This window comes from Micromonospora sp. DT201 (genome assembly GCF_049841575.1).
In the GTDB taxonomy this organism is placed as follows: Bacteria; Actinomycetota; Actinomycetes; order Mycobacteriales; family Micromonosporaceae; genus Micromonospora.
This window is the reverse complement of sequence record NZ_JBNCKP010000014.1, coordinates 1-194,189: the sequence shown is the minus strand read 5'-3', so window position 1 is coordinate 194,189 and position 194,189 is coordinate 1. Positions and strand designations below refer to the sequence as shown.

The 194,189-nt window shown below is 69.3% G+C and carries 170 protein-coding genes, 6 pseudogenes and 1 riboswitch; of the genes and pseudogenes, 99 read left to right on the top strand and 77 right to left on the bottom strand.

The window, feature by feature from the left end; all coding sequences use genetic code 11:
• A partial coding sequence (locus ACLQ28_RS22425) for an integrase core domain-containing protein (protein ID WP_425688233.1) occupies positions 1 to 393 on the top strand: 393 nt, incomplete at its 5' end.
• A 122-nt stretch (positions 394 to 515) separates the two neighbouring features.
• Here the strand turns inward: ACLQ28_RS22425 and ACLQ28_RS22420 are convergent.
• Complete coding sequence (locus ACLQ28_RS22420) at positions 516 to 1,454, bottom strand: AraC family transcriptional regulator (protein ID WP_425688232.1); 939 nt, start codon at positions 1,452 to 1,454, stop codon at positions 516 to 518.
• Between the two features lie 72 nt (positions 1,455 to 1,526).
• Between ACLQ28_RS22420 and ACLQ28_RS22415 the strand changes: the two genes are divergently transcribed.
• On the top strand, positions 1,527 to 2,366 hold the full coding sequence (locus tag ACLQ28_RS22415) for an NAD(P)H-binding protein (protein WP_425688231.1): 840 nt from the start codon (positions 1,527 to 1,529) through the stop codon (positions 2,364 to 2,366).
• 24 nt (positions 2,367 to 2,390) lie between these two features.
• Here the strand turns inward: ACLQ28_RS22415 and ACLQ28_RS22410 are convergent, their stop codons facing one another.
• Entirely contained in the window at positions 2,391 to 2,723 is a 333-nt protein-coding gene (locus ACLQ28_RS22410) for a DUF6204 family protein (RefSeq protein WP_425688230.1), read from the bottom strand.
• 67 nt (positions 2,724 to 2,790) lie between these two features.
• Positions 2,791 to 3,234: a MerR family transcriptional regulator gene (locus ACLQ28_RS22405; protein ID WP_425688229.1), complete on the bottom strand. Its 444-nt coding sequence runs from the start codon at positions 3,232 to 3,234 to the stop codon at positions 2,791 to 2,793.
• A gap of 56 nt (positions 3,235 to 3,290) precedes the next feature.
• Between ACLQ28_RS22405 and ACLQ28_RS22400 the strand changes: the two genes are divergently transcribed.
• The gene (locus ACLQ28_RS22400) at positions 3,291 to 4,214 is read left to right on the top strand and encodes an oxidoreductase (protein ID WP_425688228.1); all 924 of its coding nucleotides are present in this window, start codon (positions 3,291 to 3,293) and stop codon (positions 4,212 to 4,214) included.
• A 179-nt stretch (positions 4,215 to 4,393) separates the two neighbouring features.
• Positions 4,394 to 5,704 carry a 3-phosphoshikimate 1-carboxyvinyltransferase gene (gene aroA, locus ACLQ28_RS22395; protein WP_425688227.1) on the top strand — a complete coding sequence of 437 codons (1,311 nt, stop codon included), beginning with the start codon at positions 4,394 to 4,396 and terminating at the stop codon, positions 5,702 to 5,704.
• A gap of 78 nt (positions 5,705 to 5,782) precedes the next feature.
• Here aroA and ACLQ28_RS22390 read toward each other — a convergent pair whose 3' ends face one another.
• Positions 5,783 to 6,493 (bottom strand): hypothetical protein, encoded by a 711-nt coding sequence (locus tag ACLQ28_RS22390; RefSeq protein ID WP_425688226.1) that lies wholly within the window; start codon positions 6,491 to 6,493, stop codon positions 5,783 to 5,785.
• Between the two features lie 118 nt (positions 6,494 to 6,611).
• On the opposite strand from ACLQ28_RS22390, the gene ACLQ28_RS22385 reads away from it, so the two are divergent.
• Complete coding sequence (locus ACLQ28_RS22385; RefSeq protein ID WP_425688225.1) at positions 6,612 to 7,676, top strand: hypothetical protein; 1,065 nt, start codon at positions 6,612 to 6,614, stop codon at positions 7,674 to 7,676.
• 302 nt (positions 7,677 to 7,978) lie between these two features.
• Positions 7,979 to 9,190, top strand: a complete 1,212-nt coding sequence (locus ACLQ28_RS22380) for a cellulose-binding domain-containing protein (protein ID WP_425688224.1) — start codon at positions 7,979 to 7,981, stop codon at positions 9,188 to 9,190.
• Between the two features lie 124 nt (positions 9,191 to 9,314).
• Here ACLQ28_RS22380 and ACLQ28_RS22375 read toward each other — a convergent pair whose 3' ends face one another.
• On the bottom strand, positions 9,315 to 10,514 hold the full coding sequence (locus ACLQ28_RS22375; protein ID WP_425688223.1) for a DUF418 domain-containing protein: 1,200 nt from the start codon (positions 10,512 to 10,514) through the stop codon (positions 9,315 to 9,317).
• A 110-nt stretch (positions 10,515 to 10,624) separates the two neighbouring features.
• Here ACLQ28_RS22375 and ACLQ28_RS22370 point away from each other — a divergent pair, with 110 nt between their 5' ends.
• Positions 10,625 to 11,383 carry a TetR/AcrR family transcriptional regulator gene (locus ACLQ28_RS22370; protein WP_425688222.1) on the top strand — a complete coding sequence of 253 codons (759 nt, stop codon included), beginning with the start codon at positions 10,625 to 10,627 and terminating at the stop codon, positions 11,381 to 11,383.
• Between the two features lie 92 nt (positions 11,384 to 11,475).
• On the opposite strand, the gene ACLQ28_RS22365 is transcribed toward ACLQ28_RS22370, so the two are convergent.
• Complete coding sequence (locus ACLQ28_RS22365) at positions 11,476 to 12,882, bottom strand: FAD-binding oxidoreductase (RefSeq protein ID WP_425688221.1); 1,407 nt, start codon at positions 12,880 to 12,882, stop codon at positions 11,476 to 11,478.
• Positions 12,883 to 13,192: 310 nt separating this feature from the next.
• Between ACLQ28_RS22365 and ACLQ28_RS22360 the strand changes: the two genes are divergently transcribed.
• Complete coding sequence (locus ACLQ28_RS22360; protein WP_350917013.1) at positions 13,193 to 13,480, top strand: hypothetical protein; 288 nt, start codon at positions 13,193 to 13,195, stop codon at positions 13,478 to 13,480.
• A gap of 236 nt (positions 13,481 to 13,716) precedes the next feature.
• Here the strand turns inward: ACLQ28_RS22360 and ACLQ28_RS22355 are convergent, their stop codons facing one another.
• The 5 genes from ACLQ28_RS22355 to ACLQ28_RS22335 all read right to left on the bottom strand — a co-directional run bounded on the left by ACLQ28_RS22355 (position 13,717) and on the right by ACLQ28_RS22335 (position 16,890).
• A complete protein-coding gene (locus tag ACLQ28_RS22355) occupies positions 13,717 to 14,157 on the bottom strand; it encodes a hypothetical protein (RefSeq protein WP_334523735.1) in 441 nt (146 codons plus the stop codon).
• Positions 14,158 to 14,254: 97 nt separating this feature from the next.
• A complete protein-coding gene (locus ACLQ28_RS22350; protein WP_425688220.1) occupies positions 14,255 to 14,572 on the bottom strand; it encodes a winged helix-turn-helix domain-containing protein in 318 nt (105 codons plus the stop codon).
• A complete protein-coding gene (locus tag ACLQ28_RS22345) occupies positions 14,569 to 14,997 on the bottom strand; it encodes a hypothetical protein (RefSeq protein ID WP_425688219.1) in 429 nt (142 codons plus the stop codon). The genes ACLQ28_RS22350 and ACLQ28_RS22345 overlap by 4 nt, the downstream gene beginning before the upstream one ends.
• Before the next feature lie 79 nt (positions 14,998 to 15,076).
• Complete coding sequence (locus ACLQ28_RS22340; protein WP_425688218.1) at positions 15,077 to 15,742, bottom strand: response regulator; 666 nt, start codon at positions 15,740 to 15,742, stop codon at positions 15,077 to 15,079.
• Entirely contained in the window at positions 15,727 to 16,890 is a 1,164-nt protein-coding gene (locus tag ACLQ28_RS22335) for a sensor histidine kinase (RefSeq protein WP_425688217.1), read from the bottom strand. Before ACLQ28_RS22335 ends, ACLQ28_RS22340 begins: the two co-directional genes overlap by 16 nt.
• 130 nt (positions 16,891 to 17,020) lie before the next feature.
• Here ACLQ28_RS22335 and ACLQ28_RS22330 point away from each other — a divergent pair, with 130 nt between their 5' ends.
• Positions 17,021 to 17,422 (top strand): DUF6069 family protein, encoded by a 402-nt coding sequence (locus ACLQ28_RS22330; RefSeq protein WP_425688216.1) that lies wholly within the window; start codon positions 17,021 to 17,023, stop codon positions 17,420 to 17,422.
• On the opposite strand, the gene ACLQ28_RS22325 is transcribed toward ACLQ28_RS22330, so the two are convergent.
• Positions 17,351 to 18,412: a hypothetical protein gene (locus tag ACLQ28_RS22325; protein ID WP_425688215.1), complete on the bottom strand. Its 1,062-nt coding sequence runs from the start codon at positions 18,410 to 18,412 to the stop codon at positions 17,351 to 17,353. The two genes, ACLQ28_RS22330 and ACLQ28_RS22325, sit on opposite strands and share 72 nt — an antisense overlap.
• A gap of 319 nt (positions 18,413 to 18,731) precedes the next feature.
• On the opposite strand from ACLQ28_RS22325, the gene ACLQ28_RS22320 reads away from it, so the two are divergent.
• Complete coding sequence (locus tag ACLQ28_RS22320; RefSeq protein ID WP_425688214.1) at positions 18,732 to 19,055, top strand: hypothetical protein; 324 nt, start codon at positions 18,732 to 18,734, stop codon at positions 19,053 to 19,055.
• Positions 19,056 to 19,183: 128 nt separating this feature from the next.
• Here ACLQ28_RS22320 and ACLQ28_RS22315 read toward each other — a convergent pair whose 3' ends face one another.
• The 3 genes from ACLQ28_RS22315 to ACLQ28_RS22305 all read right to left on the bottom strand — a co-directional run bounded on the left by ACLQ28_RS22315 (position 19,184) and on the right by ACLQ28_RS22305 (position 22,993).
• Complete coding sequence (locus ACLQ28_RS22315) at positions 19,184 to 20,503, bottom strand: cellulose binding domain-containing protein (RefSeq protein WP_425688213.1); 1,320 nt, start codon at positions 20,501 to 20,503, stop codon at positions 19,184 to 19,186.
• Between the two features lie 467 nt (positions 20,504 to 20,970).
• Positions 20,971 to 21,375, bottom strand: coding sequence for a hypothetical protein (locus ACLQ28_RS22310; protein ID WP_425688212.1), 405 nt, complete (start codon positions 21,373 to 21,375; stop codon positions 20,971 to 20,973).
• A gap of 148 nt (positions 21,376 to 21,523) precedes the next feature.
• Positions 21,524 to 22,993: an arabinofuranosidase catalytic domain-containing protein gene (locus tag ACLQ28_RS22305; RefSeq protein WP_425688211.1), complete on the bottom strand. Its 1,470-nt coding sequence runs from the start codon at positions 22,991 to 22,993 to the stop codon at positions 21,524 to 21,526.
• 234 nt (positions 22,994 to 23,227) lie between these two features.
• On the opposite strand from ACLQ28_RS22305, the gene ACLQ28_RS22300 reads away from it, so the two are divergent.
• Positions 23,228 to 24,241, top strand: a complete 1,014-nt coding sequence (locus ACLQ28_RS22300) for a LacI family DNA-binding transcriptional regulator (protein ID WP_425688210.1) — start codon at positions 23,228 to 23,230, stop codon at positions 24,239 to 24,241.
• A gap of 10 nt (positions 24,242 to 24,251) precedes the next feature.
• On the opposite strand, the gene ACLQ28_RS22295 is transcribed toward ACLQ28_RS22300, so the two are convergent.
• From ACLQ28_RS22295 to ACLQ28_RS22280, 4 genes are read right to left on the bottom strand one after another with little or no spacing between them, the layout of a single operon-like run.
• Positions 24,252 to 25,964 carry an amylo-alpha-1,6-glucosidase gene (locus ACLQ28_RS22295; protein WP_425688209.1) on the bottom strand — a complete coding sequence of 571 codons (1,713 nt, stop codon included), beginning with the start codon at positions 25,962 to 25,964 and terminating at the stop codon, positions 24,252 to 24,254.
• Positions 25,965 to 25,996: 32 nt separating this feature from the next.
• Positions 25,997 to 26,821 (bottom strand): carbohydrate ABC transporter permease, encoded by an 825-nt coding sequence (locus tag ACLQ28_RS22290; RefSeq protein ID WP_425688208.1) that lies wholly within the window; start codon positions 26,819 to 26,821, stop codon positions 25,997 to 25,999.
• Positions 26,818 to 27,789, bottom strand: a complete 972-nt coding sequence (locus tag ACLQ28_RS22285) for a carbohydrate ABC transporter permease (RefSeq protein ID WP_425688207.1) — start codon at positions 27,787 to 27,789, stop codon at positions 26,818 to 26,820. Before ACLQ28_RS22285 ends, ACLQ28_RS22290 begins: the two co-directional genes overlap by 4 nt.
• A gap of 18 nt (positions 27,790 to 27,807) precedes the next feature.
• Positions 27,808 to 29,046, bottom strand: coding sequence for a sugar ABC transporter substrate-binding protein (locus ACLQ28_RS22280; protein ID WP_425688206.1), 1,239 nt, complete (start codon positions 29,044 to 29,046; stop codon positions 27,808 to 27,810).
• A gap of 298 nt (positions 29,047 to 29,344) precedes the next feature.
• Here ACLQ28_RS22280 and ACLQ28_RS22275 point away from each other — a divergent pair, with 298 nt between their 5' ends.
• From ACLQ28_RS22275 to ACLQ28_RS22260, 4 genes are all read left to right on the top strand, one after another.
• Positions 29,345 to 31,177 carry an RICIN domain-containing protein gene (locus tag ACLQ28_RS22275; RefSeq protein WP_425688205.1) on the top strand — a complete coding sequence of 611 codons (1,833 nt, stop codon included), beginning with the start codon at positions 29,345 to 29,347 and terminating at the stop codon, positions 31,175 to 31,177.
• A gap of 184 nt (positions 31,178 to 31,361) precedes the next feature.
• The gene (locus ACLQ28_RS22270; protein WP_425688204.1) at positions 31,362 to 32,939 is read left to right on the top strand and encodes an arabinofuranosidase catalytic domain-containing protein; all 1,578 of its coding nucleotides are present in this window, start codon (positions 31,362 to 31,364) and stop codon (positions 32,937 to 32,939) included.
• A gap of 614 nt (positions 32,940 to 33,553) precedes the next feature.
• On the top strand, positions 33,554 to 35,011 hold the full coding sequence (locus ACLQ28_RS22265) for an endo-1,4-beta-xylanase (RefSeq protein WP_425688237.1): 1,458 nt from the start codon (positions 33,554 to 33,556) through the stop codon (positions 35,009 to 35,011).
• Positions 35,012 to 35,175: 164 nt separating this feature from the next.
• Complete coding sequence (locus ACLQ28_RS22260; RefSeq protein ID WP_425688203.1) at positions 35,176 to 36,561, top strand: RICIN domain-containing protein; 1,386 nt, start codon at positions 35,176 to 35,178, stop codon at positions 36,559 to 36,561.
• 80 nt (positions 36,562 to 36,641) lie between these two features.
• Here ACLQ28_RS22260 and ACLQ28_RS22255 read toward each other — a convergent pair whose 3' ends face one another.
• Positions 36,642 to 37,412 carry a FadR/GntR family transcriptional regulator gene (locus ACLQ28_RS22255; RefSeq protein ID WP_425688202.1) on the bottom strand — a complete coding sequence of 257 codons (771 nt, stop codon included), beginning with the start codon at positions 37,410 to 37,412 and terminating at the stop codon, positions 36,642 to 36,644.
• 147 nt (positions 37,413 to 37,559) lie between these two features.
• Here ACLQ28_RS22255 and ACLQ28_RS22250 point away from each other — a divergent pair, with 147 nt between their 5' ends.
• The 7 genes from ACLQ28_RS22250 (at position 37,560) to ACLQ28_RS22220 (ending at position 44,753) form a co-directional block, all read left to right on the top strand.
• Complete coding sequence (locus ACLQ28_RS22250; RefSeq protein ID WP_425688201.1) at positions 37,560 to 38,822, top strand: ABC transporter substrate-binding protein; 1,263 nt, start codon at positions 37,560 to 37,562, stop codon at positions 38,820 to 38,822.
• 4 nt (positions 38,823 to 38,826) lie between these two features.
• Complete coding sequence (locus tag ACLQ28_RS22245) at positions 38,827 to 39,807, top strand: carbohydrate ABC transporter permease (protein ID WP_425688200.1); 981 nt, start codon at positions 38,827 to 38,829, stop codon at positions 39,805 to 39,807.
• On the top strand, positions 39,807 to 40,634 hold the full coding sequence (locus ACLQ28_RS22240; RefSeq protein WP_425688199.1) for a carbohydrate ABC transporter permease: 828 nt from the start codon (positions 39,807 to 39,809) through the stop codon (positions 40,632 to 40,634). The genes ACLQ28_RS22245 and ACLQ28_RS22240 overlap by 1 nt, the downstream gene beginning before the upstream one ends.
• 1 nt (position 40,635) lies before the next feature.
• Positions 40,636 to 41,859 (top strand): mandelate racemase/muconate lactonizing enzyme family protein, encoded by a 1,224-nt coding sequence (locus ACLQ28_RS22235; protein ID WP_425688198.1) that lies wholly within the window; start codon positions 40,636 to 40,638, stop codon positions 41,857 to 41,859.
• 106 nt (positions 41,860 to 41,965) lie between these two features.
• Entirely contained in the window at positions 41,966 to 42,991 is a 1,026-nt protein-coding gene (locus ACLQ28_RS22230; protein WP_425688197.1) for a zinc-dependent alcohol dehydrogenase, read from the top strand.
• Entirely contained in the window at positions 42,988 to 43,749 is a 762-nt protein-coding gene (gene kduD, locus ACLQ28_RS22225; RefSeq protein WP_425688196.1) for a 2-dehydro-3-deoxy-D-gluconate 5-dehydrogenase KduD, read from the top strand. Before ACLQ28_RS22230 ends, kduD begins: the two co-directional genes overlap by 4 nt.
• The gene (locus ACLQ28_RS22220; RefSeq protein ID WP_425688195.1) at positions 43,746 to 44,753 is read left to right on the top strand and encodes an aldo/keto reductase; all 1,008 of its coding nucleotides are present in this window, start codon (positions 43,746 to 43,748) and stop codon (positions 44,751 to 44,753) included. Before kduD ends, ACLQ28_RS22220 begins: the two co-directional genes overlap by 4 nt.
• 78 nt (positions 44,754 to 44,831) lie before the next feature.
• Here the strand turns inward: ACLQ28_RS22220 and ACLQ28_RS22215 are convergent, their stop codons facing one another.
• Positions 44,832 to 48,380 carry a ThuA domain-containing protein gene (locus ACLQ28_RS22215; protein ID WP_425688194.1) on the bottom strand — a complete coding sequence of 1,183 codons (3,549 nt, stop codon included), beginning with the start codon at positions 48,378 to 48,380 and terminating at the stop codon, positions 44,832 to 44,834.
• A gap of 525 nt (positions 48,381 to 48,905) precedes the next feature.
• Between ACLQ28_RS22215 and ACLQ28_RS22210 the strand changes: the two genes are divergently transcribed.
• The 11 genes and pseudogenes from ACLQ28_RS22210 (at position 48,906) to ACLQ28_RS22160 (ending at position 64,467) form a co-directional block, all read left to right on the top strand.
• Positions 48,906 to 50,417: a sugar ABC transporter ATP-binding protein gene (locus tag ACLQ28_RS22210; RefSeq protein ID WP_425688193.1), complete on the top strand. Its 1,512-nt coding sequence runs from the start codon at positions 48,906 to 48,908 to the stop codon at positions 50,415 to 50,417.
• A 173-nt stretch (positions 50,418 to 50,590) separates the two neighbouring features.
• On the top strand, positions 50,591 to 51,565 hold the full coding sequence (locus tag ACLQ28_RS22205; protein WP_425688192.1) for an ABC transporter permease: 975 nt from the start codon (positions 50,591 to 50,593) through the stop codon (positions 51,563 to 51,565).
• Between the two features lie 2 nt (positions 51,566 to 51,567).
• Positions 51,568 to 52,551, top strand: a complete 984-nt coding sequence (locus ACLQ28_RS22200) for an ABC transporter permease (RefSeq protein WP_425688191.1) — start codon at positions 51,568 to 51,570, stop codon at positions 52,549 to 52,551.
• 12 nt (positions 52,552 to 52,563) lie between these two features.
• A complete protein-coding gene (locus ACLQ28_RS22195) occupies positions 52,564 to 53,745 on the top strand; it encodes a substrate-binding domain-containing protein (RefSeq protein ID WP_425688190.1) in 1,182 nt (393 codons plus the stop codon).
• 7 nt (positions 53,746 to 53,752) lie between these two features.
• Positions 53,753 to 54,604: a sugar phosphate isomerase/epimerase family protein gene (locus ACLQ28_RS22190; RefSeq protein WP_425688189.1), complete on the top strand. Its 852-nt coding sequence runs from the start codon at positions 53,753 to 53,755 to the stop codon at positions 54,602 to 54,604.
• 71 nt (positions 54,605 to 54,675) lie between these two features.
• Positions 54,676 to 57,072, top strand: a complete 2,397-nt coding sequence (locus ACLQ28_RS22185; protein ID WP_425688188.1) for a ricin-type beta-trefoil lectin domain protein — start codon at positions 54,676 to 54,678, stop codon at positions 57,070 to 57,072.
• Between the two features lie 583 nt (positions 57,073 to 57,655).
• Positions 57,656 to 59,140, top strand: a pseudogene (locus ACLQ28_RS22180) (family 43 glycosylhydrolase); the annotation flags it as partial.
• A 221-nt stretch (positions 59,141 to 59,361) separates the two neighbouring features.
• On the top strand, positions 59,362 to 60,033 hold the full coding sequence (locus tag ACLQ28_RS22175) for a hypothetical protein (protein ID WP_425688187.1): 672 nt from the start codon (positions 59,362 to 59,364) through the stop codon (positions 60,031 to 60,033).
• Between the two features lie 208 nt (positions 60,034 to 60,241).
• Positions 60,242 to 62,668 (top strand): family 43 glycosylhydrolase, encoded by a 2,427-nt coding sequence (locus ACLQ28_RS22170; protein WP_425688186.1) that lies wholly within the window; start codon positions 60,242 to 60,244, stop codon positions 62,666 to 62,668.
• Between the two features lie 27 nt (positions 62,669 to 62,695).
• Positions 62,696 to 63,328 carry a hypothetical protein gene (locus tag ACLQ28_RS22165; RefSeq protein WP_425688185.1) on the top strand — a complete coding sequence of 211 codons (633 nt, stop codon included), beginning with the start codon at positions 62,696 to 62,698 and terminating at the stop codon, positions 63,326 to 63,328.
• A 59-nt stretch (positions 63,329 to 63,387) separates the two neighbouring features.
• Positions 63,388 to 64,467, top strand: coding sequence for a hypothetical protein (locus ACLQ28_RS22160; RefSeq protein ID WP_425688184.1), 1,080 nt, complete (start codon positions 63,388 to 63,390; stop codon positions 64,465 to 64,467).
• 211 nt (positions 64,468 to 64,678) lie between these two features.
• On the opposite strand, the gene sodN is transcribed toward ACLQ28_RS22160, so the two are convergent.
• The 5 genes and pseudogenes from sodN to ACLQ28_RS22135 form a co-directional block, all read right to left on the bottom strand.
• Entirely contained in the window at positions 64,679 to 65,083 is a 405-nt protein-coding gene (gene sodN, locus ACLQ28_RS22155; protein WP_425688183.1) for a superoxide dismutase, Ni, read from the bottom strand.
• Positions 65,084 to 65,177: 94 nt separating this feature from the next.
• Positions 65,178 to 65,861 carry an HAD family hydrolase gene (locus ACLQ28_RS22150; protein ID WP_425688182.1) on the bottom strand — a complete coding sequence of 228 codons (684 nt, stop codon included), beginning with the start codon at positions 65,859 to 65,861 and terminating at the stop codon, positions 65,178 to 65,180.
• A gap of 80 nt (positions 65,862 to 65,941) precedes the next feature.
• Positions 65,942 to 66,022: pseudogene (locus ACLQ28_RS22145) on the bottom strand (inositol monophosphatase family protein); the annotation flags it as partial.
• Positions 66,023 to 66,079: 57 nt separating this feature from the next.
• Positions 66,080 to 66,529 (bottom strand): iron chaperone, encoded by a 450-nt coding sequence (locus ACLQ28_RS22140; protein WP_425688181.1) that lies wholly within the window; start codon positions 66,527 to 66,529, stop codon positions 66,080 to 66,082.
• Between the two features lie 245 nt (positions 66,530 to 66,774).
• Positions 66,775 to 67,362 carry a hypothetical protein gene (locus ACLQ28_RS22135; RefSeq protein WP_425688180.1) on the bottom strand — a complete coding sequence of 196 codons (588 nt, stop codon included), beginning with the start codon at positions 67,360 to 67,362 and terminating at the stop codon, positions 66,775 to 66,777.
• Between ACLQ28_RS22135 and ACLQ28_RS22130 the strand changes: the two genes are divergently transcribed.
• Positions 67,333 to 67,548, top strand: coding sequence for a hypothetical protein (locus ACLQ28_RS22130; RefSeq protein ID WP_425688179.1), 216 nt, complete (start codon positions 67,333 to 67,335; stop codon positions 67,546 to 67,548). The genes ACLQ28_RS22135 and ACLQ28_RS22130 overlap by 30 nt on opposite strands.
• Positions 67,549 to 67,561: 13 nt before the next feature.
• On the opposite strand, the gene ACLQ28_RS22125 is transcribed toward ACLQ28_RS22130, so the two are convergent.
• The 3 genes from ACLQ28_RS22125 to ACLQ28_RS22115 form a co-directional block, all read right to left on the bottom strand.
• Positions 67,562 to 68,260 (bottom strand): NADPH-dependent F420 reductase, encoded by a 699-nt coding sequence (locus ACLQ28_RS22125; RefSeq protein WP_425688178.1) that lies wholly within the window; start codon positions 68,258 to 68,260, stop codon positions 67,562 to 67,564.
• A 63-nt stretch (positions 68,261 to 68,323) separates the two neighbouring features.
• A complete protein-coding gene (locus ACLQ28_RS22120) occupies positions 68,324 to 69,355 on the bottom strand; it encodes an LLM class flavin-dependent oxidoreductase (RefSeq protein WP_425688177.1) in 1,032 nt (343 codons plus the stop codon).
• Entirely contained in the window at positions 69,348 to 69,581 is a 234-nt protein-coding gene (locus ACLQ28_RS22115; protein WP_425688176.1) for a hypothetical protein, read from the bottom strand. Before ACLQ28_RS22115 ends, ACLQ28_RS22120 begins: the two co-directional genes overlap by 8 nt.
• Before the next feature lie 301 nt (positions 69,582 to 69,882).
• Between ACLQ28_RS22115 and ACLQ28_RS22110 the strand changes: the two genes are divergently transcribed.
• Entirely contained in the window at positions 69,883 to 70,374 is a 492-nt protein-coding gene (locus ACLQ28_RS22110) for a MarR family winged helix-turn-helix transcriptional regulator (protein WP_425688175.1), read from the top strand.
• A gap of 19 nt (positions 70,375 to 70,393) precedes the next feature.
• On the opposite strand, the gene ACLQ28_RS22105 is transcribed toward ACLQ28_RS22110, so the two are convergent.
• Together ACLQ28_RS22105 and ACLQ28_RS22100 are read right to left on the bottom strand one after the other, a co-directional pair.
• Complete coding sequence (locus tag ACLQ28_RS22105) at positions 70,394 to 72,826, bottom strand: DUF4132 domain-containing protein (protein WP_425688174.1); 2,433 nt, start codon at positions 72,824 to 72,826, stop codon at positions 70,394 to 70,396.
• Between the two features lies 1 nt (position 72,827).
• Positions 72,828 to 73,220, bottom strand: a complete 393-nt coding sequence (locus ACLQ28_RS22100) for a hypothetical protein (protein WP_425688173.1) — start codon at positions 73,218 to 73,220, stop codon at positions 72,828 to 72,830.
• 77 nt (positions 73,221 to 73,297) lie between these two features.
• On the opposite strand from ACLQ28_RS22100, the gene ACLQ28_RS22095 reads away from it, so the two are divergent.
• Both ACLQ28_RS22095 and ACLQ28_RS22090 read left to right on the top strand, forming a co-directional pair.
• Positions 73,298 to 74,443, top strand: a complete 1,146-nt coding sequence (locus ACLQ28_RS22095; RefSeq protein ID WP_425688172.1) for a sensor histidine kinase — start codon at positions 73,298 to 73,300, stop codon at positions 74,441 to 74,443.
• Positions 74,440 to 75,102: a response regulator gene (locus ACLQ28_RS22090; protein ID WP_425688171.1), complete on the top strand. Its 663-nt coding sequence runs from the start codon at positions 74,440 to 74,442 to the stop codon at positions 75,100 to 75,102. Before ACLQ28_RS22095 ends, ACLQ28_RS22090 begins: the two co-directional genes overlap by 4 nt.
• 5 nt (positions 75,103 to 75,107) lie before the next feature.
• On the opposite strand, the gene ACLQ28_RS22085 is transcribed toward ACLQ28_RS22090, so the two are convergent.
• The gene (locus ACLQ28_RS22085; RefSeq protein WP_425688170.1) at positions 75,108 to 75,545 is read right to left on the bottom strand and encodes a DUF6223 family protein; all 438 of its coding nucleotides are present in this window, start codon (positions 75,543 to 75,545) and stop codon (positions 75,108 to 75,110) included.
• Between the two features lie 339 nt (positions 75,546 to 75,884).
• On the opposite strand from ACLQ28_RS22085, the gene ACLQ28_RS22080 reads away from it, so the two are divergent.
• Positions 75,885 to 76,268, top strand: a complete 384-nt coding sequence (locus tag ACLQ28_RS22080; RefSeq protein WP_425688169.1) for a hypothetical protein — start codon at positions 75,885 to 75,887, stop codon at positions 76,266 to 76,268.
• A gap of 352 nt (positions 76,269 to 76,620) precedes the next feature.
• Here ACLQ28_RS22080 and ACLQ28_RS22075 read toward each other — a convergent pair whose 3' ends face one another.
• On the bottom strand, positions 76,621 to 77,109 hold the full coding sequence (locus ACLQ28_RS22075) for a nitroreductase/quinone reductase family protein (protein WP_425688168.1): 489 nt from the start codon (positions 77,107 to 77,109) through the stop codon (positions 76,621 to 76,623).
• A gap of 119 nt (positions 77,110 to 77,228) precedes the next feature.
• Positions 77,229 to 77,996 (bottom strand): hypothetical protein, encoded by a 768-nt coding sequence (locus ACLQ28_RS22070; RefSeq protein ID WP_425688167.1) that lies wholly within the window; start codon positions 77,994 to 77,996, stop codon positions 77,229 to 77,231.
• A 350-nt stretch (positions 77,997 to 78,346) separates the two neighbouring features.
• On the opposite strand from ACLQ28_RS22070, the gene argS reads away from it, so the two are divergent.
• On the top strand, positions 78,347 to 80,065 hold the full coding sequence (gene argS / locus ACLQ28_RS22065; protein WP_425688166.1) for an arginine--tRNA ligase: 1,719 nt from the start codon (positions 78,347 to 78,349) through the stop codon (positions 80,063 to 80,065).
• A gap of 9 nt (positions 80,066 to 80,074) precedes the next feature.
• On the opposite strand, the gene ACLQ28_RS22060 is transcribed toward argS, so the two are convergent.
• From ACLQ28_RS22060 to ACLQ28_RS22050, 3 genes are all read right to left on the bottom strand, one after another.
• Complete coding sequence (locus ACLQ28_RS22060; protein ID WP_184183527.1) at positions 80,075 to 80,416, bottom strand: ArsR/SmtB family transcription factor; 342 nt, start codon at positions 80,414 to 80,416, stop codon at positions 80,075 to 80,077.
• Between the two features lie 225 nt (positions 80,417 to 80,641).
• Positions 80,642 to 81,835, bottom strand: coding sequence for an endo-1,4-beta-xylanase (locus ACLQ28_RS22055; protein ID WP_425688165.1), 1,194 nt, complete (start codon positions 81,833 to 81,835; stop codon positions 80,642 to 80,644).
• A gap of 357 nt (positions 81,836 to 82,192) precedes the next feature.
• On the bottom strand, positions 82,193 to 83,023 hold the full coding sequence (locus ACLQ28_RS22050; RefSeq protein ID WP_425688164.1) for a PIG-L family deacetylase: 831 nt from the start codon (positions 83,021 to 83,023) through the stop codon (positions 82,193 to 82,195).
• Positions 83,024 to 83,248: 225 nt separating this feature from the next.
• On the opposite strand from ACLQ28_RS22050, the gene ACLQ28_RS22045 reads away from it, so the two are divergent.
• The gene (locus ACLQ28_RS22045; RefSeq protein WP_425688163.1) at positions 83,249 to 84,160 is read left to right on the top strand and encodes an alpha/beta fold hydrolase; all 912 of its coding nucleotides are present in this window, start codon (positions 83,249 to 83,251) and stop codon (positions 84,158 to 84,160) included.
• Between the two features lie 14 nt (positions 84,161 to 84,174).
• Here the strand turns inward: ACLQ28_RS22045 and prfH are convergent, their stop codons facing one another.
• From prfH to ACLQ28_RS22025, 4 genes are all read right to left on the bottom strand, one after another.
• Entirely contained in the window at positions 84,175 to 84,810 is a 636-nt protein-coding gene (prfH, locus tag ACLQ28_RS22040; protein ID WP_425688162.1) for a peptide chain release factor H, read from the bottom strand.
• Positions 84,807 to 85,994 carry an RNA ligase RtcB family protein gene (locus ACLQ28_RS22035; RefSeq protein WP_425688161.1) on the bottom strand — a complete coding sequence of 396 codons (1,188 nt, stop codon included), beginning with the start codon at positions 85,992 to 85,994 and terminating at the stop codon, positions 84,807 to 84,809. Before ACLQ28_RS22035 ends, prfH begins: the two co-directional genes overlap by 4 nt.
• Positions 85,995 to 86,615: 621 nt before the next feature.
• Positions 86,616 to 87,809, bottom strand: coding sequence for an ice-binding family protein (locus ACLQ28_RS22030; protein ID WP_425688160.1), 1,194 nt, complete (start codon positions 87,807 to 87,809; stop codon positions 86,616 to 86,618).
• A 423-nt stretch (positions 87,810 to 88,232) separates the two neighbouring features.
• Positions 88,233 to 88,823 (bottom strand): class I SAM-dependent methyltransferase, encoded by a 591-nt coding sequence (locus ACLQ28_RS22025; protein ID WP_425688159.1) that lies wholly within the window; start codon positions 88,821 to 88,823, stop codon positions 88,233 to 88,235.
• Positions 88,824 to 88,917: 94 nt separating this feature from the next.
• Between ACLQ28_RS22025 and ACLQ28_RS22020 the strand changes: the two genes are divergently transcribed.
• From ACLQ28_RS22020 to mmsB (ACLQ28_RS21935), 18 genes are all read left to right on the top strand, one after another.
• The gene (locus ACLQ28_RS22020; RefSeq protein WP_425688158.1) at positions 88,918 to 90,093 is read left to right on the top strand and encodes an FUSC family protein; all 1,176 of its coding nucleotides are present in this window, start codon (positions 88,918 to 88,920) and stop codon (positions 90,091 to 90,093) included.
• 65 nt (positions 90,094 to 90,158) lie between these two features.
• Positions 90,159 to 90,686, top strand: coding sequence for a hypothetical protein (locus ACLQ28_RS22015; RefSeq protein ID WP_425688157.1), 528 nt, complete (start codon positions 90,159 to 90,161; stop codon positions 90,684 to 90,686).
• A gap of 75 nt (positions 90,687 to 90,761) precedes the next feature.
• Complete coding sequence (locus ACLQ28_RS22010) at positions 90,762 to 91,607, top strand: DUF4097 family beta strand repeat-containing protein (protein WP_425688156.1); 846 nt, start codon at positions 90,762 to 90,764, stop codon at positions 91,605 to 91,607.
• A 33-nt stretch (positions 91,608 to 91,640) separates the two neighbouring features.
• Positions 91,641 to 92,618, top strand: coding sequence for an ATP-binding cassette domain-containing protein (locus ACLQ28_RS22005; RefSeq protein ID WP_425688155.1), 978 nt, complete (start codon positions 91,641 to 91,643; stop codon positions 92,616 to 92,618).
• The gene (locus tag ACLQ28_RS22000) at positions 92,615 to 93,403 is read left to right on the top strand and encodes an ABC transporter permease (protein ID WP_425688154.1); all 789 of its coding nucleotides are present in this window, start codon (positions 92,615 to 92,617) and stop codon (positions 93,401 to 93,403) included. The genes ACLQ28_RS22005 and ACLQ28_RS22000 overlap by 4 nt, the downstream gene beginning before the upstream one ends.
• Positions 93,404 to 94,666: 1,263 nt before the next feature.
• A complete protein-coding gene (gene araB, locus ACLQ28_RS21995; RefSeq protein WP_425688153.1) occupies positions 94,667 to 96,349 on the top strand; it encodes a ribulokinase in 1,683 nt (560 codons plus the stop codon).
• Positions 96,346 to 97,038, top strand: a complete 693-nt coding sequence (locus ACLQ28_RS21990) for an L-ribulose-5-phosphate 4-epimerase (RefSeq protein ID WP_425688152.1) — start codon at positions 96,346 to 96,348, stop codon at positions 97,036 to 97,038. The genes araB and ACLQ28_RS21990 overlap by 4 nt, the downstream gene beginning before the upstream one ends.
• Before the next feature lie 147 nt (positions 97,039 to 97,185).
• Complete coding sequence (locus ACLQ28_RS21985) at positions 97,186 to 98,175, top strand: ABC transporter substrate-binding protein (RefSeq protein ID WP_425688236.1); 990 nt, start codon at positions 97,186 to 97,188, stop codon at positions 98,173 to 98,175.
• 189 nt (positions 98,176 to 98,364) lie between these two features.
• Positions 98,365 to 99,906: a sugar ABC transporter ATP-binding protein gene (locus ACLQ28_RS21980; RefSeq protein WP_425688151.1), complete on the top strand. Its 1,542-nt coding sequence runs from the start codon at positions 98,365 to 98,367 to the stop codon at positions 99,904 to 99,906.
• Positions 99,903 to 100,973 carry an ABC transporter permease gene (locus ACLQ28_RS21975; RefSeq protein ID WP_425688150.1) on the top strand — a complete coding sequence of 357 codons (1,071 nt, stop codon included), beginning with the start codon at positions 99,903 to 99,905 and terminating at the stop codon, positions 100,971 to 100,973. The genes ACLQ28_RS21980 and ACLQ28_RS21975 overlap by 4 nt, the downstream gene beginning before the upstream one ends.
• Positions 100,970 to 101,959 carry a galactofuranose ABC transporter, permease protein YjfF gene (gene yjfF / locus ACLQ28_RS21970; RefSeq protein WP_425688149.1) on the top strand — a complete coding sequence of 330 codons (990 nt, stop codon included), beginning with the start codon at positions 100,970 to 100,972 and terminating at the stop codon, positions 101,957 to 101,959. Before ACLQ28_RS21975 ends, yjfF begins: the two co-directional genes overlap by 4 nt.
• 26 nt (positions 101,960 to 101,985) lie before the next feature.
• Positions 101,986 to 103,488 carry an L-arabinose isomerase gene (gene araA / locus ACLQ28_RS21965; protein WP_425688148.1) on the top strand — a complete coding sequence of 501 codons (1,503 nt, stop codon included), beginning with the start codon at positions 101,986 to 101,988 and terminating at the stop codon, positions 103,486 to 103,488.
• Between the two features lie 339 nt (positions 103,489 to 103,827).
• Positions 103,828 to 105,945, top strand: coding sequence for a family 43 glycosylhydrolase (locus tag ACLQ28_RS21960; protein ID WP_425688147.1), 2,118 nt, complete (start codon positions 103,828 to 103,830; stop codon positions 105,943 to 105,945).
• Between the two features lie 414 nt (positions 105,946 to 106,359).
• Positions 106,360 to 107,346, top strand: a complete 987-nt coding sequence (locus ACLQ28_RS21955) for a LacI family DNA-binding transcriptional regulator (RefSeq protein ID WP_425688146.1) — start codon at positions 106,360 to 106,362, stop codon at positions 107,344 to 107,346.
• 348 nt (positions 107,347 to 107,694) lie between these two features.
• On the top strand, positions 107,695 to 109,341 hold the full coding sequence (locus ACLQ28_RS21950; RefSeq protein WP_425688145.1) for a glycoside hydrolase family 27 protein: 1,647 nt from the start codon (positions 107,695 to 107,697) through the stop codon (positions 109,339 to 109,341).
• Between the two features lie 348 nt (positions 109,342 to 109,689).
• Positions 109,690 to 110,832 (top strand): multiple monosaccharide ABC transporter substrate-binding protein, encoded by a 1,143-nt coding sequence (gene chvE, locus ACLQ28_RS21945; RefSeq protein WP_425688144.1) that lies wholly within the window; start codon positions 109,690 to 109,692, stop codon positions 110,830 to 110,832.
• 81 nt (positions 110,833 to 110,913) lie between these two features.
• Positions 110,914 to 112,452, top strand: a complete 1,539-nt coding sequence (gene mmsA / locus ACLQ28_RS21940) for a multiple monosaccharide ABC transporter ATP-binding protein (protein ID WP_425688143.1) — start codon at positions 110,914 to 110,916, stop codon at positions 112,450 to 112,452.
• Complete coding sequence (gene mmsB / locus ACLQ28_RS21935) at positions 112,449 to 113,699, top strand: multiple monosaccharide ABC transporter permease (RefSeq protein ID WP_425688142.1); 1,251 nt, start codon at positions 112,449 to 112,451, stop codon at positions 113,697 to 113,699. The genes mmsA (ACLQ28_RS21940) and mmsB (ACLQ28_RS21935) overlap by 4 nt, the downstream gene beginning before the upstream one ends.
• A 291-nt stretch (positions 113,700 to 113,990) precedes the next feature.
• Here mmsB (ACLQ28_RS21935) and ACLQ28_RS21930 read toward each other — a convergent pair whose 3' ends face one another.
• Entirely contained in the window at positions 113,991 to 115,370 is a 1,380-nt protein-coding gene (locus ACLQ28_RS21930; RefSeq protein ID WP_425688141.1) for a DUF7594 domain-containing protein, read from the bottom strand.
• Positions 115,371 to 115,531: 161 nt separating this feature from the next.
• On the opposite strand from ACLQ28_RS21930, the gene ACLQ28_RS21925 reads away from it, so the two are divergent.
• The 4 genes from ACLQ28_RS21925 (at position 115,532) to ACLQ28_RS21910 (ending at position 120,821) form a co-directional block, all read left to right on the top strand.
• Complete coding sequence (locus tag ACLQ28_RS21925) at positions 115,532 to 116,872, top strand: MFS transporter (protein ID WP_425688140.1); 1,341 nt, start codon at positions 115,532 to 115,534, stop codon at positions 116,870 to 116,872.
• Positions 116,869 to 117,852, top strand: coding sequence for a TolB family protein (locus tag ACLQ28_RS21920; RefSeq protein WP_425688139.1), 984 nt, complete (start codon positions 116,869 to 116,871; stop codon positions 117,850 to 117,852). Before ACLQ28_RS21925 ends, ACLQ28_RS21920 begins: the two co-directional genes overlap by 4 nt.
• A 115-nt stretch (positions 117,853 to 117,967) precedes the next feature.
• A complete protein-coding gene (locus ACLQ28_RS21915) occupies positions 117,968 to 119,494 on the top strand; it encodes an alkaline phosphatase D family protein (RefSeq protein ID WP_425688138.1) in 1,527 nt (508 codons plus the stop codon).
• Between the two features lie 13 nt (positions 119,495 to 119,507).
• Positions 119,508 to 120,821, top strand: coding sequence for a hypothetical protein (locus ACLQ28_RS21910; protein ID WP_425688137.1), 1,314 nt, complete (start codon positions 119,508 to 119,510; stop codon positions 120,819 to 120,821).
• A gap of 59 nt (positions 120,822 to 120,880) precedes the next feature.
• On the opposite strand, the gene ACLQ28_RS21905 is transcribed toward ACLQ28_RS21910, so the two are convergent.
• From ACLQ28_RS21905 to ACLQ28_RS21885, 5 genes are all read right to left on the bottom strand, one after another.
• Positions 120,881 to 121,807, bottom strand: a complete 927-nt coding sequence (locus ACLQ28_RS21905) for an ABC transporter ATP-binding protein (protein ID WP_425688136.1) — start codon at positions 121,805 to 121,807, stop codon at positions 120,881 to 120,883.
• Complete coding sequence (locus tag ACLQ28_RS21900) at positions 121,804 to 124,830, bottom strand: FtsX-like permease family protein (protein ID WP_425688135.1); 3,027 nt, start codon at positions 124,828 to 124,830, stop codon at positions 121,804 to 121,806. Before ACLQ28_RS21900 ends, ACLQ28_RS21905 begins: the two co-directional genes overlap by 4 nt.
• 78 nt (positions 124,831 to 124,908) lie before the next feature.
• Entirely contained in the window at positions 124,909 to 125,556 is a 648-nt protein-coding gene (locus ACLQ28_RS21895) for an ABC transporter ATP-binding protein (RefSeq protein WP_425688134.1), read from the bottom strand.
• A 112-nt stretch (positions 125,557 to 125,668) separates the two neighbouring features.
• The gene (locus ACLQ28_RS21890; RefSeq protein ID WP_425688133.1) at positions 125,669 to 126,235 is read right to left on the bottom strand and encodes a TetR/AcrR family transcriptional regulator; all 567 of its coding nucleotides are present in this window, start codon (positions 126,233 to 126,235) and stop codon (positions 125,669 to 125,671) included.
• 53 nt (positions 126,236 to 126,288) lie between these two features.
• The gene (locus ACLQ28_RS21885) at positions 126,289 to 126,954 is read right to left on the bottom strand and encodes a PH domain-containing protein (RefSeq protein WP_425688132.1); all 666 of its coding nucleotides are present in this window, start codon (positions 126,952 to 126,954) and stop codon (positions 126,289 to 126,291) included.
• 278 nt (positions 126,955 to 127,232) lie between these two features.
• Between ACLQ28_RS21885 and ACLQ28_RS21880 the strand changes: the two genes are divergently transcribed.
• Positions 127,233 to 127,880 carry a M23 family metallopeptidase gene (locus ACLQ28_RS21880; protein ID WP_425688131.1) on the top strand — a complete coding sequence of 216 codons (648 nt, stop codon included), beginning with the start codon at positions 127,233 to 127,235 and terminating at the stop codon, positions 127,878 to 127,880.
• A 72-nt stretch (positions 127,881 to 127,952) separates the two neighbouring features.
• Entirely contained in the window at positions 127,953 to 128,183 is a 231-nt protein-coding gene (locus ACLQ28_RS21875; RefSeq protein ID WP_425688130.1) for a DUF2188 domain-containing protein, read from the top strand.
• Positions 128,184 to 128,234: 51 nt separating this feature from the next.
• On the opposite strand, the gene ACLQ28_RS21870 is transcribed toward ACLQ28_RS21875, so the two are convergent.
• The 4 genes from ACLQ28_RS21870 to ACLQ28_RS21855 form a co-directional block, all read right to left on the bottom strand.
• On the bottom strand, positions 128,235 to 129,239 hold the full coding sequence (locus tag ACLQ28_RS21870; RefSeq protein WP_425688129.1) for a hypothetical protein: 1,005 nt from the start codon (positions 129,237 to 129,239) through the stop codon (positions 128,235 to 128,237).
• Between the two features lie 16 nt (positions 129,240 to 129,255).
• Positions 129,256 to 129,804 (bottom strand): hypothetical protein, encoded by a 549-nt coding sequence (locus tag ACLQ28_RS21865; protein WP_425688128.1) that lies wholly within the window; start codon positions 129,802 to 129,804, stop codon positions 129,256 to 129,258.
• Positions 129,805 to 129,947: 143 nt separating this feature from the next.
• Positions 129,948 to 130,970, bottom strand: coding sequence for a DUF4331 family protein (locus tag ACLQ28_RS21860; RefSeq protein ID WP_425688127.1), 1,023 nt, complete (start codon positions 130,968 to 130,970; stop codon positions 129,948 to 129,950).
• Positions 130,971 to 131,133: 163 nt separating this feature from the next.
• Positions 131,134 to 132,390 carry a family 16 glycosylhydrolase gene (locus tag ACLQ28_RS21855; protein WP_425688126.1) on the bottom strand — a complete coding sequence of 419 codons (1,257 nt, stop codon included), beginning with the start codon at positions 132,388 to 132,390 and terminating at the stop codon, positions 131,134 to 131,136.
• Positions 132,391 to 132,807: 417 nt separating this feature from the next.
• Here ACLQ28_RS21855 and ACLQ28_RS21850 point away from each other — a divergent pair, with 417 nt between their 5' ends.
• Both ACLQ28_RS21850 and ACLQ28_RS21845 read left to right on the top strand, forming a co-directional pair.
• On the top strand, positions 132,808 to 133,206 hold the full coding sequence (locus ACLQ28_RS21850) for a hypothetical protein (RefSeq protein WP_425688125.1): 399 nt from the start codon (positions 132,808 to 132,810) through the stop codon (positions 133,204 to 133,206).
• A gap of 24 nt (positions 133,207 to 133,230) precedes the next feature.
• A complete protein-coding gene (locus ACLQ28_RS21845; RefSeq protein WP_425688124.1) occupies positions 133,231 to 133,587 on the top strand; it encodes a VOC family protein in 357 nt (118 codons plus the stop codon).
• On the opposite strand, the gene ACLQ28_RS21840 is transcribed toward ACLQ28_RS21845, so the two are convergent.
• The 4 genes from ACLQ28_RS21840 to ACLQ28_RS21825 all read right to left on the bottom strand — a co-directional run bounded on the left by ACLQ28_RS21840 (position 133,559) and on the right by ACLQ28_RS21825 (position 135,557).
• Complete coding sequence (locus ACLQ28_RS21840; protein ID WP_425688123.1) at positions 133,559 to 133,762, bottom strand: TetR family transcriptional regulator C-terminal domain-containing protein; 204 nt, start codon at positions 133,760 to 133,762, stop codon at positions 133,559 to 133,561. The genes ACLQ28_RS21845 and ACLQ28_RS21840 overlap by 29 nt on opposite strands.
• A 25-nt stretch (positions 133,763 to 133,787) precedes the next feature.
• Positions 133,788 to 134,618 carry an alpha/beta fold hydrolase gene (locus ACLQ28_RS21835; protein ID WP_425688122.1) on the bottom strand — a complete coding sequence of 277 codons (831 nt, stop codon included), beginning with the start codon at positions 134,616 to 134,618 and terminating at the stop codon, positions 133,788 to 133,790.
• Complete coding sequence (locus ACLQ28_RS21830; RefSeq protein WP_425688121.1) at positions 134,615 to 135,199, bottom strand: TetR/AcrR family transcriptional regulator; 585 nt, start codon at positions 135,197 to 135,199, stop codon at positions 134,615 to 134,617. Before ACLQ28_RS21830 ends, ACLQ28_RS21835 begins: the two co-directional genes overlap by 4 nt.
• Positions 135,200 to 135,311: 112 nt before the next feature.
• Positions 135,312 to 135,557, bottom strand: a complete 246-nt coding sequence (locus ACLQ28_RS21825) for a hypothetical protein (protein WP_425688239.1) — start codon at positions 135,555 to 135,557, stop codon at positions 135,312 to 135,314.
• Between ACLQ28_RS21825 and ACLQ28_RS21820 the strand changes: the two genes are divergently transcribed.
• The 7 genes from ACLQ28_RS21820 to ACLQ28_RS21790 all read left to right on the top strand — a co-directional run bounded on the left by ACLQ28_RS21820 (position 135,465) and on the right by ACLQ28_RS21790 (position 143,869).
• Positions 135,465 to 135,821, top strand: coding sequence for a hypothetical protein (locus tag ACLQ28_RS21820; RefSeq protein WP_425688235.1), 357 nt, complete (start codon positions 135,465 to 135,467; stop codon positions 135,819 to 135,821). The genes ACLQ28_RS21825 and ACLQ28_RS21820 overlap by 93 nt on opposite strands.
• A 402-nt stretch (positions 135,822 to 136,223) precedes the next feature.
• A complete protein-coding gene (locus ACLQ28_RS21815) occupies positions 136,224 to 136,715 on the top strand; it encodes a hypothetical protein (protein WP_425688120.1) in 492 nt (163 codons plus the stop codon).
• 541 nt (positions 136,716 to 137,256) lie between these two features.
• Positions 137,257 to 138,804 (top strand): multiple monosaccharide ABC transporter ATP-binding protein, encoded by a 1,548-nt coding sequence (gene mmsA, locus ACLQ28_RS21810; protein WP_425688119.1) that lies wholly within the window; start codon positions 137,257 to 137,259, stop codon positions 138,802 to 138,804.
• Positions 138,801 to 140,099: a multiple monosaccharide ABC transporter permease gene (mmsB, locus tag ACLQ28_RS21805; RefSeq protein ID WP_425688118.1), complete on the top strand. Its 1,299-nt coding sequence runs from the start codon at positions 138,801 to 138,803 to the stop codon at positions 140,097 to 140,099. The genes mmsA (ACLQ28_RS21810) and mmsB (ACLQ28_RS21805) overlap by 4 nt, the downstream gene beginning before the upstream one ends.
• 53 nt (positions 140,100 to 140,152) lie before the next feature.
• Complete coding sequence (locus ACLQ28_RS21800; RefSeq protein ID WP_425688117.1) at positions 140,153 to 141,256, top strand: substrate-binding domain-containing protein; 1,104 nt, start codon at positions 140,153 to 140,155, stop codon at positions 141,254 to 141,256.
• 106 nt (positions 141,257 to 141,362) lie between these two features.
• The gene (locus tag ACLQ28_RS21795) at positions 141,363 to 142,625 is read left to right on the top strand and encodes an ROK family transcriptional regulator (RefSeq protein WP_425688116.1); all 1,263 of its coding nucleotides are present in this window, start codon (positions 141,363 to 141,365) and stop codon (positions 142,623 to 142,625) included.
• Positions 142,626 to 142,780: 155 nt separating this feature from the next.
• Complete coding sequence (locus ACLQ28_RS21790; protein ID WP_425688115.1) at positions 142,781 to 143,869, top strand: DNA glycosylase AlkZ-like family protein; 1,089 nt, start codon at positions 142,781 to 142,783, stop codon at positions 143,867 to 143,869.
• 48 nt (positions 143,870 to 143,917) lie between these two features.
• On the opposite strand, the gene ACLQ28_RS21785 is transcribed toward ACLQ28_RS21790, so the two are convergent.
• The 3 genes from ACLQ28_RS21785 to ACLQ28_RS21775 all read right to left on the bottom strand — a co-directional run bounded on the left by ACLQ28_RS21785 (position 143,918) and on the right by ACLQ28_RS21775 (position 146,281).
• Positions 143,918 to 144,898, bottom strand: a complete 981-nt coding sequence (locus ACLQ28_RS21785) for a transporter (RefSeq protein WP_425688114.1) — start codon at positions 144,896 to 144,898, stop codon at positions 143,918 to 143,920.
• Entirely contained in the window at positions 144,895 to 145,785 is an 891-nt protein-coding gene (locus ACLQ28_RS21780; RefSeq protein WP_425688113.1) for an ABC transporter ATP-binding protein, read from the bottom strand. Before ACLQ28_RS21780 ends, ACLQ28_RS21785 begins: the two co-directional genes overlap by 4 nt.
• 88 nt (positions 145,786 to 145,873) lie before the next feature.
• Positions 145,874 to 146,281 (bottom strand): GntR family transcriptional regulator, encoded by a 408-nt coding sequence (locus ACLQ28_RS21775; RefSeq protein ID WP_030335957.1) that lies wholly within the window; start codon positions 146,279 to 146,281, stop codon positions 145,874 to 145,876.
• A 185-nt stretch (positions 146,282 to 146,466) separates the two neighbouring features.
• Between ACLQ28_RS21775 and ACLQ28_RS21770 the strand changes: the two genes are divergently transcribed.
• Both ACLQ28_RS21770 and ACLQ28_RS21765 read left to right on the top strand, forming a co-directional pair.
• Positions 146,467 to 146,634, top strand: coding sequence for a hypothetical protein (locus ACLQ28_RS21770; protein ID WP_425688112.1), 168 nt, complete (start codon positions 146,467 to 146,469; stop codon positions 146,632 to 146,634).
• Between the two features lie 35 nt (positions 146,635 to 146,669).
• A complete protein-coding gene (locus ACLQ28_RS21765) occupies positions 146,670 to 146,864 on the top strand; it encodes a hypothetical protein (protein WP_425688111.1) in 195 nt (64 codons plus the stop codon).
• A 97-nt stretch (positions 146,865 to 146,961) separates the two neighbouring features.
• On the opposite strand, the gene ACLQ28_RS21760 is transcribed toward ACLQ28_RS21765, so the two are convergent.
• Positions 146,962 to 147,234 (bottom strand): hypothetical protein, encoded by a 273-nt coding sequence (locus ACLQ28_RS21760; RefSeq protein WP_425688110.1) that lies wholly within the window; start codon positions 147,232 to 147,234, stop codon positions 146,962 to 146,964.
• A 380-nt stretch (positions 147,235 to 147,614) separates the two neighbouring features.
• On the bottom strand, positions 147,615 to 148,574 hold the full coding sequence (locus ACLQ28_RS21755) for a hypothetical protein (protein ID WP_425688109.1): 960 nt from the start codon (positions 148,572 to 148,574) through the stop codon (positions 147,615 to 147,617).
• A 151-nt stretch (positions 148,575 to 148,725) separates the two neighbouring features.
• Between ACLQ28_RS21755 and ACLQ28_RS21750 the strand changes: the two genes are divergently transcribed.
• Genes ACLQ28_RS21750 through ACLQ28_RS21735 form a run of 4 tightly spaced genes read left to right on the top strand, consistent with a single transcriptional unit; the run spans position 148,726 to position 152,711 of the window.
• Positions 148,726 to 149,862 carry a hypothetical protein gene (locus ACLQ28_RS21750; protein WP_425688108.1) on the top strand — a complete coding sequence of 379 codons (1,137 nt, stop codon included), beginning with the start codon at positions 148,726 to 148,728 and terminating at the stop codon, positions 149,860 to 149,862.
• Positions 149,863 to 149,893: 31 nt separating this feature from the next.
• Positions 149,894 to 150,943, top strand: coding sequence for an NAD(P)H-dependent flavin oxidoreductase (locus ACLQ28_RS21745; RefSeq protein WP_425688107.1), 1,050 nt, complete (start codon positions 149,894 to 149,896; stop codon positions 150,941 to 150,943).
• A gap of 23 nt (positions 150,944 to 150,966) precedes the next feature.
• Positions 150,967 to 152,061, top strand: coding sequence for a cellulose binding domain-containing protein (locus tag ACLQ28_RS21740; RefSeq protein WP_425688106.1), 1,095 nt, complete (start codon positions 150,967 to 150,969; stop codon positions 152,059 to 152,061).
• 14 nt (positions 152,062 to 152,075) lie between these two features.
• Complete coding sequence (locus tag ACLQ28_RS21735) at positions 152,076 to 152,711, top strand: CG0192-related protein (protein WP_425688105.1); 636 nt, start codon at positions 152,076 to 152,078, stop codon at positions 152,709 to 152,711.
• A gap of 108 nt (positions 152,712 to 152,819) precedes the next feature.
• Here the strand turns inward: ACLQ28_RS21735 and ACLQ28_RS21730 are convergent, their stop codons facing one another.
• A complete protein-coding gene (locus tag ACLQ28_RS21730) occupies positions 152,820 to 154,856 on the bottom strand; it encodes a glycosyl hydrolase family 28-related protein (protein WP_425688104.1) in 2,037 nt (678 codons plus the stop codon).
• A gap of 220 nt (positions 154,857 to 155,076) precedes the next feature.
• Between ACLQ28_RS21730 and ACLQ28_RS21725 the strand changes: the two genes are divergently transcribed.
• The 3 genes from ACLQ28_RS21725 (at position 155,077) to ACLQ28_RS21715 (ending at position 157,239) form a co-directional block, all read left to right on the top strand.
• Positions 155,077 to 156,174 (top strand): NYN domain-containing protein, encoded by a 1,098-nt coding sequence (locus ACLQ28_RS21725; RefSeq protein WP_425688103.1) that lies wholly within the window; start codon positions 155,077 to 155,079, stop codon positions 156,172 to 156,174.
• 377 nt (positions 156,175 to 156,551) lie between these two features.
• Positions 156,552 to 156,773, top strand: a complete 222-nt coding sequence (locus ACLQ28_RS21720; protein ID WP_030335934.1) for a hypothetical protein — start codon at positions 156,552 to 156,554, stop codon at positions 156,771 to 156,773.
• 307 nt (positions 156,774 to 157,080) lie between these two features.
• Entirely contained in the window at positions 157,081 to 157,239 is a 159-nt protein-coding gene (locus ACLQ28_RS21715; protein WP_167454607.1) for a hypothetical protein, read from the top strand.
• A gap of 78 nt (positions 157,240 to 157,317) precedes the next feature.
• On the opposite strand, the gene ACLQ28_RS21710 is transcribed toward ACLQ28_RS21715, so the two are convergent.
• From ACLQ28_RS21710 to ACLQ28_RS21695, 4 genes are all read right to left on the bottom strand, one after another.
• Complete coding sequence (locus ACLQ28_RS21710; RefSeq protein WP_425688102.1) at positions 157,318 to 157,866, bottom strand: DUF1062 domain-containing protein; 549 nt, start codon at positions 157,864 to 157,866, stop codon at positions 157,318 to 157,320.
• Positions 157,867 to 158,063: 197 nt separating this feature from the next.
• Positions 158,064 to 159,125 (bottom strand): Gfo/Idh/MocA family oxidoreductase, encoded by a 1,062-nt coding sequence (locus tag ACLQ28_RS21705; RefSeq protein ID WP_425688101.1) that lies wholly within the window; start codon positions 159,123 to 159,125, stop codon positions 158,064 to 158,066.
• Positions 159,126 to 159,212: 87 nt separating this feature from the next.
• A complete protein-coding gene (locus ACLQ28_RS21700) occupies positions 159,213 to 159,878 on the bottom strand; it encodes a response regulator transcription factor (protein ID WP_425688100.1) in 666 nt (221 codons plus the stop codon).
• Positions 159,866 to 161,155: a histidine kinase gene (locus ACLQ28_RS21695; RefSeq protein ID WP_425688099.1), complete on the bottom strand. Its 1,290-nt coding sequence runs from the start codon at positions 161,153 to 161,155 to the stop codon at positions 159,866 to 159,868. Before ACLQ28_RS21695 ends, ACLQ28_RS21700 begins: the two co-directional genes overlap by 13 nt.
• A 163-nt stretch (positions 161,156 to 161,318) precedes the next feature.
• On the opposite strand from ACLQ28_RS21695, the gene ACLQ28_RS21690 reads away from it, so the two are divergent.
• The 4 genes and pseudogenes from ACLQ28_RS21690 to ACLQ28_RS21675 all read left to right on the top strand — a co-directional run.
• Positions 161,319 to 162,014: an SDR family NAD(P)-dependent oxidoreductase gene (locus ACLQ28_RS21690; RefSeq protein WP_425688098.1), complete on the top strand. Its 696-nt coding sequence runs from the start codon at positions 161,319 to 161,321 to the stop codon at positions 162,012 to 162,014.
• Positions 162,008 to 163,642: an MFS transporter gene (locus ACLQ28_RS21685; protein ID WP_425688097.1), complete on the top strand. Its 1,635-nt coding sequence runs from the start codon at positions 162,008 to 162,010 to the stop codon at positions 163,640 to 163,642. The genes ACLQ28_RS21690 and ACLQ28_RS21685 overlap by 7 nt, the downstream gene beginning before the upstream one ends.
• Before the next feature lie 378 nt (positions 163,643 to 164,020).
• Positions 164,021 to 164,137: pseudogene (locus ACLQ28_RS21680) on the top strand (TetR/AcrR family transcriptional regulator); the annotation flags it as partial.
• A 120-nt stretch (positions 164,138 to 164,257) separates the two neighbouring features.
• Positions 164,258 to 164,672: pseudogene (locus tag ACLQ28_RS21675) on the top strand (hypothetical protein); the annotation flags it as partial.
• Between the two features lie 37 nt (positions 164,673 to 164,709).
• On the opposite strand, the gene ACLQ28_RS21670 reads toward ACLQ28_RS21675, so the two are convergent.
• Complete coding sequence (locus ACLQ28_RS21670) at positions 164,710 to 165,588, bottom strand: alpha/beta fold hydrolase (protein ID WP_425688096.1); 879 nt, start codon at positions 165,586 to 165,588, stop codon at positions 164,710 to 164,712.
• 152 nt (positions 165,589 to 165,740) lie between these two features.
• Here ACLQ28_RS21670 and ACLQ28_RS21665 point away from each other — a divergent pair, with 152 nt between their 5' ends.
• On the top strand, positions 165,741 to 169,115 hold the full coding sequence (locus tag ACLQ28_RS21665) for a BTAD domain-containing putative transcriptional regulator (RefSeq protein ID WP_425688095.1): 3,375 nt from the start codon (positions 165,741 to 165,743) through the stop codon (positions 169,113 to 169,115).
• A gap of 342 nt (positions 169,116 to 169,457) precedes the next feature.
• Complete coding sequence (locus tag ACLQ28_RS21660; protein ID WP_425688094.1) at positions 169,458 to 171,032, top strand: Na+/H+ antiporter; 1,575 nt, start codon at positions 169,458 to 169,460, stop codon at positions 171,030 to 171,032.
• A gap of 15 nt (positions 171,033 to 171,047) precedes the next feature.
• Here the strand turns inward: ACLQ28_RS21660 and ACLQ28_RS21655 are convergent, their stop codons facing one another.
• The 4 genes from ACLQ28_RS21655 to ACLQ28_RS21640 form a co-directional block, all read right to left on the bottom strand.
• Positions 171,048 to 171,791 carry an amino acid ABC transporter ATP-binding protein gene (locus tag ACLQ28_RS21655; RefSeq protein ID WP_425688093.1) on the bottom strand — a complete coding sequence of 248 codons (744 nt, stop codon included), beginning with the start codon at positions 171,789 to 171,791 and terminating at the stop codon, positions 171,048 to 171,050.
• Positions 171,788 to 172,579 carry an amino acid ABC transporter permease gene (locus ACLQ28_RS21650; protein ID WP_425688092.1) on the bottom strand — a complete coding sequence of 264 codons (792 nt, stop codon included), beginning with the start codon at positions 172,577 to 172,579 and terminating at the stop codon, positions 171,788 to 171,790. Before ACLQ28_RS21650 ends, ACLQ28_RS21655 begins: the two co-directional genes overlap by 4 nt.
• A gap of 39 nt (positions 172,580 to 172,618) precedes the next feature.
• A complete protein-coding gene (locus ACLQ28_RS21645; RefSeq protein ID WP_425688091.1) occupies positions 172,619 to 173,500 on the bottom strand; it encodes an ABC transporter substrate-binding protein in 882 nt (293 codons plus the stop codon).
• Positions 173,501 to 173,774: 274 nt separating this feature from the next.
• Positions 173,775 to 173,886, bottom strand: a riboswitch (SAM riboswitch).
• A gap of 87 nt (positions 173,887 to 173,973) precedes the next feature.
• On the bottom strand, positions 173,974 to 175,932 hold the full coding sequence (locus ACLQ28_RS21640) for an amino acid transporter (RefSeq protein WP_425688090.1): 1,959 nt from the start codon (positions 175,930 to 175,932) through the stop codon (positions 173,974 to 173,976).
• A gap of 168 nt (positions 175,933 to 176,100) precedes the next feature.
• Here ACLQ28_RS21640 and corA point away from each other — a divergent pair, with 168 nt between their 5' ends.
• The gene (corA, locus tag ACLQ28_RS21635; RefSeq protein WP_425688089.1) at positions 176,101 to 177,231 is read left to right on the top strand and encodes a magnesium/cobalt transporter CorA; all 1,131 of its coding nucleotides are present in this window, start codon (positions 176,101 to 176,103) and stop codon (positions 177,229 to 177,231) included.
• 409 nt (positions 177,232 to 177,640) lie between these two features.
• Here the strand turns inward: corA and ACLQ28_RS21630 are convergent, their stop codons facing one another.
• On the bottom strand, positions 177,641 to 178,156 hold the full coding sequence (locus tag ACLQ28_RS21630; RefSeq protein ID WP_425688088.1) for a 2'-5' RNA ligase family protein: 516 nt from the start codon (positions 178,154 to 178,156) through the stop codon (positions 177,641 to 177,643).
• 78 nt (positions 178,157 to 178,234) lie between these two features.
• Here ACLQ28_RS21630 and ACLQ28_RS21625 point away from each other — a divergent pair, with 78 nt between their 5' ends.
• The 3 genes from ACLQ28_RS21625 to ACLQ28_RS21615 all read left to right on the top strand — a co-directional run bounded on the left by ACLQ28_RS21625 (position 178,235) and on the right by ACLQ28_RS21615 (position 181,388).
• A complete protein-coding gene (locus ACLQ28_RS21625) occupies positions 178,235 to 178,744 on the top strand; it encodes a mycothiol transferase (protein ID WP_425688087.1) in 510 nt (169 codons plus the stop codon).
• 143 nt (positions 178,745 to 178,887) lie between these two features.
• Positions 178,888 to 179,334, top strand: a complete 447-nt coding sequence (locus ACLQ28_RS21620; protein WP_425688086.1) for an SCP2 sterol-binding domain-containing protein — start codon at positions 178,888 to 178,890, stop codon at positions 179,332 to 179,334.
• Positions 179,331 to 181,388: a glycogen debranching N-terminal domain-containing protein gene (locus ACLQ28_RS21615; protein ID WP_425688085.1), complete on the top strand. Its 2,058-nt coding sequence runs from the start codon at positions 179,331 to 179,333 to the stop codon at positions 181,386 to 181,388. The genes ACLQ28_RS21620 and ACLQ28_RS21615 overlap by 4 nt, the downstream gene beginning before the upstream one ends.
• Before the next feature lie 159 nt (positions 181,389 to 181,547).
• Here ACLQ28_RS21615 and ACLQ28_RS21610 read toward each other — a convergent pair whose 3' ends face one another.
• Positions 181,548 to 182,051, bottom strand: a complete 504-nt coding sequence (locus ACLQ28_RS21610; RefSeq protein ID WP_425688084.1) for a DinB family protein — start codon at positions 182,049 to 182,051, stop codon at positions 181,548 to 181,550.
• A gap of 149 nt (positions 182,052 to 182,200) precedes the next feature.
• On the opposite strand from ACLQ28_RS21610, the gene ACLQ28_RS21605 reads away from it, so the two are divergent.
• Positions 182,201 to 183,118 (top strand): DUF72 domain-containing protein, encoded by a 918-nt coding sequence (locus ACLQ28_RS21605; RefSeq protein WP_425688083.1) that lies wholly within the window; start codon positions 182,201 to 182,203, stop codon positions 183,116 to 183,118.
• Between the two features lie 49 nt (positions 183,119 to 183,167).
• On the opposite strand, the gene ACLQ28_RS21600 is transcribed toward ACLQ28_RS21605, so the two are convergent.
• The gene (locus ACLQ28_RS21600; protein ID WP_425688082.1) at positions 183,168 to 183,539 is read right to left on the bottom strand and encodes a hypothetical protein; all 372 of its coding nucleotides are present in this window, start codon (positions 183,537 to 183,539) and stop codon (positions 183,168 to 183,170) included.
• 169 nt (positions 183,540 to 183,708) lie between these two features.
• Complete coding sequence (locus ACLQ28_RS21595) at positions 183,709 to 184,338, bottom strand: hypothetical protein (protein WP_425688081.1); 630 nt, start codon at positions 184,336 to 184,338, stop codon at positions 183,709 to 183,711.
• A gap of 196 nt (positions 184,339 to 184,534) precedes the next feature.
• On the opposite strand from ACLQ28_RS21595, the gene ACLQ28_RS21590 reads away from it, so the two are divergent.
• Positions 184,535 to 184,705 (top strand): hypothetical protein, encoded by a 171-nt coding sequence (locus tag ACLQ28_RS21590; RefSeq protein WP_425688080.1) that lies wholly within the window; start codon positions 184,535 to 184,537, stop codon positions 184,703 to 184,705.
• Positions 184,706 to 185,050: 345 nt separating this feature from the next.
• On the opposite strand, the gene ACLQ28_RS21585 is transcribed toward ACLQ28_RS21590, so the two are convergent.
• Complete coding sequence (locus ACLQ28_RS21585; protein ID WP_425688238.1) at positions 185,051 to 185,197, bottom strand: hypothetical protein; 147 nt, start codon at positions 185,195 to 185,197, stop codon at positions 185,051 to 185,053.
• A gap of 121 nt (positions 185,198 to 185,318) precedes the next feature.
• Positions 185,319 to 186,062 (bottom strand): hypothetical protein, encoded by a 744-nt coding sequence (locus ACLQ28_RS21580; RefSeq protein WP_425688079.1) that lies wholly within the window; start codon positions 186,060 to 186,062, stop codon positions 185,319 to 185,321.
• 239 nt (positions 186,063 to 186,301) lie between these two features.
• Here ACLQ28_RS21580 and ACLQ28_RS21575 point away from each other — a divergent pair, with 239 nt between their 5' ends.
• The 5 genes and pseudogenes from ACLQ28_RS21575 to ACLQ28_RS21555 all read left to right on the top strand — a co-directional run bounded on the left by ACLQ28_RS21575 (position 186,302) and on the right by ACLQ28_RS21555 (position 193,125).
• Positions 186,302 to 188,359: a DNA gyrase/topoisomerase IV subunit B gene (locus ACLQ28_RS21575; protein WP_425688078.1), complete on the top strand. Its 2,058-nt coding sequence runs from the start codon at positions 186,302 to 186,304 to the stop codon at positions 188,357 to 188,359.
• Positions 188,360 to 188,391: 32 nt separating this feature from the next.
• Positions 188,392 to 188,646: pseudogene (locus ACLQ28_RS21570) on the top strand (DNA gyrase subunit A); the annotation flags it as partial.
• Between the two features lie 171 nt (positions 188,647 to 188,817).
• Positions 188,818 to 189,426: pseudogene (locus ACLQ28_RS21565) on the top strand (LAGLIDADG family homing endonuclease); the annotation flags it as partial.
• Positions 189,427 to 189,483: 57 nt separating this feature from the next.
• Positions 189,484 to 192,180 (top strand): DNA topoisomerase (ATP-hydrolyzing), encoded by a 2,697-nt coding sequence (locus ACLQ28_RS21560; RefSeq protein WP_425688234.1) that lies wholly within the window; start codon positions 189,484 to 189,486, stop codon positions 192,178 to 192,180.
• A gap of 426 nt (positions 192,181 to 192,606) precedes the next feature.
• Positions 192,607 to 193,125, top strand: coding sequence for a TrmH family RNA methyltransferase (locus ACLQ28_RS21555; RefSeq protein WP_425688077.1), 519 nt, complete (start codon positions 192,607 to 192,609; stop codon positions 193,123 to 193,125).
• Between the two features lie 242 nt (positions 193,126 to 193,367).
• Here ACLQ28_RS21555 and ACLQ28_RS21550 read toward each other — a convergent pair whose 3' ends face one another.
• A complete protein-coding gene (locus ACLQ28_RS21550; RefSeq protein ID WP_425688076.1) occupies positions 193,368 to 194,003 on the bottom strand; it encodes an alpha-ketoglutarate-dependent dioxygenase AlkB in 636 nt (211 codons plus the stop codon).
• Positions 194,004 to 194,189: the final 186 nt, after the last annotated feature.

The window sequence follows — 194,189 nt, the reverse complement described above, 5'->3', positions numbered from 1 at the left end:
TCAGAAATGCTCGTCGACCTCGGTGTGCTCCGCTCGCATTCACGACCCCGGACCTCGAACGACAACCCGTACTCCGAAGCCCAGTTCAAAACCATGAAGTACGTGCCGGACTTCCCGGAAAGGTTCGGATCCCTCGCGGACGCGAGAGCTTTCTGCGACGGCTTCTTCACCGCCTACAATCACGAACACCGGCATTCCGGAATCGGCTGGCATACCCCAGCGTCGGTGCACTACGGCACCGCCAGCCAAATCCGCGAGCAACGCCAGGCCACCCTCGACGCAGCTCACGCCGCGCACCCAGACAGGTTCAACCACCGGCCCCGCGCACCCAAACTCCCCACCCAAGTGTGGATCAACCAGCCAGCCCAACAGGCACAGACCGTCTCAGTTTGACTTGACAACTACCGCACCGCCGGCCAGCGGCCGGTGCCTGCGCTCACAGCCCGGGCCAGAGTTAGGAGCCCAGGGTGAGGCGTGACCGGCCCGTGCACAGGTCAACCGTCGTCAGCACGCGGCTACTGATGGGCGGCCATTCGGTGCTGCCGAGGGCTCACCCCACGGCGGCGTTTGAAGGCGGTGCTCAGGGCGAAGGGGCTGCTGTAGCCGACCTTGTGGGCGACCGCGCTGACGGTGGCGTCCCGCTCGCGGAGCAGGTCGGCGGCGAGGGCCAGCCGCCACTCGGTGAGGTACGACATGGGCGGTTCACCGACCAGCGCGGTGAACCGGCGGGCCAGCGCGGCCCGGGAGACCCCGGTCTGGGCAGCCAGTGACGCCACGGTCCAGGGTTCGGCGGGGTTGTTGTGGAGTATTTGCAGGGCCCGACCGACCACCGAGTCGCTGTGCGCCTTGTACCAGGCAGGGGCCTTGGCGCCGGGGCGGGCGAACCATTCGCGCAGCGTGGCGATCAGCAGAAGGTCGAGTAGGCGGTCGAGCACAGCTTCCTGGCCGGGGTCGTCCTTCACGATCTCGGTGGCCAGTAGCGGCACCAGCGGGGAGTCCCAGGACTCGCGCGGGACGACCACCAGCGGCGGCAGCGCGCCCAGCAGCCGCTGACCAACCGCGCCCTGCATCGTGTACGTGCCGGTGAGCAGGATCGTCGGGCCGTCCAGCCCATTGCCCCAGGTGCGTACGCCCAGCTGGGTCATCTCGAACAGTTCCTGGCCGTCCGGCGTGGTGCAGCGCTGGCCCGGATGGATGATCACCTGCGGTGCCGTGGCCGGGTCGTCGGCGACGATGTACGGGCTGGTGCCTCGGATGATCGCTACATCCCCGGCGCCGAGCCGCACGGCCATGCCCTCATCCGGGACGATCCAGGCGTCGCCCCGGACGATGGTCACCAGGGTGAGCGGCGCCTCGTCCTTGATGGCCATCGACCAGGGCGGGGTCAGGATCGAGCGGAGCAGGAACGCGCCCTGCGCCCGGGGGCCGTCGAGCAGGCCGGAGACAGCATCCACGTAGACGATTGAACATGAAGGTGCGCGTCTTGGCCATGTGCAGTCTCACCGGCCCGCTCTTGAATGGAATCTATGACGAACGAGCAAGAGCGGAACACGATCCTCGTCCTGGGTGGCACGGGCAAGACCGGCCGTCGCGTCGTAGAACGGCTGCGGGGCAGGGGAGTGACGGTCCGGGTCGGCTCCCGGTCCGCCGAGCAGCCCTTCGACTGGACGGACCGGACGACCTGGGCACCGGTGCTCCGGGACGTCGGCGCCGTGTACGTGTCCTTCTACCCGGACCTCGCGGTGCCGGGCGCTCCCGAGACCGTCGGCGCATTCGCCGATCTCGCGGCGGACTCCGGGGTCGCCCGGCTGGTGCTGCTGTCCGGTCGGGGTGAGGAGGAGGCCCAGGCCGCCGAGAAGCTGATCCAGTCCGCCGGGGTCGAGTGGACGATCCTGCGGTCGAGTTGGTTCAGCCAGAACTTCAGCGAGGATTATCTGCGGGAGCCGGTGGTGGGCGGCGAAGTGTTTCTCCCGGTCGGGACCGTGCCCGAGCCGTTCGTGGACGCCGACGACATCGCCGAGGTGGCCGTGGCAGCGCTGACCGAGGATGGGCACGCGGGGCAGCTCTACGAGTTGACCGGACCGCGGCTGCTGACCTTCGCCGATGCGATCGGTGAGATCGCTGGTGCGGCGGGCCGGCGCATCGACTTCGTTCCGGTCTCTGTCGAGGAGTACACGGGGGCGTTGACCGTCGAGGGCGTGCCGGGGGAGGTCGTCGAGTTACTGACGTACCTCTTCACGACCGTGCTGGACGGCCGTAACGCCCGGGTGGCCGATGGGGTGCAGCGTGCCCTGGGTCGTGCGCCGCGGGACTTCGCCGACTTCGCCAAGGACACCGCAGCCACGGGCGTCTGGGACAGGGCGTAGGAAACCGAAGCCTGGCCGGGAGTGTCAGTGCCCCCGTCGGCGGATCTTGATGCTGTCGAGGTCGGTCGACACCGACTTGAGGTCGCGGTAGTCGGCACCCAATCCTGAGACGGCGGCTGCCGCGAGCGCTTCCGCCTTGCCAATCACGTTCGCTTCCTTGTCCTCTTCGGTGGCCGGGACCAGGCAGCGGAAGGTGAAGGCGAGCAGGGACCGCTCGTAGGTCACGGTGCCTTCCTCGGTGAACTTGGCCCGAAACACGTCGTGTTCGTCAGCCTTGGCGAGCAGCGCGGCCCGCTGCTCGTCATCGAGTGGCGCGAACTTGCCGCGCACGATGACCTGATATGTCTTGCGAGCCATTGCGCGACCCTATCGAGAGGTACACAGGACCGCATTGGCATTTTCCCACCCGGCGCGGCGGTGGGCGTCAGCCCGTCTGGTGCCGGTGTTCTCTTGGTGCGGGCTGGGGTTGCTGTTGCCAGGGATCTCCGGAGGCGCCGGCGGCGAGGTGTTGCTCGTAGCTGGCCACTTTGACGTCGATGAGCTCGAGGCAGTCGCGCAGTTGCGCGAGCTGCTCGCTGAGGTAGCGCCGGTGTTCGCGGAGCAGCTCGAGCCGTTCCGCCTCGTTGCCACTGCCCTCGCGGACGAGCTGGGCCAGACGGCTGATCGTCGTGAGCGGCATCCCGGAGGCCCGGAACTTCACGCAGTTAGCCAGCCACTCGACGTCCCAGGCGCTGTAGACGCGCCTGCCAGACCCGTCGCGCTGCACCTCGCTGGCTAGCAAACCCTCACGCTCGTAGAGCCGCAGGGTGTGCACGCTCAACCCGGTGCGCTGCGCCACCTGCCCGATGCTCAGACCCCCGTCCGCCACGGCGTCGACCTTAGCCCGTTGACCTAGACCTCGGTCTAGCACCTAGCGTCCGCGGCATGACCAGCGATACGACCCACACCATGTTCGGCACCCACAGCACGACCGGAGACGTCCTCGCCGGAATCGACCTCACCGGCAAGACCGCTGTCGTCACGGGCGGCTACTCCGGCCTCGGTCTCGCCACGACCCTCGCGCTCGCCCAAGCCGGGGCTCGGGTCATCGTCCCCGCTCGCAGGCCGGACGCAGCGCGGCAGGCACTCGCCGGCGCAGCCGGGGTCGAGGTCGACCAGCTCGATCTCGCCGACCTCGCCTCCGTCCGCGCGTTCGCCGAACGGTTCCTACGCAGCCATCCCGCCCTCGACATCCTGGTAGCGAGTGCCGGGATCATGGCCTGCCCGGAGACACGGGTAGGACCCGGCTGGGAAGCGCAGTTCGCGATCAACCACCTCGGCCACTACGCGCTGGCGAACCTGCTGTGGCCCGCGCTCACCGCCTCCGGCACGGCTCGTGTCGTTTCGGTCGCCTCCGGGCGCAACCCGGGGTGGCGTATCCGGTGGGACGACGTGCAGTCTGAGCGCGGCTATGACAAGTGGGAGGCCTACGCCCAGTCCAAGTTCGCGAATGTCTTGTTCGCCCGGCACCTCGACCTGCTCGGCAGAACGCATCGCGTCCGCGCTTTCTCCGTCAACCCCGGCTGGATCCTCACTCCCCTGCAACGGCACCTTGCGGTCGAGGAGATGGTCGCTGCCGGCTGGATCGACGCGGACGGGACTCCTGCGCCGGGCCTGTTCAAGACCGTCGAGCAAGGCGCGGCGACCCAAGTCTGGGCCGCCACGTCACCCCACCTCGATGCGAACGGCGGCGACTACTGCGTGGACTGCCGAATCACCGACGGCAGCCCCACAGACAGCAGTGAGGCGGCCCGCCTCTGGGCGCTCTCGGCCGACCTGACCGGCCTCGATCTCATCGACCGAGCCTGACCGATCCCGCTTCAGGTGGCCGCCGGCAGGAGACCGCGCCTCGTCGCCGTGTGCCTTTCGCGGACGCAGGGCCGTGCCGAACATGTCGGGGAGCGGATCGGCTCGTCGGCGCGAACGGCGTAGCCGACGCCATTGTGCGGGCGGTGGGCGCTGAGGCGCCGGATTAATCTGGTGGTGCGATGTCGGTCGAGCTAGGGGAGCCCCGCATGATCTCTGCGCCTCGCACGGTAGTTGCGCGTGTTCCCGGTTCGAAGTCGATCATGGCTAGGGCGTTGCTCATCGCGGCTTTGGCCGAGGGGACCACCCGCCTGGTGGCCCCGCTGGCGGCGGCCGACACGGTGGCTTTCGCGGAGGGCCTCGACAGCCTCGGGTTCCGGGTGACCCGCGAGCCCGACGTGTGGGCCGTGACCGGTGATCCGACCGGCCCGCCTGCCCCGGAGGCGACGGTGTGGTGTCACGACTCGGGCACTGCGGCAAGGTTCGTGCCGGCCCTGGCAGCGTTGGGGCTGGGGCGCTATGTGATCGATGCCAGCGCCCAGATGCGTGCTCGCCCCATGGGGCCCCTGTTGACGGCATTGCGGGGCCTTGGCGTACGGGTCGATGCCGCACCTGGGAACGGACTGCCGTGGGTCGTGCACGGCTCGCGCCTGGCCGGCGGAGCGATCGAGGTGGATGCCGCCGTTTCCAGCCAGTACCTCTCGGCACTGTGCCTGTCCGCGCCGGCGATGCGGGACGGCCTCAAGGTGCAGGCCCCCAATCCCGTTTCGGCACCGTACGTCCATCTCACGTTGACGATGATGCGGCAGTTCGGGGTCGAGTCCAGCTGGGACGGTTCCACGATCACTATTCCGCCGGGCATCTACCAGGCTCAGGAGTATCGGATCGAGCCAGATGCGTCGACGGCGTCGTACTTCTTCGCCGCTGCCGCCGTCACGGGCAACACCGTGACCGTGCCAGGTCTCGGCCGCCGGTCGAGCCAGGGCGACCTCCGGTTCGCAACGGAGGTTCTGCCGACGATGGGTTGCCGGGTTGACGTCGATGACGACAGCGTCACCGTGACCGGCCCGCCCCGGCTGCGTTCACCAGGCACGGTGGCCATGCGCGACATCAGCGACACCATGATGACGTTGGCGGCAATCGCGCCGTTCGCTGATGCGCCAACCCGAATCACCGATGTGGGAAACTGCCGGGTCAAGGAGTCGGACCGCATCGACGCGATAACCACCGCGCTCACTGCCTGCGGCGTATCCACCCGCTCGGGGCCGGACTGGCTCGAGATCGATCCGGGAACCCCGACGGGAGCGCTGGTGCAGACCCGCTCGGATCACCGTATCGCGATGAGCATGAGCGTGGCCGGCCTGCGGACGCCGGGGATCGAGTTCGACGAACCGTCCTGCGTCGGCAAGACGTTCCCGCAGTTCCACCAGGAGTTCGCTGCCCTGGCTCGCGCCTGGGACTTGCCATCCGGCGGGACGAGAAACAGTGTCTGAGCTCGGAGTGTTGGTTGACCTGTTCGTTGCAGCGGGATCGGCGGTGATGAGGGTGTGCAGGTCGGTGATGTGGAGGGGTCAGTTCTGGTTCACCGGCCAGACTGCCGCCGGATCGCAGTGGGCCGGGCACGCCAGCAGGTAGACCTCGTTGCCAAGAAACAGCCAGTAGGTGTCGGCGCGGATGCTGTAGGGCTGCTCTGGCTGGCCGGGGTGGACAGCGAACTCCATGCCCTCCGGCACCTGGCAGACGTACACCAGATCGGCGCCGCACGCGCACTTGTAGCCCTCGGGATCCTGCGCCCAGGACGGGGTGCCACCCACCTTGAAGCTCTGGGCTCCGAGCCCTCGCGAGTTGGGGGTGTCTATAAAGGGTCGCAGCGTCAGCGGCAGGGCGGACAAGGACGGTTCGGCCTCCGCCGCTGGCAGCGCCGCGTGGCGCTGGAGCAGCACGCGCCAGAACGGGCGCGGGTAGGGCGGCTGCGGAGCGTCCCAGTACCGGGGTACGAGCCGACCATTGGCGAACTCGGGGTCGGATGCGTCGTTGTGCGCACGGCAGTGGAAGACCAGTAGGTGGTCTCCGCCGAAAATCTCCACGTCCGGGGGTATGTCGAGTTGAAAGAACAGAACCAACCGCTCGCCGCAGAAACACTCGGGCCATTCCTGGGCGTCGTCGAGGAATGGCCAGCCGCCCACTGAGTTCCGCATCGGTCGGTCCAGCGGCTCGGTCCCAACCTCGACCGCGTGGGCAGGCAACGCCATCCGTACCTTCATCACATCACGTTCGACCACCCGCTCACCTTATGGGCTGTCGTATGGCTGCTGGTCGCGGGTGAGATGGTCTTGGAATCGCTGGCCCGCGCAGCTTCGGCAGGGGAACGACCCTGAGACCGAACGTTAAGATCACCGGATGCTGTTCAAGGCGGACCTCGGCAAGCTGATCGACAACCTCGTTGGCTCGGTGGACAGCCGCGACGACAAGCGGTTCTTCGCGGCCGTGCAAGGCATCGGGCGCGCCACGCCGAAGGCACGCCCTGACGAGGTCGACGCGGCCCTGGCCAGGTTGACTCCGGTGCTCGCCGAGATCCCGCTCGGGATGGGCGGCGAGTTGGCCCAGATTGCCGGCAGCATGGCGGACTACGGCACCGATGCGGCGGTGGTGGTGCCAACGCTCGCCCGACGGGTCACCAACGCGATGGAGCAGACGGCACGCTTCGCCGAGTTGCACGGTGCGGTGTTCGGGGACCTGCCCGACCCCGGTGACGCAGAACAGATCGGCCCGACGATCGAACGGTTCGTTGAGACGGCGCCCAACCGGGGGATGGCCAAGTCGGACGCCTTTAACCTGGTGGAGGCGTGGTTCTCCGGCGGCAGGTGGGTTCAGGCGGTGCTGTACCTCTCACAGCGCAAGGACGTTCGGGCCGTACTGCCCGAGCGACCGCGGCTCACCGCCGCCATCGGCGCGACGCGTGAGCACATCGGCACGGCGCATTGGTTGTACGGGCTGTTGCTTGTCCTGGACGACGAACCGCTGGTCGTGCTGCACCGCGCGACCCGACGCGGTTACCGGGTGACGATAAGCGGCGTCGGCGACAACTTTCAGCTGCACACGCTCCTCGCCGCCGCCCTGATCGGCGACGAGTCGCAGGGCCTGGTGCCCGGGCAACGGCCAAGCGCCGCGGAGATCGCGGCGGCGTCCGACGGCGAGGACCTGGCACCGGCAGGCGGCATCCGAGGCAACTTCAACCTGGTCGACGCCCACGGCGAATGGATCTGGAACGAGGGCCGCCCCGCGGATATCCCAGAGCTGGAAGGAGAGCGGGTCGTCGTCATCGATCCGCCGTCGTACCCGCGGAGCTGGAACTCCGGCCGACCGTACCCGTTGATGCGCCCGACGGTGACCGTGAATGGCATGCTGCCAGCCGACGAGGCTGCGCATTGGCTCGGCCTGGTCAAACCTTCGCAGCGGGGGTAGGCGCTCGCCTGGCTCCCGCCGAACAGCGCCGGTGGCGGTCGACGCGGGAGCCGAGGGCGTGCTCGACGCTTGATTAAATAGGAACACGTCAATAGATTGACGATGGGCACCGCCGGGGTCCGGGTGACCGGGCCGTCGGCAACTGACAGGTCCACCCCGAGCCGGGCACGTCGGTCGTACGCACCGACCAGTCGCTGTGGCGCACCGCCGCGCCGCACCCAGGGCGCGTTGTCGCGCTGTGTCCGTCCAGGACGCGCGCCGCCGCGCCGCCTCCGTCCAGCTCAATGGCAGAAGGACCTCTCATGACGATTTTCCGCGCCCGCCCCGCACCGACCCTGGCGGTCGTCGCCGCGTTGGCCGCCGCCGTGACCGCGACCGGAGCAGCCCTGCTCACCGGCCCGGCTGCGGCTGCCCAGGGCTGCCGGGTCGACTACACGCCCAACCAGTGGCCCGGTGGATTCACCGCCAACATCAAGGTCTCACCCGGCGACACCGCCGTCTCCAGCTGGACCGTCACCTGGACGTACGCCGGGAACGAGCGCGTCACGAACGGTTGGAACGCCACGGTCAGCCAGTCCGGATCGGCGGTGACCGCCCGCAGCATGTCGTACAACGGCAGCATCCCGGCTGGCGGCTCCACCGAGTTCGGCGTGCAGGGCACATTCGGCTCCAGCGGCGGCGCGCCGACCGGGTTCAGCCTGAACGGCGTACCGTGCAACGGCACGGGGCCGACCCCGACCGGCGCACCCACCACGATGGTGCCGACCACCGCGCCGCCGACCACCGCGCCGCCGACCACCGCGCCGCCCACCACTACGCCGCCGACCGGGTGTGCCGGAGCTGTGCTCTGCGACGGCTTCGAGAACCAGACCGGTTCGACGCCGTCCGGCGACTGGACCGTGGTGAATCCGGACTGTGCCGGGTCCGGCACGGCCACCATCGACACGACCACCACGCACAGCGGCAGCCGGGCGGTCCGGATCAACGGCACCGCCGGGTACTGCAACCACGTCTTCATCAGGTCCACGAAAAACCTCGGCAGCGTGGGCAGTGTCCGGTACGGCAGGATCTGGGTACGGCATACCACCGCCCAGCCCACCGAACACACCACGATGATGGCGATGGCTGACGCCGCCGACGGCAACAAGGATCTGCGGATCGGCGGCCAGAACGGCGCCCTGCAGTGGAACCGCGCCTCCGACGACGCGACCCTGCCTGAGCAGAGCCCGGCCGGGGTGGCGCAGAGCATGCCGCTACCCACCAATCGGTGGGCCTGCCTGGAGTTCATGGTGGACGGGTCGGCCGGTCAACTCCGTACCTGGCTGGACGGCACCGCCATCACCGGGCTGACGGCGGACGGCGTACCGACGCACGACATCGACGGCCAGTGGTACAACCGCACCTGGCGGCCGCAGCTCACCGACCTGAAACTGGGCTGGGAGAGTTACGGCGGCGGGGCCGACACCCTCTGGTACGACGACGTCGCGGTCGGGTCCAGCCGGATCGGCTGCTGACCCTTCGAGATCGTGGATGCGATCGCTCAGCGGTGAACCGCCGTGACCCGGTAGATGTGTCAAGGGTGTGGCCCGGTAGGCGGGTCACACCCTTGATCATCTTTGGCTGCCTCGGGGCGCAGTCCTAGGTCCGAGGCCCGTAGGTCAGCCGGCGTAGGACTTTCTCGGCCGGACCGGCCTGCCCGCGCTTGTCGAGCAGGCGGGCGATCAAGACGGTCACCAGCCAGACGGTGGCCGCGATGAGCACGCCAGACACCGTGGGGCTGCCGAAGCGCTGGCCCAGGGAGAGCGTGAAGGGTGCCAGGAGGAGGAGCCACGCCACCGACTGGAACAGGTATCCAGACAGGGAGCGCTGGCCCAGGGCGCTGAGCGCACCGACGACGGGGCCGGGCCGGGTCACCCGCAGGGCGATCAGGCCGAAGACCGCCACGTAGCCCGGGCCGGCGAACATGCCGCTGGCACCGTGGAGCATCAGGATCAGGCTGGCGGTCGGCTTGTCGACGTGCAGCCATCCGGCGCTGACCAGGGCGGCCGGCAGCCCTCCGGCGATGGCGACGCCAAGCCCCAGGGCAGCCGTCCAGGTGAGCAGGGTCCGGTGGCGGGCCAACTCCTCCAGGACGCGGCGGCGGGCCGCCCACATGCCGAGCCAGGCGATGACGATGAACGGCACGACGGTCAGCGTGTGCGGCGGCCATTCGCTGAGACGATCCACGATGGATGTCAGGTAGCCGGACGCGGCGAGGGAGTCGACGTGGCCCGCCGGCAGCGGGGCCGATCCGCCTGAACCGGCGATGCTGCTCGTCACGATGGCGCCGAGGACCACGACCTCGACCGCCATCAGCGCCCAGAGCACCAGGACGATCCGGTGGAGCTTTTCGCCGCGGCGCAGCAGCAGGACGGTCATCACGACCCCGACGATGCCGTAGGCGCCGAGAAAGTCGCCGTAGTACAGCAGCGCGGCATGCGCGAACCCGAAGGCGACGAGCCAGAGGTTGCGGCGCAACAGCACCGAGCGGACCTGCCGGGGCGTGGCGCCGGCGGCGTCCTGGCGTCGGGCGAGCTGCACCAGTCCGTAGCCGAACATCACGGCGAAGACCGGGTAGCCGCGTGCGTGGACGAGCTCGAAGAGCAGGAAGTTGAGGCCGCGGTCGATGCCTTCCGGTGTGGCGTCCAGGCCGGGCTCGCCGGCGAAGACGACGCCGGCGACGTTGGCCAGGGCGATGATCAGCAGCATCGCTCCCCGGGTCAGATCCGGCGCGAGGGCGCGTTCGGTGCGTAGGACCGGCCCTCTCGATGTCCGCCGTGGTGCGGTGTCAACGCTCATGGTCGTCCCCTCCCCGAGGCCAGCATTAGTATGTCTGAGAAAGTATCACAGGCAAACTAATGCTGTCTGTCATGATGGTGCCTGTTTCCCGGTAGGCGAACGAGGGGGCCATGACCAGCGAGGACTTCATTCCGGCTCGGCTGCGCAGGCTGTGGGGCAGGTCGGAGACCTCGCGCCTCGGGCGGCCAGCGGTCCTCGACGTCGACCGCGTCGTCACCGCGTCCGTGGAGATCGCCGACCACGACGGGCTCGGCGGGGTGACCCTTCCCAAAGTTGCCAAGAATCTCGGCGTCACCGGAATGTCGCTCTACCGGTACGTCGGATCCAAGGACGAACTGCTCGAACTGATGGCCGACGCCGCCCTGGGCGTGCCGCCGAACATCCCGACCGACGACTGGCGCTACGGGCTGCGCAGCTGGGCCTTCGAGCATCGCGCGGTGCTCCAACGTCGGCCGTGGCTGACGCGCGTGCCCACCTCCGGGCCGCCGTCGGGGCCGAACCAGATCGCCTGGATGGAGACCGGGCTGGTGGTCCTGTCCCGCACCCGCCTCGACTGGGCGCACAAGATCGGCATCCTGTCGCTGATCAGCGGCTACGTCACGCAGTCCGTGCGGCAGTACAGCGACCTCGCCGAGGGCAGGGCCGAAGGCCAGGGACAGGCCGACGCCGAGCGCGACTACGGCCGCGCGCTGGCGCGGCTCGTCGAGCCCGAGCGCTTCCCCGAGACTGCCCGGCTGTTCTCCTCGACGCTGTTCGAGGCACCGCCGTCCGACACTCCTGACGCGACGATCGCCGACGCGGACTTCACGCTCGGGCTGGACCTGATCCTCGACGGCGTCGCCGTCCGGATCGAACGCTCCGGCTCCTGAGCTGCGGCAAAGGGTGCTGAGGCAGTCGCGCGACTGACTCTCAGCACCCTTTCACCGTGCCTGCAGCCCGGCCGGGCCTCGGATCTACTCGATCAGGCCGGGGTGATGTTGTGGTTCACGCGGAAGATGTTGGTCGGGTCGTAGCTGCGTTTGATCGCAGCCAGCCGCTCGTACGTCTTCGGCGCGTAGGCCGCCGCGACTCCTTCCGCCGTGGCGTCGCTGGCGCCCAGGAAGTTCACGAAACGCCTGCCGGTGCTCCACGGCTGGATGGCCTGGACCAGTTGGGTCAGGTAACTCTGGAACGCCTCGGCCTGGTCTGGGCCACCGACCGCGACAGCGTAGAAGGTGAAGGCTGCGCCTTGCAGGTCGATCGCGTTCGTTGGCTCCGGGCGGCGGTCGAGAGCCCCGCCGAGCTGCCGGATCTCCAGCACGACCAGCGGGCTGCCCGTGCCAGGGCCGGCGTGGGCGATGATCGCGTCGACCAGTTCCGGGGTGAACTCCCGTAGCAACTCCGAGCGGTCCGTGAACGGGATCGGGGTCGGCGGGTCGGCGTGGATCGAGCCGACCGCGCTGTACGGCATTTCGGCCACCGAGTCGATCAGTGTCGGGGCGATCGCGCGCAGCGGGGCGATCAGCCGCTCGCCCTCCTCTGCCGTGCCGAGGTAGGCGATCCGTACGTGTGCCACCAGCCGGCCGCGTAGCGGCTCGGGCACCTCGGGCATCGGTGGCAGCTGCAGCAACGCGACCGACGAGGTCAACTCATCGGGTACGCCGGCGGTCCATTGCCCCCACGCCTTGAACACCTCGGCCGCCTGCTCCCCAGGGAAGAAGAGGCCGCCGCCGTAGATCTTGCTGACCGGGAACAGGGCGAACTCCATCGCGGTGACCACGCCGAAGTTGCCCTTGCCGCCGCGCAGAGCCCAGAACAGCTCCGGCTCGTTCGCCGCGGTCACCTTGCGCAGCTCGCCGTCCGCGGTGACGAGTTCGATCAGATGGACGTGATCGGCGGCGAAGCCGAAGGTGCGGCCGATCGGGCTCAAGCCACCGCCGAGCGTGTAGCTGACCGCGCCGACGGTCGGAGCCGCTCCGTTGAGTGGCGCCAGCCCGTGCTTGGCCGCCGCGTCGACGACCTGCTGCCACCGTACGCCGGCCTCGATCCGGGCGGTTCGCGCCTCGGCGTCGATGATGACCTCGTCCATCCGACGAGTGGTGATCAGGAGCGCTCCGGCCGAGGGGAGCGCGGAGTGACCGGTGGCGAGCACCGCGACCGGCAGGCCCTGCTCGGCGGCGAAGCGGACAGCGGCTTGGACGTCGGTGGCGTTGGCGGCGCCGACCACGAGGGCCGGCTGCTGCGGGATGGCGAGGTTGTACGACGCGCACTCCGCGTCGTACCGCTCGTCACCGGGGAGGAGCACTGGTCCGACCGTCTGGGCGGTGAGCCGCGCTGCGGCATCCTCCGAGATCGGAGTGCCGCCTTGGGGACTAGGGATGAGGTTCATGGAGCTTTGCCTTCCGCAGGGTCCGGAAATTCGACCGTATACGGGTGCAATCCCCCGCCGAATGGTTCGGAGATTCGGCTCATACGAGAGCTGCTTCACATCGCCGGCGGTTCGGTTCGACCAGATATTGAGGCAGTGGGGTGGCCTTCGGGTCACCCCGCTGCTGGCGACGAGTCCGTCTCCTACGAAATGTGCGGCAACCGAACGAACGTCGCCGCCTACCGGGCACGCGCCCGCAGAGCCCGCGACAGCGACGAATAGAGCTGTGTCGGGGCGCGAACGAGCGCAGTTCGGGATAGCCTTCGCGCATATGGCTACCTATCGCAGCGCCTCAGTCCTTCTCTCCTCCGACGGCACCAGGACCCCCGGCACCGCCGCGCTCTTCGCCGAACCCGCCCGCAAGGGTGGAATCCCGCCGTGGGCAGGCGACTTCCGACCCGCCAACAGCGCCGGCAATGGCCCCAAGAACGCGGTCGGAAAGACCTTTACGTTGGAGTTGCCCGACGGCAGCACCGGCAAGGTCGTGGTCCAGAGCCTCAAGAGCGGGAAGGGCGGCGTCGTGCTCGCGTTGATGGGCGAGGACGCACCCCCCTTCTGATCGGGAGACTTGCCGCCGCCGACGCACTGGCGGCGGCGCCTTCCGTTCTATCGCCCGGCTGGGACTCGAACCGATCATGGTCCCCGGGACGCACGAGGGCCTGTTGACCCACCCGGACGCCGTGGCCGACGCGATCATGGCCGCCTGAGCCAACCCCTCGATCGGGAAGCTGATCGCCGCCGACGCCACCGGCCGGAGACGCCATTTGTGGGCGGCCCGCCGACCAGAGCCACCGGTCAGCGGCGGCCGGTGGCCAGGGCGACGAGGTACTGGCCGCCGCCTGCGTCGACGCTTGCGGTCACCGGCAGTCCCGGCACCAGCCGGGAGAACCGGTCGACCAGCCAGTCCGCCGCCTCCTGGGCATCCTTCTTACTCGGGCAGCGGGCGACCAACTCGCGGCCACCCTTGCGTTCGAGTCGCTCGGCGACGGTGATCAGCGGCGCGGGCTCCACCACGTGCAGATGGTCCGGCCAGGCGATGACCACCTTGACCGCGCCCTTGCGAGTGTTGCAGGCGCGGTGCGCGAGTCGCTCGGCGACCTTGGCCTTCTTGTCGGCGGTGCGGCTGTCGACGCTGGGACCACGCGGGTCGTTCACCGACATGTCGGCGTCGACCGGCTCGTCGCACACCCAGCATCGCCAACTGTCACGCCTCGCGACGTCATCGAGAAGACTCATCCGAGCAAACTAGCCTGTCAGGCCCCGGCCAACGACACCGCTGCCGCGCGGACTGCTCGGCCGTCATCGCCCGGCCTTGGCTACCGATGCAGCCCACTCAAGCGCGTGGCGTTGCGGTAGTGATGTGCTGAAGGGCTGAGAGGTGTCGGTTGAGTGCGTCACGTCCGGCACCGGTGAGCTGAAGCCAGGTTCGTGGGCGGCGGCCGATCCTGCCCTTGCTGACCTCCACGTAACCGGCTGCCTCCAGCGCCGCCGCCTGCTTGGACAATGCCGGATTGCTGATCTCGACCAGGTCGCGGATGGCCCCGAACTCGGCCCTCTCCACGCCGCTGAGCGCCGCGATGATGGAGAGGCGGACGCCGTTTGTGAGCAGTTCGTCGAGACCATGCCGAGGATGCTGACCAAGCTGGGTCATGCTCCACGCCCTCGCCAGGCGCCAACGAGAAGCGGTAGCGCGACAAGAACAGCGGCCGGCACCCAGTACTCCGGGCGGTCCGTAAAGAGTGGCCGCCCCACGCCAAGCGTGACCACGTAGAGCGAGCACGTCGCCATCATGAAGGGTACGTAGCGGCGCCCCAGGTCACGTGGGATCACGCGTTGCCGGAAGTACCAGATCAGCAATCCGCCGACCACCAGAAAAAAGATCACGGTGATGGCGGCGACTCGTGCCGGTGTGGAGCCGAGCAACCCAAGGGCCGCCGTGATTCCACCGAAGGCAGCACCCAGCAGTGCGAGGAACGTGACCAACCATCTGGACTGGATCTGCGCTTGAGCGGCGATGCTGGCTGCTCGAGCGAGGTCCTCGACCGCGCGAGAGGGAGGCATGGGTTCAGGGCTCACTGTTGCAGCTTACGCAACATGTTTCCAATATGGCAACTACAGGTCCGGTTCATCGGGCACCTGGCCGCGAGCCTCCGGGTCAGGCGAGTCGACCGTCGTGGGCGAGCAGGGCGACCTGGGTCCGGTTGTCCAGATCCAGCTTGGTCAGGATGTGCGAGACGTGAACCTTCACCGTGGTAACGCTCATCAGCAGCTCGGTGGCGATCTCGGCGTTGGAGCGCCCGTGGGCGATGGCCAGCACGACGTCGCGTTCCCGGGGCGTGAGCACGGCCAGCCGGCCGCGCGCCTGCTCGTATGACTCGGCCCCGGACGCCACCCGCTGCATGAGGCGGCGCGTCACACCGGGCGACAGCATCGGGTTGCCGGCCGCGACGGCGCGGACCGCCTCGCTGATCCGCTCCGGCGGGGTGTCCTTGAGCAGGAAGCCGCTGGCACCAGCGCGTAGGGCCCGCACCACGTGCTCGTCGGTGTCGAACGTGGTGAGCACGATGATCTCGGGTGGCCGGTGGCGGCGGCGCAAGCGCTCGGTGGCGGTGATGCCGTTGACGCCGGGCATCCGGATGTCCATCAGCACCACGTCGGGCATGTGCCGGTCCACTGCGGTGATCGCCGCGCCGCCGTCGGCGGCCTCGCCCACGACGACGATCCCGTCGGCGCCGTCGAGCATCATCGTCAGCATTGCCCGTACGAGGGGATCGTCGTCGACGATGACGACCCGGACCGGGCCCGTCACGTCGTCGGCCATGGCAGCCAGGCGGTGAGGTGGAACCGACCCGAGGCGTCGATGTGGTGGGTGACACGGCCGCCGGTGAGGGCGGCCCGTTCGGCGAGACCGATCAGGCCGGCGCCACCGTCGGAGGTGGCAATGCTGTCGGGCGTGGTCGGGTTGCTCACCGCGATGCTCAGGCCGGAGCCCGGCGTGCCGCCGAGCGCGAGCCGGACCGGCTGCCCGGCGGCGTGCTTGCGGGCGTTGGTCAGCGCCTCCTGCGCGATCCGGTACGCGGTGCGGCCGACCGTCGGGGGGACCTCGACTGGCGGGCCGAGCGGGTCGTCGACCTCGATCTGCTGCCCTGCGGCCCGAGCCTCCTCGACCAGGCGCGGCAGGTCGGCGAGGGTCTGCCCGGGTGGTGCGTCCGCCGGCGAATCGGCGTCGTCGCTGCGCAGCAGCGTGATGACCTCACGCAGCTCGTCGAGGGCGTGGTGTGCGCTGGCCCGGATCACCCCGGCGGCGGCGCTGAGCCGCTCGGGCGGTGCATCCGGCCGGTACTCCATCGCTCCGGCGGCCGCCGCCAGCAGCGAAAGCCGGTGGGCCAGCACGTCGTGCATCTCCCGCGCGATCCGGCTGCGCTCGGCCGCCCGCGCCTCGACGACCCGCCGTTCCTGCTCCTGCTCAGCCCGCCGGGCTCGATCCCGCAGCGCAGCCAGCAAGGCGTGCCGGGCCTGCGCCCAGGTGCCCCAGCCCAGCAGGGCCGCGTACGCGGCGGTCATCAGCACCAGCCGCCACCCGTACGGCAGGCTGGGCACCGGCCGCCAGAACGCCTGCACCGCCTCGCCTGCCACGCCGGCCGCCGCCACCGCCGCAGCCTGCCGGAACGGCCGGTTGCGGGCAGTGAACAGCACCGCAAAGCTCGCCACCGGGGTGGCCACCGGAGACAGCACGACCAGCAGACTGGCCAGCACGCCACCAACCCGCGGATGGCGGACGACCACCGGGACGAGGGTCAGGGCGGCCACCGCCAGCGCGACGTCGACGCGGATCAGCACAGTGGAGCCGGATCGGGTGGCGGACCACAGCGCGGTCGCGACGAGGACACCGATCGCCCCGGTCGCCACGCCCATCGTGGCGGAACGCCACGGACTCGGCGGGCCGCTCTCGCACGTCGCCGCATTCACCAGCGCAGGCTACTGGGCTCGTGGCGGGCCAGACCACATCCTTTGGTAGTACAACGCGCCGCCAGCGGAGGTAGCCGCCGCGGCGTCTGGACCGACGTGCCCGGCCCAAGCGGGACCGGAGACTCAGGGCATGACGAACAACCTTCTCCTGCGTCGAGTCGCGGTGTCGGCCGGTGCGATCCTGGTAGCGGCGGCCGAGTTCGCGATCCTGCACTCGGCGGCCGGCGTCGACCTGGCGGCCAACTCCGGAAACTCGACCCAGCAGATCACGGTGGGTGCGGTCGTCGTGGCCGCCGCGGTCGCGGCATTGGCCGGCTGGGCGCTGCTCGCGATGCTGGAACGTCTGACCAACCGGGCCGGTGTCTGGTGGGCCTCGATCGCGGTCGCGGTTCTTCTGCTGTCGCTCCTGGTCGGGCCACCGAGCGGCGTCGGCGGGGGAGCGAAGGCGACTCTCGCGCTGCTACATCTGAGCGTCGGCGTCGTCCTCATCCTCGGCCTGCTCCGGTCGCGCCCGGAAGGGCCGAACCGATGACGGCGCTGACCGTACGCGAGCAGAGGTGGCGGGCGAACCCGGCGGCAAACGACGGGATGCCGCGTCTGCCGTCTGCTCCTGACGCGGGCGGGTGGCGAGGGCATAGCCGGTGGTCGTGACGCCCAGCGACACTCCCCAGCCGAGGAACACCAGCAGCGTGGCGGTTTCCGCCCACCTGTCCCGGACGTCCGACCAACGCAGGTCACCGGCGCGTAGTTGGTCGACGAACACCGCGACGCTCAGCACGCCGTAGGTGACCAGCGCGAGTGCCACCAGCCCGGCCGGGAGCACCGCCAGCAGTGGCGGAACCCGTCGACCGCGCAGTCCCGGCACCCAGCGCGGAAACTGCTGCCCCCACCGCTGCACCAGACCGAGGACGAGCAGACCGGCGAGCGGTGGGACGAGAGTGATCGCCACGCCGATCTGTGTCGAGAGGTTCCGTTGGATGTCGTCCAGTCTCGACTCGGAGATGCCGACAGGCACGCCGAGCACCCAGAGCCCGTGCGGTACGGCCCAGCCGACCACCGGCAGCGCGACCGCCACGTACGCCCAGATGCGCGTCCACCGCGGCACCGGCCGGAAGCCGGGGAGCACCGGTCCGTGCCGGGGACCGGATGCGTTCGCAAGCCCGACGAACAGGAGGCCCCCGATCACCAGCGCGAGCCGGGCACCGAGGTCACGCCAGTCCGAGGGACGCCCCGCCAACGCCGCCGGGATCTCGAAGAACAGGTGCAGCGGGAACGCGGCAAGCATGAGCAGTGCGGCCGCCAACCAGCTACCCGTCGCTGCGAGGCGGCCAGAGAACCGGATCGCGGAGACGACCACCACCGCGAGGGCGACGCCGATCCCCACCACTCCCCATCCTGCCCAGAACGGCAGCGCCTCGACGCGGTCAGCGCCGCAACCCCCCGCCGGATCGACCAGATCGGTCCGGTCGCAGGCGGTGTACCCCCACCGGCCACCGGTGATCCAGAACAGACGCAGAGCCACCTCACCAGCGACGAATACGACACACGCCAACGCCCATCGTCTTGCCCGGTCGGCCGCTATCGATCCGACGCGTGTCCTCGATGGCAACCACATACCGACAGTCATGAACAAATGATCTGTGGCGATGTGACGACCAACCTCCCCGGCAGAGGGGATTGCGCTCCCTCTGCTTGGGGGTGATGAGCGCCGGGGTCGAGGTCTGTCGATTCGGCTCATACGAAGACCATGACGGATGGCCGAGACTGTAGCGATGTCGCCAGATGTTGAGGGTGCGCCGCGCAGGCAGGTAGCAATCACCACTGTGCTCATCATCGCTGGCGTGCTCATCCTGTTCGTTCCCGCCAGTGGCGAGGGCCGCGTCCTCGTGCCCCTCGGCGAAGGTCACGGACTGTCGGCCGTGGATGCGGTCGGCGCAGCACTGTTGGCGTTGGGCGGCACCTGGCTCGAAGTACTCGTGGTGAAACGCCTGCCGCACCTCGCCCTGTCGCCGCGGGCGCTGTTCGCACTCGGCCTGCTGGCCGGCCTCGGCGTGGGGCTCCTGGTCGCCTCGGCTTTTTCTAACTTCTTCTGGTGGTGGGCCCTCGGCGCCGCCGTGCTCGGCGTCGCCTTCCTCGTTCTCGTGCCCCTCACGGCACGCCGTTGAGGACGTCGTGCCGACCGCGATGAGCAGCGTAGGTCCGAGAACGCTGGTGGAGTAGCCGCCGTCGGGGTGGGCCTGGGTGAGCCCTGAGGACCCGGAGCCAGTGGCTCCGGGCCCCGATTGTGCCCTGCTCAGGGGCTGGTGCAGGTGATGTTGCTGGGCGGGGTGGCCCCGTTGCCGGTGGCGGTGAACCCGAAGGTGGTCGAGGCGTTCGGGCCCAACGTGCCGTTGTAGGGGGCGTTCCGCACGGTGACGTTGCCGGTGGTGCCCGTGTTGGTGCCGCTCCAGAGGCTGCTGATGGCCTGGCCGCTGGCGAGGGTCAGGCGTACGGTCCAGCCGTTGACGGTGGTGGCGGTGTTGTTGGCCACGGTGACCTCACCCTGGAAGCCTCCGGGCCAACTGTTGACCGCGCTGTAGGTGGCGGCGCAGGTGCCCGGCTCACCGGTCGGCGGAGGGGTCGTCGGCGGGGCGGTCGTCGGCGGAGTGGTGGTCGGCGGGGCGGTGGTCGGCGGGGCGGTGGTCGGCGGGGCGGTCGTGGGGGGTGTCGTGGACTCGAACTGACTGAAGAATCTCCAGATTTCCCCCGAGGTCCACGTCCTGGAGTCGTTCGGGCTGGATGATCCGTCGACCGGGCTGGGGGTGTGGTCCCCGTCGAACGCGGCCCACTGCACGGGATAGCCGGCTCGGCAGCCAGCGTAGGTGGTGGTGATGTGGGTGAGGCTGCCGCGGCTCGGCTCGCGCGGGCTCTGCGCCGTGCAGCCGTTGTTCCTGACGAATGTGTCGCGCAGAGACCGGCCCTGGGAGATGTTCAGCACGCTGTCGTAGATGCCGTGGATGCCGAAGTAGGCCACGGGTTGGGTGCCGCCGTTACAACCGCTGAGGTTGGCGCCGGACAGCACGGAGACCGCTCGGATGACGGTTGGTCGGGCGCAGGCCACCGCGTAGCTCATGGCTCCGCCGTAGCTCCAGCCCAGGGCGAAGCGTTGGGTCGTGTCGACGCAGAGGTCATTCTCGATCTGCTGCGAGATGTCGTCGAAGAGGGTCAGGTCTCGGCCGTTGGTATTGGCCCAGCCGGCGTTGAGGCCTTGGGGCGCGACGAAGATCGTGCTGTTGTTCGACAGCGGCGCGAGCCCGTAGTAGCCGGCTGAGGCGACGTTGTTGGCCGAGCCGTTCAGCCAGTGAAAGCCGAAGATCAGCCGGTAGGGGCGGTTCCGGTCGTAACCGTCCGGGATCCGCAAGATGTAGGTGCGACTCTGTCCGCTGCTCTGAATGGTGCGTGTCCCGTTGGTGAGCGTGGGGGCCTTGCCGCAGCCCGCAGTCGCCGCGAGTGTGCCGTTCGTCGCGGCCACCGCCGCCCCGCGGAAGCTGCTGCCCAGCGCACCACCGGCGGTCGCCGCGAGGAGAACCGCCGCGCCCGCGATGAGTGAGAAGAGGTGCCTGTGTCTCGCCATTGCTTGACTCCTTGCCAGTGGTCGTCTTGTAGCGGTGGTGGTGCGTGAGGTCGACCCGGCGGGATGTTTGTGGTGCTGCCTGGTGACGAAGGAGCGGCGTCCCTTCCGCTGCTGGCCGGCATGCGGACCGGTGCGGCGTGCACGCCAGGCGTGCACGCCGCACCGTCACAGCCGAGGTTGTCCGCAACGGGCATTGGAAGCTGGGAATGCAGCCGGACTGAAGGTTGTCCGGCAACCGCCTACGGTCGCCTGGCATCGGCGGAGCGGCCCGGACTGGTCACCGGCTGGCAAGGCGGCGGGAGGAGGTGCCCTCGGCGTGCCTCTGCCGATCGACTCAGGTGACCGGGAGCGTGCCCTTCACTCCCGCGCCGAAAGATAGCATGTCATCGATAAAGCGCTCAACCGGTCGAGTCAGCAAAAGGCGGTCTGAACGGCGGACGGTACGGAGATATCCGTATGTGGCCCGACTACGGCGCGCTGTCGAACCACCAGTTGGCGATGAAGTAGAGCCCTGGCATCCACGCAACCGCCGCGGCCGCGAGCCACGCGACGTAGGCCGGAACCGCCTTTCGTGTGCGGCGTGCCAGGAGGGCGTTCACCGCCAGGAAGGTCGCACCGAGGATGATCGCGGCGACGACGACGAACATCCCCACGAGCGACGCCTCATCCGTGTCGACCTCGAACGGGGGATAGCGGCCGGCGATCTTCGCGTAGGTATGGTTCGTGCCCAGCGAGTACGGCCCGTTGAGCTGGTAAGCCAGCAGGGAGATGACCATGCCCAGCGGATAGGCGGCCAGGACACCGATCACGAGGTTGCACAGCAGCGTCGCGGCGGCAGCCACGAAGACCCGAAGCCGGTCGGAGCGGATCACGGTGTCCGATCTTCGGTGGTCTCGTTCATCGTGAACTCCCGTTGTCTCGACCGACCCCGCAAACGGATGAAAGATAGCAGCAGTTTCACCGGAGGTGCCGCCCCCGCAGAGTTCGCGAAGACGGCACCGACCTGGTGATGTGGGGTGATCAGCTACGGGTGGACCAGCGTTGGTTTTGTTGACCGTTGCAGGTCCAGAGGATGAGTTTGGTGCCGTTGGCTGTTGCGGCGGTGTTGGCGTCGAGGCAGAGTCCGGATTGGACGCCGGTGATGGTGCCGTTGGTGTTGATATTCCATTGTTGGTTGGTGCCGCTGTGGCAGTCCCAGATGATTGCTTGGGTGCCGTTGGTGGTGCCTTGGCCGTTGGCGTCGAGGCATTTGTTGCCGTTGACCTGGAGTTGTTTGTTGGCGGTGTAGGTCCAGCGTTGTGGTGTGCCGCCGGTGCAGTCCCAGAGTTGCACCTGAGTGCCGTTGGTGCTGGTGCCGTTTGGTACGTCGATGCAGCGGTTGGATTGGCTGCCGACGATCTGAACGTTCTGTTGCGGGTTACCGCCACCGGCCGGTGCATACGCGGCGGCGTTGATGTTGGCCTGCACGGCGTTCTCGGTGGCCGCCGTCGGGTAGCCGGAGGTCAGCACGCCCTCGAAGAAGGTGCCCCGACCGGTGATGCTGTTGTCACCGCCGATGCCGAGGAGGATGGCCCCCTCCTTCTTCATCGGGTGGTAGCCGTTGGGGCGTGGCCCATCGAAGTAGGTCGTCAGGCCGCCCGACTGCGCGCTGCCGCCCCGGATCGCCCAGTGGTTCGGCTCGCCCTTGACCATGGCCGTGACGAATCGGTGGTTGATCGACGCGATGTTGTTGTACCCCGCGTTCACCCCGGAGAACAGCCCCCACTCCAGGTCGGCCATGATCCAGGGGCCGGTGCCGGCGCCGTATCCCCACTGCTTGTTGGCACCGAAGTAGACGGTCTCCATGATGGCGCGCTCATCGGCCAGGCTGTTCGTCTGCGCATTGCCGTAGTCGAAGCAGCACCACTGGTTGTAGTGCGTGCCGTCGACGACCGCGTAGATGCCCTCGGGCTGGTCGCCGGTGGCGACGCCGTTGGTGTTGTTGTTGCGGTAGCCGGTGCCGGGGGCGATGTAGACGCCGTAGGCCTTCTGGCCGCCGACGGTGATCGGGGCCGCCTTCGCGTCGGCGAGGTTGTCATATCCGCCGGCGGCGGGGCCGACGAAATAGCCGGGGGGTGCCTGGGTGAGGCGGTTGTTGCGGCCGGACTGGTCGTAGAGGATGGTGATCACGCAGTTGGTGTTGGCGCAGAAAGAGTCCTGGGTGGCGGCGTTGGCGTAGCCACCCGCGCTCAGCACACCGATGTCGCGGGTGGTGTTGTCCGACGAGCGGCGGACTTGGTAGAGCGGTCCGTTGTACGCGCCGTAGAGCGCCCGGGTGGTGCTGTGCGCGGCCACGCAGGGTGTGCCACCCGAGGCGTAGATGTCACACGGTCCCGTGCCGGCGGCGTGGGCGATGCCCGGCGCGTCCGAGACCACGTAGATGCCGGCACCGAAGGCGAGGACCAGCAGGGTCCCCGCCGCGGCCATGAGGCGACTCAGCCGTCTCTTCATTTCATCGGATCCTTTCAGCGGTGTAGCGCAGTGGTGGCTCGACATAACACGTCATACCTATGACATTAATGTTTGTCCATACATCGCGCTACCTTCCCGCGCTACCGCATCCCGGCCCCGCCGAGTTGGCTGCGGAACTTTCCTGACTCGGGCACGAGGTTCAGGACAGATATGCTCGTCAGCGAAGCAGGGTGCGTCCCCGTATCGGGGCAAGAATCGATTCGAGGGCGCGGTATGAACATCGGGGAGATCGCCCGTCGGGCGGGAGTGTCCCGCAGCACTGTGTCCTACGTGCTGAGCGGGAAGCGGACCGTGTCGGAGGCAACCCGGCAGCGGATCCAGGCGGTCATCGACGAGTTGGACTACCGACCGAACGCCAGCGCCCGTGCTCTGAAGGAGGGACGCACCCGCACTCTCGGGCTGGTGATCCCTCCGGCGAGCCAGCGGTTGACCGACATGCAGTTGGGCTTCGTCGCCAGCGTCGTCGAGGCAGCTGCCCGCCATGACCTCGACGTGCTGCTGTCGCCGTCTGGTGGCGACCATGACCGGTCGTTCGAGCGGATCGTCACCGGCCGGCGGGTCGACGGAGTGGTCCTGATGGAGATCCGCTTGGACGACGACCGGGTGACTCGGCTGACCAAGACCGGTCTGCCGTTCGTCACGATCGGGCGCACCGCCGAGCCGCACGGCATGAGCTGGATCGACATCGACTACGCCGGGCTGATCGCCCGCTGCGTGCACCACCTGGCCGATCTGGGGCACCGGCACGTGGCGCTGGTAAACCGCTCCGCCGAGTTGGTGGCCGCCGGTTACGGCCCCAGCCATCGAGCGCTGGCTGGTTTCCGGGCAGCGGCGATGGAGCGGGACCTGACCGGCGTGGAGGTCTGCTGCGGCGACGACACAGCCTCCGGCGAGGCATGCGTGGAGGAGTTGCTCGCGACACGTCCGGACGTTACGGCCGTGGCCACCATCAACGAGGCCGCGCTGCCCGGAATGCAGCGTGCACTGACCGGCGCCGGGCTGTCCGTGCCGGTCGACTTCTCCGTCACGGGTGTCGCCGCCCAGCACTGGGCGGAGGACTTCCGCCCGCCGCTGACCGCCGCAGACGTTCCGATGGTCGAGATGGGCGCCGAGGCGGTGTCGCTCTTGTTGGAGATCATCGCCGCGCCCGGGGCGGTGCCACGACACCGGCTGTACAGCCCGCCCATCTCATTGCGCTCCAGCACCGGTCCGGTCCGGGCCCGCTGAGGCGACGCGGCTACCCAGCGGTGACCCGCCGTTCCTCCTGAGCGGCGGCGAGGATCAGATAGCTGCTGGCAGTCCAGGTGTACGCGCGATCCCTGAGCCCGGCCCCGGTTTCGGCGTCGAAGTTCTCCGCGAACCCGGACTTCTCACACAGCGCGAGGAATCGTCGACTGATCTCGTCGGCGATCCTGGTCTGACCGGCGCGTCGCAGACCGTCCTCGACCAGGACGGTGGACGGTGCCCAGATCGGGCCACGCCAGTAACCATCGGCCAGGTAATGGGCCGAGTCCGGCGGTTCGGTGGCCAGCCCGTGCGTGGTCAGGTGGGCTTCGGCGCCCCGGGCCAGCGCGGCGGCGACCGGAGCTGGCAGATCGGCCCCGAGTGCGACGGGCATCAGATCGAGCAGGCTGCGGCTCGCGCGCTGTTGCCCGGTGTGCGGGCTACGGGCAGTGAAGCGTTCGCCGTCCCACAGGTCCCGGAGCATGGCCCCGTGGATTCGGTCGGCCTCCCGGGACCACTGGTCCGCGGGCTCGCCCAGCTCGGTGGCGAGGTCGGCCAGGCAGCGAAGCTGCGAGACCAGAAATGCGGCGAGGTCGGCTGTCTGGAGGACCCGGCCGTCGTCGAAGGTGGTTGCGTTGTCCCAACCGCTGTCGTTGCCGTGCTGGTAGTGGGGCAGATCGTGGCCGGGGGCCCGGCGTGCGTCGAGCCAGAACCGGGACCAGCGGGCAAGCCGGTGGTACGTCTGCGCCAGTGCCTCCCGATCCACCGGCTGGGGAAGGCGGCGGCGCAGGTGTCGTAGGGCCCAGCCGTGAATGGGGGGCTTGACGTAGTTGTGCAGGACCTCGGAGTGGGTGACCGAGTCGGGTAGGGCACCGGCCTCGTCCTGGTGGTCGAAGGGCAGCTGGAACTGGTGCCAGGCCAGCTCCGGCTCACCGCTGGCCAGGGCGATCGCGTTGAAGCAGTGGTCCCAGCTCCACACCTTGTCCATCCAGTGCTTGGACATCAGGACCGCCGGCCGGGTGACGAAGCCCGCCGGGGCGACGGTGGCTGACCACAGCACGTACGCGGCCAGCTCGGCGGCTGGGGTTTCCGCACCACGCCACGGTGCGACCGCGTCGACGAACGCGGTGAACTCGGCGATCCGGTCGCGGCACAGTTGGTCGAAGCTGACGGATCCGACGTACGGGCGGCGGGCGGTCGCGTACTCCTCGATCGCGATCTCCCACGGTTGGTCGGCGGGGAGGTCCACGGACCGGTCAGCGGTGCCGAGAGCCTCGACGCCGTCGGTCCGCTGGAGCGCACCGGAGAGCACCGTGATCCGGTAGCGGCGACCGGTCTCGTACGAGGTGAACACGTGTGACCCGTCAACCGGGTCGAGGTACAGGTAGGTGCCGCTGAACGGGGTGAGGGCGCTCGCTGCTGCTGCTACCCGCAGGCCGAGCCGGCGACCCCGGATCCGCAGGGTGTCCGGCCCGTCGTAGACGGCTTCGATCCGGTCTGCGCCGATGCGCCAGGTCAGCAGCGCGGGCGTGGCGACGACCGTGGCGCCGGCGACGGCGGGGGCGAGGCGCAGTACGGGGTGCAGCCCGGTCTGGTGGGAGACCAGGTGCAGATCGTCGGCGTACGTCTTCTCGGCTACCACCGGGGAGATGTTGAACCAGGATCCTCGGTAGCTGAACGGGATGTCCTGGATGGGGAACTCCGGACCGGACGGGGCGACGGTCATGGGTGGCGGATGCCTTTCTGTGGTGCGGGTGGTCAGTCCTTGACGGCGCCGGCGGTCACGCCCATCGAGACGTACCGCTGGGCCAGGATCAGCAGCACGGCGGCGGGGATGGAGGCGACGACAGCGGTTGCCATGATGGCGTTCCACTGCTGGTTGTTGTTGCCGATGTAGTGGTAGATGCCGAGGGTGATCGGCTGGTGGTCGCCGCCGCCGGCGAGGGTCGAGGCGAAGATGAAGTCCGACCAGGACCACAGGAACGCGAACAGCGACACCGTGACGATCGAGTTGCGGCTGACCGGCAGCACGACCGACCAGAAGGTCCGGAGCCGACCGGCGCCGTCGACCACGGCGGCCTGCATCAGCTCGTCGGGAATCCCGGACATGAAGGCCGTGAAGATCAGCACGCCGAACGGCACAGCCAGGGTCGTGTCGGCCAGGATCAGGCCGGGCAGCGTGTTGAGGACGCCGAGGTTGAGATAGATGGCGTAGAAGCCCATCGCCATGATGATTCCCGGGATCATCTGTGCGATCAGCAGTACGAAGCTCAGCGCCGGGCCGCCGGGCGGCCGGAGCTTCGCCAGCGCGAATCCGGCGGGGGCGGCCAGCGCGACGGTCAGCACCACCGTGCCGAGGCCGACCAGGAAGCTGGTGCCGAGGTACGGCAGTTGTTGGTCGAGCACCGCTCGGTAGCCGTCCAACGTGCCGTTTGTCGGGAACAGGTGCGGGGGACTGGCCCGCATGTCCTGGTCCCGGGTGAACGACACATTGATCATCCAGTAGACGGGAAAGAGCATCAGCCCGGTCAGCACCAGACCGATGCCGGTCTTCCACCAGGCGCGAGGCGTTGAAGTGGTCATCGTAGGTGCTGCCTCCGCTCGATCCGGATGTAGACGAGCCCGGCGATCAGGGCCATCACGATGAGCAGGTTTCCGATGGCCGCGCCCGGGCCGAATTCGGGCAGCATGTTGCCGAAGCCGAGCCGGTACGACCAGGTGGCGAGGGTGGCCGAGGAGCCGGTCGGGCCACCTCTGGTCATGACCCAGACGATGTCGAAGACCTTCAGCGTGTAGATCAGCCCCAGCAGCAGCGTGATCGTGGAGACCGGGCGCAGCAGCGGGAAGGTGATTCGCCAGAACCGTTGCCAGCTCGACGCCCCATCGAGCGCGGACGCCTCGTACATCTCGACCGGGATCCCCTGTAGCCCGCTGTACAGCACCACCAGGTTGAACGGGATGCCGATCCAGATGTTCGCGATGATCACCGAGGTGAGCGACCACCCCGGCGAGGTGAGCCAGTTGACCGGGTCGATCCCGACGACGCCGAGTGCCGCGTTGACCAGACCCGAGTCACTGTTGAGCAGCCACGACCAGGTCGACGCCGAGACGATCAGTGGCAGCAGCCACGGTACGAGGATCAACGCCCGCAATGTGCGCGACAGCGGAAAGTGCTGGTGGAAGAAGAGCGCCAGGGCCATGCCGATGCTGAACTGGAAGGTGAGTGACGCGGCGGTGAAGATCAGGGTGTGCGCCAGCGTCGGCCCGAAGGCCGGGTCGGTCAGGACCGTCCGGTAGTTGTCGACACCGGCGAAGGGCGCGCCGCCCTGCACGAACGAGCGGACGGTGTACTCGCGCAGGCTCAACTCGACATTGCGGAAGAGCGGGTAGGCGTAGAAGGCGATCAGGTAGAGGGTTACCGGTGCCAGGAAGCCCCATGCCAGCCATCGGCTGGGCCGGCGGCCACGGGACGGGGGAGGCCCGGGTGGGGCGGTCTTCGCCGCCCCACCCTGGTCTCGTACGGCGGTGGAACTCTGTTTCGTGGAGTGCATGGTGTCGGTTCGGCGCCGTTACTTGGTCGTGGCTGCGGCCTGTGCGGCGGTCAGCGCATCGCGCGGCGACTTCCCGCCGCTGAGGGACGCCTGCACCGCGGTCCACAGCGATTCGGAGATCTTCGGGTACTTCGTGCCGAGGTTGTCACCGGTGCGACCCTTGGCTGCCCGGACCGCCTCCACCCAGACCTTGAGCTTGGGGTCCGCGGTGGCCTGCCGGTCTTGGACTGCGGCGACGGGTGCGACGTAGGACAGCGTGGTGTCCGTGGTGAGGAGGTTGTCGGCGCTGGTCAGGCAGGCGACGATCTTCTGCGACGCCTCGTACCGGCCGGTGTTCTTCTGCACCGGGATGGAGACGAATTCACCGCCGGTTGGCGCCGGCGCCGGGCCGCCCGCGGTGGCCGGGATCGCGATGGTGCCGTACGAGAAGCCAAGCTTCTCCGCGTTGGCCAGCTGCCAGGTGCCGTTCTCGGCGAACGCGTAGTCGCCGGTGGCGAACTCCTGCCAACTCGTGGTCTGGGTGTTGTTGATGATGGAGTTCGGGGCGAGGCCCTGCTTGAGCCAGTCCGTCCAGAGCGCCAGTGCGGACACCGCCTGCGGCGAGTCCAAACTGGTCAGTTGGGCTCCCGATCCCCAGAACCAGGGCAGGAACTGGAAGCTGCCCTCCTCGGTGCCGATCGCGGAGAAGGTGATGCCCTTCTTCCCCTTGGCCTTGACCTTGGTCAGCGCGGCGGTCAGTGAGGTCCAGTCCGTGACCGTGGCCGGGTCGACGCCGGCGGCGGTCAGCAGGTCCTTGTTGTAGTAGAGGGCGAGGGTGTTCGCCCCGATCGGCACCCCGTACGTCTTGCCCTCGCTCTGGCCAGCGCCGAGCAGGTTCGCCGCCATGGCCGAGACGTCCAGCTTGTTGTCGTCGGTGGTGGTGAGCGCGCCGGCCTCGGCCAGTGTCGAGATGACCGGGTTGTCCACGATCAGCACGTCCGGCGAGTTTCCCTGCTGAGCGGCGAGCAGCGCCTTGTTGGTCAGGTCGGTGGTGTCGTAGCTGGTCCGCTCGACCGTCACTCCAGCGGAGGTGCCGCACTTCTTGAGCAGCGCGACCCATTCGGAGTCGGCGGCGAACTGCGGGTACGGGTCCCAGACGAGGTAGGCACCGCCGTCGGCGGAGCTGTCGTCGGACGACGAGCAGGCAGTGCCTGCCATTGCGACGAGCGCTATCACGGCGACGGCGGCCAGGCGCCGCCGCCGACTGAGTCCTGTCATGTGTTGCCTCACTTCGAGTCGATTGTCAGGGGCGGTGCGGGTTGACCGTCGCGGGTCGGACGCAGTCCGACCATGAGGCGAATCGATTCGACGAATCGGTTCGCACGAAGATAGGTCCGCCCCTGCCCGCTGGTCAAGAGATAGTCGGCTGGACAGAGGGGCACACTGGGAAACACGGGCGTCACCGCGCCGTCACTTCATTGACACGGTTCAGTTACCGGTCCTACGATCCCAGCGAATCGATTCGCAAGTGCAGCCCTCCGGAGAGCGTCCCCCGCGCCCCACCAAGGAGCCGCCCGTGAAAACCCCGTCCCACGGCAGGTCAGGACGAGCCCGTGCGCTCGTCGCCCGACTCGTGGTTGGCCTGCTCGCCGCCGCCGCCGTAACCACCGTCGCGTCTCCGGCCCAGGCCGCCGACGAGTCGATAAGCGTCAACTTCGCCACGGACAACGGCACGCCGACCTACCGTGCGTCCGGCTGGATCTACGGCATGACCGAGAATGCCAGCGGTCCGGCCGACCACTTCTACCGAGACGTCAAGTTCCAGTCCATGCGCGCCGGCGGCGCGCAGCTCCCGGGCAGTGGCTGGGTCGGCGGCACCTACGACCGCCGGTGGAACTCCACCCTGGCCCAGGCACGTCGGACCACCGCCCTCGGCGGGAAGTTCATCATCCTGCCGCACGACCTGTGGGGTGCCGACGGCGCCGGAATCTCCCGGTTCCCCGGCGACAACGGCAGCTGGACCGACTACGACAACTTCCTGACCCGGCTCATCAGCGACGTCCGGGCTTCCGGGCTGAACGTGCAGTGGGACATCTGGAACGAACCCAACATCACCATCTTCTGGAACCGCCCGATCTCGCAGTACCTCGAACTGTGGCGCCGCACCTACCAGCGCCTCCGGGTGGAGTTCCCCAACCAGCTCATCGTCGGGCCGAGCTGTGCCTGCGTCCCGTCGACCAACCACGCCTTCTGGAACCAGTACCTGGACTTCGTCCGCTCGACCAACACGGTTCCGGACATCATCAGCTGGCACTCGCTGCCGGGTGACCCGGTCGCCAACGTCGCCGCGGCCAACGCGACCCTCGACCCGCGCGGCATCGCGCACCCGCGGCCGTACCAGATCAACGAGTACGGCTCCCCCGACGAGCAGAACCCGGCCGACGGCGCCTGGTACATCGCCCGTCTGGAGCGGGCCCGGGCCGATGGCCTGCGGGCGAACTGGGCCAGCGGTGGCAGCCTGCACAACGACCTCGGCAACCTGTTGATCCGCAACTCGGCCGGGCAGCACCAGCCCAAGGGTGAGTGGTGGAACTACCGCTACTACGCCTCGCAGACCGGTCAGATCGTGGGGGTGACCCCCAGCCAGTCGTACGACGCGTACGCCACGAAGACGGCCGGGGTCGCGAAGGTGCTGGTCGGCGGTGGTCGTACCACCGGGAACCTGACCGTCAACCTGCAACGCCTGGACACCACGAGCGGCATCGTGCAGAACAACCAGGTCCGGGTCCTCACCCAACGCATCCCGCACAACGGCGGCGGTGCCGTGGCGGGGCCGGTCACTGTCTCGAACAGCGTGGTCGGTGTGTCCAACAACAACGCCACCGTGACCCTGCCGTACACCAACCAGAACGACACCTACACCGTCACGCTGCTTCCCCCCTCGGACGGTGGCTTCCAGTCGGTGGCGGTGGCCCAACACTCCCAGCAGTGCCTGAACAACACCGGCCTGAGCACCGCCGACGGCAACGTCCAACAGCAGAACTACTGCGACGGCGGTGACCAGCAGCTCTGGAACTTCCGCCCGGTCGCGGGCGTGGCCAACACCTACACGGTGGTCAACCAGCAGAGCGGCAAGTGCCTCGACGTCAGCGGCGTCTCCACCGCCGACGGCGCGGCCGTGCACCAGTGGACCTGCCTGAACGGCCTCAACCAGCAGTTCACCCTGCGCAAGGTGACCTACTCGGGCAACGACTCACACGACTACCAACTCGTCGCTCGGCACAGTGGCAAGTGCGTCGATGTCAACGCGGTCTCCACGGCGGCCGGCGCGCTGGCCCACCAGTGGACCTGTAGGGCGGTCAACCTGGGCAGCCCGTTGAACCAGACGTGGCGGCTCCTGGGGCGGTAGGCGTCCCGGGGGAGGTGGTGCGCTGGCCGTCCGCCCAACGGTCAGCGCACCACCCCGGAACCGCATTCATTGACATGAATTAAGCAAAGGTCATACGATTCGTAGCGAATCGATTCGCCATCGCCACCACCCCCATGGCGCGTCGACAATCCCCCGCGCTTCCACGACTCCGAGGAGCCACCTCGTGCGAACCCCGTCCCCCACCGGGCCAGGAAAAGCCCGTGAACTCATCCCGAGACACCATCGCGCCCGACGCCTGACCGCCCTGGCGGGTGCTCTGGTCGGCGTCCTCGTCGGCATCGGTGCCACCCCCGGTGCCCCGTCGCCGACCGCCGAGGCAGCCGCCGCCCCGATGGCGGCCGCCATCGAACCGGGGCAGAGCACCCGGATCATCGGTACGCTGTCCGGCCGCTGCCTCGAAGTGCCCAACTCCAGCACCACCAACGGCACCCAGACGCAACTCTGGGACTGCAACGGCAGTGCCGGCCAGACCTGGACGTGGACGTCGGCAAAGCAACTCCAGGCGTACGGCAACAAGTGCCTGGACGCCTCCGGCCGAGGCACCACCAACGGCACTCAGGCGATCATCTGGGATTGCAACGGCCAGAACAACCAGCAATGGAACGTCAACAGCAACGGCACCATCACCGGCGTGCAGTCCGGGCTCTGCCTCGACGCCAACGGCGCCGCCACCGCGAACGGCACCAAAATCATCCTCTGGGCCTGCAGCGGCGGCGCCAACCAGCAGTGGGCCTCGCCGACCACCACCACCCCGCCGCCGACCAACCCGCCGACCGGTACGCGGCCGTGCGACATCTACGCGTCCGGCGGCACTCCGTGCATCGCGGCGCACAGCACGACGCGGGCCCTCTACGCGGCGTACGCCGGCAACCTCTACCAGGTCCGCCGTTCGTCGGACAACACGACCCGCAACATCGGGGTCTCCGCTGCGGGCGGGACCGCCAACGCGGCGACGCAGGACTCCTTCTGTGGCGGCACGACCTGTGTGATCACGGTGGTCTTCGACCAGTCCGGGCGCGGGAACGACCTCTGGTACCAGGGCTCGAGCGTGGTTCCGGGTTCACCGCAGAGCAAGCCGGCGATCGCGACGTCGGAATCGCTGACCGTCGGTGGCGCGAAGGCGTACTCGCTCTACATCAATCCCGGCAACAGCTACTGGCGGGACGGGCACCTCACCGGCGTGCCGACCGGTGCGGCTCCCGAGGGCATGTACATGGTGACCAGCGGAACCCACGTCAACAGCGGCTGCTGCTTCGACTACGGCAACAGCGAGACGACCAGGAAGGCCGACGCCGCCGGGGCGATGGATGCCATCAACTTCGGCAAGCAGTGCTGGTTCGGCGGCTGCTCCGGCAGCGGCCCGTGGGTGCAGGCGGACCTCGAATGGGGTCTCTTCCCCGGCGGCAGCAGCTCGTGGAACCCGAACCAGCGCGCCTTCACCAACAAGTTCGTCACCGCGACGCTCAAGAACAACGGCACGTCCCGCTTCGCCATCAAGGGCAGCGACGCCCAGTCCGGCAGCCTCTACACGCTGTGGGACGGCTCGCTTCCGTCGGGATACAGCCCGATGAAGAAGCAGGGCGCGATCATCCTCGGCAGCGGCGGTGATTGCTGCAAGCCCGACGGAGGCGCCAACCTGAGCGCCGGCACCTTCTACGAGGGGGCGATGGTCGCCGGCTATCCGTCCGACGCGACCGAGAACGCCGTGCAGGCCAACGTGGTGACCGCCGGTTACCGCTGACGTCGTCTGAGTAGTTCGTGCGTCGGTCACCACCGGGTGGTGGCCGGCGCACGCTCTCGTCTCCGGAGTGCCACCGGTGTCAGGCCACCGAGCAGGGCGCGGCCGTCGAGGGTGAACGAGAGCGGTCGGGCGTTGTTGCCGGTGTGGGTGGCCTGGAAGCCGACGGTCGTCGGGCCGACGACTGTGAGCGATAACAGGGTTGCTCTCTGGTGCGACCCCAGTGGCACGGTGGTGCTGCTCGTTGGCTGGTCCTCCGACGGCTGAGCGCGGTCGCTCTGGGCGGCTGGTGCGGGGCGAAACGTGGCGTACCGGGAGATCGGCGTTAACGGCCCGTTACGTCTTGACGAACGACATGTTATCGCTCACTCTCGATATAGAGGACGATCGCTTCTGCGGCTCACCGGGCGAGCCGCGCGGGGCCGTACCTCCGATCACGACGTCCTCCAGGGCATGCGGACGTCACCTCGGGACCCGGCAGTTGCCGGCGACAGCCCTCTCGGACTGTGTGTGCTGATGTCGGGTGGTCAGGATGGCCGTCCCGGTTGGGCCGTTCCGAGCGAAGTGGCACATCACCACCACCGATGCAACCACTGAGAAGGATCGACATGAGACCCATGAGAACGATGTTGGCGGCGGCGACCATGGTCGCTGCCCTCGCCACTGGTATGACGGTGGCGCTGACTCCCGCAGCCGGTGCCGGCACGACCTTGAAGGCGGCCGCGGCCGAGAAGGGCCGCTACTTCGGCGCAGCCGTCGCGACGGGCAAGCTCTCCACCAGCGCCTACACGACCATCCTGAACCGCGAGTTCAACAGTGTGGTGCCCGAGAACGAGATGAAGTGGGACGCCACCGAGCCGCAGCAGGGTCGGTTCAGCTACACCGGTGGTGACCGTCTGGTCAGTCACGCGCAGGCCAATGGCATGAGCGTGCGGGGTCATGCGTTGTTGTGGCACGCGCAGCAGCCGGGTTGGGCGCAGGGCATGTCGGGTACCGCGTTGCGCAACGCCGCGATCAACCACGTCACCCAGGTCGCCACCCACTTCCGGGGCAAGATCTACGCCTGGGACGTGGTGAACGAGGCATTCGCCGACGGTGGTAGCGGTGGGCGGCGTGACTCCAATCTGCAGCGCACCGGCAACGACTGGATCGAGGCGGCGTTCCGGGCTGCGCGGGCGGCGGATCCGGGTGCGAAGTTGTGTTACAACGACTACAACACCGATGGGATCAACGCGAAGTCGACGGGCATCTACAACATGGTGCGGGACTTCCGGTCTCGTGGTGTGCCGATCGATTGTGTGGGGTTCCAGTCGCACCTGGGCACCTCGTTGGCCAGCGACTACCAGGCGAATCTGCAGCGCTTCGCCGACCTCGGTGTGGATGTGCAGATCACCGAACTGGACGTGATGAGCGGCGGCAACCAGGCCAACATCTTCGGCGCCGTCACCCGCGCGTGCATGGCTGTCTCGCGCTGTACCGGTATCACCACGTGGGGTGTGCGCGACTGTGACTCCTGGCGTGGGTCGGACAACGCCCTGCTGTTCGAGTGCAGCGGCAACAAGAAGTCCGCGTACACCGCCGTCCTGGACGCCCTCAACGGCGGCTCCACCCCGCCCACAACGCCCCCGCCGGGCTCCGGGGTGGACACCAGCGCCTGGTACGTGTTGCTGAATCGGAACAGCGGCAAGGCGCTGGACGTGTACGCCAGCGCGACGACCGACGGCGCGCGGATCAGCCAGTGGACGCGTAACAACGGCGTCAACCAGCAGTGGCAGTTCGTCGACTCGGGGAGCGGCTACTACCGGGTGAAGGCCCGCAACTCCAGCAAGGTGCTCGACGTCAGCAACTTCTCCACCGCCGACGGTGGCGCGATCGTGCAGTGGTCCGACCTCAACGGCACGAACCAGCAGTTCCGACTCGCGAGTTCGTCTGATGGCTACGTGCGCCTGATCAACCGCAACAGCAACAAGGCCGTCGAGGTGCAGGGCTCATCCACCGCAGACGGTGGAAACGTCGTTCAGTACGCCGACTGGGGTGGCACCAACCAGCAGTGGCAACTGGTCCGCATCGGTTGACGGCCGGACCGCAACCACCAGCCTGAACACCACCCGGCTGCGTGTCGGTGGCAGGAGGTGGGGATGGCGGCCCGTCCCGATGGGGCGGGCCGCCGCGACCGTCAGCACACCAGGGCACGCGCGTGCGTTCTGCTCGTGGGTGACCTCGATCGAAGGAGCGGACCATGAAGGTCATCGGTGAGGCTCGTCCCGCCTCTCCACAGAGACGTCGCTGGCGGTCAGGTCTGGCCGCCGCGGCGGCCGCGGTCCTGGCAGCCGGCACGCTCGTCGTGGTCAACGCGGCACCTGCGGCTGCGGCGACGGTGGACACCAGCGCGTGGTACGTGCTCGTCAACCGCAACAGCGGCAAGGCACTGGACCTGTACGGCTCGGCCACCAACGACGGCGCACGGGTCAGCCAGTGGACGCGGAACAACGGCGCGAACCAGCAGTGGCAGTTCGTCGACTCGGGGGGTGGCTTCTACCGGCTGAAGTCCCGGCACTCGGGCAAGGTGCTCGACGTCAGCAACTTCTCGACCGCCGACGGCGGCGCGATCGTGCAGTGGTCCGACCTCAACGGGACGAACCAGCAGTTTCGGCTGGCCGACTCGGACGGCGGCCACGTCCGGCTGATCAGTCGGCACAGCGGCAAGGTCGTGGAGGTGCAGGGCGCTTCCACCGCCGACGGCGGCAACATCGTGCAGTACTCCGACCGGAACGGCACCAACCAGCAGTGGCAGCTCGTTCGCACCGACGGCGGTAACCCGCCTCCGTCGGGTGGCAGCGGTTGCGGCAAGGCGCCGACGCTGTCCAGCGGCACGCACACGATTCAGAGCAACGGGAAGAGCCGCTCCTTCATCCTGCGGGTGCCCGCCAACTACAACAACAACAATCCGTACCGGCTGATCTTCGCGTTCCACTGGCGAGGCGGCACCATGCAGGAAATCTCCTCCGGCGGCACCAGCGGGACCGCGTGGTCCTACTACGGGCAGCAGGAGCAGTCGAACAACAGCGCGATCCTGGTGGCGCCCCAGGGGTTCGGCAACGGTTGGGGAAACTCCGGCGGTGAGGACATCACCTTCGTCGACGACCTGATCAGCCGGATCGAGGGTGGCCTCTGCGTCAACCCGAGGCAGCGCTTCGCCCTCGGCTTCAGCTGGGGTGGCGGCATGAGCTACGCCATCGCTTGTGCGCGGCCCACCGTCTTCCGGGCCGTCGCGGTCATCTCCGGCGCCCAGATCAGCGGGTGCAGCGGCGGCACGCAGCCCATCGCGTACTTCGGGCTGCACGGCATCTCGGACAACGTCCTGAACATCTCCCAGGGGCGCTCGCTGCGCGACACGTTCGTCCGAAACAACGGCTGCACCGCCCAGAACCCGCCCGAGCCGGGGGCCGGTAGCCGGGCGCACATCACGACCGCCTACTCGGGCTGCAGGGCCGGTTACCCGGTGCAGTGGGCGGCGTACGACAACGGTCACATGCCCGGTCCGGTGGACGGCACCTACGCCGAGAGCGGCATCACGACCTGGACGAAGGGCGAGATCTGGAGGTTCTTCGCGCAGTTCTCCTGACCCCCGGTCGCTGGCGAGGCCGGCGCCGACGTCGGGCGGCAGCGCCTGCTTCCGTACCTGGGAGTGGGCGTTGCCGGCCGTCAGCGCTGAAGACGAACCGGCTCGCCGGAACCGCTGCGGCGGACCAGCCAGGCCTCGGTGATGTGGGTGAACATCGCCTCGGCGGCGCCGTTGGAGTCGTGGGCGGCGATGCGCTCGTAGATGCGTCGGTGGCCCTGGTTGGACGCCACGCACAACGTGCGTTCGGTCCGGCCCATGTAGCGGGCGGTGTTGATGACCTGGCTCTCCAGCGCGCGCACGACGCCACGAGCGATGCGGTTCCCGGATGCCTGCATGATCGTGTCATGGAAGGCCCGGTCGTGGTCGTGGTAGGTGACCTGGTCATCGACGAGCTCGTCCATCCGGTCCACCATGGCCCGCAGTCGATCGACGGTCTCGGCGTCGGCGAGGCGGGCGGCGACATTCGCCATGTCGGATTCCAGGACGCGCCGGGTGACGACCAGGTCGTCGAGGATGGCGAGGCTGTCGTCCACGGCGATTGTGGCCGCGAGGACGAGTTCGTCGAGCATGTCCCAGTGTGACGGTGGGGTGACCATCGTGCCAGCGCCTTGGCGGACCTGCACCAGCCCCTTCTCCTGAAGGATCTTCACTGCTTCCCGAACGACGGTCCGGCTCACGCCGAAGGTCTCGCAGAGGATCGGCTCGGGGGGCAGGGACGTCCCGGACGGGTGTACCTCACGGACGATGCGCTCCACCAGTTCGGCGGTGACCGCCCTGGCGAGGTTGGTCGGCCGACGCACCCACGACGGGGTTGTCGGGCTGTTCAGGGCCGTTTCCTGCGGTGGCGTCATGTCCCCTCCGAATGGCTCGCCGTGGCACGACGTCTGGCTCAGTGTACGGCCGAGTGTTGACGTCACACGTCATACGAGTTACCTTCCGGTCAACATTTGGCTCGCGGGGTACCCGCCGGCCATCCCCCCATATAGAGGTGACAACTGATGAGACAGCGCGCAATTTGGTCGGCCGTCCTCGTTGTGGGCCTGGCCCTGGCCGGCTGTGGTAGTGCTAGCGATTCGGGCAAGTCAACCAGCTCGGACGGCAAGTTGGTGGTGTGGGACTGGAAGTCTGGCGAGCCGTTCGCCAAATCCTATCTGGAGAAGGCTAAGGCCGACTTCAAGAAGAAGCACTCCGACGTCGAGGTCGAATTCGTCGCGCAGCCCTTCGACCAGTACTACACGCTGCTCGGTGCGGCGATCCAGTCCGGCAAGGGCCCGGACGTCATGCTGTTCAACGGTGGCGGCCAGATCCGCGACCGGGTGGACGCGCTGGTGCCCCTCGACGAGTACGTGGCCGAGGACAAGCAGCGGTTGGCCGGCTGGGAGGCGTTCGGCAAGGACGGCAAGATCTACGCCACCCCGGTGACGCTGCAGGGTTACCCCATCTACTACAACAAGGCGATCTACCAGAAGGCGAACCTCGACCCGGCGAGCCCGGCCACCACGTGGGACAAGTTCGTCGCCGACTGCGACGCCATCGCCAAGGCCGGCGCCAAGTGCTTCGCCCTCGGCAACAAGGAGGGCGTCGGCATCCAGTTCTGGCTCTCCAGCCTGGGCTCGACCACCCTCACCGCTGCCGAGTACGACGCCTGGATCGCCGGCAAGCGCGACTGGAGTTCGGCCAACGTCAAGCGGATCTTCCAGCTCTGGAAGGAGGCCGGCGACAAGAAGATGAACAGCGACGGGGCCAACTCGACCGCCATGTTCAACGACTCCTTCGCGCTCTTCCAGTCCGGTAAGGCCGCCCACGTCATGGGTCTGATGTCGGACGTGGGGCACTGGCAGGACTTCAACGAGTTCCTGACCCCGGAGAAGGTCGGCGTCATGAAGGCCCCGGTCATCACCCCCGGCACCACCCCGAGCCTCGCGTACGACGGTGGCATCGGCTACGCGGTCGCCAAGTGGACGAAGGACCCGAAGCTCGCCGCCGACCTGGCGCGCTCCCTGAGCTCGGCTGAGGCGTTGAAGGCCTTCTACGCCGACGCCGGCGCGATCGCCGCCGACACCACCATCGACGTGTCGCAGGCCGGGCCGGCCGTCGCCACGATCGTCAGCGAGCTGAAGAGCGGCAAGCCCGCTCTGCACGTGGCGCTGTCCTCGAAGACGCTGGACCTGATGGGGCGCCTCTCCCAGCAGCTGCTCAGCGGTTCGATCACCGTCGACGAGGTGGTGAAGCAGTTGGCCGCTTCCGACCAGGCGGGCTGACCTCGTGCCGATCGGAAACACGCAACCGTCGGTCCGTCCGGCTTCGGCCGGACGGGCCGGCGGGGCGGCGGTCACATCCTCCGCACGTCGGAAAGGCGCGCGTCCCCGTCGCGCCGGCGGCGGCCTGCGGGCCGAACGCTACGCCCCCTACGTTCTGGTCGCTCCGGCCGTCCTGGTCATCGTGCTGCTGCGGCTCTACCCGCTGCTCCTCGGAGTCAACTTCTCCTTTACCGGCGACGGTGAGCAGAACGGGGCGGCGGTCGGGTTCGGCAACTACCGTGAGCTGTTCGCGGACCCACTGTTCCAGACCGCGCTGAGCAACGTCGGGCTGCTGGTGCTCCTGCTCCCGGTGGCGGTGGCGATCCCCGGTCTGCTCGCGACGTTCATCTACCTCCGGGTGCCCGGTCACCGCTTCTACCGCAGCGTCTACTTCTTTCCGGCGGTGCTCTCACCGGTCATCGTCGGTGCGATCTTCAACCTGCTGCTCGCCTTCGACGGCCCGCTCAACGCCGTCCTCGGCTCGGTCGGCGTCGGTCCGGTGGACTGGCTCGGTGACCCGGACATCGCCATGTTCATGGTGGTGGGCGTGCACATCTGGGCCACCTTCGGGATGGCACTGGTGGTGTTCCTCGCCGGTTTCGCCACGCTGGACGCCGCGCTCCTGGACGCCGCCCGGGTGGACGGGGCGACGCTCCGCCAGGTCGTCTGGCACGTGATCATCCCGAGCCTCTCGCGCACCATCCAGTTCGTCTTCGTGACAACGATGATCGGGATGCTGACCTCGATGTTCGGGCTGCTCTACGTCATGACCAGCGGTGGGCCGGAGGGGGCGACGTACCTGCCGGAGTTCTACATCTGGAAGCAGCAGGGCCAGATGAACCGTCCGGCTCTCGCGTCGGCCGCCTCGACGATCCTCTTCATGATCATGCTCATCGTGGGGCTATTGCAGATCAAGCTGCTCGAACGATCCGGAAAGGAGGATTGATGTCTCGCCTCCGCCTGGGACGGTGGCTGATCGCCATCCCCATGTCGCTGCTCGCCCTGGCGACGATCTACCCCCTGCTGTTCACCGCGAACGTCGCGATGAAGACCCGGCGTGACTACATCCTCGACCGGTTCGGCCTGACCGACGCGCTGCGCTGGGAGAACATCAGCACGGCGTGGAACAGCGTCGGGATGGGCCGCTACTTCGCCAACTCGCTGTTCGTGGTGACGGTGTCGGTGTTGTTGCTGCTGCTGTTCGGGTCGATGGCCGGCTTCGCCCTGAGTCAGCTGCGGTTCCGGGGCTCGTCGGCGTTGTTCCTGGGCTGCCTCGCGGGGCTCTTCATCCCGTTCCAGGTGGTCATGGTGCCGCTCGCCCGGATCATGGCCGACACCGCGCTCATCGACACGTACCCCGGTCTGATCCTGGTCTACGTGGCCCAGTTCCTGCCCTTCACGGTCTTTCTCATGACGAGTTACTACAAGGGCATCCCGCCGGAGATCGTGGACGCCGCGCGGATCGACGGCAACACCGTGTACGGCGTGTACCGCCGGATCATGCTGCCCCTGGGCAAGCCGGCGCTGCTGTCGGTCGGCATCCTCAACGCCCTGTTCTGCTGGAACGACGTCCTCATGGCGCTGGTGATGATGCCCTCGGCCGATCACCGGACGCTCATGATCGGGGTGACCTCGTTGCGTGGGCAGTACTCCGACAACATCCCTAGCTTCGCCTCCGGGGTGCTGATCGCCGCGATACCCGTCTTGTTGGTTTACCTGTTCCTCCAGCGCCAAATTGCCGACGGCGTCGCCGCCGGTTCCACGAAGGGTTGACATGCGGATCACGGGATATCGGACGCTCACCACGGTCCAGGAATGGGGGCGGCCCGTCGGCGATGCCAACGGGGTGTTCGCCGACGGGGTGGTCCCGGTCTCGCTCGTCGTCGTCGACACCGACGAGGGCATCTCGGGAGTCGGCATCGGGCCGCACGTCGAGATCGAGCGGATCTTCGCAGCCATCGAGGGTGAAGACCCCCGTGCCGTGACGTCCCTGTACGACCGCATGCTGCGGCACACCTTCAAGGCGGGCCACGCAGGGCCGGTGTTCGGGACCATCGGCGCTCTGGACACCGCACTGTGGGACATCAAGGCGCAGGCTGCCGGCGAGCCGCTGTGGCGGCTGCTGGGCGGACGCGACCGGCGGGTCAACGCCTACGCGTCCGGTCTGGACATCGGGCTCACCGACGATGAACTCGTCGCGGAGTACGAGGTCTACGCGAGCCACGGCTTGCGGGCGGCCAAGCTCAAGGGCGGCCTCGACATCGAGAGCGACCGGCACCGCCTCGGCCTGGTCAAGGAGGTCCTGACCGAGGCCGGGCACGGCCGGCGGCCGGGTCTGATGCTCGACGTCAACGAGGCGTGGACCCGCAAGCAGGCCGTCCGGCACATCTGCGAACTGGAACGCAGCCTCGACCTCATCTGGATCGAGGAGCCGGTCCGGCGTTGGGACGCCGAGGGCCTTGCCGCGGTCAGCCGAGGAGTGTGCGCGTCGGTCGCCACCGGCGAGAACCTCACCGGGCTCGAACAGTACCGTCCGCTTATCGCCGCTGGCGCGATCGACGTCGTCCAGATGGCGGCCGTCTGGGGGGTCACCCACTTCCTGCGGGCGTCCGCCCTGGCCCACGCCCACGACCTGCCGGTCAGCCCGATCGGCAACAGCCCGATCGGGCTGCTGCACGCCGCGACCTCGGTGCCGAACCACCTGACCAGCGAGTTGCAGGACCTGCACCCGCCGGTCGGTGTCTCCATCGACCTGCACGTCGAGGATGGCGCCTTCATCCTCGGCGACTCACCCGGGCTGGGGGTCCGGGTGGACGAGGAGCGGCTCCGGGCGGCCAACCGCCGCCCGCAGGCGCAGACGGCCGAGAGCCCCAACGTCCGGCCGGAGCGGGCCGGACGGCGGCTGCTGGGCGGGGTGGACGGGGTGATCCCCGCCCGCCAGGTGCCCGTCGTGCCGCTGAACTCCCGCAACGAGGTGTCGCCGACCGTACGGCACTGAGCTGACCACTAGAACAGGGCGGGCGTGGGTGCATCGCGACGGCGGTGCACCCACGACCATGCCCGGTCGGCACGACCGACGTACCGACAGTTGAGACGGAGGATCGATGAAGGCAGTCGTCTACCGGGGGGCGCGAGACCTCGGAATCGAGGATCGTGACCCGGTGCCACCGGGTCGCGGCGAGGTGCAGATCGAGGTGGCTTACACCGGCATCTGCGGCACTGACCTGCACATCTACCACGGGGACATGGACGCCCGGGTCGGTGAGTCCGCGATCATCGGGCACGAGATGTCCGGGCGGATCGCGGCCGTCGGCGAGGACGCAACCGGCTGGAGCGTCGGCCAGGCCGTCACCGTGATGCCTACCCGGCCGTGCGGACGGTGTGCGGCCTGCCAGCGTGGAAACTCCCACATCTGCCACGCCATGAACTTCCTCGGCATCGACTCACCCGGCGCCATGCAGTCCTACTGGAACGTGCCTGCGGAGCTGGTGTTGCCGCTCCCCGAGGAGTTGCCGCTCGACCACGCGGCGCTCGTCGAGCCGGTCGCGGTCGCCGTGCACGACGTCCGGCGGGGGAACGTGACCGCCGCCGACCAGGTGGTCGTGGTCGGCGGTGGCCCGGTAGGGGTCCTCATCGCCGTCGTCGCGCAGGGCTGCGGCGCGCGGGTGCTCCTCGTCGAGCCGGACCCGATCCGGCGCGAGGTGGCGGCTGGGATCGGGATCGACGTCGTCGACCCGGGAGCGACCGATCTCGTCGCACTGGTCAACGACCGCACCGACGGCGCGGGCGCCGACATCGCCTTCGAGGTGTCCGGCTCCGCGGCCGGCGTCAACACGGCGGTCGACGTCCTCACCACCCGTGGCCGGCTGGTGATGGTGGCGATCCACCCCAAGCCCCGGGAGGTCAACCTGCACCGGTTCTTCTGGCGCGAACTGGAGCTCCTCGGGGCTCGGCTCTATCAGCGCGACGACATGGTGGAGGCGATCAGGTTGGTCGCCTCCGGTGCGATCCCGGCGCGACAGCTCATCTCCCGGGTCGAATCGGTCGAGGCGGCCTCCGCCGCCTTCGAGGCACTTGAGGGTGGCGGCGTGATGAAGGTGTTGCTCGATGTGCGGGAGGGCGACAAGTGACTGCCCTGTTTGACCTGTCCGGACGGACCGCGGTCGTGACCGGGGCGCGGCGTGGCATCGGCCTCGCCATGGCCGAGGCCCTGGCCCTGGCCGGTGCCGACATCGTTGGCGTCTCCGCTCAGCTCGAGGCGGAGGGCAGCGAGGTCGAACGCCGGGTGCGGGCGGCTGGCCGCCGGTTCACCGCGCTGCGGGCGGATCTCGGCGACCGGGCGGCCGTGCACCGGTTGGCCAGCGACATCACCGATCTCGGGCCGGTCGACATTCTGGTGAACAACGGCGGCACGATCGCCCGTACACCTGCTGCGGAGCACCCGGACGAGATGTGGGACCACGTCATCGAGGTGAACCTCAGTAGCCAGTTCGTCCTGAGCCGGGAGATCGGCCGGACGATGGTCGAGCGTGGCCGAGGGAAGATCATTTTCACGGCGTCACTGTTGAGTTTTCAGGGCGGCATCACCGTTCCCGGTTACGCCGCGTCGAAGTCGGGCGTGGCCGGCCTCACCAAGGCGCTGGCGAACGAGTGGGCGGCCCACGGGGTGAACGTCAACGCCATCGCGCCCGGCTACATCGCCACCGACAACACCCAGGCGCTGCGCGACGACCCCGACCGTAACCAGGCGATCCTCGCCCGGATCCCGGCAAGCCGGTGGGGCCGTGCCGACGATCTCGGCGGAGCGACGGTGTTCCTGGCGTCGACCGCGTCGGACTACGTCAACGGCATCGTGCTGCCCGTCGACGGTGGCTGGCTGGGCCGATGAGGGAGCGCGCGCTGCCGCGTCGCCCGAAGGTGCTCGTCAGCGAGCTGGGCTTCGGCGCGGCCCAGGGTGGCAACCTGTACCGGGTGACGACGGACGAGGAGTTCGCCTCGGCTGTCGACGCGGCGTGGGAGGCGGGCGTCCGCTACTACGACACCGCGCCGCACTACGGGCTCGGGCTGTCTGAGCGCCGCCTCGGCGCCGCGCTGCGGCACCGGCCCCGCGACGAGTACGTCGTCTCGACGAAGGTCGGGCGACTCCTGATGCCGTCGCCCCAGGACGCGCACCTGCAGGACTCCGGCGGCTTCGATGTCCCCGCGAGCCACCGGCGGGTGTGGGACTTCAGCCGCGACGGCGTGCACCGCTCGATCGAGGCCAGCCTCGAGAGGACGGGACTGGACCGGATCGACATCGTCTACCTGCATGACCCCGATGACCACTGGGAGTGGGCCGCGAACGAAGCCGTACCCGCCCTGATCGATCTGCGTGATCAGGGCGTCGTGGGTGCCATCGGTGCTGGCATGAACCAGTCGGCGATGCTGGCCCGGTTCGTACGGGAGGCCGACGTCGACGTGATGATGTGCGCCGGGCGGTACACCCTGCTGGAGCAGGGTGCGGCCGACGACCTGCTGCCCGCCGCCGAGAGCCGCGGGGTGGGTGTGGTCATCGCGGGCGTCTACAACTCGGGGCTGCTGTCGCGGGACCGGCCACCGGCGGATGCCGTCTACGACTACCAGCAGGCTCCGGCAGAGTTGATCCAGCGGGCGCGGCGGATCGCCACGGTCTGCGAGACGTACGGGGTGACCCTGCCGCAGGCGGCACTCGCCTTCGTCCGCCGGCATCCGGCTGTGGTGTCGACGGTGGTCGGCGTCCGCAACGAGGCGCAGATGGCCGAGACGGTGCGACGGTCCGAGGTCACCGTGCCCGAGGAGCTGTGGGATGCCCTGGCCTCGGCCGGGCTGCTCGCCGCACCGCCCGGTCCGGACTCCGCAGCCCAACCGAACTGACACAGACGTCCCGGTCGGGACCGGCTCCGATTTCCGGACACCGGTCCCGACCGGGACGTCATCTGTTACCGCGACAGGTCACACCGCGGTGAACCGCCACTGCTGGTTGGCCGCGCTGTGGCAGGTCCACTGCAACAGTCGGGCGCCGTCGGTGGTAGCCGCGCCGTTGACGTCGACGCAGAGGCCGCTCAGCACACTCTTCACCGTGTACACGCCGGAGGTTCCCGTCGCGGTGGCGGTGAACTTCTGCTGGTTGCCGTTGTTGCAGGTGGCCTGCTGGAGGAAGGCACCCGCCGCGGTCGAACTGCCGACCACCTCGACGCACTTGCCGCTGTGCACCGCCTTGAGGTAGAGCGCACCGTTACCGGCGTCGACGGCCTGCCACCTCTGGTTGTTGGCACCGGTGGACGCCCACTGGGTGATCTGGGCGCCGTCGGCGGTGGAGACACCGCTGACGTCCATCAGCTTGTTGCTGTGCTGCGCCGTGACCGTGTAGGTCTTCCCCGCCAGGCCACCGCCGGTGCCGGTGCCGGGCGTCCCGACGCCGTTCCCGCCGAAGGTGTGCGAGTCCAGATCGAACGAGTTGCTGCTGTTCTTGAACACCATGTAGAGCGTCTGTGTCCCGCTGAGCGCGGCGACGCTCACCGGAGCCGTGGACTGGTAGTTGTCCCAGCCGCCCGTATTGGGCACCGTGGTGGTGGCCAGCAGGGTGCCGGTCGGCGAGCCGGCGCGCAGCTCGATCGAACCGCCACCGGAGGGCGACGACACCCGGTAGCTGACCGTCGAGATGCCCGACAGGCTCATCGGGCTGAACGCGATCCAGTCGTTGGTGGAGATGTCGCCGACCCGCTTGGTGCTCTCCGCCGCCGCCTGGTCGACGACGCGGATGCCGGACTGGCTGCTGAAGTACTCGGACTGCTTGTGCTTCGGCTGGAGGATCGCCTGGGCGGTCCCGGTGAGCGGGGCCGCGCCCCCCGCACCGCCGCTGTCGGTGTAGCGGGCGTTCAGCACGTAGAACAGGTTGGCGCCGTCCGGGTGCCCACCGAGCAGGTCGGTGGAGATGGTGCCCGAGCAGCCCGGGTACTCGGTGGTCTCGTGGGCGTGGTCGTCGTGACCCAGCGCCGGGTTGAGGAACACCTTCGAGCAGTCGACAGTGCCGCCGTCCGGATCGGTGACGGTGATCTGGTATGGCACCTTGTCACCGAAGGTGAGCATGCCGCCGTTGCCCGGTGTGGTGATGGTGAGCACCGGCGCGCTGTTGCCGACGGTGATCTGGACGTTGGCGAAGCCCGTCTTACCGGTGCTGTCGGTGACCTTCAACTGGGCGGTGTAGTTGCCGTTGGCGGTGTACACCTTCGACGGGTTGGCCGCGGTGGAGGTCGTGCCGTCGCCGAACGTCCACTGGTAGCTCAGCGTGTTGCCGTCCGGGTCGGACGTGCCCGCACTGCTGAACTGGACGGTCAGCGGTGACTTGCCGCTGGTGGGCGTGCCGGTGGCCTTGGCGATCGGGGACCGGCCGCCCTGGATGTAGTCGATCCGGTAGAGCCCGGAGTCGCTGTTGCCGCCGCCGAAGTTGGTGCCCCACTCCAGCAGGTAGAGCGAGCCGTCCTTGCCGAACTCCATGTCCATCGGCTTGTTGAAGCCAACGCCCGGCAGGAACGCGTTGGTGCGGGTCACCGCCGAGGAGGAGTCGAAGTGCACCTCCTTGACGTAGTTGCGCGCCCACTCGTAGAAGAAGTGCACGCCGTCGTAGTAGGCGGGGAACTTCGTCTGGGACGGGTTCGACGCGTCGTAGCGGTAGACCGGGCCGCCCATCGGCGCGGAGCCGCCGGAGCCGAGCTCCGGGAAGGTCGTCGAGGCGGGGTAGCCATACCAGATGTTGGGCATGACGACCGGCTTCAGGTTGACCAGACCGGTGTTGTTCGGCGAATTGTTAACAGGTGCCGAACAGTTGAACTTCGCGCCGACCACGCCGGTGTCCGGGTTGTACGGAGCGTAGGGCTGGTTGTTGCCGTGGCAGAACGGCCAGCCGTAGTTGCCGGGCGTCTTGATCACGTTCAGCTCGACCAGGCCCTCCGGGCCACGGTTGGTGGTCGGCGGGTTGCGGTCCGGTCCGTAGTCGGCCAGGTAGACCCAGCCGTTGGCGGGGTCGATCGAGAACCGGAACGGGTTGCGGAAGCCCATCGCGTAGATTTCCGGCTTGGTCTGCGCGGTGCCCTGGGGGTAGAGGTTGCCGGTCGGGACGGTGTAGCCGCCGCTGGCCCCGGGGCGGATGCGCAGCAGCTTGCCACGCAGGTCGTTGGTGTTGCCCGCGCTGCGGGCGGCGTCCAGGTTGGACTTGCCCGAGCGCCAGTCCAGCGGGGCGTAGCCCTGCCAGTTGGGGTCGAGGTTCGGGGGCGTGTCGTCGCCGGTGCCGATGAAGAGGTTGCCGTCCGGACCGAACTCGATGTAACCGCCGGTGTGGCCGGGCTCCGGGAACGTCCGGTCCCGGTACGCCGGGATGTCGATGATCGTCACGCCGCTGGACATGTTCAACGTGTCACCGCTGACGGTGTAGCGGGAGACGCGGTTGACGTCGGTCGAGCTGCTCGCCGGCGAGTGGTACAGATACACGTACCCGTTGGTGGCGAAGTTGGGGTCCAGCGCCATGCCGGTGAGGCCGTCCTCGCCGCCGGTGTAGACGCTCAGCGTGCCGGCGGTCACCGTGCTGTTGGTGGAGGGCTTGAAGATCTTCAGCTGCCCGCCGCGCTGGGCGTAGAACACCCGTCCGTCCGGGGCCACCGCCATCGCCATCGGGTCGACGGTGTTGTCGTCCAAGGTGCGCTTCTCGAAGTTGCTCCAGACGGTGCCGCCGCAGTCACCGGCGACGTTACCGGCGGCCCACTTCACGCCACCGAGCACGTGGTTGCGGAAGTTCGTCTCGCTGTAGGAGTCGATCGCGTGGCCCATCGCGGTGGCCCACACCCGCCCGCCGGCGGTGTTGCGACACCAGGAGATCGGGTGGTCCGGGCCCATCGCGCGGGACCCCGGGTTGTACGTCCGCTCGTCGGCGGTCACCAGGACGTGCACCTTGCCGCGCGGGTTGGAGTCGAAGTTGTACCACTCCTCGCTGCGGTTCCAGCGATCCGGCAGACCGGCCGTCGACGGGTGCTGCTTGTCGGCGACGATCGCGGTGCCGGGCAGCACGCCGGGGGAGTGCTCCGGCATGTGGGCGCCGCCGTTGATGGTCTGGTCCCACCACGGGTACTCGGAGTCGATGCCCATGTCGGTGGCGTTGTGGATGCCGACGATGCCCTTGCCGCTGGCGAGGTAACCCTCCACCGCCTGGCGCTGGGCCGCCGAGGTCCAGACCATGCCGGAGGTCTGGAACATGATGATCACGTCGAAGGTCGCCAGGTTGCTGGCGGTGAAGACGCTGGAGTCCTCGGTCGCCACCAGCTCGAAGTTGTTCGCCGCCGCCTGCTGCTGGAACATCGTGATCCCGGCGGGGATCGAGTCGTGCCGGTAGCCGGCGGTCTTGGTGAACAACAGGGCGCGGAAGGCCGGGGCCGCCGAGGCGGGTGGGGCGAGTCCGAGCGCCAGCAACAGGCCGGCGATCACTGAGATGAGCAATGTGTTGCGACGCATGCCGTCTCCTAGGTTGGGCGGGCAACTCCGATTGCCACCACGGGCCCCACGGCTCGTCAGGTTGTGCCTGGACGCGCGGGGGTGCACGGGGTGCGGTGGTCGGTCCTGGTGCCGTTCGCCGAAACGGCAGTCAGACCCGTAGGACGTCACACAGCGTGATGATCGCTGTAGATCTCGTCCGGTGATCCACGAGGTCAGGATGAGCGAGAGATCAATCTATGTCAATTAACAGGATGACGTCCGGCGTCCTGCCCAAGTGACGACGGTCGTGCACGGCTCCCTTGCTGCGGCGCCGCTGTCGATCGGATGATGGCCCTGGCAATCAGCCCCGGTCGAGGATTGCGGACCCGCAACCAAACATCTATCTTCATACGTGTGATGTTTCGTCGATGTCAAGGGAATGTTCGCTACACGCAAACATAAGCCTTCGTCGATAGCTACGAAAGTTCGCAGTGCGGTGCCGCAGAACCGCCGGAACGCGGGGCTGGATCCAGTCGATAACTACTATCTGTGAGGGCTTTCGGGATGTCAGATCCGCCGCCGACGCCGCTGCTCACCCTTCGGGGCATCGGCAAGTCCTTCCTCGGGGTCCGCGTTCTCGACGGTGTCGACCTCGACGTCGCGCCGGGCGAGGTTCACGCAGTCGTTGGTGAGAACGGCGCCGGGAAGTCGACTCTCATGAAGATCGTCTCGGGCGGGTACGCCCCGGACGAGGGCACCATCGAGTTCGCCGGTGAACCGCGCGCGTTCCGTGGCCCACGCGATGCGCAGCGAGCCGGAGTCGGCATCATCCACCAGGAGTTCAACCTGCTCCCGGAGCGCACCGTCGCGGAGAACGTCTACCTGGGACACGAGCCGGTCCGTCGCGGTCTGGTCGACCGTCGGGCAATGCTCGACCGCACCAGGCGACTGCTCGACTCGATCGGGGAGACCACGTTGCCGGCCGACGCCCGGGTGGGGCAGCTCGGCGTCGCGCAGCAGCAGGTCGTCGAGATCGCCAAGGCACTCGCCCTGGACGCGCGACTGCTCATCATGGACGAGCCGACCGCCGCGCTGGCCGACCACGAGGTCGAGCTGCTCTACGGGTTGGTGCACCGACTCCAGGAGCGGGGCATCGGCCTGCTGTATGTCTCACACCGGCTCACGGAGGTCTTCGACCTGTCGAGCCGGATCACCGTCCTCAAGGACGGCCGCCGGGTCACCACCGTCGACACCGCCGACACCACCGGCGACGAGCTGGTGCGGCACATGGTCGGCCGGGCACTGTCCAGCTACTACCCGGACCGGGCCGCACCCGAGGACCGGGGTCCGGTGCGGCTCAACCTGCGCGACGTCGGAAACCGGAAGCTGCGCGACGTCAACCTCCAGTTGCGCGCCGGCGAGGTGCTCGGCATCGGCGGCCTGCAGGGCTCCGGGCGGTCCGCGCTGGCCCGTGCGATCTTCGGGGTGTCGCCCTTCACGACCGGCGACGTCACGCTCGACGACCGGCCGGTCCGACTGCGCTCACCCCGCACCGCGATGCGGGCCGGCATCGCCTACGTCACCGAGGACCGCAAGGGCGAGGGAATCGTCGGTCGGCAGTCGGTGCTCGACAACGCGCTGCTCGCCAGTCGAGCCGTCTTCGCCGCCCGGTCCGGCCGTGCGGCCCGGACCGTCCGGGTGCGCGAGTTGCTCGCCGCCGTGGAGGTCCGCGGCGCCGGCGACGACCAGGAGATCCGCTTTCTGTCCGGGGGTAACCAGCAGAAGGTCGTCCTGGCCCGATGGCTCGCGCTCAACCCGCGGATTCTGCTCTTCGACGAGCCGACCCGGGGCATCGACGTGGGCGCCAAGTCAGCCATCCACGACCTCGTTCGCCGACTCGCCCGCGACGGCGCGGCCGTGCTGATGATCTCGTCCGATCTACCGGAGCTGTTGGGGATGAGTGATCGGATCGTCGTCATGCGGGACGGCGCCGTCGCGGGTGAGCTGCCCGCCGGCGCGACCGAGGAGGAGGTCGTCGCGTTGGCGGTCGGGACCACACGGGAGATGGTCCAGTGAGCGCGAGGAGTAAGCCGGGTTTGCGAGCCCCGCAGTCGCGAACCGAGGTGGCCCAGTGAGCGCGAGGAGTAAGTCGGGTTTGCGAGCCCCGCAGTCGCGAATCGAGGTGGCCCAGTGAGCGCGAGGAGTAAGTCGGGTTTGCGAGCCCCGCAGTCGCGAACCGAGGTGGCCCAGTGAGCGCGCTGTCGCTGCTGCCGGCCCGCCGACCCGTACCGGGTGTGTTCGTGGCCCTGACCCTGACCCTGGCGATCGGCTGGCTGGTTGTCCTCATGGACGGCGGTCAGCTCTTCAACGAGTCCACGACGGTGAGTCTCCTGCACGTCGCGGCCGGCCTCGGGCTCGTCGCGGTCGGCCAGACCCTGGTCATCCTGGGCGGCTCGCTCGACCTCTCCGTGGCGTACGTGATCAGCCTCAGCACTCTCGTCGCGGCTGAGACGATGAACGGCAGCGACGGCGCGTTGCTGCCGGCGATTGGCCTGGCGCTCGCGGTCAGCGCTGGTATCGGGCTGCTCAACGGTCTCCTCGTGACCAAGCTCCGGGTCAACGCGTTCATCGCGACCCTCGGCGTCGGGCTGCTGCTCAAGGGTTATCTCGACAACGGCTACGACGGCCCGGCCGGCACCACCGCACCCACGCTCGTGCAGTCTCTCGGCTACCAGCGGATCGGCCCGGTGCCGGTGTCGTTCCTGCTGCTGGTCGCCGTGGCCGCCGCGGCCTGGTTCGCGCTCTCGAAGACCCGCTTCGGCCACCACCTGGTCGCCGTCGGTGGAGACCCGGAGGTGGCGCGGCTCTCCGGTGTCCGCAACGACCGGATCCTCGTCACCGCCCACGTGCTGTGCTCGATGTGTGCCGGGCTCGCCGGCATCTACCTCGCCAGTCGGCTCGGCTCGGGCGCGCCCCGGGTGGGCACCGAGGGCCTCTACGACCTGGAGTCGATCGCCGCGGTGGTGATCGGTGGGACCGCCCTCGCCGGTGGGCGGGGCGGCGTCATCGGCACGGTCGGGGGAGTGCTGCTGCTCGCCAGCATCGACGCGATCTTCAATCAGCTCGAGGTCGACGCCTTCTTCAAGCAGGTGATCCGGGGCGCGATCATCATCGCCGCGGTCGCCGTCTACGCCCGCAGGGCCATGCGAAAGGCGGCTGCCTAGCCATGCAGACCGTTCAGCGTCGTACGCTGCCGCTGCGTCTCCCGCGGGTTCGCCCCGGTGGTGTCCTGCCGATCCTCGCGATTCTCGCGGTGCTGTTGGTGCTCGTCGGCATCCGGCAGCCCGACTTCCTCGCCCCACCGTCGCTGATGTCGTTCCTCGGTCGTTCGGCGCCGATCATCCTGCTCGCCGCCGGCCAGTACTTCGTGATCGTCTCCGGCGAGTTCGACCTCTCGGTCGGTTCCCTGGTCACCGCGCAGGTGGTCGTCGCCGCTCGGCTGATCGACAGCGACCCGACGCGTACCTGGCCGGTGGTGCTGCTCCTGCTCGCCTTCGGAGCACTCGTCGGGCTGGTCAACGGCCTGATCACGACGCGGCTGCGGGTGCCGTCGTTCATCACCACCCTCGGCATGTTCCTGATCCTCGTCGGCGCGGTCTACCTGTGGTCCGACGGTGCCCCGAAGGGTGGGCTCTCCGAGGAGTTCCGCCGATTCGGGCGGCGGGCCTTCGAGGACGTGCCGCTGCTCGGTCGGGTGCCGTACGCGCTGTTGGTCCTTCTGGCCCTGGCGGTGGTGGCCGTGCTGCTGATGCGGTCCGACTTCGGCCGGACGCTGGTCGCCGTCGGCGACAATCCGCGCACCGCCGAGCTGAGCGGGGTGCGCGTCTGGCGTACCCGGACGATCGCCTTCATCCTCAGCGGGCTCGCCGCGGCGGCCGCGGCGATCCTCCTGGGCGGCTACAGCGGCGTGTCGTTCCAGGCCGGCGCCGGTCTGGAGTTCGGCGCGATCACCGCGGTCGTCCTCGGCGGTGTGGCGCTGGGCGGGGGTCGCGGCTCGGTCGTCGGCGCGATGCTCGGGGCGTTGACCCTCGAACTGCTCTTTGCCCTCATGAATTTCTACGGCGTCTCCGGCGCCCTCAGGTCGACCGTCCAGGGCGCGATCATTCTGCTCGCCGTGGCGGTCTCGGCAACACGTTCTTCGTCGAGATAAAGGGGAACCATAGTGCGACGTTCCATGGCGGCGTTGGCCGCTGTCACCCTGCTGTCCCTCACAGCCTGTGCCACCGACGAGCCGGCCGCGAGCCCTTCCGGCAGTGCGCCCGCCGCCGGGTCCGGCACCGGGGAGCAGTCGAAGTTCTTCGTGCAGGCCGACTATGACGCCGAGCTTTCGCTGCTGAGCGCGACCCCGACGGGTCCCGCCGACAAGCCGTGGGAGCAGGTGCTCAACCCGAAGATGGTGGACACGGCCAAGTTCAAGAAGAAGGGTCCGCACAAGATCTGCTTCTCGAACGCCGCGCTGAACAACCCCTGGCGGCAGGTCGGGTTCAAGACCATGCAGGCCGAGGTCGAGGCGCAGAAGAGTCGCATCAAGGAGTTCGTGCACGTCGACGCCGAAGGCAAGGACCAGAAGCAGATCGCGGACATCAACGACCTGCTCGGCAAGAGCTGTGACGCGCTCATCGTCTCGCCGAACACCACCGCCACGCTCACGCCGGCCGTCGAGGCGGCCTGCCAGGCCGGGCTGCCGGTCGTCGTCTTCGACCGTGGCGTCAACACCAAGTGCCCGGTGACGTTCATCAACCCCATCGGCGGTTACGGCTTCGGCCACGTCGGTGCCGAGTTCGTCAGCCAGAAGATGAAGCCCGGGGGGAAGGTCCTCGCCCTGCGGATCCTGCCCGGCGTCGACGTGCTGGAAACCCGCTGGTCGGCGGCGAAGGTGGCGTTCGACAAGGCGAAGGTCGACGTCGTGGGCGTCGAGTTCACCGACGGCGATCCGGCCAAGACCAAGAAGATCGTCGACGACTACATCCAGCGGTACGGCACGATCGACGGCGTCTGGATGGACGCCGGCGCGGTGGCCGTCGCGGCGGTCGAGGCGTTCCAGGACGCGGGTAAGCCCGTTCCGCCTATGAACGGCGAGGACCAACTCGACTTCCTGAAGATCTGGAAGGACAAGAACCTCACCGCGATCGCACCGACCTACCCGACCTACCAGTGGCGTACGCCAATCATCGCCGCACTGCGGATCCTCGACGGCGAGCAGGTGTCGAACCCGTGGAAGCTGCCGCAGCCGACCGTCACCCAGGACAACCTGGACACGTATCTCGACGCGGGCATGCCGCCGCTGCACTACGCGATGTGCGGCTGCACCGACCTGCCCGGCTACCCGCAGCGCTGGAAGTAGGGCCCTGATGTACGCCATCGGTGTCAACCCCTGGGTGTGGGCCTCGCCAGTCGACGACAAGGCCCTGGCCGAGTTGATCCCGCGGATCGCCTCGTTCGGCTTCGACGCGGTCGAGTTGCCGATTGAGCAGCCCGGCGACTGGGACCCGGTCCGCACTCGGGACCTGCTGGCCGAGCACGGCCTCGTCGCCGCCGGCGTCTGCGCGGCCTTCTCGCCGGGGCGGGATCTGGTCGACGCCGCGCCAGCGGTGGTCGAGTCGACGGTGGCGTACCTCAAGGGCTGCGTGGCGAGCGCGGCGGCCGTCGGCGCTGGATGCGTCGGCGGCCCGGTGTACGCCTCGGTCGGCCGCACCTGGCGGATGTCACCGGCGGCTCGCGCGGCCTGCTACGCGGATTTCCGGCGAGCCCTGACGCCGGTGGCCGAGCAGGCCGGCGAGTTGGGCGTGAGCATCGGTGTCGAGGCGTTGAACCGCTACGAGACGAGCGTCGTCAACACGATCGAGCAGACCGTCGAGTTGATTGACGGGCTCCCGCCGAACGTCGGCATCATGATCGATACGTATCACATGAACATCGAGGAGGCCGACCCCTACGCGGCTCTCGCTGCCGCTGGCCCGCACATCAAGCACGTGCAGGTCAGCGGCAGCAACCGGGGCGCTCCCGGTGCGGACCACTTCGACTGGCCCCGCTTCTTCGCCGTCCTGCGGGACACCGGTTACCAGGGTGCGATCTGCATCGAGTCGTTCACGGCGGAGAACGAGGCCATCGCGGTCGCCGCGGCGATCTGGCGTCCGCTGGCCCCCTCGCAGGACCGTCTCGCCACGGACGGCCTGCGCTATCTGCGGGAGATCCTCGGGTGACCGCCCCCGCTCACCCACCGCCCCGTTCCGGGGATCCGTCCGCCACCCCCTCACGTGAGGAGCACCGTCCCGTGTCCGTCTCGTCCATTCCGCCGCTGCGGCGAATGCTGGCCGGCGCCGCCGCGTCAGCGTTGACCGCCCTGGTCGCGGTGACCGCCTCGGCGTCGCCGGCGCTCGCGGCCACCACCACCCTCTACGCGTCTCCCTCCGGCACCGGCACCAGTTGCTCGGCCAGCCAACCGTGTTCGCTGACCGCCGCGCAGACCGCGGTCCGGGCAGCCAACAGCACGATGTCCGGTGACATCGTGGTGGAGTTGGCCAACGGTGCGTACCGGCTCTCGTCGCCGATGCGACTGACCGCCGCCGACTCGGGCAACAACGGCTATCAGGTGATCTGGCGGGCGGCCGCTGGCGCACGTCCGACGATCACCGGCGCCCGCGCGGTCACCGGTTGGTCGCTCGTCGACTCCGGGAAGAACATCTGGCGGGCCAACGTTCCCGCCGGGCTCGACTCCCGCCAGCTCTACGTCAACGGGGCCGTCGCCACGCGGGCACGTACCGCCGTGAACCGGTCCGACTTCACCTTCACCACCTCCGGTATGCGGTTCAGCAACAGCGCACTGAACTACCTCAACAACCTCGGCAACCAGAACCGGGTCGAGGTGGAGAGCGTCGGTTCGTTCACCGACCGGTATTCCCCGGTGCAGAGCATCAGCGGCAACTTCCTGACGATGCAGCAGCCCGCCTGGAACAACAACACCTTCGGGTTCGACACGTTGTCCCGCCCGCACCGGGCCGGCCCGTTCTATCTGGCCAACGCGTACGAGTTTCTGGACTCGGCGGGGGAGTGGTATCTGAACCCCGGCAGCGGCCAGCTCAACTACATTCCGCTCGCCGGGCAGAACATGAGCTCGGTCAGCGTGGAGCTGCCGCAACTGCAGTCCCTGGTCAACGTCGGCGGCACCCTTGACGCGCCCGCGCACCACATCTCGTTCAGCGGGATCACCTTCACCGGCACCAGTTGGCTCGGCCCGAGCAGCAGCAACGGTTTCGCCGACCAGCAGACCGGCGCGCACATCGTCGGCTCCTGGGCCCGGCCGTCCGACGCGCTGACCTCCTGCCAGGAGGGCTGCCCGCTGTTCGAGGCCACCCGCCCGAGTTGGGCCCAGATGCCGGCCGCCGTGCAGGTCTCCGCCGCCAACAACGTCACCTTCAGCGACTCGCAGTTCGTCAACCTTGGGCAGACGGCCATCGGCATCGGCAACGACGCCAACGCCCACGCCAGTGGCGTCGGTCTGGGCGCCAGCAACATCACCGTCACCCGCTCCGAGATCGCCCGCAACTCCGCCGGTGGCATCGTGGTGGGCGGCGTGCGCGCCGACGCACACCACCCGAGCGACCAGCGGATGGTCAACCGCAACGTCACCATCAGCAACAACCGGGTGCACGATCTCGGTCTGGAGTACCGGGGTGTCGTCTCGATCCTGACGACCTACGTGAACACCTCGCTGGTCTCGCACAACGAGGTCTACAACATGCCGTACACCGGCATGTCGGTCGGCTACGGCTGGGGTGCCAACGACGCCGGCGGCAGTCAGCACTACGCCAACCGTGGCCTGTACAACTACCAGCCGCGGTACTCCACGGCGACCACCGCGGCCAACAACCAGGTCATCGGTAACTACGTGCACGACGTCATGCAGCAGATGACCGACGGCGGGTGCATCTACTCGCTGTCGGCGAACCCGGGCGGGTTGATCGCCGAGAACTACTGCCTGCGGACCAACGGCTGGTTCGGGCTCTACTTCGACGAGGGCTCCCGCTATTACACCGCCCGCAACAACGTGTTCTCCTCCACCGGCACCTGGGCCACCGCGAACTACTACTACGCGGAGAACATGGGCAACTTCACCGTCACCAACAACTGGTCGACCAACGGCAGCACGAACGTGACGAACGGTGACCGCGGCAACGTCGTCAACGGCAACGTCACGGTCAGCAACGGCAACTGGCCGTCGGGCGCGCAGACGGTGATCAACACGGCCGGCGTGCAGAGCGGCGGCAGCACCAACCCGACGAATGTGCAGATCGTGGGCGGCCAGTCGGGCCGGTGCGCCGAGATCGGCAACTCCAGCACCACCAACGGCACGCAGGCCCAGATCTGGGACTGCATCAGTAACGCCACCAACCAGCGGTGGACCCACACCGCCAGCCGGCAGCTCATGGTGTACGGCACCAAGTGCCTGGACGCCTCCGGCCAGGGCGCCAGCAACGGCACCACGGTGGTGATCTGGGACTGCAACGGTCAGGCCAACCAGCAGTGGAACATCAACGCCAACGGCACGATCACGGGTGCGCAGTCGGGTCTCTGCCTCGACGCGAACGGCGCCGCGACGGCGAACGGCACGAAGTTGATCCTGTGGTCCTGCACCGGTGGCACGAACCAGCGGTGGCAGCTGCGGAGCTGACCTGAGAGCAGGACACCGACAGGTCCGGGCTGGGGCAACACGCCTCAGCCCGGACCTGTGCCGTCACGTCGCGGCGAGCGTCCTCGCCGTGTCCACGATCAGCCCCGTCGAGGCGCGGTAGCGCACGGGGATGGGGCTACGTGGCCAACCAGATGCGCGGGATGGGTGACGAGCGGGCCAACCGGCTCACTGCGGCCCTGCGCTCCTGCCTCGAAGCCTGCCGAGGCTGAGACGGAGCTGCCTCTGTGCCAGCGTCGTCTGCCTGCTGATTCATGGCCGCGCTCCCACGGGCGACACGTCCATCCATAATGGTTAGTCCCGATGTTACGGGGACACTTCGGGCGCGTTTCATCGAAGGTCTTGACAGTCATTGTTAGCGATAACACGATGGCCCTCACGCCGTCCTCACGCCGCCCTCACGCCGCCCTCGCGCTTGGAGCTCACCTTGGCCGTGTCGATCCGCTCGCGTATCCCTAGCTCCTCCCGCACGCCCGAATCCCCCGGCCAAAACAACGCAATCCACCGCGTTGTCGGGGCGTTGAAAAGGCTTCCGTCCACAGTGCGGCTACGTCGGCCTGATTCAATGTGTGCGTTCGCATTGACCGTTGTCGTTGTCAGCGCCAGCGTCGTGACCGCACCCGCTGCCGCGCACGCCGCCGAAGCATGGTCGCCCCGATCGTCGTACACCTCGACCGACACCGGCGCCGGCACGTACTCAGTGCCGCTGCTCAATGCCGACGTGCCGGACATCAGCGTGGAGCGCGTACCGGCCGCCGAGAACGACGAGGGCCGCGACATCTATTACATGATCAGCACGACGATGCACCTGAGCCCGGGCGCGCCGATCATGAAGTCGTACGACCTCGTCAACTGGGAGATCGTCAACTACGTCTTCGACCGGGCGAGCATCGGTGACGCCTTCTCGCTGCGCAACGGCCAGAACTCGTACGGCCAGGGCCAGTGGGCATCGTCGCTGCGCTACCACGACGGAATGTTCTACGTCGCCTTCAACACCAACAACCTCAACGGGGCGTACCTCTACCGCACCGACGACATCGAGAACGGCACGTGGCAGCGCACCGCCCTCGGCCGTGGCCTGCACGACCCGTCACTCTTCTTCGACGTCGATGGAACGCCGTACATCTTCTACGGCTCCGGTGGCACCAGCGCCGTACGCCTCAACGCCGATCTGACGGCCATCGCGCAGGACTACCCCAACATCTTCACGGCGAGCAACTACGCCGGGCAGCCGTTCATCGGCGGTCTGTTCGAGGGCGCGCAGTTCTACTACATCGACGGCTGGTACTACGCCGTCATCATCACCTGGCCCTCCGGGCAGGGACGCCAGGTCGTCATGTTCCGGTCGAAGGACCTGCTCGGGCGCTACACCTCCGCCGGAGGGGTGAACACCTACGAAGCGCGTGGCGTGCTCAACTCGAACGGCTTCGCGCAGGGCAGCCTGGTGCCGATCAGCCGCGCGGACGGCGGGACCGACTGGCACGGCATGTTCTTCCGCGACACGTTCCCGATCGGTCGGATCCCGGCGCTCATCCCCGCCACCTGGCAGAACGGGTGGCCGACCTTCGGCACCAACGGGGTCGTGCCGGTCAACGGCGTGTTCAACAAGCCGATTCAGCTCAGCCCGGCCGAGGAGGTCTTCGAGCGCCAGAAGGGCCTCGTCGCCTCGGACGACTTCGCCAACGACGCGCCACACAAGGCGTACCAGGACGAGCAGTGGACGGTCCCAGCGCCGCTCGACCCGGCGGAGATCGCCCCCAACGGGTCGCGGCTGGACCTGGCGTGGGAATGGAACCACGCCCCAGACAACCGGTACTGGTCGCTGACCGACCGCGACGGTTGGCTGCGGTTGACGGCCGGCAAGGTGGTCACCGGCCAGTACGTCTACACGAAGCTCTCCAACCGGGCCGAGCTGGCCTGGTTCGAAGAAGCCCGCAACACGCTCTCGCAGCGGACGTTCGGGCCACGGCAGTCGGTGGAGACCCGGATGGACATCTCCGCAATGAAGAACGGGGACGTCGCCGGCCTGGCGGCCTACAACCGCGGGTTCTCGTACGTGGCGGTCAAGCGCGTCGGTGGTGTCAACACCCTGGGTGTCGTCAACCGGTCGCAGCCGTTCGCTGTCGACCTCGACCAGTCGACGCTGGAAGCCTTCGTGCCAGGATCGACCGTGGCGTTGGGTGACGCGACCGAGGTGCACGTGAAGGCGGACCTCGACTTCTCGTCGCCGGTCGCCAGTTGTGGACGACGTTCTACTACAGCCTGGACGGGATGCAGTGGACCCGCCTGGGCAACCGCGTCGGCCCACAGTCGCTCGACGGCAGCCTCGCCCACTTCATGGGCCATCGGGTTGGTCTGTTCAACTACGCGACCCAGGAGACCGGCGGGAGCGTCGACTTCGACAACTTCCTGCTCAGCGACACGCTGACCGCGCAGTCCCGGCCGCTCGACACCACCACCCTCGACTCGGCAATCGCCCACGCGCAGACGCTCGACAGTCGGCACTACCCGGCCGACGCCTGGGCCGCGACTCAGTCGGCGCTCGCCGCGGCGACGTCAGCACGGGCCGGGCAATTCGGCACCCAGAACCAGATCGACGCCCCCGAGCGGGCACTCAGCTATCAACTGGCCCGGCTGGGCGTGCTCGCTGAACTGCCCGTCACGGTCACTGCTGGGGTGCGGTGCCTGGGTGGAAAGGCGTACGTGGCGGTGCAGGCGCGCAACGACCATGACGGATCGATCGGGATCACGGTCGAGACCCCGTACGGAAACCGATCGTTTGCGGCTGTGGCGCCGGGGGCGAATGTCTACCAGTCGTTCAACACGCGTGCGGCATCGGTGGAAGCCGGTTCTGCGACGGTCCGGGTCACCGGGGCGATCGGTGGCAGGGACGTGACCACCGTACGCACCGCGCAGCACCCCGCCGCCACCTGCGGCGGATAACGCCACCACGAGCCCTCGGCTCACCGACGACCACCACCACCGGGCGATCGGCCGCGCGGCGCGGAACAGCAGACCTGATTTCGCGCCGCCGGCCGCGGTCGAGCCGGTGGTGGTAGTCGACCCCTGATGTCCGGACCACCCATGGGAGCACTCTCAGCGATCCCCTGCACACCGATGACCGCACGTCAGAGTTGAAGGAGGATGTCTCGTGAAGCAACGATTGCGACGGGCGACCCGAGGACGGGTCGCAGCGCTCGCGACGGTCGGCTTGATGCTGACCGCAGGGTTCGTCGTCGGGGCGGCGCCCGTCCAGGCCGCCGACACGAATCTGATCGTGAACGGTGGGTTCGAGAACGGCCTCGCGAGCTGGTTCGTCAACAACGGAAACGCCACCGACGGCGCCCAACTCTCGGCCACGTCGGACGCCTACGCGGGCGCGAGCGCCGCGCTCGTCACCAGCCGGACGACGACCGGATCCGGGCCGATGCAGGATCTCAGCGGCAAGGTGCAGGCCGGCCAGGCCTATGCCCTCACGGCCCGCATCAAGTACGAGAACCCGAACGGCCCGGCTACGAAGCAGTTCTTCGCAACGATGCACTACGGCGGTGGTACCTACACCAACCTCGTGGATGTGGTGGCGACGAAGGGCCAGTGGGCGCAGTTCAACGGGACGTTCACGATCCCGGCGGGGCAGAACGTGTCGACGGCACGCCTGTTCTTCGAGACTCCCTGGACGGCCACGCCGTCCACGGATCCGAACGTGCACCTCATGGACTTCAAGCTCGACGACGTGTCGGTGGTCGGCGCCGCGCCGCCCGCACCGGCGTCGAAGACGATCGAGGTCGTCGGCAAGCTGCCCGGTGAGCACAACCCGTTGATCGGGCACAAGTTCGGCGCCGACGGTTTCGGCATGGTGCACGACGGCCGGGTGTACATGTACATGACCAACGACACCCAGGGCTACGCTCCCGACCCCGTCACGGGCGTCTCGCCGGGGATCAACTACGGCAACATCAACCAGATCACGGTGATCTCCTCGGCGGACCTTGTGAACTGGACGGACCACGGCGAGATCCAGGTCGCTGGTCCGAACGGGGTGGCACCGTTCACCGGCAACTCGTGGGCACCCGGCATCACCAAGAAGGTGGTGAACGGCGTGGAGAAGTTCTTCCTCTACTACGCCAACGGCGGTGGCTCCAGCAACGTGATCACGGGTGCGTCGCCGCTCGGTCCGTGGACCAGCGAGCGTACGAGCACGCTGATCGACGGCAGGACCCCCGGTGCCGAGTCCGTAGCGTGGAAGTTCGACCCGGCTCCGTTCGTGGACGACGACGGCCAGCCGTACCTCGTCTTCGGTGGTGGTCCCGCGGCGACGAGCATGCCGCCGGCCGAGCGCTTCAACAACCCGAAGAACATCCGGTCGATCGAACTCGGCGACGACATGGTGTCGACCGAGGGTTCCGCCGCGGTGGTCGACGCTCCGGTCGCCTTCGAGGCGGGCCACGTCTTCAAGCGCGAGGGCAAGTACTACTTCTCGTACTCCTCGCACTTCGGCGGGAACGACTTCGGTGGCAGCCAGCAGCCGCTCCCCGGTTACCCCGGGGGCGGCCAGATCGGCTACATGATCTCCGACAGCCCGATGTCCTGGCCGAAGGAGGCCTACGCCGGGGTGCTCTTCCCGAACCAGTCGCAGTTCTTCGGCTCGGGCACCGGTGGCAACAACCACCAGTCCGTGTTCGAGTTCGAGGGCAAGTACTACTTCACCTACCACGCCCCGACGTTGAACAAGCGCATCAACGGCAACTCGACGCAGGGGTACCGCAGCCCGCACATCCAGGAGCTGTCCTTCAACGCGGACGGCACGATCCAGCAGGTCGTCGGCACGTACGCCGGCGTCAACCAGGTCCGGAACTTCGATCCGTACCGTGTCTTCGAGGCCGAGACCTTCGGCTGGAGCAAGGGCGTCGCGACCACGAAGGTCGACGGCACCTCCGCCCAGTTCGGCGGCGCGGCGCCGAACCTGGTGGTACGCGACATCGACAATGGCGACTGGACTGCCCTGTCGTCGGTGGACTTCGGCGCCAACGGCGCGCAGAGCGTGACGGCGAAGGTGCGAGCGCTCGCCGCTGGCGCACAGATCCAGGTGCGCCTCGACGACGTCAACGGTCCCGTTGTCAGCACGATCTCCGTCGACACGCCGACGGGCCAGTTGGCCGAGGTGACCGCCGAGCTCGAGGGCGTCACCGGCGTGCACGACGTGTACTTCACCTACACCGGCCCGGCGGGCGCCGACCTCTTCGAGATCGACTCCTGGGCCTTCGCAGCGGCATCGGACCAGCCGGAGCTGCCCGTCACGGTCACCGCCGAGCCGCGGTGCGTGGGTGGCAAGGCGTACGTGGCGGTGCAGGCGCGCAACGATCACGACGCGCCGGTGGGGATCGCCCTGGAGACCTCGTACGGCCAGCGGTCGTTCACGGCCGTCGCAGCAGGTGCGAACGCGTACCAGTCGTTCAACACGCGTGCCGTCTCGGTTCCAGCGGGTTCGGCGACGGTCCGGGTGACCGGGGCCATCGGCGGGCAGGACGTGACGACCGTTCGCACCGTGCAATACCCCGCCAGCACCTGCGGCGGATAACCCTTCATGGATGAGAACGGAGATCAGATGAACACATACAAACGGCGGCAGATGCTCGCGGCCTGTGCCGTCGGCGCCGTTGTGGTCGGGGCGACGGTGCTGCCGTCGCCCGCCATGGCCGACCCTGGCGACGACGCCAGCGTGCGGGTCACTGTCGACATCGACGAGATCAGGGAACCGGGCGTTCTCGCCCTGTCGATCGCCGGCGACTCGGTCGCGCTGTCCGAGGACGGCTCGACCCTGCTGGTTCGCCAGTTCGTCGGTACGCTGCCGACGGTGACGGTCACCGACACGCGCATCGCCGACGAGGTTCCCGATGGTGCCGCCTGGGCTGTGCTCGGCAGCGCGAGCGACTTCGCGGGCAGCTCCGGCCAGGCGCCGATCACGGCCGACCACTTCGGCTGGAAGCCGCGCCTGCTCGACGGCGGGGAGACCGGCCTGGTCACCGAAGGTGAGGAGGTTGTGACCGCTCTCGACGAGGAGACCTTGCCGGGCAACAACGTCGGCCTTGTCGACCAGGAGCTGTTGGTCTCGGCCTTCGACTCCGAGGCCGTCGCCAGCGACTCGTACTCCGTCAACGCCGACCTGTATCTGCGGACTCCCGCTGAGGTCGCCGCCGGCGAATACAGCTCTACCCTCACGCTCTCACTGTTCGAGTAGTGGCTTGGCGGGGGCCTGGACCAGGCCCCCGCCAAACCCCGTGCCGAAGGGCCGTCGTCATGACCGTCTCCCCGCTGCGCCAGGCGCTCACCGTCCTCGCCGTCGTGATCCTCACGGTTGTTGCCGCGCCGGCCGTGGCTGCGGCGGAACCGGACCCGAAAGCCCTGACCTGGACGGTCCAGCCGGCCACCTCGACCGGGCCGGACCAACGCCGGTGGATCAACGCCAGCCTCGACCCGGGGAAGGTGGTGACCGAGCACCTGGCGGTCCGAAACTTCAGCCGTAGCGCTGTCGCCTTCTCGCTGAAGGCCGCCGACGGCTACCTCACCGACAAGGGCCGCTTCAACATGCTCTCGTCCGACCGTCCCTCGGTCGACGGTGGCACCTGGATCGACGTTCAGGAGAAGGTCACCGTCGGCCCCGACGAGACGAAGGTGGTGCCGTTCACGATCACGGTGCCCAAGAACGCCACACCGGGCGACCACCCGGCCGGCATCGCCGCGACCGTCACCAGCACCGGCGGCACGGTCAACGTCGAGAGCCGAGTGGGGTTCCGCGTCATGGTGCGGGTCAACGGGTCCGTCCAGGCGACTCTGCCCATCCAGGGCCTCACCACGACGTACACCCCGTCGTGGAATCCCTTCGCCGGTGGCACCGTTCGGATTCGCTACACCGTCGAGAACGACGGCAACGCCTGGGTCAGCGGAACGAGCCGCGTGGCGGTGTCTGACCTCTTCGGCCGGACCAGCCACGACGCCACAAGTGCTGTCGAGGAGCTGCTCCCGGGCGGCAGCCGTGAGGTGGAGACCCGTGCCAGTGGCGTGTGGCCGCTGGGACGCCTCCGCACGACAGTCACCACGACGCCAGCCCTGCTCGGCGACGGCCAAGCCGGTGCCGATCTCCGGCCGGTCACCGCCACCGTCACCACCTGGGTCGTGCCGTGGGCACAGCTCGCGCTGCTGTGTCTTCTCGCCGTACTGCTCATCGGCCTGCGGGCGGCGGCCCGTCACCGCCGTCGCCGGTTGGCCGGGCTGCTCGCCCGCGCCCGGCAGGAGGGCCGGCAGGAGGGTCAGGAGTCGGTGCTCGTCGGGGGCGCGGCCTCCGGTGGTGAGCCCGACCCGGACGACGCTCGCCAGTAGCGGCCTACGCGTTGAGATCGCGCCGGTCGATCGTGGCGAAGCCTCGCCGGGTCCCGCACCGTCAGTCGCCTGCGGTTTCAACCTCCCGGCGAGGTCAAGATCCGCACAGATTCACTGAAACTGCTGCCTTCGGGCGCGCTGAAGCAGCAAGTTCAGTGATGTTGTGCGGATCTTGACCCGCTGGACCGTGCGGTGATCGCTCCGGGTCGGATCAGCTCTGCTTGGTCTCCCAGAAGATCTTCGAGATCTCCTCGATCTTTGCCAGGAGTTGCTCCGCGACCGCCGGGTCCGCGACTCCCTTCGCACCGCCCGCGCCGGCGAGCTTGGTGGCCTCGTTGAAGAGGCCGTGCAGGTGGGGGTACTTCTCGAAGTGCGGTGCCTTGAAGTAGTCGGTCCACAGGACCCAGAGGTGGTGCTTGACCAGTTCGGCGCGCTGCTCCTTGATGACCAGCGACCGGGTCCGGAACTCCGGATCGTCGCTGGCCTGGTATTTCTCGGAGATCGCCTTGATCGACTCAGCCTCGATGCGGGCCTGCGCCGGGTCGTAGACGCCGCAGGGGAGGTCGCAGTGCGCACTCACGGCGACGCGCGGGCGCAGTAGGCGTGGCAGGTGCATCCGAATCCTTCCGACAACGGGTGTTGGATGGCGAACGCTAGAACCTCAACCAAGCTTCATGTCAAGAGTGCGCCGATGGCCGGTGGGTGCCGACTCACGCCACCAGGGCACCGCTCACGCGCAGTGCCAGCCGAGCCAGGAGTGCGTCCAGGGAGAGGTCCGCGGCGCTGGTCAACACCAGGTCCGCAGCCGTGAAGCGGGCGTGGTCCGCGTGTGGGTTCGGCACGGCGACGCAGCGGAGCCCAGCGGCGAGTGCCGCCGCCACGCCGTGCGCGGTGTCTTCGAACGCAACCGCCTGATCCGCAGGCAGCCCGAGCCGTTCGAGGGCCAGCAGGTAGACAGCCGGATCCGGTTTGTGCGCAGGGACCTCGTCGCCGGTCGCCAGCACCTCGAACCGCGCCCGCAGCCCTGCCTGGTCCAGCAGAGCACCCACGTGCGTGAGCGGGGAACTGCTCGCCACGGCGAGCCGCAGCCCCAGCTCGGCGGCCCGGTCCAGCCACTCGATGATGCCGGGCGCGGGCTGCAGCGCCGCGTTCAACTCTGCTCGGTACGCCATCCGCAGCGCGTGGCTGGACGTGCGGTCGTAGGGGGACCCGACCGCCGCTTCGAGCGCCGTGTAGCGGGCGGCGTTCGCATCCCCGCCATGGTCGGCGAAGAACCCCTGGGGGTCGAGTTGCAGGCCGTGCCGCGCCCACTCCCAACGCCAACTCTCCAGCAGGGTCGTCTCCGTGTCCATCAGCAGACCGTCGAAGTCGAGGATCAGCGCTTTGGTCGTCACAGCGGCCAGTATCCCGGTCTGCTCAGCAGGCATGCCAACCGGTTGGCGCGGTCACGCTCGGGCCTCAATCCCTCCCGGCGCGATGATCCGTATTGGGAGCGGACGACGGCAGCTCCGGCTTCCGCCGCCTCGATGGCCAGCGCATGGTCGGTGATCGACAGGCTCGAACCGTAGGCACCCGACGCCAGCCCCTGACCGTCGGCGCGGGCCGGTGAGCTTCAGGACACCGCAGCCTTCACCAGCTCGATGACCCTCTTCTCCACCGCCGGGCTCCACTTCTGCAGCGCGTACGACACCGGCCACAGGTCGCCGTCGTCGAGGTTGGCCGTGTCCTGGAAGCCCAGGGTCGAGTACCGGTAGTTGAACTTGCCGGAGTCCTGGAAGAACACGACGATCTTGCCGTCCGCGTTCGCGTACGCGGGCATGCCGTACCAGGTCTTCGGCATCAGATCCGGGGCGGCGGCGGTCACCGTCACGTGGACGCGCTCGGCGAGCGCGCGATCCTCCGGCGCCATCTGCGCGATCCGGTCGAGGATCGCCTGCAGCCCGTCGGCCTTCTTTGCACCCTTCTTGCCCTCGGCGCGCAGTTCGGCGGCGCGTTCCTTCATCGCGGCCCGCTCCTCCGGGCTGAAGCCATCGGACACGGTCGTGGTGGTCTTCGCGGACATTCTGGGGCTCCCTCTCGTCGTTCAAGTCCGGCGTGATGCCGGCGACCTGGGAAAAGGCTAGGCCGGACATAAGCCCTGGGGCTTCTCGATTCCTGATCGGTCCGCAGGCCAGACGAGGCGTTCAGGTCACAGTGCCTGTGGTTCTGCCCAACGACGAGGGATACCCTTCCGCCGTGCGCCTACGTCGGAACCCGAGCAGGGGATGGTCACACGATCAGCGCCGCGCGGCCATCGCGGTGGTGCTGTCAGCCGCGATGATCGAGATCCGGGCTCTCGCGTCGAGGCCCGACAGCTCGAAGCATCCCGATGGGCACCTTGCCGAGATCAGGCTCATCGCCGACGTCTGCCACAACCTGCCCGGTGCCGACCAACCTCGGCCAGCCGGCGAGTACGACGGACTCGTCTGGACCTGGCAGGGCGCCAACGATTTCCAGCGATCCTGGCTGCGTAAGCACCTCACTCGAATGGGTATCGATACCACGTTCCTGGAACAAGCCCCGCGACTGCCGCGGCCCGCCACAGCACCAGACACCCGGCCAACCTGGAAACGCTGGCAGCCTCCCCGGGATCCAGGCAGGTTCGTCGCGGTTGACTCCAGCACTCTCGCCACCCTTGTGCGTCAAGCCCATGCGGTCGATCACCACGACCCCGTCCACGGGGCAGCGCGCACCGCCTTCATCGAATGGTTCGTTGGTCACCTCCACCCGGACGGGCAGCACATCCTGCGTCCATCCCGGCAGGACGAGACCCTGTTCCGACCAGACGGTCCAGGGGATCTCCGCCAGTACCGTGCCCTGGTCACCATGCGCGACGGTGCGCTCATCGTCGACCATCCTCGACTCGGCGCCTCGGACGTCTCAGCATTGCCCGCCAACCTTCACCTGCTGCGTCGACTTCAACTGGCCGCCGTACCGCCACGCGGACAGGAACGCGACGCTGGGCTCTGGGCACGTCAGCACCGCGCCACTCACCCGAACTGCCTCGACTGCACCGCGATCAACACGTCCGACAACGGTTGATGACCGGCACCGGTTAGGAGTTCTCAGCCGCCTCGTTCGGCGTCGAGGCTCTGGCAGAGGCAATCGTCCGTCCACGCTCCGACTCGGGGAAACGGTCGAGCATGGCACGCACCTCGTCGGCGCTCACGTTGGCGCCGAACAACTCGCTGCCCGGCTCGAGCCGTACGCCCTCGGCGAGGGGACCCGCGACGACCGGGTCGAAGCCCAGCGCGTCCACAAGACCTGCGACCGTGGTGAGATCAGTGGCGCTGTCGCCGGCGATCGCGATGGCCTTGCGGCCAGGAGCCCCAGCCGGCCGCGCCTCGTCCTCAAGATCGTGGTAGCCCATGTGGTTGAACGCCTTGACGACACGGGACCCGGGCAGGAACGCCTGGACGATCTCGCTCGACGAGGTACGCGGGTTGGTGAGGTCGTCCCGAATGCCGTCGATCTCCCACCAGTAGTTCATGGCATCGACGACGAGCTTGTCGTGCAGCGCCTCGGCGGGGATGCTGCGGTATTTGCCCAGTGGAAGGGCGAGGATGACGATGTCCGCGCCGGCCACCGCGTCAACCGCCGTGGTGGCCGCCGCCCCCGGCGCGAGCACCTCGACGGTGAGGGCGATCTTCGCCGGGTCGCCCGAGCCGGCGACCAGCACCCGATAGCCAGCGGCGACGGCGAGCCGGGCGAGCACCGTACCCACCTTGCCGGCCCCGAGAACACCAAGGGTCACAGGCCGGCTCCGGTCGTTGTCGAACATGTCGTCCTCTCGTTCTTGTGCGTCCGTCGGCGCTGGTCAGCTGGCCAGGATGTCGCGGACCATGGGGATCACCCGTGAGCCGTAGAGTTCCACGGCGCGCATCCGGGCGCTCATCGGCTGTGCGCCGGCCGAGTAGATGAGGTCGAACCGGCCGACGCCGAGGCTGCGGATCGCCCGCGCCATCCGGCGGGCCACTGTCTCCGGCGAGCCGATGTAGAGGGAACCACCTTCCACTTCGGAGTCGAACTCCTGGCGGCGGATCGGTGGCCAGCCGCGCAGCGCACCGATCCGGTTCCGCATGACACGGTAATGCGGCCAGTACACCTCCTTCGCCTCCTCGTCGGTGTCGGCGATGAAGCCCGGCGAGTGCATCCCGACCGGGTGCGCGGTCGTGCCGAGCTGCTCGGCTGCCCTCCGATAGAGGTCCAGGTAGGGCGCGAAGCGCTCGGGGGCACCACCGATGATGGCCAGCATGAGCGGAAGCCCGTACTGGGCGGTGCGCACGACCGACTGCGGTGAGCCGCCCACGCCGACCCAGGTGCTCAGGTGCCCTGATTCTGTCTTCGGGAAGACGTCGGCGTTGTCCAGCGGGGCGCGCAGGGTGCCGCTCCAGGTGACCGGCTTCTCGTCGAGCAGCTTGACGAACAGGTCGATCTTCTCCTCGAACAGCGTGTCGTAGTCGCGCAGGTCGTAGCCGAAGAGCGGAAACGACTCGGTGAACGAGCCGCGACCGAGGATGACCTCGGCCCGGCCGTGCGACAGCGCGTCGACCGTGGCGAAACGCTGGAACACCCGGACCGGGTCGTCCGAACTCAGCACGGTCACCCCGGACGCCAGCCGGATCCGCGACGTACGGGTGGCGATCCCCGCCAAGACCGTCTCCGGCGTCGACACCGAGTACTCCGGCCGATGGTGCTCGCCCAGGGCGATGACATCGACGCCGAGCTCGTCGGCGAGCACCGCCTCGTCGACGACCTGCCGGATCGCTCTAGCGTGGGACACGAGCTTGCCGGCGTCGTCCTCCGGTACGTCGCCGAACGTGTCGAGGCCGAACAAGAGATCAGACATGGGTGGGCTCCTTCGCCAGCAGCTCCCGGACCCGCGGCGCGACCTCACTGCCGAGCAGTTGGATGGTGCGTGCGCGTGCCACGCGGGGCAGGTGCATGATGTCGTACTTCAGGTCGAAGCGGCTCAGCCGCAGATCACGGGCGACCGTGGCGATCTTCTGCGCCACCGTCTCGGGTGATCCGACGAAGAGCGCGCCGTGGTCGATTTCAGCCTCATAGCGCGCCACCACGTCTCCACCGCCTCCTCGTCGGTGTCTGCGACAAGGCCGAGTGAGTGCTGCCCGATTGGCCGCAGGGTATGCCCGTGTTGTTCGAGTGCCCTGGTGTAGAGGTCGACTCGGCGTCGCTCAGGACCCGGTCGCCGTCGCTGGCCACCTCCCCGAACGAGTTGAGCCCCAGTTCGAAACCTGCAGCTGTCATCGTGTCCTCCTCGGTGCTCCGGGCCGGCGACCCGCGGGAGCGGCCCTACCGGTTGACGTGTCAATGATGCTAACTTGGCGATTGACACGTCAATTCCAGGAGAGTGAGATGACGGAGGCCACACTCGGCCGGCGGGGGGGACGACAACTCCCGACCTCGGACGAGCTACGGATCTGGCGGGACTTCATCGAGACGACGGCGGCCCTGGGCTCCCGGCTCGAGTCCCGCCTGCAGAGCGACTCCTCGCTCTCGACGGGGGACTACGCCGTCCTGCTCGCGCTCAGCGAGGCCGAGGGGCAGGCGATGCGTTCCTCCGCACTCGCGGCGCACATCGGTTGGGAGCGAAGTCGGCTCTCCCACCATCTGGGGCGGATGGAGCGGCGGGGCCTCATCCGCCGGCAGGAGTGCGCGACTGTTCCCCGTGGGGCGGAGGTGCTGCTCACCGCCGCCGGAGCCGAGGCGTTCGGGGGAGCCACCTATCCGCACCTGCGCGCCATCCGTGAGCTTTTCGTCGACGCCCTCACCCCGGATCAGGTCCTCGCGGCGGGAGAGATCGCAGCGGCGCTCAGAGTGCACCTCGACGGCCTGCGCGAGGAATGATCTCCCGGCGCCCCGTCAGTCATCTGGTGAGCTGTCGGAGCACCGTGGTGTCGGTGATCGTGTCGTCTGCCGCGAGCATGATTGCCTTCGACAAGATCGTCGACAGCATGGGGTCGTCGTCGAAAGGCAGGTGAAGCCGGCCGGTGCGATCACGCGCCGCGACGATGCACAGGTAGGCATCGTCGGGCTCCATCAGAATGGTGCCGGACCCGAGGTGTATCCGATAGCTGCGGACGTTCCCACGGACGTGCAGGTACCGGTCGGAGAGGTCCACCCGATCGGCGATGTTCGTGCGCGGTAGCAGCCGCGCCAGCGCGTCTCGGCGTACCTCCGCCGATGGGGTCAGCGCTGCGCTGACGGTGCTGCGCCAATAGGTGTGCAGCCGATCCTCGCCGCGGTCGGCCCACTGCGGGTCGGTGGCGATCGAGGTGACGCCGACGAACAGGTCCACGTCACGCATGGCCTCGGTGAAGACCAGTGGTGGCACGTCGACGACCGGCGCCGGTTGCCACGTCGCCCCGTCCCGGCGGGCGAAACGCACCTGGTCGGTGGAGCAGTATTCGACGTCGTAGCTGTGCGGATCGGGGTTGTCGACAAGTTGATGGTGAAACGACGCCCGCCACGCACCACCGCCGAAGAGCTTGGTGGCTTCGCTGTCATAACCGCCGTCCCAGGTGCCGAGGTAGCCGGCCTGCCAGCCCCGAGCGCGCAGGAGGGCGTTCGCCTGCCGGTAGCGCAGAATGTGCGCGGCGAACCGGTTGGAGTAGGTGTGCGTTTGCTCCTCCGCAGGCGTAACCAGGTAGACCTCTCGAAAGGCCTGCTTGAACGGCTGTGCCAGACCAGTGGCGAGCACGTGCGCACGCCAGGCGAAAACCTCGTCGGTCGTCGCCCGAGCGGGATGCCACAGCCTGACCCGGTCGCGGGGAATGGCCTGGCCGTCCCGGCCGGCGATCGTCCATCCGTCGCTGTCCCGACGGGGGAGACCCGCCGTCCAGCGATGGCCGTCGGTGCTGGTCTCCCACAACAGCCGTCGCCCGTGGGTCCCGGTGATCGGGTGTACGAGGAATCGGGACAACCAGTCGGCGTACGACCAGGTGCGCTCCTCGGACAGCAGTCCTTCCACCCGTTGGCGTTCGGCGGCCAGGCTCGCGTTTACGCGTTTGACGAGGTCACGTAACTGCTTGAGCTCGTCACCGTATGCCTGCTTGACCTGAGCCGGGATGCCCTTGAGGGGGGCACCGTCACGACCGAAGCTCAGGCGTGCTTTCTCGCCCGGGACGTCGACCGTCGCTTCGTACGGCCCGACCTGTGCGCACAGTCGCCCATCGAGGCCGAGCCCGTGGTCGTCGATCGCGAGCTCCATCACCTCGCTGAGCGACCATCCCCGCTGAGCGCCGATGCGGGTCAGCACGGACTGGATCCGGCTCAGCATCGCCTTGTTCTTGACCGTCACGGCCAACCTCGCCAGTGTGCGTAGCGGCACCTCACCGCCCCGGCCCGCGAGCAGTTGCACGGCCGCGACAGCCGTCCGTTGGGCATGGGGAGAGCTGGACGACTGCCGTGGTGCCGCCGCCGCGGCGGCGGTGACTCGCGCCAACAGATCGGTCGCCCGCTCGTCAGGCTGACGCGACAGCGCCCAGACCAGGCCGCGGATGAGGCGGTCCGAGTCGTCATGCAAGGGCCGGCCGTAGGCGGTGAATGCTTCGAGGACCGACCGCACGGCCCGAGCGCCGTCAGGTGTGGTGGCGAGCAGCTCGTCGAGGCGCCGCTGCCATTTCACCGGCGCGGCCGGCTTTTCCAGAGAGGCGCAGTGCGTCAACACCTCCGGCACGCCCGGCGCGGTGAGGGCAGCACTCATCTCGGCGCGGACGAGCGGCCCGAAGCCATCTCCATCGTGGAGCAGCCAGGACGGCACGCGACGGCCGGTGGCGCGATCGAGGGCCTCGCCAATCAGCTTGACAGCGCGTCGTCGCGGCTCCGCCTCGACGAAGTAGTAGCTGACCAGTTCGCTGATGAGGGCATCGAGGGCCGGCACCAGGTCGGCCAGCTCAGCGGGAGCCAGGCGCGCGGCGATCGCGGCCGGTAGCTCCAGGCACGCGCCGTTGTCGTAGCTCTCGTCCCACGCGGCAACCTCCAGGCACCACACGAGGTCTGCCCGCGTCCAGGGCAGGTCTCCGTCAGCCAGACTCCGCACCACATCGTTCAACGCGGTCGGAGTCCAACTTGTCGACGACTCCAGGTGCATGGCCAGCGCCGCGCTGCGACGCTCTTCGACCGGCCACGACTCGACCGCGGCCCAGACCGGCACGTTGGTTATCGAGTGTCTCCAGTGGTAGGTGTTCGCGCTGTGGAGAACAGCCCTGATCCGAGCATCAGCCTCGGCGAGACCGATCTCCACCTGTCGTCGGTCGTCATCGCTGAGGGCGGGGAGGAGCTCTTTCCAGTGGCCCATGTCAGCCACCGACCAACGGGACGAGCCGCACGAAGGCCACATCCGGGTCGGCGAGCAGGTCGATCTCCTCGTCGAGGTCCTCGATCTGACGGCTGCCGACCAGCAGCAGGAAGCCGTTGCGGGCGAAGGCGGCACAGGCGGCGTCCGCCTGTTGCTCCCAGTCGAGCCGCCTGCCTCGGGCGACCCGGTAGCCGTTCAACGTGGCCTCCGTGTCGGTCGGCTGCAGCAGCCCTCGGAAGTGCTCGGGCTGGTGGGCGTTGAACCGCGCGACCTCCTCGCGTACCCGTAAGCGGACCAACTCCCGCGCTGAGATGCGCTCCGGCAGCCCGGTCAACGGCCACTGGTCGATGGCTTTTCCGGTCGCTGTCTCGTCCCGCACATTCGCCGTGGCCATGCCGCCAAGCTCCTTGCCTTGAGGTGAGCGGCATCATGGCACGAGCCTCCGACGAAACGCGGGTTAGGCTTCGGCCTATGTCAGGGTCGCGGTGGCGTGGCCGGACGGCGGACACGGCCCTGGTGCTCGCCGTCGGTCTGGTCGCCCTCGTCGGCCTGGTGGTGCAGTCGCGTGGCATCGACACCACCGCCGAATGGGCGGCGCTGGTGGTGGTGCTCGGTTCCCCCGCTGCGCTCTGCGTCCGCCGCCGCCATCCGGTGCCGGTGGGCGTGGTGGCGCTGGCCGCCGTCGGCGCGTACGGGGCGTTGCTGCACAGGCCCGGCCCGATCATGTTGGTGTTCGTCGTGGCGCTCTACACCGTCGTCGACGAGGGATATCTCCGCCTCGCGATCGGGCTCGGTCTCGCCTCGGTGATCGCCTTCGCCGTCGCGGACAGCTACAACCGATCCGCGGACACGATGAACGGGGCGACGCTGCTGCACGCGGGTTGGCTGATCGCGGTCATCGTCGGTGTGACCCGCAACCGTCAGGCCTACCTCGCCGAAGCGCAGGCCCGCGAGGTCATCGCCGAGCAGCGGATGGAGGAGGAGGCCCGGCGGCGGGCCACCGAGGAGCGGTTGCGCATCGCCCGCGAGCTGCACGACGCGCTCGGTCATCACCTCTCGCTGATCTATGTGCAGGCCAGTGCGGCGTTGCACCGGCCGGACCCGGCCCGGTCCGAGCAGGCGCTCACCGCGATCAAACAAACGAGCAAGGAGACGTTGCGAGAGTTGCGTGCGACGCTGGGCGTGCTGCGGCAGGAGGGCGCGGCACCGGTCGTGCCCAGGCCCGGCCTGAATCGCCTTGGCGATCTGATCACGACGGCCGGGCGGTCCGAGTTGACGATCCGCACCGAGCTCGCCGAGACCCGGTCGCTGCCGCCGGAGGTCGACCTCGCGGTATACCGGATCGTCCAGGAGGCGCTCACCAACGTGGCCCGGCACGCGGGCGCCACCGCCGCGGTGGTCCGGATCCGGCCCGACCACGACGACGTGGTGGTGGAGGTGGAGGACGACGGCACCAGCACACCAGGCAAGCCCGGCAGCGGGATCCTCGGCATGCGCGAGCGTGTCCGGGCGCTTGGCGGTTCGCTGACCACGGGCACCCAGCCGGAGGGCGGTTTCCGGGTCTGCGCCCGCCTGCCGCTGGGCCCCGGCCCGACGCCCGCAGGCGAGCCGGCGTGATCCGGCTGCTGCTCGTCGACGACCAGACCCTGGTACGTGCCGGCTTCCGGTCCATCCTGGAGGGTGAGGACGGCATCGAGGTGGTTGGCGAGGCCGCCGACGGCGCCGCGGCGGTGCGGCTCGCCGGGCAGCTGCGACCGGATGTCGTCCTCATGGACATCCAGATGCCGGTGCTGGATGGCCTCGCTGCCACCGCGGAGATCGTCGCGAGCTGCGCCGCCCGCGTGATCATCCTGACCACGTTCGACCTGGACGATTATGTCTACCGCGCGTTGCGGGCCGGTGCGAGCGGCTTCCTCGTGAAGGACACCGAGCCGGCCGAGCTGATCCACGGGGTGCGGGTGGTCGCCCGTGGCGACGCGCTGATCGCGCCGGCGATCACCCGTCGGTTGATCGCCGAGTTCGCCGCCCGGGTCATGCATCCGGACCCCGGGCCGCGACTGAGCGCGCTCACCGAGCGGGAGCGTGAGGTGCTGACGCTGGTCGCTGCCGGCCTCTCGAATGACGAGATCGCGGCGCGGCTGGTGCTGAGTCCAGCGACCGCCAAGACGCATGTCAGCCGGATCATGACCAAGGCGCAGGTCCGGGATCGCGCCCAGCTGGTGATCCTCGCCTACGAGTCCGGCCTGACCGTTCCTGGTTGGCTCGCCCGACCCTGACCACCTCAGGCGGGCAACCGGCCGGTGCGGCGGGAGCGGCCCAGTGCCAGCCCACCGAGGACCACGCCGACCAGCCCGACCGCCAGGGCCACGAAGGCCCCACCACGCCCGTTGCCCGTGCCGATGCCACTGTCGGAGGTGGCCACCACCACCACACCGCCGAGCGCCATGGCGGTCAGCCCTGCTGCCAGGGCCAGGACGGCGCCGAGTCGCCCGGTGCCGGTGCCGACGCGACTGGCGGGGCGGGCCAGTGCCAGCCCACCGATGAGCGCGCCGACCAGCCCGAGCAGGGCGGCCATGCTGGCACCGAGTCGCCCGGAGCTCATGGCGAGAACAGCGGCGGCGGCCGGTTGGACGGAGGCGTGTGCGGCTGCCGGTGCGGCCAGGTCGATCCCCCCGAGCGGGGCGGCTACGGCGGTGGAGAGCAGGTGGCGGATGGACATGGCGTTTCCCCTTCGATCGCCTGACGCGTACAGCCGGCAGCGTAGGTATCGGAGTGCGCGTTGGTCGTCCTGCCGGAGTTGTCGATGCGACTACCACCCCGGCGGTACGCAGCACGCTTGCCGTACTGCCGCAGTTGTCTTCCCGAGCCTCGACCGGCTCGTTCACCGGCCGGCAAATACCGCTCTGACCTGCGGTTTTGTCGGATCCGAGCAGTGGCTTTCTCGGTCTGCGAGTGGTACGACTGGAGCATCGACCATTCGGCAGCTGCGGTGGTCAGTAGGAGGTAGGGCCGTGCGTCTCACCAGCACCAGATCCCCGGATCTGCCGGCGAGACCGTCGTGACGGGCCCGGAGAGCACCGAGGAGAAGGCAGCCGCCTACAACCGCGGTCTCGACGCGGGCCGGATCGAGCAACGTCTGCAGGGGCACGATGATCACCTCCGGCATATCAACGGTTCGATCGAATCGATGACCCAGGCGCTGCGTAGCCTCACCGAGGAGCTTCGCGCCAACGTCGCCCTGTTCAGCGCCGGTGTGGTCGCGGATCGCCGGGATACCAGGGAACGGGACAGGATCGCGGAGGTTCGGGTGGAGGAGGCCGATATCGCCGAGTCCCAGCGGACGGTCCGGTGGACGGCGTGGCAGCGCTGGTTCGCAGTCGTCGGCGCGATCATCCTGGTGGTCAACTTCGGCCTCGGCCTGTACCTCGCCTTCAACCGCTGACTCAACCGGCTCTGGCCAGCAGGAACGCCTGGTCGTCGCGCTCGGTGCCCCGAGCCCGCCGCAGCAGGCGGCACTCCTCCCGCAGGCCGGCGGCAGCGATCTCGGCGGCGACCTGCTCCACGCTGTAATGGTGTCGCTCAAGGTGGATCTCGTGGCCGAAGCGGCGGTACGCCGCCGACAGGTCACGCGTGCCCTCACCGGCTTGAAACCCGACGAGCAGATGGCCGGTTGGGCGCAGGACCCTCGGCCCGGGTGTCCGGCAGATGGCTGGCGTAGGTCTTGGCCACCGTGTCGTAGGCACGTCGCACACCACGGAGGTCGAGCGGATCTGCGGGCGAGAGCACGAGCCGCATCATTGCACTGCCGAGTCACCACCCGGCCTGGGTTCCAGCACGACCACCGTGGTCTCGGACGACCTCCGCGCCGCGTGGGCGTCGAAGTTCGCGTCGGACTCGCTCCACCGTGGCCACAATCGCAACCGCTCGTCGTTGGTGGCGGCGCGACCGCGGACCAGCCGCGGCCCGCCGACCACGTCGACGGACGCGTCCGGATGCGCCTGCAGGTTGAGCCACCAGGCAGGCTGACCCTCACCCCACCCGTTCATCGCCACTGTGACCAGGTTCGGACCATCCTCGAAGTACGCGACGAGGACGCCTCGCTGCTGCCCGGTGCGGCGACCGGTCGTGGTCAGCCGCAGCACACCCCAGCGATTCGCGCGTGGTTGCCACAGCCCGACCCGGCCGCCGGAGACCCGGTACAGCCCCCGGTGCACTGACCAGGCCAGGCGGATGAACCAACGCGGCGGGAGCCATGGTGCCTTCGCCGTCTGACCGTCCGACATGATCGCCTCCCACCCGGACTGATAACTCAGTCTGCGGGTGTGAGCGCGCTCGCTGTCCTGCTGTCCTTGATCTGACGCAAGCCTCGGCCGTTCGATTGACCCCCGTGCACCGCCTTTTTCTACCGCTGCCAGGCGTCGAGGGTCTTTGCGCCGTCGCGGACAACGCGGTCCAGGATGGTGGGATTGCCGCTGCTGCCCTCCCAGCCCTGGTCGTTGAAGACCGTCACGGCGTTGCCGACGCGTACCACCGCGATCTGGCTGGACCCGTTGCCGCCGGTGCGTGTCCCGTTCAGGTTCGCATAGGGCCACGTCCGGGTCACCAGCAGCGCCTCATCGCCGACGCCGGGCAGGTTTTGACTCTTGACGGTGGTGGAGTTTTCGAGTTGCGTGTAGGAGGGACACGACCCCACGGCGGTGCGGACGCGTGCCAGGTACGCCGTGGCACCGTCGTCGTCGAAGGTGAAGATGGTTTGGTGGATCATCCCCTGCGGCGTATTGCCCTCGTTGTCTCCGGCCTTCTTGTAGGTGCCGGTCATCGCGGCGCTTGCGGTCACCTGTCGGCCTCCGGTGCCGAACTCGTTGGCACACAGCTTCGGCAGGGCCTCCTCGACGCCCGTAGCGCGCCGCGGCGACTTCCGTAACTCGGACGGCAACTCGACGAAGGCTGATGTCGGGATGGTCGCCTGGGTGCTCGCACTCGGCGACGGTGACCCGGTCGGATCCACCGCTGCCGCCGCGGTCGTCGGCGCTGCGGTCGGCGAGGCCGAGTCGGACGGGTCCGCAGTGGCGGTGCAGGCAGTGGCAACAGCGATGGTGGTGCCCAGCAGCGGGACCAGCACAAGCATGTTTCGCATACGGGCGGGCGGTAGCGGTACGTATCGGCTCATGATCACCCCTCTCAATATTGGAGAGGTTCCCTGTGGCGAACCGTCCCAAACGACCACGCGCAGCCGCCGGACGCCGACCGGCCCTGGGTGAATCGGGGTGTCGCCACACCGCCCGGCCCACTAGGCTGCCCGTCATGACCAGCGTGATCGCCCACTGCACCGGATCGTCGTGTGACGTCCAGGTCGGTGCTCGGCGACGCCGGCGATCCGTCGCCCGCCCGCGCTGACCTGTTTCCTGCGACCGGCGGATCGAGCCGCCGGTCACGCGCTGGTCGTCCTCGGTCCGCCCGCATCTCCCCCCGTTCAACGGCTCGCGTGACGGCGCGGGTCCGAGTGAGATCGGCGTACTCATGGATCTTGAAAGGTTGTTGTCCGACCGGCTGGCGCCGGCGTTCGCGGCGGTGGCCGGCGAGCCAGTCGACCCGCTCGTGCGGCGCTCTCCGCGCGCGGACTTCCAATCAGACGCGGCGCTAGCGCTGGCCCGGCGGCTCGGCCGCCCGCCGCGCGACATCGCCGCCGCGGTGCTCAAGCACGCGGTGCTCGATGACGTCTGCACGTCGGCGGAGGTCTCCGGGCCCGGTTTCCTCAACCTGACCGTTGCCGACCGGGCACTGGCCGACATGGTCTCCGGGCTGGCCGGCGACTCCCGGCTCGGCGTGCCGTCGACGGCGGCGCCGCAGACCGTGGTGGTCGACTATTCGGCGCCGAACGTGGCGAAGGAGATGCACGTCGGGCATCTTCGCGGCACAGTCATCGGTGACGCGGCGGTACGGCTGCTGGACTGGCTCGGGCACCAGGTCGTGCGGGTCAACCACCTCGGCGACTGGGGGACGCCGTTCGGCATGCTGATCGAGCACCTGGCCGACGTCGGCGAGGCCGGGGCGGCGCACGAGTTGTCGATGGGCGACCTGGACACCTTCTACCGGGCGGCCCGGGCGAAGTTCGACGCCGACGAGGCGTTCCGGGAACGGTCGCGGCTGCGGGTGGTCGCGTTGCAGGGCGGCGACGAGCGGACGCTGCGGTTGTGGAGGCTGCTGGTGGCGCAGTCCGAGCGGTACTTCCTGACCGTCTACGACCTGCTCGACGTGACGTTGTCCAGGGACGACTTTCGGGGTGAGAGCGCCTACAACGACCTGCTCGCGGGCGTCGTCGACGACCTGGAGCGGTTGGGGCTGCTGGTGCCCAGCGGCGGGGCCGACTGTGTCTTCCCGGCCGGGTTCAGCGGGCGCGACGGCGAGCCCCTGCCGCTGATCGTGCGCAAGAGCGACGGAGGATACGGCTATCCGGCCACCGACCTGGCCGCGCTGCGGCAGCGCGCCGGCGAGTTGGGCGCAACCCGGCTGTTGTACGTCGTCGGGCTGCCGCAGCGGCAGCACTTCGCGATGGTGTTCGCGGTCGCCCGAGCGGCGGGTTGGCTGTGCCCGCCGGCCCGGGCCGAGCACCTGGGCTTCGGTTCGATCCTCGGCGCCGACGGGCGGATGCTGCGCAGCCGGGCCGGTGAGTCGGTGAAGTTGGTCGGGCTCCTGGAAGAGGCGGTCACCCGAGCCACCGACCTGGCCCGGAGCAGAAACCCGGAACTGGACGACGAGACCGCCGCCGAGATCGGTCGCGCGGTCGGGATCGGCGCGATCAAGTACGCCGACCTGTCCACCGATCGGACGAAGGACTACGTCCTGGACTGGGAGCGGATGCTCTCCCTGGACGGCAACACCGCGCCCTACCTCCAGTACGCGTACGCCCGTGTCCGGTCGGTGTTCCGGCGGGCTGGAACGGCCGCACGTTTGGACACGCCCATCGTGTTCGCGCAGCCGGTCGAGCGGGCGCTGGCGGTGGAGCTGCTCGGCTTCGCCGGGGTGATCGGCGAGGTGGAGCAGAGCCTCGAGTTCCATCAGCTTGCCGGTTACCTGCACCGGCTCGCGACCGCGTTCAACACGTTCTACGAGCGCTGCCCGGTGTTGCGTGCCCCGGACGAGCTGCGGGAGAGCCGGCTGCTGCTGGCCGAGCTGACCGCCCGGACACTGCGGCAAGGGCTGCACCTGCTCGGCATCCGCACCCTGGAGCGGATGTGACGCGCAGGATCAGCGGGCCTTCTTCGTCGCCCGCTTTCGGGGTGGCGTCAACAGGTCGGCGATCTGTGCGATCGCCGCGGGCACCAAGCGGTAATACGCCCAGACCCCCCGCTTGTCGCGTTCGAGTAGGCCAGCCTCGGTGAGAATTCGAAGGTGATGACTCACGGTCGGCTGGGAGAGATTGAGCGCCCCGGTGAGGTCGCTGACGGACGCCTCACCTTCCGGCGCGGACTGGATCAGGCTGAGCAGACGCAGGCGAGCCGGGTCGGCAAATGCCTTCAGCACCCCCGCAAGCCGCTCGGCATCGGCCCGCTTGATTGGATCGCCGGTGAGCGGCGAGATTGCAGGCATGGCAGTTTTCGCAGTTCCCACGCTCACTATCGTTACACCAACACCATCGATATGTCGGTAGAACCGGCACCAGTACTCCAATGGCGTCCGTACGGCTGATTGGGACGGCCGGAACGTGAGCCATTCCTCGACGTCTGTGGTGGTGTACAGGCCGTGTGGGGCTTCGCGAAGCCCCACACGGCCTCACGGCTGTATCCGCGCCGCCGGATCAGCCGAGCCCTCGGGTCAGCGGCGGGGTTTGGGTGCGATGCGCGGCAGCACGTACGGCGGCCCCGCGAAGATCAGGTCGGACTTCAGCTCGTGGTACGCCCGCTTGGGCTGGTAGTTCTCGTCGTAGATCGTGGCCAGGCCCTCCAGCGGGTCGGCGAACCAGCCCGGCACCCAGGAGTGATTGTCGCTGAACCCCCAGACCGTGTACGACAGGCAGCTGCGAACGGCGAGGCATGCCTTCATCAGCACGCTGAAGTTGGCGGCCGACGCCTGCAACCGGGGGTTGATCTCCTCTGAGTTGCCGGCCTGGACGGCCGCTGTCATCTGGCTCCGGACGTCGACCTCGGTGAACGCGGTGGCGACGCCGAGCCCACTGAACTTCTTCAGCGCGGCGGTCACCTGGAGGGTGTCGTAGTTGCCGTACTGGGTGCCCAGGTGGCCCTGGGAGCCGACGCCGTCGATCGGGACACCCTGGGCGCGCAGGCCCTTGGTCATGTCGTAGACGAACTGGGTCTTGTCGTCCGCCGGGTTGCCCGAGCCGAACGCCTCGATGTTGTAGTCGTTGTAGAACAGCAGTGCCTTCGGGTCGGCGGCACGCGCCCAGCGGAACGCGTCGGCGATGTAGCCGGGTCCGAGGTTCTGCGCCCAGAAGCCCTTGTAGTGCAGGGTCGACGGGGTGTCCCAGGGGTCACTGACCGCCTCGTTGACCACGTCCCACTGCCAGATCTTGCCCTTGTAGCGGTTGACGACGGTGGTGATGTGCTTGCGCAGCAGCTCGCGCAGCTCCTGCTTGCTGATGGACCCGTCGGCGACGCCACTGGTCAGCCAGCCGGGCAGTTGGTTGTGCCAGACCAGCACGTGGCCGCGCACGCTCTGCCGGTTGCGCTTGGCGAACTCGACCGTCTGGTCGGCCGGTGCCCAGTTGTAGGTGCCGCGGGTGGGCTCCAGGCTCTCCCACTTCATCGCGTTCTCGGCAGTGACCGAGGAAAACTCGGAGGAGGCCAGTTTGCGGTATTGCGGGTCACTGGCGTCGTTGAGGGCGTCGATGCTCACCGCGGTGCCGACCTGGAGGCCGTGGCGCAGGCCGAGGGCGGCGAGGCTCTGCGCCGTGGGGTCGTACGGCCGGCTCGCGGTGGCCGGCACAGTGTTCAGCGCCGCAACGGTCGCGACGGCGACCACCCCGACGGTCGTCCACTGTCTCAGCTTCATCTGCCTTCCTTCCACATGGTCGATAGACGTTGGTCGATCAAGAACGTGCGGGTCCGGCTGCTGGCGGGTGGGAGCGGAGTGTGGCGCCCGGGTTTCGTCTGCTCGTCCGTGGCGCTGGTAGTTCCGGCCGGAAACCGGAAACTTGCTCGAAACGTTAAGGCTGTCGATGTCTGGGCGTCAATGCTGAAAACTTCCGGAAATTCATCACATGACCTGCGGAACCCCTGGGCGACCACCCACGAAACTTTCGAAGGCCGCCGGTGTGCTGCCGCGTCCGCCGCACTCGGCGCCGGGCAGCACAACGTGAGCGACGTCGGCCCGCTGGCCGACGTCGCTACGAAGACTGATCCGAACCGATCAGCGCAGGCCGGCGAAGAGGTCGTCCTCGGGTGTCGGCGCGCCGGTCCGGTCACCGACCCGAACGAAGGTCTCCACACCCATCAGCTCGGTGAACCGGTCCCGGCCCAGTTGCAGGAAGAAGATGTTCTCCGTCTGACTGGCATGAGTGGCCAGCGCGTCGAACTTCTGTGCGCCGAAGCTGCTCGTGTCGACCCAGGTGGAGATCTCATCATCGGGTAGCCCGAGCTGCGGCACCGACTCCGCCGTCGCGTCCGGTTCGGCCCAATCGACACCGAGCTCCTGCATGATCCGGCCGAACTGCTCGAACGCCGTCCGAGGCACGGTGGTCCAGTACACCTTCGCCGGGATGTCCGTCTGCTCGACAGCGGCCATCGTGATCCGATGAGCCTGGATGTGGTCCGGGTGCCCGTAGAAGCCGTTCTCGTCGTACGTGACGATCACATCTGGTTGGTACTGCCGGATCAGTTCCGCGAGCCGGCCCGCCGCCTCGGCGACCGGCGTCGTCCAGAACGCGCCGGGTTGGTCGTTGGTCGGCCAGCCCATCATCCCGGAGTCGGCGTAACCGAGGGTCTCCAGGTGGCTGACCTTCAACACCGCGCAGCTCGCCTCCAACTCGGCCTGCCGCATGGCCACGACAGCGGCCGGGTCGTGCCCCGGGTCTCCCGGCTTGACCCCACCGGGGCCGTCACCACACCGCCCGTCGGTGCAGGTCACGAGCACCGTCGTGATCCCCTCCGCGGCATAGCGGGCAAGGACGCCACCGGTGCTCGTCGCCTCGTCGTCGGGGTGGGCGTGCACCGCCATCAAGGTCAGAGGTCGTTCAGCCATGCCATCACCCTACGGTCGGTCCTCGCCGTGAGTCGCGCACCCTACGGTTGGCCCTCGCCGTGAGTCGCGCAGGGCAGGGCAGCGACCGTGGCCGGTGGTACGCATCCTAACCAGCTCGGGATCGCGTTGAGCCGATCACGCGCAATTCGCGATCGGCTGCGCGGCGGCTCCCTACATTGGGGCGTAACCGGCACATCCGAGAGGTTGGGCGCGAGGAGAGGGTCAATGCCGAGGGCGGGCGCGAAGGCATCGTTCGGCGATGTGCGACAGGTCGACGCCGGGGTCCTGAACATCGGGTACGTGGATGCCGGCCCCGCCGACGGCCCTGCCGTGATCCTCCTGCACGGCTGGCCGTACGACATTCACAGCTTCGTCGACGTCGTGCCGTTGCTCACCGACGCCGGCTACCGGGTCGTCGTGCCGTACCTACGTGGCTACGGCACGACCCGATTCCTCTCCGACGACACCATGCGCAACGGCGAACCGGCGGCCATGGGGCTCGACCTCATCGCACTCATGGACGCGTTGAAGATCGACACCGCGAAGCTGGCCGGGTTCGACTGGGGTGCGCGTACGGCCGATGTCGTGGCGGCCCTGTGGCCCGAGCGCTGCCGTGGGCTGGTCTCGGTGAGCGGCTACCTGATCGACGGCCAGGCCTCGGGCAAGGTGCCGTTGCCGCCGAAGGCCGAACTGGCGTGGTGGTACCAGTACTACTTCGCCACCGAACGTGGCCGGGACGGGTACGACAAGAACCGGCGCGACTTCGCCCGTCTGATCTGGCAGACCGCCTCACCGAAGTGGACGTTCGACGATGCCACCTTCGACCGCAGTGCGGCGGCGTTGGACAACCCCGACCACGTCGACATCGTGATCCACAACTACCGGTGGCGCCTGGCCCTGGCCGCCGGAGAGTCGCAGTACGACGAGGTGGAGAAGCGCCTGGCCGCGAAACCGAAGATCACGGTGCCCAGCATCTCTCTGGAAGGCGATGCCAACGGCGCGCCGCATCTCGAGCCCAGCGTCTATGGCAAGCAGTTCGCCGGGCAGTACGAGCACCGGACCGTCGGCGGCGGTGTCGGGCACAACCTGCCCCAGGAGGCACCCCAGGCATTCGCGGACGCGGTGCTGGAGGTCTGACCTGACCCGGCCCGCTACCCTCGGCGGCCCGGCCGCTGAGGTTCCGGACGTTCCACCCGCACGGGGTCGCCGCGTACGAGCTGGTCGTGGATGCGCCACCGGGCGGTGGTGACGGCGCGGCGCGCCGCCTCGTTGCCATGCTCGATGCGTTGCCGCAGCAGTTGCAGGGCGACACGGCGGTTGAGGCTGAACTGCCGTTCCTCATCCACCACGACGACGATGCCCGAAGGGCGGTGCGTCGCTCGTACCGCCGTGCTGGCCTTGTTGCGGTGCTGACCGCCCGGCCCGCCGGTACGGCAACCGACGATCTCGACGTCCGCCTCGTCGAACGGGGTCGGTGGGGCGTCGAGCTGGGGCGGCTGGGCGGTGACGTACCAGTTCTTTCGGCCAGCGGTCGTCCGGTACGGGCTGGGAGCCTGCCAGCACAGCGTTCCGGTCCAGGAAGCGGCGAACGGCTCGGCGCCGGCACCGGAAATCTGGATGAGCACCGACCGGTAGGTGCCGGGCCGGTCACCGGGCACGGACTCAACCTGCTGGATCGTCAGGCCCCGACCAGTGCCGTCCCCAATCAGGCGGTGCAGCAGCTGGGCAAGCGCCCAGGTGCACTCCCGCGGGCCACGCCCAGCGGACAGCAGCAGGAGCACGCTCACGACCGGCCTCGCCTGCCGCGGTTGCCCCGCCGGTCCGCTCGTGACGTCGACCCGAGATCGGGCGTCTTGTAGGTGACCAGGGGAGTCGTGCTGACCACCGGCGTGGCCAGTTGGTGCTCGACAAGGTCGGCGATCACCTGCTCGATGCGCTTGTACGCCGTGGGCGCCTCCTCGAAGAGCAGTTGGCGGTCGCCGCACACCACCAGCGAGCCCACGGGCGTGCGGCGTAGCTCCTCGACCGTGTGCTTGGCCCGGCCCCGCCGCAGGGCGTCGGCGCGCGACATCTTGCGGCCAGCGCCATGCGCCACCGAGTGGTTGGCCTCCGGACCGGCGTGCGCGGTCACCAGGTAGGACGCCGTGCCCCGCGTACCGGCGATGAGAACGTCGCGGCCGTCACCCGGCGCCGCGCCCTTTCGGTGCAGGTAGACCCCGTCACGGACCTCGACCAGGTTGTGGCACTGATCGACGATCGGTTCGGAGGGCTCCGCCCCCAGCGCGTACGCGACCCGGGCGGCCAGGACCCGCCGGTTGAGCGAACCCCAGCGCACGGCGTCGTCGTGCATCGTCAGGTAGGCGGCGGGATCGGGGGCGGCACCGGCGCCGTGGACCTCGGTGTGCGCCCGCAGGATCTGCTCGCCCAGGCCACGCGAACCGCTGTGGACGATGAGCACGAGATCGCCGGCGTCGAGCCCCAGGCGTTTCGCGTGGCTCGCATCGAGGATGGTGTCGACGCGAGCCAACTCGACGAAGTGGTTGCCTCGACCGACCGTCCCGAGACCGTTCAGGTGACCGGCAGGGACGTCAGCCTGAACGACGGCCCAGGCCGGGTCGTCGGCGTCCTGCTCCGGGTCGAGCGCGCGGTCGAGGTCGGGAAACCGGGAGGCGAGCCGCTCCGGCACGGCACGCTTGAGCTTGATGGGGAACACGGCGATGCCACAGCCGATGTCGGAGCCCACCAGGAGTGGGTACAGCACGGTCGACGCCATGGCCGCACCGATGGGCGCACCCTTGCCGGGGTGCAGGTCCGGCATCGCGGCAACGTGGATCATGCCGTCGAGGGCGGCCACCTGCTGGCACTGCGTGAGCGCATCGGACTCGATCCAACTCGCGGGTGACGCGAACACCGTGACGGTGGCAGGAGCGGACGGGGGCAGGGACTCCCGAGGGGAGTGGTGCTGGGACAAGGAAGCTCACTGTTCGCTGAGACGCGGGAACGGACGACGTGACGCCCTCCGGGAAGGCGTCACCGGGGGCGGAGCAGGGGTGGATCCGTCAGTACGTCATGGACGTCACTCTCGCCGAGCCCGATGCGTACGGCAAGCGATTTTTCCTCGCGACGTCCGCTGCCGTGCGGGCAGCCACCGAGGGGCCGTTGAGCAGAGCAGCGCCTGACGTAGTCACCTGAAGGGACCGCAAACGCCACACGGCGAGGACCGAGCAGTTTGGTCTGACCGGAGCCCATGTCACGGTCTTGGACGTGCTCGACTTCGCACCGGGCTACGTCATCGTCCCAACCAGATGGACGTTGGACTTCGCGCCGCCCCACGACAAGGCCGGCAGCGCCCGGTTCGCACAGACCTACGCCGTGCGTCTCGGCGACGGCCGGCCACACTCTGCTCTACCTCGCGTACGAGCGGGAGGACGAAACTGGGGCTCGCCGACTGACCTTTCCTGCGGGGTCCGGGGCAGTTCGACCTGACGTACTCGTCGTCGGGCCCCCTTCCAACTGGGAGGGGGCCCGACGACGGAGAAAGCTGGTGGGTGCTGGAGTGGCCCGGCCGGCAGGTCACCGGCCGGGCCGCCGATCAGGACTCCTGGCGTCGACGCCGCGCGAGGAAGAACGCGAACGCGCCCAGCACGACCATCACACTTCCGATGCCCGTCATGGCCGGGACCACGCCGCCGCCGGTAACCGGCAGGATGGGGCCCTTGCCACCCGGTTTGCCAGGTGCACCAGGTGCTCCGGGCTTACCAGGTGCTCCGGGGCCGCCGGGTGCGCCGGGTGCTCCGGGTGCGCCGGGGCTGCCAGGTGCACCGGGTGCTCCGGGTGCTCCGGGTGCGCCGGGGCTGCCGGGTGCTCCGGGTGCTCCGGGTGCGCCGGGGCTGCCGGGTGCTCCGGGTGCTCCGGGTGCGCCGGGGCTGCCGGGTGCTCCGGGTGCTCCGGGTGCACCGGGACTACCGGGTGCTCCGGGTGCACCGGGACTACCGGGCACTCCGGGGCTACCCGGTGCGCCAGGGCTGCCGGGGGGGCCAGAGGGTCCGGGCGAGCCGGGCAGGCCAGGGGGTCCGGGCGAGCCGGGCAGGCCAGGGGGTCCGGGCGAGCCGGGCGGGCCAGAGGGTCCGGGCGGTCCGGTGGGTCCGGTGGGTCCGGGCGGGCCGGACCGTCCGGGCGGGCCGCCGCACACCGGGGCGCTGATGACGTTGGTGTCGAGCGTGACGGCGGCGGTTCGCGCCAACGCGCGTCCCTGGAGGGTCGCGCTCGTGGCCATCGTGATCGCCGCCTGGGCCATGATGGTGCCCACGAAGGTGGTGCCCGTGCCAATCGTCGCCGAGCTGCCGATCTTCCAGAAGACGTTGCAGGCCGAGGCGCCGTTGATCAGGACGACGCTGCTGTCCGACGCTGTCGTCAGCGCGGAATCGACCTGGAAGATGAACACGGCCGCGGGGTCGCCCTGACCGTTGAGCGTCAATTCTCCGGTCAGTTGCGCGGCCCCGATCCGGTAGACGCCCGGGTTCAGGGTGTTGCCGCCCAGTTCCGCCGGAATGTTGGTGAACGGCGTCCGGCCGGCGGCGTCGTTGAAGGCGATGGTCAGGTCACTCTGGGCCTGGAGCGCGACAGCGTCGCCGAGGTGTGTCTCGCCGGCGATGGTCGCTGTTCCGAAGCCCGCCGAGGTGGTGCCCGGGAATCGTCCGAGGCTCTGTGCCAGGAAGCTCGTACCGGTGTTGGTCGGTTCGGCCCCGGCGAGGACGGAGAAGTCGGCGGCTGTCCCCAGGTTCACTGGTGCATCCGCCGCATTGGCCGGGTTCGAGCTGAGCAGTAGAAAGCTGGCCGCGATGACGGCGGCTGCGGACGCCGCGAGTGCTGGCAATAGCCCTCGTCGAAGACGAAGGTGATTGGGTCTTGCTGTCACAGGAACACCCTCCGTGGGTACTACTTCGCAGAGGTGCCTGGTGAGCCACGCCCTGCGCGAAACGGCCTGGATGGGCACGCTAAGTGCGCTGACCACGACATCACGTCATGGGCACTTATGCCCACAAAACGGAATAATGAGCATAACCTGCTGCTCAATGGCCATTCACATTCATGTCCCTGTCATTACGCACAGTGATTGACTGTCGCCTGGTCGGAAGCGCCGACATTGCGCGAAAGTGGGCGAGTGGCAGAGCGACCGTCGTATGTATGCGCAGCCCAGCGGCCGTACTCAGTGCTGGTTCACGGCTCCGGGCTTGATCGCGCGGCCGTGAACGCAGGGTGAGGACGGGCTGTTGCTGGCGGCCGGGAAACGGAACCGCCGCAGCTCCTCGATCACGAATCCTGCCGCCTCCAGGGCGGCGACCGTGTCGCGGTTGGTGTGGCAGCCGCCGAACAGCGTCGGCCACAGTGTCGCGTCGACCAGTCGTTGGGCCCGGCGCAGGCCGCTGGCCTCCTCGGCGGCGACGTGCTCGAAGAAGCGCAACTGACCGCCGGGGCGCAGCACCCGGCTGACCTCGGCGAGCGCGCTCGCCTGATCCGGCACGGTGCACAACACCAACGCGACCACGGCCGCGTCGAACTCGCCGTCCCCGCCCGGCAGTGCCTCGGCCAGACCGTCGATGACCGTGACCGGCACCGGCGCGGTCGATGCCGCCCGCTCATCGGCGGCACGCAGCCGTCGTTCCGGCTCCACCGCGACGACCTCGGTCACGCCGAGCGGATAGGGGGCGAACATCCGGCCGTTGCCCGCGCCGACCTCGATCACCCGACCGGAAAGGCCGGCGGCCAGGTCCAGTCGCGGCAGCCCCCGACCCGCCATTGCTCACCCTGCGCCCCGACCGGCTCTGGGCGTACGCCGATTGATCCGGCCGGGGGCGGTGGATTGATCCGGTCAGGGCGGGGTAGGTGCCGCCATGGTCGCTGCCGGTCGGCGCGGAGCGGACGGGGACGCTCCGGCCGTCGTCCGGCTCGGGGACCGCGTGGTGGCCACGCTGCGCGACCGGCTCCTTCGAGTACGGGCCATCGGTGGCCTCGCCGTGCAGGCTGGCCTGGCCGCGGCGCTGGCCTGGGTGGTGGCGCACGAGCTGCTGCACGTATCGCAGCCGGTTTTCGCGCCGATCTCCGCCGTCTCGACTCTTGCCGCGTCTGTTGGTCAACGGCTGCGCCGTACCGTCGAGCTGATCATCGGTGTCACCGTCGGGGTGCTGATCGGCGACCTGTTGCTCTTGGTGATCGGTACGGGGTGGTGGCAACTCGCGCTGATCGTCGTGCTGGCGATCATGGTCGCCCTGTTCCTCGCCGGTAGCGCGGCGGTGGTGATCCAGGCCGGGGCGACGGCGGTGCTCATCGCCACCCTCAGCCCGTCCCTCCGGGATCTGGAGATTCCTCGGTTCGTGGATGCGCTGGTCGGGGGAGGGGTGGCGCTGCTGGTCACCGCCGTGTTGCTGCCGCTGAACCCGCTGCGGGTGCTCAACCGCGCGGCGCGGCCAGCGTTTGATCTCCTTGTCGCCCAGCTCGACACCACCGCCGACGCGCTGGCCACGCGTGACGCCGCTCGTGCCCGTGTCGCCCGGGGCGAGTTGCGGCGGAACAAGGCTCAGCTGAAGGCGTTCGTCGAGGCGACCCAGGGTGCCCGGGAGGCCAGCACCCTGTCGCCAGTGCACTGGCGGGAACGGCACGGGCCCGTGAGCCGGTACGCGCAGGCGGCGGAGCCGATCGACCGGGCGATGCGCAACAGCGGAACCTTGATCCGTCGGGCAGTGACGCTGATCGAGGACGGCGAACCGGTTCCGGATTCGCTGCCGAGGGCGGTGGCGGACCTCGCCGAGGCCGTTCGGTTGCTGAAGCGGCAGTTCGCCGCCGGCGATGAGCCGAACCGGGCGCGGGGGCAGGCGCTGCGGGCGGTCCAGACCGCCGGCCATGCCTACCGGGAGGGTGTCGGCTTCTCCGGCGCGGTGGTGGTGGCGCAGGTCCGGACGACTGTCAGCGATCTGATGGTGGCCACCGGACTGCCCCAGGAGGAGGCGAATCACCTGGTCCGGAGCATGTTCGGCGACCTGCGACCGCCCACCGGCCCGCAGCGGGGCTGATCGATTGGCGCCGCAGTGAGCCACGGCTGTTGCGGGCTGAGCCAAAGTGGTGCCATGATGGTGCCATGGAGCTGAGGTCATACGTCGAGAACCTGCGTAACGAGTTCGCCTTGGCCGCGGAGGGCGTCGATCCGGAGGCCCGGATGCTGGCCGAACGGCTCTTCGCCCAGTTGGAAGCGGCCACCCGTCTCACGTTGCTCGAGGCCCTGTCCGACGCGGCCGACGAGATCACCCGTGAGCTCGCACCGGGTTCGGTGCACGTCCGGCTGCGCGGGCGCGAACCTGACTTCGTGGTCGCGTCGGCAAGCCCACCGAACGATGAGGCGGGCGAGGTCAGCAGCCCACCGACGCTGTCTGCACCACTGCTCGCGCCGCCCGAGGGCGACGACGGCGGCACCTCGCGGATCAACCTCCGACTTCCCGACCACCTCAAGGCCAGCGTCGAGGAGGCCGCGGGGCGCGCCGGGCTCTCGGTCAACGCCTGGCTGGTGCGAGCTGTCGCCGGCGCCATCGGGGCAGGCGAGACGGAGCGTCGTCCGCCCCGCCGGATGGAGCCGCGCTCCGGCCAGCACTTCACCGGCTGGGCCCGCTAACCCCCCCGTACCTCCTCTTTTTTTCGCGCCGCTGACCAGCGGCGACATCAGCCGACCACCTTCCAGGAGACCACCATGCCTATTTTCGACACGCCAGAACCGGTATCCGTCCAGATCGAGTTGCCCGTCGGGGACGCCTGGATCGCCGCGAGCGACCGCACCGACACGGTGGTGACGGTGCGGCCCCGCGACCCGTCGAGCAAAGCCGACGTGAGCGCCGCGGAACAGACCACCGTTGAGTACACCGCGGGCCGGTTGCTGGTCAGGGCACCCAAGAGTTGGCGCCGCTACGGCTTCTTCGGCAGCGGGCCGTCGGTCGACGTCCTGATCGAGGTGCCGACCGGTTCGCGGGTGCACGCCGAGGCGGCGTGGGCAGCGTTCCGCTGCGAGGGCCGGCTCGGCGAGTGCCGCCTCAAGACCGGGGGTGGGATCCGGCTCGAGGAAACCGGGCCGCTGGACATCGACGCCAGCCACGGCGAGGTTGCGGTCGAGCGCGTCGCCGGGTCCGCCCGGGTGAAGTCTTCGTCCGGCAAGGTCCGCATCGGTGCGATCGACGGCCCCGCTGAAGTCAAGAACTCCTCCGGCGACTGCTGGATCGGCCAGTGCGGCGGAAACCTCCGCGTCAACACCGCCTACGGCGACATCACCGTCGATGCGCCGATGGCCTCGGTGAACGCCCGCACCGCGTACGGCAACGTCCGGCTGGGTGAGGCCGTACGCGGGTCGATCGAGCTGCAGACCTCCTACGGCGCGATCGAGGTCGGCATCCGGCGCGGGACCGCCGCCTGGCTCGACGTCAGTTCCAAGCACGGCCGGGTGCACAACGCGCTGGAGACGACCGATAGCCCGGCGCAGACCGACGAGACGGTCGAGGTCCGGGCGATGACCTCCTACGGCGACGTCACTATCCGCCGCGCCTGAACCGGCATCACACCGACCACAAAGGAGGAGACCATGACCAGCCCCATGAAGCCCGCGATCGTCGCCACCGAGCTACGGAAGTCCTACGGTGACAAGGTCGTGCTCGACGGCATCGACCTGATGATCACCGAGGGGACGATCTTCGCGCTGCTCGGCCCCAACGGCGCCGGCAAGACCACCACCGTGCAGATCCTCTCCACCCTGATCAACGCCGACGGCGGCAACGCCCGCATCTTCGGCCACGACCTGAACCGAAAGCCCGATGCGGTACGCGAACTGATCGGCGTCACCGGCCAGTTCTCCGCCGTCGACAACCTGCTCACCGGCCGGGAAAACCTCAACCTGATGGCCGACCTGTGCCACCTCGACAAGGCCACCGGCCGGCGACGGATCACCAACCTGCTTGAGCAGTTCGACCTGACGGAGGCGGCGGGCAAACCGGCGTCGACGTACTCCGGTGGTATGCGCCGCCGGCTCGACCTCGCGATGACCCTGGTCGGCGAACCCCGCGTCATCTTCCTCGACGAGCCGACCACCGGCCTCGACCCGCGCAGCCGCCGCTCCATGTGGCAGATCATCCGCGCTCTCGCCGCTGAGGGCGTCACCATCCTGCTCACCACGCAGTACCTGGAGGAGGCCGACCAGCTCGCCGACCGCGTCGCATTCCTCGACCATGGCCGGCTGATCGCCGAAGGCACTCCGCACGAGCTCAAGCGCCTCATCCCGGGGGGCCACGTCGTACTGCAGTTCGCCGACCAGCAAGGGCTCGACTCGGCGGCCCGTACGTTCGCCGCCGCCACCCGCGACGAGGCGGCGCTCACCCTCCAGGTGCCGAGCGACGGCGGGGTGGGGTCCCTGCGCTCCCTGCTCGACCAGCTCGACCGCGACTCGATCGACGTGGCCGGCCTCTCCGTGCACACCCCCGATCTCGATGACGTCTTCCTCACCCTCACCGGCCAACCCGACACTCGGGCCGGCCAACCCGACCACGAAAGGGCCCCGGCGCGATGAGCACTCTCTCCCTCGCCGTTCGCGACTCGAGCACGATGCTGCGGCGCAACCTCCTGCACCTGCGGCGCTACCCGTCGCTGACCTTCTTTCTCGTCGGGATCCCGGTCATCATCCTGCTGCTGTTCGTCTACGTCTTCGGTGGCACGCTCGGCGCCGGTCTCGGACCCTCCGGCGACCGCACCGACTATGCCAACTACGTCACCCCCGGCATCCTGCTCATCACGGTGGCCACCGCGGCGCAGGGCACCGCCATCTCGGTCGCGATGGACATGACCGAAGGCATCATCGCCCGGTTCCGAACCATGGCGATCTTCCGACCGTCGGTCCTCACCGGCCACGTGCTGGGCAGCCTGATCCAGACCCTGTTCAGCCTCGCGGTCGTCACCGCTGTGGCGCTGCTCGTCGGGTTCCGGCCCACGGCCAACCCGGTCGAGTGGCTCGCCGCGACAGGCGTCCTCGCCATGATCACTTTTGCGCTCACCTGGCTCTCGGTCGCCCTCGGCATGGTGAGCGACAGTGTCGAGACGGCGAGCAACCTGCCCATGCCGCTTGTGCTCCTGCCGTTCCTCGGCAGCGGGTTCGTCCCCACCGACTCCATGCCGACCCCGGTACGCCTGTTCGCCGACTACCAGCCCTTCACCCCCGTCATGGAAACCCTCCGTGGTCTGCTGTTCGGCAGCGGGATCGGCGCCAACGGGATCATCGCGGTCGCCTGGTGCGTCGTCATCACCGTGGTCTCCTTCCTCTGGGCCAAGGCCCTCTACAACCGCAATCGGGCCGCCTGATCCGACCGGCACTCGACGTCCCACCAGCACGACGCACCGACAGCACGACGCACCGACAGCCCGGCCCAGTGGGCCGGGCCGTCGGCCATCCGTATCCATTGCAGGCGTACCTGCCGGCCGCGAGCTCGAGCAGCCACCCAACGCCCCGCCCCAACGCGGTCCGGCCTGGCCCGGCGCGGTCCGGCGCGGCCCGCCCCGCTCCAACGCGGTCCGTCCCGGCGCGGTCCGGCGCGGTCCGGCGCGGTCCGACGTGGTCCGGCGGGGCCCGACACGGCCTGGGTCTTGGCCTAGCCGAACGCGTCCCAACCTGCCCCAGGCTGTTTCGTCCTATCTTGTCGTGCTTCCTCCCGGTCCGGCCGGCTGCGGCCGGCGCATGATCCACTCCATATCGCCGATATTGCGCTGTCCGGCCGCTGGGATACCGCCATGTCGCCGATATGGAGTCGATCACGACCGGCTGAGCAGTGCTGGGCGCGCACGGGGCTCACGCTGGGCGCGGTGCCCACGCTGAGCCCACACGGGACGTGCGGGGGGCGGGTCAAGCGCGGGCATGCGGGTCAAGCGCGGGCATGCGGGTCAAGCGCGGGCATGCGGGTCAAGCGCGGGCATGCGGGTCGAGCGCGGGCATGCGGGGCGTGCGCGGGCATGCGGGGCGTGCGCGGGCATGCGGGTCGAGCGCGGGCATGCGGGTCGTGCGGGGCGTGCGGGGCGCGGGTCGAGCGCGGGCGTGCGGGGCACGCGCGGGCGCGCGGGCGCGCGGGCATGTGGCGTGCGGCGGGCGGGGCTTGCGTGTCGGCTGGGAGCGCTCGAAACGTCGAATGTTATCGATAACAAGGCTCTGTGTCTGGCTGCCTTGGGTTCGCGCTGGCCGTCGAAGCGGTCAATACGTGAGCCGAGTAGTGGCCGGCGGCCGTACCCGGATTTGATCATGAAGGCGCACCAGCACTGTTGATGTTATCGCTGACATCATCGCCGGTTACCGATCGGCCGGGATCGGACGATCGTCTCGAAGCTGTGCGAGATGCCGCACCTGTCGCCCTGCCTGTCGGAGGGCTGCGCGGCCCGGCCGCCGGGCCGTGCGCTGACCCCCGCCACCACCTTGTCCTGCGGTCGACGCCGGAATCACGCGTTTTGTACCAGTCCGTTGTCGACCGCCCGAGTCGGTCCGGCTTCCGCGTTCCGTTACGTAGCTGTTGCGACCGGATGTCTTGACGAGGCTGGATGTGAGCGTTAACACTGTTCCCGTTAACGGTGGAGGTGAACATGAACCGTATGGACGGAGCTGACGACCGCTACGTCGTCGGTGTCGATTTCGGCACCCTGTCTGGACGAGCTTTGGTGGTCCGTGTCGGCGATGGTGCCGAGTTGGGGACCGCGGTGCACGAGTACGGCGACGGCGTCATTAGTACGGCGCTTCCGGGAGGGCGAGCGCTGCCCCCGGACTGGGCTCTGCAGAATCCGGACAACTACCGCGACGTGCTGCGGTACGCCGTCCCGGCTGCGGTGTCCGCCGCGGGGGTGGATCCTGCTGCGGTCGTCGGTATTGGCATCGACTTCACCGCTTGTACGGTGCTGCCGACGGACGCCGACGGCACTCCGCTCTGTGAGGATCCCGAGCTGCGCGACCGACCGCACTCCTGGGTCAAGCTGTGGAAGCACCACGCGGCGCAGCCGCACGCCGACCGGATCAACGCGCTTGCCCACGAGCGGGCAGAGCCGTGGATCGGCCGGTACGGCGGCAAGATCTCTGCCGAGTGGCAGTTCGCCAAGGGACTCCAGATCCTGGAGGAGGACCCCGAGGTCTACCACCGCGCCGAGCGTTTCATCGAGGCGGCCGACTGGATTGTCTGGCAGCTCAGCGGCACCGAGACCCGCAACGTGTGCACGGCCGGGTACAAGGGCATCCTGCAGGACGGCGAATACCCCAGTGAGGGTTTCCTGACCGCGCTCAACCCTGGCTTCGGCGACTTCGTGGCCAAGCTGGATGGTCCGTTGCTGCCGCTCGGCGCCCGGGCTGGCACGCTCACCGCGCAAGCCGCCGCATGGACCGGCCTCCCGGAGGGGATCGCGGTGGCCGCCGGCAACGTCGACGCACATGTCACCGCGGCGGCCGCGCAGGCCGTGGAGCCTGGCCGGCTCGTCGCGATCATGGGCACTTCGACCTGCCATGTCGTCAACGGCGCGGAGCTCGCCGAGGTGGCCGGGATGTGCGGTGTCGTGGACGGCGGCATCAGCCCCGGTGCTTGGGGTTACGAGGCCGGGCAGAGCGGTGTCGGCGACATCTTCGGCTGGTTCGTCAACCACGCCGCCCCGGCTGGCGCCAACTCGCACGAACACCTCACCGAGTTGGCCGCGAGCCAACCGGTCGGCGGGCACGGCCTGATCGCGTTGGACTGGTGGAGCGGCAACCGCTCGCTGCTGGTCAACCACGATCTCAGCGGGATGATCGTCGGAATGACCCTGGCCACCCGGCCGCAGGACATCTACCGGGCGCTGCTGGAGTCGACTGCCTTCGGCACTCGGATGATCATCGAGGCGTTCGTCGAGGCCGGAGTGGCCGTGAACGACCTGGTCATCGCCGGTGGCCTCACCAACAACAAGCTCATGATGCAGATCTACGCCGACGTGACCAGGCGGCCGCTGAACATCATCGCTTCCGCACAGGGGCCGGCGCTGGGGTCGGCGATCCATGCCGCCGTCGCCGCCGGTGAGTTCCCCTCGATCCACGAAGCGTCGCAGGCGATGGGTCGGGTGCACGAGGCCGTCTACCGCCCGGATCCCGACCGGGCGCGCGCCTACGACGCCCTGTACGCCGAGTACCGGACGCTGCACGACCACTACGGTCGCGGCGGCAACGACGTCATGCTCCGCCTGCGGGCGATCCGGAACGCGGCTGTCGAGACCGCCGCGGCCACGCCGGAACCCGTGCTGGAGGTGGTCGCATGAGCACCGAGGTGACCCGGCAGATCGGCGAGCTGCGTGAGAAGGTCGCCCGCCTGCATGCCGAGCTCACCCGGTACGGCCTGGTCGCCTGGACGGCCGGCAACGTCTCCGCGCGGGTTCCCGGCCAGAACCTCATGGTGATCAAGCCGAGCGGCGTGGGCTACGACGATCTCTCGGCCGAGACGATGGTGGTGTGTGATCTCGACGGCGTCCTCGTCGAGGGGGATCTCGCGCCGTCCAGCGACACCGCCGCCCACGCCTACGTCTATCGGGCCATGCCTGAGGTCGGTGGGGTCGTGCACACGCACAGCTCGTACGCCACCGCCTGGGCAGCGCGCGGGGAGGCGATTCCCTGCCACCTCACCGCCCAGGCCGACGAGTTCGGTGGAGAGATTCCGGTGGGTCCGTTCGCCCTGATCGGCGGCGACGACATCGGCAAGGGCATCGTCGGCACACTCGCCGGGCACCGCTCACCCGCGGTGCTGATGCGTAATCACGGCGTCTTCACCATCGGCCGGGACGCCCGCGCGGCGGTCAAGGCCGCGGTCATGTGTGAGGACGTCGCGCGTACGGCGCACCTGGCCCGCGCACTCGGGCAGCCGGTGCCGATCGCGCAGGACGACATCGACGCCCTCTACCACCGCTACCAGAACGTCTACGGCCAACAACCAGTCCCGCCGACGGGTTCCTGACCCTCTACCGGCCATGTCCTACCCGTCGGTCTGCACCACCGAAGTAGCAGCACGCACCACCCGCGTACGCCGCTCCTTGCACATCGGCGGTTGGCGCGGTTACCCACCACACCGAGCCAAGGAGATTCGATGATGGGAAAGATGCGAATGCACTCCGCTTCGTGGCGCGCTGCCACGGTTCTCGCCAGTGTGCTGCTCGTCGGCAGCATGGCGGCCTGTGGTAACAGCGACACCGGCGGCGACGGGGCCAAGGACGACGGCAAGATCACGATGGGCTTCTCGCAGGTCGGCGCGGAGAGCGGCTGGCGTACCGCGAACACCACCTCGATCAAGGAGTCTGCCACTGCGGCGGGGGTCGAGCTGAAGTTCGACGATGCTCAGCAGAAGCAGGAAAACCAGATCAAGGCGATCCGCAACTACATCCAGCAGAAGGTCGACGTGATCGCCTTCTCGCCGGTGGTGGAGTCCGGGTGGGACACCGTGCTCAAGGAGGCCAAGGACGCCGGCATTCCGGTCATCCTGACCGACCGCTCGGTCGACTCGGCCGACAAGACCCTGTACAAGACGTTCCTTGGCTCGGACTTCGTCAAGGAGGGCAAGCTTGCCGGTGAGTGGCTGGTCGAGCAGAAGAAGAGCGCCACGGGCCCGGTGAACATCGTCGAGCTGCAGGGCAACACCGGTGCTGCGCCGGCGAACGACCGTAAGAAGGGCTTCGGCGAGGCGATCGCCGCCAACCCGAACCTGAAGATCATCGCCTCTCAGCCGGGTGACTTCACCCGCGCGGGCGGCAAGCAGGTCATGGAGCAGTTCCTCAAGGCCAACAAGCAGATCGACGTGCTGTTCGCGCACAACGACGACATGGGTCTGGGCGCGCTTGAGGCGATCACCGCGGCCGGCAAGGTGCCCGGCAAGGACATCACCATCATCACGGTCGACGCTGTCAAGGACGGCATGCAGGCTCTCGCCGACGGGAAGTTCAACTTCATCGCGGAGTGCAGCCCGCTGCTCGGCCCGCAGCTGATGGACCTGGCCAAGAAGGTCCACGCCGGTCAGGAGGTGCCTGCTCGGATCGAGACCGAGGAGACCACCTTCACCCAGGAACAGGCCAAGGAAGCTCTGCCCAACCGTAAGTACTGATCGATGCCGGTGGGGTCGCCGCGTTCGCGTGGCGGCCCCGCTGCGTCGCCCCTTACTCGCAATGGACCGGGCATGGCCCGCGATCACCCCGTACGACGCCCGCCCGAGCGACCCGCAGGGACGACCGGGCGGGGGGCACGGGAGCGTAGCGGCCCTTCCGTGTCGACGACCCAGAAGAGGTCTGATGGGATGACGGATAGCCGTCCGGTCCTGACGATGACCGGGATCAGCAAGTCCTTCCCCGGGGTGCGCGCACTCCATGACGTCAACTTCCGGCTCTTCCCCGGCGAGGTGCACGCCCTGATGGGCGAGAACGGCGCCGGCAAGTCGACCCTCATCAAGGTACTGACCGGTGTCTACGACACCGATGGGGGCACGATCAACCTCGACGGCGAGGAGGTGTCGTTCACCGGGCCCATGCGGGCGACTGCCGCCGGGGTGAGTACCGTCTTCCAAGAGGTCAATCTCTGCACCAACCTTTCGGTGGCGGAGAACATCTTCATTGGCCGCGAGCCCCGGTTGTTCGGTGCCGTCCGGTGGGGTGAGGTTCGCCGCCTCGCCCGTACGCTGCTGTCTCGCCTCGATCTCGACCTCGATGTGAGCGCGCCGCTCGGCTCGTACTCTCTGGCGATCCAGCAGATGGTCGCCATCGCCCGCGCGATCGACATCAAGGCCCGGGTGCTGATCCTGGACGAGCCGACGTCCAGCCTCGACGCCGGCGAGGTGGCGCAGTTGTTCCGCGTCATGCGGCAGTTGCGCGACGAGGGCATCGCGATCCTGTTCGTCACGCACTTCCTCGACCAGGTCTACGACATCGCCGACCGCATCACCGTGCTGCGCAACGGCGGGCTCGTCGGCGAGTACACCACCGCCGAGCTGCCCCAGCTCTCCCTGGTCGAGAAGATGATCGGCAAGGAACTCGACGTCCTCGAGGGCATCGAGGAGCACTCCCGACGGGACCTGGCCGCACTGGAGGAGGGCACCCCCCTGGTGGCGGTGTCGAACTTCAGCCGGGCGGGCGCGGTCGAGCCGTTCAGCCTCACCATCCACGCCGGCGAGGTGGTGGGCCTGGCCGGCCTGCTGGGCTCCGGGCGTACCGAGGTTGCGCGGTTGTTGTTCGGCGCCGACCGGACCGACGGCGGTCAGGTCGCGGTCGACGGCACGGCGAGCAGCTTGCGCACCCCCGCGCAGGCCATCGGGCAAGGCGTCGGCTTCTGTTCGGAGAACCGCCGTGCGGAGGGCATCGTCGCCGACCTGTCGGTCCGCGAGAACATGATCCTCGCGATGCAGGCCGCCCGTGGCTGGCTGCGACCCATTCCGCGTCGTCGCCAGGACGAGCTGGTCGACAAGTACATCAAGGCACTCAACATCCGGCCCTCGGACCCGGAGGTGCCGGTGCGCAACCTCTCCGGTGGTAACCAGCAGAAGGTGCTCCTGGCCCGGTGGCTGATCACCGAGCCACGACTGTTGATCCTCGACGAACCGACCCGAGGCATCGACATCGGCGCGAAGACCGAGATCCAGAAGCTCGTGACGCAGCTGTCCGACGGCGGCATGGCGGTGCTGTTCATCTCCGCCGAGTTGGAGGAGGTGCTGCGCCTCAGCCACAAGGTGGCCGTGATGCGGGACCGCCAGATGGTCGCGCAGCTCGCCAACGACGACACCCTCGACGCCGACCGCATCATGCAGACCATCGCCAGCGGATCCAACCGGGAGGAGGCAGACCGATGAACGACATCATGGGCCGCTACCGGACGATGACCGGTCACCGGCTGTTCTGGCCCGCCGCCGTGCTGGTCGTCATGCTCGCCGCGAACACGATCTACCGGCCCGGGTTCCTGTCCATCGAGCTCAAGGACGGGCACCTGTACGGCTCGCCGATCGACATCCTGCGGCTGAGCGCCCCGTTGATTCTCGTCGCACTGGGCATGACCCTGGTCATCTCGACCGGCGGCATCGACCTGTCGGTCGGCTCGGTGAGCGCGATCAGCGGCGCGATGGCCTGCATGTACATCAGCAAGCAGTCCGACCAGAACAGCCTTGTCGTGGTGCTGACCGCCCTCGCGATGGCGCTGGGGGTCGCGCTCGTGCTCGGTGTCTGGAACGGGGTGCTGGTGGCCGTGATCGGGATCCAACCGATCATCGCCACCCTGATCCTGATGGTGGCCGGCCGGGGCCTCGCCCAGCTCATCACCCAGGGTCAGATCATCACCATCAACTCGGAGCCGTTCCGGGCGATCGGGCTGGGCCACCTGTTGACCCTGCCGCTGGCCATCTTCATCGCCCTCGCCGCGGCACTGCTCGTCGCCGCGTTCACCCGCCGCACCGCGCTGGGCATGATCGTCGAATCGGTGGGCGGTAACGCCGAGGCGAGCCGACTCGCCGGCATCCGCTCGGGCCGGGTCATCTTCCTCGCGTACGTCGTCAGCGCCGCCTGCGCCGCGGTCGCCGGTTTCATGATGACCGCCAACGTCTCCAGTGCCGACGGCAACGCCGTCGGCCTCTGGGTGGAGTTGGACGCCATCCTCGCGGTCGTCATCGGTGGTACGTCCCTCGCCGGCGGCCGGTTCTTCCTCAGTGGCACGATCATCGGTGCGTTGATCATCCAGACCCTGACCACCACGGTGTACGCCATGGACATCTCCCCGCAGACCTCGCTGCTGTTCAAAGCGGTCGTCGTGATCGCCGTCTGCCTCATTCAGTCGCCAGCCTTCCGGGCCCGGTTCACCCGCCGTAGGCGTAACGTCCCGCCGCCCGCCACTATCGCCGACAAGCCGAAGGAGCAGGTGCCGGCATGACCACTGGTTCGCTTACCGCCGGTCGTACCCGGTTCCGGCTGCCGAGGAAGCAGATACCGGTCCTGGCGACGCTCGTCCTGCTGCTGGTGATGTACGGCATCGGCGTGTCGCAGTACCAGGCGTTCTCCAACGTGCAGGTCATCTTCAACGTCTTCATCGACAACGGCTTCCTGCTCGTCGTCGCGGTGGGCATGACCTTCGTCATCCTCACCGGCGGCATCGACCTGTCGGTCGGGTCCGTCGTCGCGATGACGGCGATGGTGTCGGCCTGGCTGCTCCAGGAGGGGCTGCCGGCGGCGCTGGTGCTCGTCATCGCCCTGCTCATCGGTCCGACGCTCGGCCTGCTGATGGGCTGTGCCATCCACTTCTTCGAGATCCAGCCGTTCATCGTCACACTCGCCGGGATGTTCTTCGCCCGGGGCATGTGCACGCTCATCTCCGGCTCGTCCATCCCGATCACCGACGGGTTCTGGACCAGGATGTCGCAGGAGCGGATCGGTGATCCCCAGGGCAACTTCGTGTCGATCAGCGTGCTGATCGCCTTCGCCGTGGTCGCCGTCGCCGCGTACACGCTGGCCTACACTCGGCTGGGACGCAACGTGTACGCCATCGGCGGCAACCCCCAGTCGGCCCTGCTGATGGGCCTGCCGTTGGGCCGGACCCGGATCGCTGTCTACACGATCAGTGGCCTGTGCTCGGCGATCGGCGGAATCCTGTTGTCCTTCTACACTCTCTCCGGTGCGCCGCTCATCGCCGTGGGCATGGAGTTGGACGTCATCGCCGCCGTCGTCATCGGTGGCACGGTGCTCACCGGCGGCGCGGGTTACGTCTTCGGCACGGTGCTCGGCGTACTCGTCCTGGGTGTTATCCAGACCCTCATCACCTTCGATGGGAGCCTCAACTCCTGGTGGACCAAGATCGTGATCGGCGGCCTGCTCTTCGCGTTCATCCTCCTCCAGCGTCTCATCGGAATCCGTTACAAGTGACCGCCCCTCTCGCGGAAGGCAATCCCATGGCACCACACACCGAACCCGAGATCTGGTTCCTCACCGGCAGCCAAGGCATGTACGGCGAGGAGACGCTCCGGCAGGTCGCCGAGCAGTCTCGCCAGATCGCGGCTGCGCTCGACGACTCACCGCAGATTCCCGCCCGAGTGGTCTGGAAGCCCGTCCTGACCAACAGCGGTGAGATCCTGCAGGTCTGCCGGGAAGCCGCCGCCCAGGGCGCCATCGGGGTGATCGCGTGGATGCACACCTTCTCTCCGGCGAAGATGTGGATCTCGGGCCTGGACGCGCTGCAGACGCCGCTGCTGCACCTGCACACGCAGGCCAACGTCCTGCTGCCGTGGAACGACATCGACATGGACTTCATGAACCTGAACCAGGCGGCGCACGGCGACCGCGAGTTCGGGTACATCCAGACTCGTCTCGGTGTGGCCCGCAAGACGGTGGCCGGGCACGTCAGTGACCCGCGGGTGACCTCGCGGGTTGGGGCGTGGGCGCGCGCGGCGCTCGGCTGGTCGGCGATGCGGTCGCTGCGCCTGGCCCGCTTCGGTGACAACATGCGCGACGTCGCCGTGACCGAGGGCGACAAGGTCGAGGCGGAGCTGCGGTTCGGGGTGTCGGTCAACACCTACGGCGTCAACGACCTGGTCAAGGTGGTCGGCGAGGTCACCGACGCGCAGGTGGACGACCTGGTCAAGGAGTACGAGGACACCTACCGCATCGGCGGCGAGCTGCTGCCCGGGGGTGAGCGGCACGACTCGCTGCGGTACGCCGCGCGGCTGGAACTCGGCATGCGCACGTTCCTGGACGCTGGCGGCTTCCGGGCCTTCACGACGAACTTCGAGGACCTCGGGGGCCTTCGTCAGCTGCCGGGCATCGCCGTGCAGCGGCTGATGGCGGACGGCTACGGCTTCGGTGGCGAGGGCGACTGGAAGACCTCCGTCCTGGTCCACACCCTCAAGGCGATGTCGGTGGGCGTGGACGGCGGCACGTCGTTCATGGAGGACTACACCTACGACCTCACTCCGGGTGAGGAGTTGGTGCTCGGTGCCCACATGCTCGAGGTCTGTCCGACCATCGCGTCCGACGTACCCAACGTGGAGATCCACCCGCTGAGCATCGGCGGGCGGGAGGACCCGGTCCGTCTCGTGTTCGACGCCGCCCCCGGCCCGGCGGTGGTGCTCGGACTTGCCGACATGGGGGAGCGCTTCCGTCTCGTGGCCAACGAGATCGACGTGGTGTCTCCGCCGCAGCCGCTGCGCCAGCTGCCGGTGGCGCGGGCCGTCTGGCGTCCGCGACCCGACCTGCCGGTGTCGGCCGAGGCGTGGATCACCGCTGGCGCGCCGCACCACACCGTGCTGTCGCAGGCGGTGGGGGTGGAGGAGTTGCACGACCTGGCGGAGATGAGCCGCACCGAACTCGTCGTCATCGACGCCGACACGGAGTCCCGCCGCTTCGCCGACGAGATCCGCTGGAACCAGGCCTACTACCGGTTGGCCCGCGGCTTCTGAGCCGCGCTGTCGGAGCGTACTGAAACGGGTGGTCCATCCCCTGCCTGCGGGCCGGGGGTGGCCACCCGTTCGCGTGTGCGCCAGCAGGGCCACGAGGCGGTTGTGTTACGCCTTGACTAACAGCATGTTATCGCTCACAGTCTATAACCAAGATGGTCGATGTCGTTGGCTGGTCCGGCCGCGCGCGCGTCCTACCCCTGCGGTTTAGGCACCTCGTCACCGCGATGGTCGGGCAATCGGTGTTAGCGATCACATGGCCGGGCATGGTCAGCTCGGTGCCCCGCCCGGTGCCGCGGACGCCGACCCAGACCGCACGGTTCGCGTCAGCAGAGGAGGATCATGCTTTCCATCGGTCGGGTTCCCCGGGGTGCACCACGGCGGGGGTGGCTGTCGAGACTCGCCGTCGCCGCGATGGTGCTGGTGGTCGGTGGCGCGGCTGCGGCCGTCGCCTCGTCGCCCGCGTCAGCGGCCACGGTCGACACCAGCGCCTGGTACGTGCTGCTGAACCGCAACAGTGGCAAGGCAGTGGACGTGTACAACCAAGCCACGAATGACGGTGCCCGGATCACCCAGTGGACGCGCAACAACGGCAACCAGCAGCAGTGGCAGTTCGTGGACTCCGGAGGCGGCTACTACCGGATCAAGTCGCGGTTGTCGGGCAAGGTGCTGGACGTCTCGGGCCGCTCGACCGCCGACGGCGGGGCGATCGTGCAGTGGTCCGACAACAACGGCACCAACCAGCAGTTCCGGTTGGCCGACTCGGACAGCGGGTACGTCCGGTTGATCAACCGCAACAGCAACAAGGTGATGGAGGTGCAGGGCGCCTCGACCGCCGACGGCGGCAACATCGTGCAGTACGCCGACTGGAACGGCACCAACCAGCAGTGGCAGCTCGTCCGCGTCGACGGCGGGGGCAACCCCACCACGCCGCCGCCCACCACGCCACCCCCGTCGAACGGCACCTACTCGAACCCGACGGTCTGGCAGGACTTCGCCGACGTCGACATCATCCGGGTGGACAACGCCTACTACATGTCGGCGTCCACCATGCACTACTCGCCGGGCGCGCCGGTCCTGCGCTCGTACGACCTGGTCAACTGGGAGTTCGCCGGTCACTCCGTGCCCCGGCTCGACTTCGGCTCGAAATACGACATGAGCGGCGGCAACGCGTACGTCGACGGGATCTGGGCGTCGACGCTGAACTACCGGCCGAGCAACAGGACGTACTACTGGGCCGGGTGCATCGACTTCGCGCAGACCCACATCTACACCGCATCGGCCGTCGACGGCACGTGGAGCAAGCACACCACCATCCCCAACTGTTACTACGACGCCGGGATGCTGATCGACGACAACGACACCATGTACGTGGCGTACGGCAACGGCACCATCAGCGTTGCCCAGCTGTCTGCCGACGGGAAGTCCCAGGTTCGCGCCCAGCAGGTCTACACCACGCCGTCGAGCATCGGGACGCTGGAGGGCGCGCGCTTCTACAAGCGCAACGGCGCCTACTACATCTGGCTCACCCGCCCGGCCAACGGCCAGTACGTGCTGAAGTCGACAAATGGTCCGTTCGGCCCGTACGAGCAGCGCCAGGTGCTGCTCAACCTGCCCGGCCCGATCTCTGGTGGCGGTGTGCCGCACCAGGGTGGGCTGGTGCAGACCCAGAACGGCGACTGGTACTACATGGCCTTCGTCGACGCGTACCCCGGTGGTCGGATGCCGGCCATGGCCCCGATCACCTGGACCGGCGACGGCTGGCCCGTGCTGCAGACGGTCAACGGTGCGTGGGGCGGCTCGTACCCGAAGCCGAACCTGCCCGCGCCGCCCCGAGCGGTCAAGCCGCTCACCGGCACCGACACGTTCGCCGGCACCACTCTCGGCCCGCAGTGGGAGTGGAACCACAACCCCGACAACAGCAAGTGGTCGGTCAACAACGGGCTGAGCCTGCAGACCGCCACCGTCACCGGGGACCTGTACAAGGCGCGCAACACGCTGACCCACCGGATCCAGGGCCCCACCTCGACCGCCACCATCGAGTTGGACTACTCCACCATGCGCGACGGTGACCGCACCGGCCTGGCGGTGCTGCGCAACTCGTCGGCCTGGATCGGGGTCCGACGCGACAACGGGTCCACGCGTCTGGTCATGCAGAACGGTCTGACGATGGACGGCAGCTGGAACACCACAAGCACCGGCAGCGAGGTGGCCAGCACCGCCGTCTCCGGTGGCCGGATCTGGTTGCGCGCCAACGCCGACATCAGACCCGGGTCCGGCCGGCAGGCTCGCTTCTCGTACAGCACGGACGGGGTCAATTTCACCTCGTTCGGCAACGCCCTGACCTTGGCGAACAACTGGCAGTTCTTCATGGGCTACCGGTTCGCCATCTTCAACCACGCGACCCAGTCGCTCGGCGGTGCGGTCACGGTGCGCCGGTTCGATCTGACGACTCCGTGACGCCAGTCACACAGCGATCGGTCTGACCGGTGGCGTTGGCGAGCGAGAGCCCGCCCGGCACGTAGCGTCCGCGCCACCGCGTCATTGTCCTCGCCGGCCTGCTCCACGCTCTGTTCAGGAGCGTAGGGCAGGCCGGCGTGCCTTCGCGGACGTGAGAGCACGCCGGGTGGCTTCGTACTTGTTGTGTGGCAGGCGATGTGCTGCCTAGGCGAGTTCCACAGTCCCGCACAGCCGAACCGTGTTCGGGGCCGTTGCTGGCGTAGACTATCGGCGATCCAGCGCTGGTCACCTGGGATTCAGCACCGGCGTGGTGGCTGAGCAAGGGGGACCGGGCCGGGCCGCTCCAGTCGACATCGACGGGCGGCGGGCCGGAGTGGTAGCGGGGAGAGTGAAATGGCCGTCCACGGTCCCGCGATGACAGACGTCGCTCGTCTGGCCGGTGTCTCCCACCAGACGGTGTCGCGCGTGCTCAACGGGCACCCCAACGTTCGTGAGCAGACCCGGCTGCGGGTGCGGGCGGCGATCGCCGAGCTCGGCTACCGCCCGAACGGTGCGGCGCGCGCCCTGGTGACCGGCCGATCACAGGTCATCGGCGTGGTCGCGCAGAACACGACGCTCTACGGTCCGGCATCGCTGTTGGCCGCGTTGGAGCAGACCGCCGCGGAAGAGGGTTTCGCGGTCAGTGTCGGCAGCGTGCGAAACCTGGACCACCGCTCCATCTCGGCCGCGGTTGAGCGGCACCTGTCGCACCGGGTCGCTGGCATCGTGGTCATCGCACCTGTGGAGTCGGCGGGTGAGGCGCTGGAACACCTTCCCCAGGATGTCCCGCTGGTCACGGTCGACGGCGACCCGACTCGGCCGGTGCCGTTGGTGACAGTTGACCAGGAGGCAGGTGCCCGGGCGGCGACCCAGCATCTGCTCGACGCGGGGCACCGCACCGTCTGGCACGTCTCGGGGCCGTCCGACTGGTTCGACAGCGTCGGCCGGATCGACGGCTGGCGGGCGGCACTGCTGGCGGCCGGGCTGGACCCACCGCCGCTGATGCTGGGGGACTGGTCCGCCGCCTCGGGTTACCGGGCGGGGCAGATGTTGGCGCGGATGCCAGAGGTCACGGCGGTCTTCACCGCCAACGACCATCTTGCGCTGGGCGTGCTGCGGGCGTTGCACGAGTTCGGCCGGCGGGTGCCGGACGAGATCAGCGTGGTCGGCTTCGACGACGTGCCGGAGGCGGCGTACTTCATCCCGCCACTGACCACCGTCCGTCCGGACTTCGACGCGGTGGCGCGGGCGAGCCTGCAGATGCTGCTGACCCAGATCGAGTCGGGCACCGGCGGGGCGTTGCGGCAGACCATCGCTCCCGCCCTGGTCGCCCGCGAGAGCGTCGCTCCACCGCCTCGCTGACGGCCGGGCCAACCAGAGGCCGCCTGGCGTAGGGCTGGGCTGGGCTGGGCTGGGTGACAGCCGCGTCAGCGTCGCCGCCGCTCTCCCGGTGCACGCAGTCGATATCACCGGCGCCGGCATCACTCTGCCGCAATGCACTGTCCTGCGCGGTTGATAAGACGCGCTTCAATCGATCCGAGACGATGTGGATCGACAGTCTGCGATGCGATCACCGCAAGGTATTGAACCTCATGAAATGTCGCCGTAACATGATGCCCGTCACTGTTAACGCTAACAAGAATTGGTGTACAGCTATCGGGCGACCAGCCAGATCGTAGTCACGGCGGGCGCCACCGACAAGGAGGCTCGATGAACCGCAACACCCGAGGTCGTCGTTGGGGGAGCGTACTGGCGGCCGGACTGCTGCTCGCTGGCACCCTGGTCGGCCTGCGCGCCCCGGCGGCGCAGGCACTGGAGAACGGGGTGGCACGCACTCCCCCGATGGGTTGGAATTCGTGGAACTCGTTCGGCTGCAACATCAACGAGGGGCTGATCCGGCAGACCGCGGATGCGATCGTCAGCAGCGGGATGCGGGACCTGGGTTACCAGTACGTCGTGGTCGACGACTGCTGGTTCAACCCGAACCGGGACAGCTCCGGCAACATCCAGGGGGACCCGGGTCGGTTCCCCAGCGGGATGAAGGCGCTCGGCGACTACCTGCACGCCCGGGGCCTGAAGTTCGGCCTCTATCAGGTGCCGGTCGACAAGACCTGCGCCCAGTACTTCGGTGCCTACCCGGGCGCGACCGGCAGTCGAGGGCATGAGGCGCAGGACGCCCGTCAGTTCGCCGCCTGGGGTGTCGACTTCCTCAAGTACGACTGGTGCTCGCCGGAAGGCAGCATCGACGAACAGGTCACCACCTTCGCCCGGATGCGTGACGCGTTGGCAGCCACCGGCCGACCGATCGTCTACAGCATCAACTCGAACAGCATCCACGCCAAGACCGGCCCCCAGCGCAACTGGGGCGACGTGGCCAACATGTGGCGTACCACCGAGGACATCACCAACGCGTGGAACACCGGTCAGACCAACGGTTACCCGATGGGCATCCAGAACATCATCAACGTGACCGTGCCGCTGGCGTCGTACGCGAGGCCGGGCGGCTTCAACGACCCGGACATGATGGAGATCGGCCGGGGCGGGATGAACGACACGGAGATGCGCAGCCACTTCGCGATGTGGGCGATCATGGCATCGCCGCTGATCGCCGGCAACGACGTGCGCAACATGGACTCCGCCACCCAGACCATCCTCAAGAACAGCAACCTGATCGCGATCAACCAGGATTCGCTCGGGCTGCAGGGAACGCAGGTGTCGTTCGACGGCACGCGTCGGGTGCTCGCCAAGCGGCTCGCCAACGGTGACGTCGCCGTCGCCCTGTTCAACCAGGGTGCCTCGACGACGACGATCTCGACCACGGCCGCCGCCGTCGGCAAGTCCGGGACCTCGTTCACGCTGGTGGACGCCTGGTCCGGTGCCACCAGCTCCAGCAGCGGAGCCATCAGTGCCAGCGTTCCGGCCCACGGCACGGTGGTGTTCCGGGTCAGCGGTGGCGGCACGACGACACCGCCGCCGACGACGTCGGGCGCGTTCGCCAGCGCCGCCTCCGGCCGCTGCCTTGACGTCCCGGCGAGCAACACCACAAACGGCACCCAGCCGGTGATCTGGGACTGCAGCGGGGCCGCCAACCAGCGCTGGACCCTCAACGGTCAGACCCTCCAGTCGCTCGGCAAGTGCCTGGACGCGCCCCTCAACGCCACGGCCGGCTCTCGGGCGCAGATCTGGGACTGCAACGGCGGGGCAAACCAGCGGTGGACCATCAACTCCAACGGCACGATCAGTGGCGTACAGTCCGGGCTCTGCCTGGACGTCAACAACAACGGCACGGCCAACGGCACCACGGTGCTCCTCTGGACCTGCACCGCAGCGGCGAACCAGCGGTGGTCGCAGCGGTAGCCGATCGGGTCCGCCGACCGACCGGGTCGCGGCGGCCCACCTGATCCGGCGCAGTGTTGGTGCCCGCGGACGACGCCCGTCGTCCGCGGGCACCGTCGCGTCAGCCGGAGGTTCTGCCCGGTCGGCCGCCTGCCGGCCGGCCGTCCGCACCATCGGGGGTCGCCGCCGCGATCCCCAGGTCAGGGCCGGTCCGACCGCTGGCCTCGCCCGTCCGGGCGCCTCCGTTACGAGACCGTGACACCGGTATTTCGGATCAAGTGTTGACGTGCCCTATGTGAGCGCTAACACTACCCGAAAGATGATAGTTGGCCCCTGCGCTCGGTGGGGGAGTCCAGAGAGGAGAAGTCCGTGGGCAGGAAATTCCTGGTTGCTCTCGGCGGCGCGGTGCTAGCGCTGAGTATGGCGGCGTGCAGTGGCGGCGGTGCGGGAAGCGGTGGCGACAAGAGTGGCGACAAGCCTGGAGACCTGACCATTGGCGTCTCGATGCCGACCCAGGTCTCGGAGCGGTGGATCGCCGACGGCAACGCGGTGAAGTCGAAGCTCGAGGCGAAGGGCTACAAGGTCGACCTCCAGTACGCCGGCGACGACATTCCCACCCAGTCGCAGCAGGTCGACCAGATGATCACGCAGGGCGCTGACGTCCTGATCATCGCCGCGATCGACGGCACGGCGCTCAACAGCCAGCTGCAGGCCGCCGCAGCCGCGAAGATCCCGGTCATCTCCTACGACCGACTGATCCGCGGCAGCAAGGACGTCGACTTCTACGTCAGCTTCGACAACTACAAGGTCGGCGTCGCCCAGGGCACCGCGCTGCTCGTCGGTCTCGGTCTGCTGAACAAGGATGGCTCGAAGGGCACGGCCAAGGGGCCGCTGAACATCGAGATCTTCGCTGGGTCGCTCGACGACAACAACACCCAGTACTTCTACGGCGGCGCGATGGACACGTTGAAGCCGTTCATCGACAATGGCACGCTGATCGTGAAGTCCAAGCAGACCACCCCCGAGCAGGCGGCCATCCTGCGGTGGCAGCAGGAGACCGCGCAGAAGCGCATGGAGAACCTGCTCACCTCCAGCTACAACGACGGCTCGAAGGTCGACGGGGTGCTGTCGCCGTACGACGGCATCTCCCGCGGCATCATCACCGCCCTGCAGAACGCCGGCTACGGCAGCGGCGCGAAGAAGCTCCCGGTCGTGACCGGCCAAGACGCCGAGATCGCCTCGATCAAGCTGATCAACGACGGCGTGCAGGGCTCCACGGTCTTCAAGGACACCCGCCTGCTGGCCGACCAGGCCGTGAACGCCGCCGAGGCGTTCCTGCAGAAGAAGCAGCCGCAGGCCAACGACACGAAGACGTACGACAACGGCGTCAAGGTCGTCCCGGCGTACCTGCTGCCGTTCGCGACCGTCTACAAGGACGACATCAAGGCAACGCTGATCGACTCCGGCTACTGGACGGCGGAAGAGGTCGCCGCCGGCCAGGCCAAGAAGTAACTCATTCGTCGGGCCCGGCGGTCACCGCCGGGCCCGACGCGTTTGGCGTACCGCGTCCAGACCTGACGGAGGACAGTGACCATGGACGACACCATCCTCGAGATGCGTCGCATCACCAAGACGTTCCCCGGCGTGACCGCGCTGGAGGACGTCACCCTCGCGGTTCGCCGAGGCGAGATCCACGCTATCTGTGGGGAGAACGGCGCCGGCAAGTCCACCCTGATGAAGGTGCTGTCCGGCGTCCACCCGTCCGGCTCGTACGACGGAGAGATCCTCTTCGACGGCAAGCCGATGCAGTTCCGTGGCATCCGGGACAGCGAGGCGAACGGCATCGTCATCATCCACCAGGAGCTCGCCCTGGTGCCGTACCTGTCGATAGCGGAGAACATCTTCCTCGGCACCGAGCGGCGTAACCGCCTCGGGCTCATCGACTGGAACCTGGCCAACGCCGAAGCGGCCAAGCTGCTGGCGTCCGTCGGGCTGCACGAAAACCCTGTCACCCCGGTCATCCAGCTCGGCGTCGGCAAGCAGCAACTGGTGGAGATCGCCAAGGCGCTGTCGAAGAAGGTGCGTCTGCTCATCCTGGACGAGCCGACCGCCGCCCTCAACGACATCGACTCGGCGCACCTGCTCGATCTGCTGCGGGCACTCAGGGACCAGGGCATCACCTGCATCATGATCTCGCACAAGCTCAACGAGATCACCGCCATCGCCGACTCGACGACCGTCATTCGCGACGGGCGCACGGTGGAGACCCTCGACATGAAATCCGACGAGGTGTCTCAGCAACGGATCATTCGCGGCATGGTCGGGCGGGACCTGGACAGCTTCTACCCCGACCGTGAGTCGTCGCCCGGCGAGGAGGTCCTCCGGATCGAGGACTGGACGGTGCGGCACCCGATCCAGGACCGGATGGTCGTCGAGGACGTCTCCGTGTCCGTCCGCGCTGGCGAGGTCGTCGGCATCGCGGGTCTGATGGGTGCGGGTCGCACCGAACTGGCGATGAGCGTGTTCGGTCGGTCCTACGGGCGCGACATCCAGGGCCGGCTCTTCGTTCGCGGGCGGGAGGTGCAGGCGCGCACCGTCGCGGAGGCGATCGACAACGGCATCGCCTACGTCACCGAGGACCGCAAGAGGTACGGCCTCAACCTCATCGACGACGTCCGCCGCAACGTCTCCGCCGCCGCGTTGGACCGACTGGCCCGGCTGGGCTGGGTGAACGGCAACGAGGAGATCAAGGTCGCCGAGACGAGCCGGCGGGAGATGAACATCAGGACGCCCAGCGTCATGGCGGTGGTCGGCAAGCTCTCCGGCGGTAACCAGCAGAAGGTCGTGCTGTCGAAGTGGCTGTTCACCGACCCGGATGTGCTGATCCTGGACGAACCCACCCGGGGCATCGACGTCGGCGCCAAGTACGAGATTTACACGATCATCAACCGGCTGGTGGCCGCCGGCAAGGCGGTCATCGTCATCTCCTCCGAGTTGCCGGAGTTGCTCGGGATGTGCGACCGCATCTACACCCTCGCCGCCGGCCGGATCACCGGTGAGATGCCGGTGGCTGAGGCGACTCAGGAGAGCCTCATGGAGCTGATGACAAAGGACAAGGAGCTCGTCGCGTGACCAGCATCAAGACCCCCTCGACGGAGCGCCCGACGCCCTCGGAAAGCACACCTGCCGCAGCCCTGCACAGCGGGACGAGCGACCTGCGGGCGCTGGTGTTGAACAACCTGCGGCAGAGCGGAATCTACGTCGCCCTGGTCGTCATCGTCGCGCTCTTCGCGATCATGACCGACGGGGTGTTGTTGAGCCCTGGCAACATCACCAACATCGTCCTTCAGTACTCGTACATCCTGGTGCTCGCGATCGGCATGGTCATCCTGATCATCGGTGGCCACATCGACCTGTCGGTCGGATCGGTCGTCGCGCTGACCGGAGCGGTGTCCGCAGTCCTGGTGATCCAGCAGGACCATCCCTGGTGGGTGGGCGTCCTGGCCGCACTGGCCGTCGGCATCGTGGTCGGCGCATGGCACGGGTTCTGGGTGGCGTACGCCGGCATCCCGGCCTTCATCGTGACCCTGGCCGGAATGCTGCTGTTCCGGGGCCTCACCCTGCGGGTGCTCGACAACATCTCGCTGTCGCCGTTCCCGTCGGAATACCAGCGGGTCGCGGCGGGCTTCCTGAACGGGCTGCTCGGCGGGCAGGGCTTTGACGCCTTCACGTTGCTGATCGGCGCCATCGCCGTGGCCGGGTACGCGGTGAGTGGCTTCCGCACCCGCGTCGCGCGCATCCGCTACCAGCAGCCGGTCGAGTCGTTCCCGCTGTTCGTCGCCCGGGTCGTGTTGGTCGGCGCGGTCATCATGTACTTCGCGTGGCAGTTGGCGCACGCCCGTGGTCTGCCGATCGTGCTGATCATCCTGGCGGTCCTCGTGCTGGTCTACGGCCTGCTCACCCGGCGTACCGTGTTCGGTCGTCAGGTCTACGCGATCGGCGGCAACCTGTCCGCGGCGGCGCTGTCCGGGGTGAAGGTCCGCACCGTCAACTTCTGGATGTTCGTCAACATGGGCTTCCTGGCGGCAGTGGCGGGCGTCATCTACTCCTCGCGGTCGAACGGCGCCCAGCCTGCGGCCGGCAACATGTTCGAGCTGGACGCGATCGCCGCGGCCTTCATCGGCGGCGCGGCGGTCACCGGTGGTGTGGGCACCGTGGTGGGCGCGATGGTCGGCGGTCTGATCATGGCGGTGATGAGCAACGGCATGCAGCTGATGGGCGTCGACCAGTCGACGCAGTCGGTGGTGAAGGGTCTCGTCCTGCTCGTCGCGGTTGCCTTCGACGTCTACAACAAGCGCCGCGCGGGCACGGCCCGCTGACGTCGTAACGGCACGACCGTGGCCCCTGCCCGCCTCTGCGGGCGGGGGCCACGCGTCGATAGGCCGCAGTGCGCCCACCTCCGCCCCTGCGTCGGCGTTCGGGACTGCACCGACCGAGGGTTTCTGCGCCGATGCCCGAGCCACCCCGCAGGGTCGCGCACCTCTCGGCGCCCCTGTAGAGCTGCCCCATATCTGGGGCAGCTCTACAGGGAACCGGACACACCCTGGCCCCGTCAGGGAGCGCCGCGCACGATCCCGCTGCGCCGTGCACGGCGCAGCGGGATCACGCGGTCAGTGGCAGTTGCCGGTGCCGCTGTCGTTGTAGGTCTGCCCGGCCACCGGCATGAACCGCCAGTCGTAGCTGCCGGAGTGCAGGGTGAACTTCAGTACCCCCCACGCGGAGCTGTTGCGCGCCTCGCTGTTGGGCTGGATGGTGCCGAAGCCGTAGTGACCCGCACCGCCCATCCCGGCGACGAAGCTGCGCAGGCCCCGGCTGGCGTCGGCGCCGCCGGCCGGGTTCATCGGAGCGAACCGCTCGTACACGTGGTTGTGCCCCCACACCACGACGTCGGCGTTGTAGTCGTAGAGCGCCTGGTACAGCGGACGCGTCGACGTCGACGGCGCGTGGTTGGAGCTGGACGTGAACAGCGGGTGGTGCCAGTACGCCAGCGTGCACGGCTTGCTGCTGGCGGCCAGGTCCGCACGCAGCCACTGTTCCTGCGTCGAGCCGGCCGACATGCTGATGTTCGAGTTCAACGACACGATGTGCCAGTTGCCGAGGTCGAACGAGTAGTAGCCGCGGCCGCTCGGGCCGGCGGACGTACCGAAGTAGTTGTAGTAGCCGGTCGCCCCCGACGTGTTGTAGTCGTGGTTGCCCGGGGACGGACGGGTACGCGACTTGTGCCGACCCCAGGTGGGCTCGTAATAGCTGTTGAACTGCGACGCGGTGCCGCTGTCGTAGACGTTGTCGCCGGTGGTGAAGACCGTCCCCGGGATGCTGTCGAGCAGCGTCGCCGTGGCGCTGTCGCCGGAGCCCGAGTCGGCGATGTCACCGGCGCCGACGAACACCGGGTCCCCGGACTCCGGAGGTGTCGTCGTCCCCGTCGCGACCACCAACTGCGGGGCGTCGGCACCGCTCTCGCGCGTGTCGTAGTAGGCGCCGTCGCCGCTGGCGGAGCTCGCTCCGAAGCTGTACGTGCCGTTGCCGGTGACGGCCGCCGTGACGTCGACCTCGTACCAGCTGTTGCCGCTGACCGCGCCGATCGTGCCGAGGGTGGCCCCGTCGATCGCCGGCTGGTTGTTCCAGGTGGTGCCGGTCTCCGACCAGGTCGTGTTGGACATCCGCCGGAACGTGCCACCGGCGTCGCTGCCGCTGTTGCCGCTGATCGTGCGCAGTCGCAGCTTGGCACTGGTCACCGTGCCGCTGACACCGCTCACCGTGAAGCGCAGGAACGAACGCCGCACGGGCGAGTTGTCGACCACGACCTGGGTGGACGTGCCGTAGTTGGTGGACGCCGTGTCGCTCTGGACGTAGGTGTCGGCGACCGGCGTGAACGTCACGCTCGCCGCCGACGCCGCGCCACCGCCACTCACGACGACGGCGGCGGTGGCGGCGACGAGCACCACGACCGACCCCATCGTCACCGACGGACGCGGAAATCGAATGTGCATCCAGGACTCCTCTTCTGCGGGTGTAGAGCGCAAGGAATATAGGAAGGTCGATGGGACGGCGGACGACGGACGGATGAACAGTGCGTCCGGGCAGGCGAATATCTCGATGTTCGAGGTGAGTTCACCCGTGCCACGCCTGGCTGCCACGTGCGGTCCGTTGTGTGCTCTCCGATAAGTACGGACGATGGCTGACCGGCAACCGTCGATCCGAGGAGATGCTCGTGTACCTGTCGACCGTCTCCCGACCGGTTACCGACCCGCCCGAAGCCGGGCCGCACCGCCGACGGTTCGCGATGGTCAGTGGCAACGTCGTGGCACTCGGCACAGTCAGTTTGATCACTGACATCTCCGCCGAGATGGTGGCCGCCGTCCTGCCGCTCTATCTGGTGTTGGGCCTACAGCTCAGCCCGGTGGCCTTCGGTGTGCTCGACGGAGTCCACACTGGGGCGACAGCGCTACTGCGGGTCGTCGGCGGTTACGCCGCGGACCGGTTCCGGCGGCGCAAGCTGATCGCCGGCATCGGTTACACGCTCTCGGCGGTCGCGAAACTCGGCCTGCTGCTCGCCGGTCGGTCGGTGCCGGCGATCGGCGCCGTCATCGCCGTCGACCGGCTCGGCAAGGGCGTACGCAGTGCGCCACGGGATGCGCTGATCACGCTCTCCACGCCACCGGAGGCCCTGGGCCGGGCGTTCGGCGTACACCGGGCGATGGACAGCGTCGGCGCGTTCCTCGGGCCGCTCGCCGCGTTCGCGGTCCTGCTGGTCGTCGGAGAGTCGTACGACGCGGTCTTCGTCACCAGCTTCTGCGTCGCCGCCCTGGCCGTCGTCGTACTCGTGCTCTTCGTCCGTGAGCGCCCGCCCGGTGAGCCGACGGACGGCCCGGACGACCCGAAGGTCTCCGTGCGCGAGGCGTTTGGCCTGCTGCGCAGCCGGCCGACCCGCCGGATCGTGCTGGCCGCGGCCCTGCTCGGGCTGGCCACCATCGGCGACGGCTTCGTCTACCTGCTGCTGCAGCGCCGTGCGGACCTCGACCTGCACTGGTTTCCGCTGCTCGCGGTGGGGACCAGCCTGGCCTACCTGCTGCTCGCCGCCCCGTTCGGCGTGCTCGCCGACCGGATCGGCCGGCTGCCGGTGGTGATCGGCGGTTACTCGGCCCTCGGTGCGGCGTACCTGCTGCTGGCTGGCCCGGTCGACGGTTGGCCGCTGATCGCGCTGACCCTGGCGCTGTACGGCGCGTTCTACGCGGCCACCGACGGCGTACTCATCGCGCTCGCCGGCCCGGTGCTGCCCACTCGGCTGCGGACCACCGGAATCGCGCTGGTGCAGACCGGGCAGGCCCTGGCGTACCTCGTCTCCTCGGTCCTGTTCGGTCTTGCCTGGCAGGCGTGGGGGCCGGGGAACGCGATCCGGGCGGCGGCCGTCGCCGTCGCCGGCGTCCTCGTCGTCACCCTGCTCCTGCTGGCCTCCCCATCCCGTCTCGTCACCCAGAAAGTACCCCGATGACCGTGTTGTCGACCCGAGCGAAGCTCGGCGTGGTTGCCGCCTCGGCGGTCCTGCTGGGCAGCGTGGCGGCCGGCTACGCCGCCACGGCCGCAGAACCGGCCCGAACGCCGCCATCCGCCACCGGCGACCAGGCGGTCACCCTGGAACCCGGCGCCCGCCTGCTGGCGATCACGGACCGGCACGTCTCCACGGTCGCCGCGGCCGACCCCGCCGGGCCCCGCACCGTCTCCGGCCTGGAATGCCTGCGGGTGTACGCCGCGGCCGGCATTGGTGTCTGCCTCAAACCGGAGACCGCCTGGTCGTACCAGGTCGTCGTGCTCGACGCGGCGCTGCGCCAGACGCGGGCGGTCAGCGTGCCGGGCCTGCCGAACCGGGCCCGGGTCTCGGCCTCCGGCCGGATGGTCTCCTGGACCACGTTCGTCGGTGGCGACTCCTACACCTCCAGCGGCTTCTCCACCCGCACCGGGATCCTCGACACCACCACCGGCGCCACGGTGAGTTCGCTCGAAGAGTTCGCGATCACCCGGGACGGCCGGAGCTACCGCAGCCCCGACGTCAACTTCTGGGGCGTCACCTTCACCGCCGACGACAACCACTTCTACGCAACCATGTCGACCGGGGCCACGAGGTACCTCGTCCGGGGCGACGTCGCCGCCCGTACGGTCGAGACGCTGAAGGAGAACGTCGAGTGCCCGTCGCTGTCACCGGACGGCACCCGGGTCGCCTTCAAGGAGGCGATCGACGCCGACCCGGCGAAGGGCTGGCGACTGTCGGTCCTTGACCTGGCGACCATGCGGGTCACCGCGACGGCCGAGACCAGCAGCGTGGACGACCAGGCCGCCTGGCTGGACGGTGGGACACTCGCCTACACGAGACGCCAGGACGACGGCCAACCCGACGTCTGGAGCGTCCCGGCCGACGGCTCCGGTACGCCGAAGCTGACCATCCCCGGCGCGGAGTCCCCGGCACCGCTCGGCTGACGGCGGTCGCGGGGCGGCCAGGACACCTGACTGCCTTGGTGCGGACAGCCTTCCGTCATGTGGGATTACACGCCGCACCCATCGCCGTTCATCGACGTTCTCAAGGCTATTGACCATGACAAGGCTGAGTCGTCGCATTTTCGTCCTCAGTGGACTCGCGGCCGCCGGTGTCGCGGTAACACCCCGACAGGGTGCCCGCGCCGCGCTGCCGTACCCCTTCAAGCTCGGTGTCGCGTCCGGTGATCCGGCACCCGACAGCGTGGTCCTGTGGACCCGGCTGGCACCGTCGCCGCTCAACGCCGACGGGCAGGGCGGCATGGCCAACGCCGACGTGACCGTGGAGTGGCAGGTGTCCACCACCGACCGGTTCACGGCACTGGTCGCCTCGGGCTCGGTGGTCGCCCGCTACGCCGACGCGCACTCCGTGCACGCGATCGCGGGTGGGCTCGCCGCCGACTCCGATTACTACTACCGATTCCGGGCCCAGGGCCAGATCTCCCCGGTCGGTCGGACGCGGACCGCGCCGGCACCCGGCACCTTCGGCCGCGACCTGGTGATGGCCTTCGCCTCCTGCGCCCACTACGAGGCCGGCTACTACACCGCGTACCGGCGGATGGCCGAGGAGAACCCCGGGCTGATCCTGCACCTCGGGGACTACATCTACGAAGGTGGCGTCGGCAGCTCCGTGGTGCGGCAGCACGTCGGCGCCGAGATCGTGTCGCTGGCCGACTACCGCCGCCGGTACGCGCTCTACAAGTCGGACCCGGACCTGCAGGCAGCACATGCGGCGGCACCCTGGCTGGTGGTGCCGGACGACCACGAGGTGGAGAACAATTACGCCAACATGGTCCGCAACGACAGCAGCCCGACGCTGACCGCGGCCCAGTGGACCGCCCGCCGCACCGCCGCGTACCGGGCCTACTACGAGAACATGCCACTGCGGCCAGCCTCCGCGCCGAGCGGCAACAGCATCCCGCTGTACCGCCGCGTCCGGTGGGGACAACTCGCGACCTTCCACATGCTCGACACCCGGCAGTTCCGCGACGACCAGGCCTGCGGTGACGGCTGGAAGGTCTGCGCGGACGCGGACCTGGCCTTCCGATCGCTGACCGGCGCGACCCAGGAGGCGTGGCTGCTCGACGGGCTGGCTCAGCGCTACGGCACCTGGGACATCCTCGGCCAGCAGGTCTTCTTCGCCCAGCAGCTTGACGCGAGCGGTGCGGCGAGCATGGACGCCTGGGACGGCTACCGGGCCTCCCGCAGCCGGATCCAGACCGGCTGGCAGCAGCGCGGGGTGCGCAACCCCCTGGTGCTCACCGGCGACGTGCACCGGTCCTGGGCCAACGACCTCAAGGCCGACTACGCCAACCCGTCGTCGGCCACCATCGGCACCGAACTGGTGTGCACTTCGATCACCTCGACCGGTAACGGCAGCGGCAGCACCACGGTCCCGAACGCGGCGGCCAACCCGCACCTGAAGTTCTACTCGGACCGACGCGGCTACGTCCGTACCACGATCAGCCGCAGCCAGGTCCGCGCGGACTTCCGCGCGGTGAACACGGTGACCGAGCACGGGGCCGCGGCGTCCACGGTGCGCTCGTTCGTCATCCTCGACGGCCAGCCCGGCCTGCAGGCCGGGTAGAAGGAGAACCACCATGACCGCACTCACATCGCTGCTCGCCGCGTCCCTCCTGGTGCCGAACGTCGTACCGGCCCCGATCGCCGTCACCGCCGAGGCGATCACCTGGACCACCGCGAACAGCGTTGCCACCGGTGACCAGGATCTGCCCTCCATCGCCATGAACCGCAACGGTCAGGTCGCGGTGGTGTGGGAGGACGACCGGGACAGCACAGCCCCCGAGAACGACACCCACAGCGAGATCTATCTACGGCTGTTCCGCGACGGCACACCCGCGTACGAGCTCAAACTGTCCGGCGGGGGCACCAGCGGAGCCGCCTGGCGACACATCAGCCCCGATGTGGGGCTCGACGACCGGGGCAACGCCGTGGTGGTCTGGGCCGCCGACGGCGACGGCAACGGCGTCTACAACATCCAGTACCGGGTGGTCTCGCCGAGCGGCACGGTGCTCGGCTCGGGGCAGGCCAACGCCAGCGACGCCGGGCAGCAGATCTGGCCGAAGGTGGCCCTCGACCCGGACGGCGCGCCGACCACCGGCGGCGTTGGCTTCACCGTGGTCTGGGAAGACGTGCAGGGGACCGCACCCGCCACCGTCAAGGCCGCCGGCTTCACTGCCGCCACCACCAAGGCGTACGAGGTGACGGCCTCGCAGACGACGGGGACGCACCACCGCCCCGACGTGGCGGTGTCCGCCGCCGGCGAGGCGCTGGTGGTCTGGGACGAGGACGCCGACGCGAACGGCTCGTACAACATCGGGTTGACCCGGCTGGCCCGGTCCAACGGCGCGGTGGTGCTGTCCCGGCGGACGGCCAACGCGCAGAGCGGCGGGCAGCAGCAGCGGGCCTCGGTGGCGACGAACTTCGCCGGGGACTTCACCGTCGGGTGGGAGTCCGACCACAGCGGCACCCGGGGTGTCTGGGCGCGATCGTTCACCTCCACCGGCACCGCCCGACACGACGAGGTCCAGGTCTCCACCGGGACCGGAGCCGTCGCCCCCGGCGTCGGCATCGACGACCAGGACAACATCGTGGTGGGCTGGACGGAATCGGGCACCAACCCGGACGTCTGGGCGCGTGGCCTCAACCCGGACGGCACCTCCACCGGCCGGCTGGCGGCCCAGGCGCTGAGCCAGACCACGACGGGTCGGCAGGAACATCTGGCCGTCGCGACTTCTCCCTGGGGAGAGGTGAGCCTGTGCTACACCGACGACAACGACGGGAACGCCTTCGACCAGGTCATCCTCGGCCTCGGGGCGACGAACTCCACCTGGCTGATGTCCGCTGACGAACTGCGCCGGCTCAAGGCGCGGAGCAGCACGGCGGCAGGCTGAGCGGATCGGGTCTTCCGGGCCGCGTTCCGAGTAGGGGACGTGGCCCGGGGCCCGGTCGTTCAGCCGGTGCGGCGGATCTCCCCCGACGCCGCTTCGTCCCCGGACGACGACGGGCTCGCCGCGGCGCGCAGAGTGACCGCCTGGTCGACGTGCTCGACCTCGAACAACGTGCCGGCCGGGAAGGCCGCGAACGTCTCGGGTGGCAACTGGATCGTGCCATCGCCGGCCACCACGGCGAAGTCCCGGCCGTCGCGCCCCTCGGCCCCGACCCGGCCGTCCCGGATGGTGACAGCGCGACCCAGCCGGGCACCGACCTCACCGTCGTGGGTCACCACGACCACTGTGGTGCCCCGCTGGGCGTTGACGGTGGCCAGCGCCGCGAGCACCTCGTCGCGACCGGACGCGTCGAGCTGGCTGGTGGGCTCGTCGACCAGGAGCAGCCCGGGCCCGGCCGCGAGCCCCTGTGCCAGAGCAGCCCGCTGACGCTGCCCCGGAGTCAGGTCGCCCGCCCGCCGAGCGCCGTGACCGCCGAGGCCGACGAGTTCCAGGATCGCCTCCGGTGGGTCGAGCCGACGCCCGGCGATGCGCGCCGCGGGTCGCTGCGCCAACCAGACGTTGCGCGACAGCGACACGTACGGCAGCAGGTTGCGTTCGGCGCCCTGGAGCACCGTGCCGACGGTGGCCCCGCGCAGGGCCGCCAGGCCCTTGGACGAGAGCCGGGACAGCTCGTGGTCGCCCACGTGCACGCGGCCGGCGGACGGTTGCAGGAGCCCGCCGAGGATCGCCACCAGGGTGGACTTTCCCGAGCCGGACGGCCCCACCAGCGCCAGCATCTCGCCCGGCGAGATGTGCAGGTCCACGCCGGAGAGCGCGACGACGTCGCCGGTGCCGGTGGGGTAGATGTGGATGAGCCGGTGGCAGGTGACCGCCACACCCCCGGCCGGCGGCTCGGCGGTCGTCGGCCGTTCCGGCGGCTCGACGGTCATCGTCCGCTCCGACGGCGTACCGAGGCGGCGATGACCCGACCGAGCACGACCGCGGTGAGGGCGAACAGCGCGACAGTGGGCACCGCGAACACCAACAGACGGTCGATGTCCGGCCATTCGGGTATCGGGACCGGGGAGCGGCCGTCACTGAACAGCCGTTGCCCGCTTCGGGTGAGCAGCCAGATCACCAGGGTGACGAGACCGCCCGACACGGCGGCGACCGCGACCGGTAACCCGTAGCCGCCGCGGACGGCGCGTGGTGGCAACCCCTGCCGACGCAGCGCCACCAACATGGTCACCCGGGTACGCTGCTCGGCCGCCGCCATCGCGATGAGGCCGGCCGCCCCGATCAGTACCCCGGCCAGCGCGGCGAACAGGTTGAAGCGCAGCGCCAACGCCGGTGCCTGTCGATCGAAGTCCTGGCGAACTCCGGTGATCGTCCGCTCACCGACGATCGCCAGACCCTGGGCGCGAAGCCGGTCGAGGACGTCGGCGGGCGCGGTCGCGGCGAGCCACACCTCCTTGGTGCCGCTCTGGCCGGAGACCGCGATTCGATCAGCGTATTCCAGGTCGACGATCAGGCCGGCGCCACCGAGCTGCGGCAGAGCGTCGGCCACGCCCTCAACCCGGGCCTTTGTCGGTGACCCGTCGACGCCTTCGTGCGGATGAGCCCCGCCGAGCGGCGTCCCCACCGACCGGGTCAGGTAGACGGGCAGCGGGAGCGGTGAGTCGGCAACACTGATGCCGGCCGTCAGCGGACCCCCCTCCATCATCTGAAGGGACAGCGCTGGGGACGCACCGCCCGTGGCGCTGAACTCCGAGTCACTCCTCGAGCCTCGCCACCGCTTCAGATCGGCGAACTGCGTACCGGTCAGCACCACCGTGTCGGCGGAGCCATCGCCGCTGCGCAGCTCCTCGAAGTGGACAACCAAGTTCTGCCACCTCGCCTGGGCGACGACGTCCATCTTGACCAGGCGGCACTGCGGTACGCACTCGGGCACCTGAACGACGTACTCGTTGCGCCCCGGCCGGATGCCCGGGCGTGCGACGACCACCCGGGTGCCATTGGCGCTGGAGACGGTCACTGCGAGTTGCAACTGATATCCGCTGGAGGCCTTGGCGTCGAAGTTGGCCGACATGACGACGGTGAGCTGTCGCCCCCGTAGCCGCACCGGCTCCCCGGGTGGAGCGGGGCGGATGGCACGTGTGATGTCCGCGAAGGACACTCCGTACGATGGATGCGGCGCGGCCACCGCCGCCAGCCGGGCGGAGTCCACGGCGAGCACCGGTGCGCCGCCGTCGGGGAGCCTATTCGTCACGACCGCGGCCATCGCGAAGCGACCCTCGGGATCGGCCTTCCGCACGGCCGTCAACAGGTGTGAACGGGACGTCGCGTCGACCTCGACCACGCGCGCCGCGCCGACCTCCACGACCGCCCGATCGCTGTAGGCGGCCGAGGCGAGCTCGTTCATCGACGCCGTGAAGGCGAGCATGGCGACAGCGACAGTGAGCAGCGCGATCAGTGGCCGGAACCGTGGTTGCCGGGCCACCTGCACCAGGGCGAGGCCGACCGCGGTGCGGCCCCGCGCCAGCAGCGCCGCACCCACCGCGGCGCCGGCCAGCATCGCGACCCGTGCCAGCAACACCGCCGCGGCGAGCGCCCCGGCGACCGGTGCCACGAGGGCCAGCCCGCTGGGCGACCCGCCGGAGCGCAACTGCACCACGGCAGCTACCGCGATGGACACCGCCACGACGTCACCGATTGTTGCCCGCCATCCCCGTACCCGAGCCGGCACCCGACGCAGCAGGTCGATGACCGGCGCGGACAACATCCGAGCCTGGGCCAGCAGCACCGCGGCGAGCGCGCCGGCCGCGCCGATGGCGGCGAAGGCGACAACGTTGGCGTCCAGCGTGACGTCGGCGCGGGCCGGGAGGGTGTGCGCGGCGAGCAGTGTGGCAGCGGCGACGCCACCCAGGCAGCCGAGGGGGATCGCGACCAAAGCGGGTACGGCGTGTTCGCCGATCGCCAGCGCCCACAGTCGTCGGCGTTGCACCCCACGGAGCAGGAGCAGACCCTGCTCCGGTCGCCGTTGGTCCGCCGCCGAACCGACCGCGACGAACAGCACCAACCAGCAGAGCAGCACGAGCAGCCCGGCGCCCAGTGTGACGCCGTCGGCCAGTTGCCCGCGTTGCCGCTCGATGCGATCGAACAGGCTGGTCGCGGTGGTGCCGGCCCCGTAGCCCTCGCGGTTGCCGTCCCGCTGCGCCTTCATGACCGCGGCCCGCAGCTCCGGCATGGGCCGGCTGTCCAGCAGCTTCTCGGTGACGTAGAGGTCGGCCGTCGACCGATGCAGGATGGCATCGTCATCGGGCAGGGGAGCGGCCTCGGCGGTGAAGATGGCATCCGCGGCGCTGCCCGGGATCGACGTGCCGGCCGAACCTGCGGTGGCTGGCCGGATGAGTTCCCCATCGAGCCAGAACGGATCGGTCACGTCCAGCGGTCGGTAGATGCCTGTCACCCGCATCGGCACCGCGGCGAAGGTGAACTGATCGCCGACGGCGACACCGAGCCGCGCTGCGGTGTGCGTGCTGACCATGACCTCGGGGGGCTGGTCCCTCGAGGTGGTCCGGGGGCAGGCGCCGACCACGGCGACCCGTTCACACACCTGCGCTCGGAAGATCAGGCTGGAGGTCACGTTGCCGGCTCGGCCGGTGGCGACGCCACCGGTCTGAGCGCCCAGGACGATGTCGAACCCGGCCGGCGTGAGTCGCTTGACGGTTTCGGTGAACACGGTGCGGGTCGGATCACTGGGCATCCCCGGATATTCGGTGCCCTCGGTGAGCCGGATGCGAAGCTCGTTGGGCTCCGCATTGGACATCTCATACCGGGCCAGCGCCTGCCCGGCTGCGGCGACGTAGCTCGGTGCGGCCGCCGCGGCGGCGCTGGCGAGCACCGCGAGCAGGAGCACCGCCAACGCCTGTGCTCGACGGGCCGCGATCGCACCCCAGATGACGGTCAGCATTGACGCCGAGGGTATCGACCCGACCGACCGCCCGCCGCCCCGTCCGGGTGGACCGAGACCTGCCGGTTACCGGCGGCCTCAGTCGCGGATAATCTCCGCCCGCCCCTCGACGAGGTGCACCTCGGCTTCGCAGGCGGCGGCCACCTCCGGGTCGTGGGTGGCGAACACGACGGCTGCGCCCCGCAGCGCCTCGTCGTGCAGCAGGTCCAGCACCCGCTGCCGATTGCCCGCGTCCAACTCGCTCGTCACCTCGTCGGCCAGCAGCACACCGCCGCGCAGGGCCAGACCGCGAGCAATCGCCGTACGCTGCTGTTGGCCACCGGACAACTCCTCGACGAGTTGGTCGGCCTGGCCGGCAAGGCCCAGCAGATCCAACATCGCGGCGGTCTGCCGACGGGCCTCCGGCGGTGTCACGCCGTCGGCCACGAGCGCCACCTGCAGATTCTCGGCCGCGGTGAGGATCGGGGCCAGGCCGTTGTCCTGCGGGATGAGCACGATCCGCTGCTCCACCGCGTGATCACGATCGCGGAGCGGCTGCCCCTCCACGGTCACCGTGCCCTGCTGTGGCCGCAACAGCCCCGCCATCGCGTTGATCAGCGTCGTCTTGCCCGCGCCCGACGACCCGGTCAACGCCAGGACCCGTCCCGGCCGTACCGTCAGCGAGATCTCCCGGAGGACGGCCGGCGCGTTGCCGTAGCCCACTGACGCCCTGTGCATGCTCAGCATGTCCCACCGCCCTTCCTGAGCATCGACGATCCGCAGACTGCCACGGTGAGTGCGAGCCGCACAATCCCCTTCGATCTGCCGCGTCCGGGGCCAACGCCCGGCTGCGGCGGAATCAGGCGAAGATCAGGTCGAGGTGGGCGTCCAGCGCGCCCAGCGCCTGCTCGGCGGTGTACTGCCCGCCCAGGAGGTAGACACCGAGCCCTTCCATCAGCGCCAGCAGGCCGGCTGCGGCGGCGTCACCGTGGCCGTCGGGCAGGACGCTGGCGATGAACTCGGTGAACTGTCTGGTGCCCTCGCGGAGGCTGGGCGCGGCGGCTGGACGCACCGCCGTGTAGGCGAGGAACGCGAGCGCCACGCGCCCGTCGTCGCGGGTCCCCTCGTCGAGGGGCAACAGCGCCGCGATCATCGTACGCAGCAGCAACCGGGGCGCCGGGTCCACGCCCAGCCGCGCCACCGCCTCGGTGACCCTGATCTGGCTGCGTTCACGCACCACGCTCAACGCGAACGCCATCATCTCGTCCTTGGTGCGGAAGTAGTGCTGGACCATTCCGGCTGACACACCGGCCTCGGCCGCCACGTGACGGAGGCTGACGGCCTCCAGGCCCTGATCGGCGGCGACCCGCATCAACGCGTCCGCGATGAGGGTGCGTCGTTCCTGGTGATCGACCTTCTTGGGCATGGCCTCGATCGTTTCACAGTGAGCGGCCCGGACACCTCGCCCAGCGGCGGTGGCTACCGGCTGACGGTGTTGCTCACGGGAGTGCCGCGAGCGCTGCGCAGGAGGCCGTCCGGGTCGTCGGCATAAATTCGCAGCTCGTCCGTCGGCGCGGAATTACCTCTGGGAAGGTCGAAGGTCAGCGGTCGGCGGAGCACGACGTCGATGCTGGTCTGGCTGCCAACCGCGACGGACACCACCCGACGGTCGCCCTCCTGCTCGACCTGCACCGATTTGCTCGATGGCAGTGAGCGGTACCGCTTGCGCAGCGCTTCGACGTCGGTCCACGGGATCCAGATGTCGATGCCCGAGCTGAGGCGCACTCGCAGCCCTCGGTCACCCACGATGTGTGGGTGGATCGTCATGCTGGCGAAGAGCCCGATCATCCAGAGCAGACCCCAGATGCCGAGGCCGAGCACGATCCAGCGGGCAGGCCGCCATGGCACCACGTGGGTGACGACGACATCGAAGATCGGGATCTCCACGATCGACAGGCCGATGAAGATGCCGAGGATCGGTTTGACCACGCCGAGGTAGCCGAACGGCTCGTCGCCTGGGCTCAGCGGCAGTGGCCTGCGCAGCGCCCACACGTACAGGCTGCGCCACATCGCGGCCTCGGCCTCGGCGGCGCGCCGCAGCAGCGGGCCCACTCGCGCCCTGGTCGTTGCCTTCGTGTCGGTCATGGTCGTCCTCTTCGAGTAGGAGGGCGGAGAGTCAGTGGACGGTGATGGGCACCCGTTCGCCTCGCCGGATCAACTCGCCCAACCCGGCGGCCGTACCGCCGACCAGGTCGATCATGCCGGCGGTCGCCTCGGACAACGCGATCACGTGCATCGGGGTCCGTTTGCAATACGTCTGTATTGCAACCAACCATAGCGCCTTCGCGATGCGACTGCAATGTCAACCGGGTGGTGCCCGACCCAGGGCCGAGGCGTTGCCGGTATCTGTCATGCTCGGCCCGGTGACGACCGGCCGCCCGAGCAGAGCCCGCTCCCATCGCCGCGCCCGGAGCCGCGCCGCCCGCGTCCTCATCGCGCTCGTCGCGGCGGCGGCCGTCCTCGGCATCGCCGTGGTCGTCGTGCCGATGCTGCGGCCGGCGGGGCCGCGCCCGCACTTCCAGATGCCGGTCGCCTGCGGCGAGACGTGGCAACTCAGCACCTACCCCGGCCACGACGACTACGACGTCGACCTGTTCCCCACCGAGGGCGAGGCGTGGGGCCGGCCCGTGCTCGCGTCGTATGCCGGCACGGTCACCGAGGCGGGCATCAATGGGTCGCTGGGTGGCCGTACCCCGGAGAACCCGGAAGGCCCAAGGGGACGCGGCGGCGGTTACTGGGTGAAGATCGACCACGGTGGCAAGTGGGAGACGCAGTACCTGCACATGCTCGAACCACCGCTGGTCGAGGTCGGTCAGAAGGTCGCCCAGGGTGACCAGATCGGGCTACTCGGCAGCACTGGCAACTCCGGCGCACCGCATCTGCACTACGAGCAGCGGCGCGGCTGGGACAAGGTCGAGACCCACTTCGACGGTACGCCGTCGGGCATCACCACTGACGAACGCGAACAGATCCTCCGGCGGGTGAGCAACAACTGCCCGGCTGGCTCCTGAGGACGGCGGTTTGCCCGGAGCGGCTCGGGGCACTGATCTGGGAGACAGTTCAGACGCAGGGAGGAGCCAGCCATGGTCAAGGGTGACGTCGACACATACCACGAGGACGGGCAGTGGAAGAACAAGGCCGAGGGCAACGAGCGGGCCAGCAGCACGCATGACGTGAAGGCCGACGCGCAGGCCCAGGGCCGCGAGATGGCCGCCGACCGTGGCGTCGAGCACGTGGTCAAGAAGCAGGACGGCGCGATCGGGGAGAAGAACACCTACCCGCGCAGCCGCGACCCCCGCGACATCGAGGGCTGACAGCTTCCCGCGGACTGACCTCCTCGGCACCGCCGACGAGGTCAGTCCGCGTCAGCCCAGCCGGCGACCGGACGTGAGACGTGTCCGTTGTCGACGGGCGAGATGCCAGCCGACCACCACGACCAGCACCAGCAGTGCCGCGATGCCTGTCGCGTAGGCGAGCCAGACCGCTTTCGGGGACTTCTCCACCGCCATCGGCGCCGCGACGGGCAAAGTGATCCGCCCCTCCGCCTTCCGTTCCACCAGCCCACTGGCGAGGAGCACCTGTACGTCCCAGACGCCAGCGGGCAGGGATTGGTTGACCTCGATGCGGACCTTACCGCTCTGGCCCGGCAGGATCGTCACGCCGTTGGTGACCTTGAACGGCCCGGCCTGGACCGCTCCCTTGTTCAACGTCAGGCGTCCGGTCATGTCCAGAGCCCGTTCGCCGGTGTTGGTGACGTTCGCGGTGACCACGGGGAACTCGCCGACTCCGCGCTCGGCGCCCAGGTCGCCGATGCGGAAGTCCGTCGGTGGCTCGCCGCCCGGACCGATGTCCAGGTAGACGCGGATGCCCACCCGGTGCACCTGCACGACATTGCCGCTCTTCTTCGTCCCGCTGGTCACCTGCGCCCAGATGGCGGCGTACCGCTCGCCCTTGGACGCGGTCTTGGGAACGGTGATGTCCACCGCGACCGTCTCCCGCTCGCCCGGGGCGAGTTCGACGGCGGGCGTCTTCAGCTTGATCCAGCCGCTGAGCTCGTTGCCTGTGCGGCCATCGGGAATGGTGAAGGCGCTGTTCTCGACCGACGCGGCCCCGGCGTAGAGCTCGATCTTCTGCGACTCGGGGGAGTCGTTGCGCACCTCCACCCGCCGGCTGATCATCGCGCCCGGCTTGAGATGGTCGATGATGTAGACCCGGGCGCGCGGATCCTCGGCCCGTTTGGCGGGGATGTCCAACAGCTGGAGGTTGATCGCGGCAGGATCGTCCCCCGGCTCGTACCGCTGCTCCCGCGCGGCAACGGCTGGTGCCGCCGACGCCCCGAACGCTACGAGAGCGACCGAGGCCAGCAGCACCAGCCGGCCGAGCGGCTCAGACCACCGAATGTGTCACCGTCCCGGTGTAGACGCCCTCGACGGTTCCATCCGGAATGTTCACCTGCAGCGTGGGGTTCCAGCTCGCGAAGTTGTTGCCGGTGCCACCCGTCTTGGTGAAGGCGACCTTCGGGGCATTGATGATCACCGCCTGGGCTGCGGTCGGTTGACCCGGCGTGAAGGTGCCGGTGCCGGCCGTTCCGGTCGCGGGACCCGACCAGTACAGGACGTTGATGTTCGGGATCGTCTCTCCGGAGCTGCCGCCGCCGGTGACGAAGTCGGTCGAGACGACGCTGGCGGTCCAGTTCGGGGTGAGCGATCCCCGCTGGTCCAGCACGGTGACCGGACCCAGTTGGCCGGAGACGGTCGTGCCCTCGACGCCGTTGCCGATGTTCGCCGTCGCGGGCACCGTGATCGAGAGGCCACCGGCGGCGTTGACGGTGAGGGTCACGATCGTGTCGCCCGTCGTGTCCGCAGCGGCTGGCCCGGCGAGGGCGGCGGCCGCGGCGACACCGGCCAGGCCGGCGGCGAGAAGTTTCCTGCGCATCAAGTCTCCTTCGTCCTGGAAATCCCCCATGGGATGCATTGAGAAGACTATGCGGGCGAACGGGCTGTTACCGGATAAATGGGGCGTTCTCCGACCTTCGGGGAGGGTCGCGAGTTCGCGGCGTGGACCGCGTGGGTGACCTCTCAGGCCGGCACCACGTACGGGAAGCTGGCGGCGCGGGCGGCCTTTGTGGCGTCCGAGGTGAGGCCGGATGTGGTGCCGGTGTTGAGCACCAGGGAGAACATCACCTCGGGTGCGTTGTCGGCCAGGGCGCGGCCGTTGCGGATCGCGAAGCCGTAGTTGGCGGCCGTGCCGACCTTGTAGGACAGCAGATCGGGGTAGAGCTGCCGGGCGACGCTCCAGCCGTACGCCTGCGGGTCGGGGGCGGTGCCGTTGGCGGCGACGACGCCTGCGACGGCGGTGGCGATCTCCTCGCCGTCCTCGCTGAGGTCCTTGCTGGGGTGCCGGAAGTTGGCGGGGTCGGAGAAGTCGGTGTCGTGGGGCCAGAAGATCGGCCACATCATCGGGTGGCCAGCACGGTTGATCTGGCGCCATCCGCCGGCGTCGGTGGCCAGCATCGTGCGGCACCAGACGCCGATCTCGGTGCCGTCACGCAGCAGCGGCTCATCATGGGAGACCTCGAGGACGATCGACTCGACGGTCGTGCCGGCGAAGCTGTTCTTGGCCTGGTCGACTCGCCACGCTGAGCGGTCCACCCGTGAACCGTTCTTGACCGCGCCGTTGATGGTGGCGAGTTCGTCGAGGTCGATGAAGAACGGGTCGGTGATCCGTCCGGCCCAGACGCGGACGTTGCCGCCGGTCGAGACCTCGCCGGTGTGCCCCTCGGCGATGGGAGTGCCCATCGCGGCGTCGTCGCGGGCATCCGCTCCGGCGAGCTCGTACAACTGGAGGGTCTGCTTGCCGTCGCCGTCCGGCTCGCCGAAGGCGAATCGGTAGGTCAGCCCCTCCATGTCCGCGCCGTTGAAGTGAATCTTGATCTCGTAGCGCGCCTCGGCGTGGAAGCCGCGTTTGATGTCGGCCTTGGTCACCGAGCTGTTGACGTCCATGACGAACACCGTGGCGCGGTCGCCGTTGAAGACGTACAGGTCGTCGATGTAGAGCTGACCGCCCTGTGCGGCGAGGGGGGTGTCGAGGTGGTGCGACATGAGCTCACTCCCGGAGATGCCTGATTTGGATAAACCAGAACATAGCGGGCGTGATGCTGGTCCCCGCGCCATCGGCGGAATCCCGGCTCGCATAAGGGCCAGGCCTGGCGGTGGGCCGCCCGAAGCTGTTCTCGGACGGCCCACCCCGCTCGTGTCGGCGTCGTCAGACGCGGGTCCACTTCTGGTTGGCAGCGCCCACGCAGTCCCACAGGTGCAGCTTGCCGCCGTTGTTGGGGTTGGCTTCCCGTACGTCCACGCATTTGTTGGCGTTGAGGTTAACCAGGTCGCCGGAGGCGTTGAGGGTGAAGCGCTGCGCCGTGTTGCCGTTGCAGCTGACCAGGTTGACCTCGGTGCCGTTCGCGGTGCCGGCCCAGGCGGGGTCCATGCACTTGCCCATCGCGCGGACCGTCCCGTCGGAGGCGAAGGTCCACGCCTGGGCGGCGGTGGTGTTGCAGTCCCAGATCTGCAGCTTGGCGCCCTCGACCGGGTTGGCGCTGGGGATGTCGATGCAGCGACCGCTCTGCGTACCCCTGATCCGGCTGGTGCCGGGAGCCGGGTCGCCGCCACCGGGGGTGTAGCTGGACACCCGGACGTAGTTGACGAGCATCTGCTGCGGGAACTGCGTGGAGCCGTCCGGGTAGCCGGGCCAGTTCCCGCCGACCGCCACATTGAGGATCATGAAGAAGGGGTGGTCGAACACCCAACGGTTGCCGCCGAGTCGCGCGGGATCGACCCGGTGGTACTGCACCCCGTCGAGATACCAGGTGATCGCGTTCGGCTCCCAATCCACGCGGTAGGTGTGGAAGCCGTCCGCGAGCGGCCCGCCGAGAGTGCGGCTGCCGGTGATGCCGCCGCCCCCGGAGTAGCCGGGCCCGTGCACGGTGCCGTAAACGGTGTTGGGCTCCCGGCCGATGTTCTCCATGACGTCGATCTCGCCGGCGTCGGGCCAGCCGCCGCCGGTGCCGAGCATCCAGAACGCCGGCCAGATGCCCTGACCGCGCGGAATCTTGATGTTGGCCTCGAATCGGCCGTACGTCTGGGTGAAGGTGGCCGCCGTCAGCAGCCGCGCCGATGTGTACTCGCAGCGCCCGTAGTGGCACTGGTAGTTGGCGGGGTTGTCCCGGCGGGCGGTGATGACGAGGTTGCCCTGGCCGTCGTGGACGGCGTTGCTGGTGCTGTTCGTGTAGTACTGCCGCTCGTTGTTGCCCCAGCCGCTGCCGCCGATGTCGAACCGCCATTTGTTCTGGTCGACGGGCGTGCCGGCCGGCGAGTTGAACTCGTCCTGCCAGGTGATCGGGCCGATGGCGGCCTGGGCGGGGTCGGGCTGCGCCGGGACGACGAGCGCCGCGGTGGTCGCGACGAGGGCGACCGCCATGAGTACGAGAGGGCGAAAGCGGAGGCTGGGGCGGGCTGTGAACACGGGAGGCTCCTCAGCGATGGGTGGCGGAGGCTTCGTACCGGACTTGGAGAGCGCTCTCTTCAGTGAAGCATGTCGATATCATGTCTTTCTGTCAAGAGTGTTTCCAATGCGACGACCGTCCGTTACGCCCCTGATGTTGACCGGTGAGCGGCGGGCCGTCACGGCACGACCGCGGCACGACGCCGATCCATGCCTCGGATCGACGCCTCCGATTCATGTCTCCGGGATGGACGGAGCCGACCCATCGGGGAGCCTGCACGGCCACCGCCGCGGCGGCCGAGTGTTACTCGATCGCGGTCGAATCGACATTTCCTATTGCCGTGGACGTCCATGCGGGACAGGATGACGAGGCGTGCAGGAAACCTCCCCGTAACCTGCGTGCTGCTGGTCTCTGTCACAAGGAAGTGGGAGTCAGTCATGAGCGAGGCGTCGACGGCGCTGGGTGTGCGCCTCTACCCGGATCTGGTCGAGCGGGGTGGTCTGGCCCCCGCGCTCATCGAAACCGGTGCCCGGCACGGGCTCGATCTCGGCCAGGTCACCGCCCCCGAGCAGGGGCGAAGCCGGTTCACCTGTGCCGAGCTGCACTCCGACCAGGGCGTGATCTGCGTGGGTCTGGGATCGCAGGCCCGATACTTCATGATCGATATTCGGGTCTCGGGGGAAGTCCTCGCCCGGGGCGACGTCATGGACCTGCTGCAGGTCGCCCAGGTGGCCTCGGCGTGGCGGGCCGGCCTGACGATTGCCGAACTCACCGCTCGATTCCGGTTCATGGAGGAGATCAAGCACCGCTCGGCGCCGGTGGCCCAGGTCAGCTAGCCGGCGGAGTTGGCAGGAGTGGTTGTGGCCGTGCAGCGCATAGTCGCCGATCTGCACAGCGCCTCGATGGCCGAGGCGACCGCGTTCTACACCACCGTCCTCGGCCTGCGGACCGTCATGGACCTCGGCTGGATCGTCACGCTGGCTGACCCCGAGCGGCCGGAGGTGCAACTGAGCCTCCTGACCGAAGACGCCACCGCGCCCGTCGTTCCGGTCGTCTCGATCGAGGTGGCCGACGTGGATGCGAGCTACCGGGCGGCACGCGACGCCGGGGCCGAGATCGTCCACGACCTGACCGACGAACCTTGGGGTGTGCGACGGTTCTTCGTCCGAGATCCGAGCGGCCACGTCCTCAACATCCTGGCCCATCCGAAGGCGTGACGGACGCACGTCCGGTGCGGACCGCGGCCGTCCCGACCCCTCCCTTCGCCTCGATGACGACCTGCTCGATGAGGTTGATCTGCTTCTCGAGGATCTCCTGAAGCCGGCTGCGGATCTCCTCGGCCTGGTTGCTGAGTTCGAGGGCGAGGTTGCCGAACAGGCAGCCGGCGACCACCCGGCCTTGTGCTGGCCGCCGCCGGCTACCCCGTGATCTCGGCGAAGAACTGTCGCAGAGCGTCGACGACCAGGGTGGGCGCCGTCATGGTCACGAAGTGCGACTGGCCCGGCCAGACGACATGGCGCGCCGCCCGAATCGTCGTCGCGAGGGCGTTCATCGTCGTGGGCATCGGCTCCCACGTGTCAGCGCCGGCCAACAGAAGGGTCGGCACGGTGATCGAGGACCACCGGGCGATGTCCGTGCTGTCCTCGGCGAGAGCCTCGAGATCGTGCAGCCAGCCGATCGCCGAACGCCGTGCCTCGACCGGGTCGGGCGTCCGGTCGCCCGCTGCGGCAGCGAACGCGGCGACGATCTCCGCCGGAACTCGTGTCACGTCGTTCAACGCCGCTGCCATCGCCTCGGCATCGTCGCGCTCGAAGGCGGCACGGTAGCGGTCGAGCAGGGGTGCGATCTCCGCTCCGGCCGCGAACAGCGGGGGCTCGAAGATGGCCAGCGAGCGTATGTCGTGCGGATCAGCCAAGGTGGTGTGCAACGCCAGGGTCGCTCCGTAGGACGCGCCGACGAGATGGACCGTCTTGCCCGAGGGCTGGCGTGCCGCCTCGATGACCGCGCTGAGATCGGCGGTCTCGTCCTTGAAGGACTTGTGGCCGGACGGGACGTCGCTGGGGCCGTATCCGCGCCGGGCCGGCATCCACACCTCGTAGTCATTGGCGAGGTGCTCCGCGACGGTGGCCCAGGAGTGCAGCCCACCACCCGAGCCGTGCACGAGGACGACGGGGTCGCCGGCACCCAGGCGTCGAACCACCAGGCGGGTCCCGTCGGCGGACTTGACGTACTGATCGTGGCTGCTCACTTCTGCTCCTGTGTTCCGGTTGGCCAGTTGCTCAGAGTGGTGTGCATCGCGTCGAGGATCGAGTGCCACGATGCGTCGACAGCGCGGGGATGGCCGAACCCGTCGGCGTTCTCGAGACTCGCGAAGCCGTGGAATGTGCTGCGGACGAATCGGATCGCGTCGGTCAGAGCCGGCTCGTCGAGCCCGTACCCGCGCAGCATCGCGTAGCTCAGCTCGATCATGCGCAGGTGTCCGGCCGAATTCGTGCCGACCTCGGGCGGTAGCTGGAGCTGTGTAGCGGCGTACTGCCCGGGGTGCGCGACGGCGAAAGCGCGCCAGGCGTCGGCGAACCCGACGAGAGCCTGGTGGCCCGCTCGACCAGCCACGGCGATCGCCAGGTCGTCGGCGAAGGCGGCCGCAGCCCGGACCGCGACGTGCTCGATCAACGCGTCGCGACTGCGAACGTGCACGTACAGCGCGGCGTCCGAGACGCCGAAGTGCCGCGCGACGGCCGCAACGGTCAACCGCGACAGACCGACCGAGTCCGCCAGTTCGGCTGCGGCGGCCGAGACTCGGGCGCTCGTCAGACCCTGCCGTGGCATAGCGATCCTTTGTTTCACTAGGATTAAACTTAGGGATCCTAAGATAGCACCGGCCGCGAGCCTTTCTGCGGGGGCATGGACGGAGCATCCGGGGGGAAGACCGGCTGTTCCGTCATGCGAGCCGTCGTCTACGCGGACGTGTCCGGACCGTCGCCGTGCGGGAGGTGCCCGACGCGACGGTGGAGACGGAAACCGACGCACTCGCGCCCTGTGCGGCACCGACCTGCACATGTACGACGGACGGACCAGCGCCGCCCCCGGGCTTGTGCTCGGCCACGAGCCGCTGGGTGTGGTGCAGGAGGTCGGCGGCGCTGTGCAGACCGTCCGCCCGGGCACCCGGGTGGTGATCCCCACGCACCTGTTCTGCGGGACGCGTGTGATGGGCTCTCGGCGACCTGTCTCCGGGCACGGGATGAAGGGCCGGGCGCGGCGTACGGCTATGCCGGGATGGGCCCCTATCGAGGTGCGCAGGCAGACCTGCTGCGCGTGCCGTGGGCCGACGCGGGTGGCGCGTGCGTTGGGGTCTCGCGGGTCGGGTTTGGGGTGTTGGCTGGCGGGTGGCGTGCGTTGGAGTCTCGTTGGCCGGGGTTCGGGTGCTGACCCGGGCGGTGCAGCCTCGTGAGGTCACCGGACAAATGGCCTAAATGGGCGGGAAGTGGCCTTGATCCCGATGCGCCGGGGGATGATCCACTCCAGGTCGCCGACATGGGGGTATCCAAGCGGGGTGATGCCCCAACATCGCCGACATGGTGTCGATCATCGTGGTGCCGAATCGGCCAACGCGGCAAAAGCCGGACAAAAGGCATGCGCAGGTTCGGCTTTCAGGGGCCTGCATGTCTCGTCGCGGCTCGGACGGTCGTAAGTAGGGAGGATCCGGTCTGCCGGTCCCGCGTGCCCCCTCGAACCAGATTGCTCACACCGGGGACGCGCCGACTCGTACCCGTGCCCGGTGAACCGGGCGACGGCGTCGACGCCCGGCTGGACAAGGCCGGCGAGGTCGGTGCTGTCCCGATCGACTTTCGCCGTGGCGACCCGGTCCAGCAGATCCGCGCCGACCGGGCCCAGTGCCGGGCTGGCGCTCGGCGAGGAGAAGCTGGGCGGAGTCGACAAGGTCTTCGAAGCGGTCGGGTTTCAGGCCCGCGACCGGGAGCGCCCCGACCAGGAGCGTCCGGGCCAGGTCATCTCCGACGCGGCTCGGCTGGTCGACCCCACCGGCGCGAACGCGGTCGCCGGCGTCTACCCGGACCGGGATCCGCACCCCGGCCCCGGCGCGGACGGCCATGAGGATCTGATCGCAACGTGGGGGACGTTGTTCAGCAAAGGCACCGCGGTGCGGTTCGGTCGCACCCGCGACCGCCGCTACATCGTGCTGCTGCGCGACCTGGTCGTCGCTGGTCGCGCCCGGCCCAGCGTTGTCGTGACCCACCACGGCACCCTCGCCGACGCGCCGGACCTGTGCCGCAGCTCCGACCGCCGGCAGAACGGGTTAATCAAGGCGGTGCTGCACCCGAACTGACCGCTTGCTGTGGCGTCCGCGCCGCGATGCGCGGACCCCGAACTGCACGTATGGGACGCCGAGGCTGTTCTCCGCCTCCTGGTGCCGGAAGCAGGGGACGACTCTGGTCGATCCGCCCGTCGGGCAGAGGCGTGGGTCACACCGCCGGTCGAGGGTCCTCGGGGAGTCCTGGTCCCTGTGCAGGAACCCGTGCCTGATCAAGGTGACTCGATGATGGCGAGCGCGCGCCGCGCCACCGCTCGCCCGGCCGTCGCGGATCTTGCCTGGTCGGGGCCCGGTCGCCAGCGACCGGCATTGATCGACGCGCTATCGTCGTTCGACAACGTTGTCAGGAGGGGGCTAGGGTCCCCGGAGGGGCTGCGGGGGCGGCTGTGACAGGCGAACACTGTGCGACGTCTATATTGCCGGATTGTTACATTTTCAACAGGCCCTCGCCTTGCGGATGGCCCTCCGGCCGCAATACGTTGCCGTCAACAACAAAACCAAGTGAAGGTTCAACCTTCCGGAGGCAACCGATGACGTTGGCGAGGTGGTACGAGCGATGAGCGACGTGCCGATCCTCCTTGAGATGCGTTCCATCACCAAGGAGTTCCCCGGAGTCAAGGCCCTCTCCGACGTCAACCTGGTGGTTCGCGCCGGCGAGATCCATGCCATCTGTGGCGAGAACGGTGCGGGCAAGTCCACGCTGATGAAGGTGCTCAGCGGGGTCTACCCACACGGCACCTACAGCGGCCAGATCGTCTACCAGGGGTCGGAGAGCAAGTTCTCCGACATCCGGGCGAGCGAGAACGCCGGAATCGTGATCATCCACCAGGAGCTCGCGCTCATTCCAGGTATGTCGATCGCCGAGAACATCTTCCTCGGCAACGAACCGCGCAAGCGGGGCGCGATCGACTGGAAGGCCGCGAACCGGATGGCGCTGGACCTGATGGCCCGGGTTGGTCTGCAAGAGGACCCGGACACCCTGATCAAGGACATCGGTGTCGGCAAGCAGCAGCTCGTGGAGATCGCCAAGGCGTTCGCCAAGGACGTGAAGCTGCTCATCCTGGACGAGCCGACCGCAGCTCTCAACGAGGCCGACTCCCGGCACCTGTTGGACCTGCTGCGCGGTTTCCGCTCCCGGGGCATCACCTCGATCATGATCTCGCACAAGCTGAACGAGATCGAGGCGATCGCCGACCAGATCACGATCCTGCGCGACGGCCGGACCGTGGAGACCCTCGACGTCAAGGCGGACGGGGTCGACGAGGACCGGATCGTGCGCGGGATGGTCGGCCGTGAGCTGAGCAGTCGGTTCCCGGACCACACCCCGAAGATCGGTGACGTCTTCTTCGAGGTCCGCGACTGGAACGTGCGGCACCCGATCTCCGCCGAACGGCAGGTCTGCAAGAACGAGAGCTTCGTGGTGCGCCGCGGCGAGATCGTCGGCTTCGCCGGGCTGATGGGCGCGGGTCGTACGGAGTTGGCGATGAGTGTCTTCGGCCGCTCCTACGGAGTGTTCGAGTCGGGCACGATCATCAAGGACGGCAAGGAGATCGTCCTGAAGTCGGTCGCCGATGCGATCGACAACGGGCTCGCGTACGTCAGCGAGGACCGCAAGGCGATCGGCCTCAACCTGCTCGACGACATCAAGACGTCGACGGTGGCCGCCAAGCTGTCCAAGATCCGGCACCACGGCGTCCTGAACGAGGTCGAGGAATACCAGGCGGCTGAGGCGTACCGCAAGGAGTTGCGGACCAAGGCCCCGACGGTCGACGAAGGCGTCTCGAAGCTCTCCGGCGGCAACCAGCAGAAGGTCGTCCTGGCGAAGTGGATGTTCACCGACCCGGACCTGCTGATCCTCGACGAGCCGACGCGCGGCATCGATGTGGGTGCCAAGTACGAGATCTACGGCATCATCCAGCGGCTCGCCGACCAGGGGAAGGGCGTCGTCGTCATCTCCTCGGAGCTGCCTGAGCTGATCGGGCTCTGCGACCGCATCTACACCGTGTTCGAAGGCGCCATCACGGGCGAGATCGCCCGGGCCGACGCCACCCCGGAAAACCTCATGAAGCAGATGACCTCGACGAAGAAGATGGCCACACGATGAGCCGATTGAAGGACCTTCAGAAGAACCTGTTCGGAGGAACCACCTCCAACGCTCGCCAGTTTGGAATGATCTTCACTCTGGTGGCGATCGTCCTGATCTTCCAGATCTGGACCGATGGGCTGACCCTGCGGTCGGACAACCTGATCGCGCTGTTCCAGCAGAATTCGTACATCCTGATCCTGGCCATCGGCATGCTCATGGTGATCGTCGCCGGCCACATCGACCTCTCGGTCGGCTCGGTCGCCGCCTTCGCGGGCATCCTGGTCGCCAAGTCGATGACCGAGTGGAATCTGCCCTGGCCCGTCGCCATCCTGTTCGGCCTCGCGATCGGTGCCATCATCGGCGCCTGGCAGGGCTTCTGGGTGGCCTACATCGGGGTGCCGGCGTTCATCGTCACCCTGGCCGGCATGCTGCTGTTCCGCGGTGGCAACCAGTTCATCGGCAACGCGCAGAGCATTCCGGTGCCAGAGGGCTTCCGGGACATCGGCTCCGGCTTCCTGCCCGAGTTCGGTCCGAACACCGGCTACAACAACGCGACGCTGCTGCTCGGTCTGGTCGCCGCGGTGGCGGTGGTGTGGCGCGAGATCAAGGCCCGCAACACCCGTCGGGCGATGGACGCCGACCCGGCGCCCATGTGGGTCTCGATCCTGCGGATGGCCATCATGGTCGGGGTCATCGCCTTCGCCTCGCTGCGCTTCGCCAGCGGTCGCGTCGGCACCAGCTTCCCGATCTCCGGCATCATCCTGCTGGTCCTGGTCATCGCGTACTCCTTCTACACCCGCAACACGGCCGGCGGCCGGCACATCTACGCGGTGGGCGGCAACTCCCGGGCGGCTGAGCTGTCCGGCGTGAAGCTCAAGCGGGTCAACTTCTTCGTCATGATGAACATGTCCGTCCTGGCCGCGCTGGCCGGCATGATCTTCGTGGCCCGTTCGGCGGCCTCTGGACCGCAGGACGGCAACGGCTGGGAGCTGGACGCCATCGCCGCGGTCTTCATCGGTGGCGCTGCCGTCGCCGGTGGTATCGGCACCATCAGCGGATCGATCGTCGGTGGTCTCGTCATGGCCGTGCTCAACAACGGCCTCCAGCTCCAAGGCGTGGGCACCGACAAGGTCCAGATCATCAAGGGCCTCGTCCTGCTGCTGGCCGTCGCGATCGACGTCTACAACAAGAGCCAGGGGCGGTTCTCCATCATCGGAAGTCTGATGCGGCCGTTCCGCCGCGACGACTCCGCCGCACCCGCCTCACCGCCGGACGCGGAGCGCGAGCCCGCCAAGGCAGCGGTGTCCGGCTGACGGTCACCGACCTCTCCACCCCGTTTTAATTTCCAGAAAGGCAAGTCCTCACCATGCGTAAATTCTTCGGCACGTCGGTGGTCGCCGTCAGCGCCGCCGCCATGCTGGCCCTCGCAGGCTGCGGCTCCGGCCGTGACGGCGACTCCGGCACCAGCGGCGAGGCCGCCAAGGGCTTCCCGGCGAACTCGCTGATCGGCGTGGCCCTCCCGGCCAAGACCTCGGAGAACTGGGTCCTCGCCGGTGACCTGTTCACCAACGGCCTCAAGGAGGCCGGCTTCGAGGGCAACGTGCAGTACGCGGGCGCGTCGACCACGGTCGCCGACCAGCAGGCCCAGATCACCTCCATGGTGACCAAGGGCGCCAAGGTCATCGTCATCGGCGCGACCGACGCCGCGCAGCTGTCGACCCAGGTCGCGGCCGCCCACGCGGCCGGTGTGAAGGTCATCGCCTACGACCGGCTGATCACCAACGCGCCGGACCTCGACTACTACGTCGCGTTCGACAACTTCAAGGTCGGCCAGCTCCAGGGCCAGGCCCTGCTGGACGGCATGAAGGCCAAGAAGCCGAACGGCCCGTACAACATCGAGCTGTTCTCCGGCTCGCCGGACGACAACAACGCCGGTGTCTTCTTCGACGGCGCGATGAGCGTGCTCAAGCCGGCGATCGACAAGGGCGACGTGGTCGTCGCCTCGGGTCAGAAGGACGTCAAGCAGACCGCCATCCAGGGCTGGAAGGCCGAGGGTGCGCAGGCCCGCATGGACCAGCTGCTGACCTCGACCTACGGCAGCAAGGAGCTGGACGGCGTCCTCTCCCCGAACGACACGCTGGCCCGCGCGATCCTGACCTCGGTCAAGGGTGCTGGCAAGCCGACCCCGATCGTCACCGGTCAGGACTCCGAGGTTGAGTCGGTCAAGTCGATCGTCGCTGGCGAGCAGTACATGACGATCAACAAGGACACCCGCAACCTGGTGAAGGAGACCATCAACATGGTCAAGGCTCTCCAGGCCGGCAACACCCCGCAGGTGAACGACACCAAGTCCTACAACAACGGCAGCAAGGTCGTCGACACGTTCCTGCTCCCGCCGGTCGCCGTCACCAAGGCGAACGTGGTTGAGGCGTACGCCAACGACCCGAAGCTCGCGCCGCTCACCAAGTAATCACCGCACGGTAGGCAGCAACGCCGATGGGTCCCGGGTCTCCTCTACCGGGACCCATCGTCGTCCTGGCACCCCCACACCACCCGACCCGGAAGGAGGTCTGACCGTGGCGATACCCGTCCGGTCCAGGCCAGCCGGCGTCGGCCGCAACACCGAATCCCCGCTGCCGTCGCTCCCCGGCGCCAGCCAGGAGGAGATCCGGCGGCAGAACCTCGGCGCGGTACTGCGCTACGTCCACCTGAACGGGCCGACCTCCAGGGCCGAGCTGACCAGCCGACTCGGTCTCAACCGCAGCACCATCGGCGCTCTCGCGGCTGAGCTGGTCGCCAGCGGCCTGGTCACCGAGGAAGCACCGACCACCGCCCGCCGCGCCGGTCGCCCGTCACTGGTGGTCAGTCCCCGCTCCGACCGGGTCTACGCACACGCTCTGAGCATCGACGCGGACCGGCTCCGCGCCGCCCGGGTCGGTCTCGGTGGGCGCATCCTCGACCTGCGTGAGGTCACCCGACCCAGTGGCATGTCAGCGGTCGACGCCGTCGGGCCGCTCGCCGACCTGGTCCGCGACATGGAACGGCCGGTGGGCGCCGACGCGCTGCTGGTCGGCGGTGCCGTCGCGGTCACCGACACCACTCGTGACCCGGACGGCAGGATTCGGATCGCCAGCGTCGACGAGACGCTCGGCTCCGCGCTCGAGGCGGAGTTCAGCGGCGGTCCCGGCTTCGTGGCCGGTGACCTGGCCGACATCGCCGGCCTGGCCGAGAACGTCCGGGGCGTGGCGGTGGGCATCGACGACGTCATCTACCTGCACGGCGATCTGGGCATCAGCGCCGGCATCATCGTGGGTGGCCGCCTGATGATCGGCCACCGGGGCCACAGCGGCAAGGTCGGCCACATGGTGGTCAACCCGAATGGCCTGCCCTGCGGCTGCGGTTCGCGTGGCTGCTGGGAGACCGAGATCAGCGAAGCCGCGTTGCTGCGGCACGCGGGCCGGGATCCCGGCGACCGCCCGGCGGTGACCGAGGTGCTGCGCGCGGCGGCGGACGGCGACCCGACCGCCCGGGCGGCGGTCGAGCGGGTTGCTGACTGGCTCGGCTTCGGCGTTGCCAACCTGGTCAACGTGGTCAATCCGGATGCCGTGGTGTTCGGCGGATCGCTTCGCGACATCTTCACCGCCGGAGCGGACGTCGTCCGTAAGCGGTTGGACAGCATGCCATTACCAGCCTCCCGCGAGCACCTGCGGCTGCGCGCAGCGGCACTCGGCCGCGACGCCGTCCTGATCGGCGCCGCCGAGTTGGCTTTCGACAAACTCCTGGCCGACCCGCTCAACGTCGGCGTCGCGGGCCAGGTCGGGACCGCCGAGCCCGCGTAGCCGCCGCCTGGCAGGTACTCCCGCGACCAGGTTTCGTGCAGCCGGAGCCGGCCGTCGGGGAGCACCGACACAACGCCGTGACGTCCCCCGGTGGCCCGGCCCGGCCGGTGGTTGGCAGAAGGGTGATGTCGGTCGTCGCCGTTAGGCTCGGCGGCGTGGTTCCCCACCAACTCGATCGCGCGCAGGCACGACGGATCGCCGTCCGGGCCCAACTGCTGGCCGACACCCGCCCGGCCGACCTGCTCACGGTGGTGCGTCAGCTGACGCTGCTGCAGATCGACCCGACGGCCGCCGTCGCCCCCAGCGCGGACCTCGTCTGCTGGAGCCGGCTCGGCTCGTCGTACCAGCCGTCGCAGTTGCGGCAGGCGATCGAGCAGGATCGGACGCTCTTCGAGCACCAGGCGATGGTGCGACCGATGGACGATCTGGGGCTCTATCTCGCGGCGATGGCCGCCTGGCCCACCCACGAGCGGGAGCGGAAATGGCTGCACGCCAACGACTCGTTCCGTCGTGACGTGCTCGACCTGCTCGGCCGCTCCGGGCCACTGCTGTCCCGCGACATCCCCGACACGTGCGCTGTGCCGTGGCCCTCGTCCGGCTGGACCAACAACCGCAACGTCACCCAGATGCTGGAGTTCCTTCTCCTGCGCGGCGAAGTCGCGATCGCCGGCCGTCAGGGCCGACAGCGGTGGTGGGACGTTGCCGAGCGGGTCTACCCGGCCGGCATGCCCGTCGTTGCGCTGAAAGAGGCGCATCGAGTCCGCAACGAGCGTCGACTGAGGGCGCTGGGCATCGCTCGGGAGAAGGCGGTGGTCGTTCCCGGCGAGCCGGCCGAGGTCGGCGACGCCGGTGAGCCAGCGGTTATCGAAGGTGTCGCGGGGGAGTGGCGGGTGGATCCGGCCGCGCTCGGGCAGCCCTTCACCGGGCGCACGGCGCTGTTGTCGCCGTTCGACCGGCTGGTGCACGACCGGGCGCGCCTCGCGGACCTCTTCGAGTACGAGTACGTGCTGGAGATGTACAAGCCCAAGGCGAGCCGACGGTGGGGCTACTTCGCGTTGCCGATCCTGCACGGCGACCGGCTGGTCGGAAAGGTCGACGCCACAGCCGACCGCCGGCGCGGCGTGCTCACCGTGCACGCCATCCACGAGGACGTGCCCTTCACCCCGGAGGTGACCCGGGCCGTGCATGACGAGCTGCACGATCTCGCCTCCTGGCTCACGCTGACCGTCGAGGGCCTGCGCTGACGGGTGCTCGCCGAGGCCCCCGCACCCCGACGAGCACCCGTCGTCGACCTACGCGATCCGACGCACCCGGCGGACGGCGAAGTAGAGCAGGAGCACAGCGAGGGCGACGAAGATGCCCGTCTCGATGCCCTGGAACAGCCAGAACCGGTCCGCCGGCTGGTACAGCTGCCAGTTGTACGCGCCCGGGTCGAGGCCCAGCTCGGCGCCGCAGACCCGACCGTCCGGCCCTCTGCCGCCCGGTGGGCACTGGATCCGGGCGTTCTCCGCGACCATCGTCCCGTCGGCGTTCCGGATGCCCATGGAGAGGACCCAGTCACCCCGGCTCAACTCCGGTATCCCGTCCCCCTCGATCGGGAAAGTCTGGGTGCGGGCGGGCTGGTAGTGCGGCCGGGCCAGGATCTCCACCGCCGCCCGCACGCCGATGAACCCGGCCAGGGTGATGCCCATGGCCGGCAGCATCCGCTTCCAGACGGTGCCGGCAAAGACGCCCAGCGCCACGGCGAAGATGGTGTACCCGATCGGGACGACGCCCTGCAGATCGAAGACGATCATGCCGAGCCGGCCCTCGTGCGCGGCCTGGGTGAGCGGCTCCACCCACCACGACATGCCCAGCCCGTAGCACGCCGCGAGGAGCACTGCGGCCGTGCCGACCAGCCCGAACTTCACCAGGGCCCAACGGGTCCGGCCGACGCCCTGGGTCCACACGAAGCGGTGGGTGCCCTGCTCCACCTCCCGGGCGACCAGCGGGGCGCCCCAGAACAGGCCGACCAGCACCGGCAGGGTGATCAGCAGTACCGCTACCAGGTTCAGGCTGTCGTACTGATCGCTGAACCGGCGGAAACCCGCGTCGCAGGTCTGCATGGCGGCCTCACTGAGGGTGATCGGGCGGATGCAGTCCGCCAGCCCCAGGTCGGCGAAGGTGTTCCGCATCGACAGACCGATGGGCACCAGTAGGGCGGCGAGCGCCGCGAACCCCAGCAGGGTGTAGAACGCCTGCTTGCGGTGTTGTCGCCAGGTCAGCCAGATCATGCCGGCACTCCCCACTCGGTGTGACTGGTCTGCGTGGTGCCATCGGCGAGGTAGGCCAGGACGACGTCCTCCAGGCTGACCTCGCGCACCGTCCAGGCGGGATCGGTGACCGGTCCGTCGGTACGGACCAGCAGGGTGGACTGTCGGTCGGTGTGGCTGGCCCGGATCACGGCGGCGACGCCCCCGATAGCGCCGCCGTCGTGCCGAGGACCGATCAACTGGCGGTGCTCGGCGACCAGGTCGTCGACCGCGCCGGTGAGCTGCACCTGGGAGGCGTTGAGGACGATCAGGTAGTCGCAGATGCGCTCCAGATCGGCCAGCAGGTGCGAGGAGAGCAGGACGGTGGTGCCTGACTCCGCGACGCTGCCCATCAGCGACTGGAGGAACTCCCGCCGGGCGAGGGGGTCGAGGCTGGCGACCGGCTCGTCGAGCAGCAGCAGCCGGGGTTGCTTGGCCAGCGCGAGCGCCAGCGCCACCTGGGCCCGTTGCCCGCCGGAGAGCTTGCCGACCGGGCGGTCCGGCGGAATGCCGAGCTGAGCCAACCGGGTGCGGGCCAGCGCCGCGTCCCACCGCTTGTTGAGTTTGCCGCCGGCAATGACCAACTCCGCTGCGGTGAAGTCCCGGTACAGCGGGGTGTCCTGGGCGACGAAACCGATGTCGGCCAGGCCCTCCGTGTCACCGTATGGCGACCTGCCGAACACCCGCACCGCGCCCGCGTCGGGCTTGAGCAGGCCGACGGCCAGGTGCAGCAGCGTGCTCTTGCCCGCGCCGTTCGGCCCGACCAGCGCGGCGATCCGGCCAGCCGGCAGGTGCAGCGAGCAGTCTCGCAACGCCCAGGTGCTGCCGTACCGCTTGCCCAGGCGGTCTGCCTCTAAGACCATGTCCATCCTCTGTCCTCTCGATCCGGCTGCGCCGCCACCAAGTGGCGGCGCGATCCCTCGTCGCTGTGCTTGCTCTCTCGCTCGTAGCGCTTGCTCACGCGGGCTCCTTCTGTGGGGCGTCGTCCGCGAGGGTGGCGCGCAGCGTGGTCTCCACCAGGGCGATGACGTCCTCGGCCGTGAGGCCTGCGGCCTGTGCCCGGTGCAACCAGGCGACCAGGTCGTCGCGCAGCTCGGCCTGGTTGGGCAGGGATGCGCCGGCCAGGGTGCGCTGGACGAACGTCCCCACCCCGGGTCGGCCGCCGACCAGACCCTCGATCTCCAGCTCCCGGTACGCCTTCAGCACCGTGTTCGGGTTGATCGCCAGTGACTGCGCGACGTCCCGGACCTTTGGCAGTTGGTCGCCCGGCGTCAGCAGGCCGACCCGCAGCGCCTGTTTCACCTGCTGCACGAGCTGCATGTAGGTGTTCACCTTCGACCGGCTGTCCAGCACGAACTCGATCACTCGTGATGATCCTTCCTGTTGTCCTACGACAGTAGGACTAATAGACAGCTTTACTGGCGACCCGGCAGCTGTCAAGGCAGGGGCGGCGCGTCGCGTCCGGACCGGTGCGTCGGGCGCGTTGGCGCCGGCGGGCCAGCCCGCCGGGTAGGGACCGGCACGCAATCCACTCGGACGGGGGGTGTTCGTTGGTCACCAACGAAGTGACGACGTCGAGAGCGACGCCACTACGGGTGGCCCGCGCCCGGGGTCGGGTACGCGGGCGGCTGATCCTGCTCGGCCCGGCGTTCGTCGCCGCCGCGGCCTACGTCGACCCCGGCAACTTCGCCTCAGCTTCAGCGATCCGTTCGCGCTGATCCCGGTCGTCGTCTTCACCCGCCGTCGCGACCTGATGGGCAACCTGGTCGACCACCCGCTCACCACCGCCGCCGCGTCCCTGGTGGCCGTGCTGGTGGTCGCGCTCAAGGCGTTCCTGCTGTGGCGGCTCGCCGCCGGCTGGGCCGGCTGGTGGGCGTTGCCGGCTGGGCCGGCTGGTGGGCGTTGCCGGCTGGGCCGGCTGGTGGGCGTTGCCGGCTGGGCCGGCTGAGGTGGGCGTTGCCGGCTAAGCCGGCGGGTTGGGCATTGCCGGCTGGCAACTCGCGCGGCCCGTCGGTCGCGGCCGGGCGGGCCGCGACCGGGAGCCGTCAGGTGCGGCGGCCCTCGTCGCGGGCGGGGATTTCCTGGCGCTGTTCGAGGGCGTCGGCTGGATTGGCGTCGGCCGGGAGCGACGTCGCGTCGTCGAGTGTGCCTGCCGGTAGTGCGCCCTGTTCGGCCAGGTCGGCCTCGGACGCTTCGGAGTCGACGTCGCCGGACATCCGGTCCGGCGGCCCGTAGTCGACGGCGTTCTGCCGTTGCTCCAGGGCATCGGCCTCCGGCGGAGGAAACGTATCGCCCTGCTCGTCCCGGTACGTGCTCATCGGAGCCTCCTACCCGGCGGGTGTCGACATGCCGCCGGGCCGCTGCCTACCCGTCACCGTCACACTCACGCCTGGGCAGTCGCGCCCGAGCGCGGATCCGGTCGGCCTGGGCGCCGAGCACCGCCACGACCGGGCGGCCGCAACCTCGAGCGCGTCAGGAGCATGGCCACGGCGGTCTCGGAGTGGTGTGTGTCGTCGGGATGAAGGCCCCGCCATGCGGCCTTGCGAACCGGCGCACTGGTGCCTGCCGCCGGGGCGTGATCCACTCCGCTTCGCCGACGTGGTGGTATCCCGTCCCGCGGATACCGCCACATCGGCGACCTGGAGTCGACCACGTCCGAGTCGCCCGTTCGGTCACCGGCAAGTGTGCACAACGGCGGTCAGCCGACCGACGCCTCGGCCGTGGTGTCCCGGCGGGCACCGGCGGCCAGCCCCAGTGCCAGCAGCGCACACCCCGCGCCCACCAGGAAGAGCAGCGAGACCGCTGGCTGGCCCAACCACTCCCAGAACGGGTGCCAGGCCGGGTGCGGCTCGCCCAGGTGGTGCCACAGCAACTGCGGTGCGGCCAGCAGCACCGGCAGCCACCACAGCACCACGGCCACACCGAACAGGACGTTCACCGTGCCGCGCCGCCGGCGTCCCTCGACGCGTCGGCTGGTCCAGCCGAAGACCAGCCAACCCGCCACCGCGCCCAGCAGGGTGCCGAGCACCCCGGCGGGGACCACCGCCGGCGGCGGTGCGCGGTGCAACTCGACCGAGAGGTAGGTGGCTTCGGCGGCGGTCTGGGAGGAGATCGAGGCGTTCAGGATGGTGTCGCCACGTCGGGCGACCAGGGCGGTGTTGGTGATCGCCCGCGGCGTGGCGCACACCTTGTCCCCGCAGGTGATGCCCTCGGTCACCTGCGGGTCGTACACCCGCCAGCCCGTGCCGGTCAGGCGTTCCCGGGCCACCGCGACGATCTGCTCGGCGGGCACCGGCGGCGCGCCGAAGGCGGCGGCACCGGTGGCGCTCTCCTGATATTCGCCACCGTCACCGAGCACCAGGGTCTTGACGGTCTTCAGGCGCAGCGCGTGCCCGTAGACGACGAAGAGCGCGGGCGGAGTGTCGATGTCGCCGAGGTCGTGCCCGGGAAACACCTCGGCCAGGATCGCGGAGGCCTCGGCACGGTCGGGTTGCGGTCGGGAGGTCTCCCAGGCGGCCCGGCTGGCCAACGCGCCGGTGAAGAGGCCACAGATGACCGCGGCGAGCGGCACCCAGGCGATGGCGGCGCCGCCGGCCGGACGGCCGAGGCGATGGCGCAGCAGTCGCCGGAACCGGGGGACCACCGAGGTTTCGGTCACGGGCACGGCCACCCTTCACGTTGATCAATCAGGCGGAGTGACATTACATCGACCAGGGCGCGGGTACGTCCCCGCGTTGACCACACTGGTGGCCGGGATCGGCCAGGATGGGCAGGTGGCCGGGACAGGGCCGCGACGAGGAGGGTGGGCGATGCGGGTACGCGGGCGGTTGACCTGGGGGCGGCGCGCCCGTGCGGGGGCGGCGCTGCTCGCCTGTGTGGTAGCGCCGGCCGTCGTGCTGTCGCCGGGTGTGGCAGTGGCAGGTGCGGCGGCGGCAGGTGCGGCGGTGGCTGGGACGCCGGTGTGCCAGGTACGCGACGACCGGCTCCGCGAGATCTCCGGGATGGTCGCCACCGACGACGGGTACGTGGTGATCAACGACGGTGCCGACGACGAGGCTCTCCGCCGGATCTTCTTCCTCAATCAACGCTGCGCGGTGGTCCGGTCGGTCGCCTACCCCTCCCGTCCCCGCGACACCGAGGACCTGGCCATCGGCCGGGACGGCACCGTCTGGGTCGCCGACATCGGCGACAACGACCACTCCCGGCCGACGATCGCCATCTGGCGGCTCGCACCCGGGGCGGCCAAGCCGGTGCTGCACCGGATGACGTACCCGGACGGCGCGCACGACGCGGAGGCGTTGCTGCTCGACGCGGACGGTCGACCGTTGGTCATCACCAAGGGTGGCAGCGGCACCGTCTTCCTGTACGCGCCGACCACCGCGCTGCGGCCCGGCGCGACGACGCCGATGGCCTCGGTCGGCCAGGTGACCCTGCCGCGGACCAGCACCAGCAACCCGTTCCTGTTTCTCGGACGCGGTGTGGTCACCGGCGCGGCAAGCGCACCGGACGGGCGTCGGGTGGTGCTGCGCAGCTACGCCGACGCCTTCGAGTACGACGTACCCGCTGGCGATGTGGTCACCGCGTTGACCTCCGGCACTGCGCGCATCACGCCGTTGCCGGACGAACCCCAGGGTGAGTCGATCACCTACAGCCGCGACGGCCGGTCCTTGCTCACCGTCTCCGAATCCGCCGACCAGCCGCCGGGCACCCGTCCGACGATCCTGCGCTACCCGGTCGCGGCCGCGGCGGACGCTGCGGCACACCCGACGGGGTCCGCTGGCCCGGTATCTGCTGGTCCGGGGGCGCCCACGTCAGTCCGCCCCGCCGCCGAGGAGGCGTCCGGCGCGGGCGCCCGGCCCTGGGCGCTGGTAGCCGGCGCCGGAACCCTGTTGGCACTGCTCGGCCTGGCCGGTGTGCTGCGATCGAGGCACACCGCGCGCCGGTGAGCGAACTCCGGCGGTGCGGCAGGATGGGTGGATGTCCGTGCTGTCCACGTTGCGTCACCCGATCATCGCCGCCCCGATGGCTGGCGGTCCGTCCACGCCAGCGCTCGTGGCAGCCGTCTCCGCGGCCGGTGGGCTGGGCTTCCTGGCCGCCGGGATGATCGACACCGAGCGGCTGACCGCTGACGTCGCTGAGGTCCGCGCGCGCACCGACCGGCCGTTCGGCGTCAACGTCTTCCTGCCCGACCCCGGCCCTGTCGACGAGGCCGCCATCCAGGCGTACGCCGAACGGCTCGCCCCGCAGGCCGCTGCGCGTGGGGTGAGCCTGGGCGAGCCGGTGGGCGGCGACGACGCGTACCCGAAGAAGTTGGCCGCGCTGCTCGCGGACCCGGTCCCGGTCGTGTCCTTCGTGTTCGGGCTGCCCGATCGGGCAGCGGTGACCGCCCTGCGCGAGCGGGGCACCGAGGTATGGGCCACGGTCACCCGCCCGGAGGCCGCGACGGCCGCCGTCGACCTGGGCGTGGACGCGGTGGTGGTGCAGGGCACCGAGGCCGGTGGGCATCGCGGCGGCCTACCGGACGACGACGACTACGCGCTGCTGCCGTTGCTCCGGCTGGCCGCGGCGCACTGCGACCGCCCGCTGGTGGCCGCAGGCGGTCTCGTCGACGGCCCCGCGGTGGCCGCTGTGCTGACTGCCGGTGCCGCCGCCGCGCAGCTCGGTACGGCCTTCCTGCGTTGCCCTGAGGCGGGCAGCTCGCCGATGCACCGCTCGGTGGTGGCGAGTGCCGCGAAGACCGCGTTGACCCGGTCGTACACCGGCAAGCGGGCCCGGGGCGTGGCCAACGACTTCCTGCGCCAGCACGACGCGGCGGCGCCGGTCGGCTACCCCCAGGTGCTACACCTGACGCGTCCGCTGCTCGCAGCCGCCCGGAGCGACGGGGACACCTCGGTCGCGAACCTGTGGGCCGGGCAGGCGCACCCCCTCGCCCGGGACCTGCCGGCCGCCGAGGTGGTTGCCGAGGTGAGTGCCGGCGCCCAAGCCGCGCTGGCAGCGGTGGTCGAGCGGTCGACCCGTTGGGGCTGAAGCGGAACCCGTAGAGTCGCGCCGTGATCGAGATCGGTGCGCAGGTCGACCTGTCCCACCCGCCCGACCGGGTCTGGCTCGCATTGACCGATCGGGGGTTGCTCGGCCGGTGGTTCGCGGAGGCCGAGACGGTCCAGGGCGTACTGGACCGACTGCTGCTGCACACGGCCGGTCTGCCCGGCTTCGAGGCCAACGTCGAGGTCGAGGTGACCGAGCGGCAGGTGCCGGAACTCCTCGTACTGGCCTGTGACGAGGCTGGCCGGCTCAGCGAGGTCACCTGCACGGTCACGGCCACCAAGCAGGGCTGCCGGCTGGAGCTACGGGAGGTCACGACCCACGGTGCGTGGTCCGCCGAGCAGCACGAACCACGCGAGGAGCAGCTCCGGCAGTCACTGACGGTGCGGCTGCCGGCCATCCTCGACTGGCTCGCCTTCCAACAGGTCGACCTGCGGCGCGGCGACGGCGGGTTGACCGCCGAACTGCCGCTGGTCGGCCTACGCGGCAAGGGGCCCGCGCGCGCCCGTCGACGACGCCACCAACTGGCCGCGATGCTGGGTGGGGTGGTGGTCTTCGGAGGAGTTGCGGCGTGGGCGGCGCTGCCGGACGAGCCGAACCGGAGCGCCGCGCCGTCCTCGACGCCGTCGCTGTCGCCATCGCCGTCCGGAACGCTCACGTCGCCCACCGCCACGCGGCGGGCGACGCCCTCGGTGCGCCCCTCGCGGACGGCCGCGTCGGCGACCGCCCGTCCGAGCCGAAGTGTGTCGGTGCAGCCGTCGCGCCCACCCACGTCGGCGCCGCCGCCCTCGCCGCGGCTGACAGCCCGGTACGACACGGACTCCACCCGGCTGTTCGGCTACACCGGCGAGGTGGTGGTCAACAACTCTGCCGGCGTACCGGTGGGGGACTGGTCCGTGGTGGTCACGTTCGCCGAAGGCAGCACCGTCGATGACGTCGACGGTGCGAACTGGCGACAGGACGGGCAGGCGATCACCTTCACCGGGGCCGCCGTGCCTGCCGGAGGGTCGCAGACGTTCCGCTTCGACATACGCGACAACCGGCCGAAGGCCAGGGCACCGGAGGGCTGCACGGTGGGCGGTAAGCCCTGCTACGGCCTCTGACCTAGGCTGCCGTGATGGCATTGCTGCATCGGGCGACCCTGCGCCCTACGAAACTCGAATTGCTGGCGGCCTGGCTGCCCGGCCGACCCTGGTTCTCCGGCCCGACCGGCGTCGATCTGGTGAGCCGGGGTGCTTACCGCTTCGACGACCCGGCCGGCGAGGTCGGCATCGAGACGATGCTGGTCGGCGCCGCGAACGGGCCGGTCCATCAGGTCCCGCTGACCTACCGTGCCGCGCCCCTCGACGGCGCCGACGGCTGGCTGGTCGGCACCGTCGAGCACTCGGTGCTCGGCCCACGCTGGGTGTACGACGCCTGCGCCGACCCGGTGTACGCGGCCGCGCTCGCCCACGCGATCCGCACCGGCGACGGCCAGGCGGAGGAGTACTTCGAGGTCGACGGCCGACGGGAAGTGCGTGAGCCGACGATGAGGATCGCCGTCGACGGGGCCGACGCCGTCGATCCGTCCCCGGCTGGCGCTGTCCGACGGGTTGTCGACGGGGAGCTCACCATCATCGGCACCGACTCCGTTGAGCTGGTCGTCATCCGCCGGCCCGGTGTCACGGCCGACGGGGCGGCCGGGCCCACCCTGAGCGGCAGCTGGGACGGGCAGCCGACGACCGTGCCGCTGGCGTACGTCAAAAGGCTCTGACCTGCCACGCAGGTGCGAAAGGCTCTGACCTGCTGCGCAGGTGCGAAAGGCTCTGACCTGCTGCGCAGGTGCGGTGGGCGGCCCGACTCCTCGGGCCGCCCACCGCGTTTACCACCGTGCTGGAGGCGGGGGAGGCGACACGGGTGGCCGGTCGTCGCAGGTGATGGTGTTGGGCAGCAGCCACGGTGTGAGCCACCCGCCGTCGTTACCGCCGAGGTCGGTCAGGGTGAACTCCGAACCGGCCGTGGTGAAGTGGAACGAACCGCAGTTGTTGACCCCGACCGCGCCCACGTTGCGGGCGTCCACGTTGGCGAACGAGGCGGACCCTGCCGAGCGGGCGCTGACCACCGAGGTGCCGGTGCCGTCGACCCGGATGTCCCGGAATCGCACGTTGGAGATCGAGTAGAGGTCCTTCACCGGCCAGTCGCTGACCAGCATGATCGCGTTGTAGGTGTTGTCGAGGTACGCGTCGCCGGTCACCTCGATGGCCGCGTCGATGCTCCGATCCAGGGCGAAGATCCAGATCGCGCCCAGCCCGATGTTCCAGTTCAACTCGTAGGTGCCCGCGCGGGCGGTGGTGTTGTTGGTGATCCGTAGGTGCCCGGTGAACGGCTCCGCGCCGAAACGGGCACCGGCGTGGATGCCGCTGCCCTCGCGGACGGGGTCGGCGATGAGGTTGTGTGAGACGGTGGTGTCCGTGCCGCCGTAGATGGCGATGCCGTTGGCCAGGGTCGGTGACTGCACGGTGTTGTGGTCGAACGTGTTCCGCGCGTTGGCCGTCTTCTCCGACCACATCGCCAGGCCGTCGTCGCCGGTGTTGCGGACGAAGTTGTGCGCGACGACGGAGTCGGTCACACCGGTGTGGAAGTTGAGCGCGTCGGCGATCTGGTCGACGATGATGTTGTTGGTGACCCGGACGTTCCTCATCGGCCCGTCGAACCACAGACCCGCCTTGGTGTGCCGCAGGTGGAGTCCGTCGATTGTCGAGTCGCTCATTGCGCCGCCGATGGCGTTGACCTGGTCGGTGTCGATGCGCTCCCGGACGTCTCCCTCGATGGCGAAGCCGGAGAGGTGGACGTTGCGGCTGCCGACGTCGGCGGCGTCCCGGCCGTAGAACCCGACGCCGGTGTGCACCGAGCCGTCCGGTGCGGGCGTCGGCAGGGCGACTTCGCGGCCCTTGATGATGGTGTACCAGTTGCCGGCGCCCTCGATGGTCACGTCGTCGACGATGATGTGGCGGTTGACCTGGTAGGTGCCCGGCGGGACGTACACGATCAGATGGGTGCGCCGGGCGAAGGCGATGGCCCGGTCCAGTGCGTCGGCGGAGTCCCGTCGGCCGGTGGGGTCCGCGCCGAAGGCGAGCACGTTCGCCGCGAGCAGCCGGATGTGCGGTGGCTTGACCAACTCGGAGTCGAGTAGGTCGATGACGGTCCAGGCGGCGGCGCTGCCGGGCGGCGCGGTGAGGCGGATCTTGTCGCCGGCCTGGTAGGTGCGTCCGAGTAGGAGCCGCTGCTCGTCGTAGAAGTGGGTGGGCCGGAACGGCGTGCTGATGCTCGGGTACGGGGTGGTGGCCGACGGCACGCACTGGCACTCGGTGATCCACCAGTCCGGGTGCAGCAGCCCGGCCTGAGGGTCGTTGGAGAACGGGTACTGGTTGTAGAGCCACGAGTACTGCGACGTCAGCGTCATGGTGCGCGCGTTCTTGCCGTTGACCGTGACGTTCAGCGGGGCGGTGATCCCACCGCCCTGTGGCGCGTCCGGGATGCTGTACCGCACGGTGATTCCGTTCGCCGCGCTGGGCAGCACGAACTCGACGTACTCGCCGGGGGTGAGCCGGACGGCCCGGCGGCCGGAGGCCTCGGCGGGCAGCGTGTAGGCGGACCGGTCGGGCCCGATGATCTCGCCGGTGGTGCGGGCGTTCTCCGCCTCCTGCTCGACGAAGTCGACGTCCGCGCCGCGGCCGGCGACCAACGCCGGATCGAGGGCGGCCCGGGTGATGACCGGTGCCGCGCCGGAGGCCGCGGGTGGGCCGGCGACGGCCGCGGTGGGGCCGAGGATCAGCACGGTGAGGCCGGTCGCGAGCGCGGCCGCGGTGGCCGTCGGCCGGCCGGGGCGTCCCCGCGCCGGCATGATGGCACGAAACATCGGTGACCCTCCTCAGTGGGTGGTGGTGGGAGGTCCGCCTGGCGCCCCCGACGCCCGACATTGATCGTCATGATGCCAGCAGCGAACACTGCGTTGCAAGACAGCAATCGAACAGCGAAAAGAGGCGACAATCAGTCCGCAAGAAATGGACGATTGACGAGTTGGGGTGTCGCGCGTCGCGTGCCCCCCGGCAGCTCACGCCGGGCGTAGGCTGATCCGCGTGGATCAAGAAGATCGGATCGCTCTGTTCCTCGACTACGAAAACCTCGCGTTGGGCGCGCGCGACCACCGTGGCGGCGCGGCCTTCGACTTCCGGCCCATCGCCGACGCGCTGGCCGAACGAGGTCGGGTGGTCGTCCGGCGGGCGTACGCCGACTGGTCCTTCTTTGACGAGGACCGGCGGATGCTCACCCGGTCCCACGTCGAGCTGATCGAGATCCCACAGCGGATGGGCGCCTCCCGTAAGAACGCCGCGGACATCAAGATGGCCGTCGACGCGATCGAGTTGGCGTTCGAGCGCGACTACATCTCCACGTTCGTGATCTGCAGTGGCGACAGCGACTTCACGCCGCTGGTGCACAAGCTTCGCGAGCTGAACAAGCGGGTCATCGGCGTCGGGGTCGAGGGGTCGACGTCCGCGCTGCTCCCGCCGGCCTGCGACGAGTTCCTCTACTACGACCGGCTGGAGGGTGTGGACATCCCGCCGACCCGCAGCCGGCGCGGTCGTCCGACCCGGCAGGCCGGTCCGGACCAGCGCCCGCCCGAGCCGCAGCAGGAGCTTGAGCGGGAGCCAGAGGTGGACCGGCGACCCGCCGGTGAGGAGCCCGAACGGGACGTGGACGCGCTCGCCGTGTTGGTCGCCCAGACGGTGGCCGGCCTTCAGGGCAGCGCCAACGGCGAGGTCACCGCGTCCCGACTCAAGCGCACCCTGCTCCGCAAGGACCCGACGTTCAGCGAATCCGACTACGGTTTCCGCACTTTTGGCGAACTGCTGCGGCACCTCGCCGAGCACAACGTGATCGAGTTGGCCGAAGGCCCCGCGAAGGGCGACCCCGAGGTTTCGCTGCCCGAGCACGGCGACCGGGAGGTGGCCTTCGGCCTGCTCCGAGGGGTGGTGGCAGATCTCGGCAGCAGCGGCAACCCGGTGGCCCTGTCCGGATTGAAGAACCAACTGCGCAGGGCCCGGCCCGACTTCAGCGAGAAGAAGCTCGGCTACCGCAGCTTCCTTCAGTTCTGCAAGGCCGCCGCCACCGGTGGCGTGGTCGACCTCCGCTGGAGCCCCGAAGCCGACGACTACCTCCTGACCACCCAGGGGTAGGCCCGGTCGACCATCGACCGCCGGCGAGCGGGAGTGCGGACTGCTCATCGGGGTGGGCGGTAGGGCTGCGCGAATGGACGCGTCGAGCGCGACTTCGCCCGACGTGGCGGTTCACTCCGGGTGACATGCAGATCACTCAGGAGGGAAGCTCACCGCACCCAGTCCTACGGGCCAGGACAGGTTGGCCAATGCCCTCGCCGGTGTGCTGAACGGCAGGTAATCGGGTCCTGATTCGCCGCTCAGGACGGGGAGGACCCCCCGTTGTGGGTCTTCCCCGTCAACGCTTAGACCGAAGTACGCCGGAATTGCGCCTATCGCCCTGGTTCCGACCCACCTGCGACGTACCCCCGGCGCAAAATTTGCTATACGGTCGGCGAATGAAGGTCGAGGAGCATTGGTGGAACGGAGACACGACCCCGCGCGGGCGCCGGGACGTGTATATCCGTACTGACGGGCAGGGTTGGGAGGTCCGCGCCCAGATCGGTGGGGCGTCGGGTCGTGAGCGGGTGCAGCAGTGCCCTAGCCGGGCCTCGGCGGCCATCCTCGCCGACGCCTGGCGCGGCACGCACCCATCCTGGCGTGAGCTGAAGCAGCGCTGATCCGGCACCGGGCCGGGCCGGCAACGCTCCTGGGCTCCAGCCCGGTGCGTACCCCCGGCCGGCCCGGCGCTCGGTTTCCCCCCGCCGCCGACGGCTGGCGAGGCTCGACAGGTCATTACCTCTGAAGCGTCAGTGCGGCGATGTCCGCCAGCCCCCAGATCCACTCCGTTTCGGCGATGTGGCGGCATCCGCTCGGCGGGATACCGCCACATCGGTGACATGGAGTCGATAGCGCGTCCGTTTCGTGTCGTCGCCGTCAGACCGGGTACACCGAGGTCCGACCGGTCGTGCCCGATGGAGGTCGCGGATGTCGCAGAGCCCCGACGAAGAGAACCCCAGGCTCGACGAGGAGGCCCGAGAGGCCGAGCGTCGGCTCGGCGACCTCGCCAACCCGTCGAACGACGCACAGACCGACGACGACGCCCGGGTGCCGGATGAGGCCCCTTCCGAGCAGGACGCCGACTAGTGCCCGTCTAAGCTCCCCTCCCGCCCGGGCCTGTCCGGCGGAGCACGCCGGACAGGCCCACGGATCGGTGCAGAGGGCTCACAGCTTCAGCGTGAAGGTGAAGTCGCCGGAGAGCTTGCCGCTCAACCGGACTGCCGAAACGATGTTCCCCTCCAGGATCAGTCTGTCGACCTCGGCTCGCGAAAGACCGAGACCGTCAGCGATCAGTCGCACCGGCCGGACCGGGATCCGCGCCGCGAAGCGGACCGCGACGTCGATCGTCTCGTGGTCCAGGTGCTCCGATCCGTCGGTGTCGAGACGCCAGGCGTCGTCCCAGTCGAGGGCGATGCGATTGCGGTGCTGCACGGCCGGGTCCTGAAGCAACGCGGCGGTCAGCCCGGGGTCGTTGTGGTGCAGCAGGTCCAGCAACCCCGGTCGGATGGAGCGCACGGTCACCCGCTCCAGGAGGGCGAGCTTGGCCGTCACCCCGCAACCCGTACAGAGCACGAGGAGCCAGGCGTCGATGAGCTTGTGGTTGGCGTTGACGCGGAATTTTCCGCTTGGTCGGAAAATCTCGGACGCGCACGAGTGGCAACGGCGGCGAACGAGCGGCAGGCAGGTGGGCACGACGGCCCAGTTTCTGAGCACAGAAGGACACCGGTTTCAGTGAGAGATCCGCAGCAAAAGGAGCGCGGCGCACAGGCGCGACGCGCGACACAATCAGCAATCGGGAGGTCTCACAGGGTGTACAACGGAACGTCCTTGCCTAGACGACCTGGTTCCGCTGCACGGTAATGGCGCAGAGCGGCGCTACTCCACCGATTTCTCAAGCGCCTCGGGCCCGGTCAGGCGGCCGGGACCGGCAGCACCACACCCTCGACCGCGGACCGGTGTGCCAACTCGATCAGCTCGACTGTGGCGACCGAGTCCCGTGGGTCCACCGGCATCGGCGTGCCCTCGCGCAGTGCCGCTCCCACCTGCGCGTAGAAGCTCTGGTACGCGCCCGGCTCGGTCGGCACCGGCCGCAGCTCACCGTCGACGCCGAGCATGCCGTACCGCTCCGGCGGGACCTCGCCCCAACCTGGCTGGTCCGGCCGGCCGCCGTCGTGCAGCGCCGCCTCCTGCACGTCCAGCCCGTAGCTCGTGTACGCGGCCCGGTCGCCCAGCACCCGCAGCCGCGGTCCGAGTTGGGCGGTCACCGCACTCATCCACAAGTGCGAATGGACCCCGTTGGTGTGCGTCAACGCCACGAACGCGTCGTCGTCGACCAGGGCGCCCGCACGGCGACGGTCCACCTCGGCGTAGACCCGGTCGACCCGGCCGAAGAGCTGCACCGCCTGGTCGATGAGGTGCGCGCCGAGGTCGAACAGGGCGCCGCCGGCCTCCTCGGGGCCGGCGAGCTCCCGCCAGCCCGGCTTGATGGTCGGACGGAACCGCTCGAACCGCGACTCGAAGCGGAGCACCTGCCCCAACTCGCCCCGCTCCACGAGGTGGCGGGCGGTCAGGAAGTCGCCGTCCCAGCGGCGGTTCTGGAACACGGTCAGTGGCACGCCCCGCCGGTCAGCCTCCTCGACCAACTCCCGACTCTCGGCCGAGGTGGGGGCCAACGGCTTGTCGATGACCACCGGCAGCCCGGCGGCCAGCGCCGCCCTGGCCATCGGTGCGTGCTGCCGGTTCGGCGTCGCCACCACGACCAGGTCCAATGCGTCCGGCGTACGCCACAACTCGTCGGCGTCGTCGACCAGGCGGGCGTCGGGGTGCTGCTGCCGGGCCTGCTCTCGCCGCTGCGGATCGCGGGTCACGATGGCGTCGAGCCGCAGCCCGGGGGTTGCGGCGATCAGCGGTGCGTGGAACACCCGGCCCGCCAACCCGTACCCCAGCAGACCGACCCGCAGCGCCTCCGCCATGCCGTACCCCTGTCTCCCCGGTCCGCGCTCTGAGGTGGCGGCGGTACCGCTTGCCGAATCTACGCCCCGGCCTCACCCCACTGCTGGCTAGCTCGGCGGGTCGGCCCGCAGGTACGTGAGCACCGCGAGCACCCGGCGGTTGGTGTCGTCGCTGGGTGGCAGGTCGAGCTTCAGCAGGATGTTGCCGACGTGCTTGCCGACCGCTGCCTCGGTGACGTGCAGTCGGGCGGCGATCGAGGCGTTGGACCGGCCCTCGGCCAGCAGTTCGAGCACCTCGCGTTCCCGGCCGGAGAGTGCGGCGAGTGGGTCGCGCGGGCGGTGCAGCAGTTGCCGCACCACGTCCGGGTCGATGGCGGTGCCGCCGGCGGTGACCCGGCGCAGCGTGTCGACGAACTCGGTGACCTCGGCCACCCGGTCCTTGAGCAGGTAACCCACCCGCTGGCCGTCGCCGCTGTCCAGCAGCGCCGCCGCGTACCCGGTCTGCACGTATTGGCTGAGCACCACGACCGGCAGGTGGGGCCGCTCGGCGCGCAACGCGACGGCCGCGCGCAGGCCGTCGTCGCGGCGGCCCGGCGGCATACGGATGTCGGTCAGCACCAGGTCCGGTTGGTGTTCGCGAGCCGCGTCCAGCAGGTCGGGCGCGGAGCCGACGGCAGCGCACACCGCGAACTCGAAGCGGGTCAGCAGCGCGACCAGGCCCTCGCGCAGCAGCACCTCGTCCTCCGCGAGCACCACCCGGGTCACCGACGGCACGGGAGCTCCACCCGGACCAGGGTAGGCCCGCCGGGCGCGCTGGCGAGCAACAGCCGGCCGTCCGCCGCGGCGACCCGGTCGGCGAGGCCGGTCAGACCGGTGCCCCGGGCCGGGTCCGCACCGCCGTGGCCATCGTCGGACACCTCGACGACGAGGTCCCCGCCGGCCCGCGTGAGGCGCACCTCGGCGCGGGTCGCGTTGGCGTGCCGGGCGACGTTGCCCAGCGCCTCGGACACCACGAAATAGGCGGTGGTCTCGACGATCTCCGGCAACTCGCCATGAAGGTCGGCGTGCACGGTGACCGGGATGGTGGCGGCGTCGGCCAGCTCGCGTACGGCACCGGCCAGGCCGAGGTCGGTGAGGCTCTGCGGGCGAATGCCGTGCACCAGCTGCCGCAACATCACCATCAGGCCCCGGGCCTGGTCGTGTGCGACGGCGAGAGGCCGGGCGGCGGGGGAGTCCTCGGGTACGTCCAGCCGGGCCAGGCCCAGTTGGAGGGTGAGGCTGGTCAGCCGGGGTTGCGCGCCGTCGTGCAGGTCCCGTTCGATCCGACGCCGTTCGGCCTCGTACGCGCTGACCAGCCGGGTCCGGGACCGGGCGACCTCGCGCAGCGCCGTCGCGTCGACCGGCGAGGCCAGTGCCCACCGGGCCACGGCGGCCTGGGCGGCGGCGAGCAGACCGCCCGCGTAGCAGAAGACCGGCAGAAGCAGCACCGCCACGATCGCGTACGGGATGGCTTCGCCGGTGGTTTCGATCGGCTGCCAGATGACGACCGGTTCGGCGTTCCCCGCCAGCCAGGGACTGGTGACCATGCCGAGGTCGAGCAGCACCAGCAGCAGGAGCACCCAGTACGCGACCGGCACGAACCCGCCCAGCCAGAACAGGTACGCGACCTCCCGCCAGGTGGCGGCGGCGCGGTAGCGGTTGGCCAGGCCCGGCCACGGTGACGCGGGCAGTGGGCGGCCGTCCACGAGCCTGAGCCGCCATCGCTCGACGGCGGCCACCCCGAAGCTCACGATTGGCGCCAGCGCCACCAGGATGACGCTGCCGGCCACCAGGAACAGCACCAGCGCGATGCCGGGTGGCCGGTCGTGCCGTAGTAGGGCGTTGACGGCGGGCAGCAGGGGTGCGCCGATGATGAGCAGCCCGACGGAGAGCAGGCCCGCGATCGGCACGGTGCTGACGAGGTAGGCCAGCGCCCGCCACGGCCAGGCGGAGATCAGCCAGCCGCGGCGGCGCAGCGCCTCGGCCAGGTGACGAGGGTGTTCCGGGGTCATGCCGCAGACGCTAATCGCGACAACCTCGTCGCCCCAGCCGTCCAGATCCACTTTCCGAGGTATGCCCAGCACTACCGGCCGAATGGGTGTGCGGGGTTCGGAAACGGGAAGAACGCGCCGTCACGCGACGCGCGTGGCCTGTCCTGGCGGCGGCTGGAGAGACATGGGTGCCAGAACCTTCGTGGTGGTCGGCGGTACCAGCGGGCTCGGCCTCGCGGTGGCCCGGCTGCTGGTCGACGAGCATCAGGTCGTGGTGTTCGGCAACGTGCCGGCCGAGGTCGCCGCGACAACCGATGAGCTGGGATGCGACGGCGCGGTCTGCGACATCTCCTCGTACGAGCAGGTCCGTGAGGGCTTCGCCGAGGTGGTGGAGCGCTACGGCACGATCGACGGGGTGGCGGCCTGCGCCTCGATGTGGGCGGGCGGTGAGCTGTCGGACCTGTCGGTGGAGCACATCCGCCGAGCCGTGGAGGTCAACGTTCTGGGCATCACGTACCTGCTGCGGGAGGCGGTGGGGCACCTGCACCGGCAGGGCCACGGGAACGTCGTGTACATCGGCGCGTTGGCGCTGGCAGCCCCCCGGCCGGGCATCCCCGTCTATCGCGCCACCAAGAGCTACGGCAACAGCCTTGTCGATTCGTTGGCCGAGGCCCAGCACAGCAACCGGGTCAAAGTGATGCAACTGCATCCCGGGCCGATGCCGACCCGGCTGCAGGAACGGGTGGGGGCCGAATTCCTGGACGAGGTGTACGCCATGCCGGAACAGGTCGCCACCGAGGTCGTCCGGCTGCTGCTGCTCGAACCCGACGATCTCTACGTCTCCGGTGAGCGCGTACTGCGCGCGGACGGGCGGTGGTGACGGCCGCAGCCGGACCCGACCACCGTCCGGTCTCGGCATGGGCACCGCTGCGGACCGCGGTCTACCGCAACCTGTGGTGGGCCCTGCTCGCCGCCAACATCGGCACCTGGATGCAGACGGTCGGCGCGCAATGGCTGCTGATCCACCACTCCAACGCCTCCACCCTGGTCGCGTTGGTCCAGACCGCCAGCCTGCTGCCGGTGCTGCTGCTCGCGTTGCCCGGCGGGGTGCTGGCCGACAGCTTCGACCGACGGCACCTGCTGATCGCCGTGCAGCTGTTCCTGGTGGCGGTGGCGGTGGCGTTGACGCTGCTCACGCTGACCAACCGGATGCCCCCGGCGCTGCTGCTCACCCTCACCTTCGCGTTCGGGGTCGGGCAGGCGCTCACCCTGCCGGCCTGGGCGGCGGTGATCCCGGAGCTGGTGCCACAGGACCAGCTGCGGTCGGCGTCCGCGCTCGGCTCGATCAGTGTGAACATGGCGCGGGCGGTCGGGCCCGCGGTGGCCGGTGTGCTGATCGCCCGCATCGGCGTCGCCCCGGTCTTCGGTCTCAACGCGGTCGCGTTCGCAATCTTCGCGTACGCGTTGTGGCGCTGGCGGCCCCGCAACGCCCGCGCGGTCGAGGTGCCCGAGCGGTTCACCGCCGCGTTGCGTGCCGGTAGCCGATACGTACGCCATTCGCCGATCGTGCGCCGACTGTTGCGCCGTGCGCTGGTCTTCGTGATCCCGGCGAGCGCGCTGTGGGCGTTGCTGCCGTTGGTGGCCAGCCGGCGGCTGGGGCTGGGCTCCGGCGGGTACGGGCTGCTGCTGGCCGCCCTCGGGGTGGGTGCCATCGCGGGTGGTGTGCTGCTGGCCGTGATCCGCACCAGGCTGTCGGCCAACCAGCTCCTGCTGATCGCCGGGGCGGTGTTCACGGTGGCGCTGGCCGTGGTCGGCACCGTGCGTACGGTGCCCCTGGTGCTTCTCGCCCTGCTGCCCGCCGGGATGGCCTGGGTGACGGTGCTGGCCAACGTCAACGCCGAGATGCAGCTCTTTCTGCCCAGTTGGGTGCGGGCCCGAGGGCTGGCGGTCTACCAGGTGTTCTTCGCCGGTGGGCAGGCGGTCGGCGCGCTCGTCTGGGGCCTGGTGGCCGACGTCGCCGGTCTGGTCATCGCCTATCTCGCGGCGGCGGCGCTGATGCTGGTCGGCACCGTCACGAGTCGGATCTGGCCGTTGCCGAACCTGCGGTCGGTAAACCGTGAACCGGCGGCCTACTGGCCGCAACTGCACCTGGCGCACGAGCCGGACCCGGGGGTGGGGCCGGTGCTGGTGACGGTGCAGTACACCGTCCGGCCGCAGCAGACGCAACCGTTCCTGGCGGCGATGGACGTGGTGCGCGCTGCCCGGCAGCGGACCGGCGCGATGCGCTGGGGGCTGTTCCGGCCGGCCGAGACGACGGACCGGTTCATCGAGGTGTACCTGGTGCCGTCCTGGGGCGAGCACCTGCGCCAGCACGGTGGCCGGTTGACGGGCGAGGACCGTGAGGCCGAGGAACGGGCCCGGGAGTTGACCGACGGCGAACTGGAGGTGCGACACCTGGTGCCCGCCGCCGCAGGCCCGACGCTGTCCGACGACCGTGAGGCCGTGTGACCGGACCGCCGCCAGTTGCGCGTGAACGCAGCGTAATGATCGCGCCGATCGGCGTAGTGGACGCGTGAAACTCGTGGCCGGCTGCGCTCGGGCCGAGGTGCGATGGCCTTCGGTGGGTCCGAGGTACGGGCCGTCGCCCTCGCCGGAGGCGTGCAGTGAGTGTCGATCAGGGGCAGAAGGCCGCGGCGGTCGGCGGGTCGACCCGGACCGGAGCTGAACGCAGGCGGGGACGCCTGGTCGTACGCCCTCGTGATCGCCTTCGCCGCCACGCTCGGCGCGGGTTACCGCTGGCTGCGGTCGATGGCACCGTCGGCCGATTGACCGATGCCGTTGCCGCAGCGGGCGGCCCGCAGCGGGCGGCCCGCAGCGGGGCAGCGCGCCTCCCGGGTCGGCACCGCGGCCGGCCAACAGCACGGTGCGGCCTACGGCTACGCCTTCGAGTTCGGCCTGCAACGCGTCCTCGACGGGATCGCCGTGGTGGTCGCCGAGCGGGCGACCTCCGGGGAGCCCGCGCTACCGCCCGCGGACGAACACCACCACCGCTACCTGACTCGACGGCCGGGCCTGGCGGAACCCACCCGGCACCGGTCGTCCAGGTGGTACGACTTGGGCGTCGCCTACCGAACGGCGTGGTTCCGCCGGCACGTGGGCATCCTGTGGGACCTGGGCACCTTCTGGCCCCGGGCCGCGCACCCGTTCGCACCCCCGAGCTACGCCGACCGCGCGGTGAGGAGGTGCTGCGTCAGGTGGGGGAGCGGGTCGAGTGGCGGTGGCTCAACCTGTGGCGGGACACGGATCCGATCGGCGGTTGGACCTTCGCCGCGCACCGGCCCGGCGATCCGCCCACGGACCCCGCCGATCCGGCCAGCCGGGTCGACCGGCGGTTGCGGGACCCACGCGACCTGCTTCCCCCACCGGGCGAGCGCCGCCCGCCGCCGGTGCGGGGCCACCATCCGGCGAGTCCGACCCCGATTTCCGGGCGGCGGTGCGCGAACTCGCCGGACGAATCCTCGACGCGGATGGTGGCTGAGCGCTCGATCATCACCGCCCGGACGCGCGACCGTCGATCAACGGGCGAGCAGGGCGCGCAGCTCCCGGACCACCTCGGCTGGCGCCTCCTCGGCCATGAAGTGCCCGCAGGTGACTGTCTGGTGCGCCAGGTCCGGTGCCCACGCCCGCCACAACCCCGCCGCGTCGTAGCCGAGCGCCGCGCCCCAGTCCTGCTGGAGCACGGTCACCGGCATCCGCAGTTGGTTGCCGGCCACCCGGTCGGCGGTGTCGTGGGCGACGTCGATCCCGGCCGACGCCCGGTAGTCGGCGACGATCGAGGTGACCGCGTTTCGGGACGCGCGCAGGTACGCGGCCCGCACGTCCGCCGGCAGGGCTTCCGGATCGCGGGTCCAGACGTCCAGGAAGTGACCGAAGAAGGCGTCCGGGCTGGCGCCGATCAGTTCCTCGGGCAGGCCGGGCGGCTGCGCCATCAGGTACAGGTGAAACCCGACCGCGGCGGTGGTGCCGTGCAGCACGTCCCACATGTCCAGGGTCGGCAGCACGTCGAGCAGGGCGAGCTGGCTGATCGTCTCCGGATGGTCGAGACCGGCGCGGAACGCGACCAGGGCGCCCCGGTCGTGTCCGGCCAGGGCGAACCGTTCGTGGCCGAGCGCGCCGGCCAACCCCACGATGTCGGCGGCCATGGTGCGCTTGGCGTACCCGGTGCCGTCGGTGTCGAGTGGCTTGTCGCTGTCGCCGTAGCCACGTAGGTCGGGGCAGATGACCGTGTGGTCGGCAGCCAGGTCGGCCGCGACGTGCCGCCACATGAGGTGGGTCTGCGGAAAGCCGTGCAGCAGCACGACAGCTGGCCCGGAGCCGGCCACGGCGGCGTTCAGCGCCACACCGTCGGCCACGGTGACGCGCCGGTAGTCGAAGCCGTTGATCTTGGGGTCCACGGGGAACCTTCCTGGTGAGCAGGGGCGGCCGGGGCAGTGGCCCATCGCCGAGTACGGTGTCGAGCCTGCCCGGTGGTGATCAGCAATTGGTCAGTGCCGAATCAGTGCGGGCAGGTCGCCGTCGTTCGCGCCGATCCGCCTAGATTGGTGCCATGACCAGGCAGCCAACGGCACCTGTCGCGGTGACGTTCGGCGTACTCGGGCCGGTGACCGCCGCGACCGAGCGTGGCCCGGTCCCGCTCAAGGGGCACCGGCAGCGCCTGGTACTGGCCCGGTTGCTGATCGCACACGGCCGGGTGGTGCCGGTGGACCGTCTCGTCGACGACCTGTGGGAGGTCGCGCCGGACGGGGCGGTGGGCGCGATCCGCACCTTCATCGCCGACCTGCGCCGGGCCGTGGAACCTGATCGACCGCCAAGGCAGCCGCCCCGGATCCTGGTCACCGAGCCACCCGGATACGTGCTGCGGGCCGCACCGGACGCGGTGGACGCCGGCCAGTTCGAGGCGGCCGTCGGCGAGACCGGAAGCCTGCTGGCAGCGGGACGTCCCGCGCCGGCCCTGGCCGCGCTCGACGCGGCACTGGGGCTCTGGCGCGGCCCCGCGTACGCCGACTGCGCGAACGAAGCCTGGGCGGTCGCGGAGATCAATCGACTGGATGAGCTGCGGATGCTCGCCGTCGAGCGGCGGGCGGAGGCGCTGTTGGCGTTGCGTCGACCGGACGAGGCCGCCGCCGACCTGCCCGCCCACCTCGCCCGACATCCGTTGCGCGAGGACGCGTGGCGGCTGCTCGCGGTGGCCCGGTACCGCTCCGGCCGGCAGGGCGACGCGCTGGCCGCGCTGCGTGCGGCCCGGGACGTCCTGGTGACCGAGTTGGGCGTGGATCCGGGGCCCGAGCTGCGGCAGTTGGAAGCCGACATCCTGGCCCAGGCACCGCACCTCAACCCACCCCCGGAAGACGCCGTCACCCCCAGCCTCGCCGGACTTGTCCGACCCGTCGGGCCGGGGTCGACCCGACAGCGTCCGTTCGTCGGCCGTGAGGCGGAGCTGGACCGGCTGCGGCAGGCCGCCGCAGCCACCGCCCAACGCCGCCAACCCACCCTGGCCCTGCTCAGCGGTGATCCGGGCGCCGGCAAGACCGCGCTGGCGGAAACCCTGACCCAGCGGCTCGCCGCCGAGGGGTGGACCACGGCGTGGGGACGCAGCCCGGAATACGAGGGTGCACCGGCGGCCTGGCCGTGGACCCAGGTCACCGACGCGCTCGCCGGGCCGGCCGGAGCCGTTGAGTCCGCCGGAGCTGTGGAGCCCGCTGGGTTGGCCGACAGCCCGGGTGACCCCGCCGGGACGCGCTTCCGCCGGCAGCGCGCGGTGGCGTCGTTGGTCTCGGCGGTCGCCGACCGAGGGCCGGTGCTGCTGGTCCTCGACGACCTGCACCGAGCCGACGGCGACACCCTGGACCTGTTGACCGCCCTGCTCACCGGCCCGCAGCCGGCCACCGGGCCGGTGCTGATTCTCGGCACCTACCGGGCCACCGAGATCAGCGCGGAGTTGACCGCAGCCCTGGCACACACCGCCGGGCTGGAGCCGACCCGGGAGTATCTCGCCGGCCTGCCCGCGTCGGCGACCGGAGAATTGGCCCGCGCCGTCGTCGGGGCGGAACTGGACCCGGCCACCGTCCGGTTGATCCACCACCGCAGCGGCGGCAACCCGTTCTTCGTCCGCGAACTGGCCCAGTTGTACGCGGGCGAGGGCGAGGCGGCCCTGGCCGCAGTGCCGCCCGGGGTGCGCGACGTGATCCGGCACCGGTTGGCACAACTGCCCGCGCCGACCCGAACCGTGCTGCGGCAGGCGGCCGTGCTCGGCCGGGACCTCGACCCGGAGGTGCTCAGCGCGCTGGCCGCTGATCCTTCGGCTGTGCTGGACGCCGTCGACCGTGCCCTGCAGGCCGGGTTCCTCACCGAGCGGGAAGGCGACGGGCGGGTGCGCTTCACCCACATCCTGGTCCGCGACACGCTCTACGCCGACCTGTCCGCGCCGCGCCGCGCCGCCTGGCACGCCGCCGTCGCCGAGGTGCTGCGACAACGGCATCCCATCGAACCCGCCGCCCTCGCGCACCACCTGCTTCGCGCTGGTGGCCCAGTCGCTGCCGGTCGCGCTGCGGCGTACGCCCGCACGGCTGCCGAGCGGGCCGAACGGGGCGGGAATCCGCACGAGGCGGCCCGTCTGTGGGGGCAGGCGATCGACGCGTACGACCGCGCCGGTGGGGTCGAACAACGCGAGCGGCTGACCGCGTTGCTCGGTCTGGGACGCGCGCTGGCCGTGACGGGCCGGCTGGCCGAGGCGCGGCGGAGGCGAGCCGAGGCGATCGCCGCAGCCGAAACCGTCGGCGACCCCCTGCTGATCGAGGAGGTGTTGGCGGGTTTCGACGTGCCCGCCATCTGGACGCGCAACGACGACGACCTGCTCTCCGGGCACATCGTCCGGGCCGCCGAGCACGCGCTGACCGCTCTCGGCTCGACCGGCTCGGCTGGCTCGGCGCAGCGCAGCCGGCTGCTGAGCACCCTCGCGCTGGAGTTGCGCGGCACCACCACCGATCGCGGCCGCCGTGCGGCGGAGGAGGCCGAGACGATCGCCCGGACCGTTGGCGATCCCGGGCTGCTGGCCTTCGCGCTCAACGCCCGTTTCATGCACGCCTTCCAGCGTGTCGGTCTGGCCGGTGCGCGGGCCCGGATCGGCGGCGAACTGGTCGACCTGGCTGCCCGGCACCAGTTGGTGACCTTCGAGGTGCTCGGGCACCTCGTCCTGGTCCAGGCCAACTGCGCGTTGGCCGACCGGCCCGGCGCCGACGCGCACGCCCGCGCCGCCGACCGCCTCGCCGAACGGTACGAGCTGCCATTGGTTGGCGTCTTCACCCGGTGGTACGCGGCGTTGCGCCTGGCGCTGGACGGCGAGTCGGCCGCGGCGGCGGAGGCGTACCGGACGGCCGCCGACCGACTGCCCGCCGACGCTATGCCGGGGCTGACTCGTGGGCTACTCCCGCTCGCCCTGCTCGGTCTGCGCCTGGCCGAAACCGTGAGCGGCGACCCGCTGGCAGGTGACGCCCGGCTGCTCCCCGGGCGGCGGCCGATTCCCGGGCCGGACGACGAGGACTGGGCGCGGCTGGACTGGGGCCCGCACGAGCCCTGGGTTCGGCCCCTGCTGCTCGCCGCCGCCGACGACCCCAGTGCCGCCCGAGCGGCGCTGCGGGCCCTGCCGGACGGGCCGCACGACCTGCTGCGGGAGGTGCGGCTGTGCCTCACCGGCCGGGCGGCGCTCGCCATCGACGACCGGCCCACCATGGAACGCGTCGCCGCCGCGCTCCGCCCGGCCGCCGCCGAACTGGCAGCCGGCAGCGGGGTGGTCACCGTCGGCCCGGTGGCCGGGCATCTCGCCGATCTGGCTGCTGCTCTGGGCCGCGACGAGGAAGCCGCCGGGCACCGCCGTACCGCGCGGGTGCTCACTGCGCGCGTCCGCGCCGACGACCCAACCTGAGCGCTGGACAAGCCGTGCTCTGCGAGATCTTGGACAGTTACCGTCTTGCGGACGGTAACTGTCCAAGATCTACGAACGACCGCCGAACCGGCCGAGCCGAACGCCGGGCAGCGCCTGTTTCGCGCCGACATCGCGATGTCGACCAGACCCGGAAACGCCAGCGGTCGGTGCTGATGCGGGGTCAGCTGTTCCGGCGCTCCCGGTGCCCGTTCTCGTGCCACACGACACGCCCCCGCTCGGGCTACCCGGGGACTTGCCGGTTTCCGCCGGAACCAGCCGGCGGGTGCGGTCAGATGGAACCACCGGCGCGTCCACCGCCGGCCAGCGATCGAGGGGGTACGCGTGGAGGTGCTCGTCCTGATCGTGGTGCTGGGCGTCACCGTCCTCGTTGGTACCACTCTCGGCGGTCGGTACCGGGTCGCCCCGCCGGTCTTGCTCATCGCGTTCGGGGTGCTGCTCGGGTTCACGCCGCCGCTGTCCGAGGTGACCCTGGAACCGGACCTGGTGCTGCTGATCTTCCTGCCGGCGATCCTGTACCGGGAGAGCCTCACCATCAGCCTGCGCGAGATCCGAGCCAACCTGCCGGTGATCGGGCTGCTCGCCGTGGTGTTGGTGGTGCTCACCATGGTCACGGTGTCGTTCACCGCGCAGGCGTTCGGGGTGAACCCCGCTGCCGCCTGGGTGCTCGGCGCGGTCCTCGCGCCGACTGACGCCGCCGCGGTGACCGGCCTCGCCAAACGGCTGCCCCGGAAGCTGCTCACCACCCTGCACGCGGAGAGCTTGATCAACGACGGCACCGCCCTGGTGATCTTCGCGGTGGCGGTGGGTCTGCTCGCCGGGCGTGCGCAGCCGGGTGTGCTGGGCGTCAGCGAGGAGTTCGTCGGGGCCAGCGTCGGCGGCGTGCTCGCCGGTCTGCTGGTGGGGGCCGCCGTGGTGCTGATCCGTAAGCGGCTCGACGATCCGCTGCGCGAGGGCGCGCTGAGTGTGCTGACACCGTTCGGTGCCTTCCTGCTCGCCGACTCGGTGCACGCCAGCGGTGTGCTGGCGGTGGTGGTCGCCGGACTCATGCTGGCCTACGCCGGCCCACGGGTGATCCGCGCCCGGTCCCGGGTGCTGGCGTACGCGTTCTGGGACCTGACCACGTTCCTGATCAACGGTGGGCTGTTCGTCCTGCTCGGCACGCAGATACCCCGGGCGGTACGGGGCATCACGAGCACCTCGCCCGGGCGGGCGCTGGTGATCGTGCTCGTGGTCACCGTGGTCGTCCTGGCCACGCGGCTGCTCTTCATCTATCTGACGACGCAGACGGCGAGGCTGCGGCGCCGCCGCATGGCGATCGAGGATCAGGGGCCGTCCGGCTGGCGGGTGGGGACCGTCGCAGGCTGGTCCGGTTTCCGGGGTGCGGTGTCGCTGGCCGCCGCACTGGCCGTCCCGACGATGACGGTCGCCGGTCGGCCGGTGGTCGAACGCGACCTGATCATCTTCGTCACCGCGCTGGTGATCGTGCTGATCATGCTCTTGCAGGGCACCACCCTGCCGCAGGTGGTGCGCTGGGCGGGGTTGGTCGGCGACCCCGAACGCGTCGACGAGGCCCGCAACGCCCGGCGACGGGCCACCGAGGTGGGCCTGGCCGCCCTGCCCCAGGTCGCCGCCGAGGTCGGTGCTCGGGAGGAGTCGGTGCGCCGGTTGCAGGCCGAGTACCAACGCCACCTGGAGGACGTCAACGAGAGCGGGGGGAACACCGCCGAGGAACGTCACCTGGAACGCCGGCTGCGCCTCGGGGTCCTCGCCCACAAGCGGCGGGAAATCACCCGCCTGCGCGACAGCCGGGAGATCGACGACCTCGTGCTGCAGGAACTCCAGTCGGCGCTGGACAACGAGGAGATTCGGCTGTTGGGTCGTGAACCCAACGACTGATCGCGGTCGACGGGCTCAGAGCACCTGGGCGAGGAACCGGCGCAGCCGAGGATGCTCGGCTCGTTCAAAGATCGTCTCGGGCGGGCCGGCCTCCAGCACCACGCCCCGGTCCATGAAGGCGACGGTGTCGGCGACCTGCCGGGCGAAGCCCATCTCGTGGGTGACCACCACCATGGTCATGCCCGCCGCGGACAGGTCGGCCATCACCCCGAGTACGCCCTTGACCAGCTCCGGGTCGAGCGCCGAGGTGGCCTCGTCGAAGAGCATCACCTCGGGCCGTAACGCCAGCGCCCGGGCGATCGCCACCCGTTGCTGCTGACCGCCGGAGAGCTGCGCCGGCCGTGCGTCGGCCTTGGCGGCCAACCCCACCAGCTCCAGTTGGGCCCGGGCGACCGCCTCCGCCTCGTCCTCGCCGAGCTTGCGGAGCCGGCGCAGCGCGAGGGTGACGTTGCGCAGCACGCTCATGTGCGGGAAGAGGTTGAACTGTTGGAAGACCATGCCCACCCGCTGCCGCAACGCGTCCGGGTCGTCGCCCAGCACGCTGCGCCCGTCCAGCAGCACGTCGCCGCGGTCCGGCTCGATCAGCCGGTTGATGGTGCGCAGCAGGGTGGACTTCCCCGACCCGGACGGGCCGATCACACAGGCCGTCGCCCCGCGCGGCACGGTGAGATCGACACCGCGCAGCACCCGGTTCGGCCCGAAGGCGAGGTGCACATCGCGTACGTCGAGGCTGACCGAGGTGGTCGTCGCGGTGGTCATCGCCGGTCTCCTTCCGTTGCGGCGGGCAGCGCCGACGCGGTGTCGTCGTCCTGGTCCTCGTCCTCGTCTGACGGTGTGGTGGTTGGCCGCCCGTTGCGTAGCCGCCGGTCGATCCAGTTGACGACGTGCGTCAGCGGAACGGTCAGCACCAGGTAGCAGAGCCCCGCCAGCAGCAGCGCGGACTCGTTGCCGGTGGTGGCCGCGTAGTCCTGCCCGATCCGGAACAGCTCCCGCTGACTGGCCACCAGGCCGAGGAAGTAGACCAGGCTGGAGTCCTTGATCAGGGCGATGAGCTGGTTCACCCAGGCCGGAAGCACCCGCCGGATGCCCTGCGGAATGATCACCAGCCGCATCGCGTCGGCCCAGGAGAAACCGAGCGCACGGGCACCCTCCAGCTGGGCTGCCTCCACCGACTGGATGCCGGAGCGGAAGATCTCTCCGATGTACGCGGCCGCGATGAGCGACAGCGCCAGGATTCCCAACGGGTAGGGGTCCGGCCCCCAGACCTGCATGCCCAGCGGGGCCAGCCCGACGCCGATCAGCAGGATCGTCGCCGCGGCCGGAAGCCCTCGGAACACGTCGGTGTAGACCCGCGCCGGCCAGCGCAGCCAACGGCTGCGGGAGATGCCGGCGACGGCCAGCAGCAGGCCCAGCACCGAACCGAGCAGGGCGGCGGAGACTGCCAGGATCAGCGTGTTGGGCAACCCGACGGTCAGCATCTCGGGCAGCGCCTCGCCCATCGCGTGCCAGTCGAAGAAGGTCTCCCACAGGGTGCTCAACGGATCCATCGGTCGCCTCTCCTACCGCCCTGCTCGCTCATCACCGGATCAGGAAGCGGCCGACGCGGACGCCGACGGCGTGGCCGCCGCGGACGGGGCCGTCACCGTGCCGCTGCCCGGCTTGAAGTCCGCCGGGATCGGCCGGCCCGGGTAGTACTGCGCCTGCAACCGGGTCCAGGTGCCGTCCGCGATGACCTCGTCGAGGCCCTTGTTCAGTGCCTCGCGCAGCTTGTCGCCGCCCTTGGCGACGGCGTACGCCGTCGGTGCCGGGCTGAGCTGCTTCGCCGCAACGGTGATCTTGCCGCTGCTGTCGGCGGCCGACTTCTCGCCGATCTCGGCCGGGGCGATCCACGCGTCGGCGGTGCCGGCCTTGAGCTGGTTGATCGCGCCGTTGTAGTCCGGCACCCGCACCGGGTCGAGCTGCTCGCCGGTGGCGTAGTCGTCCTGGACGGTGCCCTGTACCACCACGACCCGCTTGCCGGCGAGCTGGTCGAAGCTGGTGATCGGAGAGCCAGCCGGCACGTCCAGGCCGAAGTAGCCGAAGTCGTAGCCGTTGCCGAAGTCGACGGTCTTCTTCCGCGCCTCGGTGATGGTGATCGAGGAGCTGCCAACGTCGAACTTGTGGTTGTTGACCTGGGAGAGCAGGGCGGAGAAGTCGGTGCCGACGAACTCGACCTTGAGGCCGAGCTTGCCGGCCACGGCGGTCAGCAGGTCGTTGTCGAAACCGGTGAACTTGCCGTCCTTGAGGTAGACGTTCGGCGGGGCGTCGGTCAGCGTGCCGGCCCGCAGCACGCCCGGCTGCGCCAGGCCGTACGGGTTCGCGGTGGCGTCGGACGAGCTGTCGCCGCCGCAGGCGGTGAGGGTGGTGGCGGCCAGGATGGTGGCCGCGCCCAAGGCGGCGGCGCGGGTCAGGGCAGGAAGAAATCGCACGGGTGTCTCCGGGAAGGTCGCGTCTCGGCGCGCACGGACGTACGCCGCCGACGGTGCGCCCGCTGGGCGTACCGCTGGAAAGGGTTCGGGAAAGGGGTGCGCTAGTGCGTGATGCCGCGGCGACAGGCGGCGCCGCACATTCGCATCATGTCCACGTGCCGTCGCCGGGTCAGTGCCGGCGAGGGCCAACCGGCGCGGAAATCCGCGACGTCGGTCAGTGGGGCGGTGCTGAGGATGCGCATGGTTCTCCCGGGTCTGTGCTGACCTGGGTGCCAGGCCACGCTTGCACCGGCGTCGTGCCGGTGCCTGGTCTTCACCCGGGGCACCCCACCGCGGAGGAGGGTTGCCGGCCAGCGAGCCGGGGCTTCGCGCTGGCACTCATGACCTGCGGCGAGGCTAGCAGCACGCCCGGGTAGGTCGTCCAGTCGTTATGACCACGCTCACCGTGCGCGACGAGCTGCCCCGCCCGCAGGTCAGCCGGCGTGCACGTGCGGTCGACGGTGCGGGTCGGGCTCCTGGCGGCGCAAGATCTCTCGGGTCACCGAGGCGATGGCACCCTGTCCGAACGCCAGGTAGCGCAGGAGGTTGCGAGCCGGTCCGCCCTCGGACCACTCGAAGTAGATGTGGGGGCGCCGACGGCTGCGGTCGCGGATCTCCAGCAGCAGGGCGGCGAGCGCGGTGGGCACCGAGGAACTGGCCAGGCTGAGCACCGGGAAGCGGCCGTCGGCCACGCTGCCGCGTACCAGCAGCTCGGTCTCGAAGTCGGACGGGTCGGTGACCTGGACCTCGACGAAGATGACGTCGCTGTCATCGGGGAAGTCGTTGTCCGCCATGGTTTGCGCCAGCTTGGCGCGGTACTCCGCCGCGTCCCGGCGGTCGGGATCGTGGGCGATGAGCCGGATTCGCCGTCCGGCCCGATCGTCGATCATCCGCGTCGCGGCGGGGTCCAGTTCGATATGGTCGACCCGCAGCTCATAGGCCCGCATCAGCCGGGACAGCACCGACACCAGGATGATCCCGCCGATGAAACAGGCCGCGATCTTGACGCCGTCGGGACGTTCCGCCACGTTCGCCAGGGTGGTGTAGACGAAGATCACCGCGATGGTTCCGAACGCGATGGTGCGGCCGCGCTGACGCCGCCGCACCGCCGCGAGCGTCACCGCCGTCGCCGCCGAAGTGATCAACACCAGGACGCCTGTGGCGTACGCGCCGCCCTGCGCGTCCACGCTGGCCTCGAAGACGACCGTGATCAGAAACGCCACCGCGGTGAAAACCAGCACCAGCGGCCGGACGGCCCGAGCCCAGGTCGGAGCCATGCCGTAGCGGGGCAGGTAGCGGGGTACGAGGTTGAGTAGACCGGCCATCGCCGACGCCCCCGCGAACCACAGGATCCCGATGGTGGACAGGTCGTAGACAGTGCCGAACACCTCGCCGAGGTGCTCGTGCGCCAGGTAGGCCAGCGCCCGGCCGTTCGCCGGTCCGCCCGGCTGGAAATCCTCCGCCGGGATCAGCACAGTGGTCGTCAAGCTGCTGGTGATCAGAAAGGCGCTCATGATCACCGCGGCGGTGGTGAGCAGTCGGTGCGCCCCGCGGATCCGGCCCAGCGGTCGAGCCTCGGAGTCCTGTGGGTCACCTCGTACGCTCGGCATGACCGCCACCCCGGTCTCGAAGCCGGACAGGCCCAACGCCAGTTTCGGGAAGAGCAGCAGCGACAGCCCGACCACCATCCAGGGATCGCCGTGGCCGGTGGTCAGCGTGGTGGTCCAGTCCCCGACCGCGCTCGGGTGCGTCACCACCCGCCACAGCGCGTCGCCCATCACCACCGCGTTCAACGCCAGGTAGACCGCGACCAGGACGACGGCGATCCCGATGGCCTCGCCGAATCCCTTGAGGAACACTGCGCCCAGCAGCGTCAGCAGCAGCAGCGTGAGCAGCACCTCGTGTCCCTTGAGCCCGCTCGGCCAGAACGGGTTCTCGTCGAGGTGCGCGGTCGCGTCGGCGGCCGACAGGGTGATGGTGATGATGAAGTCGGTGGCCGCGAAACCGAGCAGCACCAGCACCAGCAACTTGCCCGGCCAGTAGCTCAGCAGGCGTACCAACATCGCGATCGAGCCCTCACCGTGCGGGCTCTCCACCGCCACCCGGCGGTAGACCGGCAGCGCACCCAGCAGCGTCACCAGTACCAGGACCAGGGTCGCCACCGGCGACAGTGCCCCGGCGGCCAGCGCCGCGATGCCCGGCTGGTAGCCCAGCGTGGAGAAGTAGTCGACGCCGGTCAGACACATCACCTTCCACCACGGGTGGTGCCGCTGCTCCGGCGGACGCCCGTGCGGCCCCGGCTGCTGCGCGACCTGGTCGGAGCCGGCGTCGAGTAACCACCCCCGCAGCCGGCCGGCGCGCCTGTTGACCTCCATCGGCGCGTCCCCCGTCATCCCGCCCATGGTCACCGTGAGTATCCGCCCGTTCAGCCGCGTCCGTCCGCCGGTGCTCGGAACTCGTCCGGTGCACGGCCGGGTTTCGGCCCGGAGACAGCGGGGAAGCAGCGCCCCCGGGTTGGCGGATCGCGCCGGACCGGACGTCACCGGGGGAGGGGACAGGGCATGGTCGGTGGCCGTCGCTCCCGCTCGGGTGGTGGTTTCGGTCGCCAACTGGACGAGTACGAGACCAGGGTCGGTGTGCCGCCACCTGCGGAGTCGCCTGCTTCGCCCGCCGTTGGCCTGGTGGACAGCGCGGTCTACGTCCGAGGACACCGGTTCGCCTCGCCGGCCGGCCTCGCCGAGACGTACCGCTGCCTGCAGGAGCAGGACGGCGCGATGGCCTGGATCGGGTTGTACCGGCCCGACATCGACCAGATCACCTCGCTGGCCCGGGAGTTTCGGCTACACGACCTGGCGGTCGAGGACGCGATCAACGCCCACCAGCGACCCAAGCTGGAACGGTACGGGCACACCCTGTTCGTGGTGCTGCGCGCCGCCAGCTACGACGACCTGCGGGAGGAGGTCGAGTTCTCCGAGTTGCACCTGTTCATCGGGCCGGGTTTCGTGGTCACCGTTCGGCACGGTGAGGCACCGGATCTGGCCGCGGTGCGGCGGCGGATGGAGACCGAGGCGCAGATGCTCGCCCGGGGCCCCGAGGCGGTCCTGTACGCGATCCTCGACCAGGTCGTCGACGGGTACGCGCCGGTGGTGGCCGGGCTGGAGAACGACATCGACGAGATCGAGACGCAGGTGTTCGGCGGCGACCCGAACGCCAGCCGGCGCATCTACGGCCTCAGCCGTGAGGTCATCCAGTTCCAGCGGGCCGCCCGCCCACTGCTCAGCGTGCTCGACGCGTTGGCCGACGGCGCCGGCAGCGCCAGCACGGACGAGGAGCTGCGCCGCTACCTGCGCGACGTGACCGACCACCTGACCCAGGTGGTGGAGCGGGTGGACGGTTTCCGGCACCTGTTGCAGAACATCCTCACCGTCAACGCCACCCTCGTCTCGCAGCAGCAGAACGAGGAGATGCGCAGCCTCACCGCGGCGAGCTACGCGCAGAATGAGGAACTGAAGAAGGTCTCGTCCTGGGCGGCGATCCTGTTCGCACCCACGCTCATCGGCACGGTGTACGGGATGAACTTCATCCACATGCCGGAGCTGAACTGGCGCTTCGGCTACCTGTTCGCGTTGCTGCTGATGCTGCTGGTCTGCGGCACCCTCTACGTGATCTTCAAGCGGCGCGGCTGGCTGTGAACCGCGCGGCCGGGGTCACTCGATGCCGCGCAGGATGTGCCGTTCGTCCTCGACGTCGTCGTCGCCGGCACTGATCCGGCCGAGCAGCACGGCGGCGGCCCAGATCGTCAATGGCGTGGCCGTCCCGGTCATGCCTCCGCCGGTACGGTCGTCCCGGGTCTGGTTCCGCTCCGCGCGCGGTCGCCTGCGCTGAACCTGCATAGGGCGCTGCCCTCCTCGTCGAAGCCGCCTCAGTGACACGGGGTGCGCCCGCGCCGCTGGCCGGGTCACCCGCCCTTGGGCAGGCCATCACCGGTACGACATCCATGCCGAACCATCCCACGCCGGGCCGCATCGGCACCGCTGGTTTTGCAATTTCCCGATGTCGCCTCGCCAAACCGGACATTTTGCCGCTCGGTGCGGCGGGTGCTCAGGGCAGCGGGTGGGCGATGCCGCGCGCGTGGTCGGTGAGTGCCGCACCGACCACGGTCGCGGCCAGCGGCAACACCTCAAGGCAACGCCGCACCGCGGCGGCCATCAGCGCGTTCGGCACCCGCATGGAGAGCGTGCAGTGCGGCACCCAGCGGCCCGGCTGGTAGTGCTCGGCCAATCCGATGCCGGCGGCGGTGAGCCGGTCGTGCACCAAGCGTTGGTGGGTCAGCAGCTCCGGTGTCGGCGCCGGGCCGAGCCAGAGCACCCGGCCGACGAACTGCCCGGCGTGCTGGAAGTCGAGGCGCAGCGGGGCCGCCACGACCGTCTCGTGCAGCGCCTCGACGACCTGCTCGGGGTTGAACCGAGGGGCCACCGCGAGGGAGACGTGCGGCCGGTGGCGCTGCTCCCACAGCGACCGCATGCTCTGCACACCCTCGGCCTCCAGCGCGTCCCAGAGCACCCGGATCCGCCGAGTGGCGTCCGGGTCCAGATACAGCTCCAACGCCGCGACCACGTGATCACCGTAGCGGCCGAGGTTTGACCTGGCTCTGCCGGCGGTACTGGATCGGAAGCCGACCAGGAAGGCGTGTCCGTGGACGTGAGTGACCTGCTGACCGAGACCTACGACCGACTGCCCGACCTTGTTCGCGCGGCGGTGGACGGGCTGGATCCCGAGCAGCTGCGCTGGGCCCCCGGCCCGGGCGCCAACTCGATCGGCTGGCTGGTCTGGCACCTGACCCGGATCCAGGACCATCACGTCGCCGACCTGCTCGACACCGAACAGGTCTGGGTGAGCGGCGACTGGGCGGGCCGGTTCGGGCTCACCGCCGACCCGGACGACACCGGCTACAACCACTCGCCCGAGCAGGTCGCGGGGGTGCGGCCGGAGAGCGCGAAGGCGCTGATCGACTACTACGGGGCGGTAGCGTCGCGTACCGGATCGTTCTTGGCCGGCCTGCGCCCGGCGGACCTCGACCGCGTGGTCGACGAGGCGTGGGATCCGCCGGTCACCCTCGGCGTCCGGCTGGTCAGTGTCGCCGAGGACGACCTGCAACACGTCGGCCAGGCCGCCTACGTACGCGGCCTGATCGCGACCGAGTGACCGGGTCCGAGGGCTCCCACCTCCCCGCCGAGTAAACGGACCGCGTCCGCGCCTCCTGCTGGGGTGGGCCTCACCCGTTTCGGGTGAGCCGTCCTCACCCCGGTGTGGGTGATCCTCTCGGAGAACCGTGGGGAGGGGACGCGATGGGCACGACGGCAGCGCAGTACCTGCAACAGTTGAGCCCCGACCGGCGACCCGACCTGCCGGAGACCACCGCCGGGACGCTACGGCTGGACTTTCGCGGCGATGGCTGCACCGAGCACTGGTACCTGAACGTCGCAGACCAGCACGTCCGGGTTACCCGGTCCGCCGACGACGCCGAGTTGGTGGTCGGTGCGGACCGGACGATCTTCGACCAGATGGCCAGCGGCAAGTTGCACCTGGCTCAGGCTCTGCTGCGCAACGAACTGGCCGTGCAGGGCGACTTGCGACTGCTGATGCTGCTGCGGCGGATCTTTCCGGGGCCGACCGGCGCCCGTCATCCGCGTGAGCTGGGTCGAGCCGCGTTGGCGGCGGGGCGGGCCGCGTCGGCGGGGCGGGCCTCGGTGGCGGGCCGGGCCTCGGTGGCCGGTCGGGATGAGCAGCCATGAGGCAGGAGTTGGTGCACGTCATCGCCGGCAACGTGTTCGCGGTCAGCGACGCCCAGGGTGACATCGAGGTCGATCCGCAGACACCTGTCGGTCTCTTCGCGCTCGACACCCGCTTTCTCTCCCACTGGGTGCTCACCATCGACGGCGAACGGATCAACGCGCTCTCCCGCGACGACATGACGTACTTCGAGACTCGGTTCTTCCTGGTCCCGGGCGCGGCGAGTCACTATGTCGACGCAGACGTGTCGATCATCCGGCACCGCTCGGTCCACGACTGTTTCCACGAGAAAATCACCGTGCTGAACCACTCGTCGCAGCCCGCCGAGTTCACCGTCCGGATGGAGGTGGGCAGCGACTTCACCGACATCGCCGAGATCGGGCAGGTCAGGGGGCGGCCCGTCCAGGTCACCGCCGACCCTGCGGGCAACCAGCTCGTGCTGCGCTACCAGCGGGAGCGGTTCGCGCGCCAGACCAGGGTGCAAAGCACCGCTTTCGCCGAGGTGGACGAGGGGGGAATGACGTTCCGGATCCGGATCCCCCCGGAGGGCAAGTGGGAAACCGACCTGCACGTCAGCATGACCATCCCGAGCGAGAACGGTCAGGACATGCGCGCCCGCCTGCGAACGCACGAGCAGGCCGCCCGTGGGGGAATGCGCGAGGACCTGGCGGACTGGCTGGGCCGGGCACCGCAACTGGTGGCCGAGCGGGACGGGCTGGAGGATACGTACCGGGGCAGTCTGGCCGACCTGGCGGCACTGCGGTACAGGCCGTTCACCTCCAGCGGGCGGGTGCCGGTCGGTGGCCTGCCGTGGGCGATGGGGTTGTGCGGGCGGGACAGCATCATCGCCTGCCTGCAGACGATGGCGTTCACCCCCGAGCTGGCCTCCGCGACGCTGCGGACGCTGGCGCTGTTGCAGGGTGGTCAGCTCGACGATGAGCACGACGAGGAGCCGGGCAAGATCCTGGCCCAACTCCGCTACGGCGAGTCGGCCGCGTTCGGCGACCGGCCGACCGCGCTGTACTACGGCGCGGCCGACACCACCCCCCTCTTCGTCGTCCTGCTCGACGAGTACGAGCGCTGGTCCGGTGACGCCGATCTGGTTCGCGAGCTGCGCCACCCGGCTCGGATGGCCTTGGACTGGATCGACGAGTACGGCGACCTGACCGGTGACGGCTACGTGCGCTACCAGCGCCGAAACGAGCGCCACGGCGCGATCAACCAGTGCTGGAGGGACTCCCCGGACGCGATCGTCGACGCACACGGCCGACAGCCCGCCTTTCCCCGTGCCACCTGCGAGTTGCAGGGCTACGCGTACGACGCGAAACGACGCGGTGCCCGGCTGGCCCGGGAGTTCTGGGGTGACCCCGCGTACGCCGACCGGTTGGAGCGGGAAGCGGCAGCGCTGAAGGATCGCTTCAACCGGGACTTCTGGCTGCCGCACCGGGAGTACTACGCGCTGGCGCTCGATCCGTACGGTGAGCCGGTCGACTCACTGTCATCCAACATCGGGCATCTGTTGTGGAGCGGGATCGTTCCGGACGGCCGTGCGGAAGCGGTCGCCGGGCACCTGCTCGGGCCACGGTTGTTCAGCGGCTGGGGGGTGCGGAGCTTCGCCACCGGGCAGCGCACGTACAACCCGGTGGGCGCACATCTGGGTGGTGTGTGGCCGTCGGACAACGCACTGATCGCCGCCGGGTTGCGCCACTACCGTTTCGACGTGCAGGCGGCACAGATCGCGGCCGGCATCTTCGACATGGCGCAGACGCTTCGTGGGGCAGTGCCGGAGGTGATTGCTGGCTATGACCGCAGCGTGACGAAGTATCCCGTTCAGTTGCCATCGGCCGGCCGCCCCCAGTCGTGGTCGTCGGGGGCGCTGCTGATGCTGTTGGGCACCACGCTGGGGCTGCGGCCCACCGGCGACGACCTGTTGGTGAACCCGGCCGTGCCCGAGGGCTTCGGTGGGCTGGAACTGCTGGATATCCCGGGCCGGTGGGGCCACTCCGACGCCTATGCGAGAGACCGAACCACCACTTCCCATCCCCACCGCCACTAGGTGTTTCGCCATATCGCCGACATTGCGGCATCCGGGTGCGGCGGATACCGCGATGTCGGCGATATGAAGTCGATCAGCGTGCCGGGTCGGGGTGTCGGGTCGGCGGTGCCGGGTGGGCGGTGCCGGGTCGGGGTGTCGGGTCGGCGGTGAGCGCCCTGGTCAGCCCATGGTCTTCGCGCCGTCGATCGACTCCCGCAGGATGTCGGCGTGCCCGGCGTGCTGGGACGTCTCGGCGATCAGATGCAGCAGCACCCGGCGAACCGTCCAACTCGCTCCCGGCTCGAACCAGGGTGCCTGCGGCAGCGGGTGCGCCGCGTCCAGATCGAGAGTGGCCAGCAGTTCGTCGGTCTGGTCGGCCACCTCCCGGAACCGCTCGACCAGACCGGCGAGGGTTTCGCCCGGCGCCATCTGGAACTGACCGACCCAGTCGATCTCTTCGCGCTGCATCGCCTCCGCGCCGCCGGTGGCGAAGAGCATCCACCGGTGCTCGCAGACGGCCACGTGCTTGATGAGGCCGCCGAGGCAGAGCTCACTGACGGTGGTGCGGGTGGCCGCCTGCTCGTCGGTGATCCCGTCCGCGGCCTGCAGGAGGAAACCCCGGTGTCGGCGGAGTGTCTGCAGCAGGTCTGCCCGCTCCCCGGTGAGCTGCTCAGTGCTGGGCATGGTGCCATCCTTCTCGTTGTCGGCTGAACCCAATGTCCAATTGGCGTCACCGTAGGACGAGGCACCGACATTTTCGGGGATGCGACACGAGGGCGCGCGTGGGGTCCCAGCGGTTGCCGATCCGCGCCCGCAGCGGTCCACTGGATGACATGGGTGTGATCAAGGTGGGCACGTCGTCCTGGGCGGACCAGTCGCTGCTGCGCTCCGGGTGGTACCCGCGCTCGGCGAACACGCCGGCACGCAGGCTGGGTTTCTACGCCTGCCGGTTCCCGCTGGTCGAGGTGGACACGTCCTACTACGCCGTCCCCGTTCCGGAGACCACGCAGGGCTGGGTCGACGCCACACCGGACGACTTCACCTTCGACGTCAAGGCGTTCAGTCTCTTCACCGGCCATCCGACGCCTGTCGCCGCGCTACCCCGGGACCTGCGCCCGGCCACCGGTCCGAGCCGGATCCGCCGCCGTGACCTGCCCGAGCGGACGTACGACGAGCTGTGGGCCCGGTTCCGTGCGGCCCTCGACCCGATCACGGCGGCCGGCAAGCTGGGTGCGGTGCTGCTGCAGTTCCCACCGTGGCTGGTACGCGGCCCGGCCGCCGAACGCCGGATCATCGAACTGGCACAGCGTTGCCGGCCGTGGCGCGTCGGCGTGGAGCTGCGGCACGGCTCGTGGTTCGACGGCCCGGCCGCGACGGACACTCTGGACCTGCTGCGCGCGCACGACCTGTCACTGGTCTGCGTCGACATGCCCCAGGGGCACCCGTCGTCGGTGCCACCGATCCTGAGCAGGACGGCAGAGCCGGCGATCGTCCGCTTCCACGGTCACAGCGACGCCTGGGGCGACGGCGACAAGCAGGAGAAGTTCCGGTACGCGTACGCCGATGACGAGCTTCGGCACTGGGCCGGGCTGCTGGCTGAACTCGCCGGTCCGTCCGACGACCTGCACGTGCTGTTCAACAACTGCTGTGCCGGTCAGGCCCAACGCGACGCCAACCGCCTGGCGCAACTGCTCACCGAGACGATGATCGCTGATCGGGCCGTTCCGGCCCAGGCCACGCCGGCTGGCTGACGGTAACGCCCGCGGTGCGCACGGTCCGGGCACGGCGGCCGGGGTGGTGTCAGGAGCGCCGGCCCCGGCTGCGCAGTGCGTCCTGTGTCGATTCGCCGATGTCCGCGTCGTCGGGGAAGGTCCGGCCACTGGGTGCCGGATCCGGCGGGGCACCCGGTCCGGCCATCGTCGTACGGGTCGGCTCCACCGAGCCGAAGCCATGCTTTCCCGCCGGGTCTGACCGACCCGCAGAGGCACCCGCGCGCCGCTCCCCGCGCCGTCCCTCGGGCACCGCGGTCTGCTCGCTGCCCTCGTCCATCGGCGAGTCCTCATCGGTGCCCCAGGGCGCGTCGGCGTCGAAGCCATCGCCGGTGCCCCACGGTTTGACCGCTTCCGGCTCCAACCGGTCGTTGTCGCCACCGCGTCCCTTGTGTGCCGTCATGGCCACCCCGCTCGTCGGTCCGCCGCTGTCGGCGGACGCTGTGCCGTCCTAGGGCCGTGCCTGCCCGCCCGGTACCGGCGCAGACATCCGTCGTTGATCCGGTGAGCGCGCAGGGCCGGCCAGCGCCCCGCCGTCGAGATGGCGGCGGGACGCCGGCCGGCCCGACGCCTCAGCGCCCGGCCATCGCCATCGGCCGCTTGCCGTTGCTCATCCCCGCCATCTTGATCATGGTTTTCGAGGCGCCCTTCATCCCGCTGCCTCGGCCGAGTATCCCCCGGAACACCTGACCGGGCTTCTGCTGCTCACCCATGTACGCGGTGACCACGACCAGGGTCCCGGTCAGCGCCGGAATGGCCCACTGGAGCAGCTTCATCTGCCGCTGCGAGGAGGCCACGCTCGCCGGTGTCTGGTGGTTCGGTTCGGTGGCACCGCTCACCGACGGGCCGCCCGCCTTCTCCAGGCGCATCCCGATCAACCGGCTGTAGCCCGTCACCGCGAGCGCGCCGATCGTCAACGCGGTCTTGATGGCGCTGACCCGGCCGACGCCGGCCTGGGCCGCCACCCGAGGGCTCTCCGTCACCAGTTCGCCGACCGCGCCGGCCAGGTGAGCGCCGATCGCGGCCGCGTTGACCGGGGTCCACTTGGACCACCCGGCCGAGGCGACCGGAAGCCGCTGGGTCGAGTCGCTGATTTTCGCCGCTGCGCCGTTGACGCCGAAGGCACCCATGAGGGAGCCCCCGAACCAGGCCGCCAGGCCCAGATCGTGCATCGAGCGCAGTGCGGTGTGCCGTTCGGACATGTGATCCCCTTCCGCCGTGTTGGGCGGTGCGGCTTACCCGCCGCCTGGGCGGCTAACCCCGTCGCCCACCAGCTGATCCGCGCCGCACTGGCACGAGGGGGACGTTCGGTTCTCCCGGTGCCGCATCGCCGCAGGCAGGAGTCGTCCGCGCGGTGGCGGGTAGATCCCGAGCGACGCTGACGGAGAGGGGAACGGGATGTCGCAGCCGGACGAGACTCGGGAGAAGACCCCAAAGACCGACGCGGTGCTCATGCACCCGGACAACAACCCACACAAGAAGACCACGGAGGTCGCGCCGCGCAAGGATCACGTGGAGATTCAGGTGGAGCGCGACGGCGAGCTGGTGCCGCTGGACCAGGACGACTGAGCCGGCCGGTACGGCTCAGCGGGGCGGCAGGTCGCCGGCGAAACGGGCGATCCGCCGCGCCAGCGGGATACCCGGGCGGACCCACCTGAAGTGGTCCAGTGGCGCACCGGCCTGCGCCACCGTGTAGTACTTCCGGGGCGAGCGGCGCTGTGGTGAGCTTCGCGCAGAAGGCGTCCACCGTCTCGCGCGGGGTGTACTGGTCGTCGTCCACACTGACCGCCAGCACCGGTGTCCGCACCGCGCGTACCGCCGCTTCGGTGTCCGTATCGTTGAGGCGGGGGAAGCGGCCGGTTCGCGCCGCGACGGAGGCACCGCCGTTGGCGGGGCCTTCGAGTGGTGACGCGGTCAGGAGACGGAGATCGTCCCGTTTCCGGCGCGGACGCAGGACACCGCGCGGGCAGCGGTAGCGGCGGCGCCGGAGAGGCACTGGCCGAGCACCTGGTGCCCGGTGGCGTTCGACGCCGAAACCTGGGCATGGGGGCTCCCATCCATCGAAAGATGAAAGTTTCTCTGGGGGCGCGATCAGATCACCCTCGTGCGATGAGCGCCAATGGCCCGCAGCGGATTCATTCGATGAACTTCGATGAAAGACATGCACGCGTCAGCGTGATGATCACCTTGCCGAGGTGGGCCTGTTCGCCCGGTCGCGGCGCTTCAGCACGGCCGCGCCAGCGGCGTTCAGACCAACACCCCAGATCAGCAGGACGCACAACCACTGAATCCAACGCAGCACGGTCATGTCCCCCGAGAGCAGGTTGCGCACGCTGCCGAGCGGCGTGAGCCATGCCTGGGCGGGACGGAGAGCGTCCACGCTCAGCAACGCGAACAGGCCCAGCGGCAGGACGATCGTGGCGACGAACGCGATCACTGTCGAGCGCAGCAGCAGCCCGAGCCCGGTGCCCACCAGGCCGGCGCCGATCTGCGTCAGCACGCTGCCCACCGCGATCGTCCCGGCGTGCCGCCATGCATCATCGGCGATGTCGGCGGGGGTGAGGGCGAGCGTCGCGGCGCAGATCAGCACCCCGACAACGCCGATGACGACGGCCGGCAGGAACACCGCCAGCACCGTCGGCACGACCCGGACGTCGCCGCCCGCCCGCCGCAGGTCGCGCACCAGCAGGATGCCGAAGAGCGGCGTCACGACCGACATCAGGCTCTGGGTGGTGTCCGAGAGTGCGGCGAACGTCCGGTCGGCGGGAGCCGCCGCCGTCGTCAGCGCCACCGCGGCGAGCAGCCCGGCCAGCAGGGTGCCCGCGAGCAGCCACCGGCGGGCGCGCGTGCCGATGGCACGCTGGAGAGGGCTTCGCATCGTCTCGTCCTGCACCACAATCGCCTCCACTCGATGCGCCAGCGACATCCGACCGGTGTCAATCGGCCGCGATCATGGGTGAGCGTAGCGGCGGAGGTGTCTCTGCGTGGCCCCGTGATCACCGGCGGGATGTTTGTTGGCTCACGTCCGGCTCCTCACACACGGCGGGTCGGCGCGGGGGCTAAGGGACTTGTCCTAGCCTCGGGCTAGGCTCGCTGCGGCGCGCCACGCCGGCTGATGTCGCCGGTAGCCGGCTGCACACCGCCGAGACCGGGGAGTACGACCAGTTGACCGCAGAGCCTGACACCCTGTACGGGGCCGATGACCTCACCCACCTTGAGGGGCTGGACGCTGTCCGCAAGCGGCCCGGCATGTACATCGGTTCCACCGACAGCCGTGGCGTGGGTCACCTCGTCAACGAGATCCTCGACAACTCCACCGACGAGGGTGTCGCCGGTCACGCCAGCAACGTCGAGGTGACACTGCACGCCGACGGGTCGGTGCAGGTCGACGACGACGGCCGGGGCATCCCCACCGACGTGCACGCCAAATCCGGCATCTCCGGTGTCGAGCTGGTGCTCACCCGGCTGCACGCCGGCGGCAAGTTCGGCGGCTCCGGCTACAAGACCTCCGGCGGCCTGCACGGCGTCGGCGCCTCAGCGGTCAACGCGCTGTCCCACCGGTTCGACGTGACCGTCCGTCGGGCCGGCAAGGTGCACGCGATGTCCTTCCGGCACGGCGTCCCGGGCATCTTCGACGGCGACGGGCCGGCCGCGCCCTTCACCGCGGGTCCCGGGCTGCAGGTCATCGGCGCGATGAAGCGCGGCCAGCGCACCGGCACCTCGATCCGCTGGTGGCACGACGCCCGCTACTTCGAGACCGGCGCCGCACTCGACGTCGACGCGGTCCGCACGAAGCTACGCAACACCGCCTTCCTGGTTCCCGGCGTGACCTATCTGCTGCATGACCTGACCGGCGAGGCACCCGCCGAGGAGCGGTTCCACTACCCCAACGGGCTCAGCGACATGGTGGAGTTCCTCGCGCCAGCCGGCGACCGTCCGGTCTCCGGCACCCTGCTGGTCAATGGCGAAGGGACATACCGGGAGAACGCCGCGGACGCCAACGGCGTCATGCAGTCCAACGTGCAGCGGCGTGCCGAGGTCGAGGTGGCGTTCCGGTGGGGCACCGGCTACGAGCGCACCGTCGAGTGCTTCACCAACACCATCCGCAACGCCCACGGCGGCACCCACCGCAAGGGCTTCGAGCGGGCCCTCGTCCGCGCCCTCGCCGACGCGGTCCGCAACACCCGCGGCCTGCTCAAGGCCAAGGAGGAGCCACCCACCCTGGACGACGTCCTGGAGGGGATGACCGCGGTGGTGCACGTGCGGATCCCCGAGCCGCAGTTCACCTCGCAGACCAAGGACGAGCTGTCCACCCCGGGCATCACCAAGGTGCTCCAGAGCCTGGTCGACGCGCACGTCAAGGCCTGGCTGGAGGACCGGCGCACCAAGGCCGAGGCGCGCATCGTCCTGCAGAAGATCGTCGACGCGGCCCGGGTGCGGCTCACCCAGAAGCAGCAGAAGGACGCCGCCCGGCGCAAGACCGCCCTGGAGGGCGCGTCCATGCCGCCGAAGCTGGTCGACTGCCGCGCCACCGGCATCGGCCGCAGCGAGTTGTTCATCGTGGAGGGCGACAGCGCGCTCGGCACGAGTCGCATGGCTCGGTCCTCCGAATACCAGGCGTTGCTGCCGATCCGGGGCAAGATCCTCAACGTGCAGAAGGCCAACCTCCAGCAGGTTCTGGACAATGCCGAATGCGCCGCGATCGTCCAGGTCCTCGGGGCCGGCTCGGGGCGTACGTTCGACCTCGCCTCGCTGCGCTACGGCCGCGTGCTGATCATGGCCGACGCCGACGTGGACGGCGCCCACATCCGTACGCTGCTGATCACCCTCTTCGCCCGCTACATGCGCCCGTTGATCGAGGCCGGTCGGCTCTACGCCGCGATGCCGCCCCTCCACAAGATCACCACCAAGGGGCGCAACCCGCAGACCGTCTACACCTACACGCAGGCCGAGATGGAGACGACGGTTCGCAAGCTGGAAAAGGCCGGCAAGCAGATCGTCACGCCCATCCCGCGCTTCAAGGGCCTCGGTGAGATGGACGCCGACGAGTTGTGGGACACCACGATGAACCCCGCCACCCGTGCCGTCCGCCGGATCACCCTCGACGACGTCGACGCCGCCGAGCGGATCCTCGAGCTGCTGATGGGGGAGAAGGTCGAGCCGCGCCGCAACTGGCTCATCGACTCCGCAGACCGGGTCGACCGGGAAGCGATCGACGCATGAGCGCCCGTTCCGTTCCAGTGGAGAGCTGAGTCATGGCACGCCGTAAGGAAAACAAGGTCGACCTCTCCTCGTTCGACCAGGCCGGCGCGCGGGTCTTCGACAACCCGCTGGTCACCGAGGTCTCCGACTCGTACCTGGAATACGCGTTCTCGGTCATCCACTCCCGTGCCCTGCCCGACGCCCGCGACGGCCTCAAGCCGGTGCACCGGCGCATCCTCTGGTCGATGTACGAGCAGGGTTACCGCCCGGATCGCGGGCACGTGAAGTCCGCACGCATTGTGGGCGACTGCTTCGTTGCCGGCACACTCGTCTCGACGCCCGTCGGTTTGCGGGCCATTGAGGAGATCGAGGTCGGGGACCTCGTGCTGGACGGCGACGGAGCCTCCGTACCGGTGACTGCTGTTTATCGGAACCCGACCTCCGAACTTGTGCGCGTGACCTGGAGCAACGGGCACACGATGCTCGTCACGCCGGGCCAGCGCTTCCGCGTGGTCGCTGATGACCTTTCGGTTCAATGGGCGGAGGCCCGGGATCTCCCGGGGCGATTGGCATTGGCGTACGGCAGTCGCCGCAAAGCGGTGTCGACGCCTGCCGGTGACGTCTACGACTATGTGCGCGGGCTGCTGGTGGCTGAGGGCTTCCCTGTCCATCGGTCTCGGGAAGCGGACGGCCGGGTCCGGATTCACATGTGTGACATCGAGCCGCTGGATGTCGCTCACGGCTGGGCCATTGCCAGTGGACTGAACGTCTCCCGAGGTAAGCGCGAGGCGCGCAATCCCCTCCACCGCGACCAGCACATTCTGACCTTCAGCCGGCACGAAGGGCTGCTGGAGGCCACACGTCCGCTCAGCCGGGACAAGCACGTGCCGGGCGACATCATCGCGAACCGGTCGGCGTGGGTGCCGTTCCTCGCCGGCTTCTTTGACGGGGACGGCTACGTCCGTAAGCGCTTCAGGGAGATCGTCTTCGTCAGCACGAGCGAGGTGCTGGTGCGGCAGATCTATGCCATGCTTGCCGATCTGGGGCTGCACGGGCACCACTGGACCAGCGGTCGCGTCTCCGCGGGTAACCCGCTCTTTGGTCTCTCGGTCAGCGGTCGGGACGCCGCAGACCTTGCCCGGTTGATGCTGCCCTGGGTGCGGATCGGATACAAGCACGACGGCTTGCAGCGGGTCGCCGAGATCGGCTACGAGTACAGCGGCAAGCAGGGCAACGACCGGTTGCCGTACGGTCCGGTCATCGCGGAGTTCACGGCAGCGCATCGGGGCGGCGGGTGGTTCCGGGGCCAGGACGGACAGGCGTTCCGTGACTCGCTCTCGGCGAGCGGTGGACCGAAGGTGCGGTATGGCAAGGACCGCAATGGCGTTCCGCTCGCGGACCGGTCGTTCCAGTTGGAGCGGGCGGTGCGAGACGGCTGGATCCACAAACTCCACCGCCTTGGCTCACCGCTCGCTGCTCGGCTGGACGCGTTGGTCGGTAGTTCGTTCCTGCGGGTCACTTCGGTTGAGGCGGTTTCGCCCGACGTCACGTATGACATCCAGGTCGGCAGTGATGAGCACGCGTTCGTTGCCGAGGGCTATGTCGTTCACAACTGCATGGGTAAGTACCACCCGCACGGCGACACGGCGATCTACGACGCGATGGTCCGCCTCGCGCAGGACTTCTCGCTCAACGTGCCGCTCATCGACGGGCATGGAAACTTCGGGTCTCCGGACGATGGCCCGGCCGCCTCGCGCTACACCGAAGCGCGGATGTCCCGCGAGGCGATGCTGCTCGTCGGTGAGCTGGGCGAGGACACCGTCGACGTCGAGCCCAACTACGACGGGTCGCTGACCCAGCCGACCGTGCTGCCGGCGGCCTTCCCCAACCTGCTGGTCAACGGCGCGTCCGGGATCGCGGTCGGCATGGCCACCAACATGATCCCGCACAACCTGGCCGAGGTGGTCCAGGCGGCTCGTTGGCTGATCAACCACCCGGACGCCACTCTGGACAAGCTCATGGAGTTCGTCCCCGGCCCCGACCTGCCCACCGGTGGCGTGCTGCTGGGCTTGGACGAGGTGCGCCGGGCGTACGAGACCGGGCGCGGTGTGGTGCGGATGCGCGGCAAGGTGGAGATCGGCCCGATCGAAGGCAGTCGGGGTCGCCAGGCCATCACCGTGGTCGAGTTGCCCTACGGCGTCGGCGCGGAGAAGGTCATCGCGGCGATCACCAACGAGGTCACCAAGACCAAGCGGCTGACCGGCATCGCCGACGTCAAGGACCTCACCGACCGGGAGAGCGGCACCCGACTCGTCGTCGAGTGCAAGGTGGGGGTCAACCCGCAGGCGCTGCTCGCCGACCTGTACCGGCTGACCCCGCTGGAGCAGTCGTTCGGCGTCAACAACCTGGTCCTGGTCGACGGGCAGCCCCGCACGCTGGGCCTGAAGGCGCTGCTGGAGGTGTTCCTGGCCCACCGGTACGAGGTGGTCACCCGGCGCACCTCGTACCGCCGGCGTAAGCGGCAGGAGCGGCTGCACCTGGTCGATGGTCTGCTGATCGCTCTGCTGGACATCGACGAGGTGGTCCGGCTGATCCGCGGCAGCGATGACGCGCAGGCCGCGAAGGACGGGCTGATGAGCCGGTTCGGCCTCTCCGACATCCAGGCCACCTACATTCTGGACACTCCGCTGCGCCGGTTGACCAAGTTCGACCGGATCGAGCTGGAGGCCGAGCAGGAGCGGCTGCGCGCCGAGATCGCCGAGCTGAGCGCGATCCTCGACGACGATCGGGTGCTCAAGAAGCTGGTCTCCGACGAGTTGGCGGCCGTGGTCAAGCAGTTCGCCGCCGAACGGCGTACGACCCTGGTCGACGGCGACCTCAAGGAGGTGCTGGCGGCGTCCGCGCCGGCTGGCCCGCTGGAGGTTGCCGACGACCCGTGCCAGGTGATCCTCTCCGCGACCGGGCTGGTCGCCCGGACCGCGGCCGAGTCCGAGGAGAGCGCCGAGGGGCGCCGGCGCAACGGCCGGGTCAAGCACGACACGGTACGCGCGATCGTGCACTCCACCGCCCGTGGTCGGGTGTTGTTGCTGACCAGTGCGGGTCGGGCCTTCAAGGTCGACGTCCTGCCGCTGCCGGTGTTGCCGGAGCAGGCCGGCACGGTGTCGCTGCGGGGTGGTATGTCCGCGGCCGAGTTGGTGCCGTTGGAGGCGGGGGAGACCGTCGTCGGCCTGGCCCCTCTGGGTGGGCAGGCGGAGGGCTCACCGGGGCTGGCGCTGGGCACCCGGCAGGGCGTGGTGAAGATCTGCGCGCCGGAGTGGCCGGTGCGGTCCGACGAGTTCGAGGTGATTGGCCTGCGGGAGGGTGACGAGGTGGTCGGGGCGACCTGGCTGACCGGCGGCGACGAGACGCTGGCCTTCGTCACCTCGGAGGCGTCGCTGTTGCGCTTCCCCGCCGCGCTGGTCCGTCCGCAGGGTCTCAAGGGTGGCGGCATGGCCGGTATCAGCCTGCCGGCCGGAGCGCGGGTGGCGTTCTTCGGCGCGGTGCGCACCGACGACCCGGGGCATGGCGAGCCGATGGTGGTCACCTCCACCGGGGCGACGGTCAAGGTGACGCCGTTCAAGGCGTACCCGGCGAAGGGCCGGGCCACCGGCGGCGTGCGTGCCCACCGTTTCCTCAAGGGTGAGACGGACGTGGCCGTCGCCTGGGTGGGGCCGCGCCCGGTCGGCGCGACCGGCACCGGTGACCCGGTGGAGCTGCCCGCGGCGGACCCACGCCGTGACGGCTCGGGCTTCGCGGTGATGCTCGGCCCAACGGTGGTAGGCCACCTCATCGAACGCGACTGACCCCACCCCGCCCGCCTCGGGTCATCGCACCGCGCGCCCGGCCCGTCCGTCGTGCCGGGCCCGTCCGTCGTGCCGGGCCCGTCCGTCGTGCCGGGCCCGTCCGTCGTGCCGGGCCCGTCCGGTGTGCCCGGCCCCAATGATCCGCGCAACTTCGGGGAAGTTGCTGCCTCAGACGTGCCGCAGACAGCAACTTCCCCGAAGTTGCGCGGATCTTGGCGTTCGAGCCGCCGAAGATCGTGCTCGATCCTGGACGTAGTGGCGTCACCGCCGCGGCGACACCACTCGATCCTGGATCGAGCACGATCATGCGGAGGGGCGTCCAGCAACGCGGTATGGTGAGGGCTCTGTTGTCGGTGAGGGCCTGGGTGCGCCGCTAAGCACCTCTTACATGATTTCTACTTTGTCCGGCGGAGTCGCCGGCGCGGCGTGAGCGCCGCCATCCGGGTCCGGCCGAGGCGTGAGCTTCGCGCCGCCCGCCGTCCCCGGCCACACCGCTGCTGGGGTCACCTGATCGCCGCCCCACTCTGGCCGATGCACGGCGCTAACCTGGGCACCCTGTTGCGTACGTGCGACGCGGTCGGTGCCTGCCTCGCCGTGCCTCCGTTTCCCTGGGTGGACGAGGCCGTGGCCCGGGGCAACACGCTGCGCCAGCCGGGCTGCGTCCACCGGGTCGGCAGTCCGCTGCGCTGGCTGGCCGCCGAACGGGCCGCCGGGACTCGGGTCCTCGGGGTGGAGCTGGCCGACGAGGCTGTCCGGCTCGGTGACCTGCCCGCCGCTCGGGGCCGCACGGTGGTGCTGCTGGGCCACGAGGCGACGGGCATCCCACCCGAGGCGCTCGACCATCTGGACGCGGCTGTGGAGATCCCCATGGTCGGCCAGGGCCACAGCCTGAACGTCGCGGTAGCCGGCTCCCTGGTCCTCTACAAGCTAGCCGGCCTCCTCTAGCCCTCACCCCTCCCCGCCCCTTACCCTCGCCGATCTTGCACGTCCTGTCCCGACAATCCTCTGCAAAAGGGGCACAACGACGTCCGAAAGTGCAAGATCGCTGGGCTGGGCTGGGCTGGGCTGGGCTGGGCTGGGCTGGGCCGGGCTGGGCTGGGCTGGGCCGGGCTGGGCTGGGCTGGGCTGGGCTGGGTCGGGCTGGGCTGGGCTGGGCTGGGTCGGGCTGGGGTCGATGTGGGGTGGGGTTAGGCGACGTTGATGGGGCGGAACTGCACGCTTACCCGGGGGCCGACCGGGCGGGTGGTTTTCGGGATGGCGTGCTCCCAGGTGCGTTGGCACGAGCCGCCCATGACGATCAGGTCGCCGTGGCCCACTCCGAAACGCAAGCTGTCGCCACCGCCGCGCGGGCGTAGCAGCAGCGGGCGGGGCGCTCCGAAGGAGACGATCGCGACGATGGTGTCGGTGTGTGCGGAACGGCCGATGGTGTCGCCGTGCCAGGCGACGCTGTCCCGGCCGGATCGGTAGAGGCACATGCCTGCGGTGACGAAGGGCTCGCCTAGCTCGGGCGCGTAGTGCCGGGTCAGCGCGGCCCGTGCCTCGGTGAGCACGGGGTGGGGCAGTTGAGCCTCGCCGTCATACCAGCAGAGCAGGCGGGGCACGTCGACCTCGGTGTCATACATGGTGCGCCGCTCGGCGCGCCAGGGCACCTCGGTGAGCAGGGTGTCGAGGACCGTGTCGGAGCCGTGCACCCAGCCGGGAAGGTGGTCGACCCAGGCGCCCCGGCTGAGCTGGTGCCGGCGGATCAGATCGGGCAGTGGCCCCAGGGTCGGCCCGGCGTCGGCCAGGTCGAGCATCGACGGCTGGTAGGCGACCTGCGTCATGGGGCCACCCTAGCAGCACTTTCGTACACCCGTGCTAGAGGTGGGCCGTGCCGGCCTGCTTCCACTTCGCAAGATCGTGCCCGATCCTGGATGCAGTGGGCTCCCGCACGGCGGTTTCAAGCGGCGGTTGCAACCAGGTGTTTGTGGAGTACTTCGGCCGGATTATGCCAGTCGAGGGTTTTTCGT

Coding starts and splice junctions, on each gene's coding strand:
- ACLQ28_RS21910 (WP_425688137.1), top strand. CDS start 119,508: ATGACCGCACTCACATCGCTGCTCGCCGCGTCCCTCCTGGTGCCGAAC.
- ACLQ28_RS22130 (WP_425688179.1), top strand. CDS start 67,333: ATGCGCGACGGTGCGCTCATCGTCGACCATCCTCGACTCGGCGCCTCG.
- ACLQ28_RS21765 (WP_425688111.1), top strand. CDS start 146,670: ATGGGCAACCTGGTCGACCACCCGCTCACCACCGCCGCCGCGTCCCTG.
- araB (WP_425688153.1), top strand. CDS start 94,667: ATGAACCGTATGGACGGAGCTGACGACCGCTACGTCGTCGGTGTCGAT.
- ACLQ28_RS21605 (WP_425688083.1), top strand. CDS start 182,201: ATGGGTGTGATCAAGGTGGGCACGTCGTCCTGGGCGGACCAGTCGCTG.
- ACLQ28_RS22415 (WP_425688231.1), top strand. CDS start 1,527: ATGACGAACGAGCAAGAGCGGAACACGATCCTCGTCCTGGGTGGCACG.
- ACLQ28_RS21695 (WP_425688099.1), bottom strand. CDS start 161,155: ATGACCCCGGAACACCCTCGTCACCTGGCCGAGGCGCTGCGCCGCCGC.
- ACLQ28_RS21800 (WP_425688117.1), top strand. CDS start 140,153: ATGCGTAAATTCTTCGGCACGTCGGTGGTCGCCGTCAGCGCCGCCGCC.
- ACLQ28_RS22210 (WP_425688193.1), top strand. CDS start 48,906: ATGTCAGATCCGCCGCCGACGCCGCTGCTCACCCTTCGGGGCATCGGC.
- ACLQ28_RS21735 (WP_425688105.1), top strand. CDS start 152,076: ATGGCATTGCTGCATCGGGCGACCCTGCGCCCTACGAAACTCGAATTG.
- ACLQ28_RS22355 (WP_334523735.1), bottom strand. CDS start 14,157: ATGAGTCTTCTCGATGACGTCGCGAGGCGTGACAGTTGGCGATGCTGG.
- ACLQ28_RS21990 (WP_425688152.1), top strand. CDS start 96,346: ATGAGCACCGAGGTGACCCGGCAGATCGGCGAGCTGCGTGAGAAGGTC.
- ACLQ28_RS22285 (WP_425688207.1), bottom strand. CDS start 27,789: ATGCACTCCACGAAACAGAGTTCCACCGCCGTACGAGACCAGGGTGGG.
- ACLQ28_RS21730 (WP_425688104.1), bottom strand. CDS start 154,856: ATGTTTCGTGCCATCATGCCGGCGCGGGGACGCCCCGGCCGGCCGACG.
- ACLQ28_RS21830 (WP_425688121.1), bottom strand. CDS start 135,199: ATGCCACGGCAGGGTCTGACGAGCGCCCGAGTCTCGGCCGCCGCAGCC.
- ACLQ28_RS21560 (WP_425688234.1), top strand. CDS start 189,484: ATGCTGCCCTGGGTGCGGATCGGATACAAGCACGACGGCTTGCAGCGG.
- ACLQ28_RS22300 (WP_425688210.1), top strand. CDS start 23,228: ATGAACATCGGGGAGATCGCCCGTCGGGCGGGAGTGTCCCGCAGCACT.
- ACLQ28_RS21980 (WP_425688151.1), top strand. CDS start 98,365: ATGACGGATAGCCGTCCGGTCCTGACGATGACCGGGATCAGCAAGTCC.
- ACLQ28_RS22400 (WP_425688228.1), top strand. CDS start 3,291: ATGACCAGCGATACGACCCACACCATGTTCGGCACCCACAGCACGACC.
- ACLQ28_RS22255 (WP_425688202.1), bottom strand. CDS start 37,412: ATGACGCCACCGCAGGAAACGGCCCTGAACAGCCCGACAACCCCGTCG.
- ACLQ28_RS22315 (WP_425688213.1), bottom strand. CDS start 20,503: ATGGCGAGACACAGGCACCTCTTCTCACTCATCGCGGGCGCGGCGGTT.
- ACLQ28_RS22260 (WP_425688203.1), top strand. CDS start 35,176: ATGAAGGTCATCGGTGAGGCTCGTCCCGCCTCTCCACAGAGACGTCGC.
- ACLQ28_RS22135 (WP_425688180.1), bottom strand. CDS start 67,362: ATGGTCGACGATGAGCGCACCGTCGCGCATGGTGACCAGGGCACGGTA.
- ACLQ28_RS22095 (WP_425688172.1), top strand. CDS start 73,298: ATGTCAGGGTCGCGGTGGCGTGGCCGGACGGCGGACACGGCCCTGGTG.
- ACLQ28_RS22305 (WP_425688211.1), bottom strand. CDS start 22,993: ATGAAGAGACGGCTGAGTCGCCTCATGGCCGCGGCGGGGACCCTGCTG.
- ACLQ28_RS22025 (WP_425688159.1), bottom strand. CDS start 88,823: ATGGCGGGTCGGGGGCTGCCGCGACTGGACCTGGCCGCCGGCCTTTCC.
- ACLQ28_RS21550 (WP_425688076.1), bottom strand. CDS start 194,003: ATGACGCAGGTCGCCTACCAGCCGTCGATGCTCGACCTGGCCGACGCC.
- mmsA (WP_425688119.1), top strand. CDS start 137,257: ATGAGCGACGTGCCGATCCTCCTTGAGATGCGTTCCATCACCAAGGAG.
- ACLQ28_RS22120 (WP_425688177.1), bottom strand. CDS start 69,355: ATGTCTGATCTCTTGTTCGGCCTCGACACGTTCGGCGACGTACCGGAG.
- ACLQ28_RS22105 (WP_425688174.1), bottom strand. CDS start 72,826: ATGGGCCACTGGAAAGAGCTCCTCCCCGCCCTCAGCGATGACGACCGA.
- ACLQ28_RS21580 (WP_425688079.1), bottom strand. CDS start 186,062: ATGTCGCTGGCGCATCGAGTGGAGGCGATTGTGGTGCAGGACGAGACG.
- ACLQ28_RS21745 (WP_425688107.1), top strand. CDS start 149,894: ATGTCCGTGCTGTCCACGTTGCGTCACCCGATCATCGCCGCCCCGATG.
- ACLQ28_RS21590 (WP_425688080.1), top strand. CDS start 184,535: ATGTCGCAGCCGGACGAGACTCGGGAGAAGACCCCAAAGACCGACGCG.
- ACLQ28_RS21715 (WP_167454607.1), top strand. CDS start 157,081: ATGTCGCAGAGCCCCGACGAAGAGAACCCCAGGCTCGACGAGGAGGCC.
- ACLQ28_RS22360 (WP_350917013.1), top strand. CDS start 13,193: ATGGCTACCTATCGCAGCGCCTCAGTCCTTCTCTCCTCCGACGGCACC.
- ACLQ28_RS22010 (WP_425688156.1), top strand. CDS start 90,762: ATGCCTATTTTCGACACGCCAGAACCGGTATCCGTCCAGATCGAGTTG.
- ACLQ28_RS22020 (WP_425688158.1), top strand. CDS start 88,918: ATGGTCGCTGCCGGTCGGCGCGGAGCGGACGGGGACGCTCCGGCCGTC.
- ACLQ28_RS22385 (WP_425688225.1), top strand. CDS start 6,612: ATGCTGTTCAAGGCGGACCTCGGCAAGCTGATCGACAACCTCGTTGGC.
- ACLQ28_RS22340 (WP_425688218.1), bottom strand. CDS start 15,742: ATGGCCGACGACGTGACGGGCCCGGTCCGGGTCGTCATCGTCGACGAC.
- ACLQ28_RS22250 (WP_425688201.1), top strand. CDS start 37,560: ATGAGACAGCGCGCAATTTGGTCGGCCGTCCTCGTTGTGGGCCTGGCC.
- ACLQ28_RS22290 (WP_425688208.1), bottom strand. CDS start 26,821: ATGACCACTTCAACGCCTCGCGCCTGGTGGAAGACCGGCATCGGTCTG.
- ACLQ28_RS21900 (WP_425688135.1), bottom strand. CDS start 124,830: ATGCTGACCGTCATCTGGGGTGCGATCGCGGCCCGTCGAGCACAGGCG.
- ACLQ28_RS22230 (WP_425688197.1), top strand. CDS start 41,966: ATGAAGGCAGTCGTCTACCGGGGGGCGCGAGACCTCGGAATCGAGGAT.
- araA (WP_425688148.1), top strand. CDS start 101,986: ATGGCACCACACACCGAACCCGAGATCTGGTTCCTCACCGGCAGCCAA.
- ACLQ28_RS22160 (WP_425688184.1), top strand. CDS start 63,388: ATGACCGTCTCCCCGCTGCGCCAGGCGCTCACCGTCCTCGCCGTCGTG.
- ACLQ28_RS21600 (WP_425688082.1), bottom strand. CDS start 183,539: ATGACGGCACACAAGGGACGCGGTGGCGACAACGACCGGTTGGAGCCG.
- ACLQ28_RS21655 (WP_425688093.1), bottom strand. CDS start 171,791: ATGACCACCGCGACGACCACCTCGGTCAGCCTCGACGTACGCGATGTG.
- ACLQ28_RS21950 (WP_425688145.1), top strand. CDS start 107,695: ATGAACCGCAACACCCGAGGTCGTCGTTGGGGGAGCGTACTGGCGGCC.
- ACLQ28_RS22140 (WP_425688181.1), bottom strand. CDS start 66,529: ATGTCCGCGAAGACCACCACGACCGTGTCCGATGGCTTCAGCCCGGAG.
- ACLQ28_RS22005 (WP_425688155.1), top strand. CDS start 91,641: ATGACCAGCCCCATGAAGCCCGCGATCGTCGCCACCGAGCTACGGAAG.
- ACLQ28_RS21890 (WP_425688133.1), bottom strand. CDS start 126,235: ATGCCCAAGAAGGTCGATCACCAGGAACGACGCACCCTCATCGCGGAC.
- ACLQ28_RS22055 (WP_425688165.1), bottom strand. CDS start 81,835: ATGAAGCTGAGACAGTGGACGACCGTCGGGGTGGTCGCCGTCGCGACC.
- ACLQ28_RS22375 (WP_425688223.1), bottom strand. CDS start 10,514: ATGAGCGTTGACACCGCACCACGGCGGACATCGAGAGGGCCGGTCCTA.
- ACLQ28_RS22165 (WP_425688185.1), top strand. CDS start 62,696: ATGAACACATACAAACGGCGGCAGATGCTCGCGGCCTGTGCCGTCGGC.
- ACLQ28_RS21985 (WP_425688236.1), top strand. CDS start 97,186: ATGCACTCCGCTTCGTGGCGCGCTGCCACGGTTCTCGCCAGTGTGCTG.
- ACLQ28_RS21915 (WP_425688138.1), top strand. CDS start 117,968: ATGACAAGGCTGAGTCGTCGCATTTTCGTCCTCAGTGGACTCGCGGCC.
- ACLQ28_RS21750 (WP_425688108.1), top strand. CDS start 148,726: ATGCGGGTACGCGGGCGGTTGACCTGGGGGCGGCGCGCCCGTGCGGGG.
- ACLQ28_RS21885 (WP_425688132.1), bottom strand. CDS start 126,954: ATGACCGACACGAAGGCAACGACCAGGGCGCGAGTGGGCCCGCTGCTG.
- ACLQ28_RS21610 (WP_425688084.1), bottom strand. CDS start 182,051: ATGCCCAGCACTGAGCAGCTCACCGGGGAGCGGGCAGACCTGCTGCAG.
- ACLQ28_RS21665 (WP_425688095.1), top strand. CDS start 165,741: ATGACCAGGCAGCCAACGGCACCTGTCGCGGTGACGTTCGGCGTACTC.
- yjfF (WP_425688149.1), top strand. CDS start 100,970: ATGACCACTGGTTCGCTTACCGCCGGTCGTACCCGGTTCCGGCTGCCG.
- ACLQ28_RS21865 (WP_425688128.1), bottom strand. CDS start 129,804: ATGCGCAGGAAACTTCTCGCCGCCGGCCTGGCCGGTGTCGCCGCGGCC.
- ACLQ28_RS22280 (WP_425688206.1), bottom strand. CDS start 29,046: ATGACAGGACTCAGTCGGCGGCGGCGCCTGGCCGCCGTCGCCGTGATA.
- ACLQ28_RS22175 (WP_425688187.1), top strand. CDS start 59,362: ATGCAGTGGACCCGCCTGGGCAACCGCGTCGGCCCACAGTCGCTCGAC.
- ACLQ28_RS21875 (WP_425688130.1), top strand. CDS start 127,953: ATGGTCAAGGGTGACGTCGACACATACCACGAGGACGGGCAGTGGAAG.
- ACLQ28_RS21860 (WP_425688127.1), bottom strand. CDS start 130,970: ATGTCGCACCACCTCGACACCCCCCTCGCCGCACAGGGCGGTCAGCTC.
- ACLQ28_RS22200 (WP_425688191.1), top strand. CDS start 51,568: ATGCAGACCGTTCAGCGTCGTACGCTGCCGCTGCGTCTCCCGCGGGTT.
- mmsB (WP_425688118.1), top strand. CDS start 138,801: ATGAGCCGATTGAAGGACCTTCAGAAGAACCTGTTCGGAGGAACCACC.
- ACLQ28_RS21975 (WP_425688150.1), top strand. CDS start 99,903: ATGAACGACATCATGGGCCGCTACCGGACGATGACCGGTCACCGGCTG.
- ACLQ28_RS21650 (WP_425688092.1), bottom strand. CDS start 172,579: ATGGATCCGTTGAGCACCCTGTGGGAGACCTTCTTCGACTGGCACGCG.
- ACLQ28_RS22265 (WP_425688237.1), top strand. CDS start 33,554: ATGAGAACGATGTTGGCGGCGGCGACCATGGTCGCTGCCCTCGCCACT.
- ACLQ28_RS21720 (WP_030335934.1), top strand. CDS start 156,552: ATGAAGGTCGAGGAGCATTGGTGGAACGGAGACACGACCCCGCGCGGG.
- ACLQ28_RS22330 (WP_425688216.1), top strand. CDS start 17,021: ATGACGAACAACCTTCTCCTGCGTCGAGTCGCGGTGTCGGCCGGTGCG.
- ACLQ28_RS22190 (WP_425688189.1), top strand. CDS start 53,753: ATGTACGCCATCGGTGTCAACCCCTGGGTGTGGGCCTCGCCAGTCGAC.
- ACLQ28_RS21595 (WP_425688081.1), bottom strand. CDS start 184,338: ATGTCCGAACGGCACACCGCACTGCGCTCGATGCACGATCTGGGCCTG.
- sodN (WP_425688183.1), bottom strand. CDS start 65,083: ATGCACCTGCCACGCCTACTGCGCCCGCGCGTCGCCGTGAGTGCGCAC.
- ACLQ28_RS22235 (WP_425688198.1), top strand. CDS start 40,636: ATGCGGATCACGGGATATCGGACGCTCACCACGGTCCAGGAATGGGGG.
- corA (WP_425688089.1), top strand. CDS start 176,101: ATGGTCGGTGGCCGTCGCTCCCGCTCGGGTGGTGGTTTCGGTCGCCAA.
- ACLQ28_RS22015 (WP_425688157.1), top strand. CDS start 90,159: ATGGAGCTGAGGTCATACGTCGAGAACCTGCGTAACGAGTTCGCCTTG.
- ACLQ28_RS22075 (WP_425688168.1), bottom strand. CDS start 77,109: ATGTCGGACGGTCAGACGGCGAAGGCACCATGGCTCCCGCCGCGTTGG.
- ACLQ28_RS22410 (WP_425688230.1), bottom strand. CDS start 2,723: ATGGCTCGCAAGACATATCAGGTCATCGTGCGCGGCAAGTTCGCGCCA.
- ACLQ28_RS21780 (WP_425688113.1), bottom strand. CDS start 145,785: ATGGACATGGTCTTAGAGGCAGACCGCCTGGGCAAGCGGTACGGCAGC.
- ACLQ28_RS22085 (WP_425688170.1), bottom strand. CDS start 75,545: ATGTCCATCCGCCACCTGCTCTCCACCGCCGTAGCCGCCCCGCTCGGG.
- ACLQ28_RS21760 (WP_425688110.1), bottom strand. CDS start 147,234: ATGAGCACGTACCGGGACGAGCAGGGCGATACGTTTCCTCCGCCGGAG.
- ACLQ28_RS22050 (WP_425688164.1), bottom strand. CDS start 83,023: ATGGCTGAACGACCTCTGACCTTGATGGCGGTGCACGCCCACCCCGAC.
- ACLQ28_RS21705 (WP_425688101.1), bottom strand. CDS start 159,125: ATGGCGGAGGCGCTGCGGGTCGGTCTGCTGGGGTACGGGTTGGCGGGC.
- ACLQ28_RS22070 (WP_425688167.1), bottom strand. CDS start 77,996: ATGAGCCGATACGTACCGCTACCGCCCGCCCGTATGCGAAACATGCTT.
- ACLQ28_RS22295 (WP_425688209.1), bottom strand. CDS start 25,964: ATGACCGTCGCCCCGTCCGGTCCGGAGTTCCCCATCCAGGACATCCCG.
- mmsA (WP_425688143.1), top strand. CDS start 110,914: ATGGACGACACCATCCTCGAGATGCGTCGCATCACCAAGACGTTCCCC.
- ACLQ28_RS22370 (WP_425688222.1), top strand. CDS start 10,625: ATGACCAGCGAGGACTTCATTCCGGCTCGGCTGCGCAGGCTGTGGGGC.
- ACLQ28_RS21850 (WP_425688125.1), top strand. CDS start 132,808: ATGAGCGAGGCGTCGACGGCGCTGGGTGTGCGCCTCTACCCGGATCTG.
- ACLQ28_RS22045 (WP_425688163.1), top strand. CDS start 83,249: ATGCCGAGGGCGGGCGCGAAGGCATCGTTCGGCGATGTGCGACAGGTC.
- ACLQ28_RS21640 (WP_425688090.1), bottom strand. CDS start 175,932: ATGACGGGGGACGCGCCGATGGAGGTCAACAGGCGCGCCGGCCGGCTG.
- ACLQ28_RS21920 (WP_425688139.1), top strand. CDS start 116,869: ATGACCGTGTTGTCGACCCGAGCGAAGCTCGGCGTGGTTGCCGCCTCG.
- ACLQ28_RS21585 (WP_425688238.1), bottom strand. CDS start 185,197: ATGGATGGGAGCCCCCATGCCCAGGTTTCGGCGTCGAACGCCACCGGG.
- ACLQ28_RS22000 (WP_425688154.1), top strand. CDS start 92,615: ATGAGCACTCTCTCCCTCGCCGTTCGCGACTCGAGCACGATGCTGCGG.
- argS (WP_425688166.1), top strand. CDS start 78,347: ATGGATCTTGAAAGGTTGTTGTCCGACCGGCTGGCGCCGGCGTTCGCG.
- aroA (WP_425688227.1), top strand. CDS start 4,394: ATGTCGGTCGAGCTAGGGGAGCCCCGCATGATCTCTGCGCCTCGCACG.
- ACLQ28_RS21620 (WP_425688086.1), top strand. CDS start 178,888: ATGGGCACGACGGCAGCGCAGTACCTGCAACAGTTGAGCCCCGACCGG.
- ACLQ28_RS21955 (WP_425688146.1), top strand. CDS start 106,360: ATGACAGACGTCGCTCGTCTGGCCGGTGTCTCCCACCAGACGGTGTCG.
- ACLQ28_RS21690 (WP_425688098.1), top strand. CDS start 161,319: ATGGGTGCCAGAACCTTCGTGGTGGTCGGCGGTACCAGCGGGCTCGGC.
- ACLQ28_RS21930 (WP_425688141.1), bottom strand. CDS start 115,370: ATGCACATTCGATTTCCGCGTCCGTCGGTGACGATGGGGTCGGTCGTG.
- ACLQ28_RS22365 (WP_425688221.1), bottom strand. CDS start 12,882: ATGAACCTCATCCCTAGTCCCCAAGGCGGCACTCCGATCTCGGAGGAT.
- ACLQ28_RS22100 (WP_425688173.1), bottom strand. CDS start 73,220: ATGGCCACGGCGAATGTGCGGGACGAGACAGCGACCGGAAAAGCCATC.
- ACLQ28_RS22350 (WP_425688220.1), bottom strand. CDS start 14,572: ATGACCCAGCTTGGTCAGCATCCTCGGCATGGTCTCGACGAACTGCTC.
- ACLQ28_RS22110 (WP_425688175.1), top strand. CDS start 69,883: ATGACGGAGGCCACACTCGGCCGGCGGGGGGGACGACAACTCCCGACC.
- ACLQ28_RS21785 (WP_425688114.1), bottom strand. CDS start 144,898: ATGATCTGGCTGACCTGGCGACAACACCGCAAGCAGGCGTTCTACACC.
- ACLQ28_RS21960 (WP_425688147.1), top strand. CDS start 103,828: ATGCTTTCCATCGGTCGGGTTCCCCGGGGTGCACCACGGCGGGGGTGG.
- ACLQ28_RS22060 (WP_184183527.1), bottom strand. CDS start 80,416: ATGCCTGCAATCTCGCCGCTCACCGGCGATCCAATCAAGCGGGCCGAT.
- ACLQ28_RS21615 (WP_425688085.1), top strand. CDS start 179,331: ATGAGGCAGGAGTTGGTGCACGTCATCGCCGGCAACGTGTTCGCGGTC.
- ACLQ28_RS21895 (WP_425688134.1), bottom strand. CDS start 125,556: ATGCTGAGCATGCACAGGGCGTCAGTGGGCTACGGCAACGCGCCGGCC.
- ACLQ28_RS22220 (WP_425688195.1), top strand. CDS start 43,746: ATGAGGGAGCGCGCGCTGCCGCGTCGCCCGAAGGTGCTCGTCAGCGAG.
- ACLQ28_RS22215 (WP_425688194.1), bottom strand. CDS start 48,380: ATGCGTCGCAACACATTGCTCATCTCAGTGATCGCCGGCCTGTTGCTG.
- ACLQ28_RS22240 (WP_425688199.1), top strand. CDS start 39,807: ATGTCTCGCCTCCGCCTGGGACGGTGGCTGATCGCCATCCCCATGTCG.
- ACLQ28_RS21905 (WP_425688136.1), bottom strand. CDS start 121,807: ATGACCGTCGAGCCGCCGGAACGGCCGACGACCGCCGAGCCGCCGGCC.
- ACLQ28_RS22380 (WP_425688224.1), top strand. CDS start 7,979: ATGACGATTTTCCGCGCCCGCCCCGCACCGACCCTGGCGGTCGTCGCC.